The 230,686-nt window shown below is 35.4% G+C and carries 227 protein-coding genes, 5 tRNA genes and 23 pseudogenes; 122 read left to right on the top strand and 133 right to left on the bottom strand.

Annotated elements, in window-relative coordinates:
• Positions 1 to 42: 42 nt before the first annotated feature.
• Both hemE and ACFELZ_RS00010 read left to right on the top strand, forming a co-directional pair.
• Positions 43 to 993: pseudogene (gene hemE / locus ACFELZ_RS00005) on the top strand (uroporphyrinogen decarboxylase); the annotation flags it as partial.
• A gap of 92 nt (positions 994 to 1,085) precedes the next feature.
• On the top strand, positions 1,086 to 2,279 hold the full coding sequence (locus ACFELZ_RS00010) for a pyridoxal phosphate-dependent aminotransferase (protein WP_375316228.1): 1,194 nt from the start codon (positions 1,086 to 1,088) through the stop codon (positions 2,277 to 2,279).
• A gap of 53 nt (positions 2,280 to 2,332) precedes the next feature.
• Here ACFELZ_RS00010 and ACFELZ_RS00015 read toward each other — a convergent pair whose 3' ends face one another.
• On the bottom strand, positions 2,333 to 2,821 hold the full coding sequence (locus ACFELZ_RS00015) for a hypothetical protein (protein WP_375316229.1): 489 nt from the start codon (positions 2,819 to 2,821) through the stop codon (positions 2,333 to 2,335).
• A 513-nt stretch (positions 2,822 to 3,334) separates the two neighbouring features.
• Between ACFELZ_RS00015 and ACFELZ_RS00020 the strand changes: the two genes are divergently transcribed.
• From ACFELZ_RS00020 to ACFELZ_RS00035, 4 genes are all read left to right on the top strand, one after another.
• The gene (locus tag ACFELZ_RS00020) at positions 3,335 to 4,543 is read left to right on the top strand and encodes an MFS transporter (protein ID WP_375316230.1); all 1,209 of its coding nucleotides are present in this window, start codon (positions 3,335 to 3,337) and stop codon (positions 4,541 to 4,543) included.
• Between the two features lie 46 nt (positions 4,544 to 4,589).
• Positions 4,590 to 5,867: a serine hydroxymethyltransferase gene (gene glyA / locus ACFELZ_RS00025; RefSeq protein ID WP_375316231.1), complete on the top strand. Its 1,278-nt coding sequence runs from the start codon at positions 4,590 to 4,592 to the stop codon at positions 5,865 to 5,867.
• A gap of 615 nt (positions 5,868 to 6,482) precedes the next feature.
• Positions 6,483 to 6,845: a helix-turn-helix domain-containing protein gene (locus tag ACFELZ_RS00030; RefSeq protein WP_375315796.1), complete on the top strand. Its 363-nt coding sequence runs from the start codon at positions 6,483 to 6,485 to the stop codon at positions 6,843 to 6,845.
• A 19-nt stretch (positions 6,846 to 6,864) separates the two neighbouring features.
• Entirely contained in the window at positions 6,865 to 7,446 is a 582-nt protein-coding gene (locus ACFELZ_RS00035; RefSeq protein WP_375316720.1) for an IS630 family transposase, read from the top strand.
• Here the strand turns inward: ACFELZ_RS00035 and ACFELZ_RS00040 are convergent.
• Both ACFELZ_RS00040 and ACFELZ_RS00045 read right to left on the bottom strand, forming a co-directional pair.
• Positions 7,404 to 7,568: a hypothetical protein gene (locus ACFELZ_RS00040; RefSeq protein ID WP_375315781.1), complete on the bottom strand. Its 165-nt coding sequence runs from the start codon at positions 7,566 to 7,568 to the stop codon at positions 7,404 to 7,406. The genes ACFELZ_RS00035 and ACFELZ_RS00040 overlap by 43 nt on opposite strands.
• A gap of 3 nt (positions 7,569 to 7,571) precedes the next feature.
• The gene (locus ACFELZ_RS00045) at positions 7,572 to 7,769 is read right to left on the bottom strand and encodes a transposase (RefSeq protein ID WP_375315805.1); all 198 of its coding nucleotides are present in this window, start codon (positions 7,767 to 7,769) and stop codon (positions 7,572 to 7,574) included.
• 349 nt (positions 7,770 to 8,118) lie between these two features.
• On the opposite strand from ACFELZ_RS00045, the gene ACFELZ_RS00050 reads away from it, so the two are divergent.
• The 5 genes from ACFELZ_RS00050 (at position 8,119) to ACFELZ_RS00070 (ending at position 10,473) form a co-directional block, all read left to right on the top strand.
• Positions 8,119 to 8,616 (top strand): hypothetical protein, encoded by a 498-nt coding sequence (locus tag ACFELZ_RS00050; RefSeq protein WP_375316232.1) that lies wholly within the window; start codon positions 8,119 to 8,121, stop codon positions 8,614 to 8,616.
• A 73-nt stretch (positions 8,617 to 8,689) separates the two neighbouring features.
• Positions 8,690 to 9,853, top strand: a complete 1,164-nt coding sequence (dxr, locus tag ACFELZ_RS00055) for a 1-deoxy-D-xylulose-5-phosphate reductoisomerase (protein WP_375316233.1) — start codon at positions 8,690 to 8,692, stop codon at positions 9,851 to 9,853.
• Positions 9,854 to 9,979: 126 nt separating this feature from the next.
• On the top strand, positions 9,980 to 10,177 hold the full coding sequence (locus tag ACFELZ_RS00060) for a transposase (RefSeq protein WP_375315805.1): 198 nt from the start codon (positions 9,980 to 9,982) through the stop codon (positions 10,175 to 10,177).
• A 3-nt stretch (positions 10,178 to 10,180) separates the two neighbouring features.
• Positions 10,181 to 10,345 carry a hypothetical protein gene (locus ACFELZ_RS00065; protein ID WP_375315781.1) on the top strand — a complete coding sequence of 55 codons (165 nt, stop codon included), beginning with the start codon at positions 10,181 to 10,183 and terminating at the stop codon, positions 10,343 to 10,345.
• A gap of 17 nt (positions 10,346 to 10,362) precedes the next feature.
• Positions 10,363 to 10,473, top strand: a complete 111-nt coding sequence (locus tag ACFELZ_RS00070) for a hypothetical protein (protein ID WP_375316721.1) — start codon at positions 10,363 to 10,365, stop codon at positions 10,471 to 10,473.
• Here the strand turns inward: ACFELZ_RS00070 and ACFELZ_RS00075 are convergent.
• Positions 10,470 to 11,268 (bottom strand): annotated as a pseudogene (locus ACFELZ_RS00075) (IS982 family transposase). The gene ACFELZ_RS00070 and the pseudogene ACFELZ_RS00075 overlap by 4 nt on opposite strands.
• 87 nt (positions 11,269 to 11,355) lie before the next feature.
• On the opposite strand from ACFELZ_RS00075, the pseudogene ACFELZ_RS00080 reads away from it, so the two are divergent.
• The 4 genes and pseudogenes from ACFELZ_RS00080 to ACFELZ_RS00095 form a co-directional block, all read left to right on the top strand.
• Positions 11,356 to 11,478 (top strand): annotated as a pseudogene (locus ACFELZ_RS00080) (IS982 family transposase); the annotation flags it as partial.
• A 219-nt stretch (positions 11,479 to 11,697) separates the two neighbouring features.
• On the top strand, positions 11,698 to 13,599 hold the full coding sequence (locus tag ACFELZ_RS00085; protein WP_375316234.1) for a hypothetical protein: 1,902 nt from the start codon (positions 11,698 to 11,700) through the stop codon (positions 13,597 to 13,599).
• Between the two features lie 275 nt (positions 13,600 to 13,874).
• Positions 13,875 to 14,066: pseudogene (locus ACFELZ_RS00090) on the top strand (helix-turn-helix domain-containing protein); the annotation flags it as partial.
• A 172-nt stretch (positions 14,067 to 14,238) separates the two neighbouring features.
• Positions 14,239 to 15,477: pseudogene (locus ACFELZ_RS00095) on the top strand (IS256 family transposase).
• A 186-nt stretch (positions 15,478 to 15,663) separates the two neighbouring features.
• Here the strand turns inward: ACFELZ_RS00095 and ACFELZ_RS00100 are convergent.
• A pseudogene (locus ACFELZ_RS00100) lies at positions 15,664 to 15,975 on the bottom strand (IS982 family transposase); the annotation flags it as partial.
• 87 nt (positions 15,976 to 16,062) lie between these two features.
• Between ACFELZ_RS00100 and ACFELZ_RS00105 the strand changes: the two are divergent.
• Positions 16,063 to 16,185 (top strand): annotated as a pseudogene (locus ACFELZ_RS00105) (IS982 family transposase); the annotation flags it as partial.
• 147 nt (positions 16,186 to 16,332) lie between these two features.
• Here the strand turns inward: ACFELZ_RS00105 and ACFELZ_RS00110 are convergent.
• The 8 genes and pseudogenes from ACFELZ_RS00110 to ACFELZ_RS00145 all read right to left on the bottom strand — a co-directional run bounded on the left by ACFELZ_RS00110 (position 16,333) and on the right by ACFELZ_RS00145 (position 20,482).
• Positions 16,333 to 16,962: a hypothetical protein gene (locus ACFELZ_RS00110; RefSeq protein WP_341812166.1), complete on the bottom strand. Its 630-nt coding sequence runs from the start codon at positions 16,960 to 16,962 to the stop codon at positions 16,333 to 16,335.
• 11 nt (positions 16,963 to 16,973) lie between these two features.
• Positions 16,974 to 17,903: a patatin-like phospholipase family protein gene (locus ACFELZ_RS00115; RefSeq protein ID WP_375316235.1), complete on the bottom strand. Its 930-nt coding sequence runs from the start codon at positions 17,901 to 17,903 to the stop codon at positions 16,974 to 16,976.
• Positions 17,904 to 17,911: 8 nt separating this feature from the next.
• Positions 17,912 to 18,133 (bottom strand): hypothetical protein, encoded by a 222-nt coding sequence (locus tag ACFELZ_RS00120; protein WP_375316236.1) that lies wholly within the window; start codon positions 18,131 to 18,133, stop codon positions 17,912 to 17,914.
• 2 nt (positions 18,134 to 18,135) lie between these two features.
• Entirely contained in the window at positions 18,136 to 18,690 is a 555-nt protein-coding gene (locus tag ACFELZ_RS00125) for an ankyrin repeat domain-containing protein (protein WP_375316237.1), read from the bottom strand.
• A 26-nt stretch (positions 18,691 to 18,716) separates the two neighbouring features.
• On the bottom strand, positions 18,717 to 19,334 hold the full coding sequence (locus ACFELZ_RS00130) for a hypothetical protein (protein ID WP_375316238.1): 618 nt from the start codon (positions 19,332 to 19,334) through the stop codon (positions 18,717 to 18,719).
• Between the two features lie 54 nt (positions 19,335 to 19,388).
• Positions 19,389 to 19,697, bottom strand: a pseudogene (locus ACFELZ_RS00135) (transposase); the annotation flags it as partial.
• 18 nt (positions 19,698 to 19,715) lie between these two features.
• A complete protein-coding gene (locus tag ACFELZ_RS00140) occupies positions 19,716 to 20,174 on the bottom strand; it encodes a transposase (protein ID WP_375316683.1) in 459 nt (152 codons plus the stop codon).
• Positions 20,117 to 20,482, bottom strand: a complete 366-nt coding sequence (locus ACFELZ_RS00145) for a transposase (protein ID WP_375315821.1) — start codon at positions 20,480 to 20,482, stop codon at positions 20,117 to 20,119. Before ACFELZ_RS00145 ends, ACFELZ_RS00140 begins: the two co-directional genes overlap by 58 nt.
• A 135-nt stretch (positions 20,483 to 20,617) precedes the next feature.
• Between ACFELZ_RS00145 and dnaG the strand changes: the two genes are divergently transcribed.
• The 3 genes from dnaG (at position 20,618) to ACFELZ_RS00160 (ending at position 23,839) form a co-directional block, all read left to right on the top strand.
• Positions 20,618 to 22,366 carry a DNA primase gene (gene dnaG, locus ACFELZ_RS00150; RefSeq protein ID WP_375316239.1) on the top strand — a complete coding sequence of 583 codons (1,749 nt, stop codon included), beginning with the start codon at positions 20,618 to 20,620 and terminating at the stop codon, positions 22,364 to 22,366.
• A gap of 18 nt (positions 22,367 to 22,384) precedes the next feature.
• Entirely contained in the window at positions 22,385 to 22,543 is a 159-nt protein-coding gene (locus tag ACFELZ_RS00155) for a hypothetical protein (RefSeq protein ID WP_375315795.1), read from the top strand.
• Between the two features lie 435 nt (positions 22,544 to 22,978).
• A complete protein-coding gene (locus ACFELZ_RS00160) occupies positions 22,979 to 23,839 on the top strand; it encodes an IS982 family transposase (protein ID WP_375315786.1) in 861 nt (286 codons plus the stop codon).
• Positions 23,840 to 24,013: 174 nt separating this feature from the next.
• Here the strand turns inward: ACFELZ_RS00160 and ispH are convergent, their stop codons facing one another.
• Positions 24,014 to 24,943 (bottom strand): 4-hydroxy-3-methylbut-2-enyl diphosphate reductase, encoded by a 930-nt coding sequence (gene ispH / locus ACFELZ_RS00165; protein ID WP_375316690.1) that lies wholly within the window; start codon positions 24,941 to 24,943, stop codon positions 24,014 to 24,016.
• A 20-nt stretch (positions 24,944 to 24,963) separates the two neighbouring features.
• On the opposite strand from ispH, the gene ACFELZ_RS00170 reads away from it, so the two are divergent.
• Entirely contained in the window at positions 24,964 to 26,589 is a 1,626-nt protein-coding gene (locus tag ACFELZ_RS00170; RefSeq protein WP_375316722.1) for a peptidoglycan D,D-transpeptidase FtsI family protein, read from the top strand.
• 2 nt (positions 26,590 to 26,591) lie between these two features.
• Here ACFELZ_RS00170 and ACFELZ_RS00175 read toward each other — a convergent pair whose 3' ends face one another.
• From ACFELZ_RS00175 to htpG, 14 genes are all read right to left on the bottom strand, one after another.
• Positions 26,592 to 26,900 carry a hypothetical protein gene (locus tag ACFELZ_RS00175; protein WP_064125016.1) on the bottom strand — a complete coding sequence of 103 codons (309 nt, stop codon included), beginning with the start codon at positions 26,898 to 26,900 and terminating at the stop codon, positions 26,592 to 26,594.
• Between the two features lie 178 nt (positions 26,901 to 27,078).
• Positions 27,079 to 27,786, bottom strand: coding sequence for an isoprenoid biosynthesis glyoxalase ElbB (gene elbB, locus ACFELZ_RS00180; RefSeq protein WP_375316240.1), 708 nt, complete (start codon positions 27,784 to 27,786; stop codon positions 27,079 to 27,081).
• 218 nt (positions 27,787 to 28,004) lie between these two features.
• Positions 28,005 to 28,463 (bottom strand): transposase, encoded by a 459-nt coding sequence (locus ACFELZ_RS00185; protein ID WP_375316627.1) that lies wholly within the window; start codon positions 28,461 to 28,463, stop codon positions 28,005 to 28,007.
• Entirely contained in the window at positions 28,406 to 28,771 is a 366-nt protein-coding gene (locus tag ACFELZ_RS00190; RefSeq protein ID WP_375315821.1) for a transposase, read from the bottom strand. Before ACFELZ_RS00190 ends, ACFELZ_RS00185 begins: the two co-directional genes overlap by 58 nt.
• 111 nt (positions 28,772 to 28,882) lie before the next feature.
• A complete protein-coding gene (locus ACFELZ_RS00195; protein ID WP_375316241.1) occupies positions 28,883 to 29,437 on the bottom strand; it encodes a 5-formyltetrahydrofolate cyclo-ligase in 555 nt (184 codons plus the stop codon).
• The gene (locus ACFELZ_RS00200; protein WP_353283230.1) at positions 29,421 to 30,041 is read right to left on the bottom strand and encodes an oxidoreductase; all 621 of its coding nucleotides are present in this window, start codon (positions 30,039 to 30,041) and stop codon (positions 29,421 to 29,423) included. Before ACFELZ_RS00200 ends, ACFELZ_RS00195 begins: the two co-directional genes overlap by 17 nt.
• Before the next feature lie 95 nt (positions 30,042 to 30,136).
• On the bottom strand, positions 30,137 to 31,279 hold the full coding sequence (locus ACFELZ_RS00205; RefSeq protein WP_375316242.1) for a SurA N-terminal domain-containing protein: 1,143 nt from the start codon (positions 31,277 to 31,279) through the stop codon (positions 30,137 to 30,139).
• Between the two features lie 175 nt (positions 31,280 to 31,454).
• Positions 31,455 to 31,545, bottom strand: a tRNA-Ser gene (locus ACFELZ_RS00210).
• Positions 31,546 to 31,678: 133 nt separating this feature from the next.
• Positions 31,679 to 32,185, bottom strand: a complete 507-nt coding sequence (gene ppa, locus ACFELZ_RS00215) for an inorganic diphosphatase (protein ID WP_375316243.1) — start codon at positions 32,183 to 32,185, stop codon at positions 31,679 to 31,681.
• 69 nt (positions 32,186 to 32,254) lie between these two features.
• A complete protein-coding gene (locus ACFELZ_RS00220) occupies positions 32,255 to 32,647 on the bottom strand; it encodes a hypothetical protein (RefSeq protein WP_375316244.1) in 393 nt (130 codons plus the stop codon).
• Positions 32,648 to 32,749: 102 nt separating this feature from the next.
• Positions 32,750 to 33,610, bottom strand: coding sequence for an IS982 family transposase (locus ACFELZ_RS00225; RefSeq protein WP_375315786.1), 861 nt, complete (start codon positions 33,608 to 33,610; stop codon positions 32,750 to 32,752).
• Between the two features lie 435 nt (positions 33,611 to 34,045).
• On the bottom strand, positions 34,046 to 34,417 hold the full coding sequence (locus ACFELZ_RS00230) for a hypothetical protein (protein WP_375316245.1): 372 nt from the start codon (positions 34,415 to 34,417) through the stop codon (positions 34,046 to 34,048).
• An 88-nt stretch (positions 34,418 to 34,505) separates the two neighbouring features.
• Positions 34,506 to 34,766: a hypothetical protein gene (locus ACFELZ_RS00235; protein ID WP_375316246.1), complete on the bottom strand. Its 261-nt coding sequence runs from the start codon at positions 34,764 to 34,766 to the stop codon at positions 34,506 to 34,508.
• A gap of 37 nt (positions 34,767 to 34,803) precedes the next feature.
• Positions 34,804 to 36,708: a molecular chaperone HtpG gene (htpG, locus tag ACFELZ_RS00240; RefSeq protein ID WP_375316723.1), complete on the bottom strand. Its 1,905-nt coding sequence runs from the start codon at positions 36,706 to 36,708 to the stop codon at positions 34,804 to 34,806.
• A gap of 623 nt (positions 36,709 to 37,331) precedes the next feature.
• Here htpG and ACFELZ_RS00245 point away from each other — a divergent pair.
• Genes ACFELZ_RS00245 through ACFELZ_RS00260 form a run of 4 tightly spaced genes read left to right on the top strand, consistent with a single transcriptional unit; the run spans position 37,332 to position 38,293 of the window.
• Positions 37,332 to 37,514: a hypothetical protein gene (locus ACFELZ_RS00245; RefSeq protein ID WP_375316247.1), complete on the top strand. Its 183-nt coding sequence runs from the start codon at positions 37,332 to 37,334 to the stop codon at positions 37,512 to 37,514.
• A gap of 12 nt (positions 37,515 to 37,526) precedes the next feature.
• Positions 37,527 to 37,724 (top strand): transposase, encoded by a 198-nt coding sequence (locus tag ACFELZ_RS00250; RefSeq protein WP_375315805.1) that lies wholly within the window; start codon positions 37,527 to 37,529, stop codon positions 37,722 to 37,724.
• A gap of 3 nt (positions 37,725 to 37,727) precedes the next feature.
• Complete coding sequence (locus ACFELZ_RS00255; protein WP_375315781.1) at positions 37,728 to 37,892, top strand: hypothetical protein; 165 nt, start codon at positions 37,728 to 37,730, stop codon at positions 37,890 to 37,892.
• A 17-nt stretch (positions 37,893 to 37,909) separates the two neighbouring features.
• Positions 37,910 to 38,293, top strand: coding sequence for a transposase (locus ACFELZ_RS00260; RefSeq protein ID WP_375316621.1), 384 nt, complete (start codon positions 37,910 to 37,912; stop codon positions 38,291 to 38,293).
• 128 nt (positions 38,294 to 38,421) lie between these two features.
• Here the strand turns inward: ACFELZ_RS00260 and ACFELZ_RS00265 are convergent, their stop codons facing one another.
• Together ACFELZ_RS00265 and ACFELZ_RS00270 are read right to left on the bottom strand one after the other, a co-directional pair.
• On the bottom strand, positions 38,422 to 39,363 hold the full coding sequence (locus tag ACFELZ_RS00265; protein ID WP_264731576.1) for an FKBP-type peptidyl-prolyl cis-trans isomerase: 942 nt from the start codon (positions 39,361 to 39,363) through the stop codon (positions 38,422 to 38,424).
• Positions 39,356 to 40,147: a polyprenyl synthetase family protein gene (locus ACFELZ_RS00270; RefSeq protein ID WP_253309222.1), complete on the bottom strand. Its 792-nt coding sequence runs from the start codon at positions 40,145 to 40,147 to the stop codon at positions 39,356 to 39,358. Before ACFELZ_RS00270 ends, ACFELZ_RS00265 begins: the two co-directional genes overlap by 8 nt.
• A 181-nt stretch (positions 40,148 to 40,328) precedes the next feature.
• Here ACFELZ_RS00270 and acpP point away from each other — a divergent pair, with 181 nt between their 5' ends.
• From acpP to thyX, 4 genes are all read left to right on the top strand, one after another.
• Positions 40,329 to 40,553, top strand: coding sequence for an acyl carrier protein (acpP, locus tag ACFELZ_RS00275; protein ID WP_375316724.1), 225 nt, complete (start codon positions 40,329 to 40,331; stop codon positions 40,551 to 40,553).
• A 13-nt stretch (positions 40,554 to 40,566) separates the two neighbouring features.
• Complete coding sequence (gene fabF / locus ACFELZ_RS00280) at positions 40,567 to 41,835, top strand: beta-ketoacyl-ACP synthase II (RefSeq protein ID WP_375316248.1); 1,269 nt, start codon at positions 40,567 to 40,569, stop codon at positions 41,833 to 41,835.
• Between the two features lie 122 nt (positions 41,836 to 41,957).
• Positions 41,958 to 43,235, top strand: a complete 1,278-nt coding sequence (murA, locus tag ACFELZ_RS00285) for a UDP-N-acetylglucosamine 1-carboxyvinyltransferase (RefSeq protein ID WP_375316249.1) — start codon at positions 41,958 to 41,960, stop codon at positions 43,233 to 43,235.
• Positions 43,236 to 43,244: 9 nt separating this feature from the next.
• Positions 43,245 to 44,099 carry an FAD-dependent thymidylate synthase gene (gene thyX / locus ACFELZ_RS00290; protein WP_375316250.1) on the top strand — a complete coding sequence of 285 codons (855 nt, stop codon included), beginning with the start codon at positions 43,245 to 43,247 and terminating at the stop codon, positions 44,097 to 44,099.
• Positions 44,100 to 44,142: 43 nt separating this feature from the next.
• Here thyX and ACFELZ_RS00295 read toward each other — a convergent pair whose 3' ends face one another.
• Positions 44,143 to 44,322: a hypothetical protein gene (locus tag ACFELZ_RS00295; protein WP_375316251.1), complete on the bottom strand. Its 180-nt coding sequence runs from the start codon at positions 44,320 to 44,322 to the stop codon at positions 44,143 to 44,145.
• 175 nt (positions 44,323 to 44,497) lie between these two features.
• On the opposite strand from ACFELZ_RS00295, the gene ACFELZ_RS00300 reads away from it, so the two are divergent.
• From ACFELZ_RS00300 to ACFELZ_RS00320, 4 genes are all read left to right on the top strand, one after another.
• Entirely contained in the window at positions 44,498 to 45,964 is a 1,467-nt protein-coding gene (locus ACFELZ_RS00300; RefSeq protein WP_375316680.1) for an IS4 family transposase, read from the top strand.
• 1,154 nt (positions 45,965 to 47,118) lie between these two features.
• Complete coding sequence (locus tag ACFELZ_RS00310; RefSeq protein ID WP_375316252.1) at positions 47,119 to 47,478, top strand: ferredoxin family 2Fe-2S iron-sulfur cluster binding protein; 360 nt, start codon at positions 47,119 to 47,121, stop codon at positions 47,476 to 47,478.
• A gap of 2 nt (positions 47,479 to 47,480) precedes the next feature.
• The gene (locus ACFELZ_RS00315; protein ID WP_375316253.1) at positions 47,481 to 48,521 is read left to right on the top strand and encodes a hypothetical protein; all 1,041 of its coding nucleotides are present in this window, start codon (positions 47,481 to 47,483) and stop codon (positions 48,519 to 48,521) included.
• The gene (locus tag ACFELZ_RS00320) at positions 48,505 to 48,900 is read left to right on the top strand and encodes a cytochrome c-type biogenesis protein CcmH (protein ID WP_264735675.1); all 396 of its coding nucleotides are present in this window, start codon (positions 48,505 to 48,507) and stop codon (positions 48,898 to 48,900) included. Before ACFELZ_RS00315 ends, ACFELZ_RS00320 begins: the two co-directional genes overlap by 17 nt.
• A 307-nt stretch (positions 48,901 to 49,207) precedes the next feature.
• On the opposite strand, the pseudogene ACFELZ_RS00325 reads toward ACFELZ_RS00320, so the two are convergent.
• Positions 49,208 to 49,558 (bottom strand): annotated as a pseudogene (locus tag ACFELZ_RS00325) (transposase); the annotation flags it as partial.
• 53 nt (positions 49,559 to 49,611) lie between these two features.
• Here ACFELZ_RS00325 and ACFELZ_RS00330 point away from each other — a divergent pair.
• Genes ACFELZ_RS00330 through ACFELZ_RS00340 form a run of 3 tightly spaced genes read left to right on the top strand, consistent with a single transcriptional unit; the run spans position 49,612 to position 50,267 of the window.
• On the top strand, positions 49,612 to 49,809 hold the full coding sequence (locus tag ACFELZ_RS00330) for a transposase (RefSeq protein ID WP_375315805.1): 198 nt from the start codon (positions 49,612 to 49,614) through the stop codon (positions 49,807 to 49,809).
• 3 nt (positions 49,810 to 49,812) lie between these two features.
• Positions 49,813 to 49,977, top strand: a complete 165-nt coding sequence (locus ACFELZ_RS00335; RefSeq protein ID WP_375315781.1) for a hypothetical protein — start codon at positions 49,813 to 49,815, stop codon at positions 49,975 to 49,977.
• A gap of 17 nt (positions 49,978 to 49,994) precedes the next feature.
• Positions 49,995 to 50,267 (top strand): hypothetical protein, encoded by a 273-nt coding sequence (locus tag ACFELZ_RS00340; protein ID WP_375316726.1) that lies wholly within the window; start codon positions 49,995 to 49,997, stop codon positions 50,265 to 50,267.
• On the opposite strand, the pseudogene ACFELZ_RS00345 reads toward ACFELZ_RS00340, so the two are convergent.
• The 4 genes and pseudogenes from ACFELZ_RS00345 to ACFELZ_RS00360 all read right to left on the bottom strand — a co-directional run bounded on the left by ACFELZ_RS00345 (position 50,264) and on the right by ACFELZ_RS00360 (position 55,689).
• Positions 50,264 to 51,502 (bottom strand): annotated as a pseudogene (locus ACFELZ_RS00345) (IS256 family transposase). The gene ACFELZ_RS00340 and the pseudogene ACFELZ_RS00345 sit on opposite strands and share 4 nt — an antisense overlap.
• Positions 51,503 to 51,520: 18 nt before the next feature.
• The gene (locus ACFELZ_RS00350) at positions 51,521 to 52,978 is read right to left on the bottom strand and encodes a hypothetical protein (RefSeq protein WP_375316254.1); all 1,458 of its coding nucleotides are present in this window, start codon (positions 52,976 to 52,978) and stop codon (positions 51,521 to 51,523) included.
• Entirely contained in the window at positions 52,978 to 55,398 is a 2,421-nt protein-coding gene (locus tag ACFELZ_RS00355; protein WP_375315961.1) for a hypothetical protein, read from the bottom strand. Before ACFELZ_RS00355 ends, ACFELZ_RS00350 begins: the two co-directional genes overlap by 1 nt.
• A gap of 207 nt (positions 55,399 to 55,605) precedes the next feature.
• The gene (locus ACFELZ_RS00360) at positions 55,606 to 55,689 is read right to left on the bottom strand and encodes a hypothetical protein (RefSeq protein WP_353286141.1); all 84 of its coding nucleotides are present in this window, start codon (positions 55,687 to 55,689) and stop codon (positions 55,606 to 55,608) included.
• A gap of 218 nt (positions 55,690 to 55,907) precedes the next feature.
• Here ACFELZ_RS00360 and ACFELZ_RS00365 point away from each other — a divergent pair, with 218 nt between their 5' ends.
• Together ACFELZ_RS00365 and ACFELZ_RS00370 are read left to right on the top strand one after the other, a co-directional pair.
• The gene (locus tag ACFELZ_RS00365) at positions 55,908 to 56,363 is read left to right on the top strand and encodes an Hsp20/alpha crystallin family protein (protein ID WP_375315962.1); all 456 of its coding nucleotides are present in this window, start codon (positions 55,908 to 55,910) and stop codon (positions 56,361 to 56,363) included.
• A 352-nt stretch (positions 56,364 to 56,715) separates the two neighbouring features.
• The gene (locus ACFELZ_RS00370; RefSeq protein ID WP_375315987.1) at positions 56,716 to 58,911 is read left to right on the top strand and encodes a hypothetical protein; all 2,196 of its coding nucleotides are present in this window, start codon (positions 56,716 to 56,718) and stop codon (positions 58,909 to 58,911) included.
• Here ACFELZ_RS00370 and ACFELZ_RS00375 read toward each other — a convergent pair.
• The 26 genes and pseudogenes from ACFELZ_RS00375 to ACFELZ_RS00500 all read right to left on the bottom strand — a co-directional run bounded on the left by ACFELZ_RS00375 (position 58,897) and on the right by ACFELZ_RS00500 (position 80,869).
• Positions 58,897 to 60,279 carry a hypothetical protein gene (locus tag ACFELZ_RS00375; RefSeq protein ID WP_375315988.1) on the bottom strand — a complete coding sequence of 461 codons (1,383 nt, stop codon included), beginning with the start codon at positions 60,277 to 60,279 and terminating at the stop codon, positions 58,897 to 58,899. The two genes, ACFELZ_RS00370 and ACFELZ_RS00375, sit on opposite strands and share 15 nt — an antisense overlap.
• 29 nt (positions 60,280 to 60,308) lie before the next feature.
• Positions 60,309 to 61,823: pseudogene (locus ACFELZ_RS00380) on the bottom strand (recombinase family protein).
• 2 nt (positions 61,824 to 61,825) lie between these two features.
• The gene (locus ACFELZ_RS00385; protein ID WP_265027449.1) at positions 61,826 to 62,257 is read right to left on the bottom strand and encodes a DUF2924 domain-containing protein; all 432 of its coding nucleotides are present in this window, start codon (positions 62,255 to 62,257) and stop codon (positions 61,826 to 61,828) included.
• Between the two features lie 4 nt (positions 62,258 to 62,261).
• On the bottom strand, positions 62,262 to 62,759 hold the full coding sequence (locus ACFELZ_RS00390) for an ankyrin repeat domain-containing protein (protein ID WP_341814253.1): 498 nt from the start codon (positions 62,757 to 62,759) through the stop codon (positions 62,262 to 62,264).
• A 37-nt stretch (positions 62,760 to 62,796) separates the two neighbouring features.
• Positions 62,797 to 63,522 carry an ankyrin repeat domain-containing protein gene (locus ACFELZ_RS00395; RefSeq protein ID WP_375315989.1) on the bottom strand — a complete coding sequence of 242 codons (726 nt, stop codon included), beginning with the start codon at positions 63,520 to 63,522 and terminating at the stop codon, positions 62,797 to 62,799.
• A gap of 193 nt (positions 63,523 to 63,715) precedes the next feature.
• Positions 63,716 to 64,876, bottom strand: a complete 1,161-nt coding sequence (locus tag ACFELZ_RS00400; protein ID WP_341814251.1) for a phage tail protein — start codon at positions 64,874 to 64,876, stop codon at positions 63,716 to 63,718.
• Positions 64,876 to 65,667 (bottom strand): baseplate J/gp47 family protein, encoded by a 792-nt coding sequence (locus ACFELZ_RS00405; RefSeq protein ID WP_375315990.1) that lies wholly within the window; start codon positions 65,665 to 65,667, stop codon positions 64,876 to 64,878. Before ACFELZ_RS00405 ends, ACFELZ_RS00400 begins: the two co-directional genes overlap by 1 nt.
• 2 nt (positions 65,668 to 65,669) lie before the next feature.
• Positions 65,670 to 66,005 (bottom strand): GPW/gp25 family protein, encoded by a 336-nt coding sequence (locus ACFELZ_RS00410; RefSeq protein WP_375315991.1) that lies wholly within the window; start codon positions 66,003 to 66,005, stop codon positions 65,670 to 65,672.
• Between the two features lie 2 nt (positions 66,006 to 66,007).
• Positions 66,008 to 66,262 carry a PAAR domain-containing protein gene (locus ACFELZ_RS00415; protein ID WP_047759655.1) on the bottom strand — a complete coding sequence of 85 codons (255 nt, stop codon included), beginning with the start codon at positions 66,260 to 66,262 and terminating at the stop codon, positions 66,008 to 66,010.
• Entirely contained in the window at positions 66,259 to 66,723 is a 465-nt protein-coding gene (locus ACFELZ_RS00420; protein ID WP_264328558.1) for a phage baseplate assembly protein V, read from the bottom strand. Before ACFELZ_RS00420 ends, ACFELZ_RS00415 begins: the two co-directional genes overlap by 4 nt.
• Positions 66,710 to 67,192 (bottom strand): hypothetical protein, encoded by a 483-nt coding sequence (locus ACFELZ_RS00425; RefSeq protein ID WP_065095515.1) that lies wholly within the window; start codon positions 67,190 to 67,192, stop codon positions 66,710 to 66,712. Before ACFELZ_RS00425 ends, ACFELZ_RS00420 begins: the two co-directional genes overlap by 14 nt.
• A 9-nt stretch (positions 67,193 to 67,201) precedes the next feature.
• A complete protein-coding gene (locus ACFELZ_RS00430; protein ID WP_065095516.1) occupies positions 67,202 to 67,693 on the bottom strand; it encodes a phage tail protein in 492 nt (163 codons plus the stop codon).
• Position 67,694: 1 nt separating this feature from the next.
• A complete protein-coding gene (locus tag ACFELZ_RS00435; protein WP_052265018.1) occupies positions 67,695 to 68,000 on the bottom strand; it encodes a hypothetical protein in 306 nt (101 codons plus the stop codon).
• Between the two features lie 83 nt (positions 68,001 to 68,083).
• On the bottom strand, positions 68,084 to 69,088 hold the full coding sequence (locus tag ACFELZ_RS00440) for a major capsid protein (RefSeq protein WP_341814247.1): 1,005 nt from the start codon (positions 69,086 to 69,088) through the stop codon (positions 68,084 to 68,086).
• A 25-nt stretch (positions 69,089 to 69,113) separates the two neighbouring features.
• Entirely contained in the window at positions 69,114 to 69,488 is a 375-nt protein-coding gene (locus tag ACFELZ_RS00445) for a head decoration protein (protein WP_341814246.1), read from the bottom strand.
• A gap of 76 nt (positions 69,489 to 69,564) precedes the next feature.
• Positions 69,565 to 70,610, bottom strand: a pseudogene (locus ACFELZ_RS00450) (S49 family peptidase).
• On the bottom strand, positions 70,607 to 72,034 hold the full coding sequence (locus ACFELZ_RS00455; RefSeq protein WP_375315992.1) for a phage portal protein: 1,428 nt from the start codon (positions 72,032 to 72,034) through the stop codon (positions 70,607 to 70,609). Before ACFELZ_RS00455 ends, ACFELZ_RS00450 begins: the two are co-directional and overlap by 4 nt.
• A 128-nt stretch (positions 72,035 to 72,162) precedes the next feature.
• A complete protein-coding gene (locus ACFELZ_RS00460; RefSeq protein ID WP_237350101.1) occupies positions 72,163 to 72,360 on the bottom strand; it encodes a type II toxin-antitoxin system RelE family toxin in 198 nt (65 codons plus the stop codon).
• Between the two features lie 93 nt (positions 72,361 to 72,453).
• Entirely contained in the window at positions 72,454 to 72,741 is a 288-nt protein-coding gene (locus tag ACFELZ_RS00465; protein WP_341814282.1) for a hypothetical protein, read from the bottom strand.
• 40 nt (positions 72,742 to 72,781) lie between these two features.
• Positions 72,782 to 73,015 (bottom strand): hypothetical protein, encoded by a 234-nt coding sequence (locus ACFELZ_RS00470; protein ID WP_375315993.1) that lies wholly within the window; start codon positions 73,013 to 73,015, stop codon positions 72,782 to 72,784.
• A gap of 1 nt (position 73,016) precedes the next feature.
• Entirely contained in the window at positions 73,017 to 74,852 is a 1,836-nt protein-coding gene (locus ACFELZ_RS00475; RefSeq protein ID WP_375316727.1) for a phage terminase large subunit family protein, read from the bottom strand.
• A complete protein-coding gene (locus tag ACFELZ_RS00480) occupies positions 74,849 to 76,318 on the bottom strand; it encodes an ankyrin repeat domain-containing protein (protein ID WP_265026784.1) in 1,470 nt (489 codons plus the stop codon). Before ACFELZ_RS00480 ends, ACFELZ_RS00475 begins: the two co-directional genes overlap by 4 nt.
• Positions 76,319 to 76,337: 19 nt before the next feature.
• Entirely contained in the window at positions 76,338 to 76,817 is a 480-nt protein-coding gene (locus ACFELZ_RS00485) for a hypothetical protein (protein ID WP_065095468.1), read from the bottom strand.
• Between the two features lie 183 nt (positions 76,818 to 77,000).
• Positions 77,001 to 78,893, bottom strand: a complete 1,893-nt coding sequence (locus tag ACFELZ_RS00490) for a hypothetical protein (RefSeq protein WP_375316728.1) — start codon at positions 78,891 to 78,893, stop codon at positions 77,001 to 77,003.
• A 133-nt stretch (positions 78,894 to 79,026) separates the two neighbouring features.
• Complete coding sequence (locus tag ACFELZ_RS00495) at positions 79,027 to 80,310, bottom strand: DNA modification methylase (RefSeq protein WP_375316255.1); 1,284 nt, start codon at positions 80,308 to 80,310, stop codon at positions 79,027 to 79,029.
• Positions 80,311 to 80,413: 103 nt separating this feature from the next.
• Positions 80,414 to 80,869, bottom strand: coding sequence for a crossover junction endodeoxyribonuclease RuvC (locus tag ACFELZ_RS00500; protein WP_375316256.1), 456 nt, complete (start codon positions 80,867 to 80,869; stop codon positions 80,414 to 80,416).
• Between the two features lie 218 nt (positions 80,870 to 81,087).
• Here ACFELZ_RS00500 and ACFELZ_RS00505 point away from each other — a divergent pair, with 218 nt between their 5' ends.
• Both ACFELZ_RS00505 and ACFELZ_RS00510 read left to right on the top strand, forming a co-directional pair.
• A complete protein-coding gene (locus ACFELZ_RS00505) occupies positions 81,088 to 82,320 on the top strand; it encodes a hypothetical protein (protein WP_375316257.1) in 1,233 nt (410 codons plus the stop codon).
• Entirely contained in the window at positions 82,286 to 83,401 is a 1,116-nt protein-coding gene (locus ACFELZ_RS00510) for a hypothetical protein (protein WP_265027164.1), read from the top strand. The genes ACFELZ_RS00505 and ACFELZ_RS00510 overlap by 35 nt, the downstream gene beginning before the upstream one ends.
• Positions 83,402 to 84,629: 1,228 nt before the next feature.
• Here the strand turns inward: ACFELZ_RS00510 and ACFELZ_RS00515 are convergent.
• From ACFELZ_RS00515 to ACFELZ_RS00540, 6 genes are read right to left on the bottom strand one after another with little or no spacing between them, the layout of a single operon-like run.
• Positions 84,630 to 86,711, bottom strand: a complete 2,082-nt coding sequence (locus ACFELZ_RS00515; RefSeq protein WP_082941387.1) for an AAA family ATPase — start codon at positions 86,709 to 86,711, stop codon at positions 84,630 to 84,632.
• A gap of 35 nt (positions 86,712 to 86,746) precedes the next feature.
• Positions 86,747 to 87,931, bottom strand: a complete 1,185-nt coding sequence (locus ACFELZ_RS00520) for an AAA family ATPase (protein WP_375316258.1) — start codon at positions 87,929 to 87,931, stop codon at positions 86,747 to 86,749.
• Positions 87,928 to 88,419 carry a hypothetical protein gene (locus ACFELZ_RS00525; protein WP_065095312.1) on the bottom strand — a complete coding sequence of 164 codons (492 nt, stop codon included), beginning with the start codon at positions 88,417 to 88,419 and terminating at the stop codon, positions 87,928 to 87,930. Before ACFELZ_RS00525 ends, ACFELZ_RS00520 begins: the two co-directional genes overlap by 4 nt.
• A gap of 32 nt (positions 88,420 to 88,451) precedes the next feature.
• Complete coding sequence (locus ACFELZ_RS00530) at positions 88,452 to 89,258, bottom strand: AAA family ATPase (RefSeq protein WP_375316259.1); 807 nt, start codon at positions 89,256 to 89,258, stop codon at positions 88,452 to 88,454.
• A gap of 23 nt (positions 89,259 to 89,281) precedes the next feature.
• Positions 89,282 to 90,094 carry an ATP-binding protein gene (locus ACFELZ_RS00535; protein ID WP_065095314.1) on the bottom strand — a complete coding sequence of 271 codons (813 nt, stop codon included), beginning with the start codon at positions 90,092 to 90,094 and terminating at the stop codon, positions 89,282 to 89,284.
• A gap of 52 nt (positions 90,095 to 90,146) precedes the next feature.
• A complete protein-coding gene (locus ACFELZ_RS00540) occupies positions 90,147 to 90,635 on the bottom strand; it encodes a sigma-70 family RNA polymerase sigma factor (protein WP_065095315.1) in 489 nt (162 codons plus the stop codon).
• A 251-nt stretch (positions 90,636 to 90,886) separates the two neighbouring features.
• On the opposite strand from ACFELZ_RS00540, the gene ACFELZ_RS00545 reads away from it, so the two are divergent.
• From ACFELZ_RS00545 to ACFELZ_RS00640, 20 genes are all read left to right on the top strand, one after another.
• On the top strand, positions 90,887 to 91,570 hold the full coding sequence (locus ACFELZ_RS00545) for a hypothetical protein (RefSeq protein ID WP_375316260.1): 684 nt from the start codon (positions 90,887 to 90,889) through the stop codon (positions 91,568 to 91,570).
• Positions 91,571 to 91,577: 7 nt separating this feature from the next.
• Positions 91,578 to 91,892 (top strand): hypothetical protein, encoded by a 315-nt coding sequence (locus ACFELZ_RS00550; protein ID WP_375316261.1) that lies wholly within the window; start codon positions 91,578 to 91,580, stop codon positions 91,890 to 91,892.
• 17 nt (positions 91,893 to 91,909) lie between these two features.
• Entirely contained in the window at positions 91,910 to 99,205 is a 7,296-nt protein-coding gene (locus ACFELZ_RS00555) for a neuraminidase-like domain-containing protein (RefSeq protein ID WP_375316262.1), read from the top strand.
• Position 99,206: 1 nt separating this feature from the next.
• Positions 99,207 to 101,147, top strand: coding sequence for a DUF4815 domain-containing protein (locus ACFELZ_RS00560; protein ID WP_375316263.1), 1,941 nt, complete (start codon positions 99,207 to 99,209; stop codon positions 101,145 to 101,147).
• 6 nt (positions 101,148 to 101,153) lie between these two features.
• Entirely contained in the window at positions 101,154 to 101,300 is a 147-nt protein-coding gene (locus tag ACFELZ_RS00565) for a hypothetical protein (protein WP_375316264.1), read from the top strand.
• A 59-nt stretch (positions 101,301 to 101,359) separates the two neighbouring features.
• On the top strand, positions 101,360 to 102,589 hold the full coding sequence (locus tag ACFELZ_RS00570) for a hypothetical protein (RefSeq protein WP_375316265.1): 1,230 nt from the start codon (positions 101,360 to 101,362) through the stop codon (positions 102,587 to 102,589).
• A 6-nt stretch (positions 102,590 to 102,595) separates the two neighbouring features.
• Entirely contained in the window at positions 102,596 to 103,156 is a 561-nt protein-coding gene (locus ACFELZ_RS00575; RefSeq protein ID WP_065095397.1) for a hypothetical protein, read from the top strand.
• The gene (locus ACFELZ_RS00580) at positions 103,149 to 104,336 is read left to right on the top strand and encodes a phage tail sheath subtilisin-like domain-containing protein (RefSeq protein WP_375316729.1); all 1,188 of its coding nucleotides are present in this window, start codon (positions 103,149 to 103,151) and stop codon (positions 104,334 to 104,336) included. The genes ACFELZ_RS00575 and ACFELZ_RS00580 overlap by 8 nt, the downstream gene beginning before the upstream one ends.
• 11 nt (positions 104,337 to 104,347) lie before the next feature.
• Positions 104,348 to 104,854, top strand: coding sequence for a phage major tail tube protein (locus ACFELZ_RS00585; protein ID WP_375316266.1), 507 nt, complete (start codon positions 104,348 to 104,350; stop codon positions 104,852 to 104,854).
• Between the two features lie 122 nt (positions 104,855 to 104,976).
• Positions 104,977 to 105,213, top strand: coding sequence for a hypothetical protein (locus ACFELZ_RS00590; protein ID WP_065095399.1), 237 nt, complete (start codon positions 104,977 to 104,979; stop codon positions 105,211 to 105,213).
• On the top strand, positions 105,189 to 105,479 hold the full coding sequence (locus ACFELZ_RS00595) for a type II toxin-antitoxin system RelE family toxin (protein ID WP_065095400.1): 291 nt from the start codon (positions 105,189 to 105,191) through the stop codon (positions 105,477 to 105,479). Before ACFELZ_RS00590 ends, ACFELZ_RS00595 begins: the two co-directional genes overlap by 25 nt.
• Before the next feature lie 144 nt (positions 105,480 to 105,623).
• Positions 105,624 to 105,881, top strand: coding sequence for a phage tail assembly protein (locus tag ACFELZ_RS00600; RefSeq protein ID WP_254229419.1), 258 nt, complete (start codon positions 105,624 to 105,626; stop codon positions 105,879 to 105,881).
• Positions 105,882 to 105,981: 100 nt separating this feature from the next.
• The gene (locus ACFELZ_RS00605; protein ID WP_375316267.1) at positions 105,982 to 108,291 is read left to right on the top strand and encodes a phage tail tape measure protein; all 2,310 of its coding nucleotides are present in this window, start codon (positions 105,982 to 105,984) and stop codon (positions 108,289 to 108,291) included.
• A gap of 1 nt (position 108,292) precedes the next feature.
• Complete coding sequence (locus ACFELZ_RS00610) at positions 108,293 to 108,640, top strand: phage tail protein (RefSeq protein ID WP_341814233.1); 348 nt, start codon at positions 108,293 to 108,295, stop codon at positions 108,638 to 108,640.
• Complete coding sequence (locus ACFELZ_RS00615) at positions 108,637 to 108,846, top strand: tail protein X (RefSeq protein ID WP_341814232.1); 210 nt, start codon at positions 108,637 to 108,639, stop codon at positions 108,844 to 108,846. Before ACFELZ_RS00610 ends, ACFELZ_RS00615 begins: the two co-directional genes overlap by 4 nt.
• The gene (locus ACFELZ_RS00620; RefSeq protein WP_375316268.1) at positions 108,847 to 109,791 is read left to right on the top strand and encodes a phage tail protein; all 945 of its coding nucleotides are present in this window, start codon (positions 108,847 to 108,849) and stop codon (positions 109,789 to 109,791) included.
• A gap of 26 nt (positions 109,792 to 109,817) precedes the next feature.
• Positions 109,818 to 110,372 (top strand): ankyrin repeat domain-containing protein, encoded by a 555-nt coding sequence (locus ACFELZ_RS00625; RefSeq protein WP_375316237.1) that lies wholly within the window; start codon positions 109,818 to 109,820, stop codon positions 110,370 to 110,372.
• Positions 110,373 to 110,374: 2 nt separating this feature from the next.
• A complete protein-coding gene (locus tag ACFELZ_RS00630; protein ID WP_375316236.1) occupies positions 110,375 to 110,596 on the top strand; it encodes a hypothetical protein in 222 nt (73 codons plus the stop codon).
• 8 nt (positions 110,597 to 110,604) lie between these two features.
• Positions 110,605 to 111,534 (top strand): patatin-like phospholipase family protein, encoded by a 930-nt coding sequence (locus ACFELZ_RS00635; RefSeq protein ID WP_375316235.1) that lies wholly within the window; start codon positions 110,605 to 110,607, stop codon positions 111,532 to 111,534.
• Positions 111,535 to 111,545: 11 nt separating this feature from the next.
• Entirely contained in the window at positions 111,546 to 112,148 is a 603-nt protein-coding gene (locus ACFELZ_RS00640; protein WP_375316269.1) for a hypothetical protein, read from the top strand.
• Positions 112,149 to 112,264: 116 nt separating this feature from the next.
• On the opposite strand, the gene ACFELZ_RS00645 is transcribed toward ACFELZ_RS00640, so the two are convergent.
• Positions 112,265 to 112,696: a helix-turn-helix domain-containing protein gene (locus tag ACFELZ_RS00645; protein ID WP_375315983.1), complete on the bottom strand. Its 432-nt coding sequence runs from the start codon at positions 112,694 to 112,696 to the stop codon at positions 112,265 to 112,267.
• Between the two features lie 129 nt (positions 112,697 to 112,825).
• Complete coding sequence (locus tag ACFELZ_RS00650; protein WP_375315982.1) at positions 112,826 to 113,158, bottom strand: helix-turn-helix domain-containing protein; 333 nt, start codon at positions 113,156 to 113,158, stop codon at positions 112,826 to 112,828.
• Between the two features lie 303 nt (positions 113,159 to 113,461).
• On the opposite strand from ACFELZ_RS00650, the gene ACFELZ_RS00655 reads away from it, so the two are divergent.
• The gene (locus ACFELZ_RS00655; protein WP_375316270.1) at positions 113,462 to 114,397 is read left to right on the top strand and encodes an Rpn family recombination-promoting nuclease/putative transposase; all 936 of its coding nucleotides are present in this window, start codon (positions 113,462 to 113,464) and stop codon (positions 114,395 to 114,397) included.
• Here the strand turns inward: ACFELZ_RS00655 and ACFELZ_RS00660 are convergent.
• Together ACFELZ_RS00660 and ACFELZ_RS00665 are read right to left on the bottom strand one after the other, a co-directional pair.
• Entirely contained in the window at positions 114,389 to 114,781 is a 393-nt protein-coding gene (locus ACFELZ_RS00660) for a hypothetical protein (protein ID WP_375316271.1), read from the bottom strand. The genes ACFELZ_RS00655 and ACFELZ_RS00660 overlap by 9 nt on opposite strands.
• Positions 114,782 to 114,899: 118 nt before the next feature.
• A complete protein-coding gene (locus ACFELZ_RS00665) occupies positions 114,900 to 115,760 on the bottom strand; it encodes an IS982 family transposase (protein ID WP_375315868.1) in 861 nt (286 codons plus the stop codon).
• 858 nt (positions 115,761 to 116,618) lie between these two features.
• Between ACFELZ_RS00665 and ACFELZ_RS00670 the strand changes: the two genes are divergently transcribed.
• Both ACFELZ_RS00670 and lepA read left to right on the top strand, forming a co-directional pair.
• Positions 116,619 to 118,013, top strand: a complete 1,395-nt coding sequence (locus ACFELZ_RS00670; protein WP_375316272.1) for a malonyl-CoA decarboxylase — start codon at positions 116,619 to 116,621, stop codon at positions 118,011 to 118,013.
• Between the two features lie 75 nt (positions 118,014 to 118,088).
• On the top strand, positions 118,089 to 119,885 hold the full coding sequence (gene lepA / locus ACFELZ_RS00675; protein WP_375316273.1) for a translation elongation factor 4: 1,797 nt from the start codon (positions 118,089 to 118,091) through the stop codon (positions 119,883 to 119,885).
• Between the two features lie 718 nt (positions 119,886 to 120,603).
• Here lepA and ACFELZ_RS00680 read toward each other — a convergent pair.
• Genes ACFELZ_RS00680 through ACFELZ_RS00690 form a run of 3 tightly spaced genes read right to left on the bottom strand, consistent with a single transcriptional unit; the run spans position 120,604 to position 121,370 of the window.
• On the bottom strand, positions 120,604 to 121,062 hold the full coding sequence (locus ACFELZ_RS00680; protein ID WP_375316627.1) for a transposase: 459 nt from the start codon (positions 121,060 to 121,062) through the stop codon (positions 120,604 to 120,606).
• Complete coding sequence (locus tag ACFELZ_RS00685; RefSeq protein WP_375315827.1) at positions 121,005 to 121,169, bottom strand: hypothetical protein; 165 nt, start codon at positions 121,167 to 121,169, stop codon at positions 121,005 to 121,007. Before ACFELZ_RS00685 ends, ACFELZ_RS00680 begins: the two co-directional genes overlap by 58 nt.
• Positions 121,170 to 121,172: 3 nt before the next feature.
• A complete protein-coding gene (locus tag ACFELZ_RS00690; RefSeq protein ID WP_375315797.1) occupies positions 121,173 to 121,370 on the bottom strand; it encodes a transposase in 198 nt (65 codons plus the stop codon).
• A 204-nt stretch (positions 121,371 to 121,574) separates the two neighbouring features.
• Here ACFELZ_RS00690 and ACFELZ_RS00695 point away from each other — a divergent pair, with 204 nt between their 5' ends.
• The 3 genes and pseudogenes from ACFELZ_RS00695 to ACFELZ_RS00705 form a co-directional block, all read left to right on the top strand.
• The gene (locus ACFELZ_RS00695; RefSeq protein ID WP_375316274.1) at positions 121,575 to 122,573 is read left to right on the top strand and encodes a pyruvate dehydrogenase complex E1 component subunit beta; all 999 of its coding nucleotides are present in this window, start codon (positions 121,575 to 121,577) and stop codon (positions 122,571 to 122,573) included.
• Between the two features lie 187 nt (positions 122,574 to 122,760).
• Positions 122,761 to 123,621, top strand: coding sequence for an IS982 family transposase (locus tag ACFELZ_RS00700; protein ID WP_375315786.1), 861 nt, complete (start codon positions 122,761 to 122,763; stop codon positions 123,619 to 123,621).
• Between the two features lie 90 nt (positions 123,622 to 123,711).
• A pseudogene (locus ACFELZ_RS00705) lies at positions 123,712 to 124,899 on the top strand (IS4 family transposase); the annotation flags it as partial.
• Between the two features lie 17 nt (positions 124,900 to 124,916).
• On the opposite strand, the gene ACFELZ_RS00710 reads toward ACFELZ_RS00705, so the two are convergent.
• The 3 genes from ACFELZ_RS00710 to ACFELZ_RS00720 are packed head-to-tail and all read right to left on the bottom strand — an operon-like array spanning position 124,917 to position 125,683.
• Positions 124,917 to 125,375, bottom strand: coding sequence for a transposase (locus ACFELZ_RS00710; protein WP_375316627.1), 459 nt, complete (start codon positions 125,373 to 125,375; stop codon positions 124,917 to 124,919).
• Positions 125,318 to 125,482 (bottom strand): hypothetical protein, encoded by a 165-nt coding sequence (locus tag ACFELZ_RS00715; protein WP_375315781.1) that lies wholly within the window; start codon positions 125,480 to 125,482, stop codon positions 125,318 to 125,320. The genes ACFELZ_RS00710 and ACFELZ_RS00715 overlap by 58 nt, the downstream gene beginning before the upstream one ends.
• Before the next feature lie 3 nt (positions 125,483 to 125,485).
• Entirely contained in the window at positions 125,486 to 125,683 is a 198-nt protein-coding gene (locus tag ACFELZ_RS00720; RefSeq protein ID WP_375315805.1) for a transposase, read from the bottom strand.
• A 59-nt stretch (positions 125,684 to 125,742) separates the two neighbouring features.
• On the opposite strand from ACFELZ_RS00720, the pseudogene ACFELZ_RS00725 reads away from it, so the two are divergent.
• Positions 125,743 to 126,024 (top strand): annotated as a pseudogene (locus ACFELZ_RS00725) (IS4 family transposase); the annotation flags it as partial.
• Positions 126,025 to 126,955: 931 nt separating this feature from the next.
• On the opposite strand, the gene argB reads toward ACFELZ_RS00725, so the two are convergent.
• Together argB and yihA are read right to left on the bottom strand one after the other, a co-directional pair.
• Positions 126,956 to 127,867 (bottom strand): acetylglutamate kinase, encoded by a 912-nt coding sequence (argB, locus tag ACFELZ_RS00730; protein WP_375316730.1) that lies wholly within the window; start codon positions 127,865 to 127,867, stop codon positions 126,956 to 126,958.
• 4 nt (positions 127,868 to 127,871) lie between these two features.
• Positions 127,872 to 128,468: a ribosome biogenesis GTP-binding protein YihA/YsxC gene (gene yihA, locus ACFELZ_RS00735; protein ID WP_375316731.1), complete on the bottom strand. Its 597-nt coding sequence runs from the start codon at positions 128,466 to 128,468 to the stop codon at positions 127,872 to 127,874.
• Positions 128,469 to 128,571: 103 nt separating this feature from the next.
• On the opposite strand from yihA, the gene prfA reads away from it, so the two are divergent.
• Complete coding sequence (prfA, locus tag ACFELZ_RS00740) at positions 128,572 to 129,651, top strand: peptide chain release factor 1 (protein ID WP_375316276.1); 1,080 nt, start codon at positions 128,572 to 128,574, stop codon at positions 129,649 to 129,651.
• 28 nt (positions 129,652 to 129,679) lie between these two features.
• On the opposite strand, the gene ACFELZ_RS00745 is transcribed toward prfA, so the two are convergent.
• Together ACFELZ_RS00745 and ACFELZ_RS00750 are read right to left on the bottom strand one after the other, a co-directional pair.
• Complete coding sequence (locus ACFELZ_RS00745) at positions 129,680 to 130,273, bottom strand: MFS transporter (RefSeq protein WP_375316277.1); 594 nt, start codon at positions 130,271 to 130,273, stop codon at positions 129,680 to 129,682.
• Entirely contained in the window at positions 130,242 to 130,844 is a 603-nt protein-coding gene (locus ACFELZ_RS00750) for an MFS transporter (protein ID WP_375316278.1), read from the bottom strand. The genes ACFELZ_RS00745 and ACFELZ_RS00750 overlap by 32 nt, the downstream gene beginning before the upstream one ends.
• A gap of 16 nt (positions 130,845 to 130,860) precedes the next feature.
• Between ACFELZ_RS00750 and ACFELZ_RS00755 the strand changes: the two genes are divergently transcribed.
• Together ACFELZ_RS00755 and ACFELZ_RS00760 are read left to right on the top strand one after the other, a co-directional pair.
• Entirely contained in the window at positions 130,861 to 131,418 is a 558-nt protein-coding gene (locus ACFELZ_RS00755; RefSeq protein ID WP_375316279.1) for a GNAT family N-acetyltransferase, read from the top strand.
• Between the two features lie 254 nt (positions 131,419 to 131,672).
• Positions 131,673 to 132,602 (top strand): AEC family transporter, encoded by a 930-nt coding sequence (locus ACFELZ_RS00760; protein WP_375316280.1) that lies wholly within the window; start codon positions 131,673 to 131,675, stop codon positions 132,600 to 132,602.
• A gap of 238 nt (positions 132,603 to 132,840) precedes the next feature.
• Here the strand turns inward: ACFELZ_RS00760 and ACFELZ_RS00765 are convergent, their stop codons facing one another.
• The 3 genes from ACFELZ_RS00765 to ACFELZ_RS00775 all read right to left on the bottom strand — a co-directional run bounded on the left by ACFELZ_RS00765 (position 132,841) and on the right by ACFELZ_RS00775 (position 134,221).
• Positions 132,841 to 133,155, bottom strand: coding sequence for an FtsB family cell division protein (locus ACFELZ_RS00765; protein WP_253309259.1), 315 nt, complete (start codon positions 133,153 to 133,155; stop codon positions 132,841 to 132,843).
• Between the two features lie 49 nt (positions 133,156 to 133,204).
• A complete protein-coding gene (gene ykgO, locus ACFELZ_RS00770; protein ID WP_375316281.1) occupies positions 133,205 to 133,333 on the bottom strand; it encodes a type B 50S ribosomal protein L36 in 129 nt (42 codons plus the stop codon).
• A 69-nt stretch (positions 133,334 to 133,402) separates the two neighbouring features.
• Positions 133,403 to 134,221, bottom strand: a complete 819-nt coding sequence (locus ACFELZ_RS00775; RefSeq protein ID WP_375316282.1) for a pyruvate, water dikinase regulatory protein — start codon at positions 134,219 to 134,221, stop codon at positions 133,403 to 133,405.
• A 135-nt stretch (positions 134,222 to 134,356) separates the two neighbouring features.
• On the opposite strand from ACFELZ_RS00775, the gene ccmC reads away from it, so the two are divergent.
• A complete protein-coding gene (gene ccmC, locus ACFELZ_RS00780) occupies positions 134,357 to 135,067 on the top strand; it encodes a heme ABC transporter permease CcmC (RefSeq protein ID WP_375316283.1) in 711 nt (236 codons plus the stop codon).
• A 26-nt stretch (positions 135,068 to 135,093) separates the two neighbouring features.
• Positions 135,094 to 135,420 carry a hypothetical protein gene (locus tag ACFELZ_RS00785; RefSeq protein WP_353288599.1) on the top strand — a complete coding sequence of 109 codons (327 nt, stop codon included), beginning with the start codon at positions 135,094 to 135,096 and terminating at the stop codon, positions 135,418 to 135,420.
• On the opposite strand, the gene ACFELZ_RS00790 is transcribed toward ACFELZ_RS00785, so the two are convergent.
• Entirely contained in the window at positions 135,374 to 137,029 is a 1,656-nt protein-coding gene (locus tag ACFELZ_RS00790; protein ID WP_375316284.1) for a hypothetical protein, read from the bottom strand. The genes ACFELZ_RS00785 and ACFELZ_RS00790 overlap by 47 nt on opposite strands.
• Before the next feature lie 180 nt (positions 137,030 to 137,209).
• On the opposite strand from ACFELZ_RS00790, the gene ACFELZ_RS00795 reads away from it, so the two are divergent.
• The 7 genes from ACFELZ_RS00795 (at position 137,210) to ACFELZ_RS00825 (ending at position 145,844) form a co-directional block, all read left to right on the top strand.
• Positions 137,210 to 138,487 (top strand): adenylosuccinate synthase, encoded by a 1,278-nt coding sequence (locus ACFELZ_RS00795; RefSeq protein WP_375316285.1) that lies wholly within the window; start codon positions 137,210 to 137,212, stop codon positions 138,485 to 138,487.
• A gap of 113 nt (positions 138,488 to 138,600) precedes the next feature.
• Entirely contained in the window at positions 138,601 to 138,741 is a 141-nt protein-coding gene (locus tag ACFELZ_RS00800) for a hypothetical protein (RefSeq protein ID WP_375316286.1), read from the top strand.
• Between the two features lie 473 nt (positions 138,742 to 139,214).
• The gene (ltrA, locus tag ACFELZ_RS00805; protein WP_375316177.1) at positions 139,215 to 140,444 is read left to right on the top strand and encodes a group II intron reverse transcriptase/maturase; all 1,230 of its coding nucleotides are present in this window, start codon (positions 139,215 to 139,217) and stop codon (positions 140,442 to 140,444) included.
• 157 nt (positions 140,445 to 140,601) lie between these two features.
• Positions 140,602 to 142,068: an IS4 family transposase gene (locus ACFELZ_RS00810; RefSeq protein WP_375316680.1), complete on the top strand. Its 1,467-nt coding sequence runs from the start codon at positions 140,602 to 140,604 to the stop codon at positions 142,066 to 142,068.
• Between the two features lie 125 nt (positions 142,069 to 142,193).
• Positions 142,194 to 144,827, top strand: a complete 2,634-nt coding sequence (locus tag ACFELZ_RS00815; RefSeq protein WP_375316287.1) for a hypothetical protein — start codon at positions 142,194 to 142,196, stop codon at positions 144,825 to 144,827.
• A gap of 182 nt (positions 144,828 to 145,009) precedes the next feature.
• Positions 145,010 to 145,273: a translation initiation factor IF-1 gene (gene infA / locus ACFELZ_RS00820; RefSeq protein WP_375316288.1), complete on the top strand. Its 264-nt coding sequence runs from the start codon at positions 145,010 to 145,012 to the stop codon at positions 145,271 to 145,273.
• Positions 145,251 to 145,844: a Maf family nucleotide pyrophosphatase gene (locus ACFELZ_RS00825; RefSeq protein WP_375316289.1), complete on the top strand. Its 594-nt coding sequence runs from the start codon at positions 145,251 to 145,253 to the stop codon at positions 145,842 to 145,844. Before infA ends, ACFELZ_RS00825 begins: the two co-directional genes overlap by 23 nt.
• A gap of 182 nt (positions 145,845 to 146,026) precedes the next feature.
• Here the strand turns inward: ACFELZ_RS00825 and ACFELZ_RS00830 are convergent.
• The 7 genes and pseudogenes from ACFELZ_RS00830 to ACFELZ_RS00860 all read right to left on the bottom strand — a co-directional run bounded on the left by ACFELZ_RS00830 (position 146,027) and on the right by ACFELZ_RS00860 (position 153,093).
• Positions 146,027 to 147,265, bottom strand: a pseudogene (locus tag ACFELZ_RS00830) (IS256 family transposase).
• Positions 147,266 to 147,330: 65 nt separating this feature from the next.
• Positions 147,331 to 148,545: pseudogene (locus tag ACFELZ_RS00835) on the bottom strand (IS4 family transposase); the annotation flags it as partial.
• Positions 148,546 to 148,664: 119 nt separating this feature from the next.
• Positions 148,665 to 151,190 carry a hypothetical protein gene (locus ACFELZ_RS00840; RefSeq protein WP_375316732.1) on the bottom strand — a complete coding sequence of 842 codons (2,526 nt, stop codon included), beginning with the start codon at positions 151,188 to 151,190 and terminating at the stop codon, positions 148,665 to 148,667.
• A gap of 127 nt (positions 151,191 to 151,317) precedes the next feature.
• A complete protein-coding gene (locus ACFELZ_RS00845) occupies positions 151,318 to 152,178 on the bottom strand; it encodes an IS982 family transposase (protein WP_375315786.1) in 861 nt (286 codons plus the stop codon).
• A gap of 148 nt (positions 152,179 to 152,326) precedes the next feature.
• On the bottom strand, positions 152,327 to 152,785 hold the full coding sequence (locus tag ACFELZ_RS00850; protein WP_375316627.1) for a transposase: 459 nt from the start codon (positions 152,783 to 152,785) through the stop codon (positions 152,327 to 152,329).
• Entirely contained in the window at positions 152,728 to 152,892 is a 165-nt protein-coding gene (locus ACFELZ_RS00855; protein ID WP_375315781.1) for a hypothetical protein, read from the bottom strand. The genes ACFELZ_RS00850 and ACFELZ_RS00855 overlap by 58 nt, the downstream gene beginning before the upstream one ends.
• Positions 152,893 to 152,895: 3 nt before the next feature.
• Positions 152,896 to 153,093 (bottom strand): transposase, encoded by a 198-nt coding sequence (locus tag ACFELZ_RS00860; RefSeq protein ID WP_375315805.1) that lies wholly within the window; start codon positions 153,091 to 153,093, stop codon positions 152,896 to 152,898.
• A gap of 80 nt (positions 153,094 to 153,173) precedes the next feature.
• Here ACFELZ_RS00860 and ACFELZ_RS00865 point away from each other — a divergent pair, with 80 nt between their 5' ends.
• From ACFELZ_RS00865 to ACFELZ_RS00875, 3 genes and pseudogenes are all read left to right on the top strand, one after another.
• Positions 153,174 to 153,488, top strand: coding sequence for an IS630 transposase-related protein (locus tag ACFELZ_RS00865; protein WP_375316012.1), 315 nt, complete (start codon positions 153,174 to 153,176; stop codon positions 153,486 to 153,488).
• Positions 153,489 to 153,507: 19 nt separating this feature from the next.
• The gene (locus ACFELZ_RS00870; protein WP_375316670.1) at positions 153,508 to 154,017 is read left to right on the top strand and encodes an IS630 family transposase; all 510 of its coding nucleotides are present in this window, start codon (positions 153,508 to 153,510) and stop codon (positions 154,015 to 154,017) included.
• A gap of 2 nt (positions 154,018 to 154,019) precedes the next feature.
• Positions 154,020 to 154,400 (top strand): annotated as a pseudogene (locus ACFELZ_RS00875) (Rpn family recombination-promoting nuclease/putative transposase); the annotation flags it as partial.
• A gap of 4 nt (positions 154,401 to 154,404) precedes the next feature.
• Here the strand turns inward: ACFELZ_RS00875 and ACFELZ_RS00880 are convergent.
• From ACFELZ_RS00880 to ACFELZ_RS00890, 3 genes and pseudogenes are all read right to left on the bottom strand, one after another.
• Positions 154,405 to 155,154, bottom strand: a complete 750-nt coding sequence (locus ACFELZ_RS00880; protein ID WP_375316290.1) for an alpha/beta hydrolase — start codon at positions 155,152 to 155,154, stop codon at positions 154,405 to 154,407.
• A gap of 1 nt (position 155,155) precedes the next feature.
• Positions 155,156 to 155,683 (bottom strand): c-type cytochrome, encoded by a 528-nt coding sequence (locus ACFELZ_RS00885; RefSeq protein WP_375316291.1) that lies wholly within the window; start codon positions 155,681 to 155,683, stop codon positions 155,156 to 155,158.
• 592 nt (positions 155,684 to 156,275) lie between these two features.
• Positions 156,276 to 156,902: pseudogene (locus ACFELZ_RS00890) on the bottom strand (IS4 family transposase); the annotation flags it as partial.
• A gap of 67 nt (positions 156,903 to 156,969) precedes the next feature.
• Between ACFELZ_RS00890 and ACFELZ_RS00895 the strand changes: the two are divergent.
• The 7 genes from ACFELZ_RS00895 to ACFELZ_RS00925 all read left to right on the top strand — a co-directional run bounded on the left by ACFELZ_RS00895 (position 156,970) and on the right by ACFELZ_RS00925 (position 162,310).
• Positions 156,970 to 157,332, top strand: a complete 363-nt coding sequence (locus ACFELZ_RS00895) for a helix-turn-helix domain-containing protein (RefSeq protein ID WP_375315796.1) — start codon at positions 156,970 to 156,972, stop codon at positions 157,330 to 157,332.
• Positions 157,333 to 157,351: 19 nt separating this feature from the next.
• Positions 157,352 to 157,867: an IS630 family transposase gene (locus ACFELZ_RS00900; protein WP_375316634.1), complete on the top strand. Its 516-nt coding sequence runs from the start codon at positions 157,352 to 157,354 to the stop codon at positions 157,865 to 157,867.
• Positions 157,824 to 157,970, top strand: a complete 147-nt coding sequence (locus ACFELZ_RS00905) for a transposase (protein ID WP_375316292.1) — start codon at positions 157,824 to 157,826, stop codon at positions 157,968 to 157,970. The genes ACFELZ_RS00900 and ACFELZ_RS00905 overlap by 44 nt, the downstream gene beginning before the upstream one ends.
• 3 nt (positions 157,971 to 157,973) lie before the next feature.
• Positions 157,974 to 158,138, top strand: a complete 165-nt coding sequence (locus ACFELZ_RS00910) for a hypothetical protein (RefSeq protein ID WP_375315781.1) — start codon at positions 157,974 to 157,976, stop codon at positions 158,136 to 158,138.
• Between the two features lie 17 nt (positions 158,139 to 158,155).
• Positions 158,156 to 158,539 carry a transposase gene (locus ACFELZ_RS00915; RefSeq protein WP_375316621.1) on the top strand — a complete coding sequence of 128 codons (384 nt, stop codon included), beginning with the start codon at positions 158,156 to 158,158 and terminating at the stop codon, positions 158,537 to 158,539.
• 100 nt (positions 158,540 to 158,639) lie between these two features.
• On the top strand, positions 158,640 to 161,165 hold the full coding sequence (polA, locus tag ACFELZ_RS00920) for a DNA polymerase I (protein WP_375316293.1): 2,526 nt from the start codon (positions 158,640 to 158,642) through the stop codon (positions 161,163 to 161,165).
• Positions 161,166 to 161,263: 98 nt separating this feature from the next.
• Positions 161,264 to 162,310: a hypothetical protein gene (locus tag ACFELZ_RS00925; RefSeq protein ID WP_375316294.1), complete on the top strand. Its 1,047-nt coding sequence runs from the start codon at positions 161,264 to 161,266 to the stop codon at positions 162,308 to 162,310.
• A gap of 35 nt (positions 162,311 to 162,345) precedes the next feature.
• Here ACFELZ_RS00925 and ACFELZ_RS00930 read toward each other — a convergent pair whose 3' ends face one another.
• The 5 genes from ACFELZ_RS00930 to ACFELZ_RS00950 form a co-directional block, all read right to left on the bottom strand.
• Positions 162,346 to 163,125: an exodeoxyribonuclease III gene (locus tag ACFELZ_RS00930; protein ID WP_375316295.1), complete on the bottom strand. Its 780-nt coding sequence runs from the start codon at positions 163,123 to 163,125 to the stop codon at positions 162,346 to 162,348.
• A complete protein-coding gene (locus ACFELZ_RS00935; protein ID WP_375316733.1) occupies positions 163,125 to 163,832 on the bottom strand; it encodes a uroporphyrinogen-III synthase in 708 nt (235 codons plus the stop codon). The genes ACFELZ_RS00930 and ACFELZ_RS00935 overlap by 1 nt, the downstream gene beginning before the upstream one ends.
• Positions 163,833 to 163,984: 152 nt before the next feature.
• A complete protein-coding gene (locus tag ACFELZ_RS00940) occupies positions 163,985 to 164,236 on the bottom strand; it encodes a hypothetical protein (RefSeq protein ID WP_375316296.1) in 252 nt (83 codons plus the stop codon).
• Between the two features lie 197 nt (positions 164,237 to 164,433).
• Positions 164,434 to 164,940, bottom strand: coding sequence for a hypothetical protein (locus tag ACFELZ_RS00945; protein ID WP_375316297.1), 507 nt, complete (start codon positions 164,938 to 164,940; stop codon positions 164,434 to 164,436).
• Between the two features lie 70 nt (positions 164,941 to 165,010).
• A tRNA-Leu gene (locus ACFELZ_RS00950) sits at positions 165,011 to 165,095 on the bottom strand.
• 62 nt (positions 165,096 to 165,157) lie between these two features.
• On the opposite strand from ACFELZ_RS00950, the gene tldD reads away from it, so the two are divergent.
• Positions 165,158 to 166,576 carry a metalloprotease TldD gene (tldD, locus tag ACFELZ_RS00955; protein WP_375316298.1) on the top strand — a complete coding sequence of 473 codons (1,419 nt, stop codon included), beginning with the start codon at positions 165,158 to 165,160 and terminating at the stop codon, positions 166,574 to 166,576.
• 129 nt (positions 166,577 to 166,705) lie between these two features.
• On the opposite strand, the gene ACFELZ_RS00960 is transcribed toward tldD, so the two are convergent.
• Positions 166,706 to 168,172 carry an IS4 family transposase gene (locus ACFELZ_RS00960; RefSeq protein ID WP_375316680.1) on the bottom strand — a complete coding sequence of 489 codons (1,467 nt, stop codon included), beginning with the start codon at positions 168,170 to 168,172 and terminating at the stop codon, positions 166,706 to 166,708.
• Between the two features lie 90 nt (positions 168,173 to 168,262).
• Positions 168,263 to 168,490 (bottom strand): annotated as a pseudogene (locus tag ACFELZ_RS00965) (transposase); the annotation flags it as partial.
• 83 nt (positions 168,491 to 168,573) lie between these two features.
• Here ACFELZ_RS00965 and ACFELZ_RS00970 point away from each other — a divergent pair.
• The 3 genes from ACFELZ_RS00970 to metG all read left to right on the top strand — a co-directional run bounded on the left by ACFELZ_RS00970 (position 168,574) and on the right by metG (position 172,729).
• Positions 168,574 to 169,434 (top strand): IS982 family transposase, encoded by an 861-nt coding sequence (locus tag ACFELZ_RS00970; protein WP_375315786.1) that lies wholly within the window; start codon positions 168,574 to 168,576, stop codon positions 169,432 to 169,434.
• Positions 169,435 to 169,524: 90 nt separating this feature from the next.
• Positions 169,525 to 170,694 carry a bifunctional 2-polyprenyl-6-hydroxyphenol methylase/3-demethylubiquinol 3-O-methyltransferase UbiG gene (ubiG, locus tag ACFELZ_RS00975; protein ID WP_375316299.1) on the top strand — a complete coding sequence of 390 codons (1,170 nt, stop codon included), beginning with the start codon at positions 169,525 to 169,527 and terminating at the stop codon, positions 170,692 to 170,694.
• 430 nt (positions 170,695 to 171,124) lie between these two features.
• A complete protein-coding gene (gene metG / locus ACFELZ_RS00980) occupies positions 171,125 to 172,729 on the top strand; it encodes a methionine--tRNA ligase (RefSeq protein WP_375316300.1) in 1,605 nt (534 codons plus the stop codon).
• A gap of 32 nt (positions 172,730 to 172,761) precedes the next feature.
• On the opposite strand, the gene ACFELZ_RS00985 is transcribed toward metG, so the two are convergent.
• Both ACFELZ_RS00985 and ACFELZ_RS00990 read right to left on the bottom strand, forming a co-directional pair.
• Positions 172,762 to 173,553, bottom strand: coding sequence for a hypothetical protein (locus ACFELZ_RS00985; protein WP_375316301.1), 792 nt, complete (start codon positions 173,551 to 173,553; stop codon positions 172,762 to 172,764).
• A gap of 122 nt (positions 173,554 to 173,675) precedes the next feature.
• Complete coding sequence (locus tag ACFELZ_RS00990) at positions 173,676 to 175,127, bottom strand: replicative DNA helicase (protein WP_375316302.1); 1,452 nt, start codon at positions 175,125 to 175,127, stop codon at positions 173,676 to 173,678.
• A gap of 107 nt (positions 175,128 to 175,234) precedes the next feature.
• Here ACFELZ_RS00990 and ACFELZ_RS00995 point away from each other — a divergent pair.
• Positions 175,235 to 175,317, top strand: a tRNA-Leu gene (locus ACFELZ_RS00995).
• A 24-nt stretch (positions 175,318 to 175,341) separates the two neighbouring features.
• Positions 175,342 to 175,938, top strand: coding sequence for an RDD family protein (locus tag ACFELZ_RS01000; protein WP_375316734.1), 597 nt, complete (start codon positions 175,342 to 175,344; stop codon positions 175,936 to 175,938).
• A 33-nt stretch (positions 175,939 to 175,971) separates the two neighbouring features.
• Here the strand turns inward: ACFELZ_RS01000 and lysS are convergent, their stop codons facing one another.
• Positions 175,972 to 177,645, bottom strand: a complete 1,674-nt coding sequence (gene lysS / locus ACFELZ_RS01005; RefSeq protein ID WP_375316303.1) for a lysine--tRNA ligase — start codon at positions 177,643 to 177,645, stop codon at positions 175,972 to 175,974.
• A gap of 100 nt (positions 177,646 to 177,745) precedes the next feature.
• Here lysS and ACFELZ_RS01010 point away from each other — a divergent pair, with 100 nt between their 5' ends.
• The gene (locus ACFELZ_RS01010) at positions 177,746 to 178,042 is read left to right on the top strand and encodes a type IV secretion system protein VirB3 (RefSeq protein ID WP_375316304.1); all 297 of its coding nucleotides are present in this window, start codon (positions 177,746 to 177,748) and stop codon (positions 178,040 to 178,042) included.
• A 9-nt stretch (positions 178,043 to 178,051) separates the two neighbouring features.
• A complete protein-coding gene (locus ACFELZ_RS01015) occupies positions 178,052 to 180,457 on the top strand; it encodes a VirB4 family type IV secretion/conjugal transfer ATPase (RefSeq protein WP_375316305.1) in 2,406 nt (801 codons plus the stop codon).
• Here the strand turns inward: ACFELZ_RS01015 and ACFELZ_RS01020 are convergent.
• The gene (locus ACFELZ_RS01020) at positions 180,389 to 180,736 is read right to left on the bottom strand and encodes a hypothetical protein (protein WP_375316306.1); all 348 of its coding nucleotides are present in this window, start codon (positions 180,734 to 180,736) and stop codon (positions 180,389 to 180,391) included. The two genes, ACFELZ_RS01015 and ACFELZ_RS01020, sit on opposite strands and share 69 nt — an antisense overlap.
• Before the next feature lie 4 nt (positions 180,737 to 180,740).
• Between ACFELZ_RS01020 and ACFELZ_RS01025 the strand changes: the two genes are divergently transcribed.
• The 6 genes from ACFELZ_RS01025 to rsmD all read left to right on the top strand — a co-directional run bounded on the left by ACFELZ_RS01025 (position 180,741) and on the right by rsmD (position 193,134).
• Entirely contained in the window at positions 180,741 to 182,951 is a 2,211-nt protein-coding gene (locus ACFELZ_RS01025) for a type IV secretion system protein (RefSeq protein WP_375316307.1), read from the top strand.
• Between the two features lie 33 nt (positions 182,952 to 182,984).
• Complete coding sequence (locus tag ACFELZ_RS01030) at positions 182,985 to 185,420, top strand: type IV secretion system protein (protein ID WP_375316308.1); 2,436 nt, start codon at positions 182,985 to 182,987, stop codon at positions 185,418 to 185,420.
• Positions 185,420 to 188,428 (top strand): type IV secretion system protein, encoded by a 3,009-nt coding sequence (locus tag ACFELZ_RS01035; RefSeq protein ID WP_375316309.1) that lies wholly within the window; start codon positions 185,420 to 185,422, stop codon positions 188,426 to 188,428. Before ACFELZ_RS01030 ends, ACFELZ_RS01035 begins: the two co-directional genes overlap by 1 nt.
• 90 nt (positions 188,429 to 188,518) lie before the next feature.
• A complete protein-coding gene (locus ACFELZ_RS01040) occupies positions 188,519 to 191,830 on the top strand; it encodes a type IV secretion system protein (protein ID WP_375316310.1) in 3,312 nt (1,103 codons plus the stop codon).
• Positions 191,831 to 191,832: 2 nt separating this feature from the next.
• A complete protein-coding gene (locus ACFELZ_RS01045) occupies positions 191,833 to 192,462 on the top strand; it encodes a hypothetical protein (RefSeq protein WP_375316311.1) in 630 nt (209 codons plus the stop codon).
• 123 nt (positions 192,463 to 192,585) lie between these two features.
• The gene (gene rsmD / locus ACFELZ_RS01050; RefSeq protein ID WP_375316312.1) at positions 192,586 to 193,134 is read left to right on the top strand and encodes a 16S rRNA (guanine(966)-N(2))-methyltransferase RsmD; all 549 of its coding nucleotides are present in this window, start codon (positions 192,586 to 192,588) and stop codon (positions 193,132 to 193,134) included.
• 2 nt (positions 193,135 to 193,136) lie between these two features.
• On the opposite strand, the gene ACFELZ_RS01055 is transcribed toward rsmD, so the two are convergent.
• The 4 genes from ACFELZ_RS01055 to ACFELZ_RS01070 form a co-directional block, all read right to left on the bottom strand.
• A complete protein-coding gene (locus ACFELZ_RS01055) occupies positions 193,137 to 194,477 on the bottom strand; it encodes a hypothetical protein (protein WP_375316313.1) in 1,341 nt (446 codons plus the stop codon).
• Between the two features lie 97 nt (positions 194,478 to 194,574).
• Entirely contained in the window at positions 194,575 to 195,165 is a 591-nt protein-coding gene (locus ACFELZ_RS01060) for a COQ9 family protein (protein WP_375316314.1), read from the bottom strand.
• A 7-nt stretch (positions 195,166 to 195,172) separates the two neighbouring features.
• Complete coding sequence (murD, locus tag ACFELZ_RS01065; protein ID WP_375316315.1) at positions 195,173 to 196,531, bottom strand: UDP-N-acetylmuramoyl-L-alanine--D-glutamate ligase; 1,359 nt, start codon at positions 196,529 to 196,531, stop codon at positions 195,173 to 195,175.
• A 425-nt stretch (positions 196,532 to 196,956) separates the two neighbouring features.
• Entirely contained in the window at positions 196,957 to 198,423 is a 1,467-nt protein-coding gene (locus ACFELZ_RS01070) for an IS4 family transposase (protein WP_375316680.1), read from the bottom strand.
• 258 nt (positions 198,424 to 198,681) lie between these two features.
• Between ACFELZ_RS01070 and ACFELZ_RS01075 the strand changes: the two genes are divergently transcribed.
• From ACFELZ_RS01075 to uvrA, 5 genes are all read left to right on the top strand, one after another.
• Positions 198,682 to 199,194 (top strand): hypothetical protein, encoded by a 513-nt coding sequence (locus tag ACFELZ_RS01075; protein WP_375316316.1) that lies wholly within the window; start codon positions 198,682 to 198,684, stop codon positions 199,192 to 199,194.
• 165 nt (positions 199,195 to 199,359) lie between these two features.
• Positions 199,360 to 199,557, top strand: coding sequence for a transposase (locus tag ACFELZ_RS01080; protein WP_375315797.1), 198 nt, complete (start codon positions 199,360 to 199,362; stop codon positions 199,555 to 199,557).
• 3 nt (positions 199,558 to 199,560) lie between these two features.
• Complete coding sequence (locus ACFELZ_RS01085) at positions 199,561 to 199,725, top strand: hypothetical protein (protein ID WP_375315781.1); 165 nt, start codon at positions 199,561 to 199,563, stop codon at positions 199,723 to 199,725.
• Between the two features lie 17 nt (positions 199,726 to 199,742).
• Positions 199,743 to 200,126: a transposase gene (locus ACFELZ_RS01090; RefSeq protein ID WP_375316619.1), complete on the top strand. Its 384-nt coding sequence runs from the start codon at positions 199,743 to 199,745 to the stop codon at positions 200,124 to 200,126.
• 221 nt (positions 200,127 to 200,347) lie between these two features.
• The gene (gene uvrA, locus ACFELZ_RS01095) at positions 200,348 to 203,152 is read left to right on the top strand and encodes an excinuclease ABC subunit UvrA (RefSeq protein WP_375316317.1); all 2,805 of its coding nucleotides are present in this window, start codon (positions 200,348 to 200,350) and stop codon (positions 203,150 to 203,152) included.
• Positions 203,153 to 203,275: 123 nt separating this feature from the next.
• Here the strand turns inward: uvrA and ACFELZ_RS01100 are convergent, their stop codons facing one another.
• The 6 genes and pseudogenes from ACFELZ_RS01100 to ACFELZ_RS01125 form a co-directional block, all read right to left on the bottom strand.
• A complete protein-coding gene (locus ACFELZ_RS01100; RefSeq protein WP_375315786.1) occupies positions 203,276 to 204,136 on the bottom strand; it encodes an IS982 family transposase in 861 nt (286 codons plus the stop codon).
• Between the two features lie 189 nt (positions 204,137 to 204,325).
• A complete protein-coding gene (gene fumC / locus ACFELZ_RS01105; RefSeq protein WP_375316735.1) occupies positions 204,326 to 205,720 on the bottom strand; it encodes a class II fumarate hydratase in 1,395 nt (464 codons plus the stop codon).
• 234 nt (positions 205,721 to 205,954) lie between these two features.
• Positions 205,955 to 206,413 (bottom strand): transposase, encoded by a 459-nt coding sequence (locus ACFELZ_RS01110; protein ID WP_375316627.1) that lies wholly within the window; start codon positions 206,411 to 206,413, stop codon positions 205,955 to 205,957.
• Entirely contained in the window at positions 206,356 to 206,520 is a 165-nt protein-coding gene (locus ACFELZ_RS01115) for a hypothetical protein (protein WP_375315781.1), read from the bottom strand. The genes ACFELZ_RS01110 and ACFELZ_RS01115 overlap by 58 nt, the downstream gene beginning before the upstream one ends.
• A gap of 3 nt (positions 206,521 to 206,523) precedes the next feature.
• A complete protein-coding gene (locus ACFELZ_RS01120) occupies positions 206,524 to 206,721 on the bottom strand; it encodes a transposase (RefSeq protein ID WP_375315805.1) in 198 nt (65 codons plus the stop codon).
• Positions 206,722 to 206,776: 55 nt separating this feature from the next.
• Positions 206,777 to 207,469: pseudogene (locus tag ACFELZ_RS01125) on the bottom strand (IS4 family transposase); the annotation flags it as partial.
• Positions 207,470 to 207,605: 136 nt separating this feature from the next.
• Between ACFELZ_RS01125 and ACFELZ_RS01130 the strand changes: the two are divergent.
• The 4 genes and pseudogenes from ACFELZ_RS01130 to ACFELZ_RS01145 form a co-directional block, all read left to right on the top strand.
• Positions 207,606 to 207,803: a transposase gene (locus ACFELZ_RS01130; RefSeq protein WP_375315805.1), complete on the top strand. Its 198-nt coding sequence runs from the start codon at positions 207,606 to 207,608 to the stop codon at positions 207,801 to 207,803.
• 3 nt (positions 207,804 to 207,806) lie between these two features.
• Positions 207,807 to 207,971, top strand: a complete 165-nt coding sequence (locus ACFELZ_RS01135; RefSeq protein WP_375315781.1) for a hypothetical protein — start codon at positions 207,807 to 207,809, stop codon at positions 207,969 to 207,971.
• A gap of 17 nt (positions 207,972 to 207,988) precedes the next feature.
• Positions 207,989 to 208,372 (top strand): transposase, encoded by a 384-nt coding sequence (locus tag ACFELZ_RS01140; RefSeq protein ID WP_375316619.1) that lies wholly within the window; start codon positions 207,989 to 207,991, stop codon positions 208,370 to 208,372.
• Positions 208,373 to 208,479: 107 nt separating this feature from the next.
• Positions 208,480 to 209,592: pseudogene (locus ACFELZ_RS01145) on the top strand (IS4 family transposase); the annotation flags it as partial.
• On the opposite strand, the gene ACFELZ_RS01150 reads toward ACFELZ_RS01145, so the two are convergent.
• A complete protein-coding gene (locus ACFELZ_RS01150; protein WP_375316318.1) occupies positions 209,572 to 209,916 on the bottom strand; it encodes a hypothetical protein in 345 nt (114 codons plus the stop codon). The pseudogene ACFELZ_RS01145 and the gene ACFELZ_RS01150 overlap by 21 nt on opposite strands.
• Positions 209,917 to 210,007: 91 nt before the next feature.
• Between ACFELZ_RS01150 and ACFELZ_RS01155 the strand changes: the two genes are divergently transcribed.
• Both ACFELZ_RS01155 and ACFELZ_RS01160 read left to right on the top strand, forming a co-directional pair.
• Positions 210,008 to 210,370, top strand: a complete 363-nt coding sequence (locus tag ACFELZ_RS01155; RefSeq protein ID WP_375315796.1) for a helix-turn-helix domain-containing protein — start codon at positions 210,008 to 210,010, stop codon at positions 210,368 to 210,370.
• Positions 210,371 to 210,389: 19 nt separating this feature from the next.
• Positions 210,390 to 210,899, top strand: a complete 510-nt coding sequence (locus ACFELZ_RS01160) for an IS630 family transposase (protein ID WP_375316670.1) — start codon at positions 210,390 to 210,392, stop codon at positions 210,897 to 210,899.
• A gap of 41 nt (positions 210,900 to 210,940) precedes the next feature.
• Here the strand turns inward: ACFELZ_RS01160 and ACFELZ_RS01165 are convergent, their stop codons facing one another.
• The 7 genes from ACFELZ_RS01165 to murC all read right to left on the bottom strand — a co-directional run bounded on the left by ACFELZ_RS01165 (position 210,941) and on the right by murC (position 216,389).
• Positions 210,941 to 211,486: a hypothetical protein gene (locus ACFELZ_RS01165; RefSeq protein ID WP_375316319.1), complete on the bottom strand. Its 546-nt coding sequence runs from the start codon at positions 211,484 to 211,486 to the stop codon at positions 210,941 to 210,943.
• Between the two features lie 2 nt (positions 211,487 to 211,488).
• Positions 211,489 to 211,947, bottom strand: coding sequence for a transposase (locus ACFELZ_RS01170; protein ID WP_375316627.1), 459 nt, complete (start codon positions 211,945 to 211,947; stop codon positions 211,489 to 211,491).
• The gene (locus ACFELZ_RS01175) at positions 211,890 to 212,054 is read right to left on the bottom strand and encodes a hypothetical protein (RefSeq protein WP_375315781.1); all 165 of its coding nucleotides are present in this window, start codon (positions 212,052 to 212,054) and stop codon (positions 211,890 to 211,892) included. The genes ACFELZ_RS01170 and ACFELZ_RS01175 overlap by 58 nt, the downstream gene beginning before the upstream one ends.
• A gap of 3 nt (positions 212,055 to 212,057) precedes the next feature.
• Positions 212,058 to 212,255 carry a transposase gene (locus tag ACFELZ_RS01180; protein WP_375315805.1) on the bottom strand — a complete coding sequence of 66 codons (198 nt, stop codon included), beginning with the start codon at positions 212,253 to 212,255 and terminating at the stop codon, positions 212,058 to 212,060.
• A 429-nt stretch (positions 212,256 to 212,684) separates the two neighbouring features.
• Positions 212,685 to 213,707: an Obg family GTPase CgtA gene (gene cgtA, locus ACFELZ_RS01185; protein WP_375316320.1), complete on the bottom strand. Its 1,023-nt coding sequence runs from the start codon at positions 213,705 to 213,707 to the stop codon at positions 212,685 to 212,687.
• Entirely contained in the window at positions 213,695 to 214,960 is a 1,266-nt protein-coding gene (eno, locus tag ACFELZ_RS01190) for a phosphopyruvate hydratase (RefSeq protein WP_375316321.1), read from the bottom strand. Before eno ends, cgtA begins: the two co-directional genes overlap by 13 nt.
• A gap of 4 nt (positions 214,961 to 214,964) precedes the next feature.
• Positions 214,965 to 216,389, bottom strand: coding sequence for a UDP-N-acetylmuramate--L-alanine ligase (gene murC / locus ACFELZ_RS01195; protein ID WP_375316322.1), 1,425 nt, complete (start codon positions 216,387 to 216,389; stop codon positions 214,965 to 214,967).
• A 26-nt stretch (positions 216,390 to 216,415) separates the two neighbouring features.
• Between murC and ACFELZ_RS01200 the strand changes: the two genes are divergently transcribed.
• Entirely contained in the window at positions 216,416 to 217,135 is a 720-nt protein-coding gene (locus ACFELZ_RS01200; RefSeq protein ID WP_375316323.1) for a septal ring lytic transglycosylase RlpA family protein, read from the top strand.
• On the opposite strand, the gene ACFELZ_RS01205 is transcribed toward ACFELZ_RS01200, so the two are convergent.
• A complete protein-coding gene (locus tag ACFELZ_RS01205; protein ID WP_375316212.1) occupies positions 217,089 to 217,484 on the bottom strand; it encodes a transposase in 396 nt (131 codons plus the stop codon). The genes ACFELZ_RS01200 and ACFELZ_RS01205 overlap by 47 nt on opposite strands.
• A gap of 48 nt (positions 217,485 to 217,532) precedes the next feature.
• Here ACFELZ_RS01205 and ACFELZ_RS01210 point away from each other — a divergent pair, with 48 nt between their 5' ends.
• Positions 217,533 to 218,393 (top strand): IS982 family transposase, encoded by an 861-nt coding sequence (locus ACFELZ_RS01210; RefSeq protein ID WP_375315786.1) that lies wholly within the window; start codon positions 217,533 to 217,535, stop codon positions 218,391 to 218,393.
• Here the strand turns inward: ACFELZ_RS01210 and ACFELZ_RS01215 are convergent.
• The 5 genes and pseudogenes from ACFELZ_RS01215 to ACFELZ_RS01235 form a co-directional block, all read right to left on the bottom strand.
• Positions 218,390 to 218,611: a hypothetical protein gene (locus ACFELZ_RS01215; protein WP_375316324.1), complete on the bottom strand. Its 222-nt coding sequence runs from the start codon at positions 218,609 to 218,611 to the stop codon at positions 218,390 to 218,392. The genes ACFELZ_RS01210 and ACFELZ_RS01215 overlap by 4 nt on opposite strands.
• A 104-nt stretch (positions 218,612 to 218,715) precedes the next feature.
• Positions 218,716 to 219,756: an NAD(P)H-dependent flavin oxidoreductase gene (locus ACFELZ_RS01220; protein ID WP_375316325.1), complete on the bottom strand. Its 1,041-nt coding sequence runs from the start codon at positions 219,754 to 219,756 to the stop codon at positions 218,716 to 218,718.
• Between the two features lie 5 nt (positions 219,757 to 219,761).
• Positions 219,762 to 220,283 carry a cytochrome b gene (locus tag ACFELZ_RS01225; RefSeq protein ID WP_375316326.1) on the bottom strand — a complete coding sequence of 174 codons (522 nt, stop codon included), beginning with the start codon at positions 220,281 to 220,283 and terminating at the stop codon, positions 219,762 to 219,764.
• A gap of 840 nt (positions 220,284 to 221,123) precedes the next feature.
• Entirely contained in the window at positions 221,124 to 222,137 is a 1,014-nt protein-coding gene (locus ACFELZ_RS01230) for a hypothetical protein (RefSeq protein WP_375316327.1), read from the bottom strand.
• 320 nt (positions 222,138 to 222,457) lie between these two features.
• Positions 222,458 to 224,755: pseudogene (locus tag ACFELZ_RS01235) on the bottom strand (peptidase M2); the annotation flags it as partial.
• 149 nt (positions 224,756 to 224,904) lie between these two features.
• On the opposite strand from ACFELZ_RS01235, the gene ACFELZ_RS01240 reads away from it, so the two are divergent.
• Both ACFELZ_RS01240 and ACFELZ_RS01245 read left to right on the top strand, forming a co-directional pair.
• The gene (locus tag ACFELZ_RS01240) at positions 224,905 to 225,270 is read left to right on the top strand and encodes a transposase (protein ID WP_375315821.1); all 366 of its coding nucleotides are present in this window, start codon (positions 224,905 to 224,907) and stop codon (positions 225,268 to 225,270) included.
• Between the two features lie 17 nt (positions 225,271 to 225,287).
• The gene (locus ACFELZ_RS01245) at positions 225,288 to 225,671 is read left to right on the top strand and encodes a transposase (RefSeq protein ID WP_375316621.1); all 384 of its coding nucleotides are present in this window, start codon (positions 225,288 to 225,290) and stop codon (positions 225,669 to 225,671) included.
• A 44-nt stretch (positions 225,672 to 225,715) separates the two neighbouring features.
• Here ACFELZ_RS01245 and tnpC read toward each other — a convergent pair.
• Positions 225,716 to 226,826, bottom strand: a pseudogene (gene tnpC / locus ACFELZ_RS01250) (IS66 family transposase); the annotation flags it as partial.
• 79 nt (positions 226,827 to 226,905) lie between these two features.
• Between tnpC and ACFELZ_RS01255 the strand changes: the two are divergent.
• From ACFELZ_RS01255 to ACFELZ_RS01270, 4 genes are read left to right on the top strand one after another with little or no spacing between them, the layout of a single operon-like run.
• Positions 226,906 to 227,268: a helix-turn-helix domain-containing protein gene (locus ACFELZ_RS01255; RefSeq protein ID WP_375315839.1), complete on the top strand. Its 363-nt coding sequence runs from the start codon at positions 226,906 to 226,908 to the stop codon at positions 227,266 to 227,268.
• A gap of 19 nt (positions 227,269 to 227,287) precedes the next feature.
• Positions 227,288 to 227,797 carry an IS630 family transposase gene (locus tag ACFELZ_RS01260; protein ID WP_375316654.1) on the top strand — a complete coding sequence of 170 codons (510 nt, stop codon included), beginning with the start codon at positions 227,288 to 227,290 and terminating at the stop codon, positions 227,795 to 227,797.
• Positions 227,782 to 228,762: an IS110 family transposase gene (locus ACFELZ_RS01265; protein WP_375316736.1), complete on the top strand. Its 981-nt coding sequence runs from the start codon at positions 227,782 to 227,784 to the stop codon at positions 228,760 to 228,762. The genes ACFELZ_RS01260 and ACFELZ_RS01265 overlap by 16 nt, the downstream gene beginning before the upstream one ends.
• A gap of 55 nt (positions 228,763 to 228,817) precedes the next feature.
• Positions 228,818 to 229,417 carry a recombinase gene (locus ACFELZ_RS01270; protein WP_375316328.1) on the top strand — a complete coding sequence of 200 codons (600 nt, stop codon included), beginning with the start codon at positions 228,818 to 228,820 and terminating at the stop codon, positions 229,415 to 229,417.
• A gap of 543 nt (positions 229,418 to 229,960) precedes the next feature.
• Here ACFELZ_RS01270 and ACFELZ_RS01275 read toward each other — a convergent pair.
• Positions 229,961 to 230,036, bottom strand: a tRNA-Lys gene (locus tag ACFELZ_RS01275).
• A 447-nt stretch (positions 230,037 to 230,483) separates the two neighbouring features.
• Between ACFELZ_RS01275 and ACFELZ_RS01280 the strand changes: the two genes are divergently transcribed.
• Positions 230,484 to 230,559 (top strand) — tRNA-Ala (locus ACFELZ_RS01280).
• Positions 230,560 to 230,686: the final 127 nt, after the last annotated feature.

The raw sequence follows: 230,686 nt of genomic DNA on the forward strand, positions 1-230,686 counted from the left end.
TGGAAAGCAGCAAAATAACAATAGTAGAAGTTATCAAACAAAATGAGCCAGGTGAAAGAGTGCCTATTTGGCTAATGCGTCAGGCTGGCAGGTCTCTTCCTGAGTACCGCAAAGCAGTGGAAAATATGAATAATTTTATGGAGATATGCTACAACACAGATTTAGTGACAGAATTGACGTTACAGCCAGTGACAAGATTTGACGTGGATGCGGCGATAATTTTTTCAGACATTTTAATAATAGCTGATGTTTTAGGTTGTGACGTGAATTTCCTGCGCAATGTGGGCCCGAGAATAAAACCTATAAAGAATCCTAAAGAATTGAAAAGCCCACAAGACATTGAAGCTAAAATTTTACCAATTCTAAACGCTATAAAGAAAGTCAGAAGTCAGCTATCAAAAAAAAAGCCTCTTATAGGATTTGCTGGCGGCCCATGGACAGTAGCTTCATATATCATAGAAGGTGGAAGCAGCAAAACTTTTTCCAAAGTATTAAATTTTTACCCTTCGTATTTGAAGGAAATAATTGAACGAATAACGGAAGCAACGATTATTTATCTAATTAAACAGATAGAATTTGGAGCAGATGTTATTCAGCTATTTGACAGTAATGCTGGTGCATTATCGGAACCATTGTTTAAAGAATATGTTATCGAACCGACAAAGAGAATTACCTTGGCAATAAAGGATAGATTTTCCAATTTTCCAATAATAGGATTTCCAAGGTCTGCTGGAAATCTTTATAAGGATTACTGCGAACAAACAGGTGTATCTGCAGTAAGTATAGATTATAATGTTCCAATAGAATGGGCGAAAGCGAATCTAAAAATCCCTCTACAAGGAAATCTTGATCCTAATCTTTTAGCCTATAATAAAACGGAAGCAATAAAAGAAGCAAAACTTATAATAGATTGCTTTAGAGATTCACCCTTCATATTTAATCTCGGACATGGAGTACTCCCTGATACTCCAGTTGAAAATATCACTGCGTTGGTGAATTTGGTAAAAAGCTACTAATACAATACACAAAATTCCTAGCTTTTTTGCTGTACAGGGTTTATCATTTAAATTTAGCTTCAGTAAGATATGTCAGACCTTGCAAAAAGAATGTCCCTAATAAAACCATCACCTACGATTGCTGTAACTGATAAGGCAAATAAGTTGAAAAATGAAGGAAAAAAGATCTGTGTTTTAGCTGCAGGAGAACCTGATTTTGATACTCCAGATCATATAAAAAAAGCAGCTATTCAAGCAATAAGTGAAGGTAAAACTAAGTATACTGCTGTTGATGGAACGCGTGAGCTGAAAGAAGCAATAATTAATAAGTTAAGAAGGGATAATAACCTCGAGTACACGTTTAACCAAATCTGTGTTGGTACTGGCGCTAAGCAGGTGTTATTCAATTTGTTTATGGCAACAATTAACTCTGGAGATGAAGTTATTATTCCAGCTCCTTATTGGGTTTCATATGTTGATATGGTAAATCTTTTTGGGGGCTTACCAGTTGTAGTGGAATGCAAACAAAATTTTAAACTGACAGCGGAATTATTGAAAAGCAGGATAACTAAAAAAACTAAATGGTTAATTCTTAACTCACCGAACAATCCTGCAGGAGTTGTGTACACATATGATGAATTGAAAGACATAGCACAAATATTGCTTGAATATCCACATGTGAATGTCGTTACAGATGATATTTATGAGTATATAATATACGACGAAAAGTTTTTTACTATCACTCAGGTTGAGCCAAAGCTTTACAACAGAGTTTTTGTAGTCAATGGAGTGTCAAAAGCCTATGCAATGACAGGCTGGAGAATAGGGTATATTGCAGGTAGAAGTGATGTAGTAAAAGCTATCTCTACGCTGCAGTCTCAGAGCACTTCTAACCCAAATTCGATAGCACAAGCAGCAGCAGCAGCAGCATTAAACGGTGACCATAGTTTTTTGAAAGAAAGAACAAGGATTTTTAAGAGTCGCAGAGATTTTATGGTGAAAAAGCTAAATTCTGCTCCGGGATTATCAGCATCCATTCCGCAAGGCGCATTTTATTTATTTGTCTCGTGTGAAGGATTGCTCAGTAAGAGTACAAAAAGTGGTAAAGTAATAAATAATGATCTCGATTTCACTGAATACCTGCTAGAGGATCATTTAGTTGCTGTGGTTCCAGGAATTGCGTTTGGTCTAGAAAATTTTATCAGAATTTCTTATGCAACCTCTCAGGAACAATTAGAAATTGGATGTGATAGTATTACTAAAGCGTGCCAGGAGTTAAAATGAAATAGACTATCCATAAATTACCCATTTCACCGCGTCAAAAATATTCACTAAGGTTATCTTGAATGTTCTAACTTGTATTTTTCTATGGAAGGCGTTTTTATTGAGTGAACAAGTGTCTTTCTAATATTGAATTCCTCATTTTTTTCATTTCGTTGCAGTAAGTTAATGTTATTTATTTTATTTACTAAATCTTTCCCTTTCTCCAGAGTCTTTAAATCACTTTCGTTAATGTGATGTTCATTGTAAAATTCTGCAACAATTTCTTTTCTTTTCGGGTGAGTATTTAAAAATTCCGACACCTGATGTTTAGCAACAGCTTGAATAAATTTCTTATTAAATCTTGAATCGTTATATAGATTTTCCAAACTTTTGTCATAATGTTTTGCTTCGTTTATAGTGAGTTTTATTATCTCTTCTATACCACTTAGAAGTTTCCTATAAAATTTGTCGTATCTATTGCCTAGCACTTGTGTAGCGAATGTTTGTTCAATGTATTTTGTTATGTAATTTTGCAGTGTGTTGTCTATTGTGCTTATGTTCATCAACCTACCTCAATGTTATATTAACTATTTTACATGTAGAAAGGTTAATATTGAGTTAATAGGGTACTTCTGAAGTCAAATTTTACTGAAAATTATGATATTTAAGATATAATTGTCAACATGAAATAAAAACATAAATAAAATGGATCTTGTAAAAAAAGTGAAGCTCAAGATAAAGATGAATAAAGGTAAAATCATAAATATACTTATCATTTGTGGTGTAATTTTTTTCATATACCTTATTCATGAGCCAGTTGTAGATATGGTAGAAAAAATTGTAAGTAAAATAAAAAGTCTCTTTTAAAAATTGCAAAAGTAAAATAGACTTTTTACATTACCCTCTGCCATACCAATCTGGGATCTAGAAGATTTAGTTAATATGTATAGTTGCTTACACTAGTTATCTATATTAAATTTCAATAGATCGAAATAAATATTTATTAAACTTTGATAAATATTTATTTTGTTTTTTATAACTAAAGTATCTATAATCCTAAATTTTAGCTGAGATTCATGTTGCAGAGGAATTTTTTAATCTGGTTGTTGGTGTCACTGTTTTATGCGTACCAATATATATTACGCGTAATTCCAAACATAATTGCGCCTGGATTGATAACAAAATTTAACATAAGTATTACAGATGTTGGCCAGTTTGGTGGGTTATACTATGTAGGCTATACGCTAGCTCATATACCTGTTGGTCTTTTCCTTGATAGATTTGGGCCAAAATTTGTTTTGCCTGCTTGTATTGTTTTAACATTTACCGGAACATTACCGCTTATATGTTTTGATGAGTGGTATTATTCAATACTTGGCAGAATAGTCGTTGGAATTGGGTCATCCGCTTCAGCAATTGGGCTTTTTAAAGTTGCAAGCATGTATTTTGCGCAAGAAAAATCAGCAAGAATGGCTAGTTTATCCATAATTATAGGAACTTTGGGGGGGATATGTGGCGGATTACCGTTAGACTTCTTACTCAATAAATTTGGCTGGAATTATGTTATCTATACCTTCTCAGCATTCGGGTGTTTACTTGCTCTGTTAATGTTCTTAGTAACGCCTGAAAGCAATGCTCAGCAGGAAAAAGTTAGCATTAGAGACTTAAAAAACATACTTCTCAACAAGCATATTATTCTAATTAGCTTTTTTGGTGGACTCATGGTCGGTCCAATGCAAGGTTTTGCCGATGGTTGGGCGAAAGCATTCTTTTTTGAAGTATATGAAATGAATGAAGACTTGGCGTCTTCTCTCTCTTCCGTAATATTGATAGGAATGTTAACAGGATCATTCTCTTTGGCTTATTTATTGGAAAAGTATAAAAATAAGCATTATGAAGTAATAACTTCATGCTCATTTGCAATGATCGCCGGTTTTCTATTACTTTTTACTCAGATTGGTGGCTTGTATTTTGTATTACCTACGCTTTTTATTATCGGATTTGCATCTGGATATCAAGTAGTTACAATTTATAAAGCACTAAGTTATGTAAATAATAACTTAGTAGGCTTAGCTACATCTGTGTCAAACATGATAGTCATGGGTTTTGGCTATTTTTTTCACACTGGAATCGCAAAAATAATAAATTTGTGTTGGGATAGAACAGTAATACAAGGAAATCCTGTGTATAGTGCTGAATTGCTGATAAAAGCAACATCTATTATTCCTGTATGTTTGCTAATAGCTGTTTTTGGGCTCTTATGGTTAAAAAAGCAGGATAAGTAGTCTTAAAATTGCTTGTGCATCTTAAAATTAAAGCGAGGTTTGATCTATGATAAGTGTTTTAAAAAAAATCTGTGGCTCTAAAAATAGTTTAAAGTCTTTTGATAACGAGGTTTATCAGTTTATAGAAAAAGAGTTACAACGTCAAAAGTCACAATTGCAATTAATTGCATCAGAGAATTTTGCAAGTAAAGCAGTAATGGAAGCACAAGGCTCTTTTCTGACTAATAAATATGCAGAAGGCTATCCAGGCAAAAGGTATTACTGTGGTTGTGAGCATGTGGACAAAGTTGAAAGTCTAGCTATAGAAAGACTTTGTAAGCTGTTCGGTGTTAAATTTGCAAACGTTCAACCTCATTCTGGTTCTCAGGCAAACCAGGCGGTATTTGCTTCACTGCTTACTCCAGGCGATACAATACTTGGATTATCACTGAGTTGCGGTGGACATCTAACTCATGGTGCGGCACCAAGCCTTTCTGGTAAATGGTTTAAGTCAATTCAATATACAGTGAATAAAGACACTTACTTGCTGGATATGGATGAGATAGAAAGGCTGGCACTCAAACATAAGCCAAAATTGATCATAGCTGGCGCTTCTGCTTATCCAAGGAAAATGGACTTCAAACGTTTTCGCAAAATTGCAGATAAAGTTGGTGCTTATTTGCTTGCGGACATTGCTCACTATGCGGGACTTATTGCAGCAGGTGAATATCCGTCTCCTGCTGAATATGCACATGTTATGACTTCCACAACTCACAAAACTTTGCGTGGTCCTCGTGGTGGAATAGTGATGACCAATAATGAAGCACTACACAAAAAAATTCAATCTGCAGTTTTTCCAGGATTGCAGGGCGGGCCACTTATGCATGTGATAGCTGCAAAAGCTGTTGCATTTAAAGAAGCATTAGCGCCAGAGTTTAAAACTTATAGCAAGAAAATCGTGGAAAATGCGAAAGTACTAGCTCAAGAATTGCAAAAGCATGGACTCGACATTATAACCGGTGGCACTGACTCTCATATAGTGCTAGTTGACTTAAGATCGCAGAAATTAACTGGAAAAGACGTTGTAGATAGCCTTGAGAGGGCTGGCATTACCTGCAATAAAAACTCTGTACCATTTGATACAGAAAAGCCAACCATCACTTCAGGGCTACGTTTTGGCACCGCTGCTGAGACAACAAGCGGACTTGAGGCAGAAAATTTTAAAGAGATAGCCAGCCTAGTAAATGAAGTGGTTCAGGGATTAATCAGCGGAAATAGCTCAAGTGTCGAAAAAGCAGTAAAAACTAAAGTTGAAAAGATTTGTAGTAATTTTCCTATTTATTAATTTATGTGGTGTCATCCAAGTAGCTGGTAGAAACGGAAAAAGTTGCTTGACAAGCTTTGCCAGCTCCCTTATTGTAGTATTAAGGGTATTTATGACTCAAAACTTGTTTTTGACCTGCAGGCTCAATGACAAAATTCAGTAAAAAACTTAGGGTATTTTTTGGCGGATTACATAAAATTATAGCGGCTGCATGTCTTTTAAATTTTTTCTACATTCAGCTAAATCGCGCTTAAACTAAGCGTCAGCACATTATTACAGCGCCACTTACAGTAATATAGAGTCAAAACTCGCACCACGGGGCTTCTTTTGCCTTTTTTTCCGCTTAGTAAATTTCTTAATGTTTGTAGCTAAAGCAATTTAAGAGAACGAAAATGGTTTTATTCCAGCGCGTGACGCTGAAATCTAGTCTTTATTATGCAGCCACTTATTTAACAGTTAAGTTTTCTGGATTCAAGTAGTCAAGCTACTCGGATGATACCCTCTTGGATGGAAACCAGTGTCAGCTACTTTCATGACACCGTGACAACCGTCATCCCGCTGCTTGATATAGCTAACCGAAATAAGGTTTCCTCAAAGGAGTGTAAAAAGGTATAATACTGCTTTAATTAAGGTAGAATGATGGCAAAGCCATATAGTGAGGACCTGAGGGAACGAGTTTTAAAAGTGGTTGACGAGAAAAAAATGACTATGGAAGAAGTAAGCAAGATGTTCAAAATTGATAGAAAAACTATATACTGGTGGAGGAAAAGAAGAGAAGAAACAGGAAGTATAAAACCGTCTTCAGGCTACCAAAAGGGACATAGTCATAAAATTAAATACTTAGATGGCTTTGTCAAATTTCTGGATGAAAACCGAGATATTACGGTTGAAAAAATAATTGAAAAATTTGGCAACATGTGCAAAGGCACAGTCTACAATTATCTTAAAAAAGTAAACTATACATATAAAAAAAACTTTTCTTTATCAGGAAAGGAATGAAGAGAAACGCAAGGAGTTCATAAAAAAAATAGAAGGAATAGAAAAAGAAAACTTGATATTCATAGATGACTCTGGAGTAGAAGACAACAGATTTTATGAATATGGGTGGTCTCAAAAAGGCAAGAGGTTATTTGCCGATAAACCAGGGTTTAAAAGAAAGAGGGTAAGCATAATAGGAGCACTAAATGAGGGAAAAGTTAAAGCTTCCTGGGTAATTGAGGGCTACTGCAACAGCGAGATTTTTGATGCTTATGTAGAAAATATACTTGTTCCTATATTAAAACCTGGACAGACTATTGTTCTCGATAATGCAAGCTTTCATAAATCTGCAAGAACGAAAAATTTGATAGAAAATGTTGGGTGTAAAATTTTGTTCTTGCCGCCATACTCACCGGATTTAAATCCGATTGAGAAGTTCTGGTTTGCCATTAAGCATGCCATAAGAAAAGTGCTGCCAAGCTTTTGGCCCAATATTAATTCGGCTATTGATTTTGTCTTTCAGCTCTCGGGGAAATCTTACTTCGGTTGGCTATACAACGATGTGGCGCTTTCTACCCTTTACTTTCTTGCCAGCATCATATCCTCTGGATCCCCTTTTTGAGTAGTTTTTACTGATTGGCTATCTATTATTCCCACTGATGGAGTTTCATTCTTACCAATTATCTCTCTTACTTTTTTAACTAGAAAATCATGAATCTCTTGCCATATTCCACTTTTTTTCAATCGCTAATTACAACTATACACTGTTTTCCATGGTGGAAAATCTTTAGGCAGTTGTCTCCATTGACATCCTGTTCTCATCATATAGCGGATTGCGTTAATAATTGTTCTAATACTATGTTTTCTTGGTCTACCGGTCTTTTTAGGTTCAAAATATAGCTCTATTATCTTCCATTCTTTGTCACTTATATCGCTTGGGTACATTTAAAATATATCTTATAACACACTTCTTAACTCCTTTCTACTTAGTTTGAAGACAGGCTCTAAGACAAATATAATTAAAAGCTCATTAACTGAACAAATAAGCTGCTAGGCAGGTTTAGGGATTTATTTTAAAACTTTTGGCATTCGGCGCCTTGATGCTTTACCACAACGCTTTTGTTAAAATCTGTCATCTGGAAAATGATAGTTTTTCAAATTGTCGGTAAATCTAAGTCAGTTTAGCTATATATAGGATGACAGAAATTGTTTGTATTAGCTATATTCAAAAGCTCTATTGATATTTTGCAATATTTGTGATAAAATAATAGCTTAAGGTTGAGAGTAAAAATTTATGAGTGAAGCTCAAGGTCCAAATATTGCAGAATGGCAAGCGCAGCAGCAACACCAAGAAGCCGCTGGTGAGAAAAGTGGTTTTGGTCTTGGTCATAGTGACTCTGTTTCAACAGTCGTGGATGGAATGAAATGGTTGTTCAACTTTCATGAAGGAGCAATTGCTGCTTATAGTAACGTGTTTGAAAGTTTGGTAAGTGGCAGTAGTTTAGTAACACTGTTTGGAAAATCAGGTAATATGTTTGGCATAAAATTTCTTGAAAGCCTTGGAGAACATTTTTCAGGCGGAGGTGGGGGAGATATGCCATCAGAAGGAATGGATATGGCTCATGGTGATGAGGGACCTCACTCAGATGATTACCCTCATGCCAATAATGAAATGGCTCATAATGCTGATGGTTTGCAAGACATGCATGATGCAGGTGATCATCATGGTCAATCTTTTTCACCTGATCCTTCACCATCTGTTGGCGATGACCACGGGCATGAACTTGGTTAAACGCTTAAAAACTGCTGAATAGTATGCGAGAAGGCCTAATAAGAAAGGTTGCTATTGTTATGAGTTTGTCTTAGTGAAAAAGGTTGCAGTTTTAGGATCAACAGGAAGTGTTGGAAAAAAGACTGTAGATTTGCTCTCAAGGAGAAAAGAAGAATACCAAGTGGAAGCACTAAGTGCCCATTCAGACTTTGCTCTACTGGCACACCAAGCAAAACTGCTGAATGCAAAATACGTTGCTATCTCCGATGAAAGGTTTTACGAAGATTTAAGAGAAAACCTACTTGGTACAGACGTAAAAATAGCAATTGGCGCTACAAATATTGCTACCATACCTGTTGATCTCTCAGTTGTTGCAATAATTGGCATTGCAGGCCTTGAACCAGTTATGCACATCATAGAAAGCGGTACTAAAGTCATTGCACTAGCAAACAAAGAAAGCATTGTTTGCGGTGGAAAGTTATTACTCAAAAAAGCTAAAGAAAAAAACGTACAAATAATCCCTATCGACTCTGAACACAACGCAATTTTTCAAGTTTTGCAAAATGACGACAAATGCGTAGAAAAGATCATACTTACTGTTTCTGGTGGACCATTCTTAAACTATAGTTCTGAGCAATTAAGAAATGTCACGGTAGATCAGGCGCTTAGTCACCCCACTTGGAATATGGGAAGGAAAATCTCAGTTGATAGTGCAACAATGATGAATAAGGCACTAGAGATAATAGAAGCACATAACTTGTTTAACATCAGCCCGGATAAAATTGAAGCAATAGTGCATCCTGAGTCAATAGTACATGGAATTGTAACTTATAAGGATGGGTTCAACTTTGCTGTGCTTGCAGAAACTGACATGGCAATTCCTATTTCATATGCTTTGTCTTGGCCAGAAAGATCAGCTTTAAATCGTAAATTAGATTTTACAAAGCAAGGAAATTTGACCTTTCAAGAACCAGACCATAAGCGTTTTCCTGCGCTAAAGCTTAGCATGGCAGTGTTAAACTCTTCTGCTCCACAAACAAACAGTATTGTGCTCAATGCTGCAAATGAAATAGCTGTTAATGAATTTTTGAAGTCACGAATTGGCTTTTTAAAAATAGTAGAGGTAGTGGAATCAACAATGGAAAGTTTTGATAGTTACACTGATATTAATTCACTATCTGATATAATAAATATTGATTGTGAAAGTCGTATTATTGCTAATAAAATTGTTGAAAGTAAAGTTGTTGCGTATAGCTAGAGTAATGTAACCAGACTGCATTCTGTGATTTTAGCAAAACACGATCTTTCATTTGAGCTTTCTTCAGAGCCTGTCTTCAAACTAAGTAGAAAGGAGTTAAGAAGTGTGTTATAAGATATATTTTAAATGTACCCAAGCGATATAAGTGACAAAGAATGGAAGATAATAGAGCTATATTTTGAACCTAAAAAGACCGGTAGACCAAGAAAACATAGTATTAGAACAATTATTAACGCAATCCGCTATATGATGAGAACAGGATGTCAATGGAGACAACTGCCTAAAGATTTTCCACCATGGAAAACAGTGTATAGTTGTAATTAGCGATTGAAAAAAAGTGGAATATGGCAAGAGATTCATGATTTTCTAGTTAAAAAAGTAAGAGAGATAATTGGTAAGAATGAAACTCCATCAGTGGGAATAATAGATAGCCAATCAGTAAAAACTACTCAAAAAGGGGATCCAGAGGATATGATGCTGGCAAGAAAGTAAAGGGTAGAAAGCGCCACATCGTTGTAGATACTGTAGGTCTTGTAATTGCTGCTGAAGTACAAAGTGCAAGCATTCAGGATCTTGATGGTGCACTAAATCTTTTTGTTCAAACGCGAATTCTGGATTAAGGAAGGAAGAAAGTATAGGAAATAGAAGGCTTTGTGGATTTGATGGAATAGGAAATGAGAGTAGAAAAGATATGAACCAAAAAATTAACAGGGGATCTATGGCGAGTGTGTTCAATTTCTAGTCTATTTTTTAGGTAACCAAAAACAGTCTCCTTTTTTCACGTTGGTAACAAGTTTCAAACCTCGGTCAAACAGCTTCTGAAAAAGCTCTTTTGCAATATAACCTTTGTCACCAAACAAAAGACCGATTAATTTTTCCGTCAGATTTGGCACAGGTATCCTATCATCAACATTGCCTTTTGTTAGCGTAAGTGCATGAATTTCAACATTTTCATTGATTACCATATGTAATTTGAAACCAAAAAACCAGCCGTAAGTGCTCTTGCTTAATTTTGCAATTCCAGCAAAAACTTTGTTTTTGGATATTCTTTTTGCATGACAAACTGCAATGGGAGTTGTGTCTATATATGAAATTCCAGTGTTTTCTGACTGTCCACAAAGCCAATGCAACAACATTGCTAAATGCCACAAAACCCTAGGCTTTAGAGCAACAAACCTGGTATATGAAGGTAACTTTGGAAACTCTGATTTGTAGAGCAACGTTAGGTAATGTAGATAGAAAGTTTTACACGGAGATTGTTGATATAGCAGGATTATTGTCATGATTTCGGAGTGCTCAATTTCCGTTGTTCTTGTGGGGTTTTTACCATTTGGCAGTAGTTTATCTGCAAAATTTTTCTCTATATCTCTGCAAAAATCATCGACCAAACAAAACAGTTTTGTTATATCTTCCATGGGTAACCTCATCTATTTTTTTATCACTGCTGAGTTTACCCTGTTTTCTTGCCTCTTCTATTCTCCTTTAATCCAGAATTCACGTTAGAAATTGAACACACTCGCCATAGATCCCCTGTTAATTTTTTGGTTCATATCTTTTCTACTCTCATTTTCTATTCCATCAAATCCAAAAAGCCTTCTATTTCCTATACTTTCTTCCTTCCTTAATCCAGAATTCGCGTTAGTAATCCTAGTTTTGGTTTTAGTATTTTTGTTTGTATTGTACTCATTTCTAACACTCCTTATTTTTATTATTCTTAACTTACTTTTTTAAAGTGTCAGATCAAGTCCTATTTAATACAATTTAAGAGAAATACCGATGTTGTGGAGTGAGCAGTTGAAGAAATTTTATGGGTAGTGCTTGATTGAGAAATTAATAAGTTATTAATGAAAAAAGTATATAGAAGTAAATATTGTAGAGGAAGAAATATAATGCTACAGTTCAAAAATATCGAAAACAGGAAAAATATAACATATGAGTTGGCAAGTGATAATAGCGGGTTAACAAATCAAGATAAAGAAAAGCTTTTTAAGCTATTCAAAAAGGTAGAAGAGGGTAAAAGTATTAGTGAAAAATTGAAGAAGCGTAATTACAACACACGGAAACTTCTGACAGAAAAAATAATTTACAAGGATGAGAAAAAGGAGGGGACTCTGACACTACTGTGCCAATCTATTTTCTATAACAATAATCAAGCTTTTCATATGCTTTTACAAGAAGCAATAAATCAAGGAATCTTACAGGATGTTCTTAGTGAGAAATTGATCCAAAAATTGCCAAATGGTCTAACAATAACTTACACAGCACTGGTATCCTGCATATTAGAGGAAAATAGTAAAGCTATTAGAACAGTTCTAGAAGCTTCTAAAAAGGATGGTATTTTAAAAGAAATTCTCAACCAGAAAGTGAAAGTAGAGAAAGCAGAAAGCCAAGAAATAAGCTATACACTACTTGACTATGCTAATAAACACAATTGCAAAGAAAGTGCAAAGATTCTTAAGGAATTTGAAGAAATTCTAAATATAGAAGTTAAAAATGATATGCATATAAGTGATAATGCTGAGGTAGTATCTACTAGATGTGAAGATGCCAACAAAGGCAGTAAAGATTCTGAAATATATGAACCTATGTTTGCAAGCAGTGAAGACGCTCAAAATATTTCAACAGAAGATGCTATAGATCAAACACAAGGGGTCAGTATTCCCTTAACCACTTTTACTGAGATTGTGAAAAGTGATCAAACACAATCGTGCTCTTATAGCAAATCTAGAAAAGGAGGCGCTGCGAACGAAGAATCATTAACAGAAATAAAGAATAAAAGAAAATTAATCAAAATTGATAGAGAATTAAGAGATAATTTAACACGGGAAAGTAAAGCTATAGGAACTGACGCTCAATCACATAAGGATATTAATAAAGATAAAGAAGATTTTCAACTGATATTTGAAAACAAGGAGAGAGCTGAAACCGAGGTTCCTCTTCCTAAAGAAAAAATGGTGTCAACAAGAAGACTAATACCATTAGATCCAGTATTATTAGACGACGAATATATAGGTAATGTTAATCTAACAATGATAGAACATGCTGAAGAAAAAGTGATGTCAACAAGAAGACTGATAAAAGTAGATAGGTCATTATTAGACAATGAAGATAACAAAGACTTTCAACTGACATTTGAAAACAAGGAGAGAGCTGAAACCGAGGTTCCTCTTCCTAAAGAAAAAATGGTGTCAACAAGAAGACTAATACCATTAGATCCAGTATTATTAGACGACGAATATATAGGTAATGTTAATCTAACAATGATAGAACATGCTGAAGAAAAAGCGATGTCAACAAGAAGACTAATAAAAGTAGATAGGTCATTATTAGACAATGAAGATAACAAAGACTTTCAACTGACATTTGAAAACACCAAAAAAGCCCAAAACTCCTCAATAAAAACTGCTGTGCAAGGACGCAATATTTCTGGTAGCTTTCCTTTTCGAAAATGTTTTAATAGTGATGCTGGAGGCAAAGAAGAAAATCCATCAACAAAAGCAATACAGCAAAAACGAGCAATCCTGGCTGGTAGTGTTGGAGTAGTATTATTGGTGGGTAGTGTTGCATCCTATATTATGAAAATGCATGTAATAGCGGTAATTGGCGGGATTGTTGGATTAGCGTGTATAGGTTTTGCACTGTATAAGCCAAATACCAAATTTGAGAAAGTGAAAGGTGTGGAAGTGTGCCGTAGAGATGCAAAGGATGTTTGTATAGAACAAGCTAGTGCAAAAGCTACGCAATAGATGAGGGAGGGCCCCTCGGAGCCGGTTTACAAGAGCAGGCTTCAAACTACCATAAGCTGCTTTGGTCAAGAGTCAAGGTAGTGAGCGTTATGGAAAAGGCGCAATTATGCGTCATGTATGAAATAGGAAGGCGAATGAAAATGAACCACTGAAGAAGTGTCGAAATTTCCATGAACGACATTAAAACTAAGTGCTTTCTACACTGTATTAAATAGGACTTGATCTGACACTTTAAAAAAGTAAGTTAAGAATAATAAAAATAAGGAGTGTTAGAAATGAGTACAATACAAACAAAAATACTAAAACCAAAACTAGGATTACTAGAGCTAGCAAAACAATTAGGAAATGTGTCTCAAGCGTGCAAAGTGATGGGATACTCAAGAGATACATTTTATCGATTCAAGGAGTTATATGAAAATGGGGGAGAAGAAGCATTACATGAAATAAGTAAGAAAAAACCGCTATTAACGCGAATTCTGGATTAAGGAAGGAAGAAAGTATAGGAAATAGAAGGCTTTGTGGATTTGATGGAGTAGGAAATGAGAGTAGAAAAGATATGAACAAAAAGGGAATGTTCAAAAAAGTGTGTCAAACCGAAAAAAAAGTAATAAATTGATATAAAAAAATGGAGGTTTGACAATGAGTCAGAAAGTAGTAAACAGAACTAACGGATTGGTAGATTATAAAGAGTTGGAAACAAATATCCTGTCGTCTATACGAGAAGGAAGACCGTTGACAGGAAGGGAGGGAGCATTAACACCATTTATAAAAAAGCTGCTGGAGGCAAGTTTGGAAGGTGAAATAGAAAACCACTTATTAGCTGAAAGTGAAGAGAATAATCGAAGAAATGGGAGAAATGGAAAGACTTTACGGACAAGTGCCGGTTCATTTGAACTTTTGACGCCAAGGGATAGAGAAGGAAGTTTTGAGCCGCAAATAGTCAAAAAAAGGCAAACAAGCTTACATCCAGAGCTTGAAACGAAGATTTTGAGCACATTTGCCAGTGGTATGAGCTATAGAGATATAGCGTCACACGTTGAGGAAATTTATGATCACAAAATATCGGCGGCAGAGATATAAAGTATTACCGACAAATTACTGCCTATAATCAATGAATGGCGTAGTCGTCCACTGCAATCAGTATACCCGATAGTATTTATGGATGGGATGTTCTTTAAGGTCAAAGAGAATGGACATTGCGTAAGTAAATGTATGTACAATATATTGGGCATAGACCAAAATGGCAGAAAAGAAGTCCTGGGCTTTTATTTGGCTGAAAGTGAAGGAGCTAACTTTTGGTTGGGAGTGCTAAATGACCTCAAAGAAAGAGGAGTAGAAGATATTCTGATTGCATGTGTAGATGGGCTAAAAAGCTTTCCTGCAGCTATAAATAGTGCGTTTCCTAAAGCAGAAGTACAGCTATGTATAGTGCATCAGATAAGAAATTCACTAAAATATGTATCCAGCAAAGATGTGAAAGTTTTCATGAATGATTTGAAAAAAATATATCGTGCTACAAGTAAAGAAATTGCTGAAAATTACTTACTTGAGCTGGAAGAAAAATGGGGAGAAAAGTATCCTTTAGTTATAAAATCGTGGCAGAACAATTGGGAAAATTTATCTGGTTATTTCAAGTATTCTAGCCCAGTTAGAAGGCTAATTTACACCACAAATCCAATTGAGGGGCTGCACAGACAGATCAGAAAATTCACTAAAACCAAGGGCTCATTTACCAGCACAAATGCCTTGTATAAACAGGTATATTGTGCTATAAAGAAGGTAGAGCAAAAATGGACTATGGCTCTGCCTAATTGGGCTTTAACTATGTCTCAACTTGATATTTTCTTTCCAGATAGATTGAAAATTGAGTTGAACTAAAAATGCGGTTTGACACACTTTTTTGAACATTCCCTTTTAGATATTAAGTAATAAAGCTAGTAATTTATAGACTCTTCTAAAAGAACTATCTTATTTTAGATCAAAATTTCCCAAAAAATAAATGTAACAAACAAGATACCCACTTTAAATGGTGCTATATTGGGCCTTAACTTGACGCGTATGGTTTTCTGACTGTCCACAAAGCCAATGCAACAACATTGCTAAATGCCACAAAACCCTAGGCTTTAGAGCAACAAACCTGGTATATGAAGGTAACTTTGGAAACTCTGATTTGTAGAGCAACGTTAGGTAATGTAGATAGAAAGTTTTACACGGAGATTGTTGATATAGCAGGATTATTGTCATGATTTCGGAGTGCTCAATTTCCGTTGTTCTTGTGGGGTTTTTACCATTTGGCAGTAGTTTATCTGCAAAATTTTTCTCTATATCTCTGCAAAAATCATCGACCAAACAAAACAGTTTTGTTATATCTTCCATGGGTAACCTCATCTATTTTTTTATCACTGCTGAGTTTACCCTGTTTTCTTGCCTTTTCTATTCTCCTTTAATCCAGAATTCACGTTAGAAATTGAACACACTCGCCATAGATCCCCTGTTAATTTTTTGGTTCATATCTTTTCTACTCTCATTTCCTATTCCATCAAATCCAAAAAGCCTTCTATTTCCTATACTTTCTTCCTTCCTTAATCCAGAATTCGCGTTTTTGGAATATATTTATTAATAATTTGAGAAACGGCGCCCCCAGGGTAGCGAAGAGGAGACTTTACAAGCAAAATTTGTTTTCTTTTCTTTATTTGCTACACTGAAAATATGTCTGCATTAGAAGTTGCCAATCTATTCTCTGGAATTTTGTTTAGAATTTTCCGCTACTTGCTGAATCGATACATCTTGAATTTCTTCTTCCGGCTTGTTTGGTTCAGCTACTTCTTTAGATTCTGCTGCTAATTTGCGTTGTTTGATAAACTTCTTTAATGTTTTGACTGCAATAAAATTAATACTGAAAACACATGCAGAAGTTACTGCTAACGCTGCAAAAGGGGCTAAATTGAATGTCGGCAAAATTGCTATAATCGTGCCAGATGTCAATAAAAATGCTAATCTCTTGCTCCCGATTATCTTATTTTTCTTAACCTTTATAGGATTTAGTTTTTTTACTTTTGCTTTTAGCTTTTTGAAGCTTTTTTTGAACACGTTGCCTCTTTTCAGCTCTTTTTCTACGGGTTTTGTTTTTAAGCTTTTTATTTTTTCTTTTATTCCTTTTTTATCTTTTTTGACGTTTTCTGCTTTAGAGGTTACTTCCGAGCATAGGCTAGGTTTCATCACAATTTCAGAGAGCGGTTTTGGCTTATCGTTTGAAATTTTAGCTTCTTGACCCTTAGTCACAATTTTATGCTTTTTGGGCGAAATTATATTCTTTAAGCCCTTTTTCGCTTTTTTATATAAGTTCTTTATCTTGCTTGGCATTTTTACGTGAATTAAGATACGATATCGCAGAATTTATCTATTAATTCCTGGTTGTCCTCTATCATTGTATTTGCCTCTTGCTGCAGATATTTAATATTTTTGAATGTAATATTATCCATCTCAGCTGATGCTACTTTCAGTTGCGATTGTATTCGTATATATTTGTCACCTATTACTTGATCAAGCTGATAGTTTATTGCATCTAAACTTGAAGAAAACATCACATGTAGTAGTGGTTTTATCCACCCTATTCTTCCAAATCTCCTTGAATTAGCATACTTTATACTTCTATTTGTTCTTCCAGTACCTATTGATACCAGTACAATATCATCATTTGGAAACAACCTCTTGCCACTTGCATATGCACAAGCAGCTGGATTATTGGCAAATACCCCGCCATCCACTAATACTCTGTCTATCTGGTTGATTTTTAGATGTTTTGGTATGAAATACGTTGGTGCAGCTGTTGTAGCTCTGAGCGCGTCTTTTAGTTTAATAAAGTTTCTGTCTTCTCTCCAGCTTTTAAAGAAAAATGGGCAATTATTGTGAATGTCATAACTGGTAAGCAGTAGATTACTTGAAACATCAGCAATAGTACTTTTGCCGAAGTATTTATCGAGAATGAATTCTATGTTTTTATATGAGTATTGAGCACCATTTAGCCAAGAAGCGATTGACCTTCTCCAGAATGATGATTCAAAGATATATGATCCATATTGTTGATAAAGCTGGACCAAGTCATTTGTAGAGTATTGAGGTTTTCCTCGTTCATCTTTCTTGCATAACCCTGCTGCAACGATGCCACCTGTTGAAGTTCCTGCCATAAGATCAAAGATTTCAGCAATCGGTTTCTTTGCTCTCTTTTCTATTTCTGCTAATATTATGGCCGGTATGATGCCTCTTATGCCTCCGCCGTCAACGGATAAGATGTACTTTGTCATTGTGAAACTTAGTTGTGTTTGTGAATGGCTTCAAGTTCATTGACTTCTTCAGTGAGGTTTTTCACTCTCTCTTCAAGTCGATAGACTATTTCTATTAGTCCTTGGTTTTTTTCTATAAATTTATCATGGATGTGCACCCGTAAATCGAGCTTCGCCAACCACCAGATTACTGCTACGGTTTGGATTAACATGGTAATAATTACCGTAATTGGGATTTTTTGATTTTGCATGTTTATATTGCCGATAATAGCTTATTTTCGGATTTATTCTGATCCTCTGCTTCTGCAAGTAGCTTAATGATTTCCCTGTAAGGTTTATCTTTATTGTGCCTTGACCTTAATACAGCTACATCCCTTGGATTTTTTCCATCTTTATTTCTGATTGTAGGATTTGCACCTTTCTCCAATAAAAGCCTTATGATTTCTAAATCTCCTCGATATGCAGCATTGTGAAGTGCTGTACTTCCATACCCGTTGATAATATTTACATTAATTTCTTCGTTTATCAAAAACTTGACAACTTCTAAGCATCCTTCTCCTGCAGCATAATGTAATGTAGTAAGTTTAGAAATTTGCTTATCTATATCTAATAAATTTTTTACTGAAAACTTCACAATTTCTAAGTTACAATTTTCAGATGCAATCCGCAGTATTGTTTTATAATTGTCTGTAGCTTTTGCTTTCATATAGCAACAGGTAATAATAACACATACTACTGTTACTATAAACCACCAAAAGTGTAGCTTATTTCTTGAGTCTCTATTCATATTCAATACTTTTTTCAACATTAAACATTTGTTTTACTGATTTTCCCTTAACGTTTACTGATAGATGCTGATAATACAGTGCGATAACCTGAACTATCTAACACATGCTCTGCTCTGTCAATTATCCATTCACCGTCTATATCTTGATGAAACCCTAACAAGCTAAGTTTCGCCTCTGCAAATAGTTCTGGATCACCAGGCATAGTGATATCCAACACTGCATTATTTCGCTTGAGTTGTTTAATTTTAGCATTTGCTGCACTTAGTGCTGATTCTGCATTCGAATAAAGCGTTTGTATAATATAACTTGGACTACCAAAGCCAACTGTTTCTGATATAGTTTCACCTTTTTCATAGCTATGCCATTTTGCAATCACTGAGTTGTACCTGCTTACGGTAAAATGCACTTTCCAATTTATCGTGTCTTGAGGTCTAAGAGCTGTTGTTCCTAAAGCTTTTCCAGTTGCCGATTTTGCTTTGCCTTTTGGAATAAAAAGTATATATCCGCCAGCTAGCTTTGCCATTGCTTCACGCTCTGTTGCGATCTTTGTTAACAGACTTATATCACTTTCTTCTATTTGGTTAATATGTGGAATCAACACACTTGCAAATTCTTCTGCAACTCTGCACCCATATCCGTGTTTTTCTGCTATTTCCTTAACCAAGTTACCTAAAGTAATTTGATGCCATTCTTTAGATACTTTCTCCTATGATTGTTGTCAATAAGAAATTTCATATTTTGTAAAATCTTTAAAAACCCAGTTGTTTTTAAGAGTATAGAAAATAGTTGTGAGAAACTTCCTGGCAGCTGCAATAATAGCCTTAGCAGAACCACGCTTCTTCTTCACATGTTCGTAAAAACTTTTCAGGTAAGGACTATAACGTATAGCAATCCAAGTACACTGCACCAAAGAAGTACGTCCTATTTTTGATCCACGTTTGGTGATTCTTCCTATTGTGCATTGTTAATTAGATTGAGAAACTCGCGGTACAACTCCAAAATAAGCTGTCAGTTTTTCGGGATTACTAAGAGCCTGTCTTCAAACTCAAGAATGAGCTAATTTGTGAAGCATAATAGTGATCATATTAAAAAAGATGTTATTTTTTGAAGTGAGAGGAGAATGCTCATAATCCTTACTCATACGTCTAAAATTGGAGAGCCAAGCAAAGGTTCTCTCAACAATCCAACGTTTGGGAATAACCTGAAATCCTGTATCAACTATTTTCTTGGTAATCGTCAATAAACATCCAGTTTCCAATAAGCAGAGGTTTTGCAATTTACCTGTGTATCCTTGATCAGCAAAAAACTTATGTAATGTTGGAGCTTTGCATTTGGCTTGAACAAAAAGATTTGGTGCACCATCACGATCCTGAATGCTTGCACTTTGTACTTCAGCAGCAATTACAAGACCTACAGTATCTACAACGATGTGGCGCTTTCTACCCTTTACTTTCTTGCCAGCATCATATCCTCTGGATCCCCTTTTTGAGTAGTTTTTACTGATTGGCTATCTATTATTCCCACTGATGGAGTTTCATTCTTACCAATTATCTCTCTTACTTTTTTAACTAGAAAATCATGAATCTCTTGCCATATTCCACTTTTTTTCAATCGCGAATTACAACTATACACTGTTTTCCATGGTGGAAAATCTTTAGGCAGTTGTCTCCATTGACATCCTGTTCTCATCATATAGCGGATTGCGTTAATAATTGTTCTAATACTATGTTTTCTTGGTCTGCCGGTCTTTTTAGGTTCAAAATATAGCTCTATTATCTTCCATTCTTTGTCACTTATATCGCTTGGGTACATTTAAAATATATCTTATAACACACTTCTTAACTCCTTTCTACTTAGTTTGAAGACAGGCTCTAAAGCTTGAAATAAATTTCGAGTCAGATGTGTATAAATTCTATATAATTTTTATCCTACTACTAATTCAATAAGATGGATCACATAGATATTATAAAATCAAAATTATTATTATCTGACATAGTAGGTAAAAAAGTCAGGCTAATAAAAAGAGGAGATAGTTTTGTTGGGCTCTGTCCATTTCATAACGAAAAAACCCCATCTTTTTCGGTGAGCAATACTAAGGGGTTATATTACTGTTTTGGTTGTTCAGCTAGTGGTGATGCATTTGAATTTATTTCACAAACTGAAGGATTAAGCTTTAAAGAAGCATTGGAAAGATTAGCATCGGTTACAGGTGTTGAACTGCCCAAAAGTCTTAGTATTACAAAAGGGGACAATAAACTATTTTTAGCGCTTGATTTAGCTGCAAATTGGTTTGCACAAAAAGATCAGGGCGTTGTAGATTATTTAAAGCAGCGCAAGATTTTACCTGAAATCATAGATAAATTTAAGATAGGTTATGCACCAAGCTCTGGTTTGAAAGAGTATTTAAACTCTTCAGGTATTGAAGACAAAATTTTAATTGATATTGGATTAGTAAACAAAAATTTTCATGATTATTTTTATGACCGGCTGATATTTCCTATATACAACATTGCAGGAAGAGTTATTGGTTTTGGCGGACGTGCGCTGAGTTCTGAGCAACAGCCAAAATATTTAAATAGCCCAGAGAGTCAGCTCTTCAAGAAGAGGGAGAATTTATACGGATTAAACTTTGCTTTAAGCGAAATACGTAAAAAACAGCACATATTTGTTGTTGAAGGATATATGGACACTATAGCGCTACATCAAGCGGGAATTAGTAATGCAGTTGCTCCACTTGGTACCGCAATTTCTGCAGAACAGATAAAAAATCTATGGAGATTTGCTAAAGAAATCTCCATCTGTATGGATGGCGATAGTGCTGGACGTCATGCTGCTACCCGAGTTGCAGAACTTGCTCTGCCAATATTAGAGCCTGGATACACGTTAAAGTTTGTGACTTTGCCGAGTAATAAAGATCCATACGATATATGTAACGAACTGGCATACAAGAAAGAAGGCGTGTTGACTGCTCTTGACCATTCAACAAAACTGCATTCTGAATATTTATGGCATCACATAATCGATAGCAACTTGCAAAATTATGAAAAACTTGCTCCGGAAAAATATTCAATTCTTGAGCACAAGTTCATGGAATATGTAAATACTATTAGCAACAGCAGTATTAGAAGGTATTATAGAGATTATTTTTACAATAAGGCTAGTGAACTAAGAAGTAGCTTCAAAAAACAGATTTTTAATAGTAAAACTAGAGCAACAAAAGGTGAGTATCTTCATAACAAATCTCCAGAGCTAATTGAGGCAGAGCAAAATCAGGCCATAATTTTGCGTATAGCCGTAGAATTTCCTGAAATCTTGAACCGTCCTATATTTTTTGAGCAATTTTCTCATTTTGAATTTACTAATGAGATGAAAAGATTACAACAGCGTGTAATTGATGTAATAAGTAACAAAAGCAAACTTGGTAAAGAGGCTTTGTTACAAGAATTGAAACAGTTTGACGTTATAAAGTATGTATTTGAAAAAACTAGTGTACTAAATAGCCAGCTGAACGAGAGAAAATCTGCAGAAATTGTGTGGAATAATATAGTGTTACTAAAAGAATTAAATGCGTTACGAAAAGAAAGAACCGAAGCGAGGCTGAGCGGTAATCTTGACTTAGAGGAAAGGTTGATAGAACAAATAGAGCAAATAGAAAGTAATATACAAGAAATGCAAATGGAGTTTATTGAAAAGTAGAGCTGTTATAAAAAGTTTATGCCAAATTCCAATAAATGTAGAGTTTTAATGAACATAGGACAGGCTAATGAATTTATAAAGGACAGTTTACAAATTGAAATTGATAGTGTGGAAGTGTGCCGTAGAGATGCAAAGGATGTTTGTATAGAACAAGCTAGTGCAAAAGCTACGCAATAGATGAGGGAGGGCCCCTCGGAGCCGGTTTACAAGAGCAGGCTTCAAACTACCATAAGCTGCTTTGGTCAAGAGTCAAGGTAGTGAGCGTTATGGAAAAGGCGCAATTATGCGTCATGTATGAAATAGGAAGGCGAATGAAAATGAACCACTGAAGAAGTGTCGAAATTTCCATGAACGACATTAAAACTAAGTGCTTTCTACACACTTAGGATAAATCTATCGGGAGCTTGTTTACTGGATAGGTAGTGTCCGGCATAGAGGTGGCGCGAATCTATTTTTGGCTATTGTGTAGAACTACGGGAACCTGTCGTTACGATGATAAGGGAGAAATCCAAGGAGCTAAACTTCAAACGTGAATTCTGGATTAAAGGAGAATAGAAGAGGCAAGAAAACAGGGTAAACTCAGCAGTGATAAAAAAATAGATGAGGTTACCCATGGAAGATATAACAAAACTGTTTTGTTTGGTCGATGATTTTTGCAGAGATATAGAGAAAAATTTTGCAGATAAACTACTGCCAAATGGTAAAAACCCCACAAGAACAACGGAAATTGAGCACTCCGAAATCATGACAATAATCCTGCTATATCAACAATCTCCGTGTAAAACTTTCTATCTACATTACCTAACGTTGCTCTACAAATCAGAGTTTCCAAAGTTACCTTCATATACCAGGTTTGTTGCTCTAAAGCCTAGGGTTTTGTGGCATTTAGCAATGTTGTTGCATTGGCTTTGTGGACAGTCAGAAAACACTGGAATTTCATATATAGACACAACTCCCATTGCAGTTTGTCATGCAAAAAGAATATCCAAAAACAAAGTTTTTGCTGGAATTGCAAAATTAAGCAAGAGCACTTACGGCTGGTTTTTTGGTTTCAAATTACATATGGTAATCAATGAAAATGTTGAAATTCATGCACTTACGCTAACAAAAGGCAATGTTGATGATAGGATACCTGTGCCAAATCTGACGGAAAAATTAATCGGTCTTTTGTTTGGTGACAAAGGTTATATTGCAAAAGAGCTTTTTCAGAAGCTGTTTGACCGAGGTTTGAAACTTGTTACCAAGGTGAAAAAAGGTATGAAAAATACATTGATTTCGCTAAATGAGAAGATTTTACTGAGAAAAAGGTCTATCATTGAGACTGTTTTTGGTTACCTAAAAAATAGACTAGAAATTGAACACACTCGCCATAGATCCCCTGTTAATTTTTTGGTTCATATCTTTTCTACTCTCATTTCCTATTCCATCAAATCCACAAAGCCTTCTATTTCCTATACTTTCTTCCTTCCTTAATCCAGAATTCGCGTTTTTGGGGGAATTAAAAGCATATAGCTAAACTGACTTAGGCTTACCAACAACCGTCATCCCGCTACTTGTTAGCGCCGCGGCGGTATGACGTCTTAGCTATAGATGCTGGTTTGTGTGCTCCAAGTAATTTCAAGAGAAGCTTAGTAGATAAGTTGTGTTTTAAACCAGATTCGGTATTTTAAACTGAACATTTTCAATAATACCACCTGGCATAACTGAAATTTTTACACTCAGGTTTACTTTTAGGTAGTCCATTAATTCATCAACCAACATGTCAGGAGCAGAAGCACCTGCAGTGATTCCTATCTTTTCTACGCCCTGAAACCAGCTTTTATTCACACAGCTGTAATTATCAATTAAGTAGGCTCTTTTTCCTCTGGCAGTGCACAGATCTAATAAGCGGTTTGAATTTGAGCTATTTTTACTTCCTACAACTAACACCATGTCTACAATTTCAGCTAGCTTTTTAACAGCATTTTGTCTGTTTTGCGTTGCATAGCATATGTCCTTTAAATCTGGACCTGTTATGCTTGTAAACCTGAGCTTCAGGGCAACAATAATTTCACGGGTATCGTCGATGCTTAACGTGGTTTGTGTAACATAAGATAAATTATCTGGATCTTTAACTTTTAAATTGCGTACATCCTGCACAGTTTGCACTAAAATGATAGGATTATTTACTCTTCCTCTAATTCCCTTAACTTCTGGATGGTTTTCATGCCCAATGAGAATTAATTCTTTACCACTGTTTTCATACCTTTTTGCCTCTTTATGCACTTTGCTGACTAAAGGACATGTTGCATCAATCACTTGAATACCCTTTCTTTTTGCCTTATCTTCTATATTTTTTGATACTCCGTGCGCGCTGAAGATCAGTATTCCTCCATTATCTTCAATTTCCTCGATACTGTTCACAAAAACCACTCCTTGTTTCTTAAAGTCCTCTACTATATATTTATTGTGAACAATTTCGTGTAGCACATAAACTTGGCACTTGTTTTTGTATTTTTCTAAAGTAATAGCTAATATGTCCACAGCTCTTTTTACCCCGGCACAAAAACCTCGCGGCTCAGCTAAGATAATTTCCATTTTTGTCAAATCAAGTAAATATGCAAGCATTACTTAAAAATAAGCTCCGCTCACTGTGTTTTATAGTACCATTATTTACGTTTTATATAATAATTATTTTTCGCATATTCTCTTTAACATTTGATCAACCTACTACTTCAGAAAATTTTAGAAAAGATAATACAGTATATAAACAACCTGATATTTTAGATAGAAATGGAGTGGTAATAGCAACAAATGTGCCCACAACATCACTATATACAGATGCAACCAAAGTAAAGAATCCGGAAAGTATAGCAGCACAACTGTGTTCTATTTTGAATGATCTTGAATACGAGAATTCATATAGAGTACTTACTTCAAAAAAGAAATTTGCTTGGGTAAAGCGGCACTTGACTCCAAAAGAACTGTTAGCAATAAAAAATGCCGGCGTGCCAGGAATAAACTTCTATAACGATGTAAAACGTATATATCCTCACAGTAATTTATTTTCACACGTGCTTGGTTACACTGACATAGATGGCAACGGTATTGCAGGAGTTGAGGCATATATAAGTAAAAACAAACAATATTCTGTTATCCAAGTAGCTGACACTGGGGTCCAGAAAAAAAATACGTGGATTCCAGCATTACGCGCTGGAATAACACCTTACCAGGGTATTCAACTATCCTTAGATACACGAGTGCAAAGCATAGTGCATGAAGAGCTAACTAAAGCTGTAAGCAGATATCAGGCACTTGGCGGAGTAGGAATTGTTTTAAATGTGAGAAATAGTGAAGTCATCTCGATGGTCAGTCTACCTGATTTTAATCCTAACCTACAGAATAAGGCGGAAGACGTACAAAAGTTTAATCGCGCCAGTCTTGGGGTGTATGAGATGGGGTCGGTATTAAAATTCTTTACAATAGCCGCAGCGCTTGATGCAAACGTTACAAAAACTAGCGATTTATATGACGTATCAACACCAATCACCATTGGAAAGTATAAAATTCAGGATTTTCACAAATCTAAAATTCCAAAAATTACTGTGCAAGATATATTTGTAAAATCATCCAACATTGGTGCAGCAAAAATTGCAGTCAAATTAGGTATTGAAAAACAGGTAGAATACTTTAAAGCTATGAAGCTATTTTCTCCTTTAAAAATAGAAATACCAGAAAAATCTACACCGATAATCCCGGATAAATGGAGTGAAAACACTTTAATAACAGCATCTTATGGTTATGGTATAGCTGTAACTCCTATACATCTTGCACAAACTGCAGCAGCATTAATCAACAATGGGATATTTCATAACGCAACCTTGATGTTGAATAAAAGAAGTATAGGAGAGCAAATTATCTCAAGAAGAACCTCCAGGGAAATGAGAAAATTATTACGCGCAGCAGTAACAGATGGCACTGGCAGAAAAGCAAAAATGAAGGCATATTCAATAGGAGGAAAAACTGGATCGGCGGAAAAAGTTGTAGATGGTAAATATAGCAAAGATGCAAACATAGCGTCATTTATAGGAGTGCTAACTATGCTTGACCCAAGGTATATAGTGCTAATTGCTATTGATGAACCTCAAGGAATGCACCACACCGGGGGAATAATTGCTGCGCCTATAGTAAAGAACATTATAAATAGAATAGCACCTATACTAAATGTTACACCTGAGATATAAAATTATGATTGCTTTACTATAACTTCAAATCTATCATTGCCAAAATCCTTATTAATATACCAAGAACCATCATCTTTAGTTACAAATTCAAGACCTTTAAGATTTCTTTTCATTGTCTTTCCATTTTGACCATCGATAGCGATATTAATATCGAATGTAATAACGTCTAGATTTATCATAGCTTCTTTCCCGCTGCACGAATTTAGACTGAACTTGCCTAACATGACATCATTAAAACTCACTTCCCCTGTATAGACATCACACTGACCGTCCACACAACACGTAGTTTCAATATAGAAAAGGTCTGACATATAAAATACCTTGCGTTTATAAAAAAAGAGCTAAATATATATAGCTAGTCCAGCCCTACGCCACGCCGCTAACAAGTAATAGTCGTAAACCTAGAGCACTTTAGCTATATAACCATAATACAGCTAGGAATGTAAAATTCAACAGTTAATTGTGTAAGGAAGTCTAAATTACTACATCTTAGAGGAATGGCTGTTTAGTTTTTTTGTTAATCTTTTTTACCATGCTGTCAATCATATGCTTTATCCCTTGATATACAGAGTATATACTTTCGTCGCTACGCATATAAGCAGAACAGGAAAATACATTATGTTCTTCGTCTTCTATTGATAACCCTGTATCACACTTTATGTGTTCACCACCAAGCTTCTCTATCAACTGTTCTCTGTCATCTCCTATAGTTACCTTAACCTTACTTTCTTCTTTACCTATCTTGCTACTTAAAATTGAAACAATGATGGCTGGAGATATGCATATCGCTCCTATCGGCTTTTTTGTAACAAAAAATTCTGAAACTAATCTTTCAAATTCAGGCATTACTGTCACCATGTCTTTATTTTCAGCTAAGTCAGACAAATTTTTTGCAACCCCGTATCCACCAGGTACAACTAGCATGTCAAAATTTTCAGCTTTGGCTTCTTTTAAGTCATATATTTCCCCTCTTGCGATTCTTGCAGCTTCTGCAAGTACATTCCTTTTTTCTTTTGTTGCCTCTTTTGTTTTATGATTCATAACTTGTGTGATATTGATATCAGGTGCAAAGCATTTAACATCCACTTCCTGCTGATCAAGCACAAGCAAACTTAAAACCGCTTCTCTTACCTCTGCACCGTCAAGGTGACCACACCCTGATAAAACCACAGCAGCTTTTAATTTTTTTTCACCCATAAAGTACCTTAATTTCATGTAATCTAGATATTTTAATACAAATTCTATATTTGGGAAGGGGTAAATTATTTCATACTAATTACAATATAATTAATAATTATTATGTATAATCAAACATATTTGTAGTTAATGGAGTTTGATATGGCCCTTGAAGAAGATGATGATGAATTTTTTGACGCTCAAATTGACCATCAGGAACTAAGAGCCTGTCTTCAAACTCAAGAATGAGCTAATTTGTGAAGCATAATAGTGATCATATTAAAGAAGATGTTGTTTTTTGAAGTGAGAGGAGAATGCTCATAATCCTTACTCATACGTCTAAAATTGGAGAGCCAAGCAAAGGTTCTCTCAACAATCCAACGTTTGGGAATAACCTGAAATCCTGTATCAACTATTTTCTTGGTAATCGTCAATAAACATCCAGTTTCCAATAAGCAGAGGTTTTGCAATTTACCTGTGTATCCTTGATCAGCAAAAAACTTATGTAATGTTGGAGCTTTGCATTTGGCTTGAACAAAAAGATTTAGTGCACCATCAAGATCCTGAATGCTTGCACTTTGTACTTCAGCAGCAATTACAAGACCTACAGTATCTACAACGATGTGGCGCTTTCTACCCTTTACTTTCTTGCCAGCATCATATCCTCTGGATCCCCTTTTTGAGTAGTTTTTACTGATTGGCTATCTATTATTCCCACTGATGGAGTTTCATTCTTACCAATTATCTCTCTTACTTTTTTAACTAGAAAATCATGAATCTCTTGCCATATTCCACTTTTTTTCAATCGCGAATTACAACTATACACTGTTTTCCATGGTGGAAAATCTTTAGGCAGTTGTCTCCATTGACATCCTGTTCTCATCATATAGCGGATTGCGTTAATAATTGTTCTAATACTATGTTTTCTTGGTCTACCGGTCTTTTTAGGTTCAAAATATAGCTCTATTATCTTCCATTCTTTGTCACTTATATCGCTTGGGTACATTTAAAATATATCTTATAACACACTTCTTAACTCCTTTCTACTTAGTTTGAAGACAGGCTCTCAGGTCCTCACTATATGGCTTGCCATCATTCTACCTTAATTAAAGCAGTATTATACCTTTTTACACTCCTTTGAGGAAACCTTATTTCGGTTAGCTATAACACACATCTCAGTGATTATAATATCCAATTTTTGATCATGTTTTTCTACAGGTAAATCTTTACAATATTGTTTCTCATAGGCTACACCTATAAATATTTTTCCAAGCGGCCGTAATTTTTTTATCATTGTATCATACCAACCACCGCCAAAACCTAATCTATTAAAATGATTATCAAAAGCGACAACAGGAGTAATGATTGTGTCGGGAATTACATCTTCATTTGTTTCGTTCCATCCCTTAAATCTTAGCAACTGATTTTTATCAGGAATTGCTACTTTATAACCCAAATAGAGCAAACGACACATCAAAGGGACAACATTTATTTCCCCATCCATTGGAATGTAAGCCGCAATTGTTTTGCCTTTAACGTAACTTAAGTTCTGATTAAAGAGATTAATAAGGGAACTTGCCGCATAATTGGAATAACTTTCATCAATATCTTTTCTTATAGCTCTATATTGCTCTCTTATTTCCTTTTTGTGCTGTTTAATATCTTTGAACATGATCTATCCATTTCGCAGTGAGTTTTTCTTGTAAACTATTTTGCTTTAAGCGCTCACTTAAAAAATCAAAGTCAATAAATTCCATATCCTGGTCTTGATTACTGCAACTATAAACAAAACTCCTTTCTCCTGTTTCCGTATTTATATGTTGCTGAACACACTGAGCGCAGATTTCTTTCATCATACACTGCATAGGAGAATTAACTGACGATATTGCTATGTGACTTGACTTCAGATATGGCTTTAAAATTGTTTTTCTAGCTTCATTCACAGCTTTCATCATTTTATCAGAACCAATAGTGATAATTTTATCTATAGCGTTCAAATTAATACCTAATCTTCCTTGTTGATAAGAGACTATTGCATCAACTATATTACCATGAAAGGATTTATCTTGATCTCTGCTTGTTTCTATCAATCCTTCTTCACATGCCCAAACTACCGCATTTGATGCACGCTCTATCAGTGCTCGTTTAAATACATCACTTAACTTCTTATAGCCAGCGAAGTACAAAACCTTGTTATTATTTTCAAGACATGCCTTCCCTATCGAAAATAACACTGCATTTCCAACTCCACCACCAATTAGCATTATATTCTTCATGTGCTATTTTAACTATATTTGTTCAAATTTTTTGAAATTTTATAGAACAAAGTAATTTTCGTACACAAAGACAGAGACAAGGACACTCTCTGACTTCAACTATACCGATAACTGACAGCTGAATTTTTACGCATATCATCTAATAACAAGTTGCTTTGTATCATAATCTGTTGGTACATCTGCTGTTTAATTGCTTCTATATCCGCTGCATTACTCTTGATATCACACAACATCATTAACTTTGCAGTGCCATTTTCTCTTAATTCTACTATTTCATTCACACTTGTTTTACTAAATAAAATCTGTAAATCAGGATTTAAATCTCGCATTTTTATTTCAAACTCTTTTGCGTTTGGCAACTTAAAATCATCTGCTAATTTGTCAAAATTTAAACAATTGACCTTTTGCTCTTTAAAATTATCCAATAAACTTTCTGAACCCTCAACCACAATCTGTTTTAATTTTAAAGTGCTTTCCAGCAGTGCATAATTAAGTTGTACCTTGTCTATGACTTTTATAATAGAGTAACCTTCACTGAAACTGAATGGACCTGCTATATCGCCGGTTTCTAGTCTTTCTAAAACGCTCTTAAGTTTATCTTTGAGCTGACTTAAATTAACTGTTGCTTTACGCATCTTTATTGGAGATTCCGGGTTATTACTATTACGTAATTTTTTTACTAAATCTTCAGCTATGCCATAAACATCCTTGTCTTTTTGATCAGGAATTATAAACTCTTGGAACGTGATAAGATAATCCGGCTTTTCTGTTTGCCTTTTTACATCATCTACTTCTTTATCGCTTATACTAATAAGTGGCACAATTCTTACTTCAATAATTTTGCTCCATAGTAACTGACATTTTATTTGTTTTCTTAAAATACTAAGATCTATATTATGCTTTTTTATGTATTGATCAACTTCATTAGCCTTAAGTTTAAAACTTTGGGTTAAAAATAATATGATAGCATTATCTAACTCCTCGTTGCTCAATTTTATATTCAGCCTCTGCGCTTCATTGATAATAATAATTTCGTCTATTAGTTCCCTAAGAATTTGAGGTTTTGCTTCTTTTTGATTAACACTTTGAGTGCCAAACAATGAATTTATAAAGTTGATGCGTTTTTCGATATCTAAATTTGAAATTGGCTCACCATTTACATCTGCAACAATTTCAATCTCGGTTGCAAGCAACCTAAGTGGCAACACTATCAACAGTAAAATTAGTATTTTATGCATATAAGTAAGGTTAACAACCAATTCTATAATAAATACTGAGTCAACGCTAGCCAACTTTTTAATAGCTATCTAAGCAAAGACAGAAATAAAAACCATTGCAACAAGATCAGGTACATATCTAAACAGGCTAAAAACATGCCAATATAGCGAATTCAGACCGTGCTAAAACAGTATACGGAAGGAGAGGGATTCGAACCCTCGATACGACTTTTCAATCGTATAACGGTTTAGCAAACCGCCGCCTTCAGCCGCTCGGCCACCCTTCCAAATTTAGAACCTAAAGATTATATAATACCAAGACCTCTACCGCCTGTCTAATGCTTTTAATTGCAATATTTACCCATTAAAAACAACAACATTTTTCCGAATAACTGTAATTCCAGGCTAAATCAACGTAAACTAATTTCTGCTTTTTTCAATGATTTTCTTTGCTTCTTCTATACCAACCCATTCTCCAACTGCTACCGTTTTTCCCTTTTCTAGATCTTTATAATGAGAAAAGAAATGAGCAATTTTATCTAATAGGTTTTTAGATAAGTCAGAATAGTCCTTTATATTGTCATAATAGCTATCAACACTGGAAACAGGCACAGCTAATATTTTTTCATCTTCCCCTTTTTCATCTTTAGTGAGTAATGCGCCTATTGGACGCACCGATATTAAAACACTAGATGCTAAGGGAAATTGAGTTAGCACCAAAACATCCACAGGATCACCATCACCCGCATGGGTATTTGGTATAAACCCATAATTGCAAGGATAAGTCATTGAGGTAGATAAAAATCTGTCAACTTGTAACAACCCAAGCTCTTTATTAAATTCATACTTTACAGGCTCAGCATTTGCACTTATTTCAATTACCACATTCACCGCATTTGGTCCCGCTGTTATTTTACTTAAATCCATAAATCACCTCTTAACTTAAGAATAAGCATTATACAATATGTGCTTTTAAGTTGCTACATTTATGTAGTTCTAAGCTTGTTTTGCATGGGGCTGTTCTAAATTTTCATTCGTCATTCCATTGACTGTTGAAAGCGGTGGTTCCTGTGGTGATTTCAATGATTGAAATAAAGCATACACTATTACAATAGTAAGCACCGCAGCAATTGCTAGATTAGTAATGTTGTCTTGTGGCAAAATATTTTTCATTGAGTTGAACAATTTTTGCTCCATAAGGAAATAATCAGCAACATATAACCCAACAGATAATACAAACATACCTAAAATAAGTTTACAGACTGTGTTTCTGTATTCCATGTGTTTTGTTTCTTGTCTAGTTACGCAATATGCATTTCTATCTACTATCCTTTCAAATTCAAACCTATCTTGATTTTTGAGCAACTCTTTTGGAATATTATATGACATATTTGCATAGTGTGTATGGTACGATGGATAAATGTAAGAATTTTCAACACATTTACAATGATAATAAGGAGGTAATGTTGACCTATTAACGCGAATTCTGGATTAAGGAAGGAAGAAAGTATAGGAAATAGAAGGTTTTGTGGATTTGATGGAATAGGAAATGAGAGTAGAAAAGATATGAACCAAAAAATTAACAGGGGATCTATGGCGAGTGTGTTCAATTTCTAGTCTATTTTTTAGGTAACCAAAAACAGTCTCAATGATAGACCTTTTTCTCAGTAAAATCTTCTCATTTAGCGAAATCAATGTATTTTTCATACCTTTTTTCACCTTGGTAACAAGTTTCAAACCTCGGTCAAACAGCTTCTGAAAAAGCTCTTTTGCAATATAACCTTTGTCACCAAACAAAAGACCGATTAATTTTTCCGTCAGATTTGGCACAGGTATCCTATCATCAACATTGCCTTTTGTTAGCGTAAGTGCATGAATTTCAACATTTTCATTGATTACCATATGTAATTTGAAACCAAAAAACCAGCCGTAAGTGCTCTTGCTTAATTTTGCAATTCCAGCAAAAACTTTGTTTTTGGATATTCTTTTTGCATGACAAACTGCAATGGGAGTTGTGTCTATATATGAAATTCCAGTGTTTTCTGACTGTCCACAAAGCCAATGCAACAACATTGCTAAATGCCACAAAACCCTAGGCTTTAGAGCAACAAACCTGGTATATGAAGGTAACTTTGGAAACTCTGATTTGTAGAGCAACGTTAGGTAATGTAGATAGAAAGTTTTACACGGAGATTGTTGATATAGCAGGATTATTGTCATGATTTCGGAGTGCTCAATTTCCGTTGTTCTTGTGGGGTTTTTACCATTTGGCAGTAGTTTATCTGCAAAATTTTTCTCTATATCTCTGCAAAAATCATCGACCAAACAAAACAGTTTTGTTATATCTTCCATGGGTAACCTCATCTATTTTTTTATCACTGCTGAGTTTACCCTGTTTTCTTGCCTCTTCTATTCTCCTTTAATCCAGAATTCACGTTTGAAGTTTAGCTCCTTGGATTTCTCCCTTATCATCGTAACGACAGGTTCCCGTAGTTCTACACAATAGCCAAAAATAGATTCGCGCCACCTCTATGCCGGACACTACCTATCCAGTAAACAAGCTCCCGATAGATTTATCCTAAGTGTGTAGAAAGCACTTAGTTTTAATGTCGTTCATGGAAATTTCGACACTTCTTCAGTGGTTCATTTTCATTCGCCTTCCTATTTCATACATGACGCATAATTGCGCCTTTTCCATAACGCTCACTACCTTGACTCTTGACCAAAGCAGCTTATGGTAGTTTGAAGCCTGCTCTTGTAAACCGGCTCCGAGGGGCCCTCCCTCATCTATTGCGTAGCTTTTGCACTAGCTTGTTCTATACAAACATCCTTTGCATCTCTACGGCACACTTCTACCTTACCATTTTGAAATCTAAGTGTGAATTCAAGTGAACTACCTAATTCACATATCTCCTTCTCTGGGTCATCAAAATTGCGTACCACCGATGACTTATGCTCATTAATGCGTACACAATTTTTATCAGAACAATCGATGTACGTAGTCTTCTTATCATAATCGTTTAAAAATAACTGATACTCTATTAAAATATTATGCATTTGGATAGCAAGGAAAGCCGAATACCCAGCCTGATTGCAATTAGTAATTAACTCTTCTAGTATATGGTCATTTGGAACTTCTGCTTTAGCATAGTTAAACATTTCTGTGAAAACTTGTTTAGCAAATGTGCGGTAATTTTCATTTGAAATTAAGCGATTGTGCTAGCAATATAACTCGCGAACATACTCTTTACTTATTGTTTGCCCATTGAATTACAAAATCCATTCTTTCCAAATCAAGTTGTGCTTGCTTGCCAGAATTTGCACCTTTATTACCCTCATTTGCCTTTACTCGACTTAGCAAAGATTGCGTTAGCTGAAATTCCAATTCAATTTTTTGTCCTTCCTCAGCCTCTGAACAATTACCTGAATCTCCAGAATGGCGGCGCTCCTTTTCTTCTGCAGTATCTACTGCTGGTGGCATAAGCCCACCAAATAAATTCCAACCCATGTTTTACCCCTAATTAACAGCTAGGCTAAGTATAGCATTAAACAGAAATCTTGCCAAGCAAATTATTCAGTCTCTTAGCAAACAGGCTAGCGTCATCCATCTCTTCGCCTTCCACGATACAAGCTTGGTAAAATAATAAATGAATCACGTCTTCCAATGTTGGGTTTTCACCATGTTCGGCATGGGATTTTATTATGCTTTTTACTACAGGATGCCTAGTGTTGATTTCGAGCACCTTTGGCGTGCGGTAATTTAGCTGCTTTTGTTCACGCAAAAAACGCTCCATGCGAAGATCCATAGCACCTTCATCAACTGCTAGACATACAGGGCTGTCAGTCAATTTTTTAGAGATCTTTACGCTTTTCACTGAATTGCCAAGAACCTTGGTGAAATATTGCAGTATAGAGTCCGTGTTTTCTTCAGTCTTTTCTTCATCTTGCTTATTTTCCTCATCTTTTTTATCTTCTTCTGAAGAGAATTTTTCCAAATCAACATCAGCACGGGTCACAGACTTAAATTTTTGATCTTTATATTCATGAATCACGCTAGTCCAGAAATCATCAACTGGATCAACAAATAGGAGCACTTCTAGTCCTTTACTGACGAATCCCTCAAGTTGCGGACTGTTTTTCACTGAATCGAGGCTATTCCCGGTGAGGTAATAGATATGTTCCTGCTCAGGCTTCATTCTGCTTATGTAGTCATCAATGCTGACTAATTTCTCATCACCAGTACTATGAAATCTGCAAATTGAGAGTAGTGCTTCTCTCTCATCAGTTGGCATAGCTTCACAAAGACCCTCTTTTAATACTGCACCAAAATTGGTCCAGAATTTTGTATATTCCTCTAAATTCTCTTTTGCCTTTTTACCAAGCTCTGATATTACACGCTTAGTGAGGGATTTTCTGATTTGCTCAACAACACGATTATTCTGCAGCGTTTCTCTGCTGATATTAAGAGGCAAGTCCGGTGAATCAACAATACCTTTCAAGAAACGTAAATACTGCGGTATGATCTGTACGTTATCTTCAGTGATAAATACTTTATTTACATATAACTTAACAGAGCAACGTCTATCTGGATGAAATAAATCAAAAGGTTTAATAGAGGGAACATAAAGCAAATTTGTATATTCTATTGCACCTTCATTTTTATTATGCAATATCATCCAAGGCTCCCCGCCAACGTGAGCAACACTGCGGAAAAAATCATTGTGTTCCTCTTGAGTAACATCATTTTTTGGCTTAGTCCAAATTGCAGCCTTACTGTTTAACTTTTCACTTTTTCCTTCTTCATTTATGAATTCAACAGGAAAATTTATGTGATCAGAGTAAGTAGTGACAATGTTTTCAACACGAAATTTATCTAAAAACTCATTCTCTTCAGGATGCATAATGAGTGTAATTTTAGTTCCACGAGAAATTTGATTATCTAGTTTACTTATCGAATACTCTCCATCTCCCTTGGATTTCCAGACCCAAGACTCCTCCTCTCCAGCTTTTCTTGATTCTACTATTACTTCTGATGCAACCATAAAGCTTGAGTAAAAACCAACACCAAACTTCCCAATCAGCTCCACAGCTTGGCTTGAATCCTTGCTATTTTTAATCGCATCTAAGAACTTTTGCGTACCAGAGCTTGCAATTGTACCAAGGTTATCTATTAAATCTTGTCTGTTCATTCCGATGCCATTATCATTGATATATAGCTCGTTCTTATCTTTATTGGAGCTAATAGTGATTTTTAACTCATCACTTGAATCTAGCAAATTTGAATTAGATTGAGATTCATAGCGCAATTTATCACATGCATCCGATGCATTTGATATTAACTCACGCAGAAAAATATCCTTATTAGTATAAAGTGAATGAATCACTATATTCAGTACTTTCCCTACTTCAGCGTCAAATTTTAAATTTTCAGTTTCTTGTACGTTATGCATTTTGAGCTCCATTATTTGCCTACTACCCTAATAATCTAAGTATTGCACTGCAATCTTTCAAGTTCACGCACGCCAAAATTAATGTAGCCGCCATATTATGACATCCAATTTATGGGATCTCTTGCATAAAAATTCCTTGACAAGCTTTGCCAGCCCCCTTATCATGAAACTGAAGCTATTTATTTATCTTCGCAATCTCTGCAGTGGATTAATGACAAAAAAACTTAATGTATTTGGCGTAAATCATGCTTAATCTTTTGCACTATGTGCACCTCATGTCTTTATAAAGCTTTTAGGTTTCTACCTATACAAGCCGAAACGCGCTTATAAAGCGTTTAAGACAGTAAAAGACGTCAAATAGACAAGGGAGAATTTGAATACTAGCTACCCTGGGGTTTCTTTGCCTTTTTTTCCGCTCAGTAAATTTCTTAACGTTTATAATTTAGGTTAGTCGCATTTAAAAGCATCTAAATTGCAGCGTTTATAGCTAACCGAAATAAGGTTTCCTCAAAGGAGTGTAAAAAGGTATAATACTGCTTTAATTAAGGTAGAATGATGGCAAAGCCATATAGTGAGGACCTGAGGGAACGAGTTTTAAAAGTGGTTGACGAGAAAAAATGACTATGGAAGAAGTAAGCAAGATGTTCAAAATTGATAGAAAAACTATATACTGGTGGAGGAAAAGAAGAGAAGAAACAGGAAGTATAAAACCGTCTTCAGGCTACCAAAAGGGACATAGTCGTAAAATTAAATACTTAGAGCCTGTCTTCAAACTAAGTAGAAAGGAGTTAAGAAGTGTGTTATAAGATATATTTTAAATGTACCCAAGCGATATAAGTGACAAAGAATGGAAGATAATAGAGCTATATTTTGAACCTAAAAAGACCGGTAGACCAAGAAAACATAGTATTAGAACAATTATTAACGCAATCCGCTATATGATGAGAACAGGATGTCAATGGAGACAACTGCCTAAAGATTTTCCACCATGGAAAACAGTGTATAGTTGTAATTAGCGATTGAAAAAAAGTGGAATATGGCAAGAGATTCATGATTTTCTAGTTAAAAAAGTAAGAGAGATAATTGGTAAGAATGAAACTCCATCAGTGGGAATAATAGATAGCCAATCAGTAAAAACTACTCAAAAAGGGGATCCAGAGGATATGATGCTGGCAAGAAAGTAAAGGGTAGAAAGCGCCACATCGTTGTAGATACTGTAGGTCTTGTAATTGCTGCTGAAGTACAAAGTGCAAGCATTCAGGATCTTGATGGTGCACTAAATCTTTTTGTTCAAGCCAAATGCAAAGCTCCAACATTACATAAGTTTTTTGCTGATCAAGGATACACAGGTAAATTGCAAAACCTCTGCTTATTGGAAACTGGATGTTTATTGACGATTACCAAGAAAATAGTTGATACAGGATTTCAGGTTATTCCCAAACGTTGGATTGTTGAGAGAACCTTTGCTTGGCTCTCCAATTTTAGACGTATGAGTAAGGATTATGAGCATTCTCCTCTCACTTCAAAAAACAACATCTTCTTTAATATGATCACTATTATGCTTCACAAATTAGCTCATTCTTGAGTTTGAAGACAGGCTCTAAAAGGTTTACCACATTTTTGCTCTATGATTATCTTTTTAGATCACCTTGTCTACCTTATTCTGCCACTCCGCTGAACGGATACAGAAGGTCAGCCAGTAAACCTAAAATTTCAGCTATATTCTTTAGGCTGTTTTTCAACAGTAGAATGGTGTGCTGCGACCTCTTGCTTAATATCTAAGCTTAAGTCAATTATTGAGATATTTTCTTCATCATAATCTATGTCTTTTATTAACATATCGTCAGTAATAGTCAAAAGGTCAGGCGGAGAAAGAATAGTTCTTTTATTACCAGCTCTCATTCCCACAACTCCAAGCTCTATAGCAAGTGGTATTTTTTTATCGCCAACCCTAAATTGCACTGTTTGATCTTTGACTATATATTCCCCATTATGCTCCTTTACGCTATATTTAACTGATATCTCATCACCGCACCTTACTTGTTTTCCAGTCTTGTTAATTAAGTCATTAAAAACCATCAGATTATTCACTGAGTCGGGATATTTATCCTTTACTTCGATCAGTTTGACGTAATAAGAATTAAAATTCATTTTGTTATCATTGGCAATAGTAACTACACGCTCTCCGCCTTCTTTCATACCTATCACCCCTAAACCCACTTCTTTTAGGTCATCTTGACCTATTTTCAAAGTAACATCAGAAACTTTGCTAGGGAGTGTTGCTGAGTTATTATTAGAAATTTTATATATTTGCAATAGAACTTCCATGCCACAGAAAGCCTTGCTGCCACTGCCTTCAGTAATTTCATAAAAATTTATCGAATCTTCTTCCTTTTGCTGCGTCATTTCTTCTAAATATTCTGTTAGCCCATGCTTTTCAATATAGCGGTCGAGTGCTGATTCAAGTATTGGCTTCACTAGATAATGTGCTATTGTCTGTATTAAACCACCATGCGTGGCACTTATCTCATAAAGCTTGTCCTTTTTTCCCGGTTTACCTTTGTTTATATAGACAATAGTAAACATAAAAGCAGAGGTTAAAGTGAGAATCATTACTATGGAAATAAGCATTTGTAATATAATTTTTCTAACCATCTTTCTTTACTTGATTCAATAAATCATATAAATAATTAGTATCCCCTGAAAGCGCACTCAAATTATCCAAGCCTTGTTTAAAGAGGGCGTCTATATAGTCCTCTACTTCACTTTTACCAAGTACAGACATTAGATTATTTGTTTTATCTTGTTCGTAATCTTCAATATCATCCTTAGCTTGAAAGATAAGCCCTAGGTTTATCCCGTAGTTATATAACGCTTTACGTTGCTTATCTGTAGCATTCCCTATTATAGCACCTATTTCACATGAAGCTGCAAATAGTTTTGCGGTTTTCATCAAATGAATTTCTTTTATTTTGTTAAAATCTGCACCAATATCTAAAATCTGTCCTCCTACCATTCCCCTAATTCCTATTGCCTGAGAAAGAACTTTCATGATTTCACAGCATTTCTCATTTAACGAAGATAATACCTCAAAAGCCAGAGTAAGTAGTGCATCTCCGGCAAGCACTGCTGTTGCTTCATCAAATTTTTTATGGCAGCTTAGCTGGCTTCTGCGAGTATCACTGTTGTCCATGCACGGTAAATCATCGTGAATTAGAGAGTAAGCATGAACAAATTCAATTGCTGCAGCAACTGATATTACTTTTTTAGCTTCCGCGTTAAACACTCGCGATGAAGCTACGACTAAAAAGGAGCGTATATGTTTTGCAGGAGCAAGGAGTATATAACGCATAGCTGATATAAGCTTATTCTCGCTATTTTCTGGTAAAAGTTTATTTACTTCTACAATAAGCAAATTTTTTGTTGTTTCGTCTAGCATTTTTGAATTGTTAATTGTTTAGCACGTAACGCTAGCCAGCTAGGGCAGTAGAAAACTTTGCTGTAGTTTACCAGTTATAAAAGATATTGCAAACATAAAAATTTTTTATAACATCAAAGAATAGGTTATTTTTTTGGTAAGAAATGTGAATAGCGAACTAGCAAAGAGCACTAGAGAAGACATAGAAGGGAAAGTGAAAAAGATTATACTAGAGCACATTAGTAAGGATGTAGAGAAATTCAACAGCTCTTCAAAGCTTTCGGAGCATGGTGCAGACAGTTTAGATGCAGTTGAAATCATCATGGCAGCAGAAGAAGAGTTCGGAATAGAAATTCCAGATGAAGACGCACAAAAAATGGAAACTATGGAGCAAATAGTTGAGTACATTAATAGTAAAAAAGGCTAATAGTTAGTGTTAAATGAGCAGAAGAGTAGTAGTCACTGGTGTTGGTTTAATCACTCCACTAGCGGCAGATGTTGACAACAGTTGGTCAAGGCTGATAAAAGGCGAGTCTGGCATAAAAGCAATCAATACAGGTAGATTTGACTCTTCTGATCTTGCTTGCAAGGTTGCAGGGCAGGTGCCTGTGCAATCCGATAACATTGAGAATTACTTTAATCCTGTAGGTTATATTTTTGAAAAAGATCTAAAAAGAACGGATCGTTTTATTCATTACGGCATTGCAGCAGCGATTCAAGCTGTAGAAGATTCATCTTTAGAAGATTCAAAAGTAGATAGAGAACGTGTTGGCGTAACTATTGGCTCTGGTATAGGTGGTCTTCCGTCAATTCAGGAAAATGTTATTACCATGCAGGAAAAAGGGCCCAGACGTGTCAGTCCATTTTTTGTCCCTGCAAGTCTAATAAATTTGGTATCTGGCCATATTTCTATTAAATACGAATTTACAGGTCCAAACGATTCAGCAGTAACCGCATGTGCAACAGGTGCGCATGCAATCATAAATTCAGCAAGAACTATAAAACTTGGTGAAGCGGATATTATGATTACAGGTGGAGCAGAAAGTGCACTGTGTAGAGTTGGAATTGCAGGTTTTGCGTCTATGAAGGCATTATCAACTAAATTCAATGATAAACCGGAAGAAGCTTCAAGGCCATGGGATGCAGAACGCGATGGTTTTGTTATGGGTGAAGGAGCAGGTATATTGGTGCTGGAGGAATACGAACATGCAAAAAAAAGGGGGGCAAAAATACATGCAGAACTTACTGGATACGGACTCACAGGAGATGCGCACCACATTACAGCACCACATCCAGAAGGAAGAGGCGCATTTAAGGCAATGCAGCTTGCCTTAAAAAGTGCGCAAATTAATCCAAATCAAGTAGGATATATCAATGCACATGGAACTTCAACGCCACTTGGAGATAAAATTGAAGTAATAGCAATGAAACAGTTATTTGGTGACTACGTTTATAAAATACCTGTTTCTTCAACTAAATCTTCTATAGGACATTTACTTGGTGCTGCAGGGAGCGTTGAAGCAATATTTAGTATTCTTGCGTTAAATAATGGAATTATTCCGCCAACCTTAAATTTACATAAACCTTCAGAAGGATGTGATTTAAATTTTGTACCGTTTAAAGCTCAGGAGCATAAAATTCAATATGCACTTTCTAATTCGTTTGGTTTTGGTGGCACTAATGCATCGCTCATCTTTGGACAAGTGTAATCAATTTTGCTGCTGAATAGCTAAAATGTACGAACATTATGATCTGTGATAGCTATATTATCTGTAATTTGCCTTTTACTGTCGATTTACTATACTTATTTGGTAAGATCTAGCTTAATTAAATGCACAAAATATTAGTAAGTAGTAACCATAAACCTCTGGTCGGAAAAATCAAGATTAATGGCTCAAAAAATGCTGTTTTACCAATAATGGCAGCAAGTCTATTGTGTAGCTTCTCGGTAATTTTGCATAATGTACCTGATTTAATTGATGTGCATCTAATGTCTAAGCTGCTTGAGAGTCTTGGAGCGAAAGTGAATTTTACACGCAATAAAAATTATAAAGCAAATCATACTTTGGAAATTGACTGCAGTAATATCAACAATCACGTGATGTCACACGAAACTGCAAGTAAGCTGCGAGCATCTCTTTTAATGCTAGGTCCAATTCTCAGTAGATTTGGTAAAATCACAACAGTCTTTCCTGGTGGATGCAATATCGGAAAGCGTCCCGTTGATATGCATATCAAAGCATTAGAAGAAATGGGAGCTAAAATTGAAGTTGAAGGCTGTAATATAATTGCAACAGTGAAAGGAAAGCTACAAGGAAAAAAAGTTACACTTGAGAAAATAAGCGTTGGTGCAACAGAAAATGTAATAATGTCAGCAACACTTGCAGAAGGAGTGACAATAATAAACAATGCTGCAACGGAGCCGGAAGTTCTTGATTTAATAGAGTTCCTAAAGAAAATGGGTGCTAATATTGAGATTAGTGATACAAGGATCACAATAACAGGAGTTGAAGCATTAAATGGATGTGTTCATAAAATAATACCAGATCGCATAGAAGCAGGCACCTATGCGCTAACTGCTATAATAACCGGTGGTAAGTTGGAGTTAGAAGGAATAAGTCTATCTGATATAAGATGTATTGTGAATGAATTGAAGGCTATAGGGGCTAATGTTGAACTATATAATGAGGGGGTTATGATTTCCAGAAAAAATTGCTCTATTAGGTCTGCTAACATTGCAACAGATCCATACCCCAACTTTCCCAGTGATATGCAACCACAACTGATGTCTGCAATGTGCATCGCTGATGGGATATCAGTAATTGAAGAGAACATTTTTGAAAACAGATTTGCGCATGTAGATGAATTGAGAAAGTTAGGCGCTAATATCAGCATCGAGAAAAGCAAAGCTACTATAAGTGGAATAAAAAGCTTATCTGGAGCTAATCTGTGTGCCACTGACTTAAGGTCAACAGCAGCTTTGGTACTTGCTTCTTTGGTAGCTGGTGGAGAAACTACAATAAATAATTCGCATCATTTATGGAGAGGATATGAAGCAATGCACGAAAAACTCAATTCATGTGGAGCTGATATCTCCATTTCATCTTGAGGATATTTTATGAATGAAGCAACTAAACGAACTACAGTAAAAGAAATAGATGAAATCTTATATGGAAAACATAAGGTATTAGACCATGGATTTATTCGAGTAGTGGATTATATGGGCTCTGATAGCGCTATAGTTCAAGCTGCTCGTGTTTCTTATGGCAAGGGAACAAAACAAATCAGTCAAGATGAAGCACTTATAAAGTATTTAATGAGACATCACCATACAACTCCATTTGAAATGTGTGAAATTAAGTTTCACGTGAAACTTCCAATTTTTGTTGCAAGGCAATGGATAAGGCATAGAACTGCAAATGTGAATGAGTATTCAGCAAGGTATTCAATACTTGATAATGAATTTTATATACCAAAACCAGAACAGGTTGCAAAACAATCTGATAATAATAAACAAGGTAGCGGGGAAGCTTTTGATTCGGGCACCTCAAAGGAAATAATGGATTCTCTAACAAATAACTCTAATTCAGTATATTCTCATTATGAAAAATTTATTGAGCAGGGGCTTGCAAGAGAAATTGCCCGAACCAACCTAACGCTTAATTACTACACACAATTTTATTGGAAAATAGATCTGCATAACCTTCTTCATTTTTTGAAGCTTAGAGCTGATAAGCACGCCCAATATGAAATCAGAGTTTATGCAGAAGTTATGTTGGATATAATAAAAAAATGGGTTCCACTGGCCTACAATGCCTTTGTTGAATATTGCCTAGAATCAGCTTGTATTTCAAGAACTGGTCTAGAAATAATTCGCAAATTAATTAAAGGGGAAAACGTTACTAGAGAAGAAAGTAATATTGGTAAAAGAGAATGGGATGAGCTGATGTTCATACTTGGTAAACAATCTTAAAGATAAAGGCATATGCATAAATCTTTATAGCAATTGTACATATTTATAGATTTATAGGTGTAAGCAACAATTTACCAGTATTGTTATCAACTGATATATCAACTATTTTTGAGTTTGTTCTTTCTGTTGTTTCATAAAGTTCCTCAGCTTTCTTTAACATTAATGTTGCATTTCTAAGCGTAACGTAAATCTCACAATAGTCTGGAGAATTTTCAATATACATATTATATGAATAAAAATTTACAGCCAGTTCTACTGGGAGAGTAGGCCAGCGGACCTTCCCCGCCAGCCTCTCGCAGAACCTTACTATTACCCATAAATCTAAAAGGAGAAAAAGCTGCTATCTTACTAATTCAACTTTCTATTATAAATAGATCTATGGTCTAAAAATGGAATATATGATGAAAAGAACTATAAATACCTCAACTGGCGAATGGGCAGAAAGTGAATTTGGAATTGTTAATTTTGGTGATATAAGATTAAGTAAAAGGCTTCTAAAAATAGTTAATAGTTTTGCTGAATCGCCTGAGTGTTCAATAAATCAAGCTTGTGAAGATTGGCATCAAAGTAAAGCAGCTTATAGATTTTTCCAAAAAGATGCCATTTCTGAAAGAAAGATATTAGACAGTCATATAATTAAAAATATTGAAAGAGCTAAAGAATACTCAACTATCTTAGCTATCCAGGACACGAGTTATATTTCATATAAAAATCATAAAAAGACCGAAGGATTAGGGATTATAGCAGCAAGATTAACATCTAAAACAACTAATTTTAAAACCCATGGATTAGTGATGCATACAACGTTTGCAGTTACAACAGAAGGACTACCTATAGGATTATTGGATCAAAAAATTAGTACTAGACCTCCCTTAGCTGAAGACCTAAAGGAGTTGAAAAGAAGAAGCCATAATACTGCTCTTCCCATAGAAGAGAAAGAAAGCATACGGTGGATAGCATCACTTAAAGACTCTACTAAACATCCTGGATTAAAGGATGTTAAGGTAGTTACCGTTTGTGATAGAGAAGCAGATATTTATGATTTATTTGAAGTTGCTTCCACTAATCAATCTCTTTTTGTAGTAAGAGGAAATCAAAACAGAACAGTAAACAAGAAGTCGACTTATTCTGAAAAAGGTGGTGAAAGATTGTGGGATTTGATGAATCGCATGTCTTGCCAAGGAGAAATACAAGTGAGTATTCCTGCTTGCGATAACAAACCTCAAAGAACAACAGTTTTAGAAGTAAAGTTTAGTAACTTTGTGATGAATGCATCAAAAAACAACGCTAGACGTAAAACGCAAAAACTTCCTAATTTAAATTTAAATGCTGTCTATGTTATAGAAAAATATCCCCCATTTGGCGAAGAGCCCATGAACTGGATTTTGTTAACAAATATAAATATTAATAATTTTGAAGAAGCAGTAGAAAAAATACAATGGTATTGCTTAAGATGGAGAATAGAGGTTTTTCATAAAATTTTGAAATCCGGTCTTAAAGTTGAAGAATGTAGGCTCCAAACAGCAGATAGATTGATCCGCTTTCTTACAATTATGAGTATAATTGCATGGAGAATATTTTTTATCACATTGGTAGCTAGAACAAATCCGAATCTTTCTTGCACTGTCATACTGACTGATGACGAATGGAAGGTTTTATATACCAAAATGCTTAAGACAAAAAACTATCCTGAGACTCCACCACCTATAAGAGAAATTGTGAGGTGGGTGGCCAAGTTAGGAGGGTTTTTAGCTCGCAAAAATGACTTAGAACCAGGCCCTATAGCTTTGTGGAAGGGATGGAAACGTCTCTTTGATTTAGCAGAAGGATGGAGACTTGCTCATTCATTCTATACTTGTGGGTAATAGTAAGTCGTAGAACTGTGCATGAACCTCTCGACTCACACAGCTCCCATTATTCAGCCATCAGTCATATATTTGATGGCCTCGTTTTATTTGTCAGTTCCTCCCATTTCTGGTTGCCCAACTAATAAAACTGAATAACTCAGCCCCTTCGCTCCATTTCCATTACAGAAATTTCTTCACTACTACGCGCCCCTGTTTTTCGCATCGGTACTCTCATCCTTGAAGTTTAGCTTCTTGGATTTCTCCCTTGTCATCGAAACGACAGGTTCCCGTAGTTCCACACAATAGCCCAAAATAGATTCACGCCACCTTTATGCCGGACGCCGCCTACCCAGTAAACAAGTTTCCGATAGGTTTATCCCAAGTTAGAAATTACCCCCTGGTTTTGACGTCACCTTTGATGTTTCGACACTTCATCAGTGGTTCACTTGCGTTCGTCTCTCTATTTAACACATGACACATAATTGTGCCTTTTCCGTAACTCTCACTACCTTGACTCTTTATCAAAGCAGCTTACGGTTGTTTAAAGCCTGCTCTTGTAAACCGGCTTTGAGGGGCCCACCCTCATCTATTATGTAGCTTTTGCACTTAGTTTGCTCTTTGTCTGAGCATCCTTTATGCTTCTACGGCACACTATTTCTTAAACATTTATGACTAAAGGTTAGTTGCATTAAAAAGCAGCTGAGTCGCGGTTATTAAACGTTTAAAACATAAAAAAACGCCAATACTGAAAATAGACAATGACCAGGGCTTCTTTTGCCTTTTTTTTCGTTTGGTGAATTTCTTAATGTTTAGATTAGTTGCAATTTAAGAGACCAGAAATGGTCAGTGCTTGGCACTGTCCTCCTTTGTCATCCCAGTGCCTAGACACTGGGATCTAGGAATTTTATTAAGTATAAAAGTTATGTTAAAATGCACCATTTATGGAAAACTAGATCCCAGTGTCACGCACTGGGATGACAGAAGAGGGGCTACTCGGATGACAAGAAGAGGACACTGCCCTCTTGGATGGAAACCAGTGTCAGCTACTTGGATGACAGAAGAGGATCTACTTGAATGACAAAAAATAGGCACTGGAATTGCAAAGAGTTTGCAAATATTAGTTATTACCTGTAGAATACAGAGAAATTAGTAAGGATTTTAATAGGAATAATATGCCATCTGTTACTTTTGTTTTACCTGATGGGAGTAAGAAAAGCTATGAAGCTGCAGAGAGAGAAACTCTGCTTAATTTAGCCCACAGAAGTGATCCAGATCTGCTTGAAGGTGCATGTGAAGGCTCTCTTGCTTGTTCTACATGCCACGTGATTGTTGATCCAGAATTTTATGATGCTGTAGAAACGCATAATCCCATATCTGATGAGGAAAACGATATGTTAGATCTAGCCTTCGGCTTAACAGAGACATCAAGACTTGGGTGCCAAATAAAAATCACAAAAGATATCGACGGTTTGTGTGTAACCATACCAAGGGGTACAAGAAATATATCATTGGATAAACAGGGGAATAATTAGCTATGCGTAAGATTTTTATCTATATTATCATCTCTTTACTTTTGTTTATTCCTGTAGCGTATAGTGGTTTTTGGTATTTTTCTGCATGTAAGGTAAAAAATCTTTTAGCTGAAGCAATACTATACATTAACGACGAAAAGTTTGATATTTCACATGATTTCAGTGGACTTCCTTCTAACCTAATTTTCCGTGTGACAAACCCAAAATTTTCCAATAAGCAATTAACCATCTCATCTGATGCTTTATTGATAAAAAATAGATTGTTTGATAAATCAGTATATATCTACATACCAAGCAATGAAGTCAACATTGTTGTTCATGGTGATGAGAAAAAGAATATAAAATGCCACACAAACGATAGCAGCCACTTTGTTGTTAGACTAAATGATTTACCATCTTCATTGCGATTCAACAGAAATAGTACCGTGATAGACTATATAGATACACTTCGTTACGCAGATTATGGATTAAAATGTGATGTTTCAGAAAATCAGCAAAGTGTTATAACTGAAGTGAATGATAAAAGCAATTACATTCAATTTCACCTCGATAAAGAACCAAGTGGAAATACTAAACTAGGATTTGATTTTTATATTTATCGGTATAAAAATACTGCAAGTCCTGAAAGTTACCTTAGTATCGACACTAAATTTGATTACAAATTTGTAAACCACATCTCAGCTTCCAGAGTTAATTTCAACATAGAGAAATTTTTAATTCAAAGTAATAATTTTTCTCTTGCTGCAGATGGTGGAATGCAAAATTATAATTTGGTTACGTCTTCATTTAAAGACAAAATCAACGTGGCTATATCAAATTATAAAGAATTAATCTCGTTTATGATTGGTGACTCAAAAACTTCAGATGCGTTTGAAAAATTAATGTCTTCCTTATCAGAAAAAACAACTGATGACAGCGTTCAATTTTCAATAAAGTACGATGATGATGTAGGGTCAAGCTTTATTGGAAAGTTATCCACCACTGATTTTATGAACCAACTCAGTAAAATAACCCAATTAACCAAGGATGAGAGCAGTAGTTAGTTTACTTTTCATATTGATATTTCACTCAGGCGTAAACGCTTTTACTCTGGATAATAAACTCAGAGATAAAAGCATGGAAAAACGAGCAACCAGTTTATTTGAAATAATAAGGTGTCCAATATGTTCTGGCGAATCATTGTCTGAATCTGGATCTCAGATTGCGTATGATATGCGAGAAGCAATTCGTAAAAAAATCAATGATGGATACACAGATGAAGAGATAATCTCAGAGTTAAAAAATTCTTACGGCAATTCAATTATAACTACCCCACCTAGCACTTACATTTTGTGGTTTATTCCACTCACAACTCTGCTTATTGGGTGTTTTTTAATACGAAAGTATATCAGTATGTCCAGTATATTTAAACCTTTTATGTAATGTAACCGTTCACAGATTTCCACTTAATTCTTCAATCTCACTAATAGAAAGATGCCGTCTTGTAAGTCAACAAGAAAATTATAAAAATTGAATCTTAAGCTGTATTGTAAAGTCAAAAAACACTTCCTATTCATATTCTGTGTAGTGGTATATAGATTATAGTTAATGTATATGTTGATGAGTAAATTTCTGTTGTTTTGTATATATGAAATTAATTTACTTATCAACATATACACTAACCAACTACATTAAATAAATTTCTATAAGATACCATTTTACATAAGATAGAAAGGAAGCATTTTTGATTCTAAAGTACTAAACCGTCCTCCAACATCTTTGCTCTGTAGTTTTTGATATGGTTAGGATTAAAAGCACTTTTAGATTTTAGAATACCGAAAATAATATGGAGTAGCTTACGCATCGCAGCACCAACAATAGCCATATTATGCTTACCTCTCTCCTTTAGTCTTTGGCAAAAGCTAATAATGATAGGATTTTGATTCTTCGCTACTACGGCTGGAAAGAAAAGCGCCTTGCGTAATGTTTGTGAACCGGATTTACTTAACCTGGGCTTAGCGCATATAGATGAACCTGACGTTATATTTCGTGGTATAGTTCCAGCATATGCTGCCAATTGTCTGGCATCTCTAAGAGCCTGTCTTCAAACTAAGTAGAAAGGAGTTAAGAAGTGTGTTATAAGATATATTTTAAATGTACCCAAGCGATATAAGTGACAAAGAATGGAAGATAATAGAGCTATATTTTGAACCTAAAAAGACCGGCAGACCAAGAAAACATAGTATTAGAACAATTATTAACGCAATCCGCTATATGATGAGAACAGGATGTCAATGGAGACAACTGCCTAAAGATTTTCCACCATGGAAAACAGTGTATAGTTGTAATTAGCGATTGAAAAAAAGTGGAATATGGCAAGAGATTCATGATTTTCTAGTTAAAAAAGTAAGAGAGATAATTGGTAAGAATGAAACTCCATCAGTGGGAATAATAGATAGCCAATCAGTAAAAACTACTCAAAAAGGGGATCCAGAGGATATGATGCTGGCAAGAAAGTAAAGGGTAGAAAGCGCCACATCGTTGTAGATACTGTAGGTCTTGTAATTGCTGCTGAAGTACAAAGTGCAAGCATTCAGGATCGTGATGGTGCACTAAATCTTTTTGTTCAAGCCAAATGCAAAGCTCCAACATTACATAAGTTTTTTGCTGATCAAGGATACACAGGTAAATTGCAAAACCTCTGCTTATTGGAAACTGGATGTTTATTGACGATTACCAAGAAAATAGTTGATACAGGATTTCAGGTTATTCGGGAATGTTCAAAAAAGTGTGTCAAACCGCATTTTTAGTTCAACTCAATTTTCAATCTATCTGGAAAGAAAATATCAAGTTGAGACATAGTTAAAGCCCAATTAGGCAGAGCCATAGTCCATTTTTGCTCTACCTTCTTTATAGCACAATATACCTGTTTATACAAGGCATTTGTGCTGGTAAATGAGCCCTTGGTTTTAGTGAATTTTCTGATCTGTCTGTGCAGCCCCTCAATTGGATTTGTGGTGTAAATTAGCCTTCTAACTGGGCTAGAATACTTGAAATAACCAGATAAATTTTCCCAATTGTTCTGCCACGATTTTATAACTAAAGGATACTTTTCTCCCCATTTTTCTTCCAGCTCAAGTAAGTAATTTTCAGCAATTTCTTTACTTGTAGCACGATATATTTTTTTCAAATCATTCATGAAAACTTTCACATCTTTGCTGGATACATATTTTAGTGAATTTCTTATCTGATGCACTATACATAGCTGTACTTCTGCTTTAGGAAACGCACTATTTATAGCTGCAGGAAAGCTTTTTAGCCCATCTACACATGCAATCAGAATATCTTCTACTCCTCTTTCTTTGAGGTCATTTAGCACTCCCAACCAAAAGTTAGCTCCTTCACTTTCAGCCAAATAAAAGCCCAGGACTTCTTTTCTGCCATTTTGGTCTATGCCCAATATATTGTACATACATTTACTTACGCAATGTCCATTCTCTTTGACCTTAAAGAACATCCCATCCATAAATACTATCGGGTATACTGATTGCAGTGGACGACTACGCCATTCATTGATTATAGGCAGTAATTTGTCGGTAATACTTTATATCTCTGCCGCCGATATTTTGTGATCATAAATTTCCTCAACGTGTGACGCTATATCTCTATAGCTCATACCACTGGCAAATGTGCTCAAAATCTTCGTTTCAAGCTCTGGATGTAAGCTTGTTTGCCTTTTTTTGACTATTTGCGGCTCAAAACTTCCTTCTCTATCCCTTGGCGTCAAAAGTTCAAATGAACCGGCACTTGTCCGTAAAGTCTTTCCATTTCTCCCATTTCTTCGATTATTCTCTTCACTTTCAGCTAATAAGTGGTTTTCTATTTCACCTTCCAAACTTGCCTCCAGCAGCTTTTTTATAAATGGTGTTAATGCTCCCTCCCTTCCTGTCAACGGTCTTCCTTCTCGTATAGACGACAGGATATTTGTTTCCAACTCTTTATAATCTACCAATCCGTTAGTTCTGTTTACTACTTTCTGACTCATTGTCAAACCTCCATTTTTTTATATCAATTTATTACTTTTTTTTCGGTTTGACACACTTTTTTGAACATTCCCCTGTAAGCGATTTACCCATTCTTTATAATATTCTTCTACGTATTTGTTATAATTGCCATCAAAAATTTTTCGTGTACCTTCTATTTCAGCGCTTAATAGCTTAATATCGCTATACTCTGCGCCTTTTATACTTAATAATTTCTTGCGAAGCGATGCTACAGATGCTTTTGCGTCATTTAAGTATCTATTTCTTGCCACCATCAAAAATCCTTCTTCCTGGTAAGCTAAGAGACTTAACTCAAACAAAGCAGACATTCCATCTATGGACGATACTTTTACTACTCCAGATACATTCTTTTCATCATTACTTAATGTACTTAACGGTATGCGATTATACATCCTATACAATAAATAACACTCCTTATTAAGAATAAACGTCTCATCCTGCATGATGTATGAATGTATATTCTTCAGAGCTTTTTTAGTCTGGTTAATTATTTTTTGCATTTCTTCATCTTTAACTTTTCCCTTGTCTGAATGGTACGTTAATGATAACTTCGTCAATTGTTTAATAAGACTTTCAAAATATTTGTTATGTTCCTCTTCACTCTTTGTTTTATTTCTCACTCCACCCAAGCTTTTATCAAGATACAATAGCATCCACTTTGTTTGCAATAAATCAAGTGCCTGACCTAAACTCATTTCTTTATTATCAACTCTGTATATTGTCTTGACTAATTTATCAATTCTACTTGTCTCTTCCAATCTATTTTCTTCCCTATATGTTTCTTGTACAGTTTCAGGTACTTCTGTTAGTGCTAATTTTTTCTTAGATAGCAAAATTTTTTGTTTTTTCCACTCATTCCATATACCAGACCCTAATACCATTTTCCCTCCAAGTTTATAATAATTATAAAGGTAACTTAGCCTTGCAACATAAAATTGATGCAACACAACATTAGTGAACAAAGAATAGATTAAACGTGAAGCAATCGAGTAATCATTGTAGTTCACTGCTCTATTTATTTGTTCTTCAGTGATCGTAATATCCTTTATCTGTTTACCCCACGGCCACCACCAATACTGCGGTATTCTCTCTAGTGCTTTCAGCAATTCAACGCAATCCCCTTGGCTCACCACCCCGGCCTTTCTCCTTGTCATTTGATAATCAACAGCAAGTGTTGTTATAATCCCTAGCACTATTATGCTAGAAGTTATTGCCACAGCAAGGTTTACCCTGCGTGTTGATATAAATGAAACAAGCCCAGCCGAAAAAGCAACTATAGGAGTGAAAAAAACTCCAACTTTTATATAGTCATAGCCTGTATGATAATAGCTTATCCCATATAACTCATCAAGTAAGGTTGGACCAAACTCCCACCCAAATAATCGATACTTTCTACGACTAGATAAGAACTCAACAACATTTTTTTGCCACTCAGGTAAATTAGATGCATACTTCATCAATTTCTCCCCATTCCTGCATTTACACCTTGACTTATATTGACATCACTTAGTGAAGTACCCTGATTTGAGAAACTTCTTACACTTGCTTCGATTATCTCATCACTTACTCTTCCCTCTTTTATTATTTTCTCCCTATTAACTTTTATCTCTTCTATTATTGCATCAATTACCTCTTCTGGAGACCTTATCCTACAACCTATAGCTGCTTTTACAATTTTGTCCTCACTTTCTTCATCTATTGCACTTTGTAGTTCTTCATCAAATCTTGCTAACTTTTTCACACAACTCTTCATTACTTTGTTCTCTAAATCTTTTTGCTCCAATGCTTGCTTGAGCTGTTCTGCCCTTTGAGCTTCCTGTTTTACCATTTGCTCCGCCTGTTTTTTCCCCTCTTCTGCTGCACGTGCTTTACTCCTTTCTTCCAGATTTTTAAAAGCTCTTATCCTTTGATCAGTGATTTTTATAAAATTGTCTAACTTTTGCTCATTAGGTGTATCTTTCCAGATATATTTCTCTTTTTCGCTTTTTGTACGACTCAAGACACGGAATATATCTCTCCATCTCTTATCAGTAACAATTTTATATAGCTCATAAACATCACTATTTTTCTCATGTTTCATTCTTTCTCTAGCATCTTCAATATACTCTTTCATCATTCCTTCATTTCCAACTGCAATAGAGTGTGTAGCCTTACATAAAAACTCTCTAATCTTTTCATCTATAATCTTACCCTCCTCAGTTGAACTTGGAGTATGTCCTACAAAAAGACCCTTAGTAAAATCGTAGAAAGTATACCACAAAGATGGAATGCCCAAGAACCCTCTTACTCGGTTCAATCCTCCTACTTCCACCAATTTTTCCACCTCATCCATAAACTTGCTTACTTTACCTATCATTTCCTTATATCTTTCATTACCTTCTAAAATAATGTTATTCTTACAACTTTGAGTGTAACTACCATCCTTGTTGGGGAGAAATGATACCAAACTTACATCTACATCTATATCTGGAAAGTGCCTTTCGAAGTTGAATAGTAAATTATGTACATCAATCATTATTGTATGAAAAGACCTCTTCATTAATCTCTCCACGTTTCTGTTCACATTTGGATCTGTACATTTGTATGAAAATAGAGGAGCAGAATTAACGATTAGCACACTAATTACATCAAAATTAGGATTAGACTTTTTAAGTGCTCTATTTAAGAAATTTTCAAACTTTTCATAGTCTACCGCATTAACTTTCCCTAGAATTTTATCAGCTACTATTTTGATATTACCATTCTCCATTTCTATATCGTGATACAGTAAATTAGATCTCTTTCCACTCGCACCATCGAGATAGTTATATAGAAATGCTCCATACATATCCCTTACAAACTTCTTGTCGATAAATTTACCATCATTCATTCTTTCTACTACTTGACTCTCTATCTTATTTCGTGTTGCAACCAGCCTGTCGCTTAAGTCTTGTTTTTCTTTTGCTATACTTTCAATCTTATGAATAAATCTTTCTATTTCTTCCAGATTATTTTTTACACAAGCTGAGGAATTAACGTTATCATACACACTTTCTTGTAACTTCAGCAATGGAGCAGGAATATACCTAAGTACAGTTACAATACCACTTGCAATAGCTCCCAAGGGTAAAAGCGTACCTCTAACTCTTACATTATTTGGAACAGTACCTAAAGCTTGATCAAGCAACTGACCATTTTCACCACTAACAGCATTTTCCACTCCATGCACTACCTTACCTAAGTAATATGAAACCCTAGTACTAATATCACTTTCCCCCCAAATTTCACTTTCAATTTGATTACTAACCTCACTAATGACACCATCAATTTCCTTGGTTAAACTTAATCTTTCTGCTGACGATATTGTACTTATTTGTTGAATTGCACAATTCAGGTCATCTAATTGATCAATAGTATCTCCTTGTGTGTTACTATTCTTTAATAGATTATCAGGTACATAAAATGAACGATAGTCGACCTCTTTGTTCGATTCCTCTACTATACTATTCCTGCACTCTATTGCTGCATCTCGTATAGCAACCAGCAAATCTCTTACAAAATGTCTACTCTTTTTTATCTGTTGATTACCTCCTTGGTTTAAACCTTGCGTGTTTTGTTCATCTTTACTCTCTAGTAGTTTCTGCTGCTTCTCTAGTAAATCTTTCTGCCCCTCAAGAACCTTCACTTGCTTGCCAATAATACTCAAGAACAGCTTAGAATTGACAATTCTTTCCATGTTTAATACTTTAGATGTAACAATGCCATGTACTAACCAATACTGCCAAAGTTGACAATACTTTGGTCCCAAAAGAACCTGCACTAGTTCGGCATCATCAGCATCTATTGCTGCATTAACCTGTTCCTCAAACGATTTATACTTCTCAAAGAAACCTGGCATATCATCCCCTTAACTATCAATTAGGCATACCTTAGTTATCATTAAGTCACAAGTCAATATCTTTTTTTACATAAAATTCTAACACTTTGAGTAAAATTTGATACTCACTAAAAACTTCTAAACCACACCTGCATAACTTAAACTTCTCTATTGTTGCCTATCTTGAAATATTAAGGCGAAGGTTACTTTGGCAGAAATTCAATTCCACTAACGAAACTTATTCATTAGTAGTATAACGAGGCTTATTATAAAGCTTATCAAAATTGAAGTAGTGATCGGAAAATAAAACACCTTTTTCAATATAGATATCGCCTGCTATGCCAAGTTTTTGTATTAGAGGATAAACAAGACCTATCCCTGTAATCAGAAAACCAAGTATTACTAAAAAGCGTGACATCAATTTAGTTTTAGAAAATATTGTCCACGTTTATTTTAACTACATCACACAGTATTGAAACTAGTGAATAGAATGATTACATAATGCATGAGTAATGATAAGGAGGTATAACATGAGTAATCTAGTTCATTCAAATAAAAACAATAATCGCGATAATTTTAGCTTAAGAGGTCTGCAAAAAGCTGTTGACGACATGTTCAATAGCTTCTTTATGGGAACTAACCCTGGACTTCTCAGAAGAGATGGCAGTGTATTGCCAGCTTGTGACTTGTATGAAACAGAGCAAAACTATCGCCTATCTTTAGAATTGCCAGGTATCCCTAAAGAAAATGTAGATATTAGTACATCTGGCGATAATCTCATAGTGAAAGGTGAAAAGAAATGCGAAAAAGAGTCAGAAGATAAGCAATATTACCATCGTGAGAGGTATCATGGTTCTTTCTATAGGTCTTTTCAACTTCCAGCTAATGTAGACCAAGATAAAATATCTGCTAATTTCTCAGACGGAGTATTACATATAAGTGTACCTAAGTCGGAAAAACATGTTAAGAAAATTGATGTAAAGTAACCAATAGCAGGCTTCCAGCTTGGAGGCTTGCTGTTTTAATCACTATATACAGACATTGATGACATCATTATGTAATACTGAAATTCATTATTGGGAAGACAAGTAGAACGTTCGATAAATTAGCTTAAACCTTCGTTTATAGATAGAAAGCGCTCTTTTTTATTTGTCTCATTATCATTGAAAATTGGTATAACATTGTAAGTTTAGAAGTATCTGTATAAATTCAAATCAAGGTGTATATCGAGACACCTATAGTTATGTTTTACATTCTTGAGAAAAATTAAATAATTTACTTGATTAAATTACTATTTAGTGCTAAACTGGACTAAGCTTATCTATATTAAGGATAAACATGACAAGAGGTAAAATTATTGGTGTTGCAAATCAGCAAGTAGATATTCACTCTTTTCCTGAGAAAGATCAGAATGAAGTTCACTACAGTCCTAACACAATAACCAAATTAGAGTTTAAACTTACGCAACGTCTACTCAGTAAGGTAAAAGCAAACGAAAGTAATAAAGATGCAAATTCTGGTAAACAAGCTTATAAAGACCTACCTAGAATGAGTTTTATGATTAACGATAAACCTATAGATAGTCGTTTTGTTACACAATTATACGATGAACTCAATCAAAATGATAAACGTCAGGTTGCAAAACATGTTTTTATAAAAATGTTTGAACATGCCGGAGCAGAAGTGCCAAACGGTCATATACTGGAAGAATTAATTACTCATTGTAATCAAGCAGGATATGAGTTTGCAATGTATGAACAGATGCATTCGATATTTGCCAATTATAATTTGATACCAATAGTTTCTGAAAAAACAATACATATTTGTGATAGTAATGCAGATTCTGTAAACATTGAGTACCGTAAGATTACATGTGTAGCAGAGTTGAATAATCCAGAGAAAGAAATATGTAGGTCAAATAGCTCACTGAAATTCACACTTAAATTTCAAAGTGATCGAGTAGACTATGAAAATGGCAAAGTAATACTTACTATTCCTGAACAATTAAGCAACTACAAAGCAAACGACAACAGCCTACTTGACGATATTAATAAACATTTCAAAGATGCTGATAATGCAGTTGTTGAGTCCCTCATTGCAAATATTGGTGAAGGTCCTCAGTCGTTCATTGCAGATCAAGAAGATTTAAATAATGATGAAGAATCATCACTTGTTATTATTCCTGAAAATCCAACTCTCGACCTAAAGAGTGTAGTAGAATCGGTAAAAGGAGCAATAAATGCTAAAAATGTTGATGCTTTGAGTAATTGTGTAGATGTTATTCAGGATAATGTTATTTCTGTATCGCCTCAAAAAGGTTTGAAAGTAGTAGAAAAAATATTAGAAATGGTAGGTAACTTTACTAAAGAACAAGATAAGGCGTGGGGTACTTATCCTGCTACTCCTATTATAGGGTTTATATATTCTACCAGTCAGTACTGTTATGGTTATATCTCTCAAGAAGATTATAAAAAAGCTAAAAGCCTTGAGGACATTTTGTGTAAGATTCGGTCTGACCTAATAGAAAGAATGAACAATAACTACAATAAAGGATCACCTATCATAAATGTTGAAGGTGCTTCGTTGGCTGTAACAAATGACGCTGCATCTCCAGGCCAAACAATCAATGAAGCAAGTGATGTACGATTACAAAGCCCAGAATTTAAGAGTCAACAGATAAAAGAAGATGTCTTTACAGGAAAGGAAGGGAATGATATACTAAACGGTATGGGCTTTCTAGCAGAGCAGTCTATTAGTAATAGTTATGAGGAGGGTAAAGCGCTTAGCGGAAGGCAAAACACTGAGGTAGAGAACACTAGCGACACACGAGATAAAGCTTCTGGTCAAAAGAAAAATAAAGAGCAAAATCAAACTTTTAATACTGAAGCAAGACCGGTAACTAGCAGTATTTTCGTACACAAAAGTAATAACAACGAAAAAGAGCTTGATTTAACAAGTGTTACAGCATTAAACACTAGCATGGAACCAGAGGATTTGTTACTATCATCTACCTATTACCTTAGCTTCAGCAATGAGCTTACAAATAAAAATGTTACTAATAATGAACATTCTATGGTAAGTACAACAAATAGTGAGGAAGATTCTATATTCAAAAATAATAGCAGTCTGCAAAATGGGCAACCTAAAACTTCAGGACAAGAGAACGTGACTCAGAGCAATCAGCACATACAAGCTTCTACTGGTCAAGAAGACTCTAAACAGGTGAATAATGTTCAGGATAACAGCAAAAAGCCTAGTGAAATAGACAAAAGTAATCCGGTTCTACAAAATGCGCAAAGCAGTAAGTTGCCTATTATAGTTTCTTCTGCATTCGCAATAGCTGGAGTCATTTCTGGGTTAGCTATTGCATTCTACTTGGAAAAGTTAACATTAGGAATAACAGTTGGACTGGTTTGTTGTCTCGTTGCTTTCGCAATTATATACTGCTGCAATAGGCCTACAAATTCACTTGAGACAAGCAATGTTCAACAATGCCATGGAAATACTCAAAATACTATATCATGTTATATTTGATCCAAAGAAAACTGAGGCCTGTTCCACACCTTTCACTTTCTCAAATTTGGTATTTGGCTTATACAGTGCAAAACCTATACACGCTAATCCAACAATCCCGCCAATTACGGCTATTACATGCATTTTCATAATATAGGATGCAACACTACCCACCAATAATACTACTCCAGCACTGCCAGCCAGGATTGCTCGTTTTTGCTGTATTGCTTTTGTTGATGGATTTTCTTCTTTGCCTCCAGCATCACTATTAAAACATTTTCTAAAAGGAAAGCTACCAGAAATATTGCGTCCTTGCACAGCATTTTCTATTGAGGAGTTTTGGGCTTTTTTGGTGTTTTCAAATGTCAGTTGAAAGTCTTTGTTATCTTCATTGTCTAATAATGACCTATCTACTTTTATCAGTCTTCTTGTTGACATCGCTTTTTCTTCAGCATGTTCTATCATTGTTAGATTAACATTACCTATATATTCGTCGTCTAATAATACTGGATCTAATGGTATTAGTCTTTGTGTTGACACCATTTTTTCTTTACGAAGAGGAACCTCGGTTTCAGCTCTCTCCTTGTTTTCAAATGTTAGGTGAAAATCTTTGTTATTTTTATTAATATCCTCATATGATTGAGTGCCAGTTTCTGTAACTTTTTGCTCTTTGAAATCAAAATTATTTCTATAATCATCAACAACTTCCCCAATATCTTCTTGCATATCACAAGCCCTTGATTCTTCTATAGCAGTTTCTTTTGAGAAATTTTTACTTCCTTCGCTACTTTCACATGGTTCAGTTTCAGTTAATATACCTACAGCAGCAGTACCTTGGTTTATTGTAATTAGATCCGGTACTTTTTCATTATTCTTATCTTCAGCTATAATAGTTCCATTGTTAGGAGTTTTTCCTCTTGGTGTTAAAGTTTTTCTGTGTACTGCACCATTTTCACATACAACAGTACTGTAAGTTCTGTTTATTGGCTCTCCATGATCACCTAAATGCTCTGAAACAATTCTCTTACCAGAAATCTTTTCAAAAAGTTTGTATTCCTCAGCTCTTTTAATAACATATTCCAAAGTTGCATTGTGACTATAAAGTAAAGCTTGCTGTAATAGCGTAAGTCTTTCTTTTCTACCTTTACATTTGCGAACTATTTCTACCATTAAAATCTCCTCTATTTTATCAAGTTTTTTGAGTTCTTTGACAACACTTGCATCTTTCTCTATTTTCTTTGCCAAATTAAGAATTTTTTTGTCTTTACTTGTTAATTTACCCTCATTACATGCTAACTCATAGGTTATATTTTTCCTGTTTTCGGTATTTTTGAACTGTAGCATTATATTTCTTCCTCTATAATATTTACTTCTATATACTTTTTTCATTAATAACTTATTAATTTCTCAATCAAGCACTACCCATAAAATTTCTCCAATTGCTCACTCCATAACATTGGTATTTCCCTTAAATCAGCTAATCTTAAACCTCTCGGTTGTCTCCCATTTACTATGTCTTCTTTTATCTTTGGAGCTAAATAATTTAACCTTAAAATTTGTTGTATACGTCTTGTACCTATATTAATTTTAACGCTCAGCTCTTTCACACTTCCATATTTCCCTTCCTCTAGTTGACGTTTCCACAGATGGGCTCTTACCACTGCTTTCAGTAGTGCATTGTTTGTTTTACCTTCTGGTTCTACTACCGTGCATTTATTTCCTTTCTTTTTTAAACTCATTGGTATCAATTTTTCCTCTGACTCAGAACAGACATCTATTCCATCCTCTCTCATCCATACTGTCTTTATTAATTTCTTCACCACTTCTTTCTGTTTTCCAAAACTTAAATTTTTCCACTCTTCCGCTTTTTCTTCCAAATTTTCATATAGGCGTTCTGCTCTCTTCATCACTTCTTTTTCTACTTCTCCCGCTACTACTGTTCGGTTCACTGATCCACAATCTTTTCCTCTTAAATGGTTATTGCATATATAATATCGATACCTCTTATTCTCCTTTTTCGCATACGTCAGTGTCATATTCACATCACAGCTCTTGCACTTGATTATTCCCTTTAGTAGTGCCTCTTCATATTTTTTCCCTTGATACGGTTGATTCTTTATTAATTCTTGCGCTTTTTGCCATTTTTTTTCTTCTATTATTGCTTCATGTTTTCCCTCATATTGCTTCTCATAATGCCGTATTTTTCCCATATATATTGGATTTGTTATTATTCTCCTTACCGTTGCTTTTTTAAAGATTTCTCCTCCGTATACTTTTCCCGATTTTGCTTCAAACCTCTTCTTTCGTTACCCCTCGCTATTTAACTCTCTTGCCAATTCTGCCATTGATTTTATCTCCATATACCTTGCAAATATATGTTTCACCGTCTTTGCCTCTTTTTCATTTATTATTAATTCCTTTTCTTTTACATCATACCCTAGCGGTAAAGTTCCTCCCATCCATAATCCTTGCTCTTTTGATGTTGCTATCTTGTTTTTTACTCTCTCTACTATCATTTCTCTTTCTAGTTGTGCCGCCCCTGATAACACTGTTTGCACAAACTTTCCCATTGGCGTATTATTGTCAAATATCTGCGTTACTGCTACAAAATTTACTCTGTGCCTTCTAAAAAATGATGTCACTTCTATACTATCTTTTGTTTCCCTTGATAGTCTGTCTAATGTATATACTACCACACAATCTACTTCTCCTGCCTTTACGTCTTCAAACAACTCCTTTATCGCTGGTCTATTTAAATTACTCCCTGAAAAGCCTCCATCATCGTACCTTTTGGCCAATACTACCCAGCCTTCTCGGCTTTTTATATACTTCTCACATGCTACTCGCTGCGCATCAAGACTATTAAACTTTTGTTCTAGCCCATCCTCATTTGATTTTCTCGTATATATCGCGCACCTTACCTCTTTTAACATTCTCAACTTCCACTTTTATCACGCATTCCAAACAATAAAGGTCCGTTGTAACTCATTCCCATTATTTTCCCTGCTACTGCTGACAATGACGTATAAAACTCTTCTCTGTAGATTAAACCCCTATCTGTTACCATTACCGCATGCATCTCTTCTCCTCTTTCTAATATTAGCTCTGTTCCTGCTACCGGAAGTTTGTCACTACTTATTCTTTTTCCCTTCTCTAGCCGATCTGCCAGATACTCTAGTCTTTTTGCTCCTTTTCTTGATATTTCTCCATACTCCTCCTCTTGCAACCTATATGCTAATCTTGGTACCAGATATTTCTTTGAGTATCTAGGCGCTTCTTTCTCATATACCTTTTTCCATATTTTCCTCAGCTCTTCTAATGATTCTTTCTCTAAATCCTTTACCTTTTTTTCTATTTCTTCCTCCATATTTTTAGCCTCTCGTAGATGGTTTTCCCCTTCGCTTTTCAAATAACTTTTCAATTCTGTCTGTTTCTTTCTTTAATACCTCAGTTACTTCTTTACTGTTTTTTGCATAATCCATCGCTTTCAGCCCAAACTTATCCTCTTTCTCTATTTCTCCTCCTGCTTCCACTAGCTCTTCCACTATCTCTTTTTCACCAATCATACATCCTAGGTGTAATGGCGTATTCTTACTCCCATATTCCTCAGCATTAACATTTGCTCCTGATCTTATTAGCTCTTTTACATTTTCTAGATTCTGGGCTGTTACTGCCAAGTGCAATGGTGTATACCCTCCTACATCTACTGCATTCACATTCGCTCCTTTTTCAGCTAATAACCTCACTGTTTTTGCATCTACTGCATAATGTAGAACTGTTCTTCCATTTTCGTCTCTTTCATAAACACTTTTAAATGAGTTCTCTAATAGAGATTTATTAAATGCCTCTTTCTTACCAAGCTTTATCATAATCTACCCCACCTTTCTTTAAAATTAAGTCCCTTTTTTAAGCTTTCCTTCTCACCACCTCATCAATCATTTCGTTCACTTTGCACATTATCTTGCTTGCTAAATTTTTACACTCTTCCCTTATTAGCGCCTTATCTCTCTTTCTTATTTCTTTTATCTCTATTATTTTTAACTCTGGTAAATAGCTTCTATCTAACATATATGCTATTTCTTCCACTAAATTCTCTATTTCATAGCATGTCACTTTTCTACTTTTTGTTATTCCACCTTGTTCTCTCAAAAATTTACTTGCCTTTTCATTCTCCCCATTATCCCATAGGCAATACCTTTCACTCTCCCATATATAATACATTGGTGTTGCACCATATTTATCCAGTTGATTAATGGCAGCTCCTGCTTTTACTAGCTCTTTTATTATTGCAACTCCTGCTCCTATTTTGCATGCAGAGTGCAGTGGCGTACATCCACTGACATATTGAGTGGCATTTACTTCTGCTCCTCCCCTTATCAGCAATTTTACATTTTCTAAGCTTTTCGCAAATACTGCACAGTGTAGTGGCGTATAACCCTTTTTATCTCTTGCATTGATCTCCCCTCCTTTTTTTATTAATAACTTCACTGTTTTGTGATCGGAGATTTCTACTGCTTGATGCAATATCGTCTCTCCTTCTTCATTTTTTTTATTAATGTTTTTAAACCCGTTACTTGATACTTCTTTAAAAAACTTACTAAAAGCTTCTCTCTTTTCCTTGCTAAACTTCATTGTGTACCTCACTATAAAAACATACATAAAATGGCCAATTTGGCTCATTCTAGCGTAAAGTAAACTTCTTATGTTTACCCACTACTATTCTAGTTATGCCTGTTTTGATATCAAAAAGCAACTTCTTTTTTTTCAAAAAACACACATTTTTACCGAATGTTAATGTAATATATGAAGATATAAATATAAGTACTTAGCGTATTAAACATATGACCTGTTTTTCTTCCCAACTTCTATTCAAATGTCGATGTTCGTGCCAAGTTAAGACACCTCCGTACAATACTAAAATGTAACTTTCTAATTTATGTATTGAATCCTTTTGCTCTGAATTTAAATCGCTTTCAAAATGAACATTGTGTTCTGCTAAACCAAATCTTATAACTTTCTGGTTGGTAAAATCTTCTACCTTGTAGTGGTGAGTAACGCTAAACCTTTCTAAAATTGGCTTGTATTTTAAATTCCACAGTTGTTCGGATAGTTTATCACTTCCTAGTAAAAATTTACTTCCTTTCTCTTCTGCACTCGTAACCGGAAAACATGCGTTTATTTCTCCTAAACTCCAACTGTCCGATAATACTATCTGCGCCTTTGCAAACTTAATTGCTGGTAATAAGCTCTGTGGTAGCGGATATAACGTTTTTAAATTATTCCACTGATGACTTCTTTCATAAATACCGTTACAATTCTTTGTGTTAGGCTCGGTTTCTCCAAGTACTGCTACATCTAATCGATATATGTCATTACTAAATGTTTGTTCATAATGCTCTCTTAAATAGTTGTCTACAATCTCTACTAACGGACCTCTAGAACTGAAAAAATTTACTCTTCCAAACGATAACACTGGCCCATTTTTTTCAACTTTTATACCAGAGTAGTCTGATAACAAACTTCCAAATAAACTTTCATCTAAAATAAACCTATCAACGTTGTAGTGGTCATTAAAAATCCTCATTAGCCGCGATCTTGCTGGTAGTGATAGTTTTGCAAGTTCTACTACTGCATCTACAAAAAAGTCATTTGGAACATCTTTTATTCCTATTTGCAGTTCAAAAAAATGTTTACCAGGTGGTTCTTCGATAATTGTAATATCTTCTATATTTGCCCATTTTAGTGCTATCTTAAGTGATGCAGGCGTTCCACGTAGCCTTTGAAATTTTACTCCTTCTATTACAGCTTTTCTTTTATCCCTTACCCAACGTAGAATTTCCCCCAATTCATATTCCTCAATCAACCACGGCAATTTTTCTTCTTCTAATCTAAATTTAAACCCTCTAATACAGCTTGGATCAACCTTATAATCTGTTGCATCTGCCAATGCTTGTTCTTGCTTTGTTGCATTTGGTGGCAATAACATTAATTCAACTCAATCTTTAAATTTCTCAAATTTGCACATTCATTTCCCAGAACCACAACATCCTCTTTTGGTTCTATTAATTCTACGTTTTCTACACCATCTACAAATAGATTCGCTATTATCCATGATCTTGTAATGTTCCATCCCAACCTTTTGTTTGCTTCAAACTTCTTGATGAACTGTTCCTTAATTTCCTCCTTTGATATTACAGAACTTATGCTCATTCTGCTGTGGATATCTATTTCCGTAATATTGCAACTAATTACTGTTATCGTATCTGTTAAAACCCTTATATCATCTCTCGTAACCTGCTTTTTTACAATTTCAAGTAGTTCTTCTGATGCTGTTGATAACTCCGTGGATAAAATTGAGATCTCTACACTTCCTGGCACTTTTGACTCAACCAGCGCATCCTTTACTCTTCTATCTGCTGACAGTGCATGATACCTATAATACTCCTTGCTCCCACATGTGCTCCAACCCATTATCTTTGCTTTAATTCTTTTTCTAAATCGTTCATCCTCTTCTTCTTTCTGCCTCTCCACTCCATAAAACTCAGCTAAATTATCAAGATCTTCTCCCGTTGCAAATTTTAGTAAATTACTCTTTACTGATTCATTTATTCTTTGTCTTAGTAACAATTCCCTCCATGCTGCTACTTCTAATACCTTCATCGCTGGGTCACTTTCTACTAATGCTGTAAAACTTGCATCACACTTCACTAACTCTTCCTTCATCCGAGAAAAAATCTCTTCAAAGTTCAGTGGTTCGATAATATTTGGCTGCTGCATTTTTAAACAACTACTCCATTAATATTTATGAACTTACCTTCTGAAAGATAGACACCTTCTAAATTCAATGTTACTCTCCCTTCTTTTACTCCTTCAACTTTTACTTTTTCTAACTTAAATCTCTTTTCCCATTTTTCCAAAGCTTCTGCAGTTGCTGCATAGATTTCCAAAGTTAAATCTCTATTTATTGGCTTATCCACTAACTCAAATAATCTCGACCCATAATCCCTTCTCATGATCCTACTGTTAATAGGGGTGGTTAATATATCAATTATTGATTGTTTTAAGTGTTCCAAACCTTCTAATGCCTTACCTGTTTTAGCATCCATTCCCTTCATTTCTATTTTGCAAAGACGCTTTCACTGCCTTTTATTACTTTAAACCCACATGAAACTATATCTCCTACTCTTCCTACACTAAGACCATTTGCAAATACTGTTTTTGATCCTTCAGTTAATGCTCTTCCTTCACTAAAACTGTCTCCTTGTCTACATATTGACTTACCGTTTACAAAAACATTATTACTGCCGCTAATGCAGAAATGTGGTATAGCTTCTCCACAGTAGTCTCCTAACCTTACTATTCCTTTGTTCAATTTAAGTCAATCCTTTCTGCTTTCAGTTTTATTCCACTTTTTGTCATTTCTATACTTGATTTCCCAGCCTTCAGTGTTATTTTGTCCACTACTTCAATCTCTAAATGATGCTTCCCTTTATCATATAACAATCTTGTTCCATCTTGAAATTTTATACTATTTATTTCTTTTTTATTCTCTGGTGCAGGGTATTTTTCCTGATATATTCCTCCTAATACCACTCCTAATGATAGTTCACCAAAAGGAGAAAATATCATAACCTGTTCACCGATATCTGGTGGAGACCAATCTCTGTCTTTTCCTGCTTTGCTCGTTACCCATGGCAGATAATCTGTTAAAAATTCTCCTATTTTCACTCTTACTTTTGCTTTTTCATAATCTATTTCTTTAATAATTCCGATACGAATAATATTCGCTACTTTTCTCTGTAACTCTGCAATGGCAAAATTATTTTCCAACATGCATTTCTCCCACTGCTATTTTATGTGGCTTAATTTTCCCCTCTAACCAGACTGATTCTCCAAAATGCAGATAGTGAACCCATTCAACCAACCACACTAAATATGCATCGAGCTCTGGCCTAAAATCATCTCCTCCTCCTGATATAAATTCTCCTGGTGAAACATTTTTCACGTTCCAAGTATTTTTATTTACTACTCTTGCTACTTCTGCTGCTAATGACCTTACAACTAACGAGGAATACTCGACTGTTCCATCAACTACAATTCTCGCTTCAAATCTTGCTTTCAGCGCTAATTCCTCTGTTCCAGGATCTTTTCCCGATTCTAAACTCACAAGCTCTACAAATAACGCTGGCGCTAATAATTCTTTCCTTATTGCTGGATAAATTTCACATGTCTGTATAGACGGTATTTCTTCCTTCAGTGTGCTGCAAATTGCTTGATGTAAATCTTTCCAGAACTTTGTCATGCATATAATTTAACTCATGTAATGTATAAAATATTTTTCAAATACCTTTTCAACTTCATAATTAACAAGATTCCCTATTATCCTTGAAGCCTCAGGTTTCAGTGGCAACTTAACTTCCTTTATTGGCAATGCTGCCCTTCCTTCACGTTTAAACATACCGCTATTTCCTTTTGGCATAACTGCTGCAAATCCTCCTATAAACTCATGCTTTCCTACTTTCGATCCTCTTCTTGTTTTTTGTATCTTGCCAATTGTCGATGCTCTAATGTCATAGAGATTTGCTCTAATTAACACTTCTAATCTGCTAGTTTTCGCCTTAAAAATTCTTAATCTCTTTCTTATCAAACTTAATTTTATCTTCTTTTCCTCACTAATTTCTTTTGCTGTCTTCAATTTTAGCCATAGTGCTGTTCTGTTTAACGCTCTCACTATTGCTAATTCTATTTTTTTTCTTTTAGCATTTACACTTTCTATTACCTCAACTTCTATATGAACAGACATTTTACACCCCATACGCTTCGATTCGCCAGACCATTCCAGATTTATCTCTAAGTGGTGGTGTGTGTATTTTGTATTTGCAATCACCTATAACAAAAATATCTCCTACAATTGGCCTCAGTATATCAAAAATGCTTACCTCAAGAAAAAGCATCTCTCCCACAAATTGTCCTTCACCAATCTCGTATAATTTATCTGGCTGTTGCTTTAATACCTGTACCATATATGACTTATCCTTTGATTTATATAAAGCCACTTCTCCTAAATGGGCAAAACAATCTTTAAATAATCTCTTAATATTCTCTTGCACGTTTCTCCGCTATATACTAACATTTATATGCTAAGAAGAGGTAAAGCATTCTTCTGCCTCACACCGCTTTATATTTGCTCTACCTATGTTGCAACGATCTTGACTAGTATCGCTGGACGGTGGCACATTGGCAGAGGGTTTGACTGCGTATGCAAATCAGTCCCTCTATCAAATCTTCTTGGCTCTTGTTTTGCATAGAGTGGCTGTCCTAGTGTATTTACTGTTTCATTAAAATCTGCTGGTGCAAAATATGTTGTAAATGTGCTCGCTGTTCCTACTGGAAAACAGTGTCCTGTATCTCTTTCTATAAACCTTCTTACGGTTCCTTCAGGATCAGTTGCTTGCCCTCTATATTCCTCAAATGTGATTCCGCAGAATGTAAATCCTGACCTCATATCATTCCTTAGCGCTGCTCCTTCTTGCCATCTCTCATATGCCTCTTTCACCTTACTATGGGAAGTTAATGCATCAAAAAACTCAGGGCTTACCAGTGCATGAATTCCCGTCATATATTCACCACTTAAGTTATCCTCAATATGTCGCAATACCTCCAAGCACTTACGCTTTACATCAGTTGTTGCTGTTCCAAGGGCAAAATTTACTACTTTTGGTGTTATTTCAAATTCGTTGTACAGATTTAATAATTCCGACCCATCAGCATCTAAAATTATTCCCTTCAGCGCTCCCATACGCAAATGCTCTAATGTTATTGCGTGCTTGTTTCTCATTAGCTGTAAATGGTCAGTTATTACGTCTGCCAGCGCTTTCAGTTCACTTTCTGATCCAAATGCTCTTATTCCCTGCACTTCTTCTGGCAGTACTACATCATCATGCGGAATATGCGGAATCGTAAATGTTCTTATTTTCCGTTTTCCTCGTTTTCCCACTGTTGCTGGTGCTCCGGGTACTTGCGTTGGTAGTAAACTTAACACTCCGTTGTGTTCTTCTATCGTAATATGTCTAAATCTTACTGACCTACTTGGAAATAAATTTAAATTTTCAACACGTCCATAATTTATCGGCAATATATTCATCGCATTTGTTAGTGCCGTCATGCTAAATGCTGTATTCGTAAATGGATTTTGCATTCTTTTTCCCCCTTATTAATTTAAGTTACACTCCCTTGCGGATAATGATCCCTCGTCCTTCAAGTTGCTTTATTGCTTCAGCTTTCTGTTCTTCAGTGATATTTGCTGGCCACACCACTGCATGATCTGCTAGTATTGCACTGCGAGTAATAATTACTCCTTTCATATCAGAATCTTTGCTATGTATATCGGTTGTAATTACTCCTACTGCTGTTTGTGTGCCGTCTGTTCCAGTGGGGTTCAGCACTCTAATAAAACCATCATCTGTCTTCTTGGCAACTACTGTACCAAGTTTAATATTTTGACCTTTCGCTACATTTATCTGGTCTCTTGAATATAGACTTGATGCCTCATACTTTAATAAGTCACCTAGATTATTTTGTTCGGTTATACATGTCATATTTTCTTTTCTCCTTTTTTTCCTTTAGTTTTACCGCCATGTTTGTAGTTATTGTACGCGGCGGTTATAAAAAAACTTAAATACTTGATTGTGCTCTAGCTTTAGCTACCTGCATCATCAATTCTTCTCCTGAATTCTGTGGTATTGCACTCAGTATCTCTGTCTTTTTCGTTCGCTCTGCAAGTAACTCCATTAAAACTTCCCGTGCTTGCTCAACACTTACGCTTTGCTCAATAAATTCTCCTATCTTTTCTGGCATCTTTGATACATTACATAATCTTATTATCTCTAAAATTTCTCTACGACAGTTCTCGTAGCTTTCCTCAATAGTTGTCATACTAACACTCCTACTTTTATGATTGTTGATAAATTCAAAAAATGTTGTAACTCCATCTGCAAGACCTATTTCTATTGCTTTCTCCCCAAAATATAGCCCTGCCTCTGTTGATCGAATCTTTTCAATTGAAAGACCTCTGTTCCTTGCTATCAGCTGCACAAACATTTCATATAGTCGGTCTACTTCTTTTTGTAAGCTTCCCAGACTTTCAGACGTCATTGGCTCATGCGGATTTAAATCGTTTTTTCTCTTTCCTGCAAATACTGTGGTATATTTTACCCCCTGTTTTTCATCAAATCCACTTTGATCAACGTGACTTGCTATTACTCCTATACTTCCTACCCCTGATGTTCTGCTTACAAATACTTTTTCAGCACTTGACGCTATTGCATACGCTGCAGAATACGCATCATCATTTGCTATTGCTACGATCTTTTTCTTTTCCGACTTTCTTGCCTCATAAATAAAATCAGCAAGGTCAAATAAACCGTTTACTTCCCCTCCAGGGCTGTCTATGTCCAAAATTATTGTTTCTACTTCTTCATCTATCAAAGCTTCTTCTATCTCTTCACGTATCTTCTCATACGATGTCATCCCCAACACATTATCAAAAGCTTCTGACTTTTTCGTCAAGATTCCATGTATCGGTATAACTTTTATTCCTTTTTCACTATTTTTTACTGCATGTTTTATGTTTTTAAAAATTGGCTGCTTTCCTGCTTGTAATGACAGTAACTCAAACTTCTTGGCTCTACCATCATTGGTTTGTTTATTTGTTGTTTCATATCATTTCCACATTAGAATCAACACTACTGACATCGCTGTCGAAGCTTAAGTTGAGTGAACTAGCACGTCTTTGATCCTCAGCAATTTCCTGATCGATTTCTTCTATATCGTAACCTAGCTCTGATACTACTTCTGACCTGCTCTTAAATCCATTTCTTACCGCCATTTGCTGTGCTTGCTGATCTTTCAGCGGGTCCACCCAATCAAACCCTTGCGCTATCCATTTTACTTCTTTTGCCCCTTTTTTTGTCCATTCTTCTCCTATATCGAGTTCTCCTGAGAGTAGGGCTAATTCTAACCACCTATCCCATACTGGACGGCAAAATTGAAATACTACCACGTTATGCTGTAACATCGCGCACCTCCTACGAAACTCTATTAACCCAGCTCGGATTGATGAATAATTGACACCCGTTAAATCCCCTGTTAGCTGCTCATACGTTATCCCTGTGCCTACTGCTATCGCCCTGAGCTGCTGTTTCATGAATGCTTCATAACTTCCTCCAACATCTGATGGTTCTGAAAATTTTATATCCTCTCCCGGGTCTAAAAGTTGCATAGTTCCTGGTTCTAGTCCTGAAAGTGCTACCCCTTGTTCATTGCTTTCACCTTCTCCTAAAATATTTGCTTCTGGATCAAGTCTGGTAATAAATCCCGCAAACATCGCTGCTGTCTTTTTTCTCACTAATTCCGCATCGTCATATTGATCAAGTTCATAGAGCTTTAACAGTACACTGGACAACCACGGTACTCCTCGAATCTGCCCAGGTCTTAGCGGTCTATAAATATGTAAAACATCATTTGCTGGTACTCTAACTGACTCTCCAAATGATCCTTCACCCGGATGTTCTCGAAAAAGGTAATACGCTTCTCTTTGCCCAAGCCTATTAAACTCAATCCCGTTTCTAATTACATTACCGTTGGCAAGGGTTTGATTACTCTTATTGTCTAAATGTTCAGATTCAAGTACTTGTAATTGCAAAGGTACACATAAACCATCTCCAGATTTTCTCGTCCTCAGTCGTACAAAACATTCACCCCCTTCAACCATGCTCCTACAAACCAATGCCTGCAGCCCGTAAAAATCACTCACTCCGCTACTGTCTGCTTCATCTGTCCATCTCAGCCATAATTCTTGTACTTTCTTTCGAAATTCTCCATCTCTTGCTTTTGATTGTGGTTTTATTCCTGTTCCAATAGAGTTACTTACTATGGTATCAATGATATTTGCTGCATATGGATTTTTTCTTACCATATCACGAGAGCGGCTACGTAAGTGCTCAAGGCTTTGAGAAAGCAAATTATTTATGCTTCCTGCCTCCGGTTGCCAATACATTACCCTTCTTCCTGAGCCTGATGCATCCCAGGCTGAGCTTTTTATCTTTAGTTTGTTGAATAATTGTTTGAACGATTTTAATAGCATTTTGCCTCTTTGATTATGCAGCAGTTTGTTGCGCAATTTGACATTAAAAAATTACAGCAAGCTGCTGGAGAGTCTGGCTGTTAACACTTTATAAATTATGCATGAGGCTCTTGCACAAATACCAACGCTTATTCTGGGCTGCGTTCATAAATGTCCTTCCGATGTCCCATTGCAGTAATAGTTACTGTGTGTTTTGAGTAATTTATCCTATAAATTACACGATAATCACTTACTCGTATCCTAAAATACCCTTTGAATTCATGCGATAATGCTTTACCTATTGCTTTAGGGTTGGTTGCAAGACGACTATCTACAGCTCTTCTCACTCTAGATCTTATCGTTGGTGGTAATGCAAGAAAGTCTTCCTCAAGAACTCTTTTTGAATAGATAATATCGTATCCCAGCTTGTATCTCCACTTTTAGACTGTTTTTGCAGATAATATTCTATTCCAGTCTACATCCTCACTTCTAATTTCTTCATCACCTCTAGCATCACGCTCAAGAGAAAGCTTAGCTAACTCTATATCTACTTCATCTATTTCATCATCTTCTTCAGATAATTTACTTGCTTCAATTTCTTCTTCTACTAGGTCCTTTACAACTTCTTCTATAGTTCTATTTTGAACTTTCGCCATTTCTGTAAGGTACTGAGCAAATTCCCCCTCAAAATTTACATTAACATTAAGCCTTCCTTGACTTTGAGCCATATTATTCACTGTAAGATATCAACTGTAAACTATAACATTTTTACATAATTTTGTCAATCCCCTTGCTCGTTGAAAAAACAATTTTCCTCTTTGGCTTCACACCTGCAACTTTTAGCTCAGCCTTAATACGTTGCCGTAGATTCAGCAGGTCATTTATCTGAACTTCAGCATATCTCACAACATGATCACCATATGCAATTGATACTACTCTTTCGCCACTCTGAAGCTTCTTTATTGCTTGTTCAACTTGAATTAAATATTCTTGATTGTACATTTCACTTCTCATTCAACCATCTGCTTTGTCTCACTTTTTTAGGCTTTTTGCTTTCCATTTTTCCACTCAAACTATTCCATTTACTCTCTGGCCAACGATCGATTCCAAGTGCAATAGATGCTGCTCTTGCGTAAATTCGGCAATCTAGCACTTCATTTCTTTCTCTTACCTTTTGCCATTCTTGTTTGGTGTATCCTTTTACCACTTTGCTGACTAATTGCTCTGCCGTTAGCTGCTTAAAATATTCAGGTGGATACTCTGGAAAATGACAGTATCCAGGTAGAGCTTTTCCCTCTTCTTCTTTTAAAATATTAAGTAATTGAAAAAGCTCTGACTTTAATATCGATACTCCTACTGGCCAGAGCTTTATTCCTCTTTTCAGCTTTTGCCCTCCAACTGTTACATCTACTCTACTTGGGCTGCTCAGTGGCACTAGCGCTTTGTTTGCCCCTTTTACTGCCATTACTCTCCCAGAGCCTTGGTGACCTCTTACCCAGTTGTATACTTCCTGTGTTGCATATCCTACATCAACTGCCATCATACTTATCATATATTCAAGCCCATTTTTACCGATAAAATGATGACTCAGAAGCTCCGAAAGCTTTTTCCATACTTCTCCACCTCCTGTATCTCCTTCAAATACTCGGTAGTCTATTGACCAATTTTCACGGCTTTTTCCCCAGGCTACAACTTCCACCTCTAGACGATCTTTTTGGACATCTACTCCTGCAGTAAGTACTACTTCTCTCCTAGGTACTGTGCCTACAGGAAAGAATTCTCTCCTGTTAAATAATTGCTTCCAGTCTGGTACTTCTCCCTTATCTACCCAGGTTTCTCCAAGCGTTGTGTTGATCCAAACTTTTAGTAATTGTTCACTTTCTTTTGCATGAAGAAAATCTTCTACTGCTTGAGTCCAGCTATACCAGCCTACTGGGCTATACAAGCTTGAAAGGTGGAATCCTATTTTTCCCCCTTCTTTTGCCCCTTCACCTGTAGCTCTCCATTCACCTCTAGCTAGCATCTCTGTTTTCTGATGATTTTTTATTTCTCCCCTACACTCTATGCAAACGTAGTGGGCTGTTGCTGGGTTCTTCTCTTTCCACTTTATCTGTGGCCATTTCAGTACCTGATAGTGATCACAATGTGGACAAGGGACAAAAAAGTAACGTTTGTCTGAACTCTCAAATTCCCTCTCTATTCTACTTATTCCATGTACCGTTGGCGTTGAAACCAAGAATATTTTTCTCCGTGTAAAAGTATTAGTTCGGGCTATACTGAGTAAAACTGGATCTCCTTCTCCTCCTGAATCCCCTGGATACGCATCTACTTCATCAAGAAAAAGATATTTTACCGGCATTGAACGCAGACCCACTGGACTGTTTGCACCTGTTACTACTACCGTTCCTCCAGGAAATTCCTTACTTTGTACAGTGTTCCCTGAATCTCTCGACCTTGGATCTTTTATTTTACTCCTTAAACATGGCGTATCTTCAATCAGTGGCGCAAATCTTCCCTTGGACCAACGTTTTCCCATTTCAACTGTTGGCTGTACTACCAGCATTGGACCAGGAGTCTGATCTATGATGTAGCCAATCCAATTGTTACCAGCTTCTGTTCCACCAATCTGCGCTCCTTTCATGAATACTACTTTTTCTGCTGGTGAGGACGGAGAAAGTGAATCCATTATCTCCTTAAGGTACGGCGTCCTCTTTGTTCTCCATTTCCCTGGCTCTGATGCTGCAGTTGGTGCTAAAACTCGATACTCATTTGCCCACTCTGACACTTTAAGCTGGGGATCTGGTCTTAAACCTTCAGAAAAAGCTCTAGCGTATATCATTGTCTGCATCTACTAGTAATTGGTTCTAACTCAACGTCATTAACAGTAGAACTACACTCCTCCAGTTCCATAAACATCTTTTTCTGAAATTCGTTTTCTATATATCTTTTGCTCACCTCACTTATCATTATTGCTATAATAAGTGCAAATATCCCTGTTATTGTTGCAAAAATGATTGCATTGCTTATTGTTGTTGCTGTTAACCCTATACATACCGCTATTGCTACTGCACTTACTGAGGTAAAAACACAGATCACATTGTTGTATTTTCTTACTTTTGCATCTCTATGTTCTATACACCTATAATAAACTGGTACAGACTTGCCTATCTCGTCTGGTAATTTGATGCTCTTTTCTTTAAATAAAGTTTTTAGCAATTCTAAATTATTTGACTTGATTGCTAAGTGCAAAACAGGTGTATAGTTTGCTCCTTTTTTCAGCAATAACTTTACTACATGTAAATGCCTTTTTTCTGCAGCAAGATAAATTGGTGATAGACCTTTATTATTTACAATATCAATATTGATTTCTTCTTTTAAAATTGCATCTACAATCTCAATTTCTCCTCTTTGTGCAGCTAAATGGAGTAGACTATTCTTTTCAGAACCGTATTTATTACTCATCAAAGCCTTCTTTATCTCAGGTTTAGCGTAATCAAATGGTGTCTTGCCGCTATCGTCTTTTACCAGAGGGTCTATATCTTCTCGTGTTAGTAAAACTTCTATTGTTTTAAGTCTTTCAGCGTAATGTAGTGGTGTTTTACTTTCGTAGTCTTGCAAATTGACTTGAGCATTAGGCTCCTTTATTAAGGATTTGAGGATATCAAGACATAAGTCTCTTTCATCGTAATTAGTATTACTTACAGCTATATGCACAGGTGACAATTTCATTGAGTTTTGTCCCATGCGTGCACTATTCACATCTGCTCCAAGCTTTAGCAGTAACTTTACTATTTCCAACTTTTTGTTATTAACTGCATAGTGCATTGGTGTCTGATTTCGTGCATCAAAGACATCTATTTCAGCATTTCCTTCTTTCACTAAAATTTTGACAATATTTTCATGTCCTATGCCTGCTGCTAGATGTAATGGAGTATGATGCAGAGTATTTCGTACATTAACATCAATGCCTTTTCCTATCAAATATCTAACTGCATTAACTTCACCTATCATTGCAGCTAAATGAAGTAAGCTATCTTGTTCTGACCCGTATTTGTTATTAATTAGCGCTTGTAATATTTCTGCTTTTTTCCCTTCTTTGGCGTAATCAAGAGATGTTTTACCATCATTATCTTCTATAAAAGGATTAATGTTCTTTTTCGTGAGTAACAGATCTACCATACTTAATTCATCAAACTCTATAGCGCAATGTAGTGGGGTTTTTCCGTTTAATCCTCTAACATTTACATCTACTCCTGGTTGATTGATGAGACATTTTATTAACTCTAAACTTAAGTTATCAGACATTTTATATTCAAAATCTTTTTTATATTTGAAATTTAGTGTTAGATAATTCTTCAAGTGAGTTTGTAATCTCTTCAGTTAGCGCCATATGAATCTTTTCAGTGTCACTCAGTGATGCAAGCAATGCTGAAACTCTATTTGGAATATTAAGTAAATTATTACGGACAACTCTTGCTACATTAAATGCATCGCGCTTTACTTCTTCTACTGCTACAAGTTCTCCTATCTCAGCCCTAGCTTTTGCCTCAAGAAGTTTACCTCGTTCCATTTCATTTTTTATTCGCGTTTTAAGCAACATCGTGGAAAGTTTTTCTCCGCTTTCTGAATAGTTTTTTCTTCTCAGTGGTTGACTTGGATCTCTGATTGTTTCTATAGCCCTGTTTGCTTGTTCTCGGTCAATGAGTCCATCCTCCAACTCAACTATTCCTTTTTTTACTAAATAACAGACATATTGCTTTGATACTCCTATCTCTCTTGCCCATTCTGTTTGTGTGATTTTCACTTTTTTTTCTCCTCTCTCTTGTTTCTACGAATTTTCTTCTTGAATCTCTGAAAAGGTTTTGCCAGTATCAGCAATTCCCTACCTGTTTATACTTGCCGGCGTCTTAGAGATATTTTACTAATATAGAGCGAAGTACTCCGGTTTATAGCTGCTTTCTTTTTACATAGTGAAATTTGGCTATTTTCAACTAATACTATAAATTGCATCTTTGTAGTTATGAGATTCAACCACTACTTGCTCTAGCGTTAAACTGCTGCATTTGGCATCTTTACTATGGTTTTCTTCAAGCACTTTTGTCCTTGCTTCCTTTATTTCCTCAATGAACTTTCCATTAACTTTTTCTGGTTCAATTCTTTCCTCACAATATACAAGATTTGTGCAATTTGTTTTTCTGTAGTAATGTACTCCAAGGAATATCACTGATAGTGCAAGTATACTCGAGCCTATAAGTAGTGATAACCCTACGTTATTAATCAAAGCGTTCTGGTAAAACTTCTGTACACTATTAATACCACCTTCTACATACAGTAATAAAGGCAATACTATATTTGCAGCAACCAAACTGCTTAATAATGCTGTAAATAATGGCCTATCTTTGATTACTGATTCTACTTTATTTCTTCTACTAATGACTTTGTCGTCAATATTAATGAAGTTGTTCTTACCCTTCCAAGCGTTAAGTGTAAAATGTGAATGAGTACCATTGCTGTATTCCAGTTTGACTGATTTTATTACTTTATCTTTTGGTTGATACTTTAGCACCTGATTCAAAGTTTCATTCGCATTCTTTCCCCCTATTTGACACTCCTCAGTATCTCTAAATTGCTTTATTCCACAAAATATTGTGCTAATTGCAAGCAATGAAGTAATTGCTATCATTGGCATAGTAATATAGAGAGGGCTGTTTGCAAAAAATGCAATAAATTGTCCTTTATCCTGTAGATATACCAAAGCTGCAGAAGCGCTAAGTGCAACAGCAGCTATACCGAAAATTACAAATTCCTTCTGCTGCATTGCATATTTTACTCTTGGCAAAATTCTATTTGTTTTCTTTTCTTTTTTAATTAACGGGGTTTCTTCATTATCACTTTTTTCTGATGGGCTAGTTGAAAGTGTAACTGGACTATCATGATTTAATGACATATTCTCCCATCCTTGCCTGCCACAAAACTCACTCATTTCTGTTACTTGAGAATTTGATCTTGTCACCTCTGCACTTCTATTGTCTATCCCACTATCGCTTCCTTCCAAACTCTTTTTTAAAAATTTCGTATTCAGATCTACAGGTTCATCAGTTATATCTTCTGATTCTTTCTTAATTGATGTTTCTTCAGAATTTGACTTTTCTATCTCTGGACTTTGATCATTTATTTCACCATCTAAACCTCTTTTCGAGAATCTTTTACTTTGGTCTATAGTTGCATACATAGGTTCTCCTATAGCTTCTTGCTCATCACATTTTTCTCCATTTAATTGGAAAGAAGAATGTGGTAGCTTTGGTGGTGCAATATCCTGAATAATACTCAACCGATGATTTTCTGCTGTTCTAGGTGAAGGTGGAGCTACATTTCTAATATTGTCCTTCTCCAACATTCCATTCCTAGGTAACGGCTTTGGTTTATCTCCTAATTCTTTATCCTCTTCCTCTTTTTGCATTTCTTTTGTATTGTCTATTTTGGGGTTGGAAGATGTGTTGGATGCTGCCTCAAACTGATCAAGAGAATACGGACGGTTATATTCTATTCCATTTGCCTCACAAACTGCATTAAATTCGTCCTCTATGTCTTTACCATCATCCAATACTAAAGAAGAACAACTCACTGAAAAATCAGCACCTGCTTCGTCTATTTTTGCTGTAATACTGCTATCGCTACTATTGTTAATCACATTTAAAGAAGCTAGTTTGCATTCAGTGTTCAGGTCAGGTTCTTGCTTCGTACCTTTTTCAAACAATTCAATTCTCTCCTTAACAGATAGTATAGAATTTGAAACATTATTTTCTACTTCTTCAGAAAACGATGCTTCATTATTTGTTTGCGAAGTTACTACTCCAGCTAACATCTTTTCTTGATTCATTGAGTACATCACATTTAATCCAAAGTTATTTGTTACGCTAAACTCATTAAAATACGGTATATACCAGTAAATTAATATTACAACTACCAAGGCTTACTAAATTTCTGTTTGCGTTATCTTTTCCACTTTTTTCTTACTGTTTTTCTTCTTGAATCTCTGAAAAAGTTTTACCAGTACCAGAAAGAATTGCTTCCCTACCTGTGTACACTTGCCAACGTTTTATGGTTACATCTACAAATTTTGAATCTAGCTCTATTGTCCTACAAATTCTTCCTGTTCTCTCGCATGCAATCAGTGTACTTCCAGAGCCGCTAAATGGATCAAGTACGATATCTCCTGATCTACTGCTATTAACTATTGCTCTTTCCATTAGCTCTACTGGCTTCATTGTTGGATGTAATGAGTTATGCACTGGTTTGTCATAAAACCACAGATCACTTTGATTTCTACCCCCATGCCACTCACGTTTATTGCCGCTTTTCCATCCATAGAGCATTGCTTCGTATTGTCTTTGATAATCTGATCTTCCTAGCGTAAAGTGATTCTTTGCCCAAATGATAAATGTTGACCATTTCCCTCCCGCTTCCTCAAATACTTTTTGTAACGTTGAAAACTCTGATGATGATATGCAGATGTAAATTGCACCTTTCGTATATGCTAAAATATGGGAACAGATGTCGTAGAGAAAAAGTTCGTACTTTTCACCTTGATTATCGTTTAATATTTTTTTCTCTTCTCTTTCCTGACTGCTACCGTAATCAACGTTATATGGAGGATCACATACGGTAATATCTGCCATTTTATTATCTAATACCGCTTTATATGATTCAACTAAAGAGCTATCACCACAATAGATTCGATGATCACCTAAAATCCATAGATCAGCTGGTTTTGTTATTTCTACTTTTTTGTCATCAACAACTAAGTCAGAAAGATCTTCTTTTTCACCATCTAAATCATCAAGAAAGTTTTGAACTTTTTCTAATTCAAATCCAGTCATTTTAAGATCAAACTGTAAATCTTCAAGAAAGTTTTGAACTTTTTCTAATTCAAATCCAGTCATTTTAAGATCAAACTGTAAATCTTCTAACTCTTGAATTTCTACTTTCAAAAGCTCATCATCCCACTTTGCCCAATTAGCTGATTGATTTGCCAGTAATCGAAAAGCTTTGGTTTGTGGTTCATTTAGATTATCACTTAAGACCACTGGAATACTTTCCATACCAAGTTTTCTTGCTGCTTTAAGTCTTAAATGACCATCAACCACAGTTCCATTGCTTTTTGCAACTATTGGTATACGAAAGCCAAATTCCCTGATTGAAGCACACATTCTATTTACTACATCATCATTTTTACGAGGATTACGCTTATATTCGACGAGGTTTTCAACAGGATAGTAGTGGATTGCTAAATTCATATCTTAATAATTAAAAAGTTAATATTCAAAATATCTCTGACGCTAAAGAAGGCCTGGGGTCAGCACCACCAAACCCGCCATTCTGGCTGAAAGGACCCACTTTTTATGGATTTCTCAGCTTATTAATATCTTTACTAATATAGAACATTAATGCCAAAGCATCGGCCTCATTATCATCTCTAGGTGAAAAACTTTTTTCACGTATCGCTTCAATAACTTCACTCTTACTTGCATTGCCTTTGCCTGTTATAAAGCGTTTTATAGTTTTAACATTAACACCTTTGTATGGTACGTGATGTTCTTCACACCAAGCAGATAGAACAGCCAGAAAACCACCGTAGCAATGCGCTGCATCAGTTCCTAGATGTCTTCTTACTTCCTCAAAATACACTGCAGAAATGTCCTTCAAAGAATTAAGCCAATTACGAAAATTCAAGAAGCACATGCCACCTCCGCTAAAACGGCTACCATGAAAGCTTTTGCTTCCACTTTCAATTATTCCATCTGTTAGAATTGCCCAGCCTGTTTGCTTGCCGAGATCGAGTGTTAGGATTGACACTTATATTCAGAATTTGTTTCGCTAGAGTGCTATATAATATATATTCAGGATTTGAAAAATTTTTGTCCAAAAAATCTTCTTCATAAATAAACTTTTTAGAAAAAAACTTGGTTAAAAATCAGTAAACAAGCATTGTATAATTATTGGTCAAGGCTTTCAGATTTCTATCTTAACAGTGTAATTAATCTATTATGCTAACGTAGCTTAGCTAATTTCTTATGAACGTTTACCCAAACCGTAAATTCTGGGAAGATGATTTAGAAGTACCAGTTAACTACTTACTTGAGCGTTTTCACAATACAGAAGTCCGTCATTCTTGGATGAATTCACTTTCTGGTAGGCAGTTAAGTGTTATCTTTCAACACTGCTTTAAAGACAAGCTAAATGGTCAACTCTTTGATGATCAAGACTACGATAACACATCCATACAATATAAACGTAAAGTGATTGCTAAACATTTAGACTCTCTAGTTATTTATTATCTGATTAGCTGTTTTGAACGTGCAAAGCTTGAAGCTACTGTCAGTGAAATTGCAAGATCTGCATTGACTGAGGAACTCATGAAATCCTACCTTCTAAAAGGTAACAATAAATACGACAAAAAGTCTTTGTTATTTCTATTGTTTCATGTAGATCACAACCTTTTAAAGTCTGTCTATCACTTTGAAAAAATACAAAGAAAAGGTTCTGTATCATTTGCTCTTCAAAAGACACCACGACAACCAAATGTTCCATTTAAAGACTTCATCTCTCAGGAAACCATAGTGCAGATACTGAAAGAAGACGACATTAAACGCAATGACGGTTTTGAAAATCAATTACAAGGTTTCTTCTACCATCAAAATCGTTTATATGTATTAGTTCGTAGAGCTAGTGGTATAGATTTACTACTAAACTCAAATAAGGTTATTCATGGTCATAAGCTAGATTGGATGATTTTGGATTTTCTAGTTAATGGTACTCAAGTAGATCTTACTGCCAAAAATATTGATCAAGCTACAGAGATAGCAAATAGCATTGCGAGTCGTTATTTTAGCTCTGAATGTGTTTTTGTAAACGCGCAGGATAAAAACTTTGCAGAGCAAGTATATAAATTCATTAAAGTTTGTGTTGATGGCTCTGATTCAAATATATTCACTTTTGAGTTAAAATTTCAGTCAAATCGTTTCAATTACAGCTATACTAATATCACTTTGACTGTTGCTCCATATGATCCTATTGCACCGGAATTGCATGTTTTAAAGCCATTTGTAGGAGACATAGTGCCATTTATAGAGTCGATTAAAGTAATATTTCAAGGCAAAAAGATAGGCTTATTTTTCAAGCGAAGTGATGAGTATATAGCAATTTACTACTCTGAACATCCTCTGAATAAAAGGGAAAGAGAGGATTTTAAAGCATACATAAAACAATTTTATGGTCTTACAATCTTGCCAAGAGCAAATCTCTGATCTTCTTAATTCTGGCAGCTCTTGGGTTAATCCAAATCAAAATTATATCGAAGCAGCAAGGTATTTGTCGAATCTTGAATTAATTAAGATGCAAGAGAGGGCCTATATTATCTGCTCTCATAGACAAGATAAATTAGATTGGCCAAATATAGTTGATCCATACTGTAACAATGAGATTTTCATTGATGAGGACTTTAACGAAGCATGCGATAATATAATTTGTGAAAATTGCAACCGTGATATTTTACCTAATACCTACAAGAAGCAAAGATTTCACCGCTTATCTGCATATTTAAACCCAGAGAAATTTATGAATTGGTTTGAAGGTCAGCTAAGTAATACGCATTTCATGTGGCAAAAAGTGGAAAGTGGAGTTTATCATGTTGGTGGACAAGGTAAGATTGTAAGTTTAATCATACTTGATTTTTGCACCAATCCAACATTCTTAACGATAGATAAGCTTAAAGCTAATCCAACTGTATTAATAATACTGAGAAAAAATCCATCAAACATACCTCTTGATTTGCCCATAGTAAAAATGGTTGACCTTTTCTTTCAGCATAAGACGTTAATTGAAGTATTCCAAGAAGCAGCACAAAGAGGAGTACTAGAGTTCATACCAAATACTTCAATGCAAATCTTACATACTGCACTTAATCTAATTGAACCTCCTAAAGAGAAGGAATTGCTAAAGTTGCAATTGATAGAGGGCTCACTTTACGTAAACAATATAGAGATTCTAAATAAGAAAGCTGTAGCATGTATGAAGGTTTTTCGCATATTATTTGAACAATTTTTGCATGATTGTAAAAAAGAATTACCTCCTGAAAAACACATGTTGCTTAGCATAACTGAAATAGAAAAGCGCCTAAATCTTGATCCAGAAGCAGATCCAGAACATCACATCAGAAAACCACTAAACACAATCCAAAGAACAATAAAAACCACCTTAGCTAAAAAGTTAGGATTAAACATCGAACGTAATGATGTGATTCAAACAGTTGGTTGGCCTGGATCATCGCGTAAAGATTATGGCTACCGTATTAACCCTTTCACTGTGCTGATAAAAGTAGTTCGTTAAGTTTTTAGTAGATTAAAGTCTCTCCGGTTCAAATCACCTATAAATAGTTTCCCAGTTCCCATTTTACAGTTGGAGCAGGGCTAGTAGCTTTTGGTTTTATATCACCTGCAGCATAGGTGCTTTAACTGCTCTTCATATTGCCTTGCATTGACAAATTTTTTCCTTCAAAGAAGATTCACTCGTTGAGATTTCCAAAATGGCACCATGCAAGCCTGCTAAAAACAGTATTCACCTATTGTAGATAAGGTATGTTTTTTGTCTCTTTCAGGCTTTTGTTTTTTCTTAAGTCTTTACAGCTAAAATAAAACGTGATATGGCTGCACAAGGTTTTCTATTGAGTTAAGCTACACATGCCCCTCATTGGGTTTTTAATGTAGTTTACAAGAGTTCTTTGGGTTAAACCTATAAATTTGGGTCCACCAAGTGGTATAATTACTCTAAAAAGCATTAAAAATAGGAATTAAAAAAATAGACTGTTATCAAGATGAATTTTTCTTCAACTGCTTCTGTGCTAATAATCACAATAGATATATTACATACTACTAATATGTAATATATTATATATATAAAGGAATCTGCCATTCTGCCAACTTGCTCAAATCAGCCATAGAAGGGAACTTTGGAACATATTTCAAGTTGGCAACTTTCTGCCATTCTACCAACTTATTACTTTTTCTAAGCTACTGATTTTCTTATATTTTTATCAATTTTAAGTTGGTAGAATGGCAGATTCTTCAGTTTGCCAACTTGCCAACTTGCCAACTTAATATATAATTCTACTATCTCCTTTTGCAATGTTATACATTTCTTGGTTTTTAGCTGTTAACTGCATTTGGTAAAAGATAATAATTTGGAAATTTTTGGTATAATCTGTGCTCCTAGGTCCTGATCTTTCTCAAGCAGCTCATTGAAATAGTATTTTCTCTCCTCTCTTTAATTCCTTAGTCCTACTATATTCAAATTTTCAGATATTTTTAAAAGGCTTGCCAGACATGTTTATATCTGTTCTATAATTATCTTTTTAGCATTTGTATTTACTTTGCTATTTTGTTGAATGGGTATTTACTTCCAAAAAATTTTTGTTTCAGACCCCTAATTCGTTTGCTATCTATAAAGAGGCTATTTGCTTCTTTAGCTTTCCTATAGATGTTATCTATAATGAAGATTGAGTAACATTATATTTTCATTATACTAATAATAATTAACATTGTATATTATCTTTCCCATATTATTTCTCAGAGTTATGTAAGACCCATACATCCCTATTTTCCACAGGTAGAGTCGCTCCATTGTTTGGTACAAGATAGTAATCTGGTTTTACCAATACATACTGATTTTCAGCAATTTTTAGCTCCATGTCTTTTACACATAGGTAACCATGCTTCGATCTTGTGTTTGATAATCCATATTCATCACACTTCTTGAAAAATTTTATATGACCTATCATTGCAAGATTACTAATTCTTTCACGAATGCTACGATCACTACCAAGTCCGAACTTTCCTTCAAAACACTTTGCAAAGCTAGCTGCAGTATATACTTCTCCTCTATACGCTTCATTAGAGATTAACTCTAAAATTATATCACATCTTCTTAGACGTTCTAAATCCAATTTAGTATTATAGCTAGACCTTACTATTCTTTCTGAATTTAATGTATCATCAGATTGTACAAACGCACCGTTATGCCAATAAAATGAAATCTTTTCTTCGTTAGATGCAGAATAATTTGACTTCTTACGGCAAAGTACTCGTTCATTACCAGAAGCATCAGCTTTATCTGGCTTTGACAAGTACCAACGAGATCTTACTGTATTATTCCACGCAGTTGAACCACCTGTACCTGTTTTACGTATTATTCCTGAATCAGAAGGATGAGCACATAATAATACAGCTCCTTTTATTACTTTCACTATTTTTCCACAACAACTTTGAATAAATTGTCTCACATGAGAGCGATTGTTTTCATTGCCACCAAATAAGTCTGCTGCTGTATCTAAAACTACTAGCTTTGGTTGAAACAATTTAATATCTTCAAGTAATTCTTCAAAGCAATGAGTTAATTTACCTATATCTTTGTTATCAAATATCATGAGTAGATTATCTTTCCACACTCTCGATAAAAAGCCAATATTATCATGAAAGTCACAGGATTCCATATCTAACTGATATAATCTATTTATAGCACACTGTCTTCGCCACAGCTCTTCTGTATCATCTTCACAAAATACACCATATGTCTTCATCTGCTCAATTTCCATTCCCAACCAAGATTTACCTGTGCTCGCTGCTGTCATTAGTTGTTGAGCAAGTAGAGACTTTCCCATACCACCATCACCGTAGAGAGCCGTAACACTTCCAATAGGAAGCCAATCTTTAACAATCCATTCTCTTTCTGGAGCAATATTAGCCCAAGCTCTGGTATCTATTCTCAACGATTTTTTTGAAGGAGCCTTTTTTGTACTAAGGATGAACTCTTTAACATTTACACCTTCTTTCACGCAATCAGCAGCGTCCCAACCCTTTGGTTTATCTTTAGGTATTTCCAAAATGCAAAGTTCTTCAACTCCAAGACAAGTAAGTTTCATAGCAGATTTTTCAGCGTATTTCTTACCTGCTTCATCATTATCTGGCCATATAATAATGTGTTTACCTTTAAGTGGAGTCCAATCTGTTTTTTCAATAGGTGCATTTGCTCCAGACATTGCTGTTGTTGCAGTTATTCCTTTCTCTATCAGCGCTTCTGCACATTTTTCTCCTTCAACAAGAATAACTTTATCGGACTTCAAAATACCTGGAATATTATAGAGTGGCCTTATCTTCGGTGCACCAAAGTCGGACTTTTTTATATCAAAAGGAAGATATCGCTTCCCATTATCATCATCGTAACGATAGATTCTAACAATAGCTTGGCCGTTTTCACCGTAATAATCCCAATATGCAGTTGGACTACTTGAAGTTTTGAAGTGACCAAGCCACTCAGCTATAGAAGCCATTACTTCAGGAAACTCTATTCTTGTACTTTTTCTATTTACTCCCGCCCAAAGGTCGATAATGTCACCACCTTCTCCTGTTGCAAAATCATGCCATAGGCCAGCTTCACTACCACTTAATTCTACTACTAGACTCTTTCCTTTATCACCTTGTACATTGCCTACATAAAACTTATCACCACGAAAAGTTCCTCTTGGTAATAGATATGAAAGGCATGATCTGATATTTAACAGAAGCTGAGCTTTAAGTTGTTCTTTTTCTACTAACGGTGCATTTTTTCGTGGAGCTGCAGTATTAAAATCACAATAGATACCCATAAAATCTCCAATATATTTAAAGTTTAGAAATTTGGTTAAGCTGTGGCTATCCAGCGTCCGTTAACCATGTTTATGAATTTTGTTGGTATTGGTTTGCCGTTTTTAAGTTCGTACATCAATTGCAGAGTATTCCTTTCTGGCCTAAATATCATTACTCCAGATGTATATAAACTTCTTAAAACATTAGCACCACTCAATGCTTGAAATGGATTCTTTTTTAACGTGGTTGTTGACACTTTTTTTGTGTAATGTGTAACTATTACTCCAGCCGTAGGATTAGTTATAGAGCGTAGTTCATCAATACTATTTTGCAGAAAAGAGATCATACTCCTATAATCAAAAACAGAGTCTATTACTATAAGATCAACTGTTTTTACATCGAGATTTTCCGACATAATTTCCTTTATTTTTTCCACATTCAAAGTTAACTGTACTTTTTTAGTAATAACTAAGTTTTCTGTTCCTTCATCAAGGATTTTCTTGCTGATTCTTAGCTTCTGTAAGCGCTCTCTTATGTAATCATATTCCATTTCATTCTGTAGATAGAATATCTTAAGTGGCTTTGCAGGCTTCATACCAAGAAATGATACTCCAGCAGCTAAATGTACTAACATGGAAAGTAGAAAATTACTTTTTCCTATTTTTGGAGTTCCACCTATGACCAAAAGACCACTTGGAGTTAGAATTCTTGGGCCTATTATATCTTTTGGCATTGGTGATTTATCATTCAAGTAATGCCTTGCTGAAAACGATGTAATTTTATGTTTTGTTGTGTTTTCTTTAGTATTTAACCACTTCTTAGCGGAATTTATATCACCTTTCACTAAAGTCCAAAGATCAATGATATCACCACTAATTCCTTTAGTAAAATTATGCCAATTTCCAGCTTCTTTACCCACTATTTTAACTGTAATCATATCCCCGTCACAGTTGCCAACATAAGTCCTCTCTCGATAAAAATTACCGCTTGGAATTAGGTAAGGTACACACTCCTTAATATTATCAATTAATAATCCTTTTATTTCCTTTCTCTGCATAAAACTCCCATGCATACTTTTCATACGTTTAGAGCTGAGATTAGCTAGCTCACAAACAGTTTCAAAAGACTCTGAATCAAACCATTTAATTGCTTCTTTCTTTAGCTCTAGATTTTTTCCTGCTGCATCTTTGATAGCTCTCTCAATTACAGCAATCCAGAGCTTCTCTTCGTCGTACTTCAAAATGGCAACCAATCAACTTCAGATTGTTCTGGAGTAATAACCGTAGCAATCTTGTTCTTTTCTCCATACCGATCAGCTTCAATACCAACTTTTGCAGTAAACTCTACCCCGTTAAAGTCAGCTATAGAGTTGACTTTTCTAGCAATAGCTGCTTTTTCTGAAGTGTCATTTGAATGAATGTTCCGTGCTGACTCCAAAATACTTCTAAGCATAGAACGACCAGATTCTCCCCAAGTATCTTCTCCTTCAACTCTTGCTTTGCCACTTTTAATACCAATTACTTGAAAAATCTTGCGTTTTGCATATGGACCTTCAGTGACAGTAAATTCAACGTTTAAATAGATGCTGCCAGTAGTGTAGCTTTTCGTGAACCAATTTTCATAACCTCCTGGTTTAATTGCCATTTTTACCTTGACTATTGTACCTTTTGGTATTAAATTACTCTGTAATTTTGCAGTATTAAAATCAGTTAAAAAATCTGTTAGCATATTGTTCCCTATAAATTAAGTAAAAAAAAGAATCAACTCCATTGGTCTACAAGTTTCCAACGACCATTTATCTTATCGACAAGCTTGCTTGCCACACGTTCACCATTTCGCAGCTCAAACACTATTTGACGGGTAGTGCTTTCTTCATCATGAGCAAACATCACCATGCCAGTGCTATAAAATCCACGTAAAGATCCAGCACCGCTTAGGCCTTGAAATGGATCTTCTTCCAGCATCTTTTTGGATAGTTTTTTTGTGTGGTAGGTAAGGATTATACCTGCATCTGGATTAATAATGTTCCTCAGTCTTTCAAGCGTTTTTTGCAAAAAGAATAGCATAGCGCTGTTGTCATTTTCATTACCATATTCACTTGAGTTAAAAATGTTACGAAGAGGATCAATTGCAATAATATCAGGTTTGAAACGCTCTTTAACGGTGCTTTTGATCTCATCTATTTCTTCACTGCTGAAAGATAATTGCACTCTTGGCGTGATAATTAAGTTATTGGCAGCTATATCCAAAAGTTCTTGGTCGAATGTCAGTTGCTGTAAACGCTCTTTCATGTATTCATACTCAATTTCAGTTTGCATGTAGAAAATTTTCATAGGACGACTAGGAGTCATACTGAGAAATGAAACTCCGGCAGCCATGTGAATCAACCAGGAAATAAGAAAATCACTCTTGCCAATCTTAGGTGGGCCACCCAGTACCAATAGACCTCTTTTAGTTAGAATCCTTGGTGCGATTATATCTTCTGGTATTGGCGATTGATCATTCAAATATTCTTTCACACTGAAAAAGGGAATTTTTTGACCGATATTGAAAAAGCTTTGTTCCATAATAATTATTCTCCAATTTTTAATTAAGCAATAGGAGCCAAAGTTTTGGCTTTAATTTTCGCAAGTAATTTACCCAAATGTGGTTCTTCAACCATATTCAGGCAGCCACTTCGATCTTTAGCTGGGTATCCCCAAGTATTAATAGTCTGACAGATAAATGAACGTACTTCTGTGCCATTATCTTTCTTAATTCCAACCATGCTGATCACCTCATCAACAATACCTGGAATCTCACTAGCAGTTTTAGCTCCTTCACATTGAGGTAGCCAAGTTGGACGATTGCAGTCATCGAGATATTGACCTAATGTGCCAACTATGATGATGTCTTTATCTCTGATATGTTGAAACTGATTGAGCCAAGCCATCATCTCTTGAGCAAGTAACCCATAAGCAGCTCTTTTGTCTTCTTTTCCCGATCTATCAGAAAAACACTCAGGTTGCATCCTTGCCCATAAAAGACATAAACGTGAAGCAACGGTTATACTATCTACAAAGATGCATCGGTATTTAGAAGTCTCAGAAAGAAGATCTTTATACTTGCCAGATACATGTTCATGGTGTTTTTGACTGTATGCTTGGTCAGATTTCAGCGCAGGGTTTGGACCACCAATTAGGCAGGCAATATCCCGAGCTTGATTCCAAGTACGAACACTAATTGAATCTCCCTGCCAATCTTGAACAGCAAGCAGACCTGCTTCAAAGTCAAGACATAGTGTTGGTTCACTTATAGTCTTTAAGAGGCTGGTTTTACCAATACCGTAAGGACCAAAAATTACTACTTTTATGCCTGTAGTTGTTTTCAATCTTTCATTATTGTTTAAAATTTTAAAAGTCATTTATTCACCTCAATGGTATATGTTATATATTCAGGAAAGGTAGAATTTATGTTCAATTTTTCTTTTTGCTCTTGTAGTAGATGGAAGAGAGTTTTATACGTATTTTTCTTACCATAGTATTTAAAGTAGTTCTTGATATGTTGTTCATCTTAGCAACTTCATATAAGTTAAAGTACTTGAGTTGTTCGCATATCTTTTGCATCTTTCTTGGTAGCGTTGAAATCATGTAATCTACATCAGTACGTTTTGCTACTTCATCTTCAAAAGCTTCTGTTTTCTCAATATTGACGTAGTTATTAATGTTGCGTTTAATACATAGTTGTTTCTCCAATAAGTTATTGGCACGACGTTCAGTTAATCTTGCTACAAAAGTGTTAAAGCTACCTTTACTTTCATCATATCTATCAAGATAAGTCCAAATTTCACAGAAAAGTTCTTGCTCAAGATCTTCATGAGTTTCATGAGCAAAGCATTCAAAAAGTTTTAATCTCTTAGCTTGATACCGTATATTTTGAACAACTATGGCAGTTTTTAGTTTCATAACTTTTCCCTAAAACAATTAATGCTTTAAGGATGAGAACTTATAGGTGCACTTTGTAGGACAGGAGCAAAAATAAATAATACAGATGCAATTTTTAACCTATTGATATTCTATTGTTTTTTTTCGAGAATAATACAGTTCGATTTTTAAATAATACTGCAACAAAAAATTAGGCAAAAATTCATTTTTTTTGGACAAAAATTTTCCAAATCCTGAATATATATTATATAAGCCTTTCAAACTCATCACAGGTGTCAATTCTTACACAATCAGGAAGAGCAGCAATAGCAGCCAGCATAAAAGAGCAAGTTATACATCTTGCTTGGGGAACAGGTGATTCAAGCTCTGGAAGTAGCCATCAGGTCGAAAAAGTTTTTGTTGAGGGTGAAATAGCTCTAGATCACCACACTATTAAAGATGTAAGGGTTTTTACAGGACAAACAACTTATCAGTCAAGTATAGATTATATAGTTGATAGCAGTAGTGGTGTAATAAAACGTACGGAAAATAGCTCTATCAGGGCAAATAGTGCAGTTACTGTAGAATATAGTGAAAGCACACCACCAGAGCTGATAACTTCTGAAAAACTGCTCAATGAGCTTGGCAGACGTACTGCGAACGAAGTGCTCTTCTGCACAGGTGATGAGAATGGAGAGCTTTTGACCCCTTCTGGAAGGTTTAGGCCCTCAAATGTACCAACTAATAATCTCTATCTTAAATTTACTTTCGATTTCACGGACGCAGCAAATCAAGTGATAAGGGAATTAGGGGTTATGGTTGGTACTAAAGTAAAAGAAGGGTTACCTAGAGGACAAAGATATTTTGAACCAAAAGACGTGGAAAATCCTGGAATCTTATTAGTTTTAGAACACACCGTACCACTTATCAGAACTGCAGCAACCCGGGAAACATTTGCCTTTGTAGTAACATTTTAAAAAATTTATGAAAGGAAAAAAAGAAATGACAAATGATGCGCTTATTCGTTTACAGAAGATGGGACTTGATGATTCCACTGCTGAGCAGCTACTGAGTTTTAAAGACGATGAAAACTTCTTATATGACTCAGTGTTTAAAATTACTGACTTATTCGAAGATAGATTTGTCGAAGCAGTAAAAGATACATTTTCAGAGAGTACAGCACGGGATATCTACCAAAAAGCTACAGCTAGAAAGAAATTTATCTCAATTTACATGGCAAACGCTAGGAACATCTCTGAGCCTCATTATCGAGCTCAACGTTGTTGTAACATACATTAAAATTTACAGGAGAAAAAATGCAAATACCAAAAATCTTTAATACCGACGATTACAATCAATGTGAAAGTTGCCAATCGGTACTTAGTCCTGCAGCTTATCTGGTTAAATTATTGGAAATAGTTGATAAATATGAGCAGCCACCTAAATTACTTAAAAAACGTCGTCCTGATCTCTACGATATTAAACTCGATTGTGACAATACCAACAAGGAAAAGCTATATCTTGAAATTGTCAATGAAATAATGGAGAAAAATCTAAAACTTACGCTTAAAGAAGATGATGTCCTATGTAAGCTTGCAACTGCCAAATATCCTTTTAATCTTCCAGCAAATTTTCCGCTAATGAGTATACGTGCTTACCTTAAGAAGCATAAGACAAGCTTAGCAGAGATATATAAAATACTGATTGAAAATGCTGACACTGATGCAGAATTTTTGAGTCTTTCTCCAGAAGAATACGAAGTAATTACGTCTGATAATAAGACAGAAGCTTATTTAAAAGAGGTATATGGAATAAAAGACGGGAAAATAGATCAATTGAAAAATGTTGATAAATTCATTGCACAAACAGGTATAGAGCATGATAAGCTTCAACCATTACTTGATAGCTATAAAGGTGCAAAAAAACTTACTATTACAGAACAAACTATAAATAATCTTGATAATCAAGCACTGAGCTTTCTACATCGCTTCATTCGTTTAGCAAACAAACTTGATTGGTCATTTGCTGAATTAACTCAAGCACTAAATGGGAGTAAAATTGATCAGAAAAAAATAGCAAAGATTAAAAATCTACAAGAAAGATTTAAGCAACCTTTAGCTAAGATATTTGCATTGTATGCTGATAGTTTACCAGAGAGTGTATCAAGTAAAATTGACAGTTTACCAGAATTTAAAGCACTTTTAAGTCAAAAAAACCTCAAAGATTTAGCTGCTACAGCAAGTAATTATAGCGCATTGCAAAATATTTTAGAAGTAAACAGTAATGAATTAACTGCTTTGATTAATTACCACAATGATCAAGAGGTATTCGGAGAAAAAATTTTAAAAGTATATAAACAAGTTCTGCTTGCAAGATTAGTAAACATACCAATAGCAGAGCTCTTATCACAATTAAGCGTAGAAGGAATAAATCTGGAAAATGTGGTTGAATTTAATGATTGGTTAAAGAAGCATTCAATTACCACTGAGCAAATACGCAGATTGATTGATCCTGCTTCAAGTAAGCAACTTGCGAAACAATTATATGAATCAACAAAAGAAGTAAAAGATTCGCAGAGTTTCTATAACGAAGTATATAAGTGTGTAGGCAACATTCAACCTGAAATACTCGATGCTATTTATACGTTTACTGCTGATTCAAACAATCCACAACCATTTTTAGACAAAGGATTTTTAGAAAAGCTCATTCATAACATAGATGTATTTACGACATTGAAGCTTGAAGTAGAGGGTATTACAAGTTACAAAAGTGTCTATGGAGTAGAGGGAAAATGGTCAATTGAGCAGATTCGGACTCTGTTAAACTATAAAACACTTAAAGCATCATATTCTACACTACCTGAATACATTAACTGGTTATCTGGCAATGACTACAGCAGTGATAAAGTAACGGAGAAAATGGTTCAGCTTACTGGTTGGAGTAAAGATACACTCGAAGCTATTAAAAAAGTCGAAATATTTAAGCAATGTTTTGGCAAGCAAGATTCGGTGAATTCTTTAATGAAGATTAAGTCCCTCATGGATATAGCTGGAATCAATGTCAAAGTTCTACTGAAGCTTCAGGATTTATACAATTTAAAAGCAAGTGAAGGATGGAAAAAATATACCGATACTGAAAAAGATTTAGAACTGATCACTGAAAAAGACGAAGGATATTTAGCAAGAGAAAAGCGAGATATTCTTGCAAGGTACATGATACATACTAATTCGAATCTGAAAAACATGAGGGATCTTTATGGGTTTTTATTGATCGATGTTGAAATGAGTGAATGTTCAAAGATTTCGCCGATTAAAGCGGCACTAAATAGTGTTCAGCTATACATTCATCGTGCTATGATGAAGATAGAAAAAGATAAAGATAAGGATGTGGAGATTAAAGGCCTGACGGAAGAAGAATGGAAATGGCTGTCCAGTTATCGTGAATGGGAAGCAAGCAATAAGATAAAATTATATCCAGAAAACTACTTAAATCCAACATTACGTAAAATTGTTACTCCAGAGTATAAGAAACTACAAAACACGCTCATGCAAGGAAATATCACCGACGAAGGAGTAAGTGATGCATACATGAAGTATTTTGAAGATTTTGAACAAGTAACTAGTTTAAAAATAGTTGATAGTTGTTATGAAAAAGTAGAAGGAAAAAATACTTTATATGTTATTGGTCGCACCCTTGCTCAACCCTATGATTATTATTACCGCGCAGCAGTATTTGATCAGAAAAATCAAAATATACTTTACTGGACTGCGTGGGAGAAAATAGAGGCATCGATTCCAGTTGAAACAATAACCCCAATACATGCATTCAACAGATTATTTATATTTTGGGTGCAACAAATTGAAAAAAGTGAAAATAACGAAAAAAGAATCGATGCAACGATTAATTACATCTTTCAAAAACCAAGCGGAAGTTGGACAGCACCACAGAAGCTTGCAAGTGATATTAAAATAGATCCAGTTGATGAAGCAAAAGAATTATACTGGAAGAAAGTAGCAGCTTTTTATCTAAAAGAAAAGGATGGAAATGAGAGACGAATAGTCATTGTTATTGGTAAAACAAAATTTGATGATAATAAACCTTCATCTAATTTATTTACTCTTGATGAAGATTTAGTTGCTAGTGAAAATCAGAAAGGAAAGTTTATTAATAATCTTCCTTATAAATATCGTATTATCGACCTAAACAAAAGTTTCCTTAATCGAAAGAGTATAACGATTACAGGAGTTGGCAATAAGGTCATTTTTTTTGGTGGCAGGAGTGGCAATTATCCAAATTATCAATACTTTTCACAAGTAAATGTTTACGATGATAACACAGGAAATTGGACAACTCATACTTCTAGCGAAGCACGATATCAACCAACAGTAGGAATAGTAAGCAACAAAGCTATTTTCTTTGGGGGTACTACAAATAATCGGTTCTCAAAGGAGCTATTTTCCTCAAAAATAGATATTTATGACAGTGAAACAGGAAGCTGGACTACTCATACTGCTAGTGAAGGACGGTGGGATGTAGCAGTGGCAGTAGTAAATCACAAAGCCGTTTTCTTTGGAGGTAAGAAGATTAATGGTGAATGCTCAGCACGAATAGATATTTATGACGATGAAACAAGAAGTTGGACAACATGCACTACTAGTGAAGCAAGAATGAGTGTAACAGTAGCGGTAGTAGGAAAGAAAGCTATTTTTTTCGCAGGAAATAAAGGTTATGATAGTAGTAATCATGTAATATGTTCTTCGCAAGTAGATATCTATGATAGTGAAACAGGAAGTTGGACTACTCATACTGCTAGTGAAGGAAGGTATAGTGCAAGAGTAGGTGTAGTCGGCAAAAAAGCTATTTTTTTTGGAGATATAAAAACTATAGGTAATTCTTCAAAAATAGATATTTATGACAGTGAAACAGGAAGTTGGACTACTCACACCACTAGTGAAGCACGGGAATGGATATCGGTAGCAGTAGTAGATAAGAGAGCTATTTTCTTTGGAGGTTACGAATCCTCACAGATAGATATTTATGATGATGAAACTGGAGAATGGACAGTACATGCTGCTAGTGAAGCGAGGGCTTTTGCAGCAGTAGCAGTAATTGGCAAAAAGGCTATTTTCCTTGGAGGAAATAAAGGTTTGAGAAATGGTAATTTTATATACTCTTCGCAGGTAGATATCTATAATGACGATGAAGTTGATGAAAATAAAAAATGGACTTCACACACCTTAAGTGGAGAACTAGGTAAAGACAAAGTTGCAGTAGTTGGCGATAACGTTATTTTCTTTCGTAGCAAATTAGATGGTAAGTATTGTGAAAAAGTATATGTTTACAACAATGAGGCTGATTATTGGACAACCATAACTTCAAATATTAAAAGCGATGCCTGCTCTATCATTCGAGGTGATAAAGTATCATTTTTCGGTACTGATGAAAATAATAACGTATTCAAACAAGAAATACAAATAAGCATTTCATACCCTTCTTATGATGTAATTAACCGTGATGATAAACTTCATTTAGGGAAAACTAAAAATATCTTTGAAACTAACGTTACTAATAAAAAGGATAATGCTGAACTTCTACATAAAGATGATGATAAAAAGTGGTTAACATTGCTAAGTAATTTTAAAAAGTCCTTATCCCAGCAAGTAATCAATAAACCTGGTTGGTTCATCGTTGAAGGTAACCTCGAGCGTGAAAATATTCGTGAGTCTTTCTTGCTTTTACCTAAAGATTACAACTTATCTGCAATTAGTGAGCAATCAACTTACAAGATAAACAAAAGTGAAAATAAGCTTGAGTTTGAATATGATGGTAAAAGCCAAAAATCTAACTTTCAAGATATAAAATTCTCTTTTACGAGGTTAAACATCACCGGCAATGTTCGCCATTTACGTCAAAAAGCTTATGCTGGTGGGCCAAAAAGCATTTTAACTCTAAAGTCACAGAAAATAGAACAACTTCCATTTTCAAGATTTAATCCAACAGATAGTATCTCTCATCGTCCAAGTGATACTTTGGACTTCAGTGGCGCTTATGGCCTTTATCTATGGGAAATATTTTTCCATATTCCAATGCTGGTTGCTTGGCACTTGCACAAAGAACAGGACTTTGCTACAGCAAGGAAATGGTATCAATATATCTTTAACCCTACCAATAATAATAAAGAATGGCAGTTTTTGCCTTTTGAAAAGCATAACAGTGATAATATCGTTGAGTCGATAAATGATACTCAAACTGCTGAAGAACTGGCAATTGATCCATTTGACCCATACACCATTGCAAAACAACGTACCACTGCATTTGAAAAGTATATCATCATCTCCTACATAGATAACCTCATTGATTGGGGAGATATGCTCTTTGCTAAGGGATCTTGGGAAGCATTAAATCAAGCTACGATGCTGTATATCAGAGCTTGGGATTTACTTGGCCCAAAACCTATTAAAAAAGGGAATTTTTCAGTTCAACCTCAATCCTTCAGTGAATTAAAAGACCATGATTTATTGAAAATGGAAACAGAACTACCAGCTGGTTCACAACTCGCAGTTCAATCTGATGAAGCTCATGATCTTATCAAATACAGCAATTACTTCTGCAAGCCTGAAAACAAGAGCTTTATTGGTCTTTGGGATAAAGTTGAAGATCGTTTATACAAGATAAGACATTGTTTAGATGTTAGAGGAAAAAAAGCAGTATTACCTTTATTTCAACCACCACTTAATCCTAAGCAATTAGCAGCAGCAACTGGCAGTTATTCTCTAGCACTACCAGAGGTGAAGCTAATACCACATTATCGCTTCAGTAAAATGGTAAGTTATGCAAAATCGATAGTTGAAACGGTGATAGAATTTGGCTCAGAATTACTTGATGTTCTGGAAAAGAGAGACGCTGAGTCACTGACTATTCTTTACAACAAACAAGAAGGAATAATCAGTAATTTAATCTCATCGGTTAAAGAAAAGACCATAGAAGCCTTAAAGAAAGAAAAAGATGCACTGAGTGCAAGTTTAAATAATGCTGAGGAGCGTGAATCGCATTATGAAAGTTTAATCAATGCTGGACGTTCATACCATGAAGTGAAAGGAATCTTATCATATTCTGAAGCAACTTCAACAAGACTTGGAGCTTGTGGTATATTTGGAGCTGCAGCATTAGCACATTGGATACCTACAGTATTTGGTTTTTCTTTTGGTGGTGCTAAACCTGGCTTTTCTACACAAACAGGAGCAGATTTTCTGACTACTCTAGCAGATATTAAGAAAGAAGGTGCAGAATTATCCAATATCATAGCAAGTTATCAAAGACGTGCTGAAGATTGGGATCTACAGAAAAAATTAGCTGCCTGTGATGTGAAGCAGATCAACCACACAATAGAGGCAAATCAAATTAATCAAACCATTGCTGAGCAAGAATTAAAAGTACATAAAGAGTCAATCAAGCAAAACCAGGAAAAAAGGGAATTCTTTGAAAGTAAGTTTACAAGTAAAGAGCTCTATGACTGGATGAAAGGGCAAATAGCAATAATATATTTCCAAGCTTATAAGATGGCTTTAGAGATGGTAAAACAGGTGGAAAAAACTTATCAGTATGAGTTGAATAACGATAGAGTATTTGTTACAGCAAGCTCTTGGAACAGCTTAAAAGAAGGATTACTTGCAGGTCATAGCTTGAAGTTTGCTCTTGAGCAAATGGCCAAAGAGTATCTTGATAATAATGAAAGAGCTCTGGAGATTACTAAAACAATACCTCTAAGTCCTATTGCAATCAATGAGTTAAAAACTCAAGGAAGCTGTAAGTTTGCATTAACAGAAAAAATGTTTGATCTTGATTTTCCAGGTCATTATTGTCGTAAGATTAAAAGTATAAGAATTACTATTAAAGCAGAAGTTGCTCCTTATCAGGATATTCATGCTACATTGCAACAAACAGCCAACAGAGTAGTACTGAAACCTGAGATTGAGGCAATAAGGTCATTACTCGATGAAAATAATGAACTCAGTGATAATCAATCATTAAGAGTAAACTGTAATACAAATCAGCAGATAGCAATATCAAAAGGAAACCAAGAAGATAGTGGATTATTCGAATTAAACTTCAATGATGAACGTTATCTACCATTTGAAGGTACAGGGGCGGTATCTGATTGGATTTTAGAGCTACAAAATACTGAAAAAGTTTCTGATGTGATTATACATCTTGATTATACTGCATTTAACGGAGGAAAAGAGTTAAGTAACAAAGTAAAAGCTCTGCCGAAGCTAAAGTACTATTACGACATGTTGGCAGTGAAGTTAAGTGAGGTAGATCAAGAAAAGTGGCAAAGATTTAAACAATCAGGAGAGTTTAAGTTTAAACCCTCTTTTTCGACTCGAATCAAAAATCCAGAAATTGATTTAAACGGTGTTTATCTCGTACCAAAAATAGCAGATGGGAGTGAGGTAAATATAAAACTGGGTAATAACGTTTGGGATAAGGATACTCATAAAGTCACTGTAACTGAGCTGGAGAATGATTGGGTCATTAAAGCAACTAATGCGAATAAAATAGAGGAGATTACGGTGATAATCCCTTATAAGGCTGAAGTCAATTGGAAGTAACATGAGTTTAAACGGCTATTACAATCGCTTTGATCCTGACAAAGAGTACGAAAAAAGCTTATTCCTGGCAGGAAGGGGTTTACAGTCAGCAGAATTAAACGAGACTCAAGAGTATGCTCTTTTCAAGCTCAAAGGCATAGGAGATGCGATATTTCGTGATGGTGATGTTATAACAGGAAGCAACTGTATCATAGATGGGGAAACCGGCGAAGTCACACTTGAATCGGGAAAAATCTATCTTCGTGGAGCGGTGAGAAAAGTAGGGGGAAAAAGATTTATTATTCCACTGAATACCACAGTTCGCATCGGTGTTTTTTTCGCCCTATCCACTATTACAGAACTTGAGGATGAGAATCTTCGTGATCCTGCCGTTGGTACACGTAATTATCAAGAAGTAGGGGCAGCAAGACTTAAAGTTTCCACCATTTGGGGTTATCAAGCAGAAGGTGTTTTTCCACGTTTTTCCACCACTGATGGAGAATTTTATCCAATTTATAACATTGAAAATGGAGTTCTCATTCAGCACTCACCACCTCCACAAGCAAACATAGTAACCACAGCTCTTGCTCGTTATGACAAAGAAGCCAATGGTTCCTATGTTGTAAATGGCCTAGAAGTAATGTTTCTGCAAAAGGAAGAGGGAGAAGGAGGAAAAAAAATATTTGTGATTAATGAGGGAAAAGCTCATGTTGATGGCTATGAGATTGAGCTGCCCCACAGTATTCGAGTTTCTTTTGATGAAGACCCAGATATAAAATCAGTTGCATCAGAACCACATACTTTTCAGCCAAATAGCCAAAGAGTAATGGAACTGAAAGTTAATGATTTTCCAATTAGCGAAATCAAGAAAGTAGATATAACTGTTCAAAAAACCATTACCATTACTCATGGTTCATACTCTGGAGCTATTGATCCGATACCTGACTCTGCAGTACTTGAGATTATTCAAGTTAAGCAAGGCAATATAATTTATGAAAATAGTGTAGATTATAAACTAAACGCAGGAAACGTTGATTGGTCATTGACAGGGAAAGAACCAGCACCTGGGAGTAGTTATCAAATAACTTATCGCTGTCGTACCCAGGTGAGCCCTGAAGATATAAATGAACAAGGATGTAAAGTAAGGGGAGCAGTTGATAATAGCTTGGTTCTGATTGATTATACCTGGAAAATGCCCCGCTTTGATTTAATTACCATAGATGCAAAAGGAGTGGTAAGAAGAATAAAAGGAATTGCCCATCCTTGGAAACCATCAATGCCAAAAGCACCTAGCGGACAACTTTTACTCTGCTACATTCACCAAACGTGGAAAACCTGGGAAAAAGAAAAGGTGAAAGTAATGAATAATGCTATCCATGCTGTGCCGATGAATGAGCTCGAAGCAATGAAGAGTGGAATAAGAGATCTTTATGCGCTAGTTGCAGAGGAGCGTCTACGCAGTGATGCAAATTCAAGAGAACCTACCACAAAAAAAGGAGTATTTGTCGATCCCTTCTTTGATGATGATATGCGTGATCAGGGTATTTCGCAGTCTGCAGCAATAGTAAATAAGGAACTAATTTTACCGATAGACGTGGAAATTATTGATGTTGAAAAGGGGAAAAAACCATATCTTTTGCCGTACGAACTTGAGCCAGTATTGGAGCAGCTTTTACAGACTGGTGAGGTAAAGATCAATCCATATCAGGCATTTGATCCAGTACCGGCAAAAGTTACCATGAACAAAAACACCGATCACTGGACCGAAATAAAGACCAATTGGTCAAGTCCAGTGACAAGAGAATTCAATACTAGAGAAACAACAGAGCTATTGTCAAGTAATTCATATGAAGCTGAATTTATGAGAGAAGCAGTACAAGATTTTGAGATTGAAGGTTTTGAGCCAAATGAGAAGCTTAAAGAGATAAAATTTGACGGAATAATTATTCAACCTACAGCGTAAAAAAAGATGTTAACAGCTAACAACCAGGGAAAATTAAAGGGAAAGGTGAAAGTACCGGCAAATATTCCAGCAGGTACTAAATTAGTGCAATTTTACGGGGATAAGGGAAGTTATGGAGAAGCAACTTATACTGGTAAAAAACAATTACCATAGAAGAAAGAAGAAGAGTTATAGCAGCAAGAAGAGTTGATCCTTTAGCGCAAACATTTACGTTGAATGAGAGCAGGCACATAGGAGGTGTGGAGCTATGGTTTGTAAATAAAGGCAAAAAACGTGTTGTTGTGCAGATTAGAGAAACAACAGTTGGAGTGCCCTTGCAGACTGTCATTGCTGAAAGCTATATTGAGCCAAAAGATGTAAAGATAGATGGCACAGCAACACGTATAACTTGGTCACCAGTGTTTTGTCATGCTGGGCAGGAATATGCGATAGTTTTACTCACCGATGACGGGGAAAATGCGGTCAAAGTAGCAGAACTTGGCAAATATGATGCAGTAAATAGTAGGTGGGTAACCAGTCAACCATATCAAGTAGGAGTATTACTGTCATCTAGCAATGCAAGTACGTGGACTCCACATCAAAATTTAGATTTAACGTTTCGACTACTAGCTGCAAAATTTAGCGAAAATTCTCACGTTGTTGATCTGGGCAAAGTTACAGCAAACAATGTATCAGATTTAATAGTTTTGACGAATGTGGAAAAAGTAGGCTTTGATACGAATGTGGAATTTATCTTAACAGATGAAGAAGGAAAAGAAAACTTTTTGTCTGATAACTTGCCGCTTGCGCTGCGTGAAAGACTATCTGGAGAGCTAACAGTAAAGGCAAATTTAAAAGGATCAAAAGAAAAAAGTCCTGTTCTTTATCCTGGGTTACAGCTAGTTCTGGGTAATCTTTCAGAGTCCGGAGATTATGTAACTAGGAGCATTACAGCAGGATCCAATACTAAGGTTACCATAACGTATGATGCACTGATACCCGGCACTGCAGATGTTAAAGCGTATGTGCAAAAAAGCGTGGGAGAATGGCAGTTAGTTAATTTAACAACGGGAAAACCAATCGGAGAAAATTGGGTGGAGAGAACTCACGTGCTATCAAATTTTAATGCCAATAAATCAAGTATTTCAAGAATAATATGGAAAAATGTTTACCAATACACAAGTTCTGATAGCAAGTTAGCTGGATCTGGCAATGTAGAAATTCCAGCAGGAAAAACAGTTGCAATATTACTTTACACATCATCTTACCTATGTTCCAGAACACAAGTCAGTCAAGGTATGCTTGCATCAAATTATGTATACAACTATGGTCAATTTATCCAGTGGGGAATATATAACATACGTAGCAATTTTCTAACCACGGGGCTTGAAATAGATGTAGAGAGAACGCTAAAAGCTTGGCAATGTCCTGGGTTATCTGAAACTTATGAACTCTGGAGGTAACAAAGAATGTCTATCTACATTAGATTTGAAAATGATAAACAAGTAGAAACAACAACACTTGAAAGCAAGCCAACTGAAAATGATTGGTATGAAGCACCAGAAGATTTTGATTGGCAAAAAAGCTATTGTTTAACAGAAGGAGGAAAAATTGCTCAGCGTACTAAAGAAGATATACAAAAGGAGTTACTGGATAATGCGAAGCTTTGTGCATTTGATAGTATGCGTTTCTATTATGATAATCATACTCACCAATATGCAGGTCATTCTCACCAAAAAGCTAAATCTTATGAGATTCAAGCGGAAGCCGCAAAAAGCATTCTAGCAGCACCAGAATCTATAGATGAAAAGGATAAAGAAATTATAGAACCTTTAGCAAAAGTCCGTGGTATTACGGTTATTGAAATGGCAAGAATAATTGAGGAAAAAGTGAAAAAAGCAGTAAAAGCAATAATTAAATGTGAAGAGCTTGAAGATTTAGCCAAAAGAAAGATTGAAGAAGCCGAAAGTGAAAATGAGCTACAGACTTTGCTAGATGATTTCAGGAAAAAAATACAAAGAAATGGCTGAAGAATTTTTACATGGCGTAAATGTTATTGAGGTAACCTCAGGAGCAAAGACAGTACGTACAGCTAAATCATCAGTGATAGGTGTAATTGGTACTGCACCTGAAGCAGATGAGCAAAAATTTCCGCTAAATAAACCAGTGTTAGTTGCAGGAAGCTTAAAGGAAGCAGCAAAGCTCGGAAAGAGTGGCAGTTTACCTTCTGCAATAAATGGAATATTTTCCCAGATTGGTGCAACAGTAGTAGTTATTCGAGTTAAAGAAAGTGAAAACAGCGATCCAAAGCTCAAAGAAAGTGAAACTATTCAAAGTATAATCGGTGGAGTTGATAAAGAAACCGGAGAATATCAGGGAATTGAGGCATTTCTCAGCAGTGAAAGCATAGTTCATGTTGCGCCAAGAATATTAATTGCACCTCAGTTTACTCATCAGTTACCTGAAATAGATGGAGTAAATTCAGTAGTGAGTGCTTTAATTTCCATAGCAGAAAAATTAAGAGCAATTATTGTTGCAGATGGACCAAATACTAATGATGAAGAAGCAATAAAATGGAGAAAAAGTGTAGGCAGCTCAAGAGTTTACGTAGTTGACCCATGGATTAAGTTATTTATTGAAGGAAAAGAAAAAATCTTGCCATCGAGTCCATTTGTAGCTGGTTTAATAGCTAAGATAGACAGCGAGCAAGGCTTCTGGCACTCACCTTCAAATAAAGAAATAAACGGTATTATTGGCACAAGCAGGCCTATTGATTTTACCCTTGGCGATAGAAGCTCTCGAGCAAACCACTTAAATGAAAATGAAGTAACAACGATAATTCATCAAAATGGATATAAGCTTTGGGGAAATAGGACATGTTCAAACGATTCGAAATGGGCTTTTCTGTCAGTGAGAAGAACGGCTGATTTAATTAATGATAGTCTACTTCGAGCTCATTTATGGGCAGTTGATCGCAATATCACTAAAACTTATATAGATGATGTGATTGAGAGGGTGAATTCATACCTAGCAAGTTTAAAAGCACAAGGGGCGATTATCAGCGGAAAATGTTATGCAACTCCAGAACTCAATACACCGGCAAACATTGCAAGCGGGAAAGTGTATTTTTACTTTGAATTTACACCGCCATATCCGGCTGAGCAAATAATATTCAGGTCTCATCTTGTAAATAATAGTGTAATAAGTTAGGAGAAAGTAAAGTGTTACCGAAAATACTGAGAAATTTTAACGTATTTGTTGATGGCCGGGGTTATGCAGGAAAAATAGATGAAATAACCTTGCCAAAACTTACCATAAAAACAGATGAATATAGAGCTGGTGGTATGGATATTCCAATAAATATTGACATGGGCATGGAGAAATTAGAAGCAGACTTTACTTTTTCTGAATACGATACAGAGCTCTTTCGGCTATTTGGGTTGATAAATGGAAATTCGGTATCTTTGACGCTCAGAGGTGGAATGCAAGGTAGTGGAAGTAATGATATTGAAGCAGTAATAATCAATTTAAGAGGCATTTTTAAAGAATTTGACTTTGGTAACTGGAAACCTGCTGAAAAAGCAACGCTGAAGTGTACTGTAGCTGCCCATTATTATAAACTTACGATAGGTGGTAATGAGCTGATAGAAATCGATGCTGAAAATATGATGAGAAAGATAAATGGTGTTGATCAGATGGCCTTTCTACAAACGGTTTTAGGGATTTGATATGGTTGATAAAATTAAACAAAAATGCTAAAATATAAAGCATATATTTTGAACGCTTTTTTTATTGAAAAGTTTAGAAAAACATTATAAAATAATCATAGTGGTGGATTTTAGTAAAGTATATGGCAAATCTTGGAACTAATGTAGCTCTTAGCAAAGAAACTTCACAGCATCTTGCTGAACTGGCCAAGCTCACTAAGCAGCCTGCTCAAGAACTGGCAGAAAGGTTAATCAGGGAAGCAATTGAGCTTGAAGAGGAGGACATTTTATTATCTGCAGTTGCTGATGAGTATGATATTGAAGGTGCAAAAAAGACTAAAAGTGAGGACGTAGATTGGGATACACTATTATCTTCCTAGACAGTGCTCTCGAAAGAGATCTCCCAAGTCTTCCGAAAACAGTAAGATCAAGGGTTATAAGTGCAATAAAAGAGCGGCTTACAGTTGATCCTATTAATCTTGGTGAAGTGCTACACCATAGTCTTAAGGGATGCAGAAGACTAAGGGTTGGTGATTACCGTACTATATATCATGTCAACACTGCAAAATATGAAGTAACCATAGTTACAATAGGACATAGAGATACAATTTACGAGAAGGCTAGAAAGATACTGCGTAGACATTAAATATATTTTAACTTTTTTATTGAAAAAATTTAGAAAAATGGACTTCAATAAAGCACAAGCGTAATAGAACCACAATCATAATAAAAAAATTAGTTATGTAAAAGCCAAGCAGACTTTTATTTAATTAACTTTTTAAGGAGAAATATGCAAGCTATAACACTTAATAACCCAATAACAGTTGATGGTATTTCTGTCTCAGAACTTACCATTAGACGTCCAAAAGTTAGAGATTATCTAGCTATTGAGAGACTTAATGGTAGTGATCTGAGTAAGGAAGTAACTTTGACTGCCAATCTAACATCAGTTGCAAAAGAAGCAATTGAAGAGTTGGATATTGCTGATTATGTGAAAGTGCAAGAAGTATTAAAAGATTTTTTTTCACCAATTATCCAAAAGACTTGAGGTCAGAAGTAATCACGCTTAGTTCTATTATTGGTAGTGGAATTGAGCCTTTGCTTGATATGGAAATTAATGAATTTATCCTATGGAATGAAGCAGCGAAATGTCAACGTTATCTATAAAAATCGGAGCAATCTTGGATGGCAGTTTCAGTACTGTAATAAAGGGAAGTAGTAGTCAACTTACTCGTCTTGGTGAGAATATAAGAAAGCTTGACTCATCTTTAAAATCAGTATCAAAGTTTAAGCAGTTGGGTAGTGATGTTTTGACTAGCAGGAGATCATGGAAGGGCTTTGAAGATCAAGTAAAGTCTTTAGCTAAACAAATGAAAGCGATAGAGAAACCGAGCAAAACTTTAAAAGCTGAGTTTGATAAAGCTAAGTTTTCTGCAACAAAAGCAAAAGAGGCATACTTAAGAAAGAGAGATGCCTTGCATTCATTCAATGAAGAAGTAAGGAAAAGTGGAAGAAATATTAAGTCATTAGTAAGTGATCAATATAAACTTGGTTCTTCTATTGAAGTACTAAAAGGTAAGTATGGTAAGCTTGGATCTGCAATACGTAGTCACCAAAATGTTTTAGCAAGTAAAGCACATTTTAAGTTACAAATTATAGAGACTATTGGACTAGGGCTAACGCTTGCAGCTCCAGTTAAAGTTGCGATTGACTTTGAAAGTGCTATGGCTGATGTTACAAAAGTGGTAGATTTTAAAAAAGGAACGGATGAAGCAACTAAATTTGCCAAGAAGTTGAAAGAGATGTCACATACTATACCATTATCAGCGGCAGAACTGGCACAAATAGCTGCAAGCGGTGGTCAACTTGGTATCAAGAAAGAAGATCTTTTTATGTTTACAGAAACAGTGGCAAAAATGTCTACAGCATTTGATATGTCTGCAGAGCAAGCAGGTGATTCTATAGCTAAACTCTCTAACGTTTATGGAATTGATGTTAGTAGAATGGAACATGTTGGTAATGTGATCAACCACTTATCAGATAACACTGCTGCTAAAGCAAGAGATATGGTTGAAGCTCTAGCAATAGTTGGTGGTACTGCAAAGCAGTTTGGTTTGGATATCGAGAAAACAAGTAGTTTAGCAAATGCTTTCATTAGCTTAGGTAAAACACCTGAAAAAGCTGCAACTGCTATAAATGCTCTACTTAGTAAACTTCAGACTGCTGAAGAACAAGGAGGGGATTTTAAAGCAGCATTAGAGCAAATGGGAATAACTGCAGAAGAAATAGTACAAAGAATAAGCGAAAACGGCGAAGAAGCGTTACTCTACTTTTTTCAAACTCTAAAGAAAATGGATAACCAGGAACGTTCTACAGTCCTTATGAAACTTTTCGGTCAGGAATATCAAGATGATATTGCATTATTAGCTGGAAGTTTTAACAAATACGAAGATGCAATAAAGTTACTAGCTGACACAGAAGAGTACAAGAGCTCTCTGCAGAAAGAATTTAAAAATCGTGCAGACACTACAGCCAGTAAATTACGACTTCTTCGAAACGCAATAGCTGAAGTTGGTATGAATCTGGATTCAGTGATGCTGCCTACTTTAAAATCTATAGCTGAATTTTTACAAGAAAAAACTAGGAGCATAGCTTTATTTGCAGAAAAATATCCAACCTTAACTACAGCAATCATGGGAACTATAGCAGCTTTAATAAGTTTGAAAATCTTGGTAGTGGGGTTAGGTTATGGATTTACTTTTTTAGCAAGTGCAGTTCTCGGTTTAAGGACAAAAATAATTGCAACATTTTCATTTTTATCAGCTACAGTTTTTCCTGCAGTAATAACAGGACTAAGAGCAATAACGCTTGCTGTAATGAGTAATCCTATAGGGCTTTTAATTACTGGACTTGTCACAGGTGCAGCACTTGTTATCACCAACTGGCAAAAGGTGAAAGACTTTTTCTCTAGCTTTTGGAAATCACTCATTAACCCTATAGGGAAAGCTTTTTCATGGGTAGGAAATACAGTTAGTAGCATATTTGGAAAAATCTCTGAAAATAGTCCACTGAAAGAATTTGAAAAGAGAAAAACTGTTGTTTCGTTGGTTGATGGAAAAAACAGCAGTATACTCTCTCAAAACAACATTTTTAATAACAGAAATCCTCTATTAAGTAATAGTGCACTCAAAGAAATTTCCCAGAATAGCTCGAATAATGTTAAGATTACACATACTATCACAGAAAAGAAATCTATAGCAGATGAGAAAAATCTAGAAGAGTACATAAAAGGCAAGTATGAAAATAAAACTTTTAACCAAACTCAACATAATTATTTTAACATAAGCATTCAAGCAGCAGCAACTCAGGATGTTCGTAGCCTTGCTGATGAAGTAATAAAAAGGATAAGAGAAAAATCACGTGATGTTCTGTTTGATAACATAGACCCCGTTTATTAAAGTGTTGTCTCTTGGCCCGTATAAATTTGCTCCAACAAGTTTAAAGTATAATAGAGAAAATCGTTGGAGCACGATTGAGTGTATTGAAAATATGCCACTATTGCAAAATATCGGCCAAGGTGTAGAAAATATAGATTTGGAAGGAATGATTTATCTTCATAATCTTAACGGGCTAAACCAATTAAAGAATATGAAAGAAGCTGAAAAACCACATGTTTTAGTAGATAGTTTAGGTAATATTTTAGGACAATTCGTAATTACCAAGTTAGAAGAAAAGCAGATGTATTTTTTACCTAATGGACTACCGAGAAAAGTTGAATTTAGTTTGAGTTTGAAAAGCTATAGATGACTATATATTACTTAACTAAAGAAGGAGAAATGCTAGATCTGATTTGCTGGAAACATTACGGGTTTACGGATGGAGTAGTGGAATTAGTACTAGCAGAGAACTTAGGTTTGGCAGAATACGGAAGCTTTTTGCCTGCTGGATTAAAGATAAAACTTCCTACTATTAAGAAAACAGTACAAAAGTCAAAATTAAAGGTCTGGGAATAAATGCAGCCAGATTTTATAATAGATAAATGTGAATCAATTAAAGATAGAGTTATCTCATTGCGCCTTACAGATGAATCTGGGACAATAGACGATGTAGTTGAAGTGTGTGTTGATTACAGAGATGAAAACATAGATGTTCCGAATGAATTAAGTATCGCTCTAGGTTACAAGGAAACTGGAGTAGTACCTATGGGTATATATACGGTTAATGAAATTACAGTGCAGAGTCCACCTAAAACCTTACTAATAAAGGCTCATGCAACAAATTTAAGACTCTCATTAAAAGAGAAAGTATCTAAAGAATGGCATCAAATTACTTTAGGTAACTTGGTTAAGGAAATAGCAGAAAAACACGGATATGGGTGCAGAGTTGCAGAAGAATTTGCAAGTGTGTTGATTCCACATATTAACCAAATAGAAGAAAGTGATATAAGTCTGTTAACAAAGATCGCAACAGAGCGTGAAGCAATGGCAAAGCTAGCTGGCGGATATATACTTTTTATTCCAAAAGGCAAAGCAAAATCGGCAACTGGAAAAGCTTTAGGAACAACAGCTCTTAGACCTCAAGACACGATAAATTGGAAAGTGCATTTTACCGTAAGCAGGTACAACTCAGTGATTGCAAAATGGCATAGCTATGAAAAAGGTGAAACTATATCAGAAACAGTTGGCTTTGGTAGTCCAAGTTATATTATACAAACGCTTTATTCGAATGCAGAATCAGCACTAAGTGCAGCAAATGCTAAAATTAAACAACTCAAGCGAAATAATGCAGTGTTGGATATCACTATGCCTGGTGATCCAGAACTATTTGCAGAGGCGAAACTTAGCTTGTTAGGGTTTCATCAAGATATAGACGGTGAATGGATAATTGACAGAGCAGAGCATGTGTTAGATAGTTCAGGTTATCGCACTGTATTATCAGCATCTATCAGTAAACGTTAAGGGAAAATCAGTAAAACAAATGTTTAATGTTGAAAAAAGTATTGAATATGAATAGAGACTCAAGAAATAAGCTACACTTTTGGTGGTTTATAGTAACAGTAGTATGTGTTATTATTACCTGTTGCTATATGAAAGCAAAAGCTACAGACAATTATAAAACAATACTGCGGATTGCATCTGAAAATTGTAACTTAGAAATTGTGAAGTTTTCAGTAAAAAATTTATTAGATATAGATAAGCAAATTTCTAAACTTACTACATTACATTATGCTGCAGGAGAAGGATGCTTAGAAGTTGTCAAGTTTTTGATAAACGAAGAAATTAATGTAAATATTATCAACGGGTATGGAAGTACAGCACTTCACAATGCTGCATATCGAGGAGATTTAGAAATCATAAGGCTTTTATTGGAGAAAGGTGCAAATCCTACAATCAGAAATAAAGATGGAAAAAATCCAAGGGATGTAGCTGTATTAAGGTCAAGGCACAATAAAGATAAACCTTACAGGGAAATCATTAAGCTACTTGCAGAAGCAGAGGATCAGAATAAATCCGAAAATAAGCTATTATCGGCAATATAAACATGCAAAATCAAAAAATCCCAATTACGGTAATTATTACCATGTTAATCCAAACCGTAGCAGTAATCTGGTGGTTGGCGAAGCTCGATTTACGGGTGCACATCCATGATAAATTTATAGAAAAAAACCAAGGACTAATAGAAATAGTCTATCGACTTGAAGAGAGAGTGAAAAACCTCACTGAAGAAGTCAATGAACTTGAAGCCATTCACAAACACAACTAAGTTTCACAATGACAAAGTACATCTTATCCGTTGACGGCGGAGGCATAAGAGGCATCATACCGGCCATAATATTAGCAGAAATAGAAAAGAGAGCAAAGAAACCGATTGCTGAAATCTTTGATCTTATGGCAGGAACTTCAACAGGTGGCATCGTTGCAGCAGGGTTATGCAAGAAAGATGAACGAGGAAAACCTCAATACTCTACAAATGACTTGGTCCAGCTTTATCAACAATATGGATCATATATCTTTGAATCATCATTCTGGAGAAGGTCAATCGCTTCTTGGCTAAATGGTGCTCAATACTCATATAAAAACATAGAATTCATTCTCGATAAATACTTCGGCAAAAGTACTATTGCTGATGTTTCAAGTAATCTACTGCTTACCAGTTATGACATTCACAATAATTGCCCATTTTTCTTTAAAAGCTGGAGAGAAGACAGAAACTTTATTAAACTAAAAGACGCGCTCAGAGCTACAACAGCTGCACCAACGTATTTCATACCAAAACATCTAAAAATCAACCAGATAGACAGAGTATTAGTGGATGGCGGGGTATTTGCCAATAATCCAGCTGCTTGTGCATATGCAAGTGGCAAGAGGTTGTTTCCAAATGATGATATTGTACTGGTATCAATAGGTACTGGAAGAACAAATAGAAGTATAAAGTATGCTAATTCAAGGAGATTTGGAAGAATAGGGTGGATAAAACCACTACTACATGTGATGTTTTCTTCAAGTTTAGATGCAATAAACTATCAGCTTGATCAAGTAATAGGTGACAAATATATACGAATACAATCGCAACTGAAAGTAGCATCAGCTGAGATGGATAATATTACATTCAAAAATATTAAATATCTGCAGCAAGAGGCAAATACAATGATAGAGGACAACCAGGAATTAATAGATAAATTCTGCGATATCGTATCTTAATTCACGTAAAAATGCCAAGCAAGATAAAGAACTTATATAAAAAAGCGAAAAAGGGCTTAAAGAATATAGCTTTGCCGAAAAAACATAAAAAAGTTCAAGAAGCTAACGATAAGCCGAAACCGCTAAGCCCTGAAATTGTGATGAAACCTACGCTATGGCAGAAAAAAGTTGAATTAACCTCTAAAGCAGAAAATATCGAAAAAGATAACAAGTGGAAAATAAAAGTATTCAAAACTAAACACGTAGAGAAGGATTCAAAAAGGGGAAAAATGTTCAAAAATGGTCTCAAAAAGCTAAAAGGTAAGCTAAAGAACCTAAATCCGATAAAAGCTAAGAAAAACAAGATCATTGGAAGCAAGAAGTTAGCATTTTTACTCACAGCTGGAACGATTGTAGCAATTTTACCAATGTTCAATTTGACCCCTTTTCCAGCACTTGCAATAACTTCTGCATGTGTTTTCAGTATCAATTTTATCGCAGTCAAGACACTAAAGAAAGCTATCACACAACGCAAAGCAAAATCCAAAACGGTAGCTGAGCCAGAAAAGTTGGAAAATGTTTCAGTTGAGCCAGCAAAAGAAGAATCTAAACGAGTTTCCAAAGATCTCCACTAATATATTTATTAAATAACTTTCTATTTCTATTTAAATATTATCCTTTCAATAAAATGCACTAGCAACACGAATATTTTGCAAAAAAATATGCAGGTTATGAAATTTTTGCTATCAAATTACGCAAATTCCTTAGCAGTCAGGCCTGTTATTTGGGAAATGACATCAATAGAAACACCCATTCTAATTAAATTATTTGCGACTTTAATTCCCTCAATTTTATTAATTTTTTCCTCATAAATTTGTCTCCTTTGGAATAAAAACTCTATCCATATGCCTAGTTCATCTCGTGATTTTTGATTGCTGATTTTTTTAGACTCTCTCGCCCAACTTAATAGCTCTTTTTCTCCTTCACCATCCTTATCTTCATAGCATTCTTCTTCCGTTACCAGATCTTCAACATTCACTGATAATTTTCTTGCTATTTCCCATAACCTCTCACCGAACATGGTGCTTCCTTGTTCATAGTAATGTATCTGTGGACCTCCTATACCAAGCTCCTTCGCTAATTCCTCTTGCGTATACCCTTGTATTATTCTCCACTTTTTCATCTCTTGTCTTTTGCTTCGATGCTTAGAACTTTTTTCTTCTTTATTTTCATATTCATCAGCTGATAAGCCTGTTGCTCGGTAGATTATATCATTAGCAAATCCTGCTTTGACATCACTTTCCTCTTCAGCTCAAATAGATTGGGTCAATGCATAAATTGCCTTGCGTTCTCTTGTTTGTGCCATGAGATTGTATATTGCTTGTTCCTTGGCTTTATCAAAACAACAGTTTTCTCTTAGTACTTTTTGTCTAGAAAATAGACCTCCAGCCTTAATTGATAATGCATCCGCTAGTCTTTTTAAGTCTTCAGTTGGAATACCTTGTACCCCTTGTTCATATTTTAGCAGCGTATAATATTTTATACCTGTTTTGTCTGCTAGATCTCTTACGGTACATTTTCTTCTTAACCTCCAGCTTCTTACCTTTTGTGCTATTTTGTATCTTGCAGGGTTACTCTTTTTCACATACTCTCAGATGCCTGTTAAAAACTAGTATATTAAATGCCTATGCCGTGACAAGCTAAAATGAGAACTTCACACTTAAAATAGGTATGACCACTAAACTCATGAGCTGGGGTTTTTAGGTACTTTACAGAAGGGTTGATAAAAGATATACAAAAGGACGTCTAAAGCAGAGAATGCGATTCTAAGCCCACCTCTGAAGGTCATTTTTTCTCGAAGCTTAAAAAAACAAGATTTCAATATAAAAAAGTTGAATATTTCTTCAGAATTGTGTATAATTATTAATGTTTTTTCACTTTATTTCTTATGGCTCTTTCGAAGTTTCTCGATCCGAAGAATGATGTCGCATTTCGGCGTATCTTTGGTACTGAAAAAAATAAAGGTATCCTTATTCACTTCCTCAATGATATTCTTGGCCTCACTGGTAAAAATGAAATAAAGGATATAGAGTTTTTAAGTACTATTCAAGACCCTGATATCGCCGCTAAAAAGCAAAGTATTGTTGATGTTCTCTGCAGAGATGAAAATGGGGTGCAAGTGATCGTCGAAATGCAGGTCGCTAAAACTAAAGGCTTTGAAAAACGTGCCCAATACTATGCTGCTAAAGCCTACTCAAGACAAGCTGATAAAGGCGATCAATACCATAACCTTAAGGAAATTATCTTCATTGCTATAGCAGATTGTGTACTGTTTCCTAATAAATCTGAGTATAAATCAAAGCATACTATTCGCGATGAAGGTACTAATGAACACGATCTAAAAGATTTTTACTTCATATTTATTGAGTTGCCAAAATTTCCAAAAACCAAAGAGGATCAGCTTTCAAGTATAGTCGAGAAATGGATCTACTTCTTTAAATATGCAGATGAGACTAGTGAAGAAGAGCTGGAAAAAATAATAGGTAGTGATCTAATAATTAAAAAGGCCTATGAAGAGCTAAATAGATTCAACTGGTCAGAAAAAGAATTTATTGCCTATGAACAGGAAATAAAACGTATTCTTGATGAACAGGCTGTCCTCGCTCAAAAACTTGATGATGCTACTCAAAAAGGTAGACTAGAAGGTAGACAAGAAGGCATCCAAATCGGCCAGGAAAAAGGCAGAGAAGAGGGCGAAAAACAGGCTAAAATAGCAGTGGCTAAAAATCTACTTAAAGCTGGCGTATCTGTTGACTTAATAGCTGAATCTACTGGTCTTCCTCAAGATGAAATTGTACAACTCAAGGAAGAAATATCACAGTGATCTTTGTAGTTGGTTGTTCGCTATTGGATCATTTAAATAGGTTTCAGGTTTATTGTCTGTTTTTCCTGGCAACTGGCTTTCTGACCGACTAGCATTAGTAAAAAAAGTAGTAGTAAGATTACTAGCTATAAAATTAACCGCTCCTTTAACCAACTGCTTCAATAAAGATCGTTTCGGCTTGCGTGTCTGTTCTGCTCCCTCAATTTCACGTTTTGAACCTTCAAAAGGAATTACCTTGGTTGCTTGTATCACTTCTTCTACATTCTTGCTATTTTTCAAGTTTTTAAGATATTCTCTAGCTGTCATACTTATTTTTCCTGCACTTAAATAATCTGAGAAGCTTTTACTATCTAAATTCATATCAGCATTAATAAGTAATGGCACACTACCTTCTACATTAATTTTAGTTCCAAAGTCATATAACTGTACTTTGGATAATTCTTGACCATTAATCTTAATAAGACCAAGCTCCTTATCTTGCTCTGCTAACGCGAATTCTGGATTAAGGAAGGAAGAAAGTATAGGGAATAGAAGGCTTTGTGGATTTGATGGAATAGGAAATGAGAGTAGAAAAGATATGAACCAAAAAATTAACAGGGGATCTATGGCGAGTGTGTTCAATTTCTAGTCTATTTTTTAGGTAACCAAAAACAGTCTCAATGATAGACCTTTTTCTCAGTAAAATCTTCTCATTTAACGAAATCAATGTATTTTTCATACCTTTTTTCACCTTGGTAACAAGTTTCAAACCTCGGTCAAACAGCTTCTGAAAAAGCTCTTTTGCAATATAACCTTTGTCACCAAACAAAAGACCGATTAATTTTTCCGTCAGATTTGGCACAGGTATCCTATCATCAACATTGCCTTTTGTTAGCGTAAGTGCATGAATTTCAACATTTTCATTGATTACCATATGTAATTTGAAACCAAAAAACCAGCCGTAAGTGCTCTTGCTTAATTTTGCAATTCCAGCAAAAACTTTGTTTTTGGATATTCTTTTTGCATGACAAACTGCAATGGGAGTTGTGTCTATATATGAAATTCCAGTGTTTTCTGACTGTCCACAAAGCCAATGCAACAACATTGCTAAATGCCACAAAACCCTAGGCTTTAGAGCAACAAACCTGGTATATGAAGGTAACTTTGGAAACTCTGATTTGTAGAGCAACGTTAGGTAATGTAGATAGAAAGTTTTACACGGAGATTGTTGATATAGCAGGATTATTGTCATGATTTCGGAGTGCTCAATTTCCGTTGTTCTTGTGGGGTTTTTACCATTTGGCAGTAGTTTATCTGCAAAATTTTTCTCTATATCTCTGCAAAAATCATCGACCAAACAAAACAGTTTTGTTATATCTTCCATGGGTAACCTCATCTATTTTTTTATCACTGCTGAGTTTACCCTGTTTTCTTGCCTTTTCTATTCTCCTTTAATCCAGAATTCACGTTCATACTGCCGCAGACCGTCATACCGCCGCGGCGCTAACAAGTAGCGGGATGACGATTGTCAAGGTGTCATCCGAGTAGCTTGACTACTTGGATCCAGAAAACTTAACTTTAAATAAGTGGCTGCATAATAAAGACTAGATTCCAGCGTCACGCGCTGGAATGACACCATTTTCGGTCTCTTAAATTGCTTTAGCTACAAACATTAAGAAATTTACCAAACGAAAAAAAAGGCAAAAGAAGCCCCGTGGTGCTTTGACTCTATATTACTGTAAGTGGCGCTGTAATAATGTGCTAACGCTTAAAATAAGCGCGATTTAGCTGAATGTAGAAAAAATAAAAAAGACATGCAGCCGCTATAATTTTATGTAATCCGCCAAAAAATACCCTAAGTTTTTTACTGAATTTTGTCATTGAGCCTGCAGGTCAAAAACAAGTTTTGAGTCATAAATACCCTTACTGTCATAATAAGGGGGCTGGAGGAGTTTGTCAAGGAAGTTTTTTGTTTCTACTGAATGACAGTTGTGGCTTGGGAGGTAGTGCAAGAAGTCTATTGTATTACTGAATTATTAATAATTCATTAATAGTGCCTGCTATGTAGCTAAAATTTTCCTTTAACTTAAGCTATATGTAGCTAAAATAACTTGGGTTTACCGACGATTTGACAAACGACAAATTCGTCATCACGCTGCTTGTTAGCGGGATCTAGAGATACCGCGGCAGTATGACGTAGGGAAACCTGACTTGCATTAGCCATGTATAATAAAGGAAATCTATGACAAAAGAATCATTGGTAAAAACTGATATAGTGAAAGTTGAAGACAAAAAAGCGGTAAGAAGCTTTTTTAAAATACTAGGTGAAGTGGCAGATGCTGTAAGATCGTGGATTGGTAACATCGGTCCTGATTTAAGCAACAGTCGCGATATCGATAGTTTAGTCTTGAAGATGAACGAGTGCTTAAATCCAAAGGGAGGGGAGGTTTCAGCACGTAAGAATGCTGTATCTCTTGGTAATTTGTACTTAAGCTTATCAGAGAAAGGTAGAATAAAATTTCTGCAAACCCTGGCAGAAAAATTTAGTCTACATAAAGAAGAAATAGATGAGAAAATAAAAGAGTACAAGGAAAATCAAGATCCCGAGTTAAACTATAAATTTGAACAGGATTTAATAAAAATTCTTGAATCACCGCGTTCTAAAATATTGAAGCAATTTATTTCTCTACCAGAAGGCCTCAAGTTTATTGTTGATATGCGTTCTGATGTGCTTAAGCTAAAGAACCAATATAGAAGTTTGAATCCACTAGAGAATGAATTAAAAAATATACTCTATACTTGGGTTGATGTTGATCTACTCGATCTTCGTCAAATCACCTGGGATTCACCTGCATCATTGCTAGAAAAACTTATAAAATATGAAGCTGTGCATAAAATTTCCTCTTGGGATGACTTAAAAAACAGACTAGATTCTGATCGTCTCTGTTTTGCTTTCTTTCATTACAAAATACCAAACGAACCTCTAATTTTTGTAGAGGTTGCATTGGTGAATAAGATTGCAGATAGCATTCAACATCTTTTAGATGAATCAGCACCTTCAAGTGATCCAAGTAGTGCAAGCACTGCTATATTCTACTCAATATCAAATACTCAAGCAGGGTTATCTGGAATCAGCCTTGGTAATTTTTTGATCAAAAGGGTTGTAGAAAAGCTATCGCAAGAGTTTAAAAGTATAAAAACATACGCAACTCTTTCTCCAATACCTGGCTTTACGAAATGGCTAAAAAACAATCTAAACCAAGATGTCACTTTATTGGGTAAACTAAATATAAAACAATCTAGTGCAGAAATTTTAGAAAGTGCAGAGCAATTAAAAATTAACGTTGAATGTGAAAAACAGTGCTTGCTTAAACTATGTGCATATTACTTGCTCAAGGTTAAGAGCGATAATGGAAGTGCCTATGATCCAGTGGCGCATTTTCATTTAAGCAATGGTGCATCAATAAAACAATTGAACTGGATGGCGGATACTTCTGAAAAGGGCATTAGTCAGTCAGTTGGGATGATGGTAAATTATCTGTATGAGTTGCCTAAAATAGATAATAATCATGAAAACTATATGGTTAATAAAGTGATTTCCTGCTCGAAAAAAGTGTCGTCTATGTTGAAGGAGTAAATAGTCTCTTAATAAATAATTGCCCTCACAACACTTAAAATGTAAAATGGTTCTACTTAAATAAAATAGCCATAAATGAACAACATAAGAAATTTTGCAATAATAGCGCATATAGACCACGGTAAGTCAACGCTTGCTGACCGTTTAATAGAGAAATGTAACGGCCTTGAAGCAAGAGAAATGACCAATCAAGTGCTTGATTCGATGGATATAGAACGCGAACGTGGGATTACAATTAAAGCACAGACGGTAAGGCTCAACTATACTGCAAATGATGGTAATCAATATTGCTTAAATCTCATGGACACTCCAGGTCATGTTGACTTTTCGTATGAAGTAAGTCGAAGTTTAGCAGCGTGTGAAGGCTCACTTTTAGTGGTAGATAGCAGTCAAGGTGTTGAAGCTCAGACTCTTGCAAATGTATACAAGGCAATTGACAACAATCATGAAATAATAGTTGTACTCAATAAAGTTGATCTCCCTGCTGCAGATCCAGAAAAGGTAAAACTCCAGGTTGAGGAAGTAATTGGCATTGACGCAAGTGAGTCAGTTTTAATATCAGCCAAGACTGGTCTTGGAATAAGGGATGTATTAGAAGCTATAGTGACAAAACTTCCAGCTCCTCAAGGTGATGTGAATGCTCCACTACAGGCAATTTTAGTTGATAGTTGGTATGACACTTATTTGGGAGTAGTAATTTTAGTACGAATTAAAAATGGAGTGCTAAAAAAGGGCATGAAGATTGTTATGATGTCTAATAACTCTACATACCAAGTGGACAATATCGGTATTTTTACTCCTAAAAAAGTAATGACAGGTGAACTCTCAGCAGGTGAAGTTGGTTTTATCACTGCTTCAATTAAGGAAGTTGCAGACTGTAGAGTGGGAGACACTATTACTGAAGAGAAAAGACCGTGCAGCGAGGCGTTTCCTGGTTTTAAAGAAGTGCACCCTGTGGTATTTTGTAGTATTTTTCCTAATAAAACGGACGACTTTAAATATTTAAGAGAAGCACTGGAAAAATTACATTTGAATGATGCAAGTTTTACTTTTGAAGCAGAAACTTCAAATGCGCTAGGCTATGGATTTCGTTGTGGTTTTTTGGGAATGTTGCATCTTGAAGTTATTCAAGAAAGGCTCGAGAGAGAATTTGATTTAGATCTAACAGCAACTGCACCGAGTGTTATATATAAGGTTACAACGCAAGGTGGTGAAGTTCTTAGCATTCATAATCCTAGTGACATGCCAGATCCAACAAAGATTGAAATGGTAAAAGAGCCGTGGATTACTGCAACCATAATGGTCCCTGACCAATATTTAGGTGAGATTCTATCATTATGTGAAGAGAGGAGGGGAGAACAGGAAGATTTATCTTACATTGGTAACACAACAACAGCATTGTTAAGATATAAGTTACCACTGTCTGAAGTTGTTTTTGACTTTTATGATCGATTAAAATCAATTTCCAAGGGGTATGCAAGTTTGGATTGGGAAATTTCCAGCTATCTGGTAAGCCAAATAGATAAATTAAGCTTTTTAATTAATGGAGAGCCCGTAGATGCACTGGCTTGTATCGCTCACAAAAGCAGAGCAGAAAAAAGGGGGCGTGAAATATGCGCACGCTTGAAGGATCTAATACCACGTCAGCAATATAAAATCGCGATTCAAGCGGCAGTGGGCGGGAAAATTATTGCCAGAGAAACGATTAATCCATATAGAAAAGATGTAACAGCTAAACTCTATGGTGGAGATGTAACGCGAAGAATGAAACTACTTGAAAAGCAAAAGAAGGGTAAAAAAAGGTTGCATTCTATAGGGAACGTAAATATTCCACAGAATGCTTTTATTCAAGCTTTGAAGATAAGTGATTGATCTTAAAAGACTTCTTGTATAGTTTTTGGCAACAACCGTTAGAAACGAAAAAACTTACTTGACAAGCTTCGCCAGCCCCCTTATCATAACATTAAGGGTATTTCTAACTCAAAACTTGTTTTTGATCTGCGCAGGTTCAATGACAAAATTCAGTAAAAAACTTAGGGTATTTTTTGGCGGATTACATAAAATTATAGCGGCTGCATGTCTTTTAAATTTTTTCTACATTCAGCCAAATCGCGCTTATTTTAAGCGTTAGCACATTATTACAGCCCCACTTACAGTAATATAGAGTCAAAACCAGCATCACGGGGCTTCTTTTGCCTTTTTTTTCGTTTGGTAAATTTCTTAATGTTTGTAGCTAAAGCAATTTAAGAGACCGAAAATGGTGTCATTCCAGCGCGTGACGCTGGAATCTAGTCTTTATTATGCAGCCACTTATTTAAAGTTAAGTTTCCTGGATCCAAGTAGTCAAGCTACTCGGATGACATCTTTTTTCTTGGTACAATTACTCTTATATCTCAATGTTCGTACAGTTATGTGTCAGCTACTTTCATGACATCGTTGTAACGTTGTACCATATTACAATGTTCGTGCAGTTGTGTGTCAACTACTTTTGTGGCACTGTTTGTTATTCAATCTTTATGCTAGCTTTACTAAAAATTATAGTATTTTAGGTATAATTGCAATATCTAAATTTAAGAGCCTGTCTTCAAACTCAAGAATGAGCTAATTTGTGAAGCATAATAGTGATCATATTAAAGAAGATGTTATTTTTTGAAGTGAGAGGAGAATGCTCATAATCCTTACTCATACGTCTAAAATTGGAGAGCCAAGCAAAGGTTCTCTCAACAATCCAACGTTTGGGAATAACCTGAAATCCTGTATCAACTATTTTCTTGGTAATCGTCAATAAACATCCAGTTTCCAATAAGCAGAGGTTTTGCAATTTACCTGTGTATCCTTGATCAGCAAAAAACTTATGTAATGTTGGAGCTTTGCATTTGGCTTGAACAAAAAGATTTAGTGCACCATCAAGATCCTGAATGCTTGCACTTTGTACTTCAGCAGCAATTACAAGACCTACAGTATCTACAACGATGTGGCGCTTTCTACCCTTTACTTTTTTGCCAGCATCATATCCTCTGGATCCCCTTTTTGAGTAGTTTTTACTGATTGGCTATCTATTATTCCCACTGATGGAGTTTCATTCTTACCAATTATCTCTCTTACTTTTTTAACTAGAAAATCATGAATCTCTTGCCATATTCCACTTTTTTTCAATCGCTAATTACAACTATACACTGTTTTCCATGGTGGAAAATCTTTAGGCAGTTGTCTCCATTGACATCCTGTCCTCATCACATAGCGAATTGCGTTAATAATTGTTCTAATACTATGTTTTCTTGGTCTGCCGGTCTTTTTAGGTTCAAAATATAGCTCTATTATCTTCCATTCTTTGTCACTTATATCGCTTGGGTACATTTAAAATATATCTTATAACATACTTCTTAACTCCTTTCTACTTAGTTTGAAGACAGGCTCTGAGAAGTTATTATCTTCTCTTGCTTTCAACCAAGTAATACTTATTCATATCATCCTGGTAAGGTCAGTTTGTAAAACTTAATTTGTACGCTTCCTAGTAATTCTGATATAGTTACTTTAGTTAAAGTCTATAAAAGTTTATAAATGGAAACCTTAAGTGTAAGAGAAGCTTTATGCACAGCGATCAGAGAAGAAATGCAAAACGACCCTGACGTGTTGATCATCGGTGAAGAAGTTGCAGAGTATGATGGTGCCTATAAAGTAACAAAAGGATTACTGAAAGAGTTTGGAGAAAATAGAGTGGTTGATACGCCTATTACCGAACATGGATTTGCTGGCCTTGCTGTTGGAGCAGCATTCGCTGGATTAAAGCCAATTGTCGAATTTATGACTTTTAATTTTTCTATGCAGGCTATCGACCAAATCGTGAATTCTGCAGCAAAAACAAATTATATATCAGGTGGACAACTTGGATGCCCCATAGTATTTCGTGGGCCAAATGGTGCTGCAGCAAGAGTTGCTGCACAACACTCTCAATGCTTTGCATCTTGGTATTCGCATATACCGGGATTAAAAGTGATAGCACCTTACTTTGCCTCCGATTGCAGAGGTCTGCTTAAAGCTGCAATTCGTGACCTGAGTCCGGTAATATTTCTAGAAAACGAAATAGCTTACGGACATGAACATGAAGTTTCTGACTCTGAGCTGTCAAATAAAGATTATCTACTTGAGATAGGCAAGGCTGCTGTTATACGGGAAGGAAAGGATGTAACTATCACTGCTTTCTCACTGAAATTAATGGATGCTTTAAACGCAGCAGATTTACTTTCAGGTGAAGGTATAGAAGCTGAAGTTATTGACCTCAGAACCTTAAGACCACTTGACACTCAAACTGTTATTAACTCTATTCAGAAGACTAATAGGTTAGTTAGTGTAGAAGAAGGATGGCCATTTGCAGGAATAGGAGCAGAGCTGTCAGCCGTTGTTATGGAACAAGGATTTGACTACCTTGATGCTCCAGTTATGCGCGTAACTGGCAAGGACATCCCCTTACCTTACGCTGCAAACCTAGAAAAAAAAGCATTACCGCAAGTGGAAGATATAGTTGAAGCCGTGCATCAGGTCTGCTTTAGAAAAAAATAACCCTATTGGTTCTTTTTTGTGTCTCCTGTTCCACATTGGTCCATCAAGGAAGTATTTCCAGTGCTGCCTATACCACCCATTACTTTTGTCACAATAGTTTTAACGTGAATTCTGGATTAAAGGAGAATAGAAAAGGCAAGAAAACAGGGTAAACTCAGCAGTGATAAAAAAATAGATGAGGTTACCCATGGAAGATATAACAAAACTGTTTTGTTTGGTCGATGATTTTTGCAGAGATATAGAGAAAAATTTTGCAGATAAACTACTGCCAAATGGTAAAAACCCCACAAGAACAACGGAAATTGAGCACTCCGAAATCATGACAATAATCCTGCTATATCAACAATCTCCGTGTAAAACTTTCTATCTACATTACCTAACGTTGCTCTACAAATCAGAGTTTCCAAAGTTACCTTCATATACCAGGTTTGTTGCTCTAAAGCCTAGGGTTTTGTGGCATTTAGCAATGTTGTTGCATTGGCTTTGTGGACAGTCAGAAAACACTGGAATTTCATATATAGACACAACTCCCATTGCAGTTTGTCATGCAAAAAGAATATCCAAAAACAAAGTTTTTGCTGGAATTGCAAAATTAAGCAAGAGCACTTACGGCTGGTTTTTTGGTTTCAAATTACATATGGTAATCAATGAAAATGTTGAAATTCATGCACTTACGCTAACAAAAGGCAATGTTGATGATAGGATACCTGTGCCAAATCTGACGGAAAAATTAATCGGTCTTTTGTTTGGTGACAAAGGTTATATTGCAAAAGAGCTTTTTCAGAAGCTGTTTGACCGAGGTTTGAAACTTGTTACCAAGGTGAAAAAAGGTATGAAAAATACATTGATTTCGTTAAATGAGAAGATTTTACTGAGAAAAAGGTCTATCATTGAGACTGTTTTTGGTTACCTAAAAAATAGACTAGAAATTGAACACACTCGCCATAGATCCCCTGTTAATTTTTTGGTTCATATCTTTTCTACTCTCATTTCCTATTCCATCAAATCCACAAAGCCTTCTATTTCCTATACTTTCTTCCTTCCTTAATCCAGAATTCGCGTTAAAAGGAGAAAAAGCTGCTATCTTACTAATTCAACTTTCTATTATAAATAGATCTATGGTCTAAAAATGGAATATATGATGAAAAGAACTATAAATACCTCAACTGGCGAATGGGCAGAAAGTGAATTTGGAATTGTTAATTTTGGTGATATAAGATTAAGTAAAAGGCTTCTAAAAATAGTTAATAGTTTTGCTGAATCGCCTGAGTGTTCAATAAATCAAGCTTGTGAAGATTGGCATCAAAGTAAAGCAGCTTATAGATTTTTCCAAAAAGATGCCATTTCTGAAAGAAAGATATTAGACAGTCATATAATTAAAAATATTGAAAGAGCTAAAGAATACTCAACTATCTTAGCTATCCAGGACACGAGTTATATTTCATATAAAAATCATAAAAAGACCGAAGGATTAGGGATTATAGCAGCAAGATTAACATCTAAAACAACTAATTTTAAAACCCATGGATTAGTGATGCATACAACGTTTGCAGTTACAACAGAAGGACTACCTATAGGATTATTGGATCAAAAAATTAGTACTAGACCTCCCTTAGCTGAAGACCTAAAGGAGTTGAAAAGAAGAAGCCATAATACTGCTCTTCCCATAGAAGAGAAAGAAAGCATACGGTGGATAGCATCACTTAAAGACTCTACTAAACATCCTGGATTAAAGGATGTTAAGGTAGTTACCGTTTGTGATAGAGAAGCAGATATTTATGATTTATTTGAAGTTGCTTCCACTAATCAATCTCTTTTTGTAGTAAGAGGAAATCAAAACAGAACAGTAAACAAGAAGTCGACTTATTCTGAAAAAGGTGGTGAAAGATTGTGGGATTTGATGAATCGCATGTCTTGCCAAGGAGAAATACAAGTGAGTATTCCTGCTTGCGATAACAAACCTCAAAGAACAACAGTTTTAGAAGTAAAGTTTAGTAACTTTGTGATGAATGCATCAAAAAACAACGCTAGACGTAAAACGCAAAAACTTCCTAATTTAAATTTAAATGCTGTCTATGTTATAGAAAAATATCCCCCATTTGGCGAAGAGCCCATGAACTGGATTTTGTTAACAAATATAAATATTAATAATTTTGAAGAAGCAGTAGAAAAAATACAATGGTATTGCTTAAGATGGAGAATAGAGGTTTTTCATAAAATTTTGAAATCCGGTCTTAAAGTTGAAGAATGTAGGCTCCAAACAGCAGATAGATTGATCCGCTTTCTTACAATTATGAGTATAATTGCATGGAGAATATTTTTTATCAGAGCCTGTCTTCAAACTCAAGAATGAGCTAATTTGTGAAGCATAATAGTGATCATATTAAAGAAGATGTTATTTTTTGAAGTGAGAGGAGAATGCTCATAATCCTTACTCATACGTCTAAAATTGGAGAGCCAAGCAAAGGTTCTCTCAACAATCCAACGTTTGGGAATAACCTGAAATCCTGTATCAACTATTTTCTTGGTAATCGTCAATAAACATCCAGTTTCCAATAAGCAGAGGTTTTGCAATTTACCTGTGTATCCTTGATCAGCAAAAAACTTATGTAATGTTGGAGCTTTGCATTTGGCTTGAACAAAAAGATTTAGTGCACCATCAAGATCCTGAATGCTTGCACTTTGTACTTCAGCAGCAATTACAAGACCTACAGTATCTACAACGATGTGGCGCTTTCTACCCTTTACTTTCTTGCCAGCATCATATCCTCTGGATCCCCTTTTTGAGTAGTTTTTACTGATTGGCTATCTATTATTCCCACTGATGGAGTTTCATTCTTACCAATTATCTCTCTTACTTTTTTAACTAGAAAATCATGAATCTCTTGCCATATTCCACTTTTTTTCAATCGCTAATTACAACTATACACTGTTTTCCATGGTGGAAAATCTTTAGGCAGTTGTCTCCATTGACATCCTGTTCTCATCATATAGCGGATTGCGTTAATAATTGTTCTAATACTATGTTTTCTTGGTCTGCCGGTCTTTTTAGGTTCAAAATATAGCTCTATTATCTTCCATTCTTTGTCACTTATATCGCTTGGGTACATTTAAAATATATCTTATAACACACTTCTTAACTCCTTTCTACTTAGTTTGAAGACAGGCTCTCACATTGGTAGCTAGAACAAATCCGAATCTTTCTTGCACTGTCATACTGACTGATGACGAATGGAAGGTTTTATATACCAAAATGCTTAAGACAAAAAACTATCCTGAGACTCCACCACCTATAAGAGAAATTGTGAGGTGGGTGGCCAAGTTAGGAGGGTTTTTAGCTCGCAAAAATGACTTAGAACCAGGCCCTATAGCTTTGTGGAAGGGATGGAAACGTCTCTTTGATTTAGCAGAAGGATGGAGACTTGCTCATTCATTCTATACTTGTGGGTAATAGTAAGCACTAACAAGCAGCGGGATGACGATTATCAGGCCAGCGCCTCTATGATGTCATCCCAGTGCCCAGACACTGGGATCCAGAAAAGTTTGCTTGTAAGCAAGCAAACTAGCATAGAAAGTGGTTACAACATTTTCGATGAGATTATATGGAAAACTGGATTCCAGTGTCAAGCACTGGAATGACACCCTACTTAACCGTCATACCGCCGCGGTATCTCAGCCGCTAACAAGCAGCGGAATGACGGTTGTCAGGCCAGCGCCTCTATGATGTCATCCGAGTAGCTTGACTACTTGGATCCAGAAAACTTAACTTTAAATAAGTGGCTGCATAATAAAGACTAGATTCCAGCGTCACGCGCTGGAATGACACCATTTTCGGTCTCTTAAATTGCTTTAGCTACAAACGTTAAGAAATGTACTAAGCGAAAAAAAAGGCAAAAGAAGCCCCGTGGTTGGCTAATTACTTACATTATACTTTCAAGTATGGCGTTTTTTTATTCTAAACGTTTAATAACCGCGATTCAGTTGCTTTTAAGCCGCAACTAATCTAAATTATAAACATTAAGAAATTTACTAAACAGAAAAAAAGGCAAAAGAAACCCTAGGGTAGCTAGTTATTCACTATCCATTTTTAAGTTGGCGTTTTTTGATGTTTTAAATGCTTTATAAGCGTATTTCAGCTTGTATAGGTAAAAACCTAGAAATTTGATAAAGACATAGAGTGCACATAGTGCAAAAAATTAAACATAAGACGCCAAATACGTTGAGTTTTTTTGTCATTTAATCTGTACAGAGAAGATAAATAAATAGCTTCAGTTTCATGATAAGGGGGCTAGCGGAGTTTGTCAAGTAAGTTTTTTCGTTTCTATTCCCAAGAAAAGTTCGTCATATGGTTATGCAAGAAGTCTATTCGTGTAGTTGTCTAGTTATAAATCACTCACAATTGATATGCTTGAATTATTCTCAGTAAATAAATCAAGCATAATGTTAGGTATTCTACCATCAACTATGTGAACAACTCCAGCACATTCCTCTACCATTTTAGTATATGCCATAAGCCTTCCAATAAATTTTTCTCCTTGAATTTTGCCACAATCAATCGATGCATTTAAATTTTTAACAGATATCTTCCTGCCACCAATTTTATCTATTTCTTCACCTGTATCGCTAAAGGTTATCATTTTAGATGCAGAAACTGCAATTGCAATTGTGCTTGCAGTGCTATCGGCATCAATATGATATGTTTCCCCATTTTTTCCATGACCGATAGGTGCAATAACTGGTATAAAATCTGATTCTTCAATAAAAAATAATATATCAGGATTGATTTCAGTGGGCCTACCGATGAATCCCATGTCTAGTATTTTTTCGATGTTATTTGATCTGTCTTTCTTAAGCGTAGCGCTTATCTTTTCAGCTTTTATTAAGTTGCCGTCTTTTCCACATAATCCAATAGCTGAACCACCAGCAGAATTTATATGCTGAACAATTTTTTTATTAACTGAACCACACAGTGCCATTTCAATGATTTTCATAGTGTCTTTGTCTGTAAGTCTGATACCATTCACAAACTTACTGTCCATACCCAGCATTTTTAACACTGAGTTAATTTCATATTCTCCGTCATGAACTATCACCGGATTTATACCAAGCTGCTTTAATAAGACAACATTATGCACAAAAGTATAGAATAGTGTTTCATCTGAGATCGTTACGCTGCTACATTTAATGACAAAAGTTTCACCCACAAAGCTAGGTATGCTAGACAGCACTTCAAGTAATATTTCTGCTTTTTGTTCAAATGATACTTCACCCTTTAAAAATTCACTACTTTTCATTTTTTTATCTTGTAAACTTGAAAAACTCATCTCTTACCTTGATTATTTTATGCTTAACACGGATGCTTATTTGATGAATTGACACATTCTCATTATTAATCCATTTTTGAGTATCTTCTAGAATGGCATCTAGGCTTTTTTGACTCACTTTATCTATTTTTGTTAGCACAACGTTAAAGTTAATATTATTATATATTAACCAATAAATGAAGTCTTTGTCTATTTCTTTTAATCCTACCTTGCTATCTATCAACACAAACACTCTTCTTAGATTTTTTCTTTGAATTAGATAATACTCAATTAAGTTTAAATATTGTATAATTTCCTCCTTACCTGCATGAGAATAACCATACCCTGGTAGGTCAACAAGCCTGAACTTATCATTGTACATAGAATAAAAATTTATTTGTCTAGTGCATCCAGGTTTAGAGGAAACTCTGGCAGCTTTTTTGCTGTTTATCAGTAAGTTGATCAGACTGGATTTTCCTACATTTGATCTACCAGCAAACGCAATCTCTGGAGCCGACTCATCTGGTAATGATTTCATGTCCGAAGCTCCAAATATGAAATTGCAGCTTGATGTTATCTGTCTTGCCATTATATTCAAGTAGAAGGTAGTAGATATATTATAGTGTTATTGCTTGATATAAGAAATTTTTTATTTCAGTATATATTACTTAGTTAAAATACTAGATCTGTGCTATATGAATATAGAGAATAATTTACAAGACTTAAAGAAAAAATTTAGTGATATAGAAAGGAACTTGGAAAACCCTGCCAATTTAAGTCAAAAAGAATTCATTACCCTTTCAAAGGAATACTCTGAGCTTAGGCCAATAATCAAGATAATTGATGAATACAACACGCTGAAAGAGGAAATTTCAGATTTAGAAGAAATAATGAAGGATGAAAACAGCGAAGGTGATATAAAAGAGTTAGCAAAAGAAGAATTTTTCGAAAAGCACAAGGTATTATTACCAAAAGTAAAAGCAAAACTAAAGTTAGCATTATTGCCTAAAGATGAAGATGACTCAAGAAATGCAATATTGGAAATCAGAGCAGGTACAGGAGGAGGAGAAGCAGCATTATTTGCAGCAATGTTATTTCGTATGTATCAAAAATATGCAGAAAGAAGAAATTGGAAGTTCGAGCCAATAAGCATTTCTAATACAGGTATAGGTGGCTATAAGGAAGCTTCTGCACTTATTAATGGAACAGAAGTTTTTGCAAGGTTGAAATTTGAATCAGGAGCACACAGAGTACAGAGAGTGCCAGAAACTGAATCCTCAGGAAGGTTACATACCTCTGCCGCTACTGTTGCGATATTACCTGAAGTAGAAGAAGTTGACTTTAAAATAGAAGAAAAAGACTTACGAATAGATGTTTATAGATCAAGTGGTCCTGGAGGGCAATCAGTGAATACAACTGACAGCGCAGTAAGGGTCACCCACTTGCCAACAGGGATAATTGTAATACAGCAAGATGAAAAATCGCAGCACAAAAATAAAGCTAAAGCGCTTAAAGTATTGAGGGCAAGGCTATACGAAATTGAAAGACAAAAAAAAGAAATGGAAAGGTCAACAATGAGAAAAAGTCAGATTGGCTCTGGTGATCGTTCCGAGCGCATAAGAACATATAATTTTCCACAATCAAGAATAACAGACCACAGAATTAATCTAACTTCACATCGGCTAGAGCAGATTATAAAAGAAGGTGAACTAGATGAATTTATTGAGGCATTAATTTCACGTAATGAAGCAGAAAGATTGGCCGGGGAAAGTTAATCGCTCACATCTGTAAAAAGATCATTAATTATACCGGATCTTTTAAAAACAATAAACAGGCAGTAAAAACAAGTTCTAGTACTATCGCGGATAGAACAAGAACAGCTACACTAATTGCTTGACCGTTGTAAACGTAGCTTGTTAAGCCGATAAAAATAGCCATGATAAAAGCTCTAATGAACGAGACTGCAGAAGAAGCTGTGCCTTTAATTTCAGGGAAAACATTTATTAATGCATTAAAAATCACTGGCTGGCAAATTGCACAACTGATAGAAAAAATAATCATAGACAGTGTTACTAAGTAGAAAGAGTGGGGTACAATTATACTGAATATTACAAGCAATAGAGACCCAATAGCACCCACGCTCGTACCAGAAATTACACACCATATTGCTCCAAGTTTCTGTAAGATTTTGCCAGCAAATAGACTAATGAGTGAGAAGCACCCAACTATTGCACCTTGATGTAGTGCATAAATAGTGCTAGATAAACCAAAAGTCTCCATATACAAAAAAGGTCCACAAGTAATGAATGACATATACGCAGCAGAAAAGAGGCTTGACATTAAAGACAACGTAACAAACCTCGGACTAGATAGTAGTTTTCTGTAATCTTTCGTCATTTTTTTTTAAACTAAAAATATCGCGGTCCTTTTTTGTTTCTGGTAACAGAAAAAGCAGCAAAACCCAAGAGATCAAACAAAGTATTGCAACAGTTGCATAATTACCACGCCATCCTACAATTTCATTAATGAAACTGCCTAACACTGGCGCAATTGCCATGACAACTGTAAGAACAGAATTCATGATTCCAATAAACTTCACCGCTTCGTCGCCTTTGTAGCTGTCTGCAACGATTGCAAACGCAACTACAGATGTGCTAACACCAATGCCCTGAACAAAGCGAGAAATTAAAAGCCAAAAAATCGACGGTGCAAAAACACAACCAACAGCGCCGATTAATAACAAAGTGTTACCTATGATCATAATCCTTCTTCTGCCATAGCATTCAGACAATGGACCAAAAAACAACCCTCCTATGCAAAAGCCTAGGAAATTATAAGCAATAGTTAATTGAATTGTGCCTTCTGATACGTTAAAATAGTGCACCATATCAGGAAAACTAGGTACGGAAATGTCAATTTCAATGAATTTGGCAATTAGAGACAGGATTAACAGAAATGGTAGTAACATTTGAGATTTTTAATTAATGAATAAAAATATCACATTTGAAGCATTGAAAGAAGAACATTTTTTACTGTTATTAAAATGGTTAGAAACACCTCACGTAAAGAAGTGGTGGGATGCGGATATAAATTGGACACCAGAGTTAATTGAGAAAAAATATAGCAATTATATCAAAGGATTCAAACGTTTGAAACTTAAGACACAAATTATTGAAAAACCAATGCATGCATTCATTATTAATTGTGACGGAGTTGATATTGGTTATATTCAATACTATAACAAACATGATTTTCCACCTGAACAAGGCTACGATACTTCAGAGCTTCCAGAAAGTTGTGCTGCTATAGACTGGTATATCGGAGAGCTGGATTATGTGGGCAAAGGCATTGGTCCACAAGCTTTGAATATATTTTTAAACGAATTTGTCTTTAAAGTTTCTGAAAATGCTTTTGTTGACCCAGATACAGCAAATGTTCGTGCAATCCGTGTTTACGAAAAAGTTGGATTTAAAAAAATTAGGGAAAGTAATGGTACAATCTTAATGATCAAGGCAAGAATTCCTGAGAACCATGCAAGATGAGTGTTTTTTCAACAGTCCACCTAAATTACTACAAGTGGTTTATAAAAATATGCAAGAAGCTTTATAGAAACTTAACATAATTTTATCATAAAAATGTCATTCTTAAGTCCTATGTAAAAACAAATTTTGGCACTAAGTGAATCTTTTTTAATTAACTATGAGCTGGATAAATTGGAAAATAAATTTTGTTTACTTTTATAATACCTTAAGATCTAATATCACTTTATCAGTCAAAAGTATCACAATAGGCTAGTATGTTTCTTACTCTTTTCCTAAAAATATTACCTATTTATATTACAATATTTATTGGTTATTTAGCAGGAAAATGTCTCAAAATTGACAGAAACACTATATCTCAAATACTCTTTTATATAGCTAATCCAATAGTGATTTTATATGGAGTCTCTCATACAGAAGTTAATTTAAAAGTAATTTCTCTGCCGATTTTGATATGGTTTATAGGTAGCACTATGTCCTTATCAGTGTATTATCTTTCTTCTTTTTTATTTAAGGATAACACGAGAAACATATTAGCGTTTAGCTCGGGCAGCACAAGTATGGGTTATTTTGGCCTGCCGATTGCCATGGCTTTGTTTGATGAAGATTCAGTATCTGTATATGTTGTTTGTTATATAGGAATGGCGTTGTTTGAAAATAGCTTAGGATTTTACATAGCTGCAAATGGTATTTATACCGCAAAAGAATGCATATTAAAGTTGTTCAAACTTCCTTCGCTTTATGCGATGGTTCTGGGCTTCTTTTTAAGTATATATGATATACAAATACCTACTTTTTTAACAGATGTTATGATGAATATTAGAAGTACATTTGTCACATTAGGGATGATGCTACTTGGAGTGAGCATTGCAAATATTACAAGCTTTAAAGTAGATTGGAAGCTTGCTTTGATCACTATTACAGCAAAGTACGTATTCTGGCCACTGTTTGTTTTAGGAATTGTCCTTCTAGACAAACATGCTATAGGTGTATACGACGAGAGTATATATAAAGCACTGATGTTGCTGGCTATTATTCCAGTTTCTGGGTCCAGTATAATACTTGCTAATATTTTGAATTATCAACCAGATAAAGCTACTCTGTTGCTTCTAATTAGTACTGCAGTAGGACTATTTTATGTTCCACTAATAATATCATTATTTTTCTCTAAACTTGTTCCTTTTTGATCAAAAATTTAAGCGCTTGCATAACCATATGAAAAACCAATAGCCCACTCTTCTTTGTCATTCCAGCGCGTGACGCTGGAATCTAGTTTCACTTTATGATGGTGTCATGAAAGTAGCTGACACTGGTTCACTCTATAATGATGTCATTCCAGTGTCAAGCACTGGAATGACATCATAGGGGCACTGGGATGACAAGAAAGGAGCTTGAATGACAGGAGGTAACGCAAGAAGTCTACTGCTATTCCACGTCAAGAACAACCATAAGTTCATTAGGGTTCACATAACCTAAAGCATTTTTTGCTTGCTCATCAAGCAGATCTAAATCTAAGCTTTTTTCATATAAGCCAAATACTTTATTGTCCAACTTTTCCTTTTCAGAAGAGACATCCTTTAGCAAAAGCTTATTGTACTCAATCTCTTTTTTTAAGTCGATTAACGTCAATAAGCCACGTTTACCTGTAATTGTACTAATGCTAAAATATAATGTAAGAGAAGAAATGAATAAGGCTGCGCTTAAACACAGTAACTTTTGCTTCTTTTTAGGTATAAACACCGTACTTTCACATACAAGAAATGTATAACATGAAAAGGTGAACAAAAAGCTAAGAACCTTGACGCGCTTTACACCTTGGATTTACCTTGTTTATAATGTAAATCTTACCACCCCTCTTCACAACTTTACAATTTTTATCTCTGTTACGATGAGACTTTAGCGACCCTTTGACTTTCATATCTATAGTAAGAATTAAATTACCTTACATTATGATCACTTACAGAGAGTTAGTCAATTGATAAATTTTTCACATTTTATTAAAATACTGTATAATTGTTGCTGATACTTCTTCGATTGACTTTTGCGTGACATCAATAATTGGCCAGTTATTCTGCTTAAATAGTTCCTCTGCTTCTTTAATTTCCTTTTCTACTTTCTCAGGGTTAGCATATATATTATTATCTTCGTTGTTAATTGAAGTAAGTCTATTTTTGCGTATTTCTATTAGTCTACTTACGTCTATTGTTACCCCTATTGTTAGTTTATTTTTTAATTTTGCCAAGTCGACATAAAAGGGTACCCCACTAACAAAAGGAATATTTGCAACTTTATAGCCTCGGTAAGCTAAATACGTACTGGTGGGAGATTTTGATGTACGTGAAACTCCAACCAAAATTATATCTGCTTTATCAATATCTTGAATATTTTGCCCATCATCATGATTAATAGTGTAGTTTATTGCCTCAATGCGCTGAAAATATTCGTTATTTATCTCAGTATGCAAGTCAAGCTTTTCTTCTTTTTCAATTTCAAGATAGGACGAAATTTCTCTAATAATATGTGATAATATTGCTCTATAGGGAATTTTCAACTTTATACAGTTATCTTTTAGATATTTTCTTAGCTCATCATCAGTAATAGTGCATATAACAAAATTATGCTCATCACTTTTCCTATTAATTTCCTCCAGAATTTTGTCAATCTGCTCTTCTCCTTTTACAAAAGACCAAACATATTCGATCGTTTCTATAGAACGAAAGTGTTTCAGGGCTGATTTTGCAACTGATATAACAGTTTCACCACTTGAATCTGATACTAAATGTAGATTAAGCTTTTTAAGGGTCATATACTAAAAATAATAGCAAGCAATCTGCTACTGAAATTGTGCTAATTTGTTAATCTATGTCAATGCAGAAAAACTATCCTGTTGATAAAACTCAAACTAATTGGTAAATTCTTAACGCAATTATTCTCAAAACGAATGTTTTTATTAAAGCCTACAAATTTCACTTCTTTTTCTAAAAAAGCACTACCTTGGCTTGGGGTTATTTGTTTCGCATGTTTTTTAATTGGAATGTTTTTGGCGTTACTCTTCTCCCCAGAGGATTATAAACAAGGAGAAATTGTACGAATTATGTACATTCATGTGCCTTCTGCATGGATTGCTCTTGGGATATATGGATTAATTGCATCACTTAGTTTCATTTCATTGGTGTGGAACAATAGCATTGCTAGTGTCTTGGCACATGCTGCTGCTCCTGCAGGGACAGTCTTTTCTGCAATATGCTTAATCACAGGTAGCATCTGGGGAAAAGGAACCTGGGGCACTTGGTGGGTATGGGATGCAAGGCTTACTTCAATGCTAATTTTATTTTTCCTATATGTTGGCTACCTTTCATTGTGGAGCGCTTTTGATAATGAAGCGAGGGCAGAAAAATCAGCAGCAGTATTTGCCATTTTTAGTGCTATAAATATTCCCGTAGTAAAATTTTCTGTGAATTTATGGTCTACTCTCCATCAGCCAGCAAGCATTTTGAGAAGAGGTGGAGTAGCAATAGAAAGTTCTTTGCTGTTGCCACTCGTTGTAATGTTTATGTTTTGTGCCACATTTTTTTTAGTAGTGTGGATACTGTATTCGCTTTACTTAATTAATTTATATAAGATAAAGAGAGAAATTAGTGTGCGGTATTAGGTAGCTTTGTAAGTATACAGGTAAATATGCTAGAGAAAATTAGGCAAAATATCTTTGGTCACTTTAAATACTTGCCTGCTGAAACTGAAGAACGTGCTATGTTATGTGATCTAACTAATTTTAAAAGCAGCAATGACCAACTAACTAGAATAGATCAGGTATTGAATCGAGATCAACTTGAACATTTTACCAACGTTCTTGAAACATATGATGCAACGGCACGTAGTTTTTACGATGAGGTGCATTGTAAAATAGCAACCGTTGCAACCATGAACTCTAAAATATTTAAAGAGCCTACTAGTATTTTTAAAGTAAATGTTCATGTGATTCCACAGATAATTTCTGTTTTTTGATTCTATCTGTCCATTTATCATTTTCTATATCTTGTTTGTTGGTTGCTCTTTTTTCTTGCTCAGCAATTGCCTTATCTACCTTCTGATAAATTGCATTAATTGCATTTTTTTCTTTGTATACTTCGCTTTTCCCTTCAATAATTAACTTAATAAAAGTATTTACAACAGACTGCACTTGATTATGATTAATATGGCCTCTTATAAAAGAAGGTAAAGATTCTAATTCCATTACATGTTGATCTATATTACTTTCTATACCTTCGCTATTCATCAACATTTCATCATCAAACTCTTTCAATACTTCTGATGCTATTTTACCTTGAAAGGAAAGCCCTAAATTATCTGCTACTTCACTTATTAATAACTCTCTGTTTTCTTTATTATCTTCCAATTTAGCATAATCACTCAATAGATCCATAACTGTAGATACTCTGACTTCAACAAGATCATTAACATCTTCTAGAGCAAGTCCTAACCCCAAGAACCTCTCTCTGAGATTTTCGCTTAAAAGATTGATAAACTCTTCATTTGCATCCGATCCTGTAGTAGATATTGTACCATCTAAATAGTTACTTTGAGTACCTAAGCCATGCTCTATTTGTATTTTTGTCTCAGGTTTAAATCCTAATTTTGCACAGAATTTCTGAAAATATTCTTTAATAATGTCAAACAAGCTCTTGCCATTATCTTTATAATTTTTTAACTCTTTAGGAATAGTAAGTGACAATTTACCATCTCTGTATGTTACAAAGTCTTTACCATCTTGGGACTCAAGTGTAAATTCTAATGAGTTAGACAGATCACATATCTTATCACCATGCATAACTTGATTTTTAACAGAGAGTATTGGTAGCCTCATATCAGATCTAATTCTCACATTATTTTGGTTAGCACAATCAATGTTTATTACTTTTTTAGGATTTTCTACTATGAACGACTGTCCAAGTGCAAGTTGGGTTTGTATAAATGGAGCAGCCTCATACCCTGCTTGATTACAATTGGTGACTAGCTCTTCTAAAATAGCATCACTTGGAACTTCTGCCCCAGCGTATCTAAACATTTTTTTGAAAACTTTTTTTGCAAAGGAACGGTAATCCTTGTTTTCATCTCTCTCTATAGGTAATAGATGGATATACTCGTGGCCAGCATTGTAAAATTCTTCAAATTCTTTCTTATATGAATCAGTTTTTTGATTATCAGCAGTTTCAGGATTTTCGCAATGATCCTTCCACAACTCGCCAAATGCATCTTGTACAAGCTCTTTCTCAATATCTTCGAGCACTGAAGCAACAAATGCTTTGCCATGATCCGTATCTATTTCTCTTGTTCCTTTTTTGTTAAATATTTCGTCATTATATATATCATCACTATTAAAAAGTTCGCTTTTGCGGTGCTTAGCTCCTTCCTTAAATGCAATAATAAGATTTTTATCTATTTCTTTTCCGTTAATAATAAAATTCATCCTTTGAAAATCTAAGAACATTGTTTCACCAGAATTTGCTAATTCATTATCTTGATCTGCTCTTAATTTACTAAAATTGAACTCTTTAGCTGTGGCCTTTAATCTAACTACTGGACTCTTATTATTTTTTCCTTTTGCCTCTTTCATAAATAACACCTTACTGTAAATATGCTGTAAGTTGTATCATATAATGATGAATAATTTGGTAATATATTAAGAAAATCGACAGTATATTTCTTTATTTAAGAGGTGCAGGAAAGGCGCAGATTTCTCTTTCCATTTGTAGCGTACTGCATTAATATTTATGTATTAATTTAGAAAATAATGATGAATAACATTGTAATTGTTGGTCTGCAATGGGGTGACGAAGGCAAGGGTAAAATAGTAGATTATCTTTCTGAGAATGCAGATGTAGTTGTGAGATTTCAGGGAGGAAATAATGCAGGGCACACTATAGTGATAGATGATGAGGTTTATAAATTAAATTTACTGCCCTCTGCTGTTTTGAGAACGGGCAAAATATCCATCATAGGAAACGGTGTTGCTCTTGATTCACATGCTCTAATCTCAGAAATAGAGTCATTGAAAGTTAAAGGAGTGGACGTAAACTATAACAACTTGATGGTATCCGAGAGCTGTCCATTAATACTTAGCGTACATAAGGACAAGGAAAAGCTATTTGAAGATTTAAACGGAAATCACAAAATTGGTACAACAAACAAAGGGATAGGACCATGTTATGAAGATAAAGTTGGAAGGAGAGCTATACGCCTTTGTGATTTAGAAAACGCAGATGAGCTCAATAAAAGAGTGGATACTCTTCTGAATTACCACAATGCTATCAGAAAAGGCCTTAACTACCAGGTGGTTAAAAAAGAAGAAATATTAAAAGAAATTCAAGGGATTTCAAAAAAAATTCTTTCATATAAAAAAACTGTGTGGAGGATATTAAATGACTTTGTGAAAGAAGGTAAGAAAATAATATTTGAAGGCGCCCAAGGCACATTTTTAGATATCGACCACGGAACTTACCCTTTTGTTACTTCAAGTAATACTGTAGCGTCGCAAGCAATAACAGGCTCAGGATTAGCCTCCAATGCTTACATTATTGGTGTGGTAAAAGCTTATACAACAAGAGTGGGCAATGGTCCATTCCCTACTGAGCAAAAGAACGAGATTGGAGATAGCTTATTTACTACAGGCAAGGAGCTTGGAACAGTGAGCAATAGAAGAAGGCGCTGCGGATGGTTTGACGCAGTTTTAGTGCGCCAGGCTGTGCAACTTTCTGGAGTTTCAAGCATTGTATTAACCAAATTAGATGTGCTTGATTCTTTTGATACAATTAAAATATGCACTGGTTACAAGTATAGCGGAAAAATGTATGATTATTTACCCGCATCGCATTCAATACAAGAGGAATTAGAGCCAATATATGAAGAGTTTCCTGGCTGGAAAGAAAACACTCAAGGTAAAAGGTCGATTGAAACATTGCCTATCAATTTAATAAAATATATAGAAGGGTTAGAAAAATTAATAGGTGTACCAATTCATCTAATTTCAACTAGTCCAAAGAGAGAGGATGTTATTAAGCTTAAAGATTTCTGAAAACGTCTTTGTACCTTATTAACTCTTATCCAATAAAAAAAATACTTGCATAATTCCAAATACCAAGTCTATTATATAAGATATTATTGTAAACTTATAGTGAGTAGTGCATAATGAAAGACAAAAGCTTAAGTTTAACACTTGCAGTTATTTTCAACACAATTAAGTTAATAATAAAAGTTAGTGTAGAAGTGTGCCGTAGAGATGCAAAGGATGTTTGTATAGAACAAGCTAGTGCAAAAGCTACGCAATAGATGAGGGAGGGCCCCTCGGAGCCGGTTTACAAGAGCAGGCTTCAAACTACCATAAGCTGCTTTGGTCAAGAGTCAAGGTAGTGAGCGTTATGGAAAAGGCGCAATTATGCGTCATGTATGAAATAGGAAGGCGAATGAAAATGAACCACTGAAGAAGTGTCGAAATTTCCATGAACGACATTAAAACTAAGTGCTTTCTACACACTTAGGATAAATCTATCGGGAGCTTGTTTACTGGATAGGTAGTGTCCGGCATAGAGGTGGCGCGAATCTATTTTTGGCTATTGTGTAGAACTACGGGAACCTGTCGTTACGATGATAAGGGAGAAATCCAAGGAGCTAAACACCAAGGGTGAGAGTACCAATGCGGAAAACAGGGGCGCGTAGTAGTGAAGAAGTTTCTGTAATGGAAATGGAGCAAAGGAGCTGAGTTATTCAGTTTTAATTATTTGTCAACCGAAAGGGAGGAGTAAATGAATAAAACAAAGTCTTTTGATATACCGAAGCAGCTTATTTGGAGAGCTTATAAACAAGTATCGAAAAATAAGGATGCCGCTGGTGTAGATGAGATTTCGATAACAAAGTTTGAGGAAAATCTAAAAGATAATCTGTACAAACTTTGGAATCGAATGTCATCAGGAAGTTATTTTCCAGAGCCAGTAAAAGCTGTAGCAATACCGAAAGGTACGGGATGGGGACAAAGAATTTTATGTGTACCTTCAGTGTCCGATTGGATAGCGCAAACAGCTGCTACAATGTATCTTGAACCGTTGGTGGAGCCAGAATTCCATAAAGATTCGTATGGTTATAGACCAAATAAATCTGCATTGGGAGCGATAGAAACAGCGCGCAAGAGATGCTGGAGGTTCGATTGGTCGATAGATCTTGACATATCTGGGTTTTTCGACAATTTGGACCACGGCTTGGCATTACAAGCTATCAAGAAACATACAGACTGCAAATGGGTCACACTGTACGTTGAAAGGTGGATGAAAGCCCCTATTCAGCAAGCAGATGGCAGTAAGGTAGTTAGAGATAAGGGAGTTCCGCAAGGAGGTTCAGTTAGTCCAATCATCTCTAATATATTTATGCATCATGTCTTTGATATATGGACGAGAAAGAACTACCCAACAGTACCATTTGAAAGGTATGTTGACGATGTGATAGTACACTGTAAAACCAAGGAACAGGCAGATTTTATGCGAGTAGCAATCGAAGAAAGACTGGCAAAATGTAAGCTAAAAATACATCCTGAAAAGACGCAAATAGTGTACTGTAAGGACGATAACAGGAGAGGTGAGTTTCCAATACAAAGTTTTGACTTCCTAGGCTACACTTTTAGACCTAGGTTAGCGAAAAACAACAAAATAGAAACTTATTTTGTCTCATTTATACCTGCGATTAGCAATAAAGCCAAGAAGAAGATTACTACAACCATAAGGTCGTGGAAAATACACCGACTTACAGGAAAGAAGTTAGAGGAGATATCAAAGAAAGTAAATCCAATAGTCAGAGGCTGGTGTCAGTATTACGGCAGGTTTTACCGAACGGAGATGTACAAACTTCTTAACAATATAGAGCGGCATCTAGAAAAGTGGGTAAGAAAGAAATATCGGAAACTGGGAAAAAGACTAGCAAGGCAACTTCTAGGAAAAATGAGAGAAGGGAATCCGAATACTTTCTACCACTGGAGGTTAGTATAGGAGTCAAAGTACCGAATAATGGGAGCTGTATAAATCGAGAGGTTCATGCACAGTTCTGCGACTTACTATTACCCATAAATCTAAAAGGAGAAAAAGCTGCTATCTTACTAATTCAACTTTCTATTATAAATAGATCTATGGTCTAAAAATGGAATATATGATGAAAAGAACTATAAATACCTCAACTGGCGAATGGGCAGAAAGTGAATTTGGAATTGTTAATTTTGGTGATATAAGATTAAGTAAAAGGCTTCTAAAAATAGTTAATAGTTTTGCTGAATCGCCTGAGTGTTCAATAAATCAAGCTTGTGAAGATTGGCATCAAAGTAAAGCAGCTTATAGATTTTTCCAAAAAGATGCCATTTCTGAAAGAAAGATATTAGACAGTCATATAATTAAAAATATTGAAAGAGCTAAAGAATACTCAACTATCTTAGCTATCCAGGACACGAGTTATATTTCATATAAAAATCATAAAAAGACCGAAGGATTAGGGATTATAGCAGCAAGATTAACATCTAAAACAACTAATTTTAAAACCCATGGATTAGTGATGCATACAACGTTTGCAGTTACAACAGAAGGACTACCTATAGGATTATTGGATCAAAAAATTAGTACTAGACCTCCCTTAGCTGAAGACCTAAAGGAGTTGAAAAGAAGAAGCCATAATACTGCTCTTCCCATAGAAGAGAAAGAAAGCATACGGTGGATAGCATCACTTAAAGACTCTACTAAACATCCTGGATTAAAGGATGTTAAGGTAGTTACCGTTTGTGATAGAGAAGCAGATATTTATGATTTATTTGAAGTTGCTTCCACTAATCAATCTCTTTTTGTAGTAAGAGGAAATCAAAACAGAACAGTAAACAAGAAGTCGACTTATTCTGAAAAAGGTGGTGAAAGATTGTGGGATTTGATGAATCGCATGTCTTGCCAAGGAGAAATACAAGTGAGTATTCCTGCTTGCGATAACAAACCTCAAAGAACAACAGTTTTAGAAGTAAAGTTTAGTAACTTTGTGATGAATGCATCAAAAAACAACGCTAGACGTAAAACGCAAAAACTTCCTAATTTAAATTTAAATGCTGTCTATGTTATAGAAAAATATCCCCCATTTGGCGAAGAGCCCATGAACTGGATTTTGTTAACAAATATAAATATTAATAATTTTGAAGAAGCAGTAGAAAAAATACAATGGTATTGCTTAAGATGGAGAATAGAGGTTTTTCATAAAATTTTGAAATCCGGTCTTAAAGTTGAAGAATGTAGGCTCCAAACAGCAGATAGATTGATCCGCTTTCTTACAATTATGAGTATAATTGCATGGAGAATATTTTTTATCACATTGGTAGCTAGAACAAATCCGAATCTTTCTTGCACTGTCATACTGACTGATGACGAATGGAAGGTTTTATATACCAAAATGCTTAAGACAAAAAACTATCCTGAGACTCCACCACCTATAAGAGAAATTGTGAGGTGGGTGGCCAAGTTAGGAGGGTTTTTAGCTCGCAAAAATGACTTAGAACCAGGCCCTATAGCTTTGTGGAAGGGATGGAAACGTCTCTTTGATTTAGCAGAAGGATGGAGACTTGCTCATTCATTCTATACTTGTGGGTAATAGTAAGGTTCTGCGAGCGGCTGGTGGGGAAGTTCCACTGGCCTACTCTCCCGTGGTTATACAGTTTGGTTTTTTTGAATATATGTTAATTGGTATAATGTAAATATAGTTAAAGGAGGTGTGTTATGATTGGAGGTTTGACTAAGGGAGACAAAACAGCAGAGGCAGGAAAAACAAGTGATCAGTCAGAGAATTATGATGTTGAATCAGTTATAAGGGCAGCATCATGTACCTGGTATGCAATACATCGCCTACTGGTGTTGTATGGAGAAGAAAAAGAAAAATTATGTTATTCATCACGGTTTACACTACCTTTTATATCTCTCAAGAACCGTATCAATGAAGTGGAAAAAGAAAATCCTTCCACTAAGGACTCTGCTACAATAAAGTTCTGCAGCTCAATTGCAGAAAATGATAAATTATGCAAAGAATTAAGAAATTTAAATAATCTTGCTGAAAATTTTGCCAATAAAGAATTTGATTCTCAATTAGAGAAGATAATAACAGGTTTTAAACTAAAAGATCTAGAAGACAAGGTAGGCTTCTTAGTACTTTTGAAAAAAGAAAGTGACTTCACTGCTATACAAAAGGCTTATAGGGATGAGTGGAGTTTTTATGACCTAATAAACGATAGAGATTTTAAACAAACGTACATAGATAAAGCAGTAACAGAGTCTGCTAATAAGAGCTTTAAGGAAGATATAAATAAATGCATAAAGTTGGCAGAGCAGGGAAAAAAAGCTGCAAGTAAATATTTTGAGAGGAAAGACGTAGAGCTTCAAGCTTATTACACAGAAACTGATAACGCTCATAGAGTTTTGAATGTTAACCTTATTAATTACAATAGAAGTGAGCCAACAAGGATTAGTGACATTTTACAGCAAGAGAAAGATATTAAAGAACTGAATATCTATTGCAATAAAAAACATGAAATACACGCTCATCAAAAAGATAAGAAAAGATATTATGAATTTAAAGAAGGCGCATATTATGAAATGACAAGCACTTGGCCTGTAAAGGATGAGTCCGGTAATGTTTCAATTTGCACCATGATTATGAATGTGAGTAGTGATGGCATAACTGAAGTACTAAAATTTGATGGTGAAGATTTTGTGTCATTGGAGGAGATCCTAGAATTAATAAAGCAAAACGATGAATTATATATTCAAGGTCTCTCCTTACATGATGCTGTAATGAAATCACTAGAAAAGGGTAAGGCTGCTGATGTTATATCTACTGCTAATAATAATTTTCAAAATGAGTCTATAGCGGCCTATCAAGATAAGGAACCAGAGGGGAAATTAGACCCTAAAGTTGATGGTGACAATAGCCTTCCTTCTTCTCCTTCTATTAATAGCAATGTATTAATTCAAACAGAAGTTAAATTACAACAGATTGCAACTCAGACAGAAATTAATTCACAACAAATAACTGATTTACAAAACAGGTTTGGAAAAGAAGAGCAAAAAAACACAAAATTGCAAACTGAACTGGCACAAAAAGATGAAGAGTTAGCAAGCGCGTTAGCAGAGCTACAAGGGAAAGCACAAGAACTTAAAAGTGTATATGAAGAAAAAGGAAAGCTAAGGCAAGAGCTGGGAGTTGCTAATGCAAAAAAGGAGGAGTTAAAAAGTGAATTAAAGAAATCGCAAGAAGAACTATATCATGTGCAGGAAGGAAAGTCTGATTTAGAGGACAAGTTTGACCATTTAGAACACTTGAATAAGAAGATGGATGGAAACCAAGAACAGCTTTCAGAACAAGTATTAGATCTGCAAAAAAAATTATCATGCTCGGAAAAGGTAACCCAAGAATTAATCAATAAGTTAAAAAGTGCTGAAGCAGAAAAAAAAGAAGTGAATCAGAAACTTGCAGAAGCTGGGCAAAGAATTGAAACATTAAAAAAACAGACTAGTGATTTACAAGATAAACTTGAAAAAAAGGAACGAGGATTCAAGGCAGAAAGAGATGCAATGTGCAAGGAGTTAACGCAGCTTAAAGAAAACCTGGAGAGGAATGAGAAAGAACTTAAAAGTGTGTATGAAGAAAAAAGAAAGCTAGAGGACAAGCTGAAAGGTGTTAATACAGAAAAGAAGGAATTAGAAGATAAATTAAAAGAATTTGAAAAAGAGATAGGCCAAGCAGCACACATAATGAAGGAAAAGGAGCAGTTTATAAGCAATTTAAAACGTCAAATGCTAGAGTATAAAGCACAACTGGAATCTTATGAACAAGAGATAGCAAAGTTAGAAAACATGCATGATGAGTTTAAAGAGTATGTAGCATCAATATTGGAATCCACGGATAGAGAGCATGAAGATAAGATTAAGGAATTGGAAGAGAACCATGATGCATTGAGCGACATCATTGCAGATAAAGTTTTGGATATTGAAGGTCTGAAGAAAGAATTACAAGACAGTAAAAAAGAAATAGAAGATTTGCGTAATCAAGTAGAAATGTTGAGTGCAGAAACGTCTGCTGACAAACAAAAGGGCCTCAACGATCAATTTTATACTCTAACAGGAGACATTTCTAGTGAGCCTCATAATGCTCCACTACAACAGAGAAAGTTACTCAGATCTTCAAGCGTTCCACCAGAAGAGGAGAGAAGATTATCCAGATCTTCAAGCTTTGATAAAGGATATAATAGCGATGGGGAAAATTATGGTAATAATTTACCTTCCAGCATAGGTTCTGATATTTCTATTGAGAAGGTGGCAAAGGGTGGAAACGTAGGTAGCTCGCCTCCTCTCTGTTAGGAATTGGTTGCCATAAAGCTCGGTTAGGTTGGAGAAAGTGAAAAATGCAGGTTCGAAAGCATTATTGTGAAGATGGTTGGAGTTAAGTTGCAACTTAAGTGGGGTGCAAAAGGTCTTTTGTGTTGATAATAATTTAAAATCTATAGTAGACTGAAAAAGATTATTAAATTATAATATAACATATGATAAAAGACGAGAAATCGAAAACAATTTTTGAAGTGGAAGGGGCAGTAACTGCTTTACTACCTGCAGCAGAATTTAGAGTGAAACTGGACAATGAACATGAGATTATCTGTCATGTATCAGGGAAAGTGAGAAGAAGTAAAATACGCATCATTATCGGGGATAGGGTGTTAGTTGAGATGAGCATTTATGATAGGAATGCGAAAAAAGGTCGGATCATTAGAAGGTTTAAAGGTACAAGTGACAGAACGATCTCTAAATAATCTTATTCTTGCTTCATCATCAGAAAGACGTGTAGCTTTACTAAAACAAATAAATATTAAACCAGGCTTGATTTTGCCAGCAGATATAGACGAAACTCCTTTGAAAAAGGAACTTCCGAAGGGTTACTCAATCCGTATGGCAAAAAGTAAAGCTGAGAAAATACAAAGTTCAAATCCAAATTACTTTGTGCTTGGTGTTGATACAGTTGTTGCTTGTGGTAGAAGGATATTGCTTAAAGCTGAAAACGTTGAGCAAGCAGAAAAATGCATCCGCTTGTTATCAGGAAGAAGGCATAGAGTATATACCAGTGTGTGTCTATTAACTCCCGATCAATCTAAACAACATATTAGAACTGTGGTTACGATAGTGAAATTTAAACGTCTCAGTGAACAAGAAATTAAGTATTATTTAGCATCAGAAGAGTGGAAAAATAGGGCAGGGGGATGCAATATACAAGGCCTAGCTGGGATGTTCGTATTGTTCTTACGCGGCTCCTACTCTTCCGTTATAGGGTTACCATTACATGAAACCTATTGTTTGCTAAGTAATTATTTTAACCGGGAGTGTTAAATAAACCATACGCGTCAAGTTAAGGAAAAATGAGCAAATTTAGTGCACTCAAAGTTGATATTCTTGTTTTTCTATATTTGTCTTTTAAGGAGAATTTTGACCAGGTTGAGATGAGTTTTTTGAGGAAAATTTGTACTTTACTGACTACGGGAATGTTCAAAAAAGTGTGTCAAACCGCATTTTTAGTTCAACTCAATTTTCAATCTATCTGGAAAGAAAATATCAAGTTGAGACATAGTTAAAGCCCAATTAGGCAGAGCCATAGTCCATTTTTGCTCTACCTTCTTTATAGCACAATATACCTGTTTATACAAGGCATTTGTGCTGGTAAATGAGCCCTTGGTTTTAGTGAATTTTCTGATCTGTCTGTGCAGCCCCTCAATTGGATTTGTGGTGTAAATTAGCCTTCTAACTGGGCTAGAATACTTGAAATAACCAGATAAATTTTCCCAATTGTTCTGCCACGATTTTATAACTAAAGGATACTTTTCTCCCCATTTTTCTTCCAGCTCAAGTAAGTAATTTTCAGCAATTTCTTTACTTGTAGCACGATATATTTTTTTCAAATCATTCATGAAAACTTTCACATCTTTGCTGGATACATATTTTAGTGAATTTCTTATCTGATGCACTATACATAGCTGTACTTCTGCTTTAGGAAACGCACTATTTATAGCTGCAGGAAAGCTTTTTAGCCCATCTACACATGCAATCAGAATATCTTCTACTCCTCTTTCTTTGAGGTCATTTAGCACTCCCAACCAAAAGTTAGCTCCTTCACTTTCAGCCAAATAAAAGCCCAGGACTTCTTTTCTGCCATTTTGGTCTATGCCCAATATATTGTACATACATTTACTTACGCAATGTCCATTCTCTTTGACCTTAAAGAACATCCCATCCATAAATACTATCGGGTATACTGATTGCAGTGGACGACTACGCCATTCATTGATTATAGGCAGTAATTTGTCGGTAATACTTTATATCTCTGCCGCCGATATTTTGTGATCATAAATTTCCTCAACGTGTGACGCTATATCTCTATAGCTCATACCACTGGCAAATGTGCTCAAAATCTTCGTTTCAAGCTCTGGATGTAAGCTTGTTTGCCTTTTTTTGACTATTTGCGGCTCAAAACTTCCTTCTCTATCCCTTGGCGTCAAAAGTTCAAATGAACCGGCACTTGTCCGTAAAGTCTTTCCATTTCTCCCATTTCTTCGATTATTCTCTTCACTTTCAGCTAATAAGTGGTTTTCTATTTCACCTTCCAAACTTGCCTCCAGCAGCTTTTTTATAAATGGTGTTAATGCTCCCTCCCTTCCTGTCAACGGTCTTCCTTCTCGTATAGACGACAGGATATTTGTTTCCAACTCTTTATAATCTACCAATCCGTTAGTTCTGTTTACTACTTTCTGACTCATTGTCAAACCTCCATTTTTTTATATCAATTTATTACTTTTTTTTCGGTTTGACACACTTTTTTGAACATTCCCCTGACTACACAATTTAATGTTAAGAATAGCTCTCTAACTCGCCTTTTAAGCTCAATAAATGCCTTTGTTAAACTAAGTTCTGTGCCCTTTTTTAGTTCTGTACAACCAACTATTCCATGAAATATAAGAATTGCACACAATTTAGCATATAATTCACATAATACCCTATATGGTTTTCCTTTTAGTTTATCAAGTCCTATATGGCTCTTATATAATTTAAATAATAATTCAATTTGCCATCTTACTCGGTAAATTGTTAATACTTGTTCAGCACTAATTTTACTTTTTGGAACATTAGTTATAAATATTGACCAATTCAATAACTTTTGATTCCTTTTGGAAGATGTATATCCATGTGATTTTGCTAATCTATTAGCCTTCCTTCTCCTGGCTATAGACTGTTCTTCAGTTAGCTTTTGACATATAATTCTTACTCTAATCTTTGCTTCTTTTCCCAATAATACCTCAGTTTCTAAAAATAGCTTACCCTCTAAACATTCCAGTAACTCCATTTTTTGATTTGTTTCTATATCATATATATTGGTATCAGATTTATAACGACTAATAAAATAAGCTCCTATTTCCTTAATCTGTTTAAAAGAACTTGGCACAAAATAACCAAGATCAGATATTAGCAAATCGTTACTTGATATATTACTCAAATGTTTCCTATACCCTTGATCTGACCTTATTCCCTCCGTTATATTTAATTGATCAAATGTCTGATTTAAGTAGTCGAAAACTAATTGCAACTTTATCCCGGACTTGGTATTACTTTCATAGCCGCTGTAGCTGGTACCATATCCTTTATACATATTCTCCATACTGTTAGGCAGGCTAATATAGCTACTATCCAATAACTTAACGCTTTTAAATTGCTGCAAGATTCTACAATCAATTTGCAGGGTATTTTTAAATAAAGCCATAGATTCATTATACATCCTTTTCATAAATTCCACTGCCTCTTCAGTAAACCTCAAATCTAGACTCTGTTTTGTTATTATTACAGATGCTTCGTTTAATAATTGGCACATTGTATCTATGCTGCAGTTTGCAACTCCTATATTACCCAAAATTATAGCTTTTATGAATGATGAACCACTCAATTTTCTCTTCCTTTTTATAAATCCTGTTTCAATTGATACTTCATTTGCTCTTTCATTGAAAAATTTGTTTAGGTAATTTGATAAGCAAGTTATTTTATTCATCATTAGTTCTCTCACTAAAATATATCCGAGAGAACTTATATCTTCTTATCCTATCTTCTTCATACCTTTATTTTCTTAACTTGACGCGTATGCTTTTTTGAACATTCCCTAACCTCAATTTACATTAAAATACTTTTATTAGTACCTTTTTCTTGTGACTCAGCAATACGTTTAGCCCAATCCAGTGGCCTTTTATTTCTGTTACCTAATGCAATTCTATTGCGATCATAACTATCAGTGTGTTCCGTTAAAGTATCTTTTCTTTCTTCTTCTATTACTCCAATTTTCAGTTGTGCTTCATCTTTCTCTAGTAATTTATATAGATTACTATTTTTATCTACAATTGAATTAGTGTCATTGTTTTCTTGTTCTGCCACTGTTTTTATGTCTGTTGAACTGTCTTTTAACAATCCGGCTGCTAATAAATGTTCTTTGGTTTGTTCGCTCATTTCTTTCTGATCCACCGGTTTTAGTGGGAACTTCTGAGTTTCTTTATCCAACTTACTGGTAAATTCCGTAAGTAGAGTGTCATCTCTTTGTTCAACATTCATTAGGCTCGCTTTTAACTGTCCAGAATTTACTCGAGATTGTTCATGATTAGCATGAGTTGGAGATGAATAGCCTGAATCGTTTGTTTTTATGTCTGTTGAGCTGTCTTTTAGCAACCCGACTTCTCTCAAGCGTTTTTTAGTTTCTTCGCTAATCTGACTCTGATCAGCCGGTTTTAACCCGAGATTTTCTTGACCTAATGTATTTTTAAGTTCTTCAAATGGAGTTAGATTAATATGTTCTTCTAATTTCCTTCCTACCTGTTTTAAATCTGTTTGAGATTTACTATCACCATTAGTTGGAGATATATAGCCTGAATCACTTATACTATTTGGTGTTGAAGCAGAGACACTAACAGTTGGACCTTCTACTGTTTTTACATCTGCTAAATCGTCTTTTTGCAACCCATCTTCTTTATCTTGTGACAGTTTATCAGTAGGATCAACTTGCCTTAATCCTCTATTATCTTGCTGTGATCTATCTCTGATTTCTTTAAGAAGATTTTCAGGTGGAGTTTGGTCACTTTGTTCAATGTTCTCTAAGCTCCTCTTTGGCTGCTCAGGATCTACTTGAGGTTGAGCATGAATTTGAGGTGAATAGCCCGAGTCACTTTTGCTATTGGGTTTTGGAACAGAAAGTGACTGTTTACTTTCTTCCCACTCAGCATCACTAGCACCACGGTTATCACTGTCATGTTCATGTATATTTGAATAAGGCAAGTAAGGAACTTTGTCCTTTAATGTTTCTAATATAGAAGACGTTGATTCATTTTTCCTGCCTCCTTCCATTGATGCTCCGCTACCATCAACGACACCAGTGCGCCGTAAGCTGTTTCTCTTGAAATTTCTGATGTCTTGTAATAGATCGCCTTTGCTATTTCCTTCTTGTTGCTGGGTTTTAGGTTGTTGCTGATTATTAGGTGTTTGCTCACTTCTATCTGGTTTTTGGCTTCCAGGTACAGCATGTCCAAATGTAGGATTGTCATGCCGTTCATCTTTTTGCCTATTATCTTGATTGTGGCTTACAGACTTGGTGAAAGTAGAACTGTTCGAAGGATCAGAAGTTGCACCTTTTTGCTGATTATTAGGTGTTGGATTATTCTGTTTATCTCTTTGCCCACCATCTTGGCTCACAGGCTTGGCAGAGGCATTCCTCCCTTGCTCATTGACAACATTTTCTTTAGGTGGAAGTGAACTAGTTCTAAGTGGTGGCAGCGGAGGGGTCTGAGACCCAATTTCTCGATTCATATGAGTAGCTTGGTGTTTTTGAACAGGTTTTTTGACCTCTTGCTCAATATCTCTACTGTTACTTTTTATTGCGATTTCAGATGATTTGTTAAGGACTTGATTGTCTTTTCCGTCATGTTGCACCTCATTCACTTTTCCTTTTTCCCTGAATTTTATTTCATGCAAGAATAAACCACCTATTTTTACGTCTTTGTTTACTTCTAATTGCTTCTTTAATTGCTCCGTAACACCGTTAGGTTCAATAAGGTCTACACCATCTTTATCAATATTGATTTTGATAGTACACTTTCCCCCATTCACATACCAATTTAGCGTCATTTCATATGAACCATCGGTTACAACATAATGTCTTATTTTTTTCCCTCCTTCCTCGGCAACAAAACCATGCATTCCGCTCTTTCCATCACTATGCAACGTTGAAAATCCCGAGATTCCATTCTTCTGACAAAAATCACTGTTTAAAAATTCGCTGATTTTGAACTCTTTCTTGTTATCCTCCAGTGTAATACTGGCATGATTACCGTATATTGAAACTTTTTTATCTTTAACATCATCATTAATGTTATTAGCATTAGTAATATATTTATTCAACTCTTCTTTAGCTTTATCTTCAAGCTCTTGTCTAGCTGTCTTGTTGCATTTCTGAAGAATAACTCCACATGCTTTATTTTTGTTTTCATCTTCGTCCCAATTCCAGTCGGCGTGTTCTGTTAAAAACTTTACTGTGTTAAAATCAACTCTAACATTATAAATTAGGTCGTCTTCCTTTTTTATTTCATCAAATAAAGGAAAAAATTCTTGAACGCGCTCATTATAAATGTGTTTTTGTTGTATATTGTTAGTGTTCATATACCCCTCACTAATAACCCTCTGCCTTTTAGCCTTAGCTAATATAATTATCACGAGAATTGGTTGAATTTTTATTAAGGAAGGTTGTGTTGTTACTCAGATGGCAACTTTTAACGCGAATTCTGGATTAAGGAAGGAAGAAAGTATAGGAAATAGAAGGCTTTGTGGATTTGATGGAATAGGAAATGAGAGTAGAAAAGATATGAACCAAAAAATTAACAGGGGATCTATGGCGAGTGTGTTCAATTTCTAGTCTATTTTTTAGGTAACCAAAAACAGTCTCAATGATAGACCTTTTTCTCAGTAAAATCTTCTCATTTAACGAAATCAATGTATTTTTCATACCTTTTTTCACCTTGGTAACAAGTTTCAAACCTCGGTCAAACAGCTTCTGAAAAAGCTCTTTTGCAATATAACCTTTGTCACCAAACAAAAGACCGATTAATTTTTCCGTCAGATTTGGCACAGGTATCCTATCATCAACATTGCCTTTTGTTAGCGTAAGTGCATGAATTTCAACATTTTCATTGATTACCATATGTAATTTGAAACCAAAAAACCAGCCGTAAGTGCTCTTGCTTAATTTTGCAATTCCAGCAAAAACTTTGTTTTTGGATATTCTTTTTGCATGACAAACTGCAATGGGAGTTGTGTCTATATATGAAATTCCAGTGTTTTCTGACTGTCCACAAAGCCAATGCAACAACATTGCTAAATGCCACAAAACCCTAGGCTTTAGAGCAACAAACCTGGTATATGAAGGTAACTTTGGAAACTCTGATTTGTAGAGCAACGTTAGGTAATGTAGATAGAAAGTTTTACACGGAGATTGTTGATATAGCAGGATTATTGTCATGATTTCGGAGTGCTCAATTTCCGTTGTTCTTGTGGGGTTTTTACCATTTGGCAGTAGTTTATCTGCAAAATTTTTCTCTATATCTCTGCAAAAATCATCGACCAAACAAAACAGTTTTGTTATATCTTCCATGGGTAACCTCATCTATTTTTTTATCACTGCTGAGTTTACCCTGTTTTCTTGCCTCTTCTATTCTCCTTTAATCCAGAATTCACGTTATAGGCAGCAAGACAAGTAGTATAGACAGTGAACTTGAAGATCTTAGAGCCTGTCTTCAAACTCAAGAATGAGCTAATTTGTGAAGCATAATAGTGATCATATTAAAGAAGATGTTATTTTTTGAAGTGAGAGGAGAATGCTCATAATCCTTACTCATACGTCTAAAATTGGAGAGCCAAGCAAAGGTTCTCTCAACAATCCAACGTTTGGGAATAACCTGAAATCCTGTATCAACTATTTTCTTGGTAATCGTCAATAAACATCCAGTTTCCAATAAGCAGAGGTTTTGCAATTTACCTGTGTATCCTTGATCAGCAAAAAACTTATGTAATGTTGGAGCTTTGCATTTGGCTTGAACAAAAAGATTTAGTGCACCATCAAGATCCTGAATGCTTGCACTTTGTACTTCAGCAGCAATTACAAGACCTACAGTATCTACAACGATGTGGCGCTTTCTACCCTTTACTTTCTTGCCAGCATCATATCCTCTGGATCCCCTTTTTGAGTAGTTTTTACTGATTGGCTATCTATTATTCCCACTGATGGAGTTTCATTCTTACCAATTATCTCTCTTACTTTTTTAACTAGAAAATCATGAATCTCTTGCCATATTCCACTTTTTTTCAATCGCTAATTACAACTATACACTGTTTTCCATGGTGGAAAATCTTTAGGCAGTTGTCTCCATTGACATCCTGTTCTCATCATATAGCGGATTGCGTTAATAATTGTTCTAATACTATGTTTTCTTGGTCTGCCGGTCTTTTTAGGTTCAAAATATAGCTCTATTATCTTCCATTCTTTGTCACTTATATCGCTTGGGTACATTTAAAATATATCTTATAACACACTTCTTAACTCCTTTCTACTTAGTTTGAAGACAGGCTCTGAGGGAACGAGTTTTAAAAGTGGTTGACGAGAAAAAAATGACTATGGAAGAAGTAAGCAAGATGTTCAAAATTGATAGAAAAACTATATACTGGTGGAGGAAAAGAAGAGAAGAAACAGGAAGTATAAAACCGTCTTCAGGCTACCAAAAGGGACATAGTCATAAAATTAAATACTTAGATGGCTTTGTCAAATTTCTGGATGAAAACCGAGATATTACGGTTGAAAAAATAATTGAAAAATTTGGCAACATGTGCAAAGGCACAGTCTACAATTATCTTAAAAAAGTAAACTATACATATAAAAAAAACTTTTCTTTATCAGGAAAGGAATGAAGAGAAACGCAAGGAGTTCATAAAAAAAATAGAAGGAATAGAAAAAGAAAACTTGATATTCATAGATGACTCTGGAGTAGAAGACAACAGATTTTATGAATATGGGTGGTCTCAAAAAGGCAAGAGGTTATTTGCCGATAAACCAGGGTTTAAAAGAAAGAGGGTAAGCATAATAGGAGCACTAAATGAGGGAAAAGTTAAAGCTTCCTGGGTAATTGAGGGCTACTGCAACAGCGAGATTTTTGATGCTTATGTAGAAAATATACTTGTTCCTATATTAAAACCTGGACAGACTATTGTTCTCGATAATGCAAGCTTTCATAAATCTGCAAGAACGAAAAATTTGATAGAAAATGTTGGGTGTAAAATTTTGTTCTCGCCGCCATACTCACCGGATTTAAATCCGATTGAGAAGTTCTGGTTTGCCATTAAGCATGCCATAAGAAAAGTGCTGCCAAGCTTTTGGCCCAATATTAATTCGGCTATTGATTTTGTCTTTCAGCTCTCGGGGAAATCTTACTTCGGTTAGCTATAGAAAGCACAATAGAAAGGTGGTGTTTCTTTTTTAAATACGCAGAAGAAACAACAGAAGAGGACTTAAAAGAGATAGCAGAAAAAGCGCCAATAATAAAGCTAGCATATGATGAATTAGACAAGTTTCGTTGGAACGAAAAAGATTTAGTAGCTTACGAAGAAAGAATAATGGATCTACGGAAAGAAGAAGCCATTCTTGAATACAGACTTGATCTTGCTGAAGAGAAAGGTATACAAAAAGGTATAGAGAAAGGAAAAATTGAAGGGAAAATTGAAGTCGCAAAAGCAATGCTGGCTAATAATGTTGATGTCAACACTATTGTCAAGTTTACTGGCCTTTCTATTAGTGAGATTGAAGAATTAAGTGGAAATCTGTGAACGGTTACCTATATGTTTTTGCTGGCAAAAATTCTCTAATGGTCTTAAATAAAACTTTCAGTGAGTGATTGTCAGACATGTTGTGCTCTGCTGATTTCATCAAGTATACTTCAACATCGGTTGACTTAATTTTTTCAGCTAAATTCAATGAAGTTTGATAAGGAACATCTTTATCATTAATGCTATGCAATAAGCGTACAGGACAGTTTATATCTATTGCTTCTCTGTTTAAAAGAAGGTTCTTTCTGCCATCTTCGATCAAATTTTTAGTTATTTTGTATGTACAATGCTCTGAAGTAAAATCTATTACACCTTTAGAACCTAGTTCTTCTTTTTGCTTGTCTGATAATTGCTTGAATATCAAATCTTCAGTAAAATCAGGAGCAGACGATATGCCGATTAATGCTGCAATTTTTTCTGGAAATTGAAGGGCAATGAGCAGCATCAGCCATCCTCCCATACTTGAACCTATAATTATTTGTTTATCGCTAGTTAATTCACTTATCACTTTAGCACAATTTTCTTGCCAATCACTTATCGTGTAATCAATAAAATCACCACTTGAATGACCGTGACCAAAATAATCAAATAGCACAAGTGCTATATCGTTTTCTTGGCAAAATTTGTAAATAGCAGTTGCTTTAGTTCCATCCATATTAGATGCAAATCCACCGAAAAAAACTACAGAAGCTTTCTTTCCTTGTAGCTTTCGATATGCTATGTGACCATTATTTCCATCATTACAATAATCCATACTACTTTGGCAAAGCAACCGGGTTATCACTCAATTGACGCAAATAACTAACTAGATCTGCAATTTCTTGTGGATTGGAAATACCTGCAAATGCCATACGCGTACCTTTTATATAGGCTTTTGGGTTCTTTAAGAAAGCAAATAGCTCCTCATACCCCCATTTTCCACCTCTTTCAAGCACTGCTTTTGAGTAATTGAATGAGTTACCAAGATGAGCCTTTTTGTTTCCAACTACGTTCCATAAGTTTGGTCCTACTTTATTCATTCCACCTTTCTCAAAACTATGGCAGGCTATACATTTCTTCGCTGCTGACTTGCCTTTTTCAAAGCTAGCATTCTGCATGAGCGCTCCAATATCGAGCGCCACTTGCTCGATTTTTTGCTGGGACTCATTGTTACCAGTAGCTACTATCGTTTGGTGTTTAATCTTATATTCCTCTGGACTATACAGCATATCAACTACGTTGCTGACTATCATAATGATTAGTCCAGAAAGTAAAATCGATGCTGCAATCTTATTAAGCTCCATAGTTAATTTTTATCAATTAATGTTGCTTAAATTATGCAAATATTTTCGCAAATAGCAACCAATTACCTTGAAGCTCGCTAAAGATGAGAGTCTCTAGCTACAAATATTAAGAAATTTACCAAATAAAAAAAAGGCAAAAGAAGCCCCGTGGTTATTATCCGCTTTAAAATATTGGCGTTTTTTATGTTTAAAACGCTTGACAAGCGAGATTAAGCTGCTTTTAATTGCAACTAACCTACGCTGCAAATGTTTAAGAAATTGTGTGCCGTAGAAGCATAAAGGATGCTCAGACAAAGAGCAAACTAAGTGCAAAAGCTACATAATAGATGAGGGTGGGCCCCTCAAAGCCGGTTTACAAGAGCAGGCTTTAAACAACCGTAAGCTGCTTTGATAAAGAGTCAAGGTAGTGAGAGTTACGGAAAAGGCACAATTATGTGTCATGTGTTAAATAGAGAGACGAACGCAAGTGAACCACTGATGAAGTGTCGAAACATCAAAGGTGACGTCAAAACCAGGGGGTAATTTCTAACTTGGGATAAACCTATCGGAAACTTGTTTACTGGGTAGGTGGCGTCCGGCATAAAGCTTACTATTACCCACAAGTATAGAATGAATGAGCAAGTCTCCATCCTTCTGCTAAATCAAAGAGACGTTTCCATCCCTTCCACAAAGCTATAGGGCCTGGTTCTAAGTCATTTTTGCGAGCTAAAAACCCTCCTAACTTGGCCACCCACCTCACAATTTCTCTTATAGGTGGTGGAGTCTCAGGATAGTTTTTTGTCTTAAGCATTTTGGTATATAAAACCTTCCATTCGTCATCAGTCAGTATGACAGTGCAAGAAAGATTCGGATTTGTTCTAGCTACCAATGTGATAAAAAATATTCTCCATGCAATTATACTCATAATTGTAAGAAAGCGGATCAATCTATCTGCTGTTTGGAGCCTACATTCTTCAACTTTAAGACCGGATTTCAAAATTTTATGAAAAACCTCTATTCTCCATCTTAAGCAATACCATTGTATTTTTTCTACTGCTTCTTCAAAATTATTAATATTTATATTTGTTAACAAAATCCAGTTCATGGGCTCTTCGCCAAATGGGGGATATTTTTCTATAACATAGACAGCATTTAAATTTAAATTAGGAAGTTTTTGCGTTTTACGTCTAGCGTTGTTTTTTGATGCATTCATCACAAAGTTACTAAACTTTACTTCTATAGCTAACCGAAATAAGGTTTCCTCAAAGGAGTGTAAAAAGGTATAATACTGCTTTAATTAAGGTAGAATGATGGCAAAGCCATATAGTGAGGACCTGAGGGAACGAGTTTTAAAAGTGGTTGACGAGAAAAAAATGACTATGGAAGAAGTAAGCAAGATGTTCAAAATTGATAGAAAAACTATATACTGGTGGAGGAAAAGAAGAGAAGAAACAGGAAGTATAAAACCGTCTTCAGGCTACCAAAAGGGACATAGTCATAAAATTAAATACTTAGATGGCTTTGTCAAATTTCTGGATGAAAACCGAGATATTACGGTTGAAAAAATAATTGAAAAATTTGGCAACATGTGCAAAGGCACAGTCTACAATTATCTTAAAAAAGTAAACTATACATATAAAAAAAACTTTTCTTTATCAGGAAAGGAATGAAGAGAAACGCAAGGAGTTCATAAAAAAAATAGAAGGAATAGAAAAAGAAAACTTGATATTCATAGATGACTCTGGAGTAGAAGACAACAGATTTTATGAATATGGGTGGTCTCAAAAAGGCAAGAGGTTATTTGCCGATAAACCAGGGTTTAAAAGAAAGAGGGTAAGCATAATAGGAGCACTAAATGAGGGAAAAGTTAAAGCTTCCTGGGTAATTGAGGGCTACTGCAACAGCGAGATTTTTGATGCTTATGTAGAAAATATACTTGTTCCTATATTAAAACCTGGACAGACTATTGTTCTCGATAATGCAAGCTTTCATAAATCTGCAAGAACGAAAAATTTGATAGAAAATGTTGGGTGTAAAATTTTGTTCTCGCCGCCATACTCACCGGATTTAAATCCGATTGAGAAGTTCTGGTTTGCCATTAAGCATGCCATAAGAAAAGTGCTGCCAAGCTTTTGGCCCAATATTAATTCGGCTATTGATTTTGTCTTTCAGCTCTCGGGGAAATCTTACTTCGGTTGGCTATAGAACAATTATTAACGCAATCCGCTATATGATGAGAACAGGATGTCAATGGAGACAACTGCCTAAAGATTTTCCACCATGGAAAACAGTGTATAGTTGTAATTAGCGATTGAAAAAAAGTGGAATATGGCAAGAGATTCATGATTTTCTAGTTAAAAAAGTAAGAGAGATAATTGGTAAGAATGAAACTCCATCAGTGGGAATAATAGATAGCCAATCAGTAAAAACTACTCAAAAAGGGGATCCAGAGGATATGATGCTGGCAAGAAAGTAAAGGGTAGAAAGCGCCACATCGTTGTAGATACTGTAGGTCTTGTAATTGCTGCTGAAGTACAAAGTGCAAGCATTCAGGATCTTGATGGTGCACTAAATCTTTTTGTTCAAGCCAAATGCAAAGCTCCAACATTACATAAGTTTTTTGCTGATCAAGGATACACAGGTAAATTGCAAAACCTCTGCTTATTGGAAACTGGATGTTTATTGACGATTACCAAGAAAATAGTTGATACAGGATTTCAGGTTATTCCCAAACGTTGGATTGTTGAGAGAACCTTTGCTTGGCTCTCCAATTTTAGACGTATGAGTAAGGATTATGAGCATTCTCCTCTCACTTCAAAAAACAACATCTTCTTTAATATGATCACTATTATGCTTCACAAATTAGCTCATTCTTGAGTTTGAAGACAGGCTCTTACAATGCTCAAAAGCAGAAAAACAAAAACTTGATTTTCGCAGCTAAATAGTGGACCATCAAAAGCACGCATAAATATCTACAATGAAAGAAAAAACTTTCACAATCATCGATGGCTATGGTTTTCTTTTCAGAGCTTACTATGTACTACCTCACTTAATTACCACAACAGGAATGCCAATAGGTGGTGTATATGGCTTTCTGAATATGGTTCTTAAGTACATTGCCCATTCGGACTACTTAACTATAGCACTTGATGCAGGGAAAAAGAATTTTAGGCACAATTTATATCCTGAGTACAAAGCAAACAGAGTAACACCTCCTGAGGATCTAACTCCACAGTTTACCATACTGAGGGAAGCGGTAGAAGCTTTTAACCTCAGCTATGAAGAAATTGAAGGTTATGAAGCAGATGACATAATCGCAACACTAGCTGCAAAATACGCCAATCACCAAGACTTTAAAGTGGTAGTCGTTTCATCAGATAAAGATTTATTTCAACTCTTGAACCACAATATTTTAATATTCGACCCCATTAAAAATATATACATAGATGAAAAACAAGTAATAGAAAAATTTGGTGTAAACTCACATAAGCTTCTTGATTTATTTTCTCTAACTGGTGATGCATCTGACAACATTCCAGGTGTTCCAGGAATAGGTCCGAAGACTGCAGCTAAATTACTAGATGAATTTGATTCATTGAATAATATTATAGAGAACATTGATAACATCGAGCAAATGAGGATTCGTAATATTCTTACCGAACATAAGGAAAAAGCATTAATTTCAAGAGAACTTTTATCACTATGCGAAAAAGTAGACCTTCAACATGATATTGCAAAATATGAAGTCCATTCTCCAAATATGGAGAAACTATTATCCTTTTTAAAGAAGTATGAATTCAATTCCTTAATAGGTAAAATGGAAAAGCTTTTTTCTTACAATGGATCTAGCACAGAAAAGAAAACAGAATATAGTAGTGAAGAGTTAGAGAAATTTTTGGAGCATTGTAGATATGAAGGCAAAATTGCAATTCATTGCCACTTTGAAAACAACTTATTAAATAAAATTTCCTTATCTTATAGCGAAAGTAATATTTTTTATATAGAGCAGGACAGCATACAAGATGCACTCGTTATAATTAACTCAACTTTACTCTCAAATGGCGTGCTTAAAATAATACATAACATTAAAGAGATGAGGAAAATCTTCCCTGCAGTGGAGAAGATGCTAGATTCAGTTGATGATTTGATGATAATGTCGTATAGCTTGGATACAGGAAAGCATGATCACAGTATTCCAAACATAATTGCACATAATTTGAGTGGAGATGTAGAAATTTTCTCGGCAAAAGCTTTAATAGCAATTCATGAAAAGCTAAAGCAAAGGTTATTTCAGGAAAAATTGTTCACAATTTACGAGCGCTTCGATAAGCCACTTATGAAAGTGATATTTAATATGGAGAAAAATGGAATATTGCTGAACATACAAAAATTACAGGAGCTGTCCGATAAATTTCAGCAGGTAATTGCTGTGCTTGAAGATGAGATATATAACTTAGCAGGGGAAAGATTTAATATTGCTTCGCCAAAGCAATTAAGTGATGTTTTATTTAATAAAATGGGGCTTAATAAAAAGAAAAAGTCAAAATCTGGATTGTATAGCACCAATTATGAAGTTCTAGAGGCACTCGAAGAAGAAGGGGTAGAAATCGCAAGTAAAATTCTAAATTGGCGACATTTAAGTAAATTAAAAGGCACCTACACTGATGCGCTAATAAAGCAAGTTGATCCCATTGATGGTAGGATACACACAAACTTTTCAACGACTGCAACTGCAACTGGAAGGCTGAGCTCCAGCAATCCTAATTTACAGAATATTCCTATCAGAAGCGAAGAGGGAAATCTTATCAGACAAGCGTTTATTGCACCAAAAGGATACAAGATAATTTCTGCCGACTATTCACAAATAGAGTTAAGACTCCTAGCACACGTTGCAAACGTTGCAGCATTTAAAGAAGCTTTTGCAAACGGACAAGATATTCACGATATCACCGCAAGGCAAGTTTTTGGAGTGCAAGAAATAGATGAGCAATTAAGGCGAAAAGCAAAGTCTATTAACTTTGGGATTATATATGGCATTAGCCCATTTGGTCTTGCAAAGCGGCTTGGAATTACCTTTCAAGAGGCTGCTGAATACATTAATTACTATTTTTCCTGTTACCCAGAAATAAAGGCCTATATGGAAAAAGCAGTGTCTATCGCAAGATTGCATGGTTATGTAGAAACTTTGTTTGGCAGGAGATGCTTCGTCAGAGACATACACAATACAATTCCTTATATGAGACAATTTGCAGAAAGGGCAGCAATAAATGCACCACTGCAAGGAACTGCTGCTGATATAATAAAACGTGCGACGGTTCAGCTTTTTGATCAGCTGAAGATAGGTAAAATAATCCTCCAAGTTCACGATGAACTACTGGTTGAGGTAGAGGATGAAAAGGTACAAGAAACGGCAGAACTTATGAAAGATATAATGGAAAATGCAATAGAAATTTCTATACCACTTGAAGTAGAAATAAAAATTGGCGACAACTGGGGTTCTTAATTATGATTTAAACATTGCGAATTCTAGGAGTATAAATCATTTGAACTAATACGAAAAATATGTTAGAATAGGACATAGCAAATGCAAATAGGTCAGCCATGACAGGCCCACAAGTAAAAAGTTCAAAACCTCCAAAGTCACCTACTCAGGTAACTAACAAAGATGAGAAAATTTTTGAAAAAGAGGAATATCAGGCAATCTATCGTGCTTTCCTAGATACTTTAGAAAATCCAGAAAAGCAAACGAAACAGGAAATAGAAAAGAAGAAACAGAAATTGAAAGAAGAACTTCCAGATCGAGAAAAACAAGAATTACAGAATGATCTGAAGTTATTAGATAAACGATTAGAGCGATTACAGAATGGAAATGAAAAGAAAATTTTTACTTTTATATCAAAAAATCATGAAGGTATATTCAATAATATTAATCAAGAAGATATAAAGTTACTAAGTGAAGAAAATTTTCTTCAGTTTTTACTTTCCGTATTTGAAAAAATTAGAGAAAAAAATTTAGCTAGTGAAGAGAATTTAAAGAATGACAAAATAAAGCAAGAAGTAGCTGAATGTGTAGCTGATATACGCGGTACAGAAGCTAAAGATTCATTCATAAAGCTTGCTGAGTGGCCGTTTGGAATAAAGATGGACCCAAAAAATATTTCCAGCTCTTTTATGAATGGGGTGAAAGAAAAAATACCATTCTTAGGTAAAGATAAAAAAGAAGAGGATGAACCACCGCTCAGTGATGAAGAGATGGTAACAACGTTCTTACGTAAGATTTTTCTTCCTATTTCTTTTTCCGTTGCTTCAATATTAATTTTTGGTCCTACTACACTCGCGATAGTTGCTGCTGTTATTGGTACAATATTCGCCATAAAAGGAGGAGTGGAGGTTCTTTTTTCAAATGACAAAAAAGGTACTTTATATAACCCTCATTCACGAGATGAAAAGGAAAGAAAAGAATGGGGTAATGAAATTAGCGGTGGTATCAATGAAATTTTAAAATCCAGAGTTAATGAAACTGGGCAGGGTAATCAACCTGCTGTAACAGCTGAGGAGCAACTTACTCAAAAGAGTAAGCAGTCTACTGTGCTTAAACAGGTTACTTTAGATCAGCAAGCTAAAAACACAGGGCAGCAACCTACTTAGGTTTGCCAAAAGTGAATTGTGTAAGAGGTCTACTATTATTCTATAATGCATACAACAGGAGTATGATCAGATGGATTTTCTAGCTTACGCAATCTATCATCTATGTAGCATGTTTCCAATTTATCTACAGCTTGTGGCGATAATAGCATATAATCTATTCGCATTCCTTGATTGTTTCTGAGTGAATTGCCTTGATAATGCCACCAAGTGAATTGTTGCAAATTGGGGTGGGGTATTCTAAACGTGTCTTTAAACCCAAGATTCAAGATTGCTCTTAACTTCTCACGTTCTTTTATATGAAAGCACACTTGGCCATTCAATAAATTTGAATCAAAAACATCAATTTCATCCAGTGCAACATTATAATCGCCAGCTATAATAGTTAACTCTTCATTCTTCAACAAAGTGCTCATTCTTTCATATAGGTTATCAAAAAACTTGAGTTTATATTCAAATGCCTGAGAGTCCAGGCTTTGGCCGTTTGGCACGTATACACTTCCTACCCTTACCTTATGATTGGTGTGTTTTATCACACATTCTATATAACGTGCTTCTTGATGACTCTCTACAACATCAATTTTTAATTTTTCCAGTATCGGATATTTAGATAAAACACAAACGCCATTTCTTGCAACTTGTCCATAGATAGCATATTCATATCCTAACTTTTCTATCTCTGCATAAGGAAATTGCTCTTCCGTACATTTTATCTCTTGCAGCAAAATTATATCTATCTGACTATCAACTATAAAACTACAAAGTTGGTTAACTCTTTTACGTATGGAGTTTACGTTCCAAGTTGCAATCTTTAGCATCAACAATCCTTATTAATTATATCAATTAAACTCTCCCCAGTAGGCAACCTCGATGTTATAATTTTTTTCCATTTGATTAACCTTAAACTATCAGCAATGTTTTTACTCATGGTATATGCAACTGTATTATTCATCACATGAGATAGCCCACTTTTTAGAACTAATGAACAAAATACCCTTGCTGTCTGTGAGGAAAAAAAAGCAACACTATCAATTTTACCATCCAACAGTAAATTTTTACACCTATTAGTTAGACTCCTTTTTATAATTGTTTTATAGAGTACAACTTCTCTTACATTAAAATCTTCTTCAGATAATCTCTTTTTTAGGTCACATGATACTTCTTGTCCCCTTATATACAAGAACTTTATTGCGTTTGAATAATGAGCTTTTATGAATGATATCAGACCATCAACGTTGCTGTCTGCTGAGATTATATCAGAAAATCCCAAATTTTTTGCAGCCTGCATGGTTGAATTACCAACCGTAATAATCGGAAAGTCATCCACTTTGCATATTTGACTAAAAGCCTTTACACTGTTTTTACTTGTAGATATTACAACGTCAAATTCGTGTGCAGATATATCAGGATTTAAGTACTTTATTGTGAATACTGGTTCTATAAAAACTTTGTATCCATACTTTCTCAATATATTTCTTGTATTGAACGAGTCCAATAAAGGCCTCGTTAATAAAATAGACTTCATTCTGATTTGCTCCACTATTGGTAAGATCATATCCTTTATAAATAAATTATTGAATAAAAATTTTTATTTTGATGGCTTGAGCAACTATTCAAGTAATTGATGTTAAAATAAGGATACTCAGTCCCCTATTTACCACTAAGCTTTAAATTCACTTATACTTTTTTAATGCTAATTACATTGAACTCTGTTGAATCATTCCATTTACCTGGAGTTATATTGAATACTAATTCTCTCTCATCTAAAGATAAAGTTCCATTATCTACCTTATAGTTATTTGTATAACACTGTTTGATTCTGCTATCTTCTATCCTCTCTTCTATTTGTAAAGATTTTGGATTAAGCATTATATCTTTATGTACGTTTCCATCGGAACGTATATATGTATATAAGTTTTTGAATACCAAATTCTCATATGCATCACGTTCTACTACATATGTACTAAGATCTGTAAGATCTCGATTATCCGTATTATATTCAGATATTACATAATAAGCATTATCCTCAAAAAATCTGGGTGACTGTTTAAAAAATCCATATACTACCCTCTTTTATTATTAAACTATTAATATTATAGCTAATATTCCTATACAAGTCAAATAAGTTAACTTGTTGACACTTGAACTGCTTTTACAGATGGGGAGAGGGTATCAGTAGGTTTTTCTGCCTGTGGTTTGCTGATCAAAGTCCGAATGATATTAGTTGCCATAATAGCACAACCTAAAATAAAAAAAGGTGTAGAAACAAAATAGATAAAAGAAGACTCAAAAAGCGACATAGATGCAATGCCTCCTATTAGAAATGAAACGCTGGATACTATATCAAGATAGATCTTCGTTAATTTTTTTTGTCCAGGAGAGTTTTCTACACCAAGCTGCTTATTAAGCTCGCATTTTCGAAAATGATCAGTACGTGACCATGAATTTAAGCCAAGTGAAATTGCACTTAGTGTGATACTAAGAGCGGCAGAATGTACACTTAGTCCAGAAATATTGAAGACTAATGTTGCTATATATCCAATAAAAAGGGCAGTAGATAGCGCAGTAACTAAGCGTTTCGAGTAAGTTCGTACCTTCTTTCTGTAGGCTAACTTATCTTTTTCACCATACATAGCATAAATATTACCTAATACGTTATATTGTAGCATTAACTAATTCAACAAGCAATATGGAAGCTAAGAGTGCCCAAGAGAAGACTTGAACTTCCACAACTTAAAAAGTTACTAGCACCTGAAGCTAGCGCGTCTACCAATTCCGCCACCCGGGCTTTTTATAGTTTACTATGTTAAAGTTAAATAATATACTTAAACAATTTTTAGTTCAAAGGTAATGCCAAATCTAGATCAAATATTTTTCGCTCAAAACAATGTTAATATTAATAACGTATATAAAATAGTCAATAACGCTTTGAGCAATAGCGATGGTGGTGAGCTGTTTCTAGAATTTTGCCAGTCGGAGTCCCTAGTTTTTGATGACAATATATTAAAACACGTAGATTTGAATACCAGAAGGGGATTTGGTTTAAGGTCTTTTTGTGAGGATAGTACATCTTTCGTTTGTTCTTCTGAGATTAGCGAAAAAGAAATTAGTAATGCTGCTTCTATGGTAAAAAGCTCAGTGTCTTTAAACAAGACAAATTCAATAAATTTAAACGAAGAGACAAAAAGTCCATATTCGAGGATTAACCCTACAAATGAAATGGATCTGAATTCAAAGATTAAACTACTCAATGAGGTTAATGAGTATGTAAGGTCCAAAAATAACTGCGTGAAGCAAGTAAAAATAACTCTAAGTGGAGAATGGCAAGTCGTACAAATAATAAAGGGTGATCACAGATTAAGCGATATCAGGCCTCTGGTACGTTTTAATGTGTTAGTCATCGTAGAGAAAGATGGTCGAACCGAGAGAGGCTCCGCAGGACACGGTGGAAGGGATTCTTATAGTAAGTTTATTTCTGAGAAAAAGTGGAAAGAAGTTGCAAACCAGGCTTTGGAACAAGCACTGGTAAATCTTGAAGCAATTCCAACTCCAGCCGGAGAAATGACAGTTATTCTAGGTCCGGGCTGGCCGGGAGTATTGTTGCATGAAGCTGTGGGTCATGGACTCGAAGGCGATTTTAATCGTAAAGGAGTCTCAGCATTTTCAAATTCTATTGGTAAACAAGTAGCAGATAGTGGCATCACAGTAGTTGATGATGGAACTCTGCCTAATTTGCGTGGTTCTATTAGCATAGATGATGAAGGTACTCCACCCAGTTATAATGTATTGATAGAGGATGGAATTCTCAAAGGCTACATGCAGGATCATATGAATGCTAAACTCATGGGTGTGAATCCAACTGGTAATGGTAGAAGAGAAAGTTATAAAGAAGTTACTATGCCGCGCATGACAAACACCTATATGTTACCAGGGAAACATACGCCGGAAGAAATAATATCTAGCGTAAAGAAAGGTCTGTATGCAGTAAATTTCGGTGGTGGGCAAGTTGATATAACGTCAGGGAAATTTGTTTTTTCATCTTCAGAAGCTTACTTAATAGAAAATGGTAAAATTACACAGCCAGTCAAAGGATCAACACTAATTGGTGATGGGCCAACAGTGCTAAAAAAAGTATCCATGGTTGGCAACGACTTAAAGTTGGACCCCGGTGTTGGCACATGCTCAAAAGATGGACAAAATGTGCCCGTTGGAGTTGGTCAACCAACACTCAAAGTCGACGCAATAACTGTTGGTGGAACTGAGATATAGATAAGGGCTAAAACGGGTTCCAGCGCATGACGCACAATTGTACAAACATTGTAGCCGTTATTCAAGTAGCCCGCAGAAAAGAAAAAACTTACTTGACAAACTCCGCCAGCCCCCTTATCATGCTTACTATTACCCACAAGTATAGAATGAATGAGCAAGTCTCCATCCTTCTGCTAAATCAAAGAGACGTTTCCATCCCTTCCACAAAGCTATAGGGCCTGGTTCTAAGTCATTTTTGCGAGCTAAAAACCCTCCTAACTTGGCCACCCACCTCACAATTTCTCTTATAGGTGGTGGAGTCTCAGGATAGTTTTTTGTCTTAAGCATTTTGGTATATAAAACCTTCCATTCGTCATCAGTCAGTATGACAGTGCAAGAAAGATTCGGATTTGTTCTAGCTACCAATGTGATAAAAAATATTCTCCATGCAATTATACTCATAATTGTAAGAAAGCGGATCAATCTATCTGCTGTTTGGAGCCTACATTCTTCAACTTTAAGACCGGATTTCAAAATTTTATGAAAAACCTCTATTCTCCATCTTAAGCAATACCATTGTATTTTTTCTACTGCTTCTTCAAAATTATTAATATTTATATTTGTTAACAAAATCCAGTTCATGGGCTCTTCGCCAAATGGGGGATATTTTTCTATAACATAGACAGCATTTAAATTTAAATTAGGAAGTTTTTGCGTTTTACGTCTAGCGTTGTTTTTTGATGCATTCATCACAAAGTTACTAAACTTTACTTCTAAAACTGTTGTTCTTTGAGGTTTGTTATCGCAAGCAGGAATACTCACTTGTATTTCTCCTTGGCAAGACATGCGATTCATCAAATCCCACAATCTTTCACCACCTTTTTCAGAATAAGTCGACTTCTTGTTTACTGTTCTGTTTTGATTTCCTCTTACTACAAAAAGAGATTGATTAGTGGAAGCAACTTCAAATAAATCATAAATATCTGCTTCTCTATCACAAACGGTAACTACCTTAACATCCTTTAATCCAGGATGTTTAGTAGAGTCTTTAAGTGATGCTATCCACCGTATGCTTTCTTTCTCTTCTATGGGAAGAGCAGTATTATGGCTTCTTCTTTTCAACTCCTTTAGGTCTTCAGCTAAGGGAGGTCTAGTACTAATTTTTTGATCCAATAATCCTATAGGTAGTCCTTCTGTTGTAACTGCAAACGTTGTATGCATCACTAATCCATGGGTTTTAAAATTAGTTGTTTTAGATGTTAATCTTGCTGCTATAATCCCTAATCCTTCGGTCTTTTTATGATTTTTATATGAAATATAACTCGTGTCCTGGATAGCTAAGATAGTTGAGTATTCTTTAGCTCTTTCAATATTTTTAATTATATGACTGTCTAATATCTTTCTTTCAGAAATGGCATCTTTTTGGAAAAATCTATAAGCTGCTTTACTTTGATGCCAATCTTCACAAGCTTGATTTATTGAACACTCAGGCGATTCAGCAAAACTATTAACTATTTTTAGAAGCCTTTTACTTAATCTTATATCACCAAAATTAACAATTCCAAATTCACTTTCTGCCCATTCGCCAGTTGAGGTATTTATAGTTCTTTTCATCATATATTCCATTTTTAGACCATAGATCTATTTATAATAGAAAGTTGAATTAGTAAGATAGCAGCTTTTTCTCCTTTTAACGCGAATTCTGGATTAAGGAAGGAAGAAAGTATAGGAAATAGAAGGCTTTGTGGATTTGATGGAATAGGAAATGAGAGTAGAAAAGATATGAACCAAAAAATTAACAGGGGATCTATGGCGAGTGTGTTCAATTTCTAGTCTATTTTTTAGGTAACCAAAAACAGTCTCAATGATAGACCTTTTTCTCAGTAAAATCTTCTCATTTAGCGAAATCAATGTATTTTTCATACCTTTTTTCACGTGAATTCTGGATTAAAGGAGAATAGAAGAGGCAAGAAAACAGGGTAAACTCAGCAGTGATAAAAAAATAGATGAGGTTACCCATGGAAGATATAACAAAACTGTTTTGTTTGGTCGATGATTTTTGCAGAGATATAGAGAAAAATTTTGCAGATAAACTACTGCCAAATGGTAAAAACCCCACAAGAACAACGGAAATTGAGCACTCCGAAATCATGACAATAATCCTGCTATATCAACAATCTCCGTGTAAAACTTTCTATCTACATTACCTAACGTTGCTCTACAAATCAGAGTTTCCAAAGTTACCTTCATATACCAGGTTTGTTGCTCTAAAGCCTAGGGTTTTGTGGCATTTAGCAATGTTGTTGCATTGGCTTTGTGGACAGTCAGAAAACACTGGAATTTCATATATAGACACAACTCCCATTGCAGTTTGTCATGCAAAAAGAATATCCAAAAACAAAGTTTTTGCTGGAATTGCAAAATTAAGCAAGAGCACTTACGGCTGGTTTTTTGGTTTCAAATTACATATGGTAATCAATGAAAATGTTGAAATTCATGCACTTACGCTAACAAAAGGCAATGTTGATGATAGGATACCTGTGCCAAATCTGACGGAAAAATTAATCGGTCTTTTGTTTGGTGACAAAGGTTATATTGCAAAAGAGCTTTTTCAGAAGCTGTTTGACCGAGGTTTGAAACTTGTTACCAAGGTGAAAAAAGGTATGAAAAATACATTGATTTCGTTAAATGAGAAGATTTTACTGAGAAAAAGGTCTATCATTGAGACTGTTTTTGGTTACCTAAAAAATAGACTAGAAATTGAACACACTCGCCATAGATCCCCTGTTAATTTTTTGGTTCATATCTTTTCTACTCTCATTTCCTATTCCATCAAATCCACAAAGCCTTCTATTTCCTATACTTTCTTCCTTCCTTAATCCAGAATTCGCGTTAAAACGGCTTGACAGAAAGATCAAAATAAATTACCCATATAAATATCCTTAAGTTATGCAAGATCAACTTTTTATATGTCAGATATAATATCAATTGCCTCAGATCATGCTGGTTATGAATTAAAATCAGAAATAAAATCCTACCTGGAAACCCTGGGTTACACAGCGGTAGATCAAGGCTGCACTGCTAAGCAAAAGTGTGTAGATTACCCAGACTATGCTGTTAAAGTTGTAGAAGATATAACAAGCAAAAAAGCAAATTATGGGATATTAATTTGTGGTACAGGTTTGGGCATGAGTACTGTGGCAAATCGTTTTGAAGGAATCTACGCTGCTTTATGCAATAGTGTTGAGATCGCAAAATTAGCTCGCGAGCATGGCAACGCAAATGTACTGTGTCTTGGTGCAGGATTTACTGCGAGTGGATTAGCAAAAGACATAGTCAAACAATTCCTCGAAACAGAATTTTCAAAAGAAAGCAGACATAAAAAACGTCTTGATAAACTCAGCAATATAACCTCTAAGAAAAAAAAAACAAAAACTTATAACGAAGATGAAATATCAAAATTCGCTAAAATGGCAGGCCAGTGGTGGGATGAGAACGGCAAATTCAAACCATTGCACATGATGAATCCTGTGAGGGTATCTTACATTATTGAGAAAATAAAAGAGTTAAAAAAATGCGATTTAAAAGAATTATCATTGCTTGATGTTGGATGCGGTGGTGGCATTTTGTCAGAGTCAATGGCACGCGTTGGCATTAACGTTGTGGGAATAGATGTATGTGAAGAAAACATCAAAGTGGCACAGTCACATGCGAAAAAAGTAGGGCTTAATGTAGAATATATGCACACCAGCATTGAAGAGCTAAGTAATGACAAGAAGTACGACGTGGTTCTGTTGATGGAAGTAGTTGAACATGTGGATAATTTAGAGTTTTTCATGAAAAAAGCAATAGAGCTGCTAAAACCAGAGGGACTGATCTTTATATCCACAATAAATAGAACTATCAAATCCTTTTGTCTTGCAATAGTCGGAGCAGAGTACATATTAAATTGGCTGCCGAAAGGCACGCATAACTGGAATAAATTTCTCAAGCCGTCAGAAATTGCAAATCACTTAAGAGAAAATAATGTAACGCTGCAAAACATGGCTGGCATGGAGTACAACGTAATAAAACGCGAGTGGAATTTAACTAAAGGCGTGGATGTGAATTATATACTTTGTGGAAACATTGTAGTTTGAGACGGTTCTAATGTCATCCCAGTGCCCTGACTACTTGGATCCAGATTGGATACTGAGTTGGTGAGTATAAAATAACGCGAGCTCTACGTCATACCGCCGCGGTATCTCTTAGCATAGATCCCGCTAACAAGTAGCGGGATGACGGTTGTCAGGCTAGTACCTTCTCCTGTCATCCCAGTGCCCTGACTACTTGGATCCAGCTTTCCATATCAAAAACGTTTATTTAGCACAAGATCGGCTACTTTCTATGCTCACCAAATCAGTTTGCTTTACTTACAAGCAAAATTTCCTGGATGCCAGTGTCAGCTACTTTCATGACACCCTATGTGCAGCTTGTGTACATATCATAGGATTACAGAAATGGTAAACCTTAGCTATATATTGATTTTTACTGCTAGTGCATATACGATAAAACTTTAAGCACTGCATAATGAAACAATTCGAGAACTTTTACATCACCACGCCAATATATTACGTAAACGACAAGCCGCATATCGGACATGCATATACTTCTCTCATCTGTGATGTTACAGCTAGATTTATGAAACTAGCTGGGAAAAATGTCAAATTTACCACCGGCACAGATGAGCATGGGCAAAAAATCGAAAAAGCAGCTAAAGCAAAGGAAATGCAGCCGAAGGAAATGCAGCCGAAAGAATTTACAGATGAAGTAAGCGTTTCATTTAAAGAATTGGCTAAGTTCATGAATTTTGAGTATGATGATTTTATTCGCACTACGGAGGAACGTCACAAAAAAGCAGTTATAGTTTTATGGAATAGACTTAAAGAGAGAGGACAAATATATTTGGATTCCTATTCGGGTTGGTATTCAGTTCGTGATGAAGCATTTTATCAGGAATCAGAGCTGATAGATGGCAAAGCACCAACAGGTGCTGAGGTTGAATGGGTAAAAGAAGAGAGCTACTTTTTTCGTTTGTCGAATTGGCAGGATAAATTACTAGAACTATATGAAAATCAGCCAAATTTTATCTTTCCTGAGAGCAGAAAAAATGAAGTGGTATCGTTTGTAAGATCAGGACTCACTGACCTTTCAATCTCTCGCACTAGTTTTAACTGGGGAATAAAAGTACCAGGTGATGACAAACACGTAATCTATGTCTGGATAGATGCATTAACTAATTATCTCACATCGATAGGTTTTCCTAGTACTGAGGGTAAAGAATATAAGAGGTTTTGGGCAGAATCCAAAACGCAGATTCCAGTGTCAAGCACTGCAAACCTAGCTGACAACTCTTTCAACGTTCATGTAATCGGCAAAGACATATTGCGCTTTCACGCTGTATATTGGCCAGCGATTCTCCTTGCAGCAGATTTGCCACTGCCAAAACAAATTGCAGTTCATGGTTGGTGGCTAAACGAGGGAGAAAAAATATCCAAGTCTCTTGGTAATGTCATAGATCCAATTGGCCTCGCTCAAGAGTTTGGTGTTGATCAACTACGCTATTTTCTCCTTCGGGAAGCAAGCTTTGGTCAGGATGGCAATTTTAGTAAGAAAAACATGATCAGCCGAATAAACTCAGAACTGGCAAACAATATAGGCAATTTAGTGCAAAGAACAATTTCATTTTTACACAAGCAATGCTCGGGAGTTGTACCAACAGTTGATCAAAGCCTACTTAAAGGCGAGGAAAGCCTTCCAAATTGCAAAGCTATACTAGGTCAAGTGATGGACCATTTATCAAAGTATGAATTTAACCAGATTATACTTCTAATTATCAACATATCTTCTGAAGCCAATGCTTATATAGACAAAAGTGCACCCTGGACATTGAGCAAAACAGATAGAGAGCGCATGAATTTAGTAATCTACAAATTACTGGAATATATCAGGATAATTGGCATTTTATTGCAGCCAATTGTCCCGAGGTCAGCGGAAATGATACTTGACCAATTGCAAATTCCAAAAGAGCAACGAGATTTAAAATCTCTGTGCAACGCATGCGTAAGTTCAGGCATTACACTACCTAAACCTACGCCGGTTTTTTTGAGGGTTGATGTTAAAGAGGAGAAATAGTTTTTAGCTATTTCTCCTAGGTGGGATTACCTTTAGTAACGAGAATACGTACCGTTGATACTGCCGAACCTATCACCTGCAGGTGATGCACTGGATTCTTCGAATAATGTGCCCACAAGAACTGGTGCTACAGTGGCAGCAAGCATTGCTGCTCCAACTACTAATCTAGCTGCTGTCTTGGCCTTGTCTAGACTCCATGCGCCCCAGCTTTGACCATTTTGAGTTGGCTGATTTACTGGACTAGGATTTTTGGTACTTTTTTCCTCACCAGGTTCTGCATCAAAAAGTATATCTTCATTGATATCTTTTTCAACAAGACTCATTAAATGCTTTTTAGCAGCATCAATACTTGAAAGATCAAATTGCTTAGAAACATTATCGATGTTTAAATAATCCAAACTATTAGCTTGTTTCCCTTGTTTGCTAGAAGAAACAGCAAGGTCTAAGTGATCCAACTTAACCTCTTCTTTAGGTAACTGCTCTTGCTTATCAAAAAGCTTAGTATCATTTTTAGCAAGTCGAGCATCTTTCTCTTTCAACTCCAATGTAAGCTCAGCATTTTTTTTCGCTTCTTCATGGAGAAGAGTGTTCTGCTTACGGATATCACCATTCTTACCAATTGCTTTATACGAAAGTGCAATAACTGCAACGGAAAATATGGCACCACCAATAACAAATGGAAGGCCAAGGCTTAGAGCTGCAAATGGAGCTAAAAAACCAATATAAGGAGCTACAGCAAATATTCCTGATATCAACAGAGTTCCGATAGCCAAAGCACCACTCGCAAGATAAGGTGAGTTAGTTTTATTAAATATGTTTTTCATTATATACCTCACTAGAATTAACTTATTATTAAAATTGTAGCACGGGTGAAGAGATATGTCAAGTTTATTAATAAATTAGTAAACTATAGCGAGGATAGGTATTGATAAAAGATTCTTGAAGGCTATGAACTGTGCCTCTCCGTGTAATCTTTGAATGCGCCTCTGCTGGAGTCAAAATATAGCTTTACACTGCCAATTGGCCCATTTCTCTGCTTTGCAATAACGAGCTCTGCAATGTTTCTAATTTTTTCCATTTTCTCTTGCCATTCCCGATGTTTATTGTTTCCTTCATTTGGCTGCTTTCTTAATTCATAGTATTCTTCTCTATAGAGGAACATCACTATATCTGCGTCTTGCTCTATGCTTCCTGAATCACGTAAATCAGAAAGTTGTGGTTTTTTATCATCCCTCTGCTCAACAGAACGAGAGAGCTGAGATAGTGCAACAACGGGAATATTCAGCTCTTTTGCAATTGCTTTCAAACCCTGCGTCACTTCCGAGATTTCTTGTACTCTATTTTCATTACTTCTTTTTGTTGTTCCTCTGATTAGCTGCAAATAATCAATGAATACCACTTCTACATTATATAATTGATACAGCAAGCGTATTCTGGTGCGAAGGGCACTAATTGATAGCGCAGGGGTGTCATCTATGATGAAAGGCAGTTCAGATAATTCTGTACTAGCATTGATAAATTCATGCAATTCAAAATCACTAATTCTTCCGGTTAATGCCTTATAATAACTAATCCCTGAATCTATAGTGATCAGCCTTGCGGTTAATTGTTCTGCTGACATTTCAAGTGAGAAAAACGCTACATAGTGTTGTTTATCTGCTCTTTTTTGCAACATCTTACAAGCATTAAGTGCGATGTTTAGCGCCAGTGCTGTTTTACCCATAGAAGGCCTTGCAGCTAAAATTAATAAATCAGATTTTTGTAGGCCACCAAGAAGCTGATTTAGATCTTGAAGTCCGGTTGTAACGCCCAGCGCTTCTGGATTATTTTTCAGTGTGCTGATCTTCTCAACTACGTCTTTAATTGAACTTGCAAGTTTTATATATGTTTTCTCACCTTGTTTTTTTACTGCTAAGTTGAACAATTTTGTCATTGCTTGTTCAATTTGCGCCTGTGCAGGATTTTCAATATCGTAGTTGTAGCTATCACCAACTATTTCTTGCCCGAGCTTAATTAAACATCTCCTTAAGTAAGTATCACGGATTATTCTAGTCAAACTATAGATATCAAGTGCAATACTTGCCTTTGCTGCAAGCTTTGCTAAGTACTCTACCCCACCACACTCGGTAAACGCTTGGTCGTTCTCAAAAAACATTTTGAGGCTTAGTTCATTGGCAACTATACCGTGTTTCCTGGTTTTGGATATTTGCGTAAAGATACTCTGATGTAATGGATCATAGAAATTCTCTGCCGTGATTGTATCTTCAACTGCATCACAGATTCTATTATCACGAATCATTGCACCAATAAGCATTTGCTCGGCTTCTAAATTATGCGGTAATTTACATATTTCCTTGTCTACACTTCTTGAACTGAGGAGACTAGCTAATTCATTCATTTTAAGTTTTGAGAGTAACTGTTGATTATTGTAGAATATTTAGTCCTCATTTGAAAGACATATAAAATTTGACTAATTCCGTGTTGCCTATAGCATTAAAACTTAATGCCCCTGTGGTGGAATGGTAGACACGGCAGACTCAAAATCTGTTGCTTGCAAAAGCATGCTGGTTCAAGTCCGGCCAGGGGCACGTTAAATATTGGAAAGTATATATATGTTACATAAATTTTTTAATCGTTTATTTTCTATTTTTTCTTCTATAAATGTTATTCAAAAGGTAAAGAAAGATGAAAATGGGATATGTTATGTAACAGGACTTAGGCGCTATATATCAGTATTGCTTGATTTGATTATTATCGTTTTGTTCTTGCAGTTTTGCAGCCAAGCCTTAAATAAGCTCTTTATGAACTCAGAGGATAGCAAAATATTAAGTCAAATTGCTGCAAAATACCAAATGCAAGCGCCACTGTCTGCAGAAGAAAAGACAACGCAGAGTAGACTTATAAAATTACAAATCCTAAATCAAATAGTCCAATGCATTATGCTCTTTTGCTATGTTACATATATGTGGGTAAGGTTTGCTGCTACACCTGGAAAACTATTACTTGGGCTTAGAGTTGTGGATGCACAAACTTTCGAAAAGATGAACCTAAGACAAGCAACAAAGAGATTTTTTTCCTTTATATTGTCAGCTGCACCATTATTCTTGGGCTTTTTATGGTCAAATTTCAACAAACGCTGTCAAACTTGGCACGACAAGATCGCAGGCACAGTGGTTGTCACGAGTAAAAGCCTTAGAAGGCAGGACTAAAAACTAAAGAGCTCAAATGAAAGAAGGTAAACTCTAAAGTATACATTTAGTAGCGCTTTCTATGAGAGAAATCGTATTATCTATTCCATAAAGCTTTATGAAAGATCCCATTCTTGGACCGGTTTTTTGGCCAAGTAACGTTTCATATAATAGCTGAAACCAGTCACGTAAGTTGGTATAATCATATTTTTTTCCAATAGAAAATACCTGAGATTGAATTTCTTCAGCAGTAACAGTTGTAGATAGAGAATGTAAAGTGTCCTTCAAATCTAGTAACGCTTCTTTCTCTTTTGCATTTGGAGTTTTATATGATTTTGTTGGTTTGATAAAATCGTGGTAATACTTTACTGCAAAGTCTGAAAGTCTATCAAGCATTTTATTATTTTCTGGTGTGACGTTCGGTGCATAATAGGATATAAAACCCCATAGGATCTCTTTGTTTTCAGCATTACAAGCCACTGCTAGGTTTAAAAGTAGTGAGAAATTTATGCCTGAAGTTTCTATATTGGGAACATTGCCCTGGTGGATATGCCAGGCAGGGTTACATAACCTTGCTTCTGATGGCAATTTTGTCGTTAAAGCTTGCTTGCGCTCCTCAAATACATTCGAGTATTCTGCGGTGCTCACCTGCACTTCTCCTAGAAATTTCTCATCATAACCAGGTTCTGTATGAAATTTACTATTTGTGTTTTCCCCGTTGTTCTCGTTGTAACGTCTTACAAATTCTAAATATTCATCAGTTGATTTTGGTATCACATCAAAATATAAACGTTTAGCTTTTTTAGGGCTCTGAAAAATGTACAATGCTAAACTCTCTGTTGGTGCGTAAGTTAACCACTCTTCAATTGAAATGCCATTTCCTCTTGATTTTGATATTTTCTTTCCTTCTTTATCAAGGAAAAGCTCGTAGCAAAACAGAAGTGGTGGCTTTTCTCCAAGTATTTCACATATTTGACTTGAAAGCACAGCAGATGGAGTTAAATCTTTTCCGTGAGCTTCATAATTTACTCCAAATGCGGCCCACCTAATTCCCCAATCAGGTTTCCATTGCAGTTTACATTTTCCTTTTGTCACTGGAACTTCTATTTTTTCCCCGTTTTGGTCTTCATACGTGATTGTTCCTTTATCTGTATTTGTTTCAATTACTGGAACTTGTAAAACTTGAGAAGTTTTTGGGCATATTGGCAAGAATGGACTGTAAGTCTGCTGCCTTTCTTCCCGAAATGATGGAAGCATTACGTCCATCACTTTATCATAATTTTTCAGCAGTAGTAAAAGTTTTTCATCGTAAACGCCAGATTTATAACACTCTGTTGCACTCCTGAACTCGTATTCAAATTCAAACAAATCAAGAAATTTACACAACAATGAATTCATATGATGACCGTAACTCTGATGAGTGCCAAATGGATCAGGTATCATAGTCAATGGTTTATTTAAGTGCTCTCTTAGCATCTCTTGATTTGGCACATTATCTGGTATTTTTCGCAAACCATCCATATCATCTGAAACTGCAATGATTTTGGTTTTTATACCAGGAGCTATTTTTTTTAATGCATTTACAACAACTGTAGTGCGGAGAACCTCTCCAAAGGTTCCTATGTGGGGTAAACCAGAGGGCCCATAACCAGTTTCAAATATTATTTCTTTTTTATTAGGAAACTCTTGCAATATTTTTTCTGCTTCTTGAAATGGCCAACTTGTCATTATCGGGGTTAAATAATGTACCTTAACTTAAAGTGCTACTAGTTTCAATGGATTTTTAATATAATGATATAGTATTAGTTATTATTAGAAGGTTAAAGATATGTCCACAGGTAGTATACAAACAGATCAATTATTTAAAGGTCTTACAAGAACTGCAATGCTCTTTGGTGTGAGTTATATGTTTGCAATATTAAACGTCCTGATTTGCATGCTAATTTTCATTAATTCAAATGATTTGAGAGTGATTCTCTTAATGTTACCAGGCATACATGGACTTGGCTATATAGCTTCTGCAAAAGAACCGTTGTTTATTGAATTATTTATGGTAAAATTAGGAAAGTGCTCGAAATGTTTAAATCGTTTTTATCATGGAGCCAATTCTTATGATATTGCTTAATGTTGTGTGATGCTGAGGTTTAGGGCTATTCAATCAAAGAATAAATCTACTCTGAGCAGGGAAATTCACGCTGCTGAATTTATTCCTTATTCTTGCTATTGGAATAGCACAACCTTGATGACAAAAGAAAATTGGTTGGTTAAGGTTATAAAATTAAGTGGCTTTGCATTTGAAACCGCCGATGACGAGGATTTAGTTATACAGAACAACATCAGGAATCAGATGCTAAGAAGCATTTCATCTCCGGCATTTAGTTTATATTTTCATACTATCAGACGTAAGAAAAATATTTTTTCTGATGAATTTGCAAGTCAAGGTTTGCCGAATTTTTTCGCTAATCACGTAAATCTAAAATGGAGAGAAAAACACGCAACAAGGCAATCATTTATTAATGACCTATACATTACGATTATCCGTAGAGCAGACACAAAAGGAGTAGAATTTTTGTCATATCTACTAAAAAAATTCGGACATGTAACTTCAAAACATGCTTGGGAAAGTGATATGCGTGCCACGTATGAAGATTTAGAGGAAACGACAAATCGTGTAGTGACAAGCCTTAGAAATTATTCGCCTAAAATTCTTGGAGTAAAAGAAACTCCAGATGGTTTGTTCTGCGAAATAATGGAGTTTCTATCTAGAATTGTAAATTGTGGCTTCGTTACAAATACGCTTTTTCCGCTAAGAACTGAAATATCAAGATACTTACCAGTACATAGGTTATTCTTTGGCCGTAAGATGATACAGGTTGTGACTCATAATGGGAGTAAATATGCTGGAATAATTAGTATCAAAGAATATGGAAATCATACTTCTGCAGGAATGCTTGATTCGTTTTTACAACTTCCTTACGAGTTTATAATTACGCAATCTTTTCAATTTATAAACAGGCAAATGGCGATTGGAAAAATGCAGATACAGCAAAATCGAATGATACAGTCTGCAGATAAAGCTATTTCTCAAATAGCAGAAATTTCTCAAGCGCTTGATGACGCAATGAGTGGTAAGATTGCCTTTGGTCAACATCACCTGACTATTTTATGTATAGAAAAAAGTCCTAAATCATTGGATAACGCTCTGTCGTTGGTAGAATCAGAGCTTTCTAATTGCGGTGTTTATCCTGTCCGTGAGAGAGTTAACCTTGAACCAGCATTTTGGGCGCAAATTCCTGGTAATTTCGATTATATAGTGAGAAAAGCTACAATAAGTAGTCTTAATTTGGCTGGATTTGCATCTCAACATAATTATCCTACTGGCAATAAATTCAATAACCACTGGGGAGATGCTGTTACAGTTTTTGACACGACATCTGGTACTCCATTTTTTTTCAACTTTCATATAAGGGATGTTGGACACACTATGATAATTGGCCCAACTGGTGCTGGTAAAACTGTTTTAATGAATTTCTTGTGTGCCCAAGCGATGAAGTTTTCTCCAAGGATATTTTTTTTTGATAAAGATCGCGGTGCAGAGATTTTCTTAAGAGCACTTGGTGGTATCTATACTGTAATAGAACCAAGAACTAAAACAAATTTTAATCCTTTGCAACTTGATGACACCTCTGATAATAGAACATTTTTAATGGAGTGGATAAAGTCTTTAATTTCGGTATATAATGATAAATTTACTTCAGAAGATATTGCACGAATTAATGATGCAATTGAAGGAAATTTTAAATTAAGAAAAGAAGACAGATTCTTGAGAAACCTCGTACCATTTTTAGGGCTTGCAGGTCCTGATACTCTAGCTGGGGCAATATCTATGTGGCATGATAATGGTTCTCATGCTGCAATATTTGATAATAAAGAAGATTTGCTAGATTTTTCACGAGCAAGAGTATTTGGTTTTGAGATGGCTAGCTTGCTAAAAGATCCTGTTGCTCTTGGACCAGTATTGATTTATTTATTTCATAGGATTAGTATATCTCTTGATGGCACTCCATCTATTATCGTTCTTGATGAGGCATGGGCATTAATAGATAATCCAGTTTTTGCACCCAAGATAAAAGACTGGTTGAAGGTACTGAGAAAACTAAATGCTTTTGTGATTTTTGCTACTCAGAGTGTTGAGGACGCAAGTAAAAGTACTATTAGTGATACGCTTGTACAACAAACAGCGACACAGATTTTTTTACCAAATCTGAAAGCTACTAGTGTCTATCGGGATGTTTTTATGTTAACTGAACGTGAGTATATATTAATTAAGCACACAGATCCAAGTACTAGATTCTTTTTGGTGAAACAAGGAGTTAATGCTGTAGTAGCTAGAATAGACTTAAAAGACCTAGATGATATAATCAACGTATTATCTGGACGTGCAGAAAGTGTTCTATTGTTACACGATATATTAAATGAAGTTGGGGACAACCCAAAAGTATGGTTGCCTATATTTTATCAGAAGGTAAAAAATGTTTAAGACTAAGCTGTCATTGCTATTAATTGCGATATTTTTACTAAATATAGACTTTTTACTCTCATATCCAGTGCTTGCAGATGGAGTAAGTAGTACTGACAAGACAGAATTTGTTAGCAGATTTAATTCCACTGGCAGTTTTAGTCGTGCCTCTAATCCTGATTGTGGAGCTTTTAAAACAGCTGCAGCACTTGCTGGAATAGCAATTGCTGTTGGTGCAATATCTACTGGCATTGTTTTGATCGTCTCTTCCGCTGGCTTATTTACTGCTCTTGTTGTCATTGGAATGATAGCTGCAATTGTTGGAGTCTGGAAAGCGATAGGGGGGCTTGTTGTTTGTGAACATAGTTTTGTTAAACACCCAGTTGCACGTGGTCATGATGGAAAATACAAAAATTTTAAAGAAGACACAGGTTATAGTGGCTGCACCAATAAAAATTACCAAACAGAAGATGAATATTTTTCTTGTTTGCAAGATAAAGCTCGGGAAGACGTGAACAAAAAAGACTATGACGGGAAAAGAGCAGAAAAAGAAGCCTTAAATTCTAACGTTCAGGAGAGTACAGAAAGTTATTACTGGCCAAAAAACGGTGTGCAATACAGTGAATATATAGAAGTATGTCATCGAAACCCCTTAACGTTTGGTAATCTTTTTGGTGATATAGACTTTAATGTCAGGGAGAAAGATACTCGATATGAAGGTGGGTCATGGCCCCCAAGAGTTGATGGTAAGCTAGAATGTAAAGTTCTTAAAGCTGGGCAAAGCGAAACCATACATGGGTCAACATTTAAAGCAGTAAGAAAAATGGGCAGGTTGTGTGTGGAGCTGGGAAGTGTGAGCATGCTTGGTATCGAAATGACTCCTTGGCCGCAAGGGGTTGATATGGGGTGCACGGAATTGCCACCTGACCCACTTGCTCCTATGTGTAAAGAATCTGTGATGAAATTCAAAAATAAAGATGGTACAGGAAAGGAAGAAGTTCCTATTGGCAGAGATGATGATTACAAAGCTACTATAAGGGGCAAAGAAAAAGAAGGAAAAATTTTTGTAGGTTATGACAATGCTGGTTGTTTTAGCTCGTATCTCTCTGAAGCTTGTTATAACCAGGCAGGCAGTAAATCATTAGCTCCTATTCCCGTAACTTCTATGATAGTACAATGCATTAAGGAATCGTTAGATAATTTAGTTGCAGGTATTGATTCAAGTGGCAGCCCACTTAAAGATAAAGATGGACATAACAAGGGCAGTTTCTTATCTGTAGCACAGAAAAGGCTGAAAAACACCATAACTGCTGTTTTGGTTTTAGCTTTAATACTGTTCTCTATAAAAGCTATGTCTGGTGGAGTGCGCAGTCCACAAGAGATGTACACGTTGATTATTAAATTCGCTTTAGTGATTTACTTCACAACAGGCAGTACCATGTCTCATTATTATGGAGAATTAACTCGTCTCTCAAATGGTTTGTCAGAGATAGTGCTAAAAGCGTCATCTGAAAGTAAAGGCATATGTAATTATAAAGCAGGTACAGATTATGAATATACTCGTGCAGAAAAGAAGGTATCTTACAGTTATCTTGCACCTTGGGATAGGCTTGATTGTAGAATTTTATTTTATTTAGGTGCCCCTTTAGATGGAATTGGTGGCAAAATTGGTACTGGAGGTGTTGCAACGTTAGCAGTCTTGCTTGGTGCTGCTCCTGTCTTGTTAGTTGCAGGTTCGGTAATCGGTATTATTTTTGCTGGTGGACAGATTTTAATAGCTCTTGTTGCTATATTTATGGCCATTCTGATGATGATGGTTATTTTGTGGCTGTGCTATGTATTTATTTTATCTCTAGTTGCTTTAAGTGTAATCATCATTTTATCACCTTTGTTCATTCCTATGGTTTTATTCCAACACACCAAAGGATATTTTGACGGCTGGGTGAAAGAGTTGATTACATATAGCTTATACCCGGTTATCCTTTTTGCATTTTTGTCCTTTATGTTCATAGCATGTGATAAAATATATTTTAAAAATTTGAAATTTGAATCGGATAAGCTATATGAAGAGAATCAAGCAGAAACCTCAGATAGTAAGAAAAAACAGTGGTTCAAATTGAAGGATGGTGAATGTGATAAAAATGAAACTATTCTTGCATGTATGATGCAAAATTATAGCTTTAAAAAGAGCAGCATACTTGGTCTATTCGACTTTACATACATGGAGTTTGGCAGCTCTCTCATCGGAGAGTTATTAAAGTTGTGTCTAGTGTTATTCCTCTTTTACCACTTTTTAAACATTCTTCCTAACATGGCTGCCGAACTTGCTGGTAACCATAGAGCATCACTCGGTTCTGGTAGTACACCTGGACAAATGGTGGGCAAAGCTTTATCTGCTGCCAAAGCTGCTGCTGGAGGTGTTGGTCAAGCTGCTGCTGGGGCTGTCAAGAAGGCAAGAGGTACTGGTGGAGGAGGTGGAGATAGTGTTAAAGGTTCCAGCGAAAAGATTAACTAAGGTGGCGGTGATGCTAGTTAAGGTAAGTAACAGATGCTTAAACGTTTAAGTAACCAAAACTTGGGTAAGCTATGCATAAGTTTTGTGGTACTTTTTTTATTGTCTGGATGCGGGGAGGATCACTGTATTAAGCCAGAAAATTTATCAGGTTTACGTGAAAAACTAGGTATAGTGTCAACAGAGCAGAAGTGGGTTGATTCTGGTGTTTACATCTCAGATGGGATAAGAAGCGTAACAGAGATTAATATAGTGCCTAGTAAGGTTAATTTTTGTCCTAAGCAGTATGGAGATTTTGCAATTGGGCCTGGGAGAAATGACATTACATTACCATTTGCACTTGAAGCTGGTGATACGATAAGCTTTAGTGTTATTGGAAGTAAAGTGTGTCAAGATAAAGAGGATGATACAAAAATCAGGTACGTGAAAATCAATGAAAAGTGCAGCGAACAAGAAGAGAAGTATTTTGCACATGTTTTAAATCGAGAAGGATGTCAGGATGGAATATGTCCTAATAAATATATAATAGGCGATGCGCAATGGTTGAATGGAAAAGAGTACTGGGATTCAGATTTTTCGAAGTTAGATCAAGATGAAAAAAAGATTAAAAATGTCATCAATTCTATAAAACAAGAAGGGGGAAATATAGACTGCAGGGGGCTTTCAAGTGATCAGAAAAGCAAAATAGATACGCGCATTTTGAATTTACTCTGCGGACGTATATGTAAATTTCCTTCCGGCAGCAGAAACAAAGGTTGCGCATATATTGAATACAATAGTATAGAAGGTGAGATATTCAATGCTCTAAATTCTAGTGGTGAATCTGTTATTGCTGAAACTATTAGTAACGTATTAAAGGAAAAACAGGTAAAAACTGATATTACACTATTACGTGTTCACATGGATGGTGAAGATTTTGAATACATTCCAACAGGTGGCATATGTACTAACTGTGATTATAAGATAGAAAAATACCATCGAACACCAAGTTTAACTTTTAGTTTATGTAGTAGAAATGACGAGCACTGCTACGATAGAAATGACAAAGGTGGTTTCAACATAAGAGTAACAAAGAACCATAGCCTAAAAAATAACTTGTATATACGCGTCTCTGACAAACTTCCTGAGCATAACCCTGATGAAACCCAGGGAGATATATCTGTGGATATTAGCCAAGTTCATGATACTGAGTACATGGAAGGCTTAAAAGAAAAGTTAGAAGAAAAAAAAGGCACCATATATTATGGAATAAGAGACCATGGCTGCGATTACAAAAATGAAGGTCAGTTTAGCATTAACCTAACAACTAAAGAGCCACCCACAAGAACTTTTAGTGCAATCTATAATTTTTTTGACGAAAAAGTAAAAACTGCATTTTTTGGTTCCAGCTATAAAGACTCCAACGCGATTCACTCTGATACTAGTCCTGTAAAGCATCTTTACGAAAGTTTTGTAAAATCAAGCAAAACAAACACCATTAGATCTACGATAATATCGCTGTTAGTATTATACATAATCTTATATACCCTTTACTACTTTTTTGGATTAACTCATATTTCTATATATGAGTTTCTAATTATATGCGTAAAGATAGGAGTTATTACCCAGCTGCTGCAGGACAACAGTTGGAATTTTTTTTATAACAATGCATTTTCTATTTTTATTAACACCCCAAAACAGTTAATAGAAATAGCAAATTTCAGAGGCACTACTTCAAATGTTTTTGAGTTTCTTGATTTGCCGTTAAATAGATTTCTGTCATCGCATTCAGTATTGTTAATAGTATCTCTTATATTTTCTGGCCCTTTGGGCATTGTATCTTTTTGCTTGGTGATTTGGGGTTTAATCACAGTGAGCTTATCTATTTTTAATGCCTTATTTTCTTTTATTACATCTATAGCAATAGTTGCGTTATTGCTTTCTTTAACACCTATTTTTATTATTTGTCTTTTATTTGCGTATACTAGGCAGATGTTTCACAACTGGGTTAAAAATTTAGCAAGATTTGCGATTCATCCAGTAGTGCTTTTAATTTTTATATCACTGATAAGTCAGGTTATGGATTATATCATATATTCAGTATTTGATTTTGAAGTCTGCTCTACGTGTATACTTAGTATTAACCTAAAGATTTTTAACCCTTGTATCTTCTATGGTTATGCTTCCAAATATACACCTAATATTACCGCTATGATGGCTTTTGTTATTTTGGGACACGCTATGAAAGCTTTAGTTAAAGCTTCTTCGGCAATATCTGACTCGTTGTTTGGTGCTTATGTGCAAAACGAACCTGGAAAAGAATATCAACAAAGCTTAATGGGAACAGTAGGGTTAGATGAACAAAGCGTTCAAAGAAGAGGAGCAGAAGGCGGAAGAGGAGGAGGTACTTCTCAACAGTCAGGTGCGTCAAGACCTCAAATACCGCAAAGGGCTCAAGGACCTCAAGGACCTAAGATGCCAGGGGGCTCATAATGATAAGTAAAAGATCACTATTATTGATACTGTGTCTTGCAATCACTGGTTGTACTATGGATTGTGTTGAGCCTGGGTTACAGAGCAGAAACACCAGCGTTAATGTGGATGTTCCAGTTCATAAAGCAGATGAAGGAGTTAAAATTCATTGGGTTGATTCTGGTCAGATAATTAGCAAGGGTAAGGAAATCAAATTCACCCTCGATGGATCAGTAAATTTTTGCCCTTTTAAAGAAGACAAAAATCCAAGGAAAGTACTTGTGCCAGCTAGTTTTTGTGCTGATGGCTCAGAACCAAATTATAGTAAAGCTGCAAATATTAACGATGTGCCTAATAATTATGGCGTTGATGAAAAAGGCGTAAATGAAAACGAATTGTGCGGCGGTAAAGAATTTGGCAGCAATAGACGTTATGTAGACACTGGAATAAAAGTAAGTCCTGGTGACAGGTTAAGCTTTAGCTTAGTTCCCAGAAAAATAACAATTGATTATGACAATCCAGGAGGGAAAGGTATCAGCTTTGATGACAATTGTTATAGAGCTGAAGAAGGAGGTGAAAAAGTGTCAGCAAGTGAAATATTGAATGTTAGCAAGAAAGAGGGAGAGGAATTTTTTTGTGAGGGCAAGGATGGAAAGAGAAATAAAATAAAATTTTTACCTCTTGATAAAACAAAAGCAAAGGAAAGCAAAGTGCTAGTTGGCAATGGGTATAGCCCATATGACAATAAGGTACATTTTAATAAAGGTTATATTCAAGACAACGAACCATGGAGATATGGTTCGCTACTCGATTTACGCCGCGCTAAAATAGGATTGAACGAGTTATGTGATGGAAAAAACTGTAGTCTTGATGAGAGAAAAAAGTACTCCTCCTATGAGCTCAACTGTTACCATCAAAATATATGCTATACTGAGAAGGGTATATGGAACTATGGTTCAGGTCAAGCAGGAGAACAAAACTGTGTCTCTTCTATAAGATACAAAAAATATGATAATGAAAACGGCAAATGTGATATGTATTCTCACCTTAGAGAGGTTGAAGACAAGCTTAAGAAGATTAAAGAAAACAAAGAGGATCCAAAGCAGATTAACATTAATTTGACATCAAACACTGAAGAAGATATTTCCTGGGCTGAGGCTCTTGTTGCAAAAATTGGTGATCTTGATAATCAAGGTACTGCTAAAGGTATGCAATGTCTTCCAGATAATGAAGTAGGTGCAAGAAAGGATGATGTGTGTTCGCAAATTAGTGATAATTTTGAGGATTTTTCTCTGAAATTAAATAGTGACTATACAGTAAAAAATGTAACATCTGGTAGTAGTGTGATGCTCGCTATTGCAGATTATGGTCACTATAAAGCTAATAGGGGAGGTTACCATGTTAAAGTGACTAGATCATGTGAATACATTAATGGCGAAAAATTATATGTATATTTAGGTGATAACCCACCTAAAGATTTGCATGGTGTAGGAACTAATGATTTTAAAGTGGTAAGAGAAAGAGTAGACGGAAAAGATGAGTACACCATATTAGATGTAATAAGCGGAGAACACTTTCAGAATGAAGAATCTAAGAAGATATATTTTGGTATTGATGTAAGCAACGTAGAGAGAGATGACATTACAGATAAAAATGGCAAATATTATGAAAATAATAAGTACACAGTAACTTTATTTGTCAAAAGAAAAATTAATGATTTTATTTCATCGAATGTAAACGGGGTATTTAAACTTATAAAAGAAGAAGTAATTGGGGACAGCGTTAAAGATTCATACAAAGGATATGCAAGAGGTCTTCTTCAAGGAGTAAGAGCTTTGCTTACTCTATACGTTATATTTACTGTCGTTGGCTATATGCTTGGAACAATACAGCTAAGTAAATTTGATTTCATTGTAAGAATGTTCAAGATAGCATTTATAGCTTTTGCCTTTAGCGATAGAAGCTGGGAACTTTTTGGTACAACTTTATCCAGACTTTTTATAGATGGTAGCACTTATTTAGTTGATAGCTTTTCTGGCTATATAGGGGAAGGGGGGAGAAAATTTGCATTCTTAGACTTGACAGCAGGAGTATTATTCACAGCAGAAACTTGGTTAAAGTTTTTATCGTTGATGCTCTCTGGTCCTTTTGGCTTTATTGCATTTTTGGCAATACTCTACGCTACTTTTGCGTTTTTAAAATGCATTATTAGCGCTACGTTTAAATATATAATATCTACTGTTCTAGTAGCGTTTTTACTGTCATTAACACCTTTGTTTATCGTGTTTATTTTATTTCAACAGACTAAACCCTTGTTTGATAACTGGATAAAAACGCTGGCTCACGTTGCAGTACAACCAGTTATTTTATTTTCATCTTTATCTCTTTTAAATCAGTTGATGTATTCAGTTCTATACAATCTCACAAATTTTTCTGCATGCTATCAATGTTTAATTAGCGTAAATTTCTTATCGTATGATCTGTGCTTGATGAAATCAATACTGCCTCTTGGATACAGTCCTGGCACTAATGTTGATGTTGCACTCAGTACCGGAGAAAGGGCTGGTGGGCACTTTGCAGCGTTGCCCATAGATCTGATCCAAGCATTTATGTACTTAATTATTGCTAGTGCAATGGAATCTTTTGTTTCTATATCGGAAGCTATGGCACAAGCACTATTCAGCTCTGGTTGGGGAGTTGCTGGCAGTGTTGGTCAAGTTGCCACAAGCGCATCACAATCTATACTGTCGGCTGTTGGCCTTGATAATAAGACCCAAGGTATGATACAGAACATTAGGCAACAAGTGGGTAAAGATCGGACGGAAGTTGACGTGAAGGATAATTACATAAGCCCTAAATCTGAAATACCAGAACAATCAGGTAAGCAAAAAGGTCCTGATAAAAAGGAGAGGGGGAGCTCTAAACCTGAAGCACCAAAACAATCAGGTCAGCAAAAAAATCCTGATGAAACAATAAGAAGTGATCCTAGTGATAAAGCTAAAAACAAGGAAGGAAATGGAGAGAAGTAAGATATGAATGATGTTATGGAGTAACTAATTAAAAAGATATTTTAAGTAAAGTTTTAGAAATTTATTTCTATATTTGGAAAAAGTTTAGATATGCAATCACGCTTAGGCAAATGTTGGTTTAGGGTATTACTTCTTGCAGCTTATATGCTGATCACAGGTTGTAGTAAGAATGATATGCCTTTTCCAAGGTGCATATCTGCTGACTATTTTGGTCCTAAACCTATTGCAGTAAGCGCTCATTTTTCAAGCGACCACGATGCGTTTATTCCAGGAGATGGAGAAGTTATTGATCCTGAAACTGGCGAAATTAATTATGGTTTTCACCATAACCAAGTGGTGAAGTGGGAGGATACCGGACTCGAAACCAATGGAGATAGTTTAAAAGTGCGAGTTAATGGTGCATGGACATCTTGGAGTAATAATAACAAGAAGGAATCTAAAAAAGGCAGTTATACCTTACAAAGCTTGGAGCAGTTAAAATATGCAACTAAATTTGAAGGCAAGTCAGGTGATAATAGTCTACCTGACTTTCACTTAGTTTGTAATGATTACAAACCTAGCATACAAAAATTTTCAAGTAAGCCTAATGCAAGTTGCACTGTAAATTGCAAGTGCATTAATGAAGATGATAGCGCAAATACAGTATCACGTGGTGCTCCATGTTGGTTTACCAATGGTCATGGTGCTTATCTTTTGTTTCAAACGGGGAAAGATGATCCTAACGAAAATCTAAAGTTAATGCGCGATCCTCAATATCCTACTGTACATCTAGGTTATAACTCCACAGCAGAGGGCGACAATGGATTTTTTACTTTAGACAGAGATAACACTAAATTAAAGGACAGAAATTGTAATGAGTTGAAGTTAGAAAAGGGATGGAAAATATATGTAAAAATATTAGATAGATATTATCTAGATAATGTAGGCGGCTACTCTTTTGAGTTTTTGGGTGGAGTACAAAAACCAGGTACCTTTGGATTTTTCAATGAAGTTTATCATTATCTAAAATGTGTATTATTGATTAACAAAAATTGCAAAGAACATTTTAATAGCAATGATCCTGCAGTTGCACAAGCTATGTTCAAAAATATAGCTGAAAAAAGTACGAGCTTTCATAATTTTGTACTTTCCTTGCTTGTTCTATTTGTAGTGATTTCATCGCTTCTTTATCTTTTTGGCATGATACGAGAAACTAAGCATGATATGCTCATCAGAATGATGAAAATCACTCTAGTAATAGTGCTTATATCTCCTGGAAGTTTTAGATTTTTCTATGATCATTTTCTCGTTCTATTCGTTAAAGGTCTTGAACAACTGATAAGTATAATTACTAATTTTGCTCCCAACATGAACACCGGAAGTATTGCTCAAGGAGATGAAGCTGCTCGTATTAAGTTGTTTAGCTTCATGGAGGACATGTTCAATAAGTTTTTTGCTTATTCTGTTTGGAAAAAGTTTGCAGCGTTTTTACATTACCAAATGTGGGCAAGCTTACTTATGATACCAGCAATTTTCATAGGGATAGTTTTATATTTCTTGCTGTGCTTATATGCTTACATAATATTTCTCTCTGGTTTTATGGGTATAGCTTTTCTTATAGCTATCATGCCATTGTTCCTGATCTCTATTTTATTTTCACCGCTGAAAAGTCTGTTTGAAGGTTGGATAAAATTCTGCATCAGCTTTTGTTTACAGTCGATTATGATATTTGCTCTCTTGTCATTACTGGCTTCCATTATAATGAATACCTTTTATAGGCAGTTAGGTTTTACTGTATGCTACAATAAATGGTTTGAGGTAAGGTTATGTGCTCCAAAATTGGTGTTTGGCGGTTTTTGTATCGTTGATAAGCAGTACTTTGGTTGGACCCCAGGGCAAATTTTCGTACCTTACACTCTTGGAGAAGCTTCTCCGCTGAACGTAGATAAGAACATAGAAGGTATAGAAAAGATAAGCAGAGAAGGTGGTACAATAAAATTTACTGGCGGTGCTAGGTATATCCCTCTTCCACCGGATTACATTGAAAAAGGTTTTCGTTATATAGATTACCCTTTCTTTAATCCAATTCCTGGCACTAAAAATAATCCAGCAGACCATTATATTGCAGAAAGTGATATGGTAGTAGATAATAGCTGTAGTGCGAAAGATTTAGTGCGTTTAACAAATAGTTTATCCCATGCGTCAGAAAAGGCTGATATCCTATTGTTAATCAACAATATAGAAAAAAAGATAGGTAGTATGGATAGTGAAATAACAAAGCACTACTGTCAATCTACACAAGATGGAACCGAATGCAACAATTATCGAAAGATGATAAATGATTATAGAAATGGTATCATAAGACCAGATCTCAAAAGAGAGATAAGGTCTTTAGTGGAAAAGGTGATTGAAAGTGATAAAAGCTGTAAATTGGAAAATTTCTCTGACTTAAATAAAGATTATCAAAATAATAGCGATTACCAAAGGGTGCAAGACATACAGAGAGGTTATTTAATCAATGCAGGAGAGATCTTTGTACTATTCTTGCTTTCATTTTTAATGTTCTCCTTACGCGAGTTCGTACAACAAATGGGCTCAAGTATAGCTGGTGGTGGATTCAGTGTTTACAATATATCTAGAATGTATGAAGCATCGCCTTTGGTTGGCATAATGGAAGGATTCAAACAGCAGTGGCAAAATTTTGCTGGTGGAAAACTAGAATCTTTAGGTAATTGGGCTACTCATTTACCGGATAGATTAGCCGGAGGTACAGCTAATCTACTGGGTAGGATACCAAGAGTTGGAGGTGTACTGAAACATGCTATTGATGCGCCACGTAAACTTGTAAATGCTACTATTGAAGCAACAAAATTTGTGACATCGCCTGAAAATGACATTGATAAGCTTGAGGAAAAAATTTACAGGGCGTTTGGAGTTGATAAAGAAGATATTACACATAGAAGGATTGGTAAATATTTAGATTATTATAAAGGATATGTAGGGTCACATTTGGGCTATACAATAGAAGATGCTATGAAGTTTACTTGGGAGCATGGCCTTGATTCTATAGGAGTTAGCCACCGTACAGGAGAAAAAGATGGTTACCAAGGTAATCTGCTCTGTAGAGCAAAATCACATAGGCGAGATTTCTTAGAAAAACTTCATGATTACACTATCGGACTTAAGAGAGAACCAGAAAAAGACAAGCTTGATCAACCACTAAAGGAAAATAAGTCTAATCAATCAAATGAATTAGCACGAGAGTTAGGCACAGAAAAATACACTAATACTCCGGAAGCTATAGAAAAACGTGCTGAAGGAGCTGAAAGAAAGGAAGAAAGAAATCGAGGAGACAGTGAACCGGTCAAAAGGAAATTACCGGAACCAATGAGGAAACCAGATGCAAAAGGAGAAGAGGATTGAAGATGAAGACTAATAAAAATTTCAAAGGCCTTGATTATTATAAATTGCAGCAAGACGATGATGGCAACATAAAGTTAAATGAATACGATGACATTTTAAATGCGCGTAGGGCGAGAGTAGATCTACTATTAGATAACACACCGGACAACAATATCGACCTCACTAGGTTAAATAAAGCTTTGAGTGAGAAATTTGTAGATAATCATAGTTTATTGTCTGAATTTGATAAGGAAGACAAAGAGATTGCACAAGAAAGGCTTAAGGTGTTTAGTATTTTAGAAAGCCTTGAAGACCTTAAAAGCGTAAAAAGTGAAGATCTATTAGAGATTAGTTTATTACTGTCGGATCTTAGCTTCATAGAGAGAAATGTTGTACTAAATCCCGATCAGAATTCTGATCTTGCAGAGTTTAAAAGTCTATTTATCGAAAAAAAGGCATCTGGTGAAGAGTATAGTGAAGAAGAATGTAGAGGCTTTCTTGATAATATAGATAAAATCAATACTATAATTAAGTTAGAGTTAGAAAGCAGAATTGAAGGGATCAATCACGATGAAAGAAATGATTATGGTGGGTTACAAGATGAGATTGGTCAAGCAATTAATGCAGCAGGCAAATCAGAAAAAGATAACTGATGAGTCTTGTGTTTGTGTTTTTCTTACAAGCGACTCGATAGCTTCTCTCTATTAAACTGCTAAAGCCATATTGACATTAATCATATAGTATTAAATAATTAGTTATTTTGGAGCTTATTTAGTATGCTACGCATCATTGCAGGCAAATATCGCGGAAGAAAAATAACTACAGGTAAGCATTTAGCTGCACGGCCAACTATGAGTGTTGTCCGAGAAGCAATATTTAGTATACTTTCCTCAAGAAAACCTATTTATAACTTGAATGTACTTGATTTATTCTGCGGAAGTGGCTCTTTTTCATTTGAAGCACTTTCTCGCGGCGCTAAACATGCATTCATGGTGGATTCAGATTATTACAATTTGCAACTGCCTAAAAAAACAGCAGAAGATTTTGGAATTACGGACAATGTCACGCTAATTTGTTGCAGTGCTAACAAATTGCCACAACCTATTTCAAAGTGCGATGTAGTTTTTATAGACCCACCTTACAATAGCAATCTAGTTGGATCAACGTTGAATGGACTAGCTCACTCAGGCTGGTTAAGTAATGATGCATTGATAATTCTAGAAATCAAAAAAAATGAAGATTTTCAGTACAATAAAAATTTTAGCGTAATTTTGGAACGTACTTACGGTATAGCAAAAATAATTTTTCTTTCTCTATCAACTTAAACTTATATATCCCTTCCATCGAAGGATCTTAATTCTATTTTCGTCAATTCTCTAGAGAAACCACTTCCTCTGTACTTCTCTAGATCAAAACATTTATTAAGTTTAGAGTCTATTAAATATTCATGTGCGTCATTAATAAATTGATTTTCTTTTTCTTCATACTTTTTTATACTACCGTTATCTTCATGATAAACTAAATGTTCTTTGTAATCAGCATGAATATTCTTACTCTCGCAAGGTATTGTAGGATCATGTTCAAGCACTATATTTTGTCTGAACGTTTTGCTAGTGGATTGATCATCGTCAAGTTTACCGACGAGTTGTGCTTCCTGTGGAATTACAGTATCACCTTTTCTACCAACAATCAATACAGAACATTTTGTATTCTCTATAATCTCTCGTGAATTAAATTCTAATCCGCAACGATTAAACCAAAAATTCAAGAATTTTGCAGGAAGCCGTCTCATGAAAAAATCCCCTACCCCATGAGGAAAGTTATTAGTTGCATCCTTAAGTGAGCTATAAGAATTACTATGAATTAATGTTAAATAGATACCTTGTTTTTCAAATCTTTTTAAAACTTCTGCTGCAACTCCTCCTCCAAGCGAATTAGTGTCTAAAATTATGTTATCTGGATGTATACCCTTCACAAGCAACATGTTTACCATTGCCATTCCGGCCTGAACTAACTTTTCACCGTTTGTTAGAAATTTATATAGTGCTACAATCTTTTCTCTCTCCAAAAGAAACTTTATAATATCCTCTATATCTTTATTTTTTCCTAATTCTTGATCACAAGCTTCTACATCTATTTCCGAATCCTCACGTATAAGTTCTTTTTTGTAACGCTTTATCCACTCAGGGCTGACTTCATTTTCTAATAAGCTTTTAATTCTATGCACAACAAACCTTTCCTTAATAAAGTCAAAAAATCTCCATAAGACAACTGCAACAAAAAATACGGTAGCCAAAATTGATAGCACTACTGATGCAAAAGCTAACCCTATAAGCACCTTTTTTGATTTTTGATTCTGATATGCCAAGTATAACGACACAATAGAAGCAGTGGACGATATAGCAAAACGTAACCATAGTGATACTATTCTCCTATTGAATTTTTTTTCTTCAGCTTTTAATTCCTCTTGGAAGAATTCTGAATTAACAATTCTAGAGAAATAGGGATAGTCAAAATAATGCTTAACTAACTTACTTTCTTGCTTCCCAGGTGCATTTTTACCGAGTGCATTAACCTTAATACACCCAAGTACTCCAAAAAAGTTTATCGCGTGTTTTGTATTTTCTTCTGGCTTGATATTACCATTGGTGTAATAAATAACTGTCATTTTATTGTTAATAAATATTAAGCTATTTTAACATAAAGATCAAAAAAAACAAGATAATTTTAGAATATAAATATGAATAACCAGTATGATGAAAAGCTTATAAGAAATTTCCTATGATTCCTTTTAAGCGAGTTTTGAATTTTTGAAATGTCATGACATTGTTGATACGGTTATCAAGAAACGATAAAGTATCCGCAAAATCTTCTGAATAATCATTGATAAAAAAAAGTATCGTACTTAAGTACACTCCAGCTAATATTGCTCTTTTTGTATAGTAGTTAAAATCTGTTGATTGATCATGAATGCCATACCAAATCGCGCTAATAGTTCTGTATAAAAGTTTACTAGAAAAATATGTATTTTTTGGTGATACAGAGAATAATAAAACATTTTTTAAAAGTTCTCTATAATTCGGTAGCTTAGCGTAGTTTGAAAGGCGTATTTGAATAGCTAACTTTATTCGTTCTCGTACCCTCATAACCTCTAAATTAGAATTTCTTAGTTCAGCCTCCATTGAGCTATTTAAGTCCTCTGCTATGTGCTCCAAAGCGCTATATATTCCATTCTGAAATTTGCAAAAGCTATTAGCTAGATTAAGGTCAGTACACACCTTTAATAGGGTTTCATCGCTTATCCCTTCAAATGGAATAACCCTAATTAGCTTATCTATTATTAACTTTTGTTCCACAGTAGCATTATACTAAACAGCATGTGTGATTGTACCTGAGATTTTCAAACATTCTACAAAATGCTTCACCACGTTCCTCGAAATTTTTCCATTGATCAAAAGAAGCACACGCGGGAGAAAGTAATATTGTTACTTCTTCTTCGCTATTTATGGCCTCTTCAAAAGCAAGTTTAAGTGCGTTTTTCAAATTGCAACATTTTACAAAATCTACTTTATTCTCCATAGTGTTTGCAAAGGCTTCGGTTGATTCCCCAATAAGAAAAGCTTTTCTAATCCTCGTGAAATGCTTGCTTAATGATTCTATTCCACCTTTTTTGCTTCTTCCACCAACGATCCAATTTATGTTTTCATAAGATAAGATCGCCTTTTCGCTCGACTTGGCATTAGTTGCTTTGCTATCGTTCACGAAAAACACATTTCTTATTTTGCCAAGCAGTTCATTCCTATGCCTCAGTCCTGAAAAGGACTTGATTCCATTGATAATAGTGTTGCTATCTATTTTAAGCAGCTTACATACGGCATATGCGGCTGCTATGTTTTCTGCATTGGATATTAGGTTTATTTTCATATCACTTACATGACCTGGTTGGATTCCAGTGTTGGGGCACTGAAATGGCAAAAAAGGTAACATCGAAGCTGAAATTGGAATTTTGTTCCCAGTGAATTTGTTGAATACATCAGCGGTAATCTCATTATCACACCCTATCACGGCAATCTCACTACCGTTTATCAGTTTTAATTTAGTTGCTATGTAGTTCTCCATACTTCCATGCCTATCTATGTGATCTGGTGTAATATTGAGCAGTGCTGCAATGTCCACATTAATCTTATCCATCAACTCCAATTGAAAAGAGGAGAACTCAATTACATAAATTTCTGCATCTCTTTTTAGATCCAAAACAGGAACACCTAAATTTCCACCAATAGCTACTTTTTCCCCTGCAGATTTTAATATGTGCCCTATTAGTGATGTAGTGGTTGATTTACCATTTGTTCCTGTGATGCCTATTACCTTCTGGTTCGTAGTTTTAGCTTCAAGAAATAGCTCAATGTCTGATTTTATTTTGCAATCAAATCTCCTTGCAAGTTTTACTATCCAATGTGGCTCTGTTGGCACTCCAGGGCTTAAAACCAATGCACTGATCTCATGCCAATTATATTCCTTGGGATGAATAAAATTACATTTTTTATACATCATTTTTGCATTTGCTATTTGCTCTTCATGATCATCCCATGCATATATTCTTGCACCATTCTTTATTAGAGCGTTAATGGCGGATAAACCAGTTTTACCAAGACCAAAAACCGCGACGTTTTGATTTTTGTATTTGTTTAGTTGCACTGCTAGATAACTTATGCGAACCATTTTATAAAGATATCGTACAAACTACAACAGACTTCTTGCATAGGTCACAACTGTCATTCAGTAGAAAAGAAAAAACCTACTTGACAAACTCCGCCAGCCCCCTTATCATGACAGTGAAGCTATTGTATTTGCTTTCGCCAATCTGCAGATTAAAAGGTAAGGATTACTTAATGTATCGGCGTCTTATGTTCAATTTTTTGCAGTATATAGATACTGTATGTCTTTACAAAACTTCATCTACATCTAGATTTTTATCTAAATAAGCTGAACGCGCTTACAAAGCGTTACAAGACATCAAAAAATGCCAATACTCGACAAAGATAGTAAAAGACTAGCTAACACGGGATTTCTTTTGCCTTTTTTTCTGCTTAGTAGGAGAGTAGACCAACGGACCTTCCCCGCCAGCCGCTCGCAGAACCTTACTATTACCCACAAGTATAGAATGAATGAGCAAGTCTCCATCCTTCTGCTAAATCAAAGAGACGTTTCCATCCCTTCCACAAAGCTATAGGGCCTGGTTCTAAGTCATTTTTGCGAGCTAAAAACCCTCCTAACTTGGCCACCCACCTCACAATTTCTCTTATAGGTGGTGGAGTCTCAGGATAGTTTTTTGTCTTAAGCATTTTGGTATATAAAACCTTCCATTCGTCATCAGTCAGTATGACAGTGCAAGAAAGATTCGGATTTGTTCTAGCTACCAATGTGATAAAAAATATTCTCCATGCAATTATACTCATAATTGTAAGAAAGCGGATCAATCTATCTGCTGTTTGGAGCCTACATTCTTCAACTTTAAGACCGGATTTCAAAATTTTATGAAAAACCTCTATTCTCCATCTTAAGCAATACCATTGTATTTTTTCTACTGCTTCTTCAAAATTATTAATATTTATATTTGTTAACAAAATCCAGTTCATGGGCTCTTCGCCAAATGGGGGATATTTTTCTATAACATAGACAGCATTTAAATTTAAATTAGGAAGTTTTTGCGTTTTACGTCTAGCGTTGTTTTTTGATGCATTCATCACAAAGTTACTAAACTTTACTTCTAAAACTGTTGTTCTTTGAGGTTTGTTATCGCAAGCAGGAATACTCACTTGTATTTCTCCTTGGCAAGACATGCGATTCATCAAATCCCACAATCTTTCACCACCTTTTTCAGAATAAGTCGACTTCTTGTTTACTGTTCTGTTTTGATTTCCTCTTACTACAAAAAGAGATTGATTAGTGGAAGCAACTTCAAATAAATCATAAATATCTGCTTCTCTATCACAAACGGTAACTACCTTAACATCCTTTAATCCAGGATGTTTAGTAGAGTCTTTAAGTGATGCTATCCACCGTATGCTTTCTTTCTCTTCTATGGGAAGAGCAGTATTATGGCTTCTTCTTTTCAACTCCTTTAGGTCTTCAGCTAAGGGAGGTCTAGTACTAATTTTTTGATCCAATAATCCTATAGGTAGTCCTTCTGTTGTAACTGCAAACGTTGTATGCATCACTAATCCATGGGTTTTAAAATTAGTTGTTTTAGATGTTAATCTTGCTGCTATAATCCCTAATCCTTCGGTCTTTTTATGATTTTTATATGAAATATAACTCGTGTCCTGGATAGCTAAGATAGTTGAGTATTCTTTAGCTCTTTCAATATTTTTAATTATATGACTGTCTAATATCTTTCTTTCAGAAATGGCATCTTTTTGGAAAAATCTATAAGCTGCTTTACTTTGATGCCAATCTTCACAAGCTTGATTTATTGAACACTCAGGCGATTCAGCAAAACTATTAACTATTTTTAGAAGCCTTTTACTTAATCTTATATCACCAAAATTAACAATTCCAAATTCACTTTCTGCCCATTCGCCAGTTGAGGTATTTATAGTTCTTTTCATCATATATTCCATTTTTAGACCATAGATCTATTTATAATAGAAAGTTGAATTAGTAAGATAGCAGCTTTTTCTCCTTTTAGATTTATGGGTAATAGTAAGTTGTTAGCGGCCGCGGCGGTATGACGTAGGAAAACCTTTCTTGGGTAGCTATAGCATGTCAGTTTAAAATGTTTTTTGTTTTCCATGAGGTTAAATAACTCTTTCACTATGTGTAATATTTACTTAAAATAAATGTATGTTATTAAATTTGGGTAGGTAATTATGTCTATCTTACCGACACTCTTATTTATCAGTCTTTCTTTACTCAACACTTCAAATAAATTGATGATATGTGCTGCTTTATTTATAGGAGCTGCTTTAGTTGTAAATTCAATGGTTGAATTTTATGGCAAAGAAAAAGCTACGTATAGCTTAATAGTGTGTACAGCGCTATGCTGTATTTTAAAATGGCAAAGTTTTAGTTTGATGATATTGACTTCATATGCTGCAATTTTAGTATCTCTTCTCTCAAACATAATTGTTTTTGAAAAATTGAAGTCCAAGTTGAATTTTCATATGGCAAATTTCATTACTTTAATTATGGCATCAGTAATTGATAGTGCCGTTGTATGTGTTGGATTACTATACAAATTTTCTGCAGGTAAATGCTTATCAATATATATTAGAGATTTAATTTTTAAGTTTTCTTATGCGTCAGTATTAAGCATCTGCTTGTTTGTAGGAATGTATTTATTTTGCCTGGCGAACAAGAAGTATTTTAAGATTTCCACATAACCTGTTTTCTGATATAGCTAAACTGACTTTGGGTCCTGGGGATGTATTTGGTGGTCCTAATACGTAACAACAGTTTAGAATTTATAGGTAGTAGATTTGCCCTAAGAGCCTGTCTTCAAACTAAGTAGAAAGGAGTTAAGAAGTGTGTTATAAGATATATTTTAAATGTACCCAAGCGATATAAGTGACAAAGAATGGAAGATAATAGAGCTATATTTTGAACCTAAAAAGACCGGCAGACCAAGAAAACATAGTATTAGAACAATTATTAACGCAATTCGCTATGTGATGAGGACAGGATGTCAATGGAGACAACTGCCTAAAGATTTTCCACCATGGAAAACAGTGTATAGTTGTAATTAGCGATTGAAAAAAAGTGGAATATGGCAAGAGATTCATGATTTTCTAGTTAAAAAAGTAAGAGAGATAATTGGTAAGAATGAAACTCCATCAGTGGGAATAATAGATAGCCAATCAGTAAAAACTACTCAAAAAGGGGATCCAGAGGATATGATGCTGGCAAGAAAGTAAAGGGTAGAAAGCGCCACATCGTTGTAGATACTGTAGGTCTTGTAATTGCTGCTGAAGTACAAAGTGCAAGCATTCAGGATCGTGATGGTGCACTAAATCTTTTTGTTCAAGCCAAATGCAAAGCTCCAACATTACATAAGTTTTTTGCTGATCAAGGATACACAGGTAAATTGCAAAACCTCTGCTTATTGGAAACTGGATGTTTATTGACGATTACCAAGAAAATAGTTGATACAGGATTTCAGGTTATTCCCAAACGTTGGATTGTTGAGAGAACCTTTGCTTGGCTCTCCAATTTTAGACGTATGAGTAAGGATTATGAGCATTCTCCTCTCACTTCAAAAAACAACATCTTCTTTAATATGATCACTATTATGCTTCACAAATTAGCTCATTCTTGAGTTTGAAGACAGGCTCTAAGACTCTAACACAAGTTGTACAGCCCTACGTCATACCGCCCGGTATCCCAGCATAGATTCCGCTAACAAGTAGCGGAATGACGATTTATCAAACGCTGCCTAATTTTCCGTAACAGTTGAAAAAATCAATAGAAAATCAACATATCACTGTAAATTCATGTATTTTAAGGCTATAATAGTTAAAATACGTTATATAGTATAATATGGACGATTTTATAAGAGTTAAGGGTGCAAGGGAACATAATCTGCAAGGTATAGATGTCAATATACCGAAAAATAAGCTAGTTGTTATAACTGGGCTAAGTGGTTCTGGTAAATCTAGTCTCGCATTTGATACGATTTATGCAGAAGGCCAACGCCGATACGTTGAAAGCCTATCAGCTTACGTGCGTCAATTTCTCAACATTCAGGATAAACCAGATGTTGAGTCGATTACAGGTCTTTCCCCTGCAATATCTATCAACCAGAAATCGATCTCAAAAAATCCAAGGTCAACAGTTGGAACTGTTACCGAAATTTACGATTACTTGCGCTTAGTATATGCACGAATAGGGGTTCCTTATTCACCTGCAACTGGATTACCGATAACAAAGCAAACTGTATCTCAAATTGTAGATACTATAATTGCGTTACCTTTAGAAACTAAAATATATATACTTGCCCCTGTTGTGCGTGGTAGAAAGGGAGAACATCTCAAAGAGATATTGGAAATTAAAAGACAAGGTTACGTAAGGTTCAAAATAGATGGTGAAGTGTACAATGTAGATGACTTGCCTAAACTCGATAAGAACAAGAAACACGACATTTTTGTGGTTGCAGATAGAATATCAATATTGGGCGATATAGGAAATCGACTGCCAAGTAGTATAGAATCCGCGCTAAAACTTGGTAATGGTCTAATGTATGTAGAAGTAGTAAACCTACCTGACAACCATAATTCCGAGTATAAAAATGGTCAAATTCTGACTTTTTCAGAGAATTTTGCATGCCCCGAGTCTGGTTTCACTCTTGAGGAAATAGAACCAAGATTATTTTCTTTTAACAGCCCTTACGGTGCATGTGGTTCGTGTAATGGGCTTGGTAAAAAGCTGGCTGTTGATGTAAAGCTGATAGTGCCAGATGAAACTCTTTCAATATCTGAGGGTTCTTTAAAGCCAGTAGGACCAATGTTCCGTCAAGTGCACACAAGTTATGGACTTCTAAAAAGTGCAATTCTATCACTGGCTGAAAATTGTAAATTTAGCCTTGATGTTCCGTGGAAGAACATAGATCAAGAAGTAAAAGATATGATACTCTTTGGCTCTAATAAATTTCAAGGTTTGATCAGTATCTTGGAGAACCAGATGGATTATGATGAAACGCTTGTTGAGCGATACTGCTCTGTTATTCATTGTAAGGAATGTACTGGCTATAGATTGAGAAAAGAAGCACTCACAGTGAAAATTGATAGCAGACATATAGGTGAAATATCAGGGCTCAGCATCGATAAATCCCTTAAGTGGTTTGAAAATTTGCCAGACAAGCTCACAGAACAACAGAAGCAAATCTCAAGTAAAATATTAAATGAAATAATCAAGAGGCTAGCATTTCTAAAGAATGTAGGGTTGAATTACCTAACGCTCGATCGAGAATCTAGCACTCTCTCTGGCGGTGAGAGTCAGAGGATCAGACTTGCTTCGCAAATTGGCTCTGGTTTAACAGGAGTGCTGTATGTGCTTGATGAACCCTCGATAGGCCTTCATCAATGCGATAATGATCGGTTAATTGCTACACTGAAAGACTTGAGAGACATGGGTAACACTGTAATCGTTGTTGAGCATGATGAAGATACAATAATGGCTGCTGATTATGCGATTGATATTGGTCCTGGAGCTGGCGTAAATGGTGGAAAAGTTATTGCAGAAGGAACACCAGACCAGGTGCAAAGAAATTCAGGGAGCATAACAGGGCAATATTTGAGTGGAGAGAAAAAAATTTTAATTCCAAGGAGAAGAAAGCAAGCAACTCAGTTCATAAAAGTAATAAATGCATGTGAAAATAACTTAAAAAATGTGAACGTTAAATTTCCTATAGGGAATCTTATTTGTGTTACTGGAATATCAGGAGGGGGAAAATCAAGTTTAGTCATAGAAACGTTATATAAATATTCAGCACATAAGATACATCATTCGTCTGCACGGTATGGTCGGTGTGATAGAATAGAAGGCCTTGAATATATAGATAAAGTTATAGAAGTTGATCAGTCGCCAATTGGTAGAACTCCTGCGTCAAATCCAGCAACATATGTCGGTATGTTTACTCATATAAGAAATTGGTTTGCAGGTCTTTCGGAGTCAAAAGCAAGGGGATATAATATAGGCCGGTTTTCATTTAATACCAGAGGGGGAAGGTGTGAGGCTTGTAAAGGTGATGGGCACTTAAAGATAGAGATGCATTTTCTACCGGACGTTTATGTGAAGTGTGAGCAGTGTAAAGGGCAAAGGTATAATCGTGAAACATTAGAAGTTACTTATAAAGGAAAATCAATCTCTGATGTGCTTGATATGACGATAGATCAGGCTTGTGATTTTTTTGAAAACCTTCCAATGGTAAAAGAAAAGTTGGTTTCTTTGCAGGAAGTGGGGCTTGGCTATATAAAACTCGGACAGTCGTCAACAACGTTGTCTGGGGGTGAAGCACAACGAATAAAGCTGTCCAAAGAGCTATCAAAACGATTTACCGGAAGAACATTGTATATTCTTGATGAGCCAACAACTGGATTACACTTTGAAGATATAAATAACTTACTAAAAATACTCCATAGATTAGTCGATCTGGGAAACACTGTTATAGTTATCGAGCACAATTTGCATGTTATAAAAACTGCAGATTATATAATAGACATCGGACCAGAGGGCGGAATAAAAGGCGGAGAAGTGATTGCTACTGGAACTCCAGAAGAAGTGGCAAAAATTCCAGAAAGTGTTACAGGCAGGTATCTTAAAACATATTTATTAAATCAAGCATAAACTATTTCTTAATTATATTAGGCTAGGTTGCATATTTATGATTTGGAGATAAGAACGTCAGTATATCGATACTTTAGAAGGTACGTTGAATATGGAGTTGTACCTGCTAACGCGAATTCTGGATTAAGGAAGGAAGAAAGTATAGGAAATAGAAGGCTTTGTGGATTTGATGGAGTAGGAAATGAGAGTAGAAAAGATATGAACCAAAAAATTAACAGGGGATCTATGGCGAGTGTGTTCAATTTCTAGTCTATTTTTTAGGTAACCAAAAACAGTCTCAATGATAGACCTTTTTCTCAGTAAAATCTTCTCATTTAGCGAAATCAATGTATTTTTCATACCTTTTTTCACCTTGGTAACAAGTTTCAAACCTCGGTCAAACAGCTTCTGAAAAAGCTCTTTTGCAATATAACCTTTGTCACCAAACAAAAGACCGATTAATTTTTCCGTCAGATTTGGCACAGGTATCCTATCATCAACATTGCCTTTTGTTAGCGTAAGTGCATGAATTTCAACATTTTCATTGATTACCATATGTAATTTGAAACCAAAAAACCAGCCGTAAGTGCTCTTGCTTAATTTTGCAATTCCAGCAAAAACTTTGTTTTTGGATATTCTTTTTGCATGACAAACTGCAATGGGAGTTGTGTCTATATATGAAATTCCAGTGTTTTCTGACTGTCCACAAAGCCAATGCAACAACATTGCTAAATGCCACAAAACCCTAGGCTTTAGAGCAACAAACCTGGTATATGAAGGTAACTTTGGAAACTCTGATTTGTAGAGCAACGTTAGGTAATGTAGATAGAAAGTTTTACACGGAGATTGTTGATATAGCAGGATTATTGTCATGATTTCGGAGTGCTCAATTTCCGTTGTTCTTGTGGGGTTTTTACCATTTGGCAGTAGTTTATCTGCAAAATTTTTCTCTATATCTCTGCAAAAATCATCGACCAAACAAAACAGTTTTGTTATATCTTCCATGGGTAACCTCATCTATTTTTTTATCACTGCTGAGTTTACCCTGTTTTCTTGCCTTTTCTATTCTCCTTTAATCCAGAATTCACGTTTAAAAGACAAATATAGAAAAACAAGAATATCAACTTTGAGTGCACTAAATTTGCTCATTTTTCCTTAACTTGACGCGTATGGTTTATTTAACACTCCCAACGGTTACAAATAATTCACCATTTCTTCTGGTTTCACTATCCTTTCAAACTCCTCCTCAGTGAGCAGTTGAAGTTTTGCTGCTGCTTCTTTTAGAGTGATATTTTCTTTATAAGCAAGCTTCGCTATTTTTGCTGCATTGTCATAACCTATATGCGTATTTAATATAGTGACCAACATTAACGACTGATTCAGTAAATCTTTTATTCTCTCTTCATTTGCCTTAATACCAACTACACATTTTTCTGTAAAATTTAAACTTGCATCAGCTAAAAGTCTTATAGACTGCAAAACATTGTAAATTATCACTGGCTTAAACACATTCAATTCAAAATGACCGTTTGAACCACTAATGGTCACAGCAACATGATTTCCCATAACTTGAGTGCACACCATAGTTACTGCTTCACACTGAGTTGGATTCACTTTACCTGGCATAATTGAAGAACCAGGCTCATTTTCCGGTAACATTATTTCCCCAATTCCGCATCTTGGACCAGAACCAAGCAACCTTATATCATTTGCAATTTTCATTAAACTGACTGCTACTGTATTGAGTGTTCCACTGAGCTCAACTAAAGCATCGTTTGCTGCTAGCGCTTCAAATTTATTGCCTGCTGAAGTAAATGGAAGATTAGTAATTTCTGCAACTTTGCTTGAAAAATCTTCAGCAAAACCCTTTTTAGTATTGAGTCCTGTGCCAACCGCAGTGCCACCTTGTGCAAGCTCGTATATACCACTTAAAGTTGATTTTACTCTCTCTATCCCCTTTTTAATCTGGGCTGCATAGCCAGAAAACTCCTGTCCCAGTGTTAGGGGCGTTGCATCTTGTAAGTGAGTACGTCCTACTTTTATTATATTTTTAAATTCCTGAACCTTATTATCCAGCACCTTATGCAATTTTTCAAGATTTGGAATAAGCAAGCAGTCTATTTGCTCTGCTGCTGCTATATGCATTGCTGTTGGAAAGGTGTCATTTGATGACTGACCATAATTCACATGGTCGTTTGGATGTATCGGAGATTTACTACCCAAATTACCACCTAAAATCTCTATTGCGCGATTGCTGATCACTTCATTCATATTCATATTAGTCTGCGTTCCGGATCCGGTTTGCCAAACAACAAGCGGAAATTCATTATTAAATTTGCCATCTATTACTTCCCTTGCGGCTGCGCAGATTGCGTCCCCTACCTTATTATCTATGCTACCCTGCTTCATGTTAACACGTGCTGCTGCAAGTTTTACTATTGCTAATGCTTTAATCAGAGGCTCTGGCATTTTTTCTGTGCCAATCTTAAAATTTTCTAAAGAACGTTGAGTCTGCGCTCCCCAGTAATGTTCACTTGGTACTTTTACTTCCCCTAAGCTGTCTGATTCTATTCTCGTTTTTCTATCCATATTTTCCTTCTTAGCATCATGCAAACTGGTTCACTACATAATTTTTTCATGTCTACTTCTTGGTTAATTAAATCATACTAGATCCAAGTAGTCAAGTGTGACCTTACCCAGAAAAAGTAGAGAGAAAGTTAAGACGTTTTTGGAGTAAAATAAAACGTTTTTTCAAAATATGGCAAATAGAAGGGAATATACAGCAGGATTCAAATTAGAAGCTGTTAGATCCTGTCTTCAAACTCAAGAATGAGCTAATTTGTGAAGCATAATAGTGATCATATTAAAGAAGATGTTGTTTTTTGAAGTGAGAGGAGAATGCTCATAATCCTTACTCATACGTCTAAAATTGGAGAGCCAAGCAAAGGTTCTCTCAACAATCCAACGTTTGGGAATAACCTGAAATCCTGTATCAACTATTTTCTTGGTAATCGTCAATAAACATCCAGTTTCCAATAAGCAGAGGTTTTGCAATTTACCTGTGTATCCTTGATCAGCAAAAAACTTATGTAATGTTGGAGCTTTGCATTTGGCTTGAACAAAAAGATTTAGTGCACCATCAAGATCCTGAATGCTTGCACTTTGTACTTCAGCAGCAATTACAAGACCTACAGTATCTACAACGATGTGGCGCTTTCTACCCTTTACTTTCTTGCCAGCATCATATCCTCTGGATCCCCTTTTTGAGTAGTTTTTACTGATTGGCTATCTATTATTCCCACTGATGGAGTTTCATTCTTACCAATTATCTCTCTTACTTTTTTAACTAGAAAATCATGAATCTCTTGCCATATTCCACTTTTTTTCAATCGCTAATTACAACTATACACTGTTTTCCATGGTGGAAAATCTTTAGGCAGTTGTCTCCATTGACATCCTGTTCTCATCATATAGCGGATTGCGTTAATAATTGTTCTAATACTATGTTTTCTTGGTCTGCCGGTCTTTTTAGGTTCAAAATATAGCTCTATTATCTTCCATTCTTTGTCACTTATATCGCTTGGGTACATTTAAAATATATCTTATAACACACTTCTTAACTCCTTTCTACTTAGTTTGAAGACAGGCTCTTACTACAAAAAGAGATTGATTAGTGGAAGCAACTTCAAATAAATCATAAATATCTGCTTCTCTATCACAAACGGTAACTACCTTAACATCCTTTAATCCAGGATGTTTAGTAGAGTCTTTAAGTGATGCTATCCACCGTATGCTTTCTTTCTCTTCTATGGGAAGAGCAGTATTATGGCTTCTTCTTTTCAACTCCTTTAGGTCTTCAGCTAAGGGAGGTCTAGTACTAATTTTTTGATCCAATAATCCTATAGGTAGTCCTTCTGTTGTAACTGCAAACGTTGTATGCATCACTAATCCATGGGTTTTAAAATTAGTTGTTTTAGATGTTAATCTTGCTGCTATAATCCCTAATCCTTCGGTCTTTTTATGATTTTTATATGAAATATAACTCGTGTCCTGGATAGCTAAGATAGTTGAGTATTCTTTAGCTCTTTCAACATTTTTAATTATATGACTGTCTAATATCTTTCTTTCAGAAATGGCATCTTTTTGGAAAAATCTATAAGCTGCTTTACTTTGATGCCAATCTTCACAAGCTTGATTTATTGAACACTCAGGCGATTCAGCAAAACTATTAACTATTTTTAGAAGCCTTTTACTTAATCTTATATCACCAAAATTAACAATTCCAAATTCACTTTCTGCCCATTCGCCAGTTGAGGTATTTATAGTTCTTTTCATCATATATTCCATTTTTAGACCATAGATCTATTTATAATAGAAAGTTGAATTAGTAAGATAGCAGCTTTTTCTCCTTTTAGAGCCTGTCTTCAAACTAAGTAGAAAGGAGTTAAGAAGTGTGTTATAAGATATATTTTAAATGTACCCAAGCGATATAAGTGACAAAGAATGGAAGATAATAGAGCTATATTTTGAACCTAAAAAGACCGGTAGACCAAGAAAACATAGTATTAGAACAATTATTAACGCAATCCGCTATATGATGAGAACAGGATGTCAATGGAGACAACTGCCTAAAGATTTTCCACCATGGAAAACAGTGTATAGTTGTAATTAGCGATTGAAAAAAAGTGGAATATGGCAAGAGATTCATGATTTTCTAGTTAAAAAAGTAAGAGAGATAATTGGTAAGAATGAAACTCCATCAGTGGGAATAATAGATAGCCAATCAGTAAAAACTACTCAAAAAGGGGATCCAGAGGATATGATGCTGGCAAGAAAGTAAAGGGTAGAAAGCGCCACATCGTTGTAGATACTGTAGGTCTTGTAATTGCTGCTGAAGTACAAAGTGCAAGCATTCAGGATCGTGATGGTGCACTAAATCTTTTTGTTCAAGCCAAATGCAAAGCTCCAACATTACATAAGTTTTTTGCTGATCAAGGATACACAGGTAAATTGCAAAACCTCTGCTTATTGGAAACTGGATGTTTATTGACGATTACCAAGAAAATAGTTGATACAGGATTTCAGGTTATTCCCAAACGTTGGATTGTTGAGAGAACCTTTGCTTGGCTCTCCAATTTTAGACGTATGAGTAAGGATTATGAGCATTCTCCTCTCACTTCAAAAAACAACATCTTCTTTAATATGATCACTATTATGCTTCACAAATTAGCTCATTCTTGAGTTTGAAGACAGGCTCTCAGGTCCTCACTATATGGCTTTGCCATCATTCTACCTTAATTAAAGCAGTATTATACCTTTTTACACTCCTTTGAGGAAACCTTATTTCGGTTAGCTATAAAACAACTAATTTTAAAACCCATGGATTAGTGATGCATACAACGTTTGCAGTTACAACAGAAGGACTACCTATAGGATTATTGGATCAAAAAATTAGTACTAGACCTCCCTTAGCTGAAGACCTAAAGGAGTTGAAAAGAAGAAGCCATAATACTGCTCTTCCCATAGAAGAGAAAGAAAGCATACGGTGGATAGCATCACTTAAAGACTCTACTAAACATCCTGGATTAAAGGATGTTAAGGTAGTTACCGTTTGTGATAGAGAAGCAGATATTTATGATTTATTTGAAGTTGCTTCCACTAATCAATCTCTTTTTGTAGTAAGAGGAAATCAAAACAGAACAGTAAACAAGAAGTCGACTTATTCTGAAAAAGGTGGTGAAAGATTGTGGGATTTGATGAATCGCATGTCTTGCCAAGGAGAAATACAAGTGAGTATTCCTGCTTGCGATAACAAACCTCAAAGAACAACAGTTTTAGAAGTAAAGTTTAGTAACTTTGTGATGAATGCATCAAAAAACAACGCTAGACGTAAAACGCAAAAACTTCCTAATTTAAATTTAAATGCTGTCTATGTTATAGAAAAATATCCCCCATTTGGCGAAGAGCCCATGAACTGGATTTTGTTAACAAATATAAATATTAATAATTTTGAAGAAGCAGTAGAAAAAATACAATGGTATTGCTTAAGATGGAGAATAGAGGTTTTTCATAAAATTTTGAAATCCGGTCTTAAAGTTGAAGAATGTAGGCTCCAAACAGCAGATAGATTGATCCGCTTTCTTACAATTATGAGTATAATTGCATGGAGAATATTTTTTATCACATTGGTAGCTAGAACAAATCCGAATCTTTCTTGCACTGTCATACTGACTGATGACGAATGGAAGGTTTTATATACCAAAATGCTTAAGACAAAAAACTATCCTGAGACTCCACCACCTATAAGAGAAATTGTGAGGTGGGTGGCCAAGTTAGGAGGGTTTTTAGCTCGCAAAAATGACTTAGAACCAGGCCCTATAGCTTTGTGGAAGGGATGGAAACGTCTCTTTGATTTAGCAGAAGGATGGAGACTTGCTCATTCATTCTATACTTGTGGGTAATAGTAAGCTTCTATCTAAGTATATCACTCGTAAGCTTTCCTTTCTTGACTGCCCTATTGCTGCTCTAAAGTATTTTATTAGCTCTTCTCTGTTATCAAGAATTGACAGCTTTTTTAACTTACCTTTCAATATCCTATCAAAAATCTCTTTCAGACAAAAGGTACTTGCTATTGCTCCATCGTTCATTCCTGTAACATTTTTTAGTTCATGAAAGTCAGCATTAATTACCCTTCCTAAACTACTAAAGAGCTCCATTAGCCTTTTGGCAACTTCTCTTCCTTCTGCATATTCAGATAGAGTACGTTCCAGTAGCTCATGATCCAACAAAGACCTACCTCTGCTTGATATAGCTAACCGAAATAAGGTTTCCTCAAAGGAGTGTAAAAAGGTATAATACTGCTTTAATTAAGGTAGAATGATGGCAAAGCCATATAGTGAGGACCTGAGGGAACGAGTTTTAAAAGTGGTTGACGAGAAAAAAATGACTATGGAAGAAGTAAGCAAGATGTTCAAAATTGATAGAAAAACTATATACTGGTGGAGGAAAAGAAGAGAAGAAACAGGAAGTATAAAACCGTCTTCAGGCTACCAAAAGGGACATAGTCATAAAATTAAATACTTAGATGGCTTTGTCAAATTTCTGGATGAAAACCGAGATATTACGGTTGAAAAAATAATTGAAAAATTTGGCAACATGTGCAAAGGCACAGTCTACAATTATCTTAAAAAAGTAAACTATACATATAAAAAAAACTTTTCTTTATCAGGAAAGGAATGAAGAGAAACGCAAGGAGTTCATAAAAAAAATAGAAGGAATAGAAAAAGAAAACTTGATATTCATAGATGACTCTGGAGTAGAAGACAACAGATTTTATGAATATGGGTGGTCTCAAAAAGGCAAGAGGTTATTTGCCGATAAACCAGGGTTTAAAAGAAAGAGGGTAAGCATAATAGGAGCACTAAATGAGGGAAAAGTTAAAGCTTCCTGGGTAATTGAGGGCTACTGCAACAGCGAGATTTTTGATGCTTATGTAGAAAATATACTTGTTCCTATATTAAAACCTGGACAGACTATTGTTCTCGATAATGCAAGCTTTCATAAATCTGCAAGAACGAAAAATTTGATAGAAAATGTTGGGTGTAAAATTTTGTTCTCGCCGCCATACTCACCGGATTTAAATCCGATTGAGAAGTTCTGGTTTGCCATTAAGCATGCCATAAGAAAAGTGCTGCCAAGCTTTTGGCCCAATATTAATTCGGCTATTGATTTTGTCTTTCAGCTCTCGGGGAAATCTTACTTCGGTTAGCTATAGTACCCTTGCTCATAAGATTGTTCAAAAGACCAGCCTTATCTTCCCCTAATTAACTGTCCTATGGCTGCTAGTTGCTCTTGATTCTGAAGCATTTTTATTATTTTTATTTCATTACTAAGCATTGTTCTTTCTCCTTCATCAGCTTCAAGATTCTTTTCCATTAAATTGCTTATTAACTTTTCAAAATTATTTTCTCTTCTTTGAACCTCAGGTAATTTATCTATTAAATCCTTATATGAACTCTTTATTGCTCTTCCTGCATCAATTGCTCCTTCTTTTATTTTTTCCCCTGCCTTTCCTATACCTATTCCTACATAACGCGCTCCAATAGCTACAAGCGCTATTAATGTAGCAAGCACAATAAGCGGAGAAAATGCTACTCCCAATACTATTCCGGTAGAAGCTATTCCAATTTTTTTATTTGCAGATGCTGATTTAAAATAATTGACTAGATTGTCCAGCGGACCTTTATTATTATTTATAACATTACTTATTGCTTGCTGATTAACAGATTTTAACGCCTCTTCTATTATTTTTGAGTCAACGTTTTCAGAAGTTAACCCTTTAGAGCCTGTCTTCAAACTCAAGAATGAGCTAATTTGTGAAGCATAATAGTGATCATATTAAAGAAGATGTTATTTTTTGAAGTGAGAGGAGAATGCTCATAATCCTTACTCATACGTCTAAAATTGGAGAGCCAAGCAAAGGTTCTCTCAACAATCCAACGTTTGGGAATAACCTGAAATCCTGTATCAACTATTTTCTTGGTAATCGTCAATAAACATCCAGTTTCCAATAAGCAGAGGTTTTGCAATTTACCTGTGTATCCTTGATCAGCAAAAAACTTATGTAATGTTGGAGCTTTGCATTTGGCTTGAACAAAAAGATTTAGTGCACCATCAAGATCCTGAATGCTTGCACTTTGTACTTCAGCAGCAATTACAAGACCTACAGTATCTACAACGATGTGGCGCTTTCTACCCTTTACTTTCTTGCCAGCATCATATCCTCTGGATCCCCTTTTTGAGTAGTTTTTACTGATTGGCTATCTATTATTCCCACTGATGGAGTTTCATTCTTACCAATTATCTCTCTTACTTTTTTAACTAGAAAATCATGAATCTCTTGCCATATTCCACTTTTTTTCAATCGCTAATTACAACTATACACTGTTTTCCATGGTGGAAAATCTTTAGGCAGTTGTCTCCATTGACATCCTGTTCTCATCATATAGCGGATTGCGTTAATAATTGTTCTAATACTATGTTTTCTTGGTCTACCGGTCTTTTTAGGTTCAAAATATAGCTCTATTATCTTCCATTCTTTGTCACTTATATCGCTTGGGTACATTTAAAATATATCTTATAACACACTTCTTAACTCCTTTCTACTTAGTTTGAAGACAGGCTCTCAGGTCCTCACTATATGGCTTTGCCATCATTCTACCTTAATTAAAGCAGTATTATACCTTTTTACACTCCTTTGAGGAAACCTTATTTCGGTTAGCTATAGTTGCAATTAAAAGCAGCTTAATCTCGCTTGTCAAGCGTTTAAAACATAAAAAACGCCAATATTTTAAAGCGGATAATAACCACGGGGCTTCTTTTGCCTTTTTTTTGCTTGGTAAATTTCTTAAATATTTATAGCTAACATGAACTGGGCAGTGCGTCACGCGCTGACCATTTACTGTGCAAATCACCTTCAAAAACAAACGTTCGTACACATATATTCTAGTTATATGATAAAATAAATGAAAAACATCAATTATCTAAATGAAATTCACATCTTAAAAGGATCATATACATCGATTTCCTTAGAATTACTCTTTTTCAATTTTTCACTTAATAATCTTAAAATAGGCTGTAAATCACCATTAATTGATAAGCACAGCACTTCTTTATTAAGATAATTGGCTAGGTGATTCTTCTTTTCCAGAATTTCTGCTTCTCTCAGCAAGTCACATTTGTTTAATACTACAATCTCTTCTTTTTCAACAAGATCACCATTGTAAAGTTCCAATTCATTATGGATACAACTATAAGACGAAACAACGTCATCATGAGTTACATCGATTAAATGAAGTAAAATTTGACACCTTTCTATGTGCTTTAAAAATTTATGTCCGAGCCCAACTCCAAGGTGAGCATCGGTGATTATTCCAGGAATATCTGCTATTACAACTTCGCTATCATCCACTTTTGTCACACCTAAGTGGGGTCTTACGGTGGTAAATGGATAATCGCCTACTTTTGTATCGGAATTTGAGCAGCGAGTCAAAAATTTTGATTTACCTGCGTTTGGCATGCCAATAATTCCAACATCTGATAAAACTTTTAGTTTTAATAATACATGTTTTTCTTCGCCAGGCTGACCGTAAGTAAAATGTCTTGGTGCCTTATTAGTAGAAGATTTAAAATTAGTATTTCCAAGTCCACCTTTTCCACCCTGCGCTACTTGAAATTCCATATCAGGCTTGTCAAGGTCTACTATTATCTCTTCACTTTCTTCATCAATTATTTGTACACCGACTGGAACTCTAAGTATGACGTCTTTCCCTGCTGTGCCAGATCTATCCCTGCCTGCACCGTTTTTTCCACTATCTGCTTTAATGTGTCTTCTATAACGAAAATGAAGCAAAGTGTTGAGATTAGCGTCGCTGATGAAAACTATGTTTCCACCCTTTCCTCCATTACCACCATTTGGACCACCAAATTCAACGAACTTTTCTCGACGAAAACTTGCACAGCCATCACCACCGTCACCGGCTTTTAAACACAATTTCACTTCGTCTATAAAACCCATGCTAACCCACGATAATATTTAGCATCCTTTCCTAATGCGCTTTCTATTCTGATTAGCTCGTTATACTTTGCGAGTCTATCAGAACGCGATAGCGATCCGGTTTTTATTTGCCCGCAATTTGATGCAACTGCTATATGAGATATTGTTGTGTCTTCTGTTTCACCTGAGCGATGAGAAATAACAGCTTTATAGCCATTTGATTTTGCCATTTCAATAGCAGCAAAAGTTTCTGTTAACGTCCCTATTTGATTTGGCTTGATCAGTACAGCATTTGCCATTTTTTCTTCTATTCCTTTGCCTATTAGTTCACAATTTGTAACAAATAAATCATCCCCAACCAATTGAATTTTACTCCCCAATTTTGCAGTAAGTAATTTCCAACCTTCATAGTCATCTTCACTCATTGCATCTTCTATAGAAATTATTGGATATTTTTCCACAAGGTTATAATAGTATTCAGCCAATTCTTCCGAAGTAAGTTCTTTGTTTTCAAATTTGTAAATTCCATCTTCATAAAAAGTAGATGAAGCAACATCAAGACCTAGTGCAAAATCACTTTGCGCTGAATAACCTGCTGATTCTATAGCGTATATGATCAAGTCAAGTGCTTCTTCAGTACTTTCAATATTTGGTGCAAAACCGCCTTCATCTCCTACGTTTGTGCTATAACCCTTTTTCTTAAGAATGCTACGTAAGTTGTGGAACACCTCCGCAGATATTCTGATTGCTTCACTGAAAGTCTCAGCACCGACCGGAAGAATCATGAATTCTTGGAAATCGAGCTTATTGTCTGCATGTACTCCACCATTAATTATGTTAATGAGTGGAACCGGCATCTGCTCTCCTCCCAAATATCTATATAGCGGCATTTTGAAACTGTTTGCTGCTGCTTTTGCAACCGCAAGAGACACACCCAAAGTTGCATTTGCTCCAAGTTTAGATTTATTTTTTGTTCCATCTAGTTCAATTAATGCTTTATCAATTGCACTTTGGTTTGTTGCATCCATGCCAATGATTTCATTTGCTATCACTCCATTTACAGCTTGAACAGCTTTCAGCACTCCTTTACCACAATACCTTTTCTCATCTTGGTCTCTGAGTTCCAAGGCTTCTAATTTACCAGTTGAAGCTCCGGAAGGTACAGAGGCCCTACCTATTGCTCCATCACAGAGTTCAATTTCCACCTCAACAGTGGGGTAACCCCTGCTATCTAAAATTTCTCTTGCAAATACGTTGTTGATTATCTTATTCATCGCATTAAACCTTAACTTCCGCAATAAGTGCTGCAGTTTCCTTTGCCAATTTAGCTATATTACTACCAGCACCAATAAACAATACTATATCACCTGGACTTGTCGAATCACTAATAAAATGTGAAATGAGTAGAGCATCATTCATAATCTTTACATCATTAAACCCATTACTGATTAAAGCTTTTTGTATATCATCAATCCCACAACCAGGAATAGGCTTGTCTTCTGGGGGATGAATAGGAGTAAGGATTACATAGTCAAACATCATAAAGATCCTTATGAATTCACCAAAAAAATTACGAACGCGAGCAAAACGAAGTGGTTCGATAATTCCTATTACTTTTCCTTTAGTAATCGAACGTGCAGCCGTTAAAGTTGCATATATTTCATTTGGATGATGGGCATAATCCTCAATTAACTTAACACCTTTAATATTGGCAATCAAAGAGAATCTTCTTGCTACTCCTTGAAATTCCAAAAGGCCTTTTTTAATCTCTGCATTGCTAATCCCGAGCTTTATCGCAACTGATATTGCAGCTAGTGCGTTACTGACTTTATGCATTCCTATTGTGTTTGATAGTACTACGTTTTTTATTCTGTGGTTATTGTCAATCAACACATCAAATTCCATGCTGTTACTATGTTGTTCGATGTTGCTGGCTCTTATGCTACCATTCTCAAACCCAAACGTTATAGAATTACTCGCATCATAATAGATGTCTACAGAATCAGGTAAAACTGCAGAACCTGCATTATTCACGAATTGGGAAAATGCATTTTTGATATTATCAAATGTGCCGTAATAATCTATGTGGTCATTGTTGATACTTGTTATGACAGCAATCTTTGCAGGGATTTTTAGCATAGTTCCATCAGACTCATCAGCCTCGATCAGAAAAGTGTCACTCCCTCCAAGTTTGAAGTTGCTCTTATAGGAATTTAATATCCCTCCTACAGTTACAGTCGCATCAATGCCAGAATGATCAAAAATGGAAGCAATCATAGCTGTTGTTGTCGTCTTTCCACTTGAACCCGAAACTGCTATTACACACCTATCTTTCATAATTTCAGTAAGTATGTCTGACCTATGCAAAATAGTTTTATTGTTACTTCTCGCTGGAACCAACTCCACATTGTCAGATTTTATTGCAGAAGAGTGCACAATCACTTGAGCTTGTCCAATGTTATTAGCACTGTGACCGATATAAACTCTTATACCTAGCTTTTGTAACCTATCTGTATTGTCATTTGATTGCGCATCACTACCTTGAACTTTATAATTGGAATTGTGAAGAATTTCAGCAATAGCACTCATTCCGATTCCACCTATACCAATTATATGTATTATTCCTTTTTGAGTCTTGTTCATATTTAGCAGTAAATGTTTACTCATTACTAAATTTATTATAGTATAATTTAAAATCCTCATAGTATCGAACCCTCTTACCGAATACAATGATAAAAAACCTAACCTTCCTATGTCTAATATTTGTTTTGATGAGTAGTTGCAGTTTTAGCAACAGGTTTAATTGCACTGCAGGTCATTACAAAATTGGCAGCAGCTACACAATAAATGGTATAACTTATTATCCAAAAAACTGTAAACACTATGAAGAGATAGGGATAGCGTCGTGGTATGGAATAGAAGATCATGGCACGCTTACAGCAAATGGTGAAGTGTTTAACCGTCACTTGATCTCTGCAGCGCATAAGACTTTGCCCCTACCCTGCTTTGCTCTTGTCACTAATTTAGAAAATGGAAGAAAGCTTGTTGTAAGGATTAACGATAGAGGGCCTTTTATTGAAGGCAGAATAATAGACTTATCAGAAAAAGCAGCTCAAGTCTTAGGATTTCATAAAGTAGGGCTTGCAAAGGTAAAAGTCCAATACCTAAGAAAGATGTCAGAACAATTGATACAAAATACTCCTCATTACAGAAAGCAATATGAAAAAGAAATGCAGAAACGTCACCCAAAACAAGACAGTGCAGAAAGTAAGGGATATGTTGCATTTTTTAAAAGTGCTCAGGCTGCTAAATCAGCTGCATCAAAGCTTCGCAATCAAGGAATAAAAAATGTTAGATTGCTTTTTAAGAACGATCAATATTGCGTGAAAGTGAGTTATATAGCTAACCGAAGTAAGATTTCCCCGAGAGCTGAAAGACAAAATCAATAGCCGAATTAATATTGGGCCAAAAGCTTGGCAGCACTTTTCTTATGGCATGCTTAATGGCAAACCAGAACTTCTCAATCGGATTTAAATCCGGTGAGTATGGCGGCAAGAACAAAATTTTACACCCAACATTTTCTATCAAATTTTTCGTTCTTGCAGATTTATGAAAGCTTGCATTATCGAGAACAATAGTCTGTCCAGGTTTTAATATAGGAACAAGTATATTTTCTACATAAGCATCAAAAATCTCGCTGTTGCAGTAGCCCTCAATTACCCAGGAAGCTTTAACTTTTCCCTCATTTAGTGCTCCTATTAACGTGAATTCTGGATTAAAGGAGAATAGAAAAGGCAAGAAAACAGGGTAAACTCAGCAGTGATAAAAAAATAGATGAGGTTACCCATGGAAGATATAACAAAACTGTTTTGTTTGGTCGATGATTTTTGCAGAGATATAGAGAAAAATTTTGCAGATAAACTACTGCCAAATGGTAAAAACCCCACAAGAACAACGGAAATTGAGCACTCCGAAATCATGACAATAATCCTGCTATATCAACAATCTCCGTGTAAAACTTTCTATCTACATTACCTAACGTTGCTCTACAAATCAGAGTTTCCAAAGTTACCTTCATATACCAGGTTTGTTGCTCTAAAGCCTAGGGTTTTGTGGCATTTAGCAATGTTGTTGCATTGGCTTTGTGGACAGTCAGAAAACACTGGAATTTCATATATAGACACAACTCCCATTGCAGTTTGTCATGCAAAAAGAATATCCAAAAACAAAGTTTTTGCTGGAATTGCAAAATTAAGCAAGAGCACTTACGGCTGGTTTTTTGGTTTCAAATTACATATGGTAATCAATGAAAATGTTGAAATTCATGCACTTACGCTAACAAAAGGCAATGTTGATGATAGGATACCTGTGCCAAATCTGACGGAAAAATTAATCGGTCTTTTGTTTGGTGACAAAGGTTATATTGCAAAAGAGCTTTTTCAGAAGCTGTTTGACCGAGGTTTGAAACTTGTTACCAAGGTGAAAAAAGGTATGAAAAATACATTGATTTCGTTAAATGAGAAGATTTTACTGAGAAAAAGGTCTATCATTGAGACTGTTTTTGGTTACCTAAAAAATAGACTAGAAATTGAACACACTCGCCATAGATCCCCTGTTAATTTTTTGGTTCATATCTTTTCTACTCTCATTTCCTATTCCATCAAATCCACAAAGCCTTCTATTTCCTATACTTTCTTCCTTCCTTAATCCAGAATTCGCGTTATCAGTACTTCTTCTAATTGAATTAATACATTAGGATCGGCAGGATCTTTTTCGTCCTTAAACAACTTTTTGCATTCTCTGGCAGTCTTTTGCACAGCTTTTTGATCTTCTTTTACTGTTTTACGTATAATGTTGAACAAATTCCAATCTGCGTCATTCCAAGATTCAGTAGAATTTTCTATTTTATTAGGTGAAACAGGCATAACATTTCTCCATACATAATAAAATGTATAGATACCTCTTTAGCGTTAATTTTACATTAAAACTGGGCAATTATGCCATATTATGGATAATTAATGGCAACTTGCTAACCATTTGCTTTGCTAACTACTGGGTTTTCTACTTCTACAGATTTGCTATCAATATAATTATTTGCCTGTTGAATTAATATGTCTATCACTTCTTTTACAGGCTTTTCCCTATCAACCATGCCAACACTTTGACCGGCCATTAAAGATCCCGTTTCAACATCTCCATCAATTACCGCTCTTCTTAAAGCTCCAGCCCAGAACTTTTCTATTTCAAGCTGCCCATCTTCTTTTGAGATCTGTCCCTTTTGGTATTCATCAATAACTTTTTTTTGATGCTTCATAAAATCATCACTTGCTTTGTTGGCTATAGCTCTTACTGGAATTACAGGAAAATCAGCACTTATCTGTACAGAAGGTATTGCATTACGTGCGGCTGATTTAGTAAACACTTTCTTAAAATTTTTGTGGGCAATTGACTCATTAGTGCAGACAAATAATGTACCTATTTGACAGCCACTTGCCCCCATTTCTAAGTAATTAACTATCATTTCACCTCTTCCTATTCCACCTGCAACAAACACTGGTATTTGTTCATTTTTAAAATGAGGCAATATCTCTTGTGCGAGAACAGAAGTGCTAACTGGCCCTATGTGCCCGCCTGCTTCCATTCCCTCTATTATTAACGCATCTACTCCCATTTTTACTAACCTTTTCGCAAGGCTTAATGCTGGTGCAAAGCACATAACTTTAATGCCTGCACTCTTAATCTTTTCTATATTAGGCTTCGTTGGTAATCCGCCAGCAAGCACTATATGGCTTACTTTCGTTTCAATACACACATCTATCAACTCACTCAACTTTGGGTGCATAGTAATTAGGTTTACACCAAATGGTTTGTTAGTTAATTTCTGTGTCTCTATGATTTCTTTTTTCAATAGGTCTAGAAACATTGCACCACATGCAATTACACCGAAACCACCAGCGTTTGAGATTGCCGAAACCAAGTTTCTCTCTGAAACCCAGCTCATAGCACCACCCATTATCGCAAACTCACTACCAAGAAAATCTGTTCCTTTTTTCCAGAGGCTACTTAACATATAACCTATATCATACGTTTAAAAATGTTTTGCTTATCTATAAATGTGTGTTTCAAAGCGCCAAGTATATGCAAGATTATAAAGAGTACCATAAAATATGCAAGCATCGAATGTAGCTGATTAGCCGTGTTAGCTAGGTCTTTGTTTTGATTAATCAACAAAGGGACATGAAAAAAATACTTGATCTTTTTGCCAGAAGCAGAAGACATAACATAGCCAGATAGTGGCATTAGCACCATTAAAGAATATAAACCAAAGTGTACTGTTTTACTTGCATTGATTACAAACCGAGAAAAATTTGCTGGAAGTCGTGGAACATAAGTAAAGACGCGAAAAAATATGCGTACTATGATTAATCCAAGAATAGTGATACCGCAAGCCTTATGAATAGCGTATATGTTGAACTTAATCTCATTGCTAAGTGGTAAGCTTTTCATATAAAGTCCAGAGCAAAGCATACCAATAATAAAAACAGCCATCAACCAATGGATAACTCTTAAACCTAGGCTATATTTATCGTCTTCCATTTTGATTACCCTAAAGTAGCATTTATATAATAGAAAAACTATTTTTCAATCAAAATTATTAAAGCAATTTAGATTTACCGACAATGTAGCTATACAAATTCGACCAAGCCGGGAGTCAAGTAGCTGGCCGGCACCTAAGCCATAAAAAAGGATTAAATGCAAAACTTCCTTGACAAACCTCGCCAACCCCCTTATCATAAACACTGAAGCTATTTATTTATCTTCTCTGTACAGATTAAATGACAAAAAGACTCACGTATCTGGCGTCTCATGTTTAATTTTTTGCACTATGTGCACCTTATGTCTTTATAAAATTTCTAGGTTTTTACCTAATATAAGCTGAAATGCGCTTATAAAGCATTTAAAACATAAAAAAACGCCAACTTAAAAAATGGATAGTGAATAACTAGCTACCCTAGAGTTTTTTTTGCCTTTTTTTCTGTTTAGTAAATTTTTTAACGTTTATAATTTAGGTTAGTTGCATTTAAAAGCAGCTAAATTGCAGCGTTTAGAATAAAAAAACGCCATACTTGAAAGTATAATGTAAGTAATTAGCCAACCACGGGGCTTCTTTTGCCTTTTTTTTCGTTTGGTAAATTTCTTAATGTTTGTAGCTAAAGCAATTTAAGAGACCGAAAATGGTGTCATTCCAGCGCGTGACGCTGGAATCTAGTTTTCCATATAATCTCATCGAAAACGTTGTGTTTTAACAACCACTTTCTATGCTAGTTTGCTTGCTTACAAGCAAACTTTCCTGGATTCCAGCGTCACGCGCTGGAATGACATTGTGGGTTGTTAGGTGTTATCCAAGTAGCGTAACTACTTGGATCTAGCGCTGAATTACCAATCCGCAGAAATTGGAACATCTGCTGCGTCTGGAATCTCAAGTGGCGGGTGTGACATTACTCCTCTTACGGCGTCTTGAAATCCTTTATCATTCACGTTAGCCTTGATTACAGCAGCTTGTGTGAATTTAGGAGTATCCATAAGTTCAGTAGCTACTTCTTGAGGCGTTGGTTTCAACCCTTTTTCAACTAAGAACTCCTTTGCTGTTTGGTCACTTCTACCATCATACTTTGCTTTGTCTGAGCTACTAAGAAATCCTCCTAAATTATCCACAAGGAATGATTTGTTGCCATCTTGTACAGCAAGTATTGCACCTGCTAAAGCTTTTCCTTTATCTGCTTGGGTTGAAATATTGGAACCATCAGTTTTAACAAACGCAGTATCAGCAGCAGTTTTAGTATAAACTTCATCGGCTGGAGCAGCTTTAATATATACCTTATTTGTAAAATCAGAAGAAGCAGTTATAGCATCCACGACATCTTTCGCTGCAGTTTTTGCTGAAAGTTCTGAAGTTTTAACAACTTTGTCTGTAAGCTTTTCTAAAATAGCAGTAACTTTAGCATCATCTAAATTTGTACCATCAGCATCAGCTTTATTATCTAGGTCAGTTTTCCTAGCAAAAGTAGTACCTATTTTGGTTTCAGAGATTTTGTTACCGCCATCTGTTGCATCAAATATGGCTTCAACAACAGGCTGTTTTGCTACTTCTTCTGCAAGAATTGTTTTACCATTTTGAACGCTTTGTGTAGCAAATAATGCGCTTATAATATTGCCAAGACCTGTTGTAGTAGTTTCAGTACCACCTTTTAGCTGATATTTAAATACTACATCTTTTAGGTTGCTTAGCCTGATATCATCTATTTTAGTAAGACCAGCAATACTTGAAGCATCTAGGATATATTTATTATCATTGCCATCTTCATAAACTATGACTTTAGCATCACTTAAGTTTGCTATTGCTTCTGTGCCTCTTCCTGAATCTGTATAAAATTTTAAACTAGCCACCATATCACTCTCCGTTGATTATAAAAACCATAGGGTGCATGAAAAAAGTATAATTTTCGTTAATGCTAGATTTTACATAAGATTTCCTTGAAACTTTTCATTTCAGAATTCTTCTCTTGTCATTCAAGTAGCTGACACTGATTTGATCGAAAATGTTGTATAGTGCACAATCAATTTTTCTGGATCCAAGTAGTCAAGCTACTTGGATGACAAGGGAGGGAGGCACTGGGATGACAATCGTCATCCCGCTACTTGTTAGCGGGATCTATGCTAAGAGATACCGCGAATGAATCGCGGTATGACGTAGGAAAACCTTTCTTGGGTTAGCTATAGATACAGGCCGAGTTGTGGTCATGATAAATGTCGCTTGCGCAATCGAACATTTTCACAAAGCCACTTTCCAGATAAGAGTTATATTCATTATGTTGACCTAAAAATATAGTGCTATCTTGTGTTTCTAGGCTGAAACCGCTTGTATCTGACAGCAACTCATAGTTTAAATCATCTATTTTGGTGATACTACTTATTACTTTGCCCTTCTCATCAGATATAGCTAAATTATAATGATCACCATCCTTCATTATCTTGATGGATACCTTGTCTTCAGGTAACACTATAAGCTTCTTCGTATTACTATCGTGGATTACGAACTTGCCTTTTTCAAAATAATATTTGTCTTCCGGCAAAGCACCAACCTTATAATTCGATGCGTGCAATTTGTGCCAAAACTTTAACACAGAACCTTTGTCCTCCCCTTCTGCTCTATCATACAAGGCTTTTACATCATGATAATCTATGGTTACATTTGCCTTGTGCTTCCCTTCTGAGTCCTGCTCGCGACTCTTTTCTATTTTTAGAATTGTATCTTTCAACACCTGCTCTTTCTCCTCCACTAAAGCTGACCTTTTTGCCCTTGTTGGAATTTGTGGCTGATCAGACTGCATTTCACTATTGTCGTTTGATGCAGTTTTCTCTTCAGCAACAACATTAGTAGTACTATGGCTCATGTGTGACGTATCAACTTCTGTCTTAGTTTTACTTACCTGCCCTTTTGGACTTTCGGTTTGTTTCTCTTTTGTGAATATTCTCTGATAGTCCGTGTAGCCTCTATTAGTATCACCGATATCGCCATCACCTTGATCGAAAGTTATTTTTTTACTTCCATTCCCCATGTCCTCAATTTCAACTTGAGGAGAAACAGATGCGAGGAAATCGTTATAACTGTAGTTGTAGTCAGCAGAAAAGAATATTTTCCCTTTGAAGTTATGGAAATTATTAGATAACATTCCAATTTCTTCATCAGTATCACCATCAAATAGTTTTACTTTAGTAGAATATGCTTGATCTTTTATTCTAACTATCTCACCGCTAGAGTTTCTTTGTATGTGGTAATCATTTGGGTCGTACTTTATAGCAAAAAGTTTGCCAGAGCCATATTTCTCTAAGTTTATAAGGCCCACATTTACATGTTTATGGGAATAATCTCTCTTCTCATATTCATGTGCAAATATTGGATCTATATATCTATATTCATCTGATATATTTGGCATACCTATTGGATGTTCATCACCATCTTTCGTCACCGGAACAAGCTTATATGCTCCGTCTTTTTCCACTAATTTTAGATGAGTAATACTTTGTGGTAGTTGAAACCTTACATTTGCTCCATGGTCATGAATAAATAGATCACCTTTTTCGGTAATATAAAAGCCCATATTTTTGAATGTATGTAAATTTTCGCCTCCTTGTTTTACAACCGCTTCGTGTACATCGTCGTCTGTCCTGTCGGTTCCCTTATTATCCAATAATCTTCCTTTTTCTACGATTACTCCATTTGCCTTTTGCTCATCAGAATATTGTGCATGCTCTGAATCTTGATGATTCAAAATTTTGGTACCTCTGAGAAGCAGAGAATCTAAATCTTTTTGGATGTGTCCAGTGCTAGGATGCAACAACTCATTTTCATGTAAATGCGCCTCATCAAAGTATTCATCACGTTCAACTGTTCTGCCATCTATCAGAGAAGCTTTATAATGACCATTTTCTTTTGTAACTGCCATGTAAGCACCGCCTTCGTATGAAACATTTAAGTTGTGCAATATATCCTCAAAAACAAAAGTTTCTTTAGTTTGGCCTTCAACTTGCTTAAAAAATCCTGATTCGCTCGATAATTCTCCAAGTTTTGTATTTCCATCATATATAGACAGTGCACCCATATCTCCTTGACCATGAGCTTGCATAGAAAAAATCTTACCTTCTTGTAGATCAATATGATTTGTACCTCTTATCAAGTTTGAATCGATATTGATCATCTCTTCTAACATCTTTTCTACGTCGATGTTCTTAGTCGCTTTTACTTGTTCTAAGCCAGTGTTTATGGTTTTATCAAGCAAGGTACTTTTTAAATTTTCATACTTATCTAGTATTGCATCTTTCAGTTGTGTATATTTGTCTTGTGTAGCACTATATAATCTCTTATCTTCATTAAGATAATTAGTGCTGGCTGAATTGCATTTTTCTACAAATTTCTCATAAGAGATCTCTCCTCTTTTGTATTGCTCGTATGCATCATGACGCTGTGTTTCTTCCTGTTCACGCAGGCCTTTCAACACATCATTATATTCTATATCCTTCTGCTTATCTAAGTCTTCTAGCTCGCTCGCACGTATTTTTTCTAAGTCTTCTTTCCCATTATAGTAAGATTTTCTTAGAGCCTGTCTTCAAACTAAGTAGAAAGGAGTTAAGAAGTGTGTTATAAGGTATATTTTAAATGTACCCAAGCGATATAAGTGACAAAGAATGGAAGATAATAGAGCTATATTTTGAACCTAAAAAGACCGGCAGACCAAGAAAACATAGTATTAGAACAATTATTAACGCAATCCGCTATATGATGAGAACAGGATGTCAATGGAGACAACTGCCTAAAGATTTTCCACCATGGAAAACAGTGTATAGTTGTAATTCGCGATTGAAAAAAAGTGGAATATGGCAAGAGATTCATGATTTTCTAGTTAAAAAAGTAAGAGAGATAATTGGTAAGAATGAAACTCCATCAGTGGGAATAATAGATAGCCAATCAGTAAAAACTACTCAAAAAGGGGATCCAGAGGATATGATGCTGGCAAGAAAGTAAAGGGTAGAAAGCGCCACATCGTTGTAGATACTGTAGGTCTTGTAATTGCTGCTGAAGTACAAAGTGCAAGCATTCAGGATCTTGATGGTGCACTAAATCTTTTTGTTCAAGCCAAATGCAAAGCTCCAACATTACATAAGTTTTTTGCTGATCAAGGATACACAGGTAAATTGCAAAACCTCTGCTTATTGGAAACTGGATGTTTATTGACGATTACCAAGAAAATAGTTGATACAGGATTTCAGGTTATTCCCAAACGTTGGATTGTTGAGAGAACCTTTGCTTGGCTCTCCAATTTTAGACGTATGAGTAAGGATTATGAGCATTCTCCTCTCACTTCAAAAAATAACATCTTCTTTAATATGATCACTATTATGCTTCACAAATTAGCTCATTCTTGAGTTTGAAGACAGGCTCTGAGCATCCTTTATGCTTCTACGGCACACCAATTCCACATCGTTCTTTCAGATTTCAAAATGTTTTTCGCAACTCGAGAAGCTCCAATTGCTTCAGGTAAGTGGCTTCAAGTAATACCGTGTACGTTTTCGCAATTTTCTGGCACGTCTGGCAAATCTAAAAACATCTATCTCATTTTTTAGTAAAGCTTTTTTTAGTGCAAACAACTCAACGGCAACATCTCTCAAATAACAGCCGAGAATTTTGACCTCAATGTTCCAACTATGGGCTAATCTTTCAAAATCTCTTGATAAATGTGCCCAGCAGATTTGCCTGTTTTTATCAGAAAAATAATTGTATGCTGCATATCTGTCAGTTACTACCAAGCTATTACGATTGCAGCATACACTATTTTTTAAAACTTTCATTCCCCTTGACTCTGTCAACTTCACAAAACTTGCCGTATTGCTTGCAAACATCCAACACCAAGCGAGTTTACCTTTGTTATAATGGCTCGTTTCATCAATATGTAGAACTTTACTCCTACTTATCTCTTGTTCGATCTGCTCATACATTTTTTTGCATTTTGAAGCAACTCTATGTTCACTATTTGATATGCTACCGACGCTTATGTTCAAATTGAAGATATCATTTACGACACTCGCTATTTCGCGTTTTGAATTTTTGTAAAACCCGCTGAATGCTGCAATTATTGACTTAACCCTTGGTCCAAATGTATCTGACGTAACACCTTCTGGTAACTTACTGCTTCTTCTTTTTCCGCATCTCCGACAACGACCATGCTCCATCTGATATTCCACTACATAAGGCTTGATTTCCGGAAGATCAACTTTTTGATGAATGTACGGTCCCTTGCATATTGCAATCCCTCCTCCGCATTCACAAGTAGATGACAACTTTACTTTTATCACCTCATCTGCATCCATTTTGGCGCGAAAACTTCCTTTATGACCAACCTGACCACCAACGTTTCTGTCGCTCTTTGGCTTGTCCTTTTTTATTTTGTACAACTCTCTAGAGCTTGGTAGAGATGAATTTTTCGAGTTTAAACCAAGCCTTTCCTTTAATTCAGCGTTCTCTATCTTTAAAGCCTTGTTCTCTGCTTTTAAACTTTCATTCTCTCTTTCCAGCCTTTCCATTTTTGCTTCTATAGCTAACCGAAATAAGGTTTCCTCAAAGGAGTGTAAAAAGGTATAATACTGCTTTAATTAAGGTAGAATGATGGCAAAGCCATATAGTGAGGACCTGAGGGAACGAGTTTTAAAAGTGGTTGACGAGAAAAAAATGACTATGGAAGAAGTAAGCAAGATGTTCAAAATTGATAGAAAAACTATATACTGGTGGAGGAAAAGAAGAGAAGAAACAGGAAGTATAAAACCGTCTTCAGGCTACCAAAAGGGACATAGTCATAAAATTAAATACTTAGATGGCTTTGTCAAATTTCTGGATGAAAACCGAGATATTACGGTTGAAAAAATAATTGAAAAATTTGGCAACATGTGCAAAGACACAGTCTACAATTATCTTAAAAAAGTAAACTATACATATAAAAAAAACTTTTCTTTATCAGGAAAGGAATGAAGAGAAACGCAAGGAGTTCATAAAAAAAATAGAAGGAATAGAAAAAGAAAACTTGATATTCATAGATGACTCTGGAGTAGAAGACAACAGATTTTATGAATATGGGTGGTCTCAAAAAGGCAAGAGGTTATTTGCCGATAAACCAGGGTTTAAAAGAAAGAGGGTAAGCATAATAGGAGCACTAAATGAGGGAAAAGTTAAAGCTTCCTGGGTAATTGAGGGCTACTGCAACAGCGAGATTTTTGATGCTTATGTAGAAAATATACTTGTTCCTATATTAAAACCTGGACAGACTATTGTTCTCGATAATGCAAGCTTTCATAAATCTGCAAGAACGAAAAATTTGATAGAAAATGTTGGGTGTAAAATTTTGTTCTTGCCGCCATACTCACCGGATTTAAATCCGATTGAGAAGTTCTGGTTTGCCATTAAGCATGCCATAAGAAAAGTGCTGCCAAGCTTTTGGCCCAATATTAATTCGGCTATTGATTTTGTCTTTCAGCTCTCGGGGAAATCTTACTTCGGTTAACTATAGAACAGGAAAAACCAGAGTATATTAAAAAACTTCGCTTACAGGATTTAGATAATTTTATTAAAGATCTTCGAGAAACAGATGAAGTAGCTTTTGAGGCAACAGGTAATAGCTGTTTCTTCTATGATGAAGTGTCACCTTACGTTAAGCGCGTTGTAATAGTTGCTCCCTTGCAGTTTGAAGGTATTCGTCGTTCTGTAAACAAAACAGATAAGCATGATGCAAGAGCTATTGCTTTTTTTCTTAGTAAAGATATGTTGCCTGAAGCAAAACTTAAAAGCAGAAAATGCCAACAATTAGCTTCTCTTCTAAAAACAAGAGATCAGTTAGTAAAGTCAAGGGTATCTTTAATCAATAAAACGCATGGCCTTTTTAATTACCACGGAATAAAGATTAAAAAGGAAGTACTGACAACCAAAGCGGGACTTGAACGCTCTCTTGGTAAACATGATTGGAGTTACTTGGAAAAGGTTGAGATTGAAGTGATTAGCAGTAATCTGGAAGTCATTCGAGAAAGTCTCAAAAAACTTGAAAAGGAAATTATAGCTTTTGCTAAACAGCTTCCTGGATTTAATAATCTCATCAGCATTAAAGGCATTGGTGCAATTTCTGCAGCTGTCTTCGTTGCAACAATTGGTGATATTAATGATTTTAGTAATCCCGAAAAACTGACAGCTTATTTTGGAGTTGTACCGCGAGTTTCTCAATCTAATCAACAATGCACAATAGGAAGAATCACCAAACGTGGATCAAAAATAGGACGTACTTCTTTGGTGCAGTGTACTTGGATTGCTATACGTTATAGTCCTTACCTGAAAAGTTTTTACGAACATGTGAAGAAGAAGCGTGGTTCTGCTAAGGCTATTATTGCAGCTGCCAGGAAGTTTCTCACAACTATTTTCTATACTCTTAAAAACAACTGGGTTTTTAAAGATTTTACAAAATATGAAATTTCTTATTGACAACAATCATAGGAGAAATTATTGTTACTACGTCTGTAGAAATCATCAACAGGGAATGGAATGTACATTTAGCCAGCGTCATATTGCAGCAGGTGAGATAGAACAAACAGTAATAAAATATATGCCACAGATACTGAGTAATCCACTTAATTGTGAGAAGGGTATAAGTGAAGAAACGTGGAATAATCTATCCCCGATAGAGCAAGAGAAAATAATTCGTCAGGTAATTAAAAACTTAAAGGTATGTGAAGATGGTATTGAATTCTGCATGAACAAAAATGAAGAAACAATTTTCATGCCAGTAAAATTTAAAAAACGAGGAGGAAGAACAATGATAATAGATCCTGAAGGGAAAGATAAGGAAGTAGATAATCCATTACTAAAAGCATTGGTGAGAGCAGATTTGTGGCAGAGGCAACTAAGTAGCGGAAAATTTGCAACTATAAACGAGCTCTGTGCCCATGAGAAGCTTGGATTAGACTATGTAAAACGCATTTTACGTCTAAATTATCTAGCACCGAAGATAAAAGAAGACATATTGAATGGAACACAACCCCGTCACCTAAGATTGATAGACTTCAAAAAAACCAAGATACCGATATTATGGAGTGAGCAGTTGGAGAAATTTTACGGCTCAACAGAAAAAGTTGCTTAGGAGAATTTATACAAAATGCTGCAAAAAGTGCACATCTGGGCAACAACAGTGCTGCTAATATGCAGTAGGTTGCAGCCAATACCGGTCTAGGGATAGTAGCAAGCCACACAGTCGTTAATTTGGCAGGCATAGCTGCTTATTATGTGGCTGGATATGGAACGCAGGTCGCAGCTACACTTTTTGAGTGTTCAGCGTCACTATGAGGGCACCCCTTCAATTAAACAAACAGGAGTAGCTAAAATCTATTTTTTCTTACGTTTAATATTGAAAGAAGCTATAAACTTATGTTCATGGAGAAAACAGGTCCTCTTTAGCGTCACGCGAAATTCATTTATTTACTCATTTACTTTTCTCAAAATAGCAAAAAAGTACCTACCTTTTTGAGAAAAATAGTAGAAAATTAACAGATTACGGAAAGAAAACAGGAATTTTGGGGCAAATAATTAGACAAAAAGGCTGTACGTATAGGTGGTTAAAACAGGCTACTGTGGAGGGTTTTATGTTGTGGTAAATTACTATAGAGAGAAGTTCGTAAAACACGACTGGTGATCCCGACGCGATTCGAACGCGTGACCCACTGATTAAAAGTCAGTTGCTCTACCGGCTGAGCTACGGGATCATTTCATTTTTCAGCTATACTAAACATCAATACAGTTTTTATCCGTTTTAATCAAACTAAAATTTTCATGTGTGGTTAAATAAATTATATAATATACTGCGTTAGTGATAATTTAGTTAAAAAATCTATGAATAATTTAAAAAATTTTTAAAGGAAAACTTCTTGTTAATTTTCAGTTCACAGATTTATTTGGATGGTGTGAAGTATAACGCTAAGGAGACAAGAAAAATAGAAAACTGTATATACCCTGCAGAATTTGTGTACTATTATAATGCTTAGCAATAGCCTATAGGCTAACACGTCACACTGCTGCAGATAGATTCCGCTAACACGTAGCGGAATGACGGTTTTTCAAATTGTCAGTAAATCTAAGTCAGTTTAGCTATAACAGATAAATATTTCTTGCATTTCAGCTTGAGTGATTTATGCTTTAAGCAAGAATTACCTGGGGGTATAGCTCAGCTGGTAGAGCATCTGTTTTGCACGCAGAAGGTCAGCGGTTCGATCCCGCTTGCCTCCACCAATATAGGTTCTAGCATATCATAAGGTCAGCTTATTTTAGCCCATTAGTATTTTATACTAGTTCCCTAAGGAATCCCTCTTTCTGTAACTTTTCTTTATGCAAGTAATGTTTGTTATTATAATTCTAA

It is taken from the genome of Wolbachia endosymbiont (group A) of Colletes cunicularius, from assembly GCF_964264715.1.
Taxonomy (GTDB): domain Bacteria; phylum Pseudomonadota; class Alphaproteobacteria; order Rickettsiales; family Anaplasmataceae; genus Wolbachia.

Bases quoted from the DNA above. Each gene is read 5' to 3' on its own strand.
- ACFELZ_RS00775 (WP_375316282.1), bottom strand. From the start codon at position 134,221: ATGACCCTTAAAAAGCTTAATCTACATTTAGTATCAGATTCAAGTGGT.
- ACFELZ_RS01020 (WP_375316306.1), bottom strand. From the start codon at position 180,736: ATGACAACAAGAGCAGTAAATAAGCCAGCGGAAGAGACGATCAAAACA.
- ccmC (WP_375316283.1), top strand. From the start codon at position 134,357: ATGTTTTTATTAAAGCCTACAAATTTCACTTCTTTTTCTAAAAAAGCA.
- elbB (WP_375316240.1), bottom strand. From the start codon at position 27,786: ATGGGTGAAAAAAAATTAAAAGCTGCTGTGGTTTTATCAGGGTGTGGT.
- ACFELZ_RS00355 (WP_375315961.1), bottom strand. From the start codon at position 55,398: ATGCCAGGTTTCTTTGAGAAGTATAAATCGTTTGAGGAACAGGTTAAT.
- ACFELZ_RS00615 (WP_341814232.1), top strand. From the start codon at position 108,637: ATGACTATATATTACTTAACTAAAGAAGGAGAAATGCTAGATCTGATT.
- infA (WP_375316288.1), top strand. From the start codon at position 145,010: ATGATAAAAGACGAGAAATCGAAAACAATTTTTGAAGTGGAAGGGGCA.
- ACFELZ_RS01255 (WP_375315839.1), top strand. From the start codon at position 226,906: ATGATGGCAAAGCCATATAGTGAGGACCTGAGGGAACGAGTTTTAAAA.
- ACFELZ_RS00375 (WP_375315988.1), bottom strand. From the start codon at position 60,279: ATGAAAAAAGTATATAGAAGTAAATATTATAGAGGAAGAAATATAATG.
- ACFELZ_RS00430 (WP_065095516.1), bottom strand. From the start codon at position 67,693: ATGTCTGTTCATATAGAAGTTGAGGTAATAGAAAGTGTAAATGCTAAA.
- ACFELZ_RS01120 (WP_375315805.1), bottom strand. From the start codon at position 206,721: ATGTACCCAAGCGATATAAGTGACAAAGAATGGAAGATAATAGAGCTA.
- ACFELZ_RS00985 (WP_375316301.1), bottom strand. From the start codon at position 173,553: ATGAAAAACATATTTAATAAAACTAACTCACCTTATCTTGCGAGTGGT.
- ACFELZ_RS00175 (WP_064125016.1), bottom strand. From the start codon at position 26,900: ATGTCAGACCTTTTCTATATTGAAACTACGTGTTGTGTGGACGGTCAG.
- ACFELZ_RS00565 (WP_375316264.1), top strand. From the start codon at position 101,154: ATGTTAACAGCTAACAACCAGGGAAAATTAAAGGGAAAGGTGAAAGTA.
- ACFELZ_RS00880 (WP_375316290.1), bottom strand. From the start codon at position 155,154: ATGGATTATTGTAATGATGGAAATAATGGTCACATAGCATATCGAAAG.
- ACFELZ_RS01130 (WP_375315805.1), top strand. From the start codon at position 207,606: ATGTACCCAAGCGATATAAGTGACAAAGAATGGAAGATAATAGAGCTA.
- ACFELZ_RS00970 (WP_375315786.1), top strand. From the start codon at position 168,574: ATGGAAGATATAACAAAACTGTTTTGTTTGGTCGATGATTTTTGCAGA.
- ACFELZ_RS00505 (WP_375316257.1), top strand. From the start codon at position 81,088: ATGAACGTTTACCCAAACCGTAAATTCTGGGAAGATGATTTAGAAGTA.
- ACFELZ_RS00885 (WP_375316291.1), bottom strand. From the start codon at position 155,683: ATGGAGCTTAATAAGATTGCAGCATCGATTTTACTTTCTGGACTAATC.
- ACFELZ_RS00795 (WP_375316285.1), top strand. From the start codon at position 137,210: ATGAATAACATTGTAATTGTTGGTCTGCAATGGGGTGACGAAGGCAAG.
- ACFELZ_RS00120 (WP_375316236.1), bottom strand. From the start codon at position 18,133: ATGCAAAATCAAAAAATCCCAATTACGGTAATTATTACCATGTTAATC.
- ACFELZ_RS00640 (WP_375316269.1), top strand. From the start codon at position 111,546: ATGCCAAGCAAGATAAAGAACTTATATAAAAAAGCGAAAAAGGGCTTA.
- ACFELZ_RS00195 (WP_375316241.1), bottom strand. From the start codon at position 29,437: ATGTTCAAAGATATTAAACAGCACAAAAAGGAAATAAGAGAGCAATAT.
- ACFELZ_RS00695 (WP_375316274.1), top strand. From the start codon at position 121,575: ATGGAAACCTTAAGTGTAAGAGAAGCTTTATGCACAGCGATCAGAGAA.
- ACFELZ_RS00755 (WP_375316279.1), top strand. From the start codon at position 130,861: ATGAATAAAAATATCACATTTGAAGCATTGAAAGAAGAACATTTTTTA.
- ACFELZ_RS00295 (WP_375316251.1), bottom strand. From the start codon at position 44,322: ATGTATATTGAAAATTCTCCAGACTATTGTGAGATTTACGTTACGCTT.
- ACFELZ_RS00745 (WP_375316277.1), bottom strand. From the start codon at position 130,273: ATGACGAAAGATTACAGAAAACTACTATCTAGTCCGAGGTTTGTTACG.
- ACFELZ_RS01210 (WP_375315786.1), top strand. From the start codon at position 217,533: ATGGAAGATATAACAAAACTGTTTTGTTTGGTCGATGATTTTTGCAGA.
- prfA (WP_375316276.1), top strand. From the start codon at position 128,572: ATGAATATAGAGAATAATTTACAAGACTTAAAGAAAAAATTTAGTGAT.
- ACFELZ_RS01270 (WP_375316328.1), top strand. From the start codon at position 228,818: ATGGAATGTACATTTAGCCAGCGTCATATTGCAGCAGGTGAGATAGAA.
- ACFELZ_RS00445 (WP_341814246.1), bottom strand. From the start codon at position 69,488: ATGACATGTATAACCGAACAAAATAATCTAGGTGACTTATTAAAGTAT.
- polA (WP_375316293.1), top strand. From the start codon at position 158,640: ATGAAAGAAAAAACTTTCACAATCATCGATGGCTATGGTTTTCTTTTC.
- ACFELZ_RS00550 (WP_375316261.1), top strand. From the start codon at position 91,578: ATGAAAGGAAAAAAAGAAATGACAAATGATGCGCTTATTCGTTTACAG.
- ACFELZ_RS00230 (WP_375316245.1), bottom strand. From the start codon at position 34,417: ATGTTTAACTATGCTAAAGCAGAAGTTCCAAATGACCATATACTAGAA.
- ACFELZ_RS00990 (WP_375316302.1), bottom strand. From the start codon at position 175,127: ATGAATGAATTAGCTAGTCTCCTCAGTTCAAGAAGTGTAGACAAGGAA.
- ACFELZ_RS00400 (WP_341814251.1), bottom strand. From the start codon at position 64,876: ATGTTATTGCCACCAAATGCAACAAAGCAAGAACAAGCATTGGCAGAT.
- ACFELZ_RS01240 (WP_375315821.1), top strand. From the start codon at position 224,905: ATGTACCCAAGCGATATAAGTGACAAAGAATGGAAGATAATAGAGCTA.
- ACFELZ_RS00220 (WP_375316244.1), bottom strand. From the start codon at position 32,647: ATGTCATATAATATTCCAAAAGAGTTGCTCAAAAATCAAGATAGGTTT.
- ACFELZ_RS01035 (WP_375316309.1), top strand. From the start codon at position 185,420: ATGATAAGTAAAAGATCACTATTATTGATACTGTGTCTTGCAATCACT.
- ACFELZ_RS00590 (WP_065095399.1), top strand. From the start codon at position 104,977: ATGGCAAATCTTGGAACTAATGTAGCTCTTAGCAAAGAAACTTCACAG.
- ACFELZ_RS00350 (WP_375316254.1), bottom strand. From the start codon at position 52,978: ATGAAGTATGCATCTAATTTACCTGAGTGGCAAAAAAATGTTGTTGAG.
- ACFELZ_RS00250 (WP_375315805.1), top strand. From the start codon at position 37,527: ATGTACCCAAGCGATATAAGTGACAAAGAATGGAAGATAATAGAGCTA.
- ACFELZ_RS00190 (WP_375315821.1), bottom strand. From the start codon at position 28,771: ATGTACCCAAGCGATATAAGTGACAAAGAATGGAAGATAATAGAGCTA.
- ACFELZ_RS00390 (WP_341814253.1), bottom strand. From the start codon at position 62,759: ATGATAAAGCTTGGTAAGAAAGAGGCATTTAATAAATCTCTATTAGAG.
- ACFELZ_RS00475 (WP_375316727.1), bottom strand. From the start codon at position 74,852: ATGATATACGCTAGAGCTTTTTCTGAAGGTTTAAGACCAGATCCCCAG.
- ACFELZ_RS00690 (WP_375315797.1), bottom strand. From the start codon at position 121,370: ATGTACCCAAGCGATATAAGTGACAAAGAATGGAAGATAATAGAGCTA.
- ACFELZ_RS01025 (WP_375316307.1), top strand. From the start codon at position 180,741: ATGATAGCTGCAATTGTTGGAGTCTGGAAAGCGATAGGGGGGCTTGTT.
- ACFELZ_RS00600 (WP_254229419.1), top strand. From the start codon at position 105,624: ATGCAAGCTATAACACTTAATAACCCAATAACAGTTGATGGTATTTCT.
- murA (WP_375316249.1), top strand. From the start codon at position 41,958: ATGCACAAAATATTAGTAAGTAGTAACCATAAACCTCTGGTCGGAAAA.
- ispH (WP_375316690.1), bottom strand. From the start codon at position 24,943: ATGGAAATTATCTTAGCTGAGCCGCGAGGTTTTTGTGCCGGGGTAAAA.
- metG (WP_375316300.1), top strand. From the start codon at position 171,125: ATGAAACAATTCGAGAACTTTTACATCACCACGCCAATATATTACGTA.
- cgtA (WP_375316320.1), bottom strand. From the start codon at position 213,707: ATGGGTTTTATAGACGAAGTGAAATTGTGTTTAAAAGCCGGTGACGGT.
- ACFELZ_RS00790 (WP_375316284.1), bottom strand. From the start codon at position 137,029: ATGAAAGAGGCAAAAGGAAAAAATAATAAGAGTCCAGTAGTTAGATTA.
- ACFELZ_RS00635 (WP_375316235.1), top strand. From the start codon at position 110,605: ATGACAAAGTACATCTTATCCGTTGACGGCGGAGGCATAAGAGGCATC.
- ACFELZ_RS00010 (WP_375316228.1), top strand. From the start codon at position 1,086: ATGTCAGACCTTGCAAAAAGAATGTCCCTAATAAAACCATCACCTACG.
- ACFELZ_RS00845 (WP_375315786.1), bottom strand. From the start codon at position 152,178: ATGGAAGATATAACAAAACTGTTTTGTTTGGTCGATGATTTTTGCAGA.
- glyA (WP_375316231.1), top strand. From the start codon at position 4,590: ATGATAAGTGTTTTAAAAAAAATCTGTGGCTCTAAAAATAGTTTAAAG.
- fabF (WP_375316248.1), top strand. From the start codon at position 40,567: ATGAGCAGAAGAGTAGTAGTCACTGGTGTTGGTTTAATCACTCCACTA.
- ACFELZ_RS00125 (WP_375316237.1), bottom strand. From the start codon at position 18,690: ATGTTGAAAAAAGTATTGAATATGAATAGAGACTCAAGAAATAAGCTA.
- ACFELZ_RS00405 (WP_375315990.1), bottom strand. From the start codon at position 65,667: ATGCAGCAGCCAAATATTATCGAACCACTGAACTTTGAAGAGATTTTT.
- ACFELZ_RS00895 (WP_375315796.1), top strand. From the start codon at position 156,970: ATGATGGCAAAGCCATATAGTGAGGACCTGAGGGAACGAGTTTTAAAA.
- ACFELZ_RS01055 (WP_375316313.1), bottom strand. From the start codon at position 194,477: ATGACAGTTATTTATTACACCAATGGTAATATCAAGCCAGAAGAAAAT.
- ACFELZ_RS00960 (WP_375316680.1), bottom strand. From the start codon at position 168,172: ATGATGAAAAGAACTATAAATACCTCAACTGGCGAATGGGCAGAAAGT.
- ACFELZ_RS00575 (WP_065095397.1), top strand. From the start codon at position 102,596: ATGTCTATCTACATTAGATTTGAAAATGATAAACAAGTAGAAACAACA.
- ACFELZ_RS00700 (WP_375315786.1), top strand. From the start codon at position 122,761: ATGGAAGATATAACAAAACTGTTTTGTTTGGTCGATGATTTTTGCAGA.
- ACFELZ_RS00670 (WP_375316272.1), top strand. From the start codon at position 116,619: ATGACAAAAGAATCATTGGTAAAAACTGATATAGTGAAAGTTGAAGAC.
- ACFELZ_RS00530 (WP_375316259.1), bottom strand. From the start codon at position 89,258: ATGGAACAAAGCTTTTTCAATATCGGTCAAAAAATTCCCTTTTTCAGT.
- ACFELZ_RS00470 (WP_375315993.1), bottom strand. From the start codon at position 73,015: ATGTACAATCAAGAATATTTAATTCAAGTTGAACAAGCAATAAAGAAG.
- ACFELZ_RS01030 (WP_375316308.1), top strand. From the start codon at position 182,985: ATGCTTAAACGTTTAAGTAACCAAAACTTGGGTAAGCTATGCATAAGT.
- ACFELZ_RS00410 (WP_375315991.1), bottom strand. From the start codon at position 66,005: ATGAAGGGAATGGATGCTAAAACAGGTAAGGCATTAGAAGGTTTGGAA.
- fumC (WP_375316735.1), bottom strand. From the start codon at position 205,720: ATGGATAGAAAAACGAGAATAGAATCAGACAGCTTAGGGGAAGTAAAA.
- ACFELZ_RS00420 (WP_264328558.1), bottom strand. From the start codon at position 66,723: ATGTTGGAAAATAATTTTGCCATTGCAGAGTTACAGAGAAAAGTAGCG.
- ACFELZ_RS00160 (WP_375315786.1), top strand. From the start codon at position 22,979: ATGGAAGATATAACAAAACTGTTTTGTTTGGTCGATGATTTTTGCAGA.
- ACFELZ_RS00020 (WP_375316230.1), top strand. From the start codon at position 3,335: ATGTTGCAGAGGAATTTTTTAATCTGGTTGTTGGTGTCACTGTTTTAT.
- ACFELZ_RS01225 (WP_375316326.1), bottom strand. From the start codon at position 220,283: ATGGAAGACGATAAATATAGCCTAGGTTTAAGAGTTATCCATTGGTTG.
- ACFELZ_RS00365 (WP_375315962.1), top strand. From the start codon at position 55,908: ATGAGTAATCTAGTTCATTCAAATAAAAACAATAATCGCGATAATTTT.
- ACFELZ_RS00860 (WP_375315805.1), bottom strand. From the start codon at position 153,093: ATGTACCCAAGCGATATAAGTGACAAAGAATGGAAGATAATAGAGCTA.
- ACFELZ_RS00300 (WP_375316680.1), top strand. From the start codon at position 44,498: ATGATGAAAAGAACTATAAATACCTCAACTGGCGAATGGGCAGAAAGT.
- ACFELZ_RS00155 (WP_375315795.1), top strand. From the start codon at position 22,385: ATGCCAAATTCCAATAAATGTAGAGTTTTAATGAACATAGGACAGGCT.
- ACFELZ_RS01000 (WP_375316734.1), top strand. From the start codon at position 175,342: ATGTTACATAAATTTTTTAATCGTTTATTTTCTATTTTTTCTTCTATA.
- ACFELZ_RS01230 (WP_375316327.1), bottom strand. From the start codon at position 222,137: ATGGTGGCTAGTTTAAAATTTTATACAGATTCAGGAAGAGGCACAGAA.
- ACFELZ_RS00370 (WP_375315987.1), top strand. From the start codon at position 56,716: ATGACAAGAGGTAAAATTATTGGTGTTGCAAATCAGCAAGTAGATATT.
- ACFELZ_RS00935 (WP_375316733.1), bottom strand. From the start codon at position 163,832: ATGAAGTCTATTTTATTAACGAGGCCTTTATTGGACTCGTTCAATACA.
- lysS (WP_375316303.1), bottom strand. From the start codon at position 177,645: ATGACAAGTTGGCCATTTCAAGAAGCAGAAAAAATATTGCAAGAGTTT.
- ACFELZ_RS01015 (WP_375316305.1), top strand. From the start codon at position 178,052: ATGCTGAGGTTTAGGGCTATTCAATCAAAGAATAAATCTACTCTGAGC.
- ACFELZ_RS00425 (WP_065095515.1), bottom strand. From the start codon at position 67,192: ATGACAAAGTTCTGGAAAGATTTACATCAAGCAATTTGCAGCACACTG.
- ACFELZ_RS00525 (WP_065095312.1), bottom strand. From the start codon at position 88,419: ATGCTAACAGATTTTTTAACTGATTTTAATACTGCAAAATTACAGAGT.
- ACFELZ_RS01155 (WP_375315796.1), top strand. From the start codon at position 210,008: ATGATGGCAAAGCCATATAGTGAGGACCTGAGGGAACGAGTTTTAAAA.
- rsmD (WP_375316312.1), top strand. From the start codon at position 192,586: ATGCTACGCATCATTGCAGGCAAATATCGCGGAAGAAAAATAACTACA.
- ACFELZ_RS00810 (WP_375316680.1), top strand. From the start codon at position 140,602: ATGATGAAAAGAACTATAAATACCTCAACTGGCGAATGGGCAGAAAGT.
- ACFELZ_RS00310 (WP_375316252.1), top strand. From the start codon at position 47,119: ATGCCATCTGTTACTTTTGTTTTACCTGATGGGAGTAAGAAAAGCTAT.
- ACFELZ_RS00115 (WP_375316235.1), bottom strand. From the start codon at position 17,903: ATGACAAAGTACATCTTATCCGTTGACGGCGGAGGCATAAGAGGCATC.
- ACFELZ_RS00630 (WP_375316236.1), top strand. From the start codon at position 110,375: ATGCAAAATCAAAAAATCCCAATTACGGTAATTATTACCATGTTAATC.
- ACFELZ_RS00750 (WP_375316278.1), bottom strand. From the start codon at position 130,844: ATGTTACTACCATTTCTGTTAATCCTGTCTCTAATTGCCAAATTCATT.
- ACFELZ_RS00235 (WP_375316246.1), bottom strand. From the start codon at position 34,766: ATGGGTTGGAATTTATTTGGTGGGCTTATGCCACCAGCAGTAGATACT.
- ACFELZ_RS01215 (WP_375316324.1), bottom strand. From the start codon at position 218,611: ATGCCTGTTTCACCTAATAAAATAGAAAATTCTACTGAATCTTGGAAT.
- ACFELZ_RS00930 (WP_375316295.1), bottom strand. From the start codon at position 163,125: ATGCTAAAGATTGCAACTTGGAACGTAAACTCCATACGTAAAAGAGTT.
- ACFELZ_RS00395 (WP_375315989.1), bottom strand. From the start codon at position 63,522: ATGAAGTTTAGCAAGGAAAAGAGAGAAGCTTTTAGTAAGTTTTTTAAA.
- ACFELZ_RS00205 (WP_375316242.1), bottom strand. From the start codon at position 31,279: ATGCATAAAATACTAATTTTACTGTTGATAGTGTTGCCACTTAGGTTG.
- ACFELZ_RS00665 (WP_375315868.1), bottom strand. From the start codon at position 115,760: ATGGAAGATATAACAAAACTGTTTTGTTTGGTCGATGATTTTTGCAGA.
- ACFELZ_RS00050 (WP_375316232.1), top strand. From the start codon at position 8,119: ATGAGTGAAGCTCAAGGTCCAAATATTGCAGAATGGCAAGCGCAGCAG.
- thyX (WP_375316250.1), top strand. From the start codon at position 43,245: ATGAATGAAGCAACTAAACGAACTACAGTAAAAGAAATAGATGAAATC.
- ACFELZ_RS01080 (WP_375315797.1), top strand. From the start codon at position 199,360: ATGTACCCAAGCGATATAAGTGACAAAGAATGGAAGATAATAGAGCTA.
- ACFELZ_RS00535 (WP_065095314.1), bottom strand. From the start codon at position 90,094: ATGACTTTTAAAATTTTAAACAATAATGAAAGATTGAAAACAACTACA.
- ACFELZ_RS00490 (WP_375316728.1), bottom strand. From the start codon at position 78,893: ATGAATCAAGAAAAGATGTTAGCTGGAGTAGTAACTTCGCAAACAAAT.
- ACFELZ_RS00480 (WP_265026784.1), bottom strand. From the start codon at position 76,318: ATGTCTGATAACTTAAGTTTAGAGTTAATAAAATGTCTCATCAATCAA.
- murC (WP_375316322.1), bottom strand. From the start codon at position 216,389: ATGAGGATTTTAAATTATACTATAATAAATTTAGTAATGAGTAAACAT.
- tldD (WP_375316298.1), top strand. From the start codon at position 165,158: ATGCCAAATCTAGATCAAATATTTTTCGCTCAAAACAATGTTAATATT.
- ACFELZ_RS00030 (WP_375315796.1), top strand. From the start codon at position 6,483: ATGATGGCAAAGCCATATAGTGAGGACCTGAGGGAACGAGTTTTAAAA.
- ACFELZ_RS00515 (WP_082941387.1), bottom strand. From the start codon at position 86,711: ATGGGTATCTATTGTGATTTTAATACTGCAGCTCCACGAAAAAATGCA.
- ACFELZ_RS00465 (WP_341814282.1), bottom strand. From the start codon at position 72,741: ATGGCTCAAAGTCAAGGAAGGCTTAATGTTAATGTAAATTTTGAGGGG.
- ACFELZ_RS01100 (WP_375315786.1), bottom strand. From the start codon at position 204,136: ATGGAAGATATAACAAAACTGTTTTGTTTGGTCGATGATTTTTGCAGA.
- ACFELZ_RS00840 (WP_375316732.1), bottom strand. From the start codon at position 151,190: ATGAACACTAACAATATACAACAAAAACACATTTATAATGAGCGCGTT.
- argB (WP_375316730.1), bottom strand. From the start codon at position 127,867: ATGAAAAGTAGTGAATTTTTAAAGGGTGAAGTATCATTTGAACAAAAA.
- ACFELZ_RS00815 (WP_375316287.1), top strand. From the start codon at position 142,194: ATGATTGGAGGTTTGACTAAGGGAGACAAAACAGCAGAGGCAGGAAAA.
- ACFELZ_RS00455 (WP_375315992.1), bottom strand. From the start codon at position 72,034: ATGCTATTAAAATCGTTCAAACAATTATTCAACAAACTAAAGATAAAA.
- ACFELZ_RS00265 (WP_264731576.1), bottom strand. From the start codon at position 39,363: ATGGTTAGAAAAATTATATTACAAATGCTTATTTCCATAGTAATGATT.
- ubiG (WP_375316299.1), top strand. From the start codon at position 169,525: ATGTCAGATATAATATCAATTGCCTCAGATCATGCTGGTTATGAATTA.
- ACFELZ_RS01040 (WP_375316310.1), top strand. From the start codon at position 188,519: ATGCAATCACGCTTAGGCAAATGTTGGTTTAGGGTATTACTTCTTGCA.
- ACFELZ_RS00045 (WP_375315805.1), bottom strand. From the start codon at position 7,769: ATGTACCCAAGCGATATAAGTGACAAAGAATGGAAGATAATAGAGCTA.
- ACFELZ_RS00645 (WP_375315983.1), bottom strand. From the start codon at position 112,696: ATGAAAAAGTGGAGAATAATACAAGGGTATACGCAAGAGGAATTAGCG.
- ACFELZ_RS00555 (WP_375316262.1), top strand. From the start codon at position 91,910: ATGCAAATACCAAAAATCTTTAATACCGACGATTACAATCAATGTGAA.
- ACFELZ_RS00320 (WP_264735675.1), top strand. From the start codon at position 48,505: ATGAGAGCAGTAGTTAGTTTACTTTTCATATTGATATTTCACTCAGGC.
- ACFELZ_RS00385 (WP_265027449.1), bottom strand. From the start codon at position 62,257: ATGGAGGAAGAAATAGAAAAAAAGGTAAAGGATTTAGAGAAAGAATCA.
- ACFELZ_RS01200 (WP_375316323.1), top strand. From the start codon at position 216,416: ATGATAAAAAACCTAACCTTCCTATGTCTAATATTTGTTTTGATGAGT.
- ACFELZ_RS00170 (WP_375316722.1), top strand. From the start codon at position 24,964: ATGCAAGCATTACTTAAAAATAAGCTCCGCTCACTGTGTTTTATAGTA.
- ACFELZ_RS00625 (WP_375316237.1), top strand. From the start codon at position 109,818: ATGTTGAAAAAAGTATTGAATATGAATAGAGACTCAAGAAATAAGCTA.
- murD (WP_375316315.1), bottom strand. From the start codon at position 196,531: ATGGTTCGCATAAGTTATCTAGCAGTGCAACTAAACAAATACAAAAAT.
- ACFELZ_RS00245 (WP_375316247.1), top strand. From the start codon at position 37,332: ATGGAAGAAGTAAGCAAGATGTTCAAAATTGATAGAAAAACTATATAC.
- ACFELZ_RS01075 (WP_375316316.1), top strand. From the start codon at position 198,682: ATGTCTATCTTACCGACACTCTTATTTATCAGTCTTTCTTTACTCAAC.
- ACFELZ_RS01010 (WP_375316304.1), top strand. From the start codon at position 177,746: ATGTCCACAGGTAGTATACAAACAGATCAATTATTTAAAGGTCTTACA.
- ACFELZ_RS00800 (WP_375316286.1), top strand. From the start codon at position 138,601: ATGAAAGACAAAAGCTTAAGTTTAACACTTGCAGTTATTTTCAACACA.
- ACFELZ_RS00605 (WP_375316267.1), top strand. From the start codon at position 105,982: ATGTCAACGTTATCTATAAAAATCGGAGCAATCTTGGATGGCAGTTTC.
- uvrA (WP_375316317.1), top strand. From the start codon at position 200,348: ATGGACGATTTTATAAGAGTTAAGGGTGCAAGGGAACATAATCTGCAA.
- ACFELZ_RS01045 (WP_375316311.1), top strand. From the start codon at position 191,833: ATGAAGACTAATAAAAATTTCAAAGGCCTTGATTATTATAAATTGCAG.
- ltrA (WP_375316177.1), top strand. From the start codon at position 139,215: ATGAATAAAACAAAGTCTTTTGATATACCGAAGCAGCTTATTTGGAGA.
- ACFELZ_RS00330 (WP_375315805.1), top strand. From the start codon at position 49,612: ATGTACCCAAGCGATATAAGTGACAAAGAATGGAAGATAATAGAGCTA.
- lepA (WP_375316273.1), top strand. From the start codon at position 118,089: ATGAACAACATAAGAAATTTTGCAATAATAGCGCATATAGACCACGGT.
- ACFELZ_RS01220 (WP_375316325.1), bottom strand. From the start codon at position 219,756: ATGTTAAGTAGCCTCTGGAAAAAAGGAACAGATTTTCTTGGTAGTGAG.
- dnaG (WP_375316239.1), top strand. From the start codon at position 20,618: ATGGATCACATAGATATTATAAAATCAAAATTATTATTATCTGACATA.
- ACFELZ_RS00440 (WP_341814247.1), bottom strand. From the start codon at position 69,088: ATGCAAAATCCATTTACGAATACAGCATTTAGCATGACGGCACTAACA.
- ACFELZ_RS00720 (WP_375315805.1), bottom strand. From the start codon at position 125,683: ATGTACCCAAGCGATATAAGTGACAAAGAATGGAAGATAATAGAGCTA.
- ACFELZ_RS00060 (WP_375315805.1), top strand. From the start codon at position 9,980: ATGTACCCAAGCGATATAAGTGACAAAGAATGGAAGATAATAGAGCTA.
- ACFELZ_RS00760 (WP_375316280.1), top strand. From the start codon at position 131,673: ATGTTTCTTACTCTTTTCCTAAAAATATTACCTATTTATATTACAATA.
- ACFELZ_RS00925 (WP_375316294.1), top strand. From the start codon at position 161,264: ATGACAGGCCCACAAGTAAAAAGTTCAAAACCTCCAAAGTCACCTACT.
- ACFELZ_RS00945 (WP_375316297.1), bottom strand. From the start codon at position 164,940: ATGTATGGTGAAAAAGATAAGTTAGCCTACAGAAAGAAGGTACGAACT.
- ACFELZ_RS00560 (WP_375316263.1), top strand. From the start codon at position 99,207: ATGAGTTTAAACGGCTATTACAATCGCTTTGATCCTGACAAAGAGTAC.
- ACFELZ_RS00580 (WP_375316729.1), top strand. From the start codon at position 103,149: ATGGCTGAAGAATTTTTACATGGCGTAAATGTTATTGAGGTAACCTCA.
- ACFELZ_RS00015 (WP_375316229.1), bottom strand. From the start codon at position 2,821: ATGAACATAAGCACAATAGACAACACACTGCAAAATTACATAACAAAA.
- ACFELZ_RS00510 (WP_265027164.1), top strand. From the start codon at position 82,286: ATGGTCTTACAATCTTGCCAAGAGCAAATCTCTGATCTTCTTAATTCT.
- ACFELZ_RS00655 (WP_375316270.1), top strand. From the start codon at position 113,462: ATGGCTCTTTCGAAGTTTCTCGATCCGAAGAATGATGTCGCATTTCGG.
- ACFELZ_RS00495 (WP_375316255.1), bottom strand. From the start codon at position 80,310: ATGAATTTAGCAATCCACTACTATCCTGTTGAAAACCTCGTCGAATAT.
- ACFELZ_RS00270 (WP_253309222.1), bottom strand. From the start codon at position 40,147: ATGCTAGACGAAACAACAAAAAATTTGCTTATTGTAGAAGTAAATAAA.
- ACFELZ_RS00145 (WP_375315821.1), bottom strand. From the start codon at position 20,482: ATGTACCCAAGCGATATAAGTGACAAAGAATGGAAGATAATAGAGCTA.
- ACFELZ_RS00540 (WP_065095315.1), bottom strand. From the start codon at position 90,635: ATGAAACTAAAAACTGCCATAGTTGTTCAAAATATACGGTATCAAGCT.
- ACFELZ_RS00110 (WP_341812166.1), bottom strand. From the start codon at position 16,962: ATGCCAAGCAAGATAAAGAACTTATATAAAAAAGCGAAAAAGGGCTTA.
- ppa (WP_375316243.1), bottom strand. From the start codon at position 32,185: ATGGATTTAAGTAAAATAACAGCGGGACCAAATGCGGTGAATGTGGTA.
- ACFELZ_RS00085 (WP_375316234.1), top strand. From the start codon at position 11,698: ATGAAAAAAGTATATAGAAGTAAATATTGTAGAGGAAGAAATATAATG.
- ykgO (WP_375316281.1), bottom strand. From the start codon at position 133,333: ATGAAAGTCAAAGGGTCGCTAAAGTCTCATCGTAACAGAGATAAAAAT.
- ACFELZ_RS00620 (WP_375316268.1), top strand. From the start codon at position 108,847: ATGCAGCCAGATTTTATAATAGATAAATGTGAATCAATTAAAGATAGA.
- eno (WP_375316321.1), bottom strand. From the start codon at position 214,960: ATGAATAAGATAATCAACAACGTATTTGCAAGAGAAATTTTAGATAGC.
- htpG (WP_375316723.1), bottom strand. From the start codon at position 36,708: ATGCATAACGTACAAGAAACTGAAAATTTAAAATTTGACGCTGAAGTA.
- ACFELZ_RS01180 (WP_375315805.1), bottom strand. From the start codon at position 212,255: ATGTACCCAAGCGATATAAGTGACAAAGAATGGAAGATAATAGAGCTA.
- ACFELZ_RS00315 (WP_375316253.1), top strand. From the start codon at position 47,481: ATGCGTAAGATTTTTATCTATATTATCATCTCTTTACTTTTGTTTATT.
- ACFELZ_RS00785 (WP_353288599.1), top strand. From the start codon at position 135,094: ATGCTAGAGAAAATTAGGCAAAATATCTTTGGTCACTTTAAATACTTG.
- ACFELZ_RS00225 (WP_375315786.1), bottom strand. From the start codon at position 33,610: ATGGAAGATATAACAAAACTGTTTTGTTTGGTCGATGATTTTTGCAGA.
- ACFELZ_RS00200 (WP_353283230.1), bottom strand. From the start codon at position 30,041: ATGAAGAATATAATGCTAATTGGTGGTGGAGTTGGAAATGCAGTGTTA.
- ACFELZ_RS01070 (WP_375316680.1), bottom strand. From the start codon at position 198,423: ATGATGAAAAGAACTATAAATACCTCAACTGGCGAATGGGCAGAAAGT.